The sequence below is a fragment of the Winogradskyella psychrotolerans genome, assembly GCF_018860545.1.
Lineage (GTDB): Bacteria > Bacteroidota > Bacteroidia > Flavobacteriales > Flavobacteriaceae > Winogradskyella > Winogradskyella psychrotolerans_A.
This window is the reverse complement of sequence record NZ_JAHKPN010000039.1, coordinates 1-230,686: the sequence shown is the minus strand read 5'-3', so window position 1 is coordinate 230,686 and position 230,686 is coordinate 1. Positions and strand designations below refer to the sequence as shown.

The window sequence follows — 230,686 nt, the reverse complement described above, 5'->3', positions numbered from 1 at the left end:
TAAATCTAACTATCAGATTGTAACTGCTGTTGACCAAATTTTAAAGAAAAAAGGCATAAAAGGCTTAAAACAGAAATCAAAAAAGCTTATAAAAACCTTTGAAGGAAACGTTTCAAGTATGTTTGAACTGAATACATATGGTAAAATTTTATATACAACCAATAGCATAGACGAGGCTATTGCTGTATTTAAATTGAATACAAAATTATTTCCGAATGAACCAAGAGTCTTCATGAGTTTAGCCAATACCCTCGGTGTTTTTGGCAATAAAATGGAAGCTATAAAAGTTCTAGAAGAGGCGATTAAATTACATCCAGACCATAAGGATTTAAAAGAAAATTTAGAGCTTGTGAAATCAAATTAAAAAGGAGCTCTTTAATTTTTGTAAAAATTGTAATTTTGCATCTGCTTACTGAAAAACAAGTAAGTCGATAAAAATTAATAAGAATGCAACTTTCAGAACAAGAATTGGTAAGACGCCAAAAACTAGAAAAGCTTAGAGCTTTAGGGATCAACCCTTATCCAGCGGATTTATTTCCGGTTAATCATACTTCAAAACAGATAAAATCGGATTTTGAAGAAGGTAAACAGGTGATTATAGCTGGGCGTTTAATGGCAATTAACATTCAAGGAAAAGCGTCTTTTGCACAATTGCAAGATAGCGAAGGTCGTATTCAAGTGTATTTTAATCGCGATGAAATTTGTACAGGCGAAGATAAATCGCTTTACAATGATGTCTTTAAAAAATTACTCGACTTAGGTGATTTTGTTGGTATAGAAGGAGAGCTTTTCACAACTCAGGTTGGTGAAAAAACCGTGATGGTTAAAAACTTCAAATTATTGAGTAAAGCTTTAAAACCTTTACCAATTCCGAAGCAAAAAGACGGAAAAACCTATGATGCCTTTACAGATCCTGAGCAACGATACAGACAACGCTATGCAGATTTAGCTGTAAACCCTCATGTTAAAGATGTGTTTATTAAGCGTACAAAATTGTTTAATGCCATGCGTCAGTTTTTTAATGATGCTGGTTATTTTGAAGTGGAAACACCAGTTTTACAACCAATTCCTGGTGGAGCGGCTGCACGTCCATTTATAACACACCATAATAGTTTAGATATTCCATTATATATGAGAATTGCTAACGAATTATACCTAAAACGTTTAATCGTTGGTGGATTTGATGGTGTCTATGAGTTTTCTAAAAACTTCAGAAATGAAGGGATGGACCGAACGCATAATCCAGAGTTTACAGCCATGGAAATCTATGTATCGTACAAAGATTACAATTGGATGATGGATTTCTGTGAGCAATTACTAGAACATTGTGCACTCGCTGTAAATGGAACGTCTGAAGCGACTTTCGGTGAACATAAAATTAACTTTAAAGCACCATATAAGCGTATTACTATGCGCGATTCTATTTTAGAATTCACAGGTTTTGATATTTACAATAAGTCTGAAGACGAAATAAGAGCTGCTGCAAAAGGTATGCATATTGAAGTGGATGAGACGATGGGTAAAGGCAAATTGATTGATGAAATTTTCGGAGAAAAATGTGAGGGGAATTATATTCAACCAACATTCATTACGGATTATCCAAAAGAAATGAGTCCTTTGTGTAAAGAGCACAGAGAGAATCCTGAATTAACAGAGCGTTTTGAGTTAATGGTATGTGGTAAAGAAATTGCCAATGCCTATTCAGAATTAAATGACCCTATAGACCAACGCGAGCGTTTTGAGCATCAATTGAAACTCGCTAAAAAAGGTGATGATGAAGCTACAGAATTTATAGATCACGATTTTTTACGTGCGCTAGAATATGGAATGCCTCCAACATCTGGAATGGGCATTGGCATGGATCGTTTAATCATGTTCCTAACCAATAATCAAAGTATTCAAGAAGTGTTATTCTTCCCTCAAATGCGACCAGAGAAGAAAAAAGTAGATCTTAGCGATAACGAAAAAGCGATACTTGAAGTTTTAAAAGCTGAAAAACGCATGGATTTAACAGTTTTAAAATCTAAATCTGGCCTAAGTAATAAAGGTTGGGATAAAGGCATAAAGGGCTTGAGCAAACATGGTTTAACAAAGGTTGAAAAGACCGATGATGGTTTGTTTGTTCAAATGGTATAACCCATGATGAAGTGGCTAAAAAAACAAAAAACATATCTTTTAATAGGATATGTTTTTTTGTTACTGATACATTTCGGTTTCAAAGACCACCTTTACCTTACAGGAATTTTATTTTATGCTTTTCCGACACCTATTTTAATTTTAGCCATATGTCCGCTTTTAGCGCTCTTTTATAAAAATAAATGGATTCGTTTCACCTTATTCGGGTTAATGGCTTCCCTGACTTATTTTTGGATTAACAATCAATATATTAATTATGATAGTATTAGTGCTAATTCGACGAACTCAATATTTTTTTGGAATATCGCTGACCAAAAAGATTATAATATTGACGTTTTAAAGAAAACTTTAGAAACACGAAGTATAGACGCTCTATTTTTTGTTGAAGTTTTACATAAAGACAATGATTTTAATTCCCAATTCAAACACCAACTCCACAATTATAATGTTGAATTTTTAGAAGGAAACATGATGGTTGCTGCCAAAAGCGACATCACAATCATTAATTATCTTGAAGAAAAACGCCATTACAAACTCAATCATTTAAAAGTAGAAATAGGTACAACCCCATTTGAAGTAGTCATAGTTGACATTTTTGCAAAACCTTGGCACAATAAAAAAAAGGCCTTTACCAAAATTTACGAATACCTAGAGGACCACGACATTGACATTATTTTAGGGGATTTTAACACCCCTTACGAAAGTATCTATTTCAACCATTTTAAAACCAATTATGCATCTTCGCGTAATTTTCAGAACGGATTTACAGCAACTTGGCCTTATCCAGTGCCTTTGTTAGAAATTGATCATATTTGGATAAACAAACAACTACCTATACTAAGTACTGAAAAGAAGTTTTACACAGAATCCGACCATGGCATACTCATTACAGAATTCAAGTAAAATATACACTTTCAGACACATAGACCTCATAAACACCAATTCAAAGTTTTATTTAAATTTTAATACGTCTATACTGGGATTGCATCTTCTGATTGTTAATTAAATGATATGGTCAGCTCATTCTTTGTCATTTTAACAAAATAGACTTGAAAATCACCTTTATATTCGTTCAAAAAAAATTTATTACATTGCAACTAGCTATTAATTAGAAAATCAGCCAGATGTTAAAAAAAGCGTGTATGCTATTCTTATTCATGAGTATTATTTTCTCATGTACTAATGACGATGAAGATATGGTTCCTGTTTGCGATACGGTTACAAACATAGCTTCAAATTTCACAACGAGTACGACTACAACAATTACTTGGGAAGCTGTTAATGAGTCATCATCATATACGTTAGAGTATGGCATTGCAGGATTTTCTCTTGGAAATGGAACTTCGGTTTCTACATCAACTGCAGACATTCAACTCGAAGGACTATTAGCAAATACAACATACGATATCTACATTCAAACTGTTTGTAGTACTAACAATACTAGCCTATACAGTACTGTTTATAGCTTTACAACATTAGCACCTAACGTGGTTCCTGAATTCAAAACAAATCTTTCTGAGTTAAATTTATTTATAGGCGATTTAAACGAGTTAAATATTACACCCAAAGGATTTGAGTACAACTTAAACACAACACTTTTTACAGACTACGCTCACAAACAGCGCATCATCGCTTTACCAGAAGGCACAAGCATGGAATATGATGGGAATGGATTACCTATTTTTCCAGATAATACAGTAATTGCAAAGACCTTTTATTACAATCTAGACGAACGCGATATATCTTTAGGGAGACACATTATTGAAACTCGCATTTTAATTAAATTGAATGGAGCCTGGGAAACAGGAGATTACAAATGGAACGATACTCAAACAGAAGCTACTTTGGATTTAGATGGTAGCTCATTGCCAGTCACATGGATTGACACAGAAGGCAATAGTAATTCTACAACCTATAAAATTCCATCAAACACCGATTGTTTTACTTGCCATGCAAATAATGAAACTATTATTCCTATTGGTCCAAAATTAAGATCAATGAATTTTGAAATTAATGGAGTTAATCAATTAGAAGAATTCATAGCAAACTCTCAATTAACAGGTGTAACCAACAGTGACTCTGTTAGAAGTCTACCAAATTGGGAAGACGAAAATGAAAGTCTAGAAAATAGAGCACGAGCTTATATGGATATAAACTGTGCACATTGCCATATCCCAGGGGGTAGTTGCGAGGACCAATCAACGTTAAATCTTGCTTTTGAAACGCCACTTGAAGACAGTGATATTGTAGAACAAAATTTTAGTATAGACTATAGAGTATCGTTTTATTTAGATGGTTTAAGCATGCCGTATATTGGAACTTCCATGATGCATACCGAAGGCGCAGCACTCATTCAATCCTATCTACAGACCTTAGAATAGTAGCGTTAAAGAAATACTAAAATCAGATTTAATATTAACAAACTCTTAATAGAATACGTATTTTCAACGAAATTTTAAAAAAAAACAACAATTTTGAAAAACGTATCCCTTAAGCTACTCTGTGTAGTTTCAGTCTTTCTTGCATTTTCTTGCTCTACTGCAAAAAAAGCAGGAAAATCAGGTAAAGATGCCACAGCAATGGCAAAACCTCCAGCAAAGAAGCCTGGAAAAAATGACCCACAACCTTACAGCAAAGTTATCACCAAAGATGCAAAGAGTGATATCGGTTTATTTACAGTTCACACCGTAGATGATAAGTTCTTTTACGAAATACCAGATTCTCTTTTTGATAGAGAAATGCTTATGGTTACACGTATTGCCAAAACAGCATCTGGCCTTGGTTTTGGTGGTGGCAAATTAAGCGAACAAGTATTACGCTGGGAAAAGAAAAATAAAAAAGTAGTATTACGTATGGTATCATACGAAGTGGTCGCTGCAGATTCTTTACCTGTACATGAAGCTGTGGTTAATTCTAATTTTGAACCTGTAATTGCAACATTTCCTATTAAAGCGTTTAGCAAAGACTCTTTAAATACGGTTATTGACGTTACCGATTTATTTGAAAAAGATGTTAAGCCTTTCGGGTTTCCACAGCGTGCAAGAAAACAATATAAAATTTCACGCTTAGATGGTCAACTTTCATATATTGAAACGATTAAATCTTACCCAACTAATATTGAATCTCGCACGGTAAAAACATATGCTGCTGGGGATCCACCATCAAATTCAAACACAGGAGCAATATCTGTAGAGATTAATAATTCAATGATTTTGTTACCAGAAGTTCCAATGAAACGTCGTTATTTTGATGAGCGCGTGGGCTGGTTTACAAGCAATCAAACAGATTATGGTTTAAAAGATCAAAAAAGTAAATCCGTAGAATTTCTAGATCGTTGGAGATTAGAAGTGAGAGATGAAGACATTGAAAAATTTAAGCGTGGTGAATTAGTAGTACCTAAAAAACAAATTGTATACTACGTTGATAGAGCCACTCCAGAACAATGGAAAAAATACATCAAACAAGGTATTGAAGATTGGCAAGTTGCTTTTGAAGCTGCAGGTTTTAAAGATGCCATTATTGCTAAAGAACCACCAACGGTTGAAGAAGATCCAGATTGGAGTCCTGAAGATGCACGATATTCAGTAGTGCGTTATTTAGCATCTCCAATTCCTAATGCTAATGGCCCACACGTTAGTGATCCTAGAACAGGTGAAATTTTAGAAAGTGATATCAACTGGTATCATAATGTAATGTCTTTATTACGTGGTTGGTTCTTTGTACAAACGGCCGCCATTAATCCAGAAGCACAAAGCCCACAATTTAAAGATGAAGTTATGGGACGCTTAATTCGTTTTGTATCGTCTCACGAAGTTGGACACACCTTAGGTTTACCTCATAATATGGGATCTAGTGTTGCTTATCCAGTTGAAAAATTACGTGATGCAGCATTCACTAAAGAATTCGGAACGGCACCATCTATTATGGATTATGCGCGTTTTAATTATATCGCACAACCAGGCGATGAAGGTGTGGCTTTAATGCCAGATATCGGAACTTACGATAAGTATGCGATTTCTTGGGGTTATAGACCAATCTTAGACAAAACTGCTGAAGAAGAAAAGCCAATTCTTAACGAATGGATTATGAAACACGCTGGTGACCCAATGTACCGTTTTGGTCATCAACAGGCCGGTGATGTAGTTGATCCTAGTTCTCAAACGGAAGATTTAGGTGATGATGCCATGTTAGCTAGTGAATATGGAATTAAAAACCTTAAGCGTATTGTACCAAACTTAATTGAATGGACTACTGAAGCTGGTGAAGACTATGATGATTTAGACGAAATGTATGGTCATGTAATATCACAGTTTAACCGTTATATGGGACATGTTTCTAATAACATTGGTGGTGTATACGAAAATTACAAAGCTGCTGACCAAGAAGGTGCTGTTTATACCGCTGTACCTAAAGACCACCAGAAAAAAGCATTAGCTTTTATTCAAGAAAATTTATTTGAAACTCCAGAATGGTTATTAGATAAAAATATTTTTGACCGTATTGAATTTACAGGTTCTGTTGAGCGCGTAAGAGCAATGCAATCTAGAACCCTGAACAACATTATGAGTTTAGGTAAAATGCAACGTCTTATCGAAGCTAACACTTACGATAGCAATGCCTATGCATTAACAGATATGATGAGCGATTTACGTAAAGGGGTTTGGAGTGAATTACGTACAGGTAAGAAAATTGATACTTACAGACGTAATTTGCAACGTGCACATATTGATAGATTAGAGTATTTAATGACTGCAGAAAATCAAACAGCAGGAAGACGTTCTAGTCCTTACGTAAAAGTAACTCCTGTTAATACTAGCCAATCAGATATTAGAGCGGTTGTAAGAGCGGAGTTAACATCGTTACGTAGTCAATTACGTTCTGCACGTGGTGGAGATACTATGAGTAGAATACATATAGCTGATGCTATTGAGCGTATTAATCTTATTTTAGATCCTAAGTAAACGCAACTAACAAACATTTTAAAGAAGGCTTCAATTGATATTGAGGCCTTTTTTTTATTTCAAAATGGTATTAATTGTTGAGTGGTAGTCTTCAAACGCAATCAAATTATTATGACCAGCATCTTCAACAGTTATAAAATTCAAGTTTTCAATGTTTAATCCTGAAAGCTTTTCCCCAGAAGTATAAGGAACAACAGCATCCGCAGTTCCGTGAATAATTGTAATCGGACATGTTGCTTTTGGTAAAAATTGATACGTAGGAAACTGATACTTTAGCAATTGTTTTACTGGTAAAATTGGGAATCGACCTTTGGCAACATCCAAGATACTAAAATAAGGAGTTTCTAAAATAAGCTGTTTGGGATTGTTTTTTGACGCCACATAAGACGCAATTCCTGTGCCTAGAGACCTTCCATATATCGTAATATCACTTTCAGAATATTGACCCAAAAGATAATCATAGCAATATTGCGCATCCTTATAAAATGCAGCTTCACTCAATTTCCCAATACTTTTACCATAGGTTCTGTAATCCATTATAAGCACATCGTAGTGTAGCGCTACAAAATATTCAGCTACAGTTCCCCAACGACTTAAATCTCCAGCATTTCCGTGAAAATAAAGTATCACTCCTTTTGGGTTGTCAACCTTAAAATGAAGTGCATTTATACTAGCATTTTCTTCCGTCTTAAAGAATAGTTCTTCAAATTTATATTGAAACTGATATTGATAATCTCCCTCCAATGTACTCGGGAAAAATAATAACTTTTCTTGAAAAAAATAAAGTGCAGATCCTATCATAATATATATGCTAAAAAGTACGATTACAAACTTTGTAAGCCTTCTTTTTAGGTTTACTTTAATGGTGTCGTCCATTGGTTTCTTAAAATTTAATAGTAAAAAAGTATTTCCATAGTCTTTCGAAATATAAAAATAACAAACGACTTAAAATCCATACTAAAACACTTTAAAAACCTCACAGCTTCTCATAAAACTATGAGGTTTTAGGTCATTAAATAACCTATCATCAAAACTAATCGTCGTCCTCTTTTGTGTCTAATTCATTATTAATATAAGCGACATCTCTTGTGTTTTTTTGAACAGCAATTGCAGAAAATAAACTTAAGGTAAATGACATGGCATAAAATCCTTTTTCACTAAGTTCTAAATCGGCATTCCAAAGTCCTATAGTTAATAAAACAATTGAAGCTATTGACGTGAACCAACTAATACCATAATACATTTCGGTGACTTGAATGTTTTCGAGTTTATCTCTAACGGCTTTTTGAACTGAGATGACTGAGAACAACCCAAATAAAAGAATGGTAAAATAATAGCCTTTTTCATTAAGCATCATCTCTGCATTCCATAGACCAACACAATAAGCAACCATCCCAATGATTAAAGCTGTCCAAGAGGCTCCAATAAATGCTGGAGTTGGTTTATGGTTATACACCTTCTTTTCTTTCTTTTTTGATTTTACATTTTCGTCGTCTTTTAACGATACTGTTGTTTGATAATTCATACTATTTTGTTTTAATGATTATGAGGCAAATCTCGAACATAGGACAAGATTTCAAAAAACACTTTCTCACCAATACTGACGATATATTTTATAAATAACACTATAATATTACTATATTTATTGAGTTAAAACACTTTATACTGACGTTTAAATGACAGGAATTAAATCTATAATTAACACATTATCGAATGAAGACCACCGGAAATTTGTGAGTTATCTGCAACAACAAAATAAAAGGAAGGACACTAAAAACATCCAACTTTTTAAATTACTTGCCCATTCTAATGCCGATTCTAAAACGATATGCAAACAGCTTTACAATGTAGAAAAGAGTAATGCTTATCACGCTCTTAGAAAACGCTTGTTTCAATCTTTAATTGATTTTACAGCTAATAAAAATCTTGAAGATGAGAACTCCACAGACATGCAGATTATAAAGTACATTTTAGCATCACGTACATTTTTACTTCAGAATAACTTCAGCATAGCGTATAAGATTCTAGACAAGGCCGAACGCCTCGCAGATGAACATTTATTGTACGGCATTCTAAATGAAGTTTATCATACAAAAATTCAGTATGCTTCAAATTACCCCATCATAGATTTAGAAGATTTAATCCGTAAACAAAAAGAAAATCAGAAAAAACAGCATTTAGAAGACCAATTAAATATAGTTTACGCCAAGTTAAAGTCTATTTTAAACGAAGTAAACTCTAAAGGTCATATTATAGATTTCGAATCTGAACTGAAAACCTTGTTAAAAGAACATGAAATTGAAATTAGTAAATCTCTATCATTTAAATCCTTATATCAAATTTTAGCTATCGCTAACATTTCGGCTTTAGTCACAAATAAATATTACACCATTGAAAGTTTTGTCATGAAGACCTATGACATCTTGAAACAGAAAAAGGAAACGGACAAGCAACTATATTATCAAATTCAAATTGTTTATATCATTGCCAACACCCTATTTAGAAATAAGAAATTTGAAGCATCCTTAAATTACATCGAGGAGATGAATCAGTTAATGCAGCTTAAAAAAAATGCACATTACAAGTCGTTCATACTAAAGAACACTTTAGTTAAAGCTCTAAACTTCAACTATTTCAACCATCAAAACGAAGCCGTATCACTTGTAGAACGTATTTTAAATACGAAACATAATGATACAGAAACACTTTTAGACTTACGTTTATCATGCTTAATGTTCCACTTTCAAAATGAAGACTTTGAGAAAGCAAAAACCATTTCATCAACATTCTATCACACAGATCAATGGTATATAGAAAAAACGAGTGTGGATTGGGTGATTAAAAAAAATGTCGCCGAGCTACTACTCTATATAGAATTACAAGAAGATGATTTATTCTATTCACGATTAAAAAGCTTTAGACGTCGGTACACAAAATACCTAAAGCAAATAGGTCAGTCCCGGATTCTTACGTTTATTAAATGCGCTGAACTTTATTATATAAAACCAGAACATATTTATACACCAGAATTTAAAAACGAAGTGGAAATATCCTTCGAATGGCCAACCGTAAACCAAGAAGACATATTTATAATTAGCTTCTATGCATGGCTAAAAAATAAGGTTGAAAAAGGTAACTTATATCAAACCACACTCCGTCTAATTAGACTATAACAAATGTTAAAATATGTGTTAAAATACGTCTCACAGTTAAACGTAACTAGGAATCCTAGGTCTAAACAAGTATAACTTAAAACACAAAAGACATGAAAAAATTATTAGTAATTGCCCTAGCACTATTTACACTAAATGGTATGGCACAGGAAAAAGAAAGAAGATCAGATCGTAAAGACAGGTCAGAATCAAGAATGCAAATGTCACCTAACGATATTGCCGATTTAAAATCTAAAAAACTAACTTTAAAATTAGATTTAACAGATGCACAACAGAAAAAAGTACATGCACTTATTTTAAATGAAGCAAAAGCTAGACAGGAATTAAGAAAAAATCGCGATGCTGATGGTGAGAAAAAAGAAAAGCCTTCTCAAGAAGAGTTCATTAAAATGCAGAATGCGAGATTAGATCATCAGATTGAAATGAAGCGTGAAATGAAATCAATCTTAAATGCAGAGCAATATGCTAAGTTTGAAAAAATGAAGCCTAGAGAAAACGAAAAAAGAGGTAAGCGTAGTAGAGATGAGGATAAAAAGCGTGACTATCAAAACGATAAAAAATAATTATAGAGAAGTATTTTGAAAATAAAAAGTATCGCTTAAGCGATACTTTTTCATTTTATTGAATAAAATTGTTACATTAGTGTCCAATTTTAAATAATTAATCCATAATGAAGAAGATAATTACACTTTGCTTATTTGTATTCGCACTATTTCTTGGAACTCAAACTGCTGTAGCTCAAAACAGTAAATTAGAGATGACAAAAACTGTAAATGCTGAAGCTGCTGAGAAAACTGAAGCTTTAAGAAAGTTCGTTAAGTTTGATAACAATCAGAGAGATCAAATTTACGAAGCACAACAAGAATTTATCCACTCCAATTATATCATTAAAAAGCAAAATGTAGTTGATGAAGGAACAGCTAAAAAATTAGAAGCTATAAGCGCACAATTGGAAACTAAAATGAAAACCATTTTAAGTGATGAACAATATGAGCGTTACAAGAATTTTCAAAAAAGCTAAATATATAGTTTTACAAAAAAAAGTCTCGCAATATGCGAGACTTTTTTATTTATAAATCTTTTGCGATCTCCTCAACAGCGGCTATCGTTTCATTTAAATCTTCATAGCTTAGTGCATCTGTGATAAACCAAGTTTCAAAAGCACTTGGAGCTATATAAATCCCTTTATCTAACATGCCATGAAAGAACTTTTTAAACGTTTCATTATTTCCTTTGGCAGCAGAATCAAAATCTACAACAGCATCTTCTGAAAAATGAACTGAAATCATTGATCCGACTCTATTAATTGTATGCGTTACATTATTCTTGTTAAGCGCATCAGCAATACCGTTATGTAGGTATTTTGTTTTCTCCGCTAACCTATTCATTAGTCCTTTATCAGCATTGATTGTCTTAAGCATAGCTAATCCAGCTGCCATAGCTAATGGATTCCCACTCAATGTTCCGGCTTGATAAACGGGTCCAATTGGCGCTAAAAAATTCATAATTTCATTTCTTGCTGCAAATGCACCAACTGGCAGTCCTCCTCCAACAACTTTACCAAAACAAACAATATCTGCATCAACACCTTTAAGTTCTTGTGCTCCACCTTTAGCTAACCTAAAACCAGTCATCACCTCATCAAAAATCAACAAGATATTATGAGCATCACACAACGCTCTTAAACCCTCAAGAAATCCTTCCAATGGAGGAATACACCCCATATTACCCGCTACAGGTTCAATAATAATGGCTGCTATTTCATCTTTATTAGAAGTCACAAGCTCCTTTACATTTTTAAGATCATTAAAGGTTGCTAAAAGTGTATCCTTAGCTGTTCCTTTCGTTACACCCGGACTATTAGGAGTTCCAAATGTTACAGCACCACTTCCCGCTGCTATTAAAAATGAATCACTATGACCATGGTAACACCCTGCGAATTTTATGATTTTATCTCTTTTTGTAAACCCTCTAGCCAATCGAATTGCGCTCATACATGCTTCTGTACCTGAGTTTACAAACCGAATTTTATCAATATTAGGAACCATTGATACCGCTAATTCTGCAATTTCGGTTTCAATAGTTGTTGGCATTCCAAAAGATGTGCCTTGCTTTGCTTTTTCAATAACAGCATCGACAACAGGAGGAAATGCATGCCCAAGCAACATTGGCCCCCAAGAATTTATATAATCTATAAAACGATTTCCATCCTCATCGTACACATATGCCCCTTTTGCAGATTTAGCAAAAATTGGAGTTCCTCCAACAGCACTAAATGCTCTCACAGGAGAGTTTACTCCACCTGGAATAACATTTTGAGCTTCTTTAAATAAAGCACTACTTCTTTTATATAACATAAATTAATTTGAAATAATAAGTTCTTGACCAATAGTGAGGTCATTCGATTTTAAATTATTATCCGCTTTTATCGCTTCAACGGTCGTTTTATATAGTCTTGAAAGCGAGTACAACGTATCACCTTTTGTCACGAGATGTTTTTTAACAGTAGTCTTCTTTGGGCCTTCAATAATTGTGGTCGATCTTCTTGTAGATTTAGTAGTTGTTCCATTCAGAACTTCATCATCAAACTTATACAACTCATAACGCTCAATTAAACTAATCAATTTATCTGGGTATTTTCTATCAGTTGCGTAACCTGCAGCTCTCAAGCCCTTAGCCCAACCTTTATAATCATCTCGCTTAAGTTCAAATAAACCGGCATAACGCTTTCTGCCTGTCAAAAACTCAGAATGGTCTTCATAAGACATTTCTGCCTTTGGGTATTTTCGGAAACATTCCTGAGAGCGATCATCATCATGATAAATCTTCGCACCTGCCCAATCGTGACATTTAATGCCAAAATGATTATTTGCCTCAACGGCTAAACGTCCTTTTCCCACGCCAGATTCTAAAATACCCTGAGCCAAAGTTATACTCGCCGGAATTTTATGAGTTCTCATTTTATTTTTAGAAATTTCCGCATACAGATCAATATAAACCTCAACACTACTTGGAGTTTTACTTTCTTTAACAACATTCGAATTTGTATTAGAAGATTTCACCTCTTCTTTTACAACAACGTTTTTATTAGTACTACTTCGCTTCTTTTTAGTAACAATACCTTTTTTAGGACCGCAACTCATTGCTAATACAACTATCAATAAGATTATATATCTCAACTTCATGTTTTATAATTCAATTAAAGGGGCTTTTTTTACGTTTCAACATAGCATTAACTCCTGCAACACCTTGCAAACCGCCTGTATGAATAGCTAATATTTTTGAACCTAATGGAAAATACCCAAGTCTTATTAAATCAAATATGCCATATAACATTTTCCCAGTGTAAATTGGATCTAACGGAATATCGTGATCTTTATAAAACGTATTAATAAACGAAATCAATTCAGGCTTTATTTTACCATAACCACCAAAATGGTAATCCGTTATTAATTCCCAATTATCTTGATTTGCAAATTTACAAATATCTTCTTGTAAAAAATCACCTTTTAAAGCTGGAAAGCCTAATATTTTCTGATAATCCTTAGAAGCATTAATTAATCCTGAAATTGTACCTCCTGTTCCTACCGCACAACAGATATAATTAAATTTAGAATCCTTTGATTGCAAAATTTCTTCACAACCCTTAACAGCTAAATTGTTTGTACCACCTTCAGGCAGTAAATAAAAACCCTCAAATTCAGCTCTTAAGCTATCCAAAAATTCATGACTAGTTTTCTTTCTATAATCCTCTCTAGAAATAAATTTAAGTCGCATCCCGCAGGATTTAGCAAATTGTAATGTGGGATTAAGCTCCTTTTTCAAAGCGAGCTCTTCTCCACGTATAATGCCAATGGTATCAATACCTTGTTCTTTTCCCGCAAAAGCGACCGCAGCAATATGGTTTGAAAACGCTCCACCAAAAGTTAATATGGATTTTGATTGATCTACTTTTGCCTGCTGAATATTGTACTTTAATTTACGAAACTTATTCCCTGAAATAAACGGATGAATTAAATCTTCGCGTTTGATGGTAATTTCAATTGAAGAATTCGGAATATTAATAGTCTGATTATGGATAGGATCGTGAAACAAATTCTTTTTATTGTAAAAATAAGTAACCGTTTTTAAATTATTTAATAATGTAATATGAAATAAACACATCTAGTACATATTTTAAATCGATAGAATCTGAAGTATTAAAATTGACCTACAAAATGAAGACGCTTAGATGATTGAACCACCTCAACTTCAAATTATCAATTTATGATTGAATATTACCGCTTCCTATTAGGTTCAAGATTAAAAAAAACAGATGACCTAGTGTTTTTTTTTATCAAAAAAGTATATAGTTACAAAATCTCCACACTTCCACTTTTTCATAATTTAAATTCATCAACACTACACACAAGTCAAAATATGTATAGAAGACTCTAACGATATAATTTACAAAAACCGAATGAACTTAACTCATTCAATTACCACAGGTTACGAAAATATTTTCAAAAAAATGATCTACTGTGTTCAAAAAACAACGTTTAAAATAAACCTAATCCTTAAACCAGTATGAATTACACCCTGATTTTTTAACCTTTTAACTAAAAAACAAACAAAAACACTAATTAAACGTTAAAATTTAGAATATTTCTTACTTTTAAATCTCTCTACCTCTCCCAAATCTATATTTATTAACACCTACATTATGTATTTATGATGTAATCTCACTCCATAATATAGATTTTATGATTAGAACTTTATTTTATGCCTTACTGGCTCTCATGTCCACACCCTTTTTAGGACAACAACTATCCTCAGACACGAATCGCTGTGTTCAAAACTACACCATAGACAGTAAAATTGTACCAAACGAAAATCAACCAACTAGTACAGCCATAATTTCATGGGACTTCTCTAAAACTTCAGACAAAGAACACCTCAAAGTGACTTTAATAGTACAACCACTTAACAGTTGTTGGAAAGGTTTAGACGGTAAACTACGCTCCGAACTAAAAGAATTTAAAATTTTAAATATTTCCAAAAACAGTATAGGCAAACAACAATTAACGCTAACCGACCTAAATGCAAAGTGCTTTAAGTGGCAATTTGTAATACAAGATTCAAATACTAACTGCGAAACAAAAACCGAATGGAAATTCATTAGTTTACTCTAAGCACTAAGAGCTTATAATTAAGTCCATATGAAAAAAACACTACTCCCTCTAATATTTTTAATTTCTATTAATTTATCATTTTCACAAGGCACGGATATTTTAAGTGCTGAACAATTTTGTTCGGGAAATTCATCCTTAACATTTAATAATGTTTACGGAGGTTCAGACAATACATCCGTTGGCTGTTTAGGATCCATACCCAATGCTAGCTATTTCTATCTCGTAGCTGACCAACCCGGAGATCTGTATTTTGATATTGACCAAGAAGACCTTTTAGGAGATCCGATTGATGTCGACTTTATTGCCTGGGGTCCATTTACCGATCTTAATGATGCAAACACCAATATTTCTTACACAAACTGTGCTTCTTGCCCAAACAACACCGAAGATCCCGCATTTTATCCGTATGCTACAGATTACATAACCGACTGTAGTTTTAGTTACGCTCCAACAGAAACCATGACTATTTTAAACGCCTTACCCGGACAAATTTATGTGGTATTAATAACAAATTTTAACGGATCTGAAGGGACCATTAACTTTCAGCAAAGTGGAGGAACCGGAACAACAACATGTTCAACCTTACCTGTATGCGGTAATAAATACTATGACGCAGGTGGATCAACTGGCAATTATGCAGGTAATGAAAGTACTACAATTACACCCTATTTTACCGGAGGAACGGTTACTGTAGATTTTACAGTGGTTGATATTCCAGATACAGGAGATGTATTAACCGTTTATAATGGCCTTGATAACACCTACCCTGTTTTAGGTACCGTAACTGAGCTACCAGCCATATATACATCGAGTATAGCAGGAAATCCTACAGGCGCTATAACTTTTGAATTTATAAGTGATAATGATGGCAACGTTGGTGATGGCTGGGAAGCCGATATCACTTGCGATCCACCACCCGCACCACCAACTTGCGGTGAAACGTTTTATGACAATGGTGGTGCAACAGGCAACTATGTTGCTAATGAATCGCAAGTAACTAACATTTTTGCAGATACCCCTGGAGATATCGTCACAGTAACCTTTACGACCTTTGATACCGAAAATAGCAATGATGTTTTAGCCGTTTATGATGGGCCAAACACCACGTATCCCTTAATTGGAAACTATTCTGGTTCAACAATCCCAGGCCCTTTTATATCTACCGACTACTCTGGAGCACTTACATTTGTGTTTACGAGCAACAATAGTATACAAAGCAGTGGTTGGGCCGCAAATATTACCTGTTTTACCCCTCCAACATGTGGCAATACATTTTATGATAGCGGCGGTCCTATCGGAGATTATATCTCTAATGAATTAGAAACCAAAACATTCTATCCTGACACACCTGGAGATGTAGTCACCGCTACGTTTACAGCATTTTATACTGAACTCGTAGATGATCTTTACGTTTATGATGGTCCTGATGACAGCTATCCATTACTTGGAGTGTACTATGGCACCACACTACCCGGCCCGTTTACATCCTCAGATGCATCTGGTGCTCTAACTTTTGTCTTTGATAGTGATAGCTCTATTGAATACAGCGGCTGGGAGGCAAGTATATCATGCGCCCCCTATGTACCACCTTTAGTTTGTGGCTCTACCTTTTACGATAGTGGTGGTGCAAGTGGAGATTACTCTGCATACGAATACGAAACCACCACTTTCTTTCCTGATAACCCGGGAGATTATGTGGTCGCTACTTTTACAGCATTTGATACTGAAACAAGTTATGACGAATTAACTGTTTATAATGGACCAAATGATACTTTTCCTTCTTTAGGAACATTTTCAGGTAGCACCATACCAGGTCCGTTTACATCAACAGATCCCTCAGGAGCATTAACTTTTGTTTTTGAAAGTGACTACTTAGTAAATTACAGTGGTTGGGCAGCTAATATTACATGTTTTACTCCGATCTGTGGCACTACAGTCTACGATAATGGTGGATCTAGCGGAAATTATTTTGCTAATACCTCAGAAACAACAACCTATTACCCTGATTCTACTGGTGACATGATAAATATAACCTTTACAGCGTTTAATACCGAAAACGGCATTGATGAATTAAGTATTTATGATGGTCCTGATGACTCATACCCTTTATTAGACACCTTTTCGGGATCAACACTACCTGGAACGTTTACGTCTTCTGACTTAAGTACAGGTGCACTCACCTTTGTATTTACGAGTAATGGCTCAACTCAAAATAGTGGTTGGGCTGCAGATATCACCTGTGTACCCCCTCCTTCTTGCGGCACTACATTTTATGACTCTGGCCGTGCGAGTGGAGATTATTCTGATAATGAAACAGAAACCTCCACATTCTTTCCTGACAACCCAGGAGATTATGTCGTCGCTACATTTACAGCTTTCAATACAGAATCAGGCTATGATTACCTTTCTGTATACGATGGTCCTGACGAAACATACCCATTACTTGGAGAGTTTTCCGGAACCACCATACCAGGTCCATTTACATCTAGCGACACTTCAGGAGCCTTAACCTTTGTTTTTGATAGTGACAGCTATGTTGAATATAGCGGTTGGGCAGCTAATATCACTTGCGAAAGCTCTTGTGATTTAATTATCACGGACACCACTTATCCTGTAGGATCTGATGAATGCACATTTGATTACGTAGAACTGACAACCAACGCTACGCCAACTTATACCCCAATCAATATTTTTTCAGAAGATTTTGATGGACCTGGATTACCATCCGGTTGGACAATAAATAATGGAAACGGAGGAGGAGCTTGGAGTATTACAAATTCATCATATGCAGGAGGCACTCCATACGAAGCAAGATTAAATGGAGGCTCTAGCACAAATGCAAGTGGAACTAGGGTATTGCTTTCTCCGCCTATAGATATTAGTGGCCAAACCGACCTACAATTAAGCCTGAAACAATATTTATCACATTATAGCAGCTCATACAACTATTCAGTAGCAATACAAACAAATTTAGACGGAGGAGGCTGGACTAACCAATATAGAATAAACTCTGTTTCTAATAATATTAATCAAGAAACTCGTAATATCGTTCTACGTAATAGCGATCTATCTGCTTTGGCAGGTAACAGTTTACGTATTCGTTTTATTTTAAGTGGCAGGCCATTTGGTCTCAGAAATTGGTATATAGACGATATTTCACTAACAGCACCCGGCACCACGACACCTCCTCAAATCACTTGGTCACCTTCTGAAGGGTTGTATACCGATGTTAGCTTAAGCACACCATACGTTGCAAATACATATTCTGAAATCGTTTACGCAGCACCAATGGACACACAAACATATACAGCAACAGACATCAATAGCTGTACAGATACCGTAACAATTATAAATAATAAAAAAACCTGGAACGGATCACAAAGTACAGATTGGTACGATGATGATAATTGGACACCAAGTGGCATCCCTACTGATGAAAACTGTGTAACCATTCCCGATTTAGTTACCTCCAACAGCAACTCCCCTATTGTTATAGGCACACCACCAACTCCACCGCCTCCAGCACTACTGAGGTCATTAAACGTTAAAGATGATGGTTATTTAGAGTTACAACAATACACTAATCTAATTGTTACCGACGCTGTTGTTGTTGAAACAGACGGAAAAGTTATATTGAGAAATGGTTCAAGCTTGATTCAAATAACCAATACCGGTATCACTAATTCTGGCAATATTCAAATGCAACGCACGGTTTCAAGTTTAAACCCTCAAGATTACGTCTACTGGTCGTCACCTGTCGGGAATTTTAACGTCACCAGCCTGTCTCCAGGCTCAAATTCAAGATACAATTGGATACCAACCGTACCGGGTAATGGTGTTGGTAGTTATGGAGATTGGCAAGCGACTACCGAGGTTATGCAACCAGGTAAAGGCTATATTATTCGCGGCGTTTCTGGTACCAGCCCAGAAACTGCTATCGCAACGAATACAGTAGAATTTAGAGGTGTTCCTAGAAATGGAGCCTATCAGGTTCCAATTGTACATGGAGGTTATTCCGGTCCTGATTATGATGGCGCGGGAAATACTATGGCAACCGCACTAGATGATAATTGGAACTTAATTGGAAACCCCTACCCATCAGGAATTTCTGCCGATGCCTTTATTACACAAAATGCTAGTATTTTGGATGATATTGGTGATATAAATACCCCAACAATATTTGGAACAGTCTATTTATGGCGTCATCAATCGACGCCAAGTTCAGCAACTGACCCCTTTTATGGAGATTATGCCTACAACTATAACGCTAATGATTATATTGGTTACAATAGTACGGGCTCAAATCCATCTGGATTTAACGGCAATATTGGAGCTGGACAAGCTTTCTTTGTACTCATGGATCACGATGCACCATCACCATCCAATGCATCTTTTAATAACAATATGCGTCTCGACTCTGGAATAGTGCCAATTGATAATAATGAATTTTACAGAAGTACTGAAAACTCTAGTCAAGATGTTATCGAAAAACACCGAATCTGGCTAGATCTTATCGCACCAAATAATAAGGCAAATTCCATTTTAGTAGGCTATATTGACAATGCCACGAATAATTTCGACAGAATTTATGATGGGTTTGAATTAAGTGGAACAAGTAATCGCTTCTACTCTTTGATAGACACTGAAGAAATGGCTATTCAAGGGCGATCAACGCCATTTAACGATTCAGATTTAGTTCCTTTAGGAATTAAAATTTCTTCAAGTGGAAATTACACTATTGCCATAAATACACTTGATGGGTTATTTAACACTACCAATCAATCAATCTATATTGAAGATACTTATACCAATACAATTCATAATCTAAGAGTATCACCTTATAGTTTCAGTAGTGATGCCGGAAGCTATAACGATAGATTTATCTTAAGATATACTGTTGAAGTATTAAGTATGTCAGATTTTGAATTAAGTAGCTTAAACATCCTAGCTCCTAATCATAGTTATATTAAAGTAATGTCAGAGCAAAGCCCAATAGAATCCGTTATTATTTACGATCTTTTGGGGCGTGTATTATTTAGTAAGAGCGCTATTACCGACACTGAATTCATATTAAAAAACCATAACTTATCAGACGGGACATATGTTGTAAAAGCAACATTAATACATGGACGATCAAAATCTCAAAAAATCATCTTAAAAAACTAGCGATTAATATAACTAATAAATTGCCATAAAGACCTTGACTTTAAATAGTCAAGGTCTTTTTCGTTTTTATAAGCTTCACGTTCAAAAGAAATATTCATATAAGCCAATTTCCAATTTCGATATTGAAATAATCGATATAAAAATTCGAAAGCGTAAATGATATAAAATGGAATAATAAGTAATTCCAATTGTTGTCTCAAATGAATTCCCTCATGATTTACAAGCACACTATTTCCTTTTAAATCTTTAGATCTTAAAAACATAAACGGAAAAATCGTTATTCCCAAATAGCCTTTAGGCACTATATATTTTGAAATCAATATCATGCTTTATTCGTTTCAAAAATCAAACCAAATTACATTATCTTTGTTATACCAAATGAATTTTTAAATTATTGAAGGTAAATTTGGAATTTATCTTCTTTAAATATAATTGAAAATATAAGCATAGCATTGGTTACGTTTCTATTTTAAATTAAAATATAAAGGGAATAGAAACTAATTTAACCCATCATTTTAAAGTTTATTTGGCATTAACTATGAAGAAATACGTTCCAATTGAAGACGGAGACTACTATTTAACACCTGAAGGCTATCGCTGTTTCACAGAACAATACCATTTGAAACGTGGTTATTGCTGCGAAAGCGGCTGCAGACATTGCCCCTACGGATTCAATACAAACAAATTAAAACAAAAGTAATGCAGACTACAAAACTCTCTTTTAAAGACCAAATACTAGAAGGCATTCCAAATATATTACCAGAACCAAAGCCTTATGATGCTGCCATAAATCATGCCCCTAAACGTAAAGCAATTCTTTCTGCGGAGGAAGAAAAATTAGCGCTTAGAAATGCCTTACGTTATTTCGATAAAAAAGATCATGAAACGTTATTACCTGAATTTAAAAACGAGCTAGATACTTATGGGCGAATTTACATGTATCGCTTACGACCAGATTATAAGATGTATGCTAGACCAATTTCTGAATATCCAGTAAAGTCAACACAAGCAGCAGCCATAATGCTTATGATTCAGAATAATTTAGATTACGCTGTGGCTCAACATCCACACGAATTAATTACGTATGGTGGTAATGGCGCTGTATTTTCAAATTGGGCGCAATACCGCTTAACTATGAAATATTTGGCAGAAATGAGTGATGAGCAAACTTTAACTATGTATTCTGGTCATCCAATGGGATTATTCCCTTCACATAAAGAAGCCCCAAGAGTTGTCGTTACTAACGGTATGATGATTCCTAATTACTCCAAACCAGATGATTGGGAGAAATTCAATGCCTTAGGGGTTACACAATACGGACAAATGACTGCCGGAAGCTACATGTATATTGGACCACAAGGCATCGTGCATGGCACAACAATTACCGTACTTAATGGTTTTAGAAAAATAAAAAAAGAACCAAAAGGCAATCTATTCGTCACCTCTGGATTAGGCGGCATGTCTGGAGCGCAGCCAAAAGCAGGAAATATTGCAGGTTGTATTACGGTTTGTGCTGAAGTGAATCCAAAAATTACCCAAGTCAGACTAGATCAAGGCTGGATTGATGAAAAAATAACAGATTTAGATCAACTTGTTAATCGGGTGAATAAAGCTAAAGTCGAAAAAGAAACGATATCAATCGCCTATTTAGGAAACATCGTCGATGTTTGGGAAAAATTTGACGAAGCAAATATTCATATCGACCTTGGAAGTGATCAAACATCATTACACAATCCTTGGGCTGGTGGCTATTATCCTGTTGATATTTCTTTTGAAGATGCTAACGACATGATGGCGAATCATCCAAAATTATTTAAAGAGAAAGTTCAAGAAACCTTACGTCGTCATACCAATGCTATTAATAAACACACTGCAAAAGGCACTTATTTCTTTGATTATGGTAACGCCTTTTTATTAGAAGCATCACGAGCTGGCGCCGATATCATGGCAGATAATGGTATTGATTTTAGATACCCAAGTTATGTTCAAGATATCATGGGCCCAATGTGTTTTGATTATGGTTTTGGCCCCTTCCGTTGGGTTTGTGCTTCAGGAAAGCCCGAAGATTTGGCAAAAACAGATGACATCGCTTGTAATGTTCTTGAAAATATAAAAAAGAATTCTCCTAAAGAGATTCAGCAACAAATGGCTGATAATATTCAGTGGATCAAAGGAGCTCAAGACAATAAACTTGTTGTGGGTTCTCAGGCGAGAATCTTATACGCAGATGCCGAAGGCCGAATGAAAATCGCAGAAGCTTTTAACAAAGCCATAAACAATGGAGACATAGGGACGGTTGTTTTAGGAAGAGATCATCACGATGTCTCTGGCACCGATTCTCCATACCGAGAAACAAGCAACATTTATGATGGTTCCCGTTTTACAGCAGACATGGCTATTCATAATGTAATCGGAGACAGCTTTAGAGGAGCCACTTGGGTCAGTATACATAACGGAGGAGGCGTTGGTTGGGGCGAAGTGATTAATGGAGGATTTGGTATGGTTCTTGATGGTAGTAAGGAAGCATCAAAACGATTAAAACAAATGCTATTTTGGGATGTTAACAATGGCATCTCAAGACGAAGCTGGGCTAGAAATGAAGGTGCCGTTTTTGCAATAAAACGCGCTATGGAATCTGAACCAAACTTAAAAATAACCTTACCTAATTTCGTTGATGATAATTTATTAGATAAAGTATAATTAAAAAAAAAGCCATTATGAAACATCTACAAAATGTTCACGAACACTTTCACATTAAAAATCTCGTGAGTAAAAAGCTATTGAAATTTACCTCAATGTTTCTTTTATTAATAGGATTAGCATCTTGCAGCTCTGTAAACGTTGCTGCTGATTACGATAGAGAAGCTAATTTTGACAATTACAAAACCTTTGCGTTTTTCAAGCCCGGTATTGACAAAGCAGAAATTAACGACATTGACAAACGCAGAATTCTAAGAGCAATCGAAGCTGAACTTATGGCAAAAGGCTATACCAAGTCGGAAAACCCTGATATGTTAGTAAGCATATTTACCAAATCTAACCAACGTGTTGATGTTTACAACAACGCCTGGGGCAATGGTGCTTGGGGCTGGGGAGGTTACGGCGGTTGGGGCTGGAGATCTGGCTGGAACAACAACCAAATCACCACTACAACAGAAGGCATGCTCTTTATAGACCTTATTGATACTAATAAGAAAGAGTTAATATGGCAAGGTTCTGGAACCGGTAATTTAAACTCTAATAATGTTGAGAAAAAAGAGGCTCGAATTAAAGAATTCGTTTCTAAAATGTTAGTTCAATTTCCACCAGAAAAATAAATACGTTTATCGCATCAACCAAAAGCATCAGTTTAATCTGGTGCTTTTTTTATTTCATAAGACGATATAATAAGACCTTAAATCTAAATCATCTATCTTTGCCGACTTTTAAAAGTATATACTATGAAATTTGGGAAAAACACCTTGAAGAACTTTACGCAAAACCCTAAAAACGATATTCTTGCAGGAGTTACAGTATCACTAGCTATGATCCCAGAAGTGGTTGCCTTTGCTTTCGTGGCGCAAATTAGTCCGATTGTAGCATTATTTGGCGCCTTTATTATTGGAATTATATCAGCACTTTTTGGTGGACGACCAGGCTTAATATCAGGAGCTGCAGGAGCCGTTGCTGTTATTTTTGTGCATATGATTCAAGAAGGACACGCAAAAGGTTTATTATTCGACACACCTATAGAAAACATGGGCTATTTCTATCTATTAGCCGCTGTAGTTTTAATGGGTCTCATTCAAATATTAGCAGGAGTTTTTAAGCTTGGCAAATTTGTACGTTTAATTCCACACCCAGTAATGCTAGGTTTTGTTAACGGATTGGCTATTGTAATTTTCTTGGCACAACTAGGGATGTTCAAAGAAAACACCAAAGATATCTTCGGTCAGAATATGCGTAATACACAATCTAAAGACTTAGTATATAATGTTGATGATAATGCTGTAAAAGACTTAATTTCAGACACCAAAATATTCTCAATAAACGGAGAATCTATAACAAATACAACGACAGGCGAAGAAGTTTTCATTATAGCAAACAATCAAGTTTTTGACGTAGACACCAAACAAGTTGTCTTCAATATAAAAGACAATGGTCTCTATTCTGTAAAAGATAATGGTGTCGTAAAATCTACCATGGAAGGTCAAAAACTCTATATCATGATTGGTTTAGTTCTACTTACCATGTTTATAATTTGGGGTTTACCTAAGCTAACAAAAAAAATGCCTGCAGCTTTAACTGCAATACTAATTGTGACCTTAATTTCTATTTTCGGAGGACTTCAATCGATTAATGTTGGTGACTTTATTAGAGATGGCGGAGGAGCAGGTTTAAACGGGTTTGACGAATTGTCTAGCAAACTCAATTTAACAGAGCTCTGGAGTCATTTACCTTTTAACTTAGATACCTTAAAATTTATTGCACCATACGCATTTTTAGCTGCTTCAGTAGGGCTGATAGAAACATTAATGACAATGAATCTTGTGGATGAATTAACGGATTCTAGAGGAGATGGAAACAGAGAATGTATCGCTCAAGGTTCAGGAAATATGCTTAGTGGAATCTTTGGAGGTACTGGAGGTTGCGGAATGATTGGGCAAACCGTCATTAATATTAATGCAGGTGGTAGAGGACGTTTATCTGGTGTTATGATGGCGATTACCCTACTTACCTTCATTTTATTTGCAGATAAATATATTGAACAAGTACCGATTGCTGCCTTAGTCGGAGTCATGTTTATGATGGTAATTGAAACCTTTGCGTGGTCTAGTTTTAGAATCATGAAAAAGATTCCAATATCAGATGCCGTTGTACTTGTTATTGTTTCAGTTGTAACTGTTTTCTTTGATTTAGCAATTGCTGTATTTGTTGGTGTTATTATTTCAGCCTTATCTTTTGCATGGGAAAACGCTAAGAAAATTAGAGCTCGTAAGCGTATTCAGGCCGATGGTACTAAAACCTATGAAATTTGGGGTCCATTATTCTTTGGAAGTATCACCGCTTTTAATGAAAAATTCGATATTAAAAATGATCCAGATAATGTAGAAATTGACTTTGTTGAAGCACGTATCTCAGACCATTCTGCTATTGAAGCTATTTTTAATATTGTTGAAAAATATCAATCTGAAGGTAAAACTATAAAACTAAAACACTTAAGTGAAGATTGTAAAATTTTGCTTTACAAAGCTAGCCCCAAATTTAAAGATGTAATTATAGAGGCTATTGACGATCCACGTTATCATTTGGCAGCTAACCCTGAAAAATTCACCAAACCACTATCTGAATATCAAATTTAAACGTCATACCATAAATAACTAGACATTAGAACTGAGCGAGTTAAGCTATTTGAAAATAAGCACTTTAAATTAATTGAATTTCAATTAATTACATTATATTTACCGCTTAATTTAATATATTATAATATGAGTACTGGTACAGTAAAATTTTTTAATGACTCTAAAGGTTTTGGATTCATAACAGAAGAAGGAAACGGCAAAGAGCATTTTGTACATATTTCTGGTTTAGTCGATGAGATTAGAGAAGGCGATAATGTAGAATTCGATTTAGCAGAAGGAAAAAAGGGATTAAACGCAGTGAATGTAAAAGTTATATAAGTATATATCTTACAATCTTTTTAAGAAAAAATAAAGCCTATCTTTTGGATAGGCTTTTTTATGCTTAATAATTACTTCAATCAAAAGATCAATACACTCTCAAGTTAATAATTGAAAAGGGTATTGATTTTTGTTTTCACCTTTTCTGTAGAAGGAATCATTGTTTGTTCTAAAGTTGAATTCAACGGAATGGCAGGCATATTCTCGCTACCGATAGTCATGACAGGGGCGTCTAAATATTTAAAGCATTCTTCTTGAATTTTCCCAGCCAATGCTCTGGCAAAACTATTATTTGAAGGTTCTTCGGTTACCACTAAACACTTTCCTGTTTTCTTAACCGATGTCATAATCGTGTCTTCGTCTAAAGGATATAACGTACGTAAATCAATCACTTCTATCTGATCTTGCATGCCTAATTCTTCTGATGCATTCATGGCCCAATGCACTCCCAATCCGTACGTCACAATAGTTAATGTTTCTAGGTTTTCTTGCTTCCAAATTTCTTGTAACACCCATGCTTTACCAAAAGGCAAGACGTAATCTTCACCCGGTTCAACAGAGGTTGCACCTTGTGTTCCTGGCACTTTAGACCAATACAAACCTTTGTGTTCTAAAATGACCACTGGATTTGGGTCGTAATAGGCTGCTTTCATCAAACCTTTTAAATCGGCACCGTTACTTGGATAGGCTATTTTAATCCCTCGAATATTGGTAATTACACTTTCTACTGAAGAGGAATGGTAAGGGCCGCCACTTCCATAAGCTCCAATTGGTACACGAAGAATCATGCTAACTGGCCATTTACCATTAGATAAATAACAACTTCGACTTACTTCTGTAAATAATTGATTTAAACCAGGCCAAATATAATCGGCAAACTGAACCTCAACAATTGGTTTTAATCCAACGGCACTCATTCCAACGGTAGAGCCTACTATAAATGCTTCTTGTATTGGTGTGTTAAACACGCGGTCGTCTCCAAATTTTTGTGCTAAGGTGGCAGCTTCTCTAAAAACACCACCAAGTCTTCCGCCAACATCTTGACCGTATAACAAACATTCTTTATGCTTTTTCATTAATTCTTCTACAGCGAAAAGTGCGCAATCTACCATCACTACTTTTTCAGCACCTTCAGGTGAACGTGTGCCTTGTTCTTCGGTAATTGGTGTTGCTACAAAATCGTTTGTAAATAAATCTTCAGGTTTTGGGTCTTCAGCTTTTAAGGCTTTTTCAAAGTGTTCTTGCACTTCCGTGTAGGCGGAAGTCTCAATATTTTGAACCTCATTCTTTGAAAAGCCAGCAGCTAATAATTGTTGTTTTAAAACAGGATAAGGATCACGAGAACGTGCTTCATCTAAATCGTCTCGATACCATTCCATTCGTACTCCAGACGTATGGTGATTTAATAATGGTACTTTGGCATGTACTAAAAATGGTCTGCGTTCTGTACGAATAGTTTCTATAACTTTTTCTAAGGCTTCATAGCTTTCTGTAAAATTGGCACCATCTATTGAAATAGCGTCCAAACCTTTAAATCCTGCTGCATATTCAAAAGCATTTTGAGCTCTTGTTTCTGCTGCATTGGCAGAAATATCCCAACCATTATCTTGTACTAAATATAATATTGGCATTTGCTTTAATGCTGCCATTTGAAACGCTTCTGCTATTTCTCCTTCGGTTACTGAGGCGTCGCCTAAAGAACATACCACGAATGGTAAATCTTTAAGTGTTTTATCGTCTAAACCTTGTAATTCTTTATACTGCATGCCCATGGCAACGCCTGTTGCCGGAATGGTTTGCATTCCTGTTGCAGAAGATTGGTGTGGAATCTTTGGCTTATCGTCGTCCTTTAAACTTGGATGCGAATAGTAAGTTCTTCCTCCAGAAAATGGGTCGTCTTTTTTGGCTAATAATTGCAACATTAAATCGTAAGGTTCTAAACCAAATGATAATAGCATAGCATCGTCTCTATAGTACGGAAATGCATAATCTTGAGGTAATAACTGTAAACCTAAAGCAATTTGAATGGCTTCATGTCCACGAGATGTTGCATGTACGTATTTTGAAACTTGTTTAAAATTAGCTTCGTATAATTCTGCCATTGCTTTTGCTGTGCAGAGTTTTGAAAATCCTTTTTTTAGTGTTTCTTTTTTCATAATTGTCATTCCTGCGAAGGCAGGAATCTATTTTTAAAATTCTCTACTATTTTGGATTCCTGCCTTCGCAGGAATGACAAACTGGTAATCTCCGCGTTAGGGATTACTCGTTGAATCTTATTTAATAAATAAGAACTCGTGATTGCTTCGCAATTGAAGCTTTGTTAAAGCTCTTTATTGTTTTTATCCTACAAGGTTTTTAAAACCTTGCAGGTTATACTAACTGCTTTTCCACTTTAATCATCCAACCAAACTTATCAACTATTTTTCCAGTTTTAATGTTGTTTAAAGTATCGTTAACTTCTAAACCAACCGGACTTTCATCGGACACATGGATGGTTTTTTCTCCCATAGCAATCTCTTGAATGTAAGCGATACCAACGGCTGTTCCGGTCCCGAAGGCTTCTTCTAAAGTACCATCAGTCGAAGCATCACGAATTTCTTGAATGGTTATGGCGCGTTCTGTAACCTCGTAACCTTTGTCTCGTAAAATATCGATAACACTCATTCTGGTAATGCCATCTAAAATGGAACCATCACGTTTTGGCGTGATGAATTTTCCGTTGACTTTAAAGAAAATATTCATGGTACCCACTTCTTGGATATAGTTGTGTTCTACCGCATCTAGCCACAATACTTGGTCGTAACCTTTGGCTTTTGCTAATTCTGTTGGACGAATCGCTGCTGCGTAATTTCCAGCAGCTTTAGCTTCTCCTGTTCCGCCTGAGGCTGCACGTATATATTTATTTTCTGCCCACAATTTTATACGTTTAGTGAAAAATGGACCAGCTGGTGATGCCATGATTATAAACTTGTAATGTGTTGCTGCGCGCATACCAATAAAGGCTTCGTCGGCATACATGAAAGGTCTTAAATAGAGTGCGCTTCCGTCCATTGGTGGAATCCAATTGCGTTCTAAATCGACTAATTGTTTTAAGCCTTCTACAAATAAATCTTCTGGAAAATGAGGCATGCCCATTCGGTCTGCACTAAAATTTAATCGTGCTGCATTTTTAGATGGCCTGAAAAGCATAGGATTTCCGTTAGCATCTACTGTAGCTTTCATGCCTTCGAAAATGGCTTGTCCGTAATGTAAAGCCATGGCTGCTGGATGTGTAGGAATCATTCCCATTGGCTCTATTCTTGGGTTTTCCCAAACACCATTGTTATAATCACAGATAAACATGTGGTCTGTGAATGTTGTGCCTAGTGGTATGTTGTTGAAGTCTATATTTTTGACTTTAGATTCGGTTACTTTTTGTATTGATATGTTGTGGCTCATAATTTGCTGTCATTCCTGCGTAGGCAGGAATCTATTTAATTTATTATTTCATAGTGGATTCCTGCCTACGCAGGAATGACAAATGATTTATACTTCTCTATTAGTATCAAATTGTTCGAAATAATCTGCTACTCTTCTTACAAAACTTCCGCCAAGAAAGCCATCAACGACTCTGTGGTCGAAGGACAATGATAAATACATCATGCTTCTAATTGCAATTTCATCACCTTTTTCGGTAGTAATAACTTCTGGTCTTTTTTTGATGATTCCTAAAGCAAGAATAGCAACTTCTGGTTGATTTATAATTGGTGTTCCCATGACACTTCCAAAAGTTCCTACGTTAGAAATTGTGAAGGTGCTGCCCTTTATATCGTCTCCTGCTAGTTTGTTTTCTCTAGCTTTTCCTGCTAATTCGTTTACGTTACTAGCAATCTCTTTTAAATTTTTAGTATCGGCATTTTTTACCACCGGAACAATTAAGTTTCCACTTGGTAATGCGGTGGCCATACCAATATTGATATCTTCTTTTACGATGATGTTAGTGCCATCTACCGAGGCATTGATGTTCGGAAAATCTTTAACAGCTTTTGCTACGGCTTCTACAAATAATGGTGTAAAGGTTAAACGTTCTCCATATTTTTCTTGAAAAGCGACTTTGTTTGCATGACGCCAATTAACCATATTGGTCATATCTGCTTCCACATAAGCGGTGACGTGAGGTGATGTATGTTTAGAATATACCATATGATCGGCAATCATTTGGCGCATGCGATCCATTTCTATGACTTTTCCTTTGCCTTTATCGAATTGTAATTGTGGTATACGATACGCTGTTGGATCTTTCTCTGCTGTGGGTTGTGGAAATTTAAAGGGTCTACCGTCTTCTATATATTGAAATACATCGCTTTTGCGTAATCTACCTTCGTGGCCTGTTGCAGGAATTCGTGCTAATTCTTCAAAACTGATGTGATGTTCTTTTGCTATTGTAATGATTAATGGGGAAAAGAAAAGAGCCCCTTCTGACTTCCCCAAAGGGGAAGAAACACTGTTGACTTCTTCTTTTTTAGAAAGGTTTAATCTTGAATTAGTTTTTTGAACTTTTTTCTCAAGAATTGATTTTTCTTTTAAAATGACAGGCTTCTTATTAGAAGACTTAATTTCTTCTGAAACTTCGAGAATAGCCATAACGTCTCCAACGGGAACTACATCTTTCGCTTGAAACATGGTTTTTACTAATGTTCCTGCTGCTGGTGCTGGCACTTCATTATCTACTTTATCAGTTGCAACTTCTAGTATAATATCTCCTTCTTCGAAAGAGTCTCCTTCAGAAATTAACCAATTGATAATAGTACCTTCAGTTATGCTTTCACCCATTTTAGGCATCTTTAATTCGAAATTCTTCAAGTTAGCGTAGTTTAGAATTATAAGAACTAAAGATAATGTATATTGAATTATACAATTGTTAAAATCTTTTAATTTACTATTAAAAAGGATATTATTCTTAAATTAAATACTATTACAGATTATTAGACTTTTAATCACTAAATTTACTGCTTTAAAGCAACTAATTTTCTCATGCCACATACACTAGATAAAATAGACACACAACTGTTAGCGATACTACAAAAGAATAGCAATCGAACAACAAAAAGCATAGCAGAAGAACTCGGTATGAGCACTTCACCAATATTTGAACGTATAAAAAAATTGGAAAAGGAAGGGTATATTGAAAAATATGTCGCTATTTTAAACAATAAGAAAATAGGTTTAAAGCTGACTGTTTTTATAGGCATCACTTTGCAAGGTCATACGCGAAGTTATTTAGAAAAGTTTGTAAAGGAAATCAACAACTTTCCAGAAGTTGTAGAATGCCATCGTGTCAGCGGAAATTTTGACTATTTATTAAAACTAGTTGTAGAGGATATTGAAGCTTATGAAACGTTTATCATTTCAAAATTAACGCTTCTTCCATATTTAGGGAATGTACAAAGTTTGATTGCTTTGTCTACGAGTAAAGAAACCAATGAGATTGATTTGAGTCGGGTTTCATAAGTAACAAATAGATTAAAAACTTCTCGATACAATTCCGATAAAAAATCGGAATCACTCGAAGAGACGTCATTTTATTTTTTAAACGTTTCCCGAAGGGTTTTATATACCTCATCTTGAACTTTCATGTTTTTAGGAACTTCACGAAGTGGTTCAACTTCTTTTAAACTCTCATGACAATCTGCTGGTAATTCCTGATATAATTGTGTGCCTTTGGTTTTCCAGGCTATCATTTCATCAGTAACTCCTCTGATTATTTTGGCTGGATTGCCAACTACTAAACTTCGGTATGGAATTTTGGTTTCGGCTTTTACAAACGACATGGCTCCGATAATACATTCGTCTCCAATTTCGGCATCATCCATGATAACAGTGTTCATTCCAATGAGGCAATTTTGACCTAAATTAGCACCGTGAATTATAGCACCATGACCAACATGTGCACTTTCCTTGAGTGTAATGGACTTGCCAGGAAACATGTGCACCGTACAATTTTCTTGAACGTTTACCCCGTCTTCTAAGATAATTTGTCCCCAATCTCCACGAATGGCTGCTCCTGGACCAATGTAACAGTTTTTTCCAATGATAACATTTCCAGTTACTGCTGCTAATGGATGAACGAAACTGGATTTGTGTACAACTGGTGTGTAATTTTTGAATGAATAAATTGCCATCTTTTTTGTCGAGTTTATCATTCAGAGCGAAGCGAAGAATCTCATCAAGAGATTACCACGTTTTTCGTCATCGCAATGAAATTTTTATTTAAATCCTTTTAATTTTTCTTTAGTGAACTCACTCAAAACTAGTTTTCCACTTGTTGCTGCACGTTCTGCAAGAAGCACATCCCAATCATCAGTTCCTTGCCAGAATACTTTTTTCATTTCTAACATGGCTTCTGTATTGTAAGTACATAAATGTTCTGCTGTTGTTTTTACAGCAGCATCTAATTCCTCAGTAGTTTCATAAACCTGTGTAAATAAACCTTTTTGTTTTGCCCATTCTGGCTCATAAAACGTATTGGCATCAATCGCTATTTGCGACATAGCGCTTAATCCCATTTTACGCTCAATGGCAGGTCCTACAACAAATGGACCAATACCAATATTAAGCTCGCTCAACTTGATTGCTGCAAATTTTGTTGCCATACAATAATCGGTTGAAGCTGCTAATCCGACACCACCACCAACGGTTTTTCCTTGCACACGACCAATAATAAATTTTGGACATTTACGCATCGCGTTGATTACGTTTGCAAAACCTGAAAAGAATACTTTCCCAGTGGCTTCGTCGTTAATATTTATTAATTCATTAAAGCTTGCTCCTGCACAAAAAGTTCTGTCTCCTCCACTTTTAAGAACGATGACTTTTATGTCATCATTTTTTCCAGCTTCAGTAATTGTATTTGCTAATTTTGCTAATATATCTCCTGGTAGTGAGTTGTGTGCAGGATGGAAGAATTCTATGTAGCCTACTTGGTTTATTATTTCTAGATTGACATAAGGGTTACTCATATTGTTTGTATTTTAATGTCATTCCTGCGAAAGCAGGAATCTATTTTTAAATTATTCTATTATTGTGGATTCCTGCTTTCGCAGGAATGACAAAACTATATTAATCCGAACTGCTCAAAGTGATGATTCAAATGTTTTCTTTCTAATAAATACGCTTCATATTTATTTAATTCACCGAAAACCAAATTCTTCAATTTTGCCTCTGGATGTTCTTTATAGTACTCTATATATTTTTCACGTTGTAATTTAAACTTTTCTATTGCTGTTTCTAAATCAGAATGTACTAAATCGTTTAATTTATCTTTTTCTAACTGTGGGAATTGTGAGTTTCTTGGAAACTTTCTATAATTATACAAACTATGATGTACCTTCTCTAAAATCTTATCTGGTGTGGCAATTTCAAAATCTTGAATGTCGCCTGAAGCAATTTTATAGGTATATTCTAAATGCTCAATCATGTGTTGTGGCGTCATAATTCCCCATTTTGGTTGAGCCTCTGCTTTTAAATTTGAAAGACATTCTTCAATTTTTTCTTCAGTCATTTCCACAAAAGTTTCTTGCTTTTTCTGCACCATCGTTAAAATGGTTGCTACAGCGACTAACGGACTATATTTTTCTGTTTTCTGACTTTCGGGACGGTTTTCAAAATTAGCATCAAACACCTCAACATGCCACTTTACAATTCCGCTTGGGTGTTCTGCAGAAGCGACATCTCTATCTACTTTTTCTTTACAAGTTAAACGTACATAAATAGTATCGTTATGATATAAAGGTCTTAAAAAGCGAATACTATCTAAACCATAATTTGCTGCTACAGGACCTTTATTTGGATATACAAACAATCCTGCTGCTGCTGAAATTATAAAATAACCATGCGCTGTTCTCTTTTCGAAAATACTTCCATCTAAAGACGTAATATCGGTATGTGCATAGAAATGATCCCAAGTTAAATTGGCAAAATTCTGAATATCATTATCTGTTAATGTACGCCTATGTGTTTTTAACGACATTCCTGGTTGAATATCTTCCCAATGGTATTGAAACGGATGCTGTTCTGCCTCCTTGTATTTTGCATTTTGCTGATATATTCCTGTAATTTCGGTAATGGTTGTTGGCGAACCTTGAATGGCTGTACGTTGTAAATAATGTTTAATACCACGCATGCCACCCATTTCTTCACCTCCACCAGCACGTCCTGGACCACCATGAACCAAATATGGTAATGGCGAACCATGTCCTGTACTTTGCTTAGCACTTTCTCTATTTAAAACTAAAATTCTACCATGATGACTCGCTGCATTGATAACATAGTCTTTGGCAATTTTATCGTTGTTAGTTGCAATAGAAGACACTAGAGAACCTTTACCCATTTGCGCCAAAGTAATGGCTTCATCTAAGTTTTTATAAGGCATAATGGTACTTACTGGCCCAAAGGCTTCACGCTCGTGAATGACTGTATTTTGAAAAGGGTTATCAGCTCGTAATAAAATCGGACTAATAAAAGCGCCTTTTTTAGCATCTGCTCCAATGGTATTAATTGCATCTAAATTACCATAAACAATTTGCGCTTCTTTTGACAAATCGTTTACCGAATCTCTAACTGCTTGTACTTGTTGATGACTGACTAAAGACCCCATTCTCACCTCTTTTAATCTTGGATCACCAATAGTTACTTTATCAAGTTGTTTTGCTAATGCTGTTTGTACATCATCAACTAATTTTTCCGGAACGATGATGCGTCTAATCGCAGTACATTTTTGACCTGCTTTAACGGTCATTTCTTTTCTAATTTCTTTAATAAACAAGTCGAATTCTGGTGTTCCAGGAACCGCATCTTCTCCTAAAATAGATGCATTTAAAGAATCAGCCTCCATGGTAAATGGTACAGATTCTTGAATCAATCTTGGATGCGCTTTTAACAGCCTTCCTGTTTGTGCAGAACCTGTAAAGGTTACTACATCTTGAGATTCTACAGTATCTAAAATGTTTTTAACCGTACCGTTAATGATTTGTAAAGCGCCTTCTGGTAATATTCCAGAATCGATAATGGTTCTTGCAACTGCTTCTGCTAAATAGGATGATGAAGGTGCTGGTAACACCACAGCAGGAACTCCTGCCATCCAGTTTACCGCACATTTTTCTAACATTCCCCAAACCGGGAAATTAAAAGCATTAATATGCACAGCAACTCCTTTTTTTGGCACCATAATATGATGTGCCATAAAGCGTCCACCACGAGATAAATCGATAGCATCACCTTCTACATGATAGGGTTGATTAGGAAACAATTTTCGTAACGACGCGTTTGCAAACAGGTTACCAAAACCACCTTCGATATCTATCCAACTATCTACTTTAGTTGCTCCTGTTCTGTAACTTAAATCGTAAAAAGCATCTTTTCTTTTGGTAAGGTATAATGCTAATTTTTTAAGCATGTTTCCACGCTCTTGAAAGGTCATTTTACGAAGCACTTCGCCTCCTTTTATTCTTCCATAATTTAATATTTCAGGAATATCTAAACCTTCAGTTGCGATGCTCGTAAATACTTCGCCTGTTACCGCATCTAGAATTGGTGTTCCTTCTTCTTTTCCTGCTGTCCAATTTCCTTGAACGTAGTGTTCTATTTTTTTCATCATTTTTACTTTATAGTGGATTCCTGCCTTCGCAGGAATGACAAAACTTTAATTAATCACTAATCTTTGCTGACAGATGCGTTAGCGATTGAGGCTTTGTTGAAGCTCCTCGCAGAGAGCGACTGCCGAAAGCGCGACCCTTGTGGTAACGCCCAAACTATATTACACATTCACATTTTCAATTATTGCTGCGTAACCTTGACCAACTCCTATACACATAGTAATCAACGCATATTTCTTATTCTGTTCCTGCAATTCTAAAGCAGCAGAATACGCTACTCTTGCTCCTGTAACGCCAAGTGGATGACCAATAGCAATGGCGCCTCCATTTGGATTGATTCTTGGGTCGTTATCTGCAAGTCCCCAAGCGCGAATGCATGCCAAGGCTTGTGCGGCAAAGGCTTCGTTAAGCTCAATGATATCGATATCATCCATAGTTAATCCTGCTTTTGCTAATGCTTTATTAGACGCTTGCACAGGACCAATGCCCATAATTCGTGGTTCTACGCCTACCACTGCAGAACTCACGATTCTTGCTAATGGTTTAAGATTGTATTTTTTTACTGCATCTTCACTTGCTATGATAGTTGCCGCTGCACCATCGTTTAATCCTGAAGAGTTTCCTGCAGTTACGCTTCCACCTTCTTTTTTAAAGGCTGCTCTTAGTTTTCCTAAAACTTCTAAGGATGAGCTTGGTTTTATAAACTCATCTTTTGAAAATTGAATTGGGTCTTTTTTACGTTGTGGAATTTCGACTGTTACAATTTCTTTTGCTAAGCGTCCGTTCTCTTGTGCTTTTGTTGCCTTTTCCTGACTCCAAAGCGCGAATTTATCTTGGTCTTCGCGAGAGATATTATACTTTTCTACTAGGTTTTCGGCGGTCATTCCCATGCCGTCTGTTCCATACATTTCGTGCATTTTCGGGTTTACAAATCGCCATCCGAAAGTAGAATCATACATTTTTGAATCGCCTCCAAAAGCGGTTGATGGTTTTGCCATGACGTATGGTCCTCGTGTCATGTTTTCTACGCCTCCAGAAATAAAGACGTCTCCATCGCCTGTTTTTATGGCACGATTTGCGTGGATAATTGCAGACAAACCTGAACTACAAAGTCGGTTAACGGTTTCACCAGGAACTGTAAATGGTAATCCTGCTAGTAATGCTGCCATTCGTGCAACATTACGATTGTCTTCGCCTGCTTGGTTGGCACAGCCCATAATAACATCGTCGTAAGCTTCCTTTGGGATGTTTGGGTTTCGTTTTACAATTTCTTGAATCACTAATGCTCCTAAATCATCTGTTCTCACTGCAGATAATGTGCCTTTGTAGTTTCCTATTGGTGTTCTAATGCCGTCTATTATGTATGCTTGTTTCATTTTTGAAATTGATATTGAAATTGAATTTTCTACTTCAAATTAATATTTTACTCTTATTGTGGATTCCTGCCTACGCAGGAATAACAAATTGTTATAAACAATAGATTGTCTTTTTTTAGCAGGAATTGGTTAATTTAAAAGTGCAGAAAACGTATCTCCATTTCTAATATCACCTGTATTATAGCCTTTCATGAACCACTCCATACGTTGCTCGGATGTGCCATGGGTAAAACTATCGGAATTGACGCTTCCACTCATTCGTTTTTGAATAGCATCATCACCAACAGCGTTGGCTGCACTTAGTGCTTCTTCTATATCTCCCGCTTGTAAATATTCTTTATTATGGTGTGCCCAAACGCCTGCGTAAAAATCGGCTTGCAACTCTTGTGCTACCGATAATTTATTGGCTCCTGTTTGGTTAGTTTGACTTTGTAATTGTCTTACTTTGTTAGAAGTCCCAAGAATTGTTTGGATATGATGTCCGACTTCATGCGCGGTAACATAAGCGATTGCAAAATCGCCTCCTTGCGCTCCGAATCTTGTTTTTAACTCGTCAAAAAATGCTAAATCCATATATAATTTTTGGTCTCCTGGACAATAAAAAGGACCGGAAGCTGAAGTGGCACTTCCACATGCTGTATTCACTGCATCTGTAAATAACACCATTTTTGGTTCTTTGTAGTTTCCTAAGTTGTTTTCTGTAAAAATAGTGTTCCATACATCTTCGGTATCTGCTAAAACGGTTGCCATAAATTCCCCCATTTCAACTTCTTCTGAAGTCAGCTCGCGTTCAGTTACTTGTTGTGTACTGCTACTTTTACTAACTTGATCTATAATTGGCGCCAATTGCTGACCCGTTTCACCGCCAAAGAGTTGTAACAAAATTACAACTACCGCAATGACTCCACCTCCTGCAGCCACTTTACCTTTGGTTCCCATACCTCTCTGGTCTTCTAGGTTGCCACTTTGTCTTCTACCTTTCCATTTCATATTTTAATGTTTTAGTTTTTATTTTTTTACTTCCAATCTTTTTGTGTGCGATACACGACACCTTTAAAAAGCGCGACTAATTCGTCTCCACGTTTTACTTCAATAATATTAAATCCTAATCTATTTTTAACGCTTTCAATCACCGATTCTGCAACAATATAATCGCCTTCGTCTAACGCTTCAATATGATTAATGCTTGTTTCTATGGATACGGCATATTTACCATGTGTGTTTGCAGCAAACCCGAAAGCTGTATCTGCTAGAGAATAACTTATTCCGCCATGTGCTTTACCCATACTGTTTAGCATTTCCTTTCTTACAGTCATCGCAACTTTACAGCGACCGATTTCGCATTCTAGAATTTCGATGCCTAGCCACGTGCTGTAGGCGTCTTGGGATAGCATTTTATGTGGGATTTGTTCTCCGGTTAAAGGCATTAGGAATTTGGTATTAGGGATTAGTCTTATTTCGTTCAATAATTTTATTTCTTAATGATGACATCATTTTAGTTAATTCAGAAATTAATTTTCTATTATTTTCATTCTGTTCAAAACTAACATACTTTCTTCTTTTAGCTTTAGTACTACAGCTTACACATTCATTAGCACTATGAATAGCATGATTAATATGCTTAACAAATTGAGCATCAGAACCAGGATATCCTTCTGCAAGGTTTAAAGCAATAGAATCTGCTGCTCTTCTAAATTGCGAAGACAAAGCATATAATTCGTGATTAGGAAATTGTTTTACTTGTTCATCTACCACTTCACCAAAATCCATAGCTTTTTGATATACTATTAAATCCTCAAATTTAAAATGGTAATTACTTTTCATACTAATGCCTATTTCCTAATCCCTAATTCCTCTTTAATTAAAAAAACGTACTATTTTCTCTGTTTAGTTTTCGTAATAACGGACTGCAACGATATCTATCTTCATGGTACTCTTTATATAATTCGTCTAATTTAGATACACACCAATCGATACCTTTTTCATCTGCCCAAGCTAGTAAGCCTTTTGGGTAATTAACCCCTTTGGTCATGGCGTTATCTATATCTTCAGCGGATGCGATGTTTAAAAATAAGGCATCTGCTGCTTCGTTGATAAGCATGACTAGGACGCGGTTGAAAATGGTTTCTGAAATAGACGTCTCGACTGCGCTCGACGAGACAGATGTTCGTTCTATTTTTCTTCCATTTTCATCATAATCATAATAGCCTTTTCCTGATTTTCTTCCCAAGTAACCAGCTTCCGCAAAACGCTTTTGGGTAAATGACGGTTTATATCTTGGATCGAAATAGAACGCGGTAAACACCGTTTCGGTTACCGTGTAATTGACATCATTACCTATAAAATCCATCAGCTCGAATGGTCCCATTCGGAAACCTCCTAAAGATTTTAAACTGTGGTCTATGGTTGCAAAATCGGCTAATCCTTCTTCATATATTCTTAACGCTTCACCGTAAAAAGGTCTTGCCACTCTATTGACTATAAAACCTGGTGTGTCTTTAGCTACTGCAACGACTTTCTTCCAATCTTTAATCGTTTGTATGGCTTTCTCAAGGACTTCTTTTGACGTTTGAATGGCAGGAATAATCTCTACCAATTGCATTAAGGGCGCTGGATTAAAAAAGTGAATCCCTAGACAACGTTCTGGTTTATTCAGCGATGCAGCGATTGATGCTATAGATAAACTTGATGTGTTTGAGGCAATAATACAATCATCAGCCACGTAGCTTTCTAATTCTGAAAACACTTTTTTCTTGATGTCAAGATTTTCAATAATAGCTTCAATCGTTAAATTAGAATTGGCTAAATCTTTTAGATGATTAACGTAAGTGATATTGTCTTGAATTCTATTTTTTTCAGCAGCATCTATGCGTTCTTTTTCAATTAAACGATTTAAAATTTTCTCTAAAGACGCTTTAGCTTTATCTAAAGCCGACTGATTGGTATCGTATAATTTTACTTTACAACCAGCAGTTGCAGCAACTTGTGCAATACCGCTTCCCATGGTTCCTGAACCTATTATTCCAACTCTATTGATTTGAGATTGTAGATTAACGATTTCTGATTTTTGATTTTCACTCATACCTAATATTCCATCTATATTTTATGATTTCAACTTATTTGAAGCTGTTTTAATACTAACAACAAAAATTGAAATTAATTCATCATTTTCTTTTAATATTTTTTCTAAAATGTCTAAACACCCCTAAAGTCTCCTCAATGGGACAATCGTTAATCAAAATGGTAAATTTTTCACATCTACATTCCCGCCAGACAAAATAATGCCTACGTTTTTAGTTGCAAATTCTTCTTTACGTTTTAAAACTGCAGCAAAGGCTACGGCACTCGATGGTTCTATTGCTATCTTCATACGTTCCCAAATTAATTGCATGGCATTTATAATTTCAGCTTCTTCAACCCGAATGATCTTTTCAATATAGTTTTGAATGATTGGAAAATTACGATTTCCTAGATGTGTTCGCAAACCATCAGCTATGGTTGCCGTTGTTTTATTGGTTTCTATTCGACCTGAAATTAATGAACGGTAAGCATCATCGGCCTCCATAGGTTCTCCACCAATCACTTTACATTTATTGGAAAAATAATGAGCTGCCAAGGCTGTTCCTGCTAGTAATCCACCACCACCAACTGGTACTATTATAACGTCTAAGTCGGGCTGTTCTTCTAACAGTTCTATCGCAGCTGTACTGTTACCGTGAATGACTTCATCTTGATTTGATGGGTGTAAAAATGATGCTCCTTTTTCTTTTTCTATGGTGTTTGCTGTTTCCTCTCTTGCTTTTAACGTCGATTCGCATTCAATGATTTCTCCTCCATAGGTTTTAACAGCATTTTTCTTGACTTGTGGTGCATTTTCTGGCATAACGATATAAGCCTTAACGCCTAATGTTTGAGCTGCCAAGGAAACCGCTTGTGCAAAATTACCAGATGAATGTGTCACTACACCGCGTTGTCTTTGCTCATCTGTTAATGATAAAATCGCATTTGAAGCGCCTCTCATTTTAAAGGCTCCCATTTTTTGGAAATTTTCACATTTAAAAAATAGATTACAACCCGTTTCTTCGTTTAATAATCGCGAGATTAGCACAGGGGTTTTGTGAATAAATGGTTTTATTCGGTTGTGAGTTTCTATGAGAGTTTGTTTGTTCATAATTTGTTCTCGATACAAAATTGCAGAAAAAGCAATTTCACTCGAACTGACGTTAATTATACTCCTTTAAAATTTGGTTTTCTTTTTTCAATAAATGCCGCCACACCTTCTTTATAATCTTCACTTTGTGCCGCTTCAATTTGTAACTTAGACTCTAAAGTCAATTGTGCATCTAAATCGTTAGTCATGGATTTGTTGAATAATTCTTTAATCATACCCAATGCTTTTGTTGGCATATTTGCTAATTTTAAAGCTAGCTTGTTTACTTCTTCTTCAAAATTCTCTAACGGAATCATTTTATAAATCATGCCCATTTTTTCGGCATCGTCCGCTGAAATTTTATCACCTAACATCGCTAAAGCTTGTGCTTTTTGAAAGCCAATTAATCGCGGAAGAAAATAGGTTCCTGCGCTGTCTGGCACCAGACCAATTAAACTAAAAGCTTGAATAAAACTTACTTTTTCATGAGCCACTACAATATCACAGGCTAAAGCTATATTTGCTCCAGCTCCTGCTGCAACGCCGTTTATCGCTCCAATAATTGGTTTTTTTATACTTCTAATTCTTGTGATAATAGGATTATAATGTTCTTCTAGTATTTTTTTGAACCCTAGGTTTAAGTCTGGCGAAGTCACTTCTTTTAAATCTTGTCCAGCACAAAATGCTTTTCCGTTTCCTGTTAGAATGATTGCTCTGACTTCGGAATTGCTTTCGCAATCATCCAAAATACTTTGTAAACTTAAAGCCATTTCTCGGTTAAAACTATTGAATACTTCTGGTCTGTTTAGCGTTATGGTTGCTATTTTATTTTCTATTTTGAGTTGTATACTTGTGCTCATGTGCTTTTATTAAATACCTACAAGGTTTTTAAAACCTAGCAGGACGTTCAAGTTTATTTTAAACATTTAAAATAATCAAAAGGTTCTTGGCAGTCATCACATTGAAATTGTGCTTTACATGCCGTTGAACCAAACTGACTTACTAATCTGGTATTTGTGGAACTACAATTAGTACATTTTACTAATCGTTTTCCGTTTAACAACACGTCTTTATCTGCTTCTGCATCTAAAGGTGCGGCTATGCCGTAATCTTCTAATGCTTGTCGCCCTCTTGGTGTAATCCAATCGGTGGTCCAAGCTGGTGCGAGAATTAATTCTATTTCAGAATGGTATCCTGCTGCTTTTAATGCTGCTTTAATATCGTCGCCAATCACATCCATGGCAGGACAACCGCTGTAAGTTGGTGTGATTTCTACTTTAACGATGTTATTTTCGATAACCGCAGAACGCACAACTCCCATGTTCATAATAGAAAGGACTGGGATTTCTGGGTCAGAAACCTTTTCCAAGATTGGAATTAAGATTTTGTCTATTTGTTGTTCTGTTGTCATCTTTTAAATTGAATTCGAAGTTGAATTTGAAAAGTTTAGTTTAAACATTCGAGTTCAATTTCGAATTCTTTTCTTACCATTCCATATTAGGATAGGCACGTTGCATATATTGTAATTCGGCTAATAAGTACCCTAAATGTTCGGTGTGAATGCCTTTTTTGCCACCTTTTTGAAAATACTTGGATTCTGGAATTTCTAATGTTGCTTCTTCTAAAAGTTCTTTTACATTGTTGTAATAGGCTTCTTTTAGTTTGGTAACATCTACTCCTATACCTTCTTTAACCATTGCTTTATCAGCTTCCGTTTGATGAAATAATTCATCCGTATAAGTCCATAAATCGTTAATGGCATTTTGCATTTTAGTTTTGCTTTCTGCTGTGCCATCACCTAAACGTTTTACCCAATCGGACGAGAAACGTTCGTGGTAACGCACTTCTTTAATACATTTTTTTGCTATTGCAGATAATGTTAAATCCTTACTTTTTTCTAACTCTGAAAGAAAGGCTAAATGGTACACATCGAATAAAAACTGACGTGCCATGGTATAAGCAAAATTGGTATTAGGTTGTTCTACCAATAAAACATTGACATAGTCTCTTTCTTTTCGAAGCATTGCAATATCATCTTCGGTTCGGTCATCACCTGCAATTTTTGCTGCGTATTGAAAATAGCTTCGTACTTGTCCAAATAAATCTAATGAGATATTGGTACAAGCGATGTCGGTTTCTAGACTTGGCCCATGACCTGTGAGTTCTCCTAGTCTTTGACCGAGGATTAAACTGTTATCTGCGATGCCTAGGATGTAATTATATAGATTGTTATTCATTATATTTTAAATTGAAATTGATGTCGAATATGAATTCGAAGGCATTCAATTAATAATTTTACTATTCTTTGAAAATTGAACTGTTCTCGTTTTAACACTCCTAAAGTCCCTTCGAGGGGACAGTTCTAAGTATCAAAATATGATTTTCAATTTATGAGTTTTCCACTTTCGTAGGAATTGTAATTTGAGCATTGCTCAAATTACATATGTTTTACTTCGTCTGGTAAATCGTAAAATGTTGGGTGACGATACACTTTGTCTTGAGCAGGCTCAAATAGCTCACCATTGTGTTCTGGATTTGAGGCTGTGATGTTTTTAGATTCTACCACCCAAATGCTTACGCCTTCGTTTCGTCTGGTGTAGACATCACGTGCGTTTTCTAATGCCATTTCTGCATCGGCTGCGTGAAGACTTCCAAAGTGCCTGTGTTCTAATCCGTTTTTACTTCTGACGAAGATTTCCCAAAGAGGCCAGTTTTTTGTTGCCATAACTTCTAATGCCTGTGAAAGCAGGTATCTTTTTAATTATATTTATTTTTTCTTTATGTTCATTTTGTCTTGAAACACTATTTTAAAATTATGTCTTGCAGACATGATTTTAAAATACAAAACCAAAAATTCAAGTTGAAATGAGGAATTTTTAAAACTTCTTCTAAAGTTTTAAAACCTCAAAATAAAATCTAAATTTTTTCCAAGCTTCAAAAATTCTTAACGATTTAATTTTTTTATTCTGCATTTCAACGTGGTGATTATTTACTAACTGGTTTTTAAATCAAAAGTCATTGACTTTTTAATTTTATTAAACCGCTTTCTTCTCTTTTCTTTCTTGTTTCTTTTCGGCATAAGCCATTGCTGCATCACGAACCCATTGACCTTCTTCCCAAGCATCAACTCTGGCTTTCATGCGTTCTTTATTCATTGGTCCATGGCCTTTTACGACTTGCCAAAACTCGTCCCAATCAATTGCTCCAAAATCATAACTACCACGTTCTTCGTTCCATTTTAAGTCTGGGTCTGGAACGGTTAAACCAATTAAATCGGCTTGTGGAACAGTTTGGTCTATAAACTGTTGACGTAAATCGTCGTTAGACTTACGTTTTAATTTCCATTTCATAGATTGTTCGGTATGAATAGATTCTGCATCCGTAGGACCTAACATCATTAAACTTGGCCACCACCATCGGTTTAAGGCATCTTGTGCCATATCTTTTTGTTCTGGTGTGCCATTTGCCAATTTTATCATGATTTCATACCCTTGACGTTGGTGGAAACTTTCTTCTTTACACACACGAATCATTGCTCTTGCGTATGGTCCATAAGAAGTGTTGCATAATGGCACTTGATTGATAATTGCTGCACCATCTACCAACCAACCAATCGCTCCCATATCTGCCCAAGTCACGGTTGGGTAATTAAAAATGGATGAATATTTTGCCTTGCCTGAATGTAGTTGTTCGTATAACTCATCGCGAGAAATCCCTAAGGTTTCACATGCTGAATATAAATATAAACCGTGACCGGCTTCGTCTTGTACTTTTGCCAATAAGGCCACTTTTCGTCGTAATGAAGGAGCACGCGTTATCCAATTGCCTTCAGGAAGCATCCCTACAATTTCGGAATGGGCGTGTTGCGACATTTGCCGAATATGTGTTTTACGGTATTTTTCTGGCATCCAGTCTTTCGGTTCGATTTTTTCATCTCTTGCGATGCGCTCTTCGAACTGTTTTTCTAGATTTTTTATTTGTTCTTCACTCATGGTTTTAACCTTTTAACTGCTGGCTTTTGGCCTTTAGCTTGTTGAACTCTAACTTTTCTTTTTCAAAATATTATGGACTCCTGCCTACGCAGGAATGACAAGTCTTATTTATACATCGAAATCGACGATTACTTTATCTGTTGTTGGTACGGCTTGACAGCTTAGTACCAAATTCTGTGATACTTCTTTTTCGCTTAGTGCGTAATTAATTTTCATCTCAACAGCACCTTCTTTAACTTCGCATTTACAAGTACTACAAACGCCTCCTTTGCAGGCAAATGGCAAATCGGCTCCGGCACCTAAAGCGGCATCGAGAATGTTATCGTATTCTTTAGTCATAGTAAACGAAAACTCTTTTCCTCCATCGACAATGGTTATTTCTGTACCTTCTACGTTTTGTTTTGCTAAGCGTTCTGCACGTTTAATATCTTCATCGGAAAGTCCGGTTACAAACAATTCAAAATGCACGAATCCTTTTGGTAATCCTGCTTTAATTAAATAATTGCTCACGTAGTTGACCATTTTTTCAGGACCACAGAGGAATACTTCATTGGTATCTGGAATATCGATGAAGGTTTTTGTGAGAACTTTCATTTTCTCGTCATCAAAACGTCCGTTGAAAAGTTCGATATCTCTTCGTTCTTTGGTTAAGAAATAGTAGATTTCTAATCTTCCGAAATATTTATTCCGCAGTTGCTCTAGTTCTTCTTTAAAGATAATAGATTTTGCGGTTTTATTGACATAAAATAATTTGCATGTTGCATTTGGTTCGGCTTGCAAATGCGCTTTTATCATAGACAGGACTGGTGTAATGCCACTGCCTGCCGCGAAAAAGAGGTAGTTTTTTGAAGTTTCAGGTTGTACCTCTACACCAAATGTTCCACTTGGTGACATTACTTCTAATTCATCTCCCACATTTAACGACTGATTAATATAGGTAGAAAACTTGCCTCCAGGAATTAACTTAACCGCCACTTTCCATTGCTTATCATTTGGACTAGAACAAAGCGAATACGAACGACGCACATCTTCTCCATTGATATCTGCTTTCAAGGTTAAATGTTGCCCTTGCCTGAATTTAAAAGTACTTTGTAACGCTGAAGGTACAGCAAAGGTAATTACCGAAGTATCTTCAGTTTCCTTATATAGGTCTGCAACTTTCAATTTGTAAAATTCTACCATCTAATTTGAAATCGAACTTGAATTTGAATTTGAAATGGAATACCTCCTATTTCGAATTCAATATCAATTTTTATTTAACTAACACTTGTTAGTTTACTTGACAAAGTTATAAAATTAATTTCAAAGATTTTGTTAATATGATTTTCTGAGCGAACTCAATTGGGAAATCAATTGCGATTGCGTTAATCTTTTGCGATACCCTCAATGAGTATATGACTTAAGCTATTGGATAACTCTTGAAGATTAAAATCCTCCTTTTTAGGAATCCAGATGTAGAGTGAACGTAAGGTTGTGAGTATAGAAAACATCATGACGTCTGGTTTTATATTGACAATTTCACCTGATTTTATACCATCTTTCAGAATGGTTTTAAAATCGTTTTCGTAATCACTTCGTAATTTCTTATAGTAAGTTAATTGAGTTTCAAGATGCATCCAATCGTTATTTAAGGATGCCATACCGTAGCTGTTTTTACTTGAAATGTGAACATGAAGTTCTATGATTTTTTTTAATTTATCGATACAAGACGCATTTGACAAGTGGATTTGCTTCATGCCATCTGTAAATTCTTCAGCCAAAGAAATAATAATTGCATTTAAAATATCTTGTTTAGAATTGATATGATTATAAAGGCTCGCAGCTTTTATACCCATAGCTTTTGCTAAATCGCGCATCGTTACAGCACTGTAACCTTTTTCCTTGAACAGTTGAGCTGCTACTCGTATAATTTCTTGTTGACGTGTTTCTGATTTCATAGCTATTGTAGAATACTAAAATAAGAAGATTTTTCGGTTGAATTCAAAATAATGTAACTTTGGTTACGTTTCGTCTTGAATGCTTTTCGGATTTTTGACAAAAAATAAATACTATGGGATTATTTAATGCTTTATTTGGAAAATCGACTAATAACGTTGCAGAATACATTGAAAAAGGGGCTGTTATTTTAGATGTTAGAACCAAAAGCGAATATCAAGGAGGACATATTAAGAATGCGAAACATATTCCGCTTCAAGAATTGGGCAATAGAATTAATGAGATTAAAAAATTAAATAAACCTGTTATTGCCTATTGTGCTAGTGGTATGCGTTCTGGAAGTGCTTCGAGCATGTTGAAATCTAATGGTGTTGATGCCATAAATGGGGGCGGAATTGGCAGTTTGCAACGAAAATTAGCATAGCATTTAATTTAACAAGCCTTCTAAATTTTGTAACTGAATTGAATCCTCAATTGGGCTTTCATTGTATTGTAATGTCCATCCTAAGGATTTAGTCAATATAAAAAACTTAGACAACTCACTTATTAATCTGTTTTGAGCGTTTGATTTTAAATCGGACGCTTCTATTTTTTTCATCAAGGATGTTTTCACGGTATCTTTAATGTTATTATAATCTTTGGCTTCAAACTGATTTAGGAAATCGGCTTGCACATCATAATATTCAAAATCTGGATTGATTTTAATTTCTTCTTTAGGAATACTTACGATTTGAAGTGTTTTAGTGGCTTCATCTATCTTGTATTCAATTTTACTTAAATCATAAGCCACAGTTACATCTGCATTCACCACAACGAGTGCTTTTTTCTCAGCAGACATTAAATCTCCAAAAATAGCTTTAGAGTTCTTATAACTAAAGACCTCAGAAAAATGACCTTCGGTAACCACTAACTTACCAACATTATTAATTTGTTCTTGAATTAACGCACTATGCTCTTCAATAATAATTTCAGCTTCTTTTTTGTCTTCACAATATTTAAATGTGAACAAAATAACTAAAGTAATTATGACACCAAATATAATTTTTCGCATAGGCTAATTTAATCAAAATACCATTGAACACACTCAAAATAAGGCATAATTAAATCTTGTTTTTTTGCTTTACATCGTAGATGCAGGTCTATAATCTATAAAAAACGCAAAACATCCTATATAAATGTGAACTAAGTAATTAGACCCTAAATTAGTTATAAAATACGCAAATAGCAATGCCCAAAAACTGATTATTCGTAAGCCCATTAACCTAAAAAAAGTGATTATTATGATTAAAAACATAAGTACATTACTCGTCCTACTTTTGACAACAATTAATTATGGTCAAAACATTACATTACTTCAAAATAATAATCCAAAAGCTAAAGAGCTAATACATGGATTAAACACCACAATGGATAGCCTGGTGTTGGAATGCAATTCTAAAATTGAAAAAGTTGAAATCTTTAATAGCGATTATGACCAAACAGTTGTAGTTGAAGCTCACAAAACACAAATTCCTTTAAAGCATATGCCTGTTGGTAATTTTGTAGTAGAGACAAAATTAGCTGAGAAGATTATAATCTTAGATTTAATAAAGCATGATGACTCTTATAACGTATCTCACTCACAATCAGAAAAAATAGCTGAAGGCAAAGGCATGATGCTCGATGAAGAATTAAATGTTATTAAGAGTGCCCCAAAAAAAAGCATAGCGTTTCTTTTGACTCGCGGAAACACCAATAATCACAGCAACAAGAATCAAAAATACTTTTGGACTATAGCACAGATTAATAATGATAGTGGCTCTAGCAAAACGATGAGATTGGTAGATCAGAAGTCAGTAGAACTCATGATTCTTAGACATAAGATGGAACTAAATAGTGACCCTGGAAAATTCAATACGCTAACTGTTTGGGAGGTTTACAACAAAAGTGAATTTATGGACAATCAGGTTTCAAACCCAGATTTTGTATATTCATTGGCAACGGATTTATTCAATCCTACTCCTTATTATTCCACATCTGATAATATTCAAAGTTTATAAGAATTCACCTATTTATTTCGCTATGTTTTAAACCTTGATAACATAGTTAATTAAATAATCAGACTACATTACAAGCTTTAAATAGAACACTTTACATGGGGATTTATGTGTTATATCGTCAGTCACGGCACATTAACTAAAAAAATTACCACGTATCTATTATATGATGTAACCTTTTAAAAAGGCAATAACTTTGTACATAATATAAAGAAAATCTAATTATTTTTTTATGTTACAATTGTTTCCCCAGAACAAAAAACCTACTTATTATGAGACTACTATATATCATTTTAATGTTATGTTTGTCAACTTTAGCTTATGGACAAAAATCTGTATTACTTCAAAACACCAATACAAGAGCCAAAGAACTAAAGCATCAACTTAACAAAACAGAAGACAGTATTGTCTTTAAATGTGATCGTACCATTTACGAACTCATGATTTTTAATGATGATTTTGAACGCGTCATAAAAGTAAAAGACACTGTCGCAAAAATTCAAATTTCGGATATACCTGTGGGGCGCTATGCCGTTGAAGCTGTACTACGAGATAAGTTAATTATTATTACTTTACTAAGAAATGAATCTTTTGGTTTAGAGGAATTAGCACCTTTGACACATGAAATTAGAGATCTTAATGATAAAAGTATAGCCCCAAAAACAAACATTGCTACTCTTGAAAATGCACCCAAAAAGTTTCTGACCTACGCAAAACCAATAGTAGCACTAGATTCTTTCACCAAAAACACATCTTACGGGTCTGAAAGTCATCAAGGTAAAACAGAATTGAAGCTATCTGGTAAAAAAGCCACACCACATCGCACCCAAGCTAAAGAATACATCAGTATTTCAAAAACACCACGTATTAGCAATAGCGTTCCTTTATATGATAACGAAGGCATAAAATCCGTAAAACTTCAACAACCACGCGGTAGAATAGCAACTACTAAAACCGCCAATATAGATGCAAGATATTGGGTGATTTACAAAGTAGATAATGGATCTACTTCTGAAAAAGCACTAAAAATAGCAGATCAAAAGACCGTTGATCGCATGATTCGAAAGATTGAGATTGACATGCAAACGACCACAGGTCGATTAAACGAACTTACTATTTGGAAGATCTATAATACAACCGACTTTGTACGACATAAAAGAAAAAACAAGAAAAACTATATGCACATTGAATCAGATAGTTTTAATCTTGTTCCTTATTATGAAGTTACACAGGATTCTGAGAAATTATAAAAGACCCTACTTTTTAAGCTCAAGCTTCTCTGCGAAATAATCACAAAAATCTTTCATATCACCGGTCATTTTTTCGTCTTGTGTTGCTCTTAAAAAAGTATCACTCATGGTTACCAAAGTTTGATGAAAGAACAATTTCATTTCATCTACAGGCATATCTTTAGTCCACAAGTCTATTTTTAAAGTTTCTTGTGCCTTACTATCCCAAACAGATAGCATAATTGCTTTAGCCTCCTCGTTATTCACACCACCATCTTGAGCTGACCAATTTAGCTTTTCCGGCACTCTATTTTCATCGAGTTCAACGTTTAGTACAATTTTAGATTTTATAACTTTAGACATTATTTTTTTGGTTTAAATTTTGATTTTCTAAATATTTCTTCAGGTTCGGTTTGCATAATTTTCATAAGGTCATCACCCGAATTTTCTGCATAAGCTTTTACTATTTGCCAACCAATATATTGACCTAAACGCCCTGGCGATTCATTATCTAATTCCAAATAAAACTTAGTAAATGGAGCATCTGCAATAAAACGGTTGGGTAATTTAGGATCTGTACTGTATAATAATTCTTTCTCTATTAAATAGCTCCAAATCTGACTTTCATTAGCCTCAGCCCATTTAATTTCACTTTCTGTATACCCCATTTTTTCCGCATCCGTTTTAAAAGGAATCACTACATCTTTAAAATAGAGTAACTTCCCAAAATAAATCATCTCTTCTAACAATGCTTTTCTTTTCGATTGAAAAGCGTATTTCTTAGCATATGCGTCTGCTAAATCAACAACTATTTGTTCCTTTTTAAAGTTTTTAGCCAAATATACTGGTATATTACCATCCACATAAAACCTATGATTTTCACCTAAATAGTTATCCAATGCAACTAGCACAATACTGTCTGTCACAATCACATTATCTCTATATTGTACATTGTTAATTAGTGTTATCACTCTTGGCGTAGAGAACACTTTATCATAATATTTTAGATACTGAAATAAAGAAACTAACTCTTGTTTTGTATTTTGAATATCTTTAAAGGCCATGTCAACCTCCCGTAAAATTTCGTTCTGCAAAGTGTCATTCATTCTCTCAACTACAATAGAATCCGGCTCATGCTTAGAAAAGAAGAAAGGATAAGCCCTTTTTAACTTTGGAAGATATTTTGGTGTCGCTTCATAAAATGCTTTATCAAAACGTTCTATTGTAAAATCTACTTCAACTTTAGCGATTTCAGTTTCAACTTTTGAATCCTCATCACAAGAAAGTATGGTAAACCCTAATAATAAAATAAAATAAATTTTTATTTGCATTTAGTAAAATATTTTTAATCCTAACTCGATTGCGTTATTTTTGTTGTGCAAAGGTACACTTCTTTACGAACTCGTTTCTACTTTTTGACTTTTAACAAAAATTAGATGGTTTTAGTTCTATTGAAGAGGTATAAGAGCATTAAATCTTAAAATTAAAACATTATGCAAACTGAAAACGTAGTAAATCACATTGTAAATTGGCTAAAAGATTACGCCACCAAAGCCAACGTTAATGGTTTTGTTGTAGGAATTTCTGGAGGAATTGATTCTGCCGTAACCTCAACATTATGTGCCAAAACAGGTTTAGACGTTTTATGCATAGAAATGCCCATTCACCAAGCACCAAGCCACGTCACAAGGGCACAAGAACATATTTCATTTTTAAAGCATCAATTTCCAAATGTAAAAGACACCGTTGTAGATTTAACTCCTGTTTTTGAGGAATTTAAAACCGAAGTGAGCTTAGAAGGCAAACAATCTACTGTAGATATGGCTTTGGCGAATACTAGAGCACGGTTACGAATGACAACTCTATATTATCACGCTGGACTTTTAGGCCTTTTAGTGGCAGGAACAGGTAACAAGGTGGAAGATTTTGGTGTTGGTTTTTACACAAAATATGGTGATGGAGGAGTTGATTTAAGTCCTATTGCAGATTTATTAAAGTCAGAAGTCTATGAAATCGGGACCTTTTTAAACGTATCAGAATCCATTATAAAAGCAGCGCCAAGTGATGGTTTATTTGGAGATGCTCGTAGTGATGAAGACCAAATTGGTGCCTCTTACCCAGAATTGGAATGGGCAATGCAGGTCACAGAAGACGGAAAAACGGCTACTGATTTTGAAGGCAGAAAACGTGAGATCATCGAGATCTACTTACGCTACAATTCTTCTAACAAACACAAAATGAACCCTATACCTGTTTGTGAAATTCCTAAAAATTTGAAATAAAAATTACATTTTAAAAGATTAAATAGTTAATTTCTTTAATTTTTAACTATTTTTACTCAACAAATTTCCAGATAGTTTTTGATAATAGCACTTTTTAACGTATTAATTAACCCTAACCAAAAATCAAAATACAATTATCATGATACATATTCTGATTGTAGATAGTCATCCTATTGTAAGGACAGGATTAGAACTATTCTTAAACAGTAAAGCAGATTTTAAAGTCATCGGTAGTTTAGGAAGTGGAATTGAGATATTTGAATTTGTAAGACGTCATAAAGTTGACGTTATAATATCTGAAATCGATTTACCAGAACTTAATGGAATCACTGCACTGAGAGCCATCAAAAAAGAGAACAAATCCGTTCAAGTTCTAATGTTTAGCCACCAACCTGAAGAAATTTATGCCATAAGCACTATTAAAGCAGGGGCATCTGGCTATTTAAACAAAGGAGCACGCGTTGATGAAATAGAAACTGCCATACGTAAAATTAGTGCAGGTGAAACGTCACTTAGTGAGAAAATGGATAAGCATTATCGCTATGAAGATACGCGAAAAAGCAGAAGTCGTATGTTTAAAAAATTATCCACTAGAGAAATTGAAGTTTTAAAGCTACTTTCTATTGGCCGGAAAAATAAAGAAATAGCACAAGAGTTAGATATTAACGAAAAAACGGTTAGTACATACAAAGCAAGATTGTTTAAGAAATTAAATGTCACAAATATTGTAGATTTAATACATCAAGCAAAGCACCACAACTTAACTTAATTTCATCCTTAACCAACCACTTTACCTAGTTTACGAGATAATAACATTTTTAAACCAACGTAGTCTTTTACATCCTCAATAATGGAGCGTGTATCTACATTTTCGTTTAAGGTTTCATTTTTATATTCAGCAACTTTTTTGTCGATTAAGTGACAGCGTAAACTTAAGATGGTTTGACTCACTAATTGAGAAACCGAATCTTTCTTTTCTTTAGGTATAATTAGATTACGTTCCCAATCATGAAGATTATAACGTTCATCCTCCATTAAAATACTGGTTACTAAGCTTGCCGAATCTTGATCTAATTGGTTAATGAAGTTTTTGGTAGAAAACCCTTCTTCCTGATTTAGTTTATCAATAATAGAATAATAAAGAATTTTAAATTGTGGATTTGAGAATTGCATCTCATCCTCCTGAAGATCTAGATAGATTTTTTCAAAAACACGCGTTTCATGTTTTGTTGGCTCTAAAACTAACTCACCCGAACTTTCATCTTCCTGTAAAATTAAATCTTCGAATTGTTCTGTCCGATCACCATAAAGCATCAAAATTTCAATAATTTTCTTTTCTAATTCATATTGAATATCAACTTTTGGCTTACGACTTGGCTCTTCATTCCTAAAAACTTCAAATGGAGGTTCATTTGGATCAGAAGAACTAGATGAAATATAAGACTTGGGTTTATTATTATCCTGGGCCTGTTTATTACTAATTTGTGCTAAAGTTGTAAATAGAACATCCTCGCTTATATCCATAATGCGTGCACATTCCTGGATATATATTTCACGCTTTATTTGATCTGGAATTTTAGCAATACTATTTACAATTTCTCTAATTGTTTCAGCTTTTTTAATCGGATCATTATTGGCCTCCTTTACTAAAAGCGAAGCTTTAAACTGAATAAAATCTTTGGCATTCCCTTCAAGGTATGCTGTAAGTTCTTCTAAGGTATTTGATTTTGAAAAACTATCAGGATCTTCACCATCTGGAAACGTACAGATTTTAACATTAACACCTTGTTCTAATATTAAGTCTATACCTCGGATAGAGGCTCTAATTCCTGCGGCATCTCCATCAAAAAGGACGGTTATATTGTTTGTTAATCTATTAATTAAACGGATTTGATCGGGTGATAACGCGGTTCCTGATGAAGATACCACATTGGTAATACCAGTTTGAGAAAATTGAATTACGTCGGTATACCCTTCTACCAAATAACAATTATCTTCCTTCGCTATACTTTGTTTAGCATGATACAAACCGTACAAAATCTTACTTTTATGATAGATTTCGCTTTCAGGTGAGTTTAAATATTTAGCTGCTTTTTTATCATTCGTTAAAATACGTCCTCCAAAACCAAGGACACGCCCACTCATACTATGAATTGGAAACATAACTCGTCCCTTAAAGCGATCAAAACGCTTTTCTCCTTTTACTATAGTTAAACCCGTTTGCTCTAAAAAATTTAACTGATAACCTTTTCCTAAAGCATCATCGGTAAAGCCTTGCCATTCATCTAACGAATACCCAAGATCAAATTTCTTAATCGTCTCATCTGTAAAGCCACGCTCTTTAAAATAACTTAATCCTATGGCTTTTCCTTGATTGGTTTTGTGCAACACATTTTGAAAATAGCTACTTGCATACTCACTCACCAAATACAAACTTTCCCTAGTATCTGCTTGCGCTTTTTCTTGGTCTGTACGTTCAGTTTCCTCTATTTCAATATTGTATTTTTTAGCTAAATATTTTATGGCTTCCGGATAGGTAAAATGCTCGTGCTCCATTAAAAAGGTCACCGCATTTCCTCCTTTCCCACTTGAAAAATCCTTCCAAATCTGTTTCACAGGAGACACTACAAAACTAGGAGAGCGCTCATCACTAAAAGGACTTAAACCTTTGTAATTAGTACCTGCTTTTTTTAACTGCACAAAATCACCTATTACCTCTTCTACGCGAGCGGTTTCAAATACTTGTGCTATGGAATTTTGTGAAATCAATTTTTGGAATTTAGCAAGTTGGTAAATTTAAGACAAAGAAATTGTTTTAAAAATTTAAAAGACAAATTAACTTCACTTTAAAATTTGAATCTATTTCAGTCAGAATACTAATTTGTTTTGCTACAGTGAGATCTATAAACTAAACTTCTCATTTAATTCTTCAACAATCGATTCTATTTTTTGATTCTTAGCATTTTTTTCTAAAACAACAGGAGGCGTTTGCCTAAGTTTACAATTGGCAATTGCACAACGTTCGCACGTAACACTCACATTTTGAGCATCTATCTTAGGATCATCTAAAAAGTTAAGCTTTCGCTGTAACTGCTTATTAATTAATAGACCTATACTAATACTTCTATATTGTTTTTCTTTAAATGGGTCTTTAGTTGCAGACGATAATACTAAATACTGCATACCATCATTTTCATAGTTAGATATCTGCAAATCAAATTCATGCTTCTTTTTACTCTTACTAATATCTTTTAAAACTTTTAAAGATACCCAACGCCTGCAATAGTGTTCATCCGTTTCGTTACCATGTGGTGAATGCTGATGCGATAAATGCAATTCCTTTTTAAGATAAAATTTATCACTTTTTGCCTTATGGGTGAATCTCAAAAAGAATAAGTTTTGAATATTAAATGCCTTAGGTAAAATATTGGTTAGACGCTGATAAAAGGATTCTGGCGAGGCATTAAACGCTTCTATTGCTTCTAAAAATAAGGATGCATCAAACGTGTCTTTTGCAAAAACTTCATTTAATTGGTAAGTTATTTTTTCACGTGGAATAACCAACGCTCCAGCAAAATAGGACGCATAAAAATTATTCAACACCTGATCAAACGTATCAAATTTAATCCAAGGAAATGTATATAATCGATCCTTAATCTCTAGGAAATTATACGCTATCTCTTTTGCAAAAATAAAGGTGCGCTGAGCTTCGTCTATTTCATCAGTAAGTAATAAGGTTTTGGTTTTAGGAACAAATATGGATCTTAACTTACCCAAAGCTTCATACTTGCTTAGTTCATTGGTTTGAATACTGTAACCATATTCTTCGACTAATATTTCTAACAAATCATTCGACGTGATTCTTTTGTTTAAATCTACATGATAAGCCTTGGCAAATTTTAAAACGCTTTGCTCCAAATCTTCAAAATAATTATTGTTAGCTTCTTGATAGGAACGCACCGAAGCCAAATAGAAACTCTCTTTACTAAAACTATAATGTTGGGCAATTTTAATGATCGTAGTAATAAATGCATTCACTTTTGCTGGCGCATTAGCAACGATATCTATTAAATTACTTTCTTTAATTCCAAAGAGCTCTAAAGGTATCTCCTTTAGTATTTTTGATTGTAATAAATCACCAATCGGAGCTAGATTCTTATCTAATTTAAGAGACACCATTTGATCATAAGGCACATCTAATTTCTCAGAAAGTGTTGCAATCTTATCAGGTTTAGGATATTTCTTTCCATTTTCTATCTCGTTTAAATACGACTTAGATAATCCCGAAAGTTTAGATAAACCAAACAACGACAAATTCTTATCAGTCCTTATCTGCTTTAGCTTTAGCCCAAAAATTAGTTTAATATAACCTTCTTCCATAATAGCAAATATAATCATTTTTGCGAACTTGTTATTTTTGCGAAAAACAATATTTAGCGAACGTTCGCTTGTTTTTTATAAAACTTTGTTATACTATTGTCCTATAAAATTAAATACTATGGCACACACACTTCTAAAATCACAGAACATTACTTTCGCTAATGATGTTAGTAATTACTACCCAGAAATTTTAACTGATGAAGCACTTAACTTTATTTCGGCACTTCATGAAAAATTTAATTCAGAGCGATTAGAATTACTAAATAGGCGCTTAAAACAACAAGCCATATTTGATGAAGGTAAGTTTCCTGAATTCCCAAAGGAAACAAAGAATATTAGACGTAGCGAATGGACAGCTGGCACTATTCCACACGATTTACAAGACAGACGCGTAGAAATCACAGGTCCTGTAGATAGAAAAATGGTGATTAATGCTTTAAATTCTGGAGCCAAAACGTTTATGGCCGACTTAGAAGACAGCAATGCTCCCACTTGGAAAAACACTATAGAAGGACAGCAAAATTTAATTGACGCGAATACAAAAACCATTTCATTAGTAGACTCAAAACGCGGAAAGTCTTATTATTTAAATACTGAAACAGCGGTTTTATTAGTAAGGCCAAGAGGATTACACTTAAACGAAAGACACCTTATAATTAACAATGAGGAAACTTCTGGCTCTTTAGTGGATTTTGGATTGTATGTGTTCCACAACACCAAAACGATGTTAGACAATAAAACAGCTCCATATTTCTACCTACCAAAATTGGAACATTATTTAGAAGCACGTTGGTGGAATGACGTATTCACTTTTGCAGAAGACTATCTTAAAGTACCAAAAGGCACATTCAAAGCAACGGTTTTGGTTGAAACCATTACAGCTAGTTTTCAACTCGATGAAATTATATACGAATTGAAAGATCATATTGTGGGCTTAAACTGTGGACGTTGGGATTATATTTTTTCGTATATCAAAAAATTTAGAAACCACAAAGATTTTGTAGTTCCAAATCGTGATCAGGTTACCATGACCACTCCATTTATGGATGCGTATTCTAAACTCGTGATTCAACGTTGTCACAAGCGCGGTATATTGGCTATTGGAGGTATGGCTGCACAAATCCCGATTAAAAATGATGAAAAAGCCAATGCTGCAGCTTTAGAGAAAGTAAGAAAAGACAAAGAACGTGAAGTAAAGAACGGACACGATGGCACTTGGGTTGCGCATCCTGCTTTAGTTGACGTGGCAATGGCCGAATTCAACAAACACATGCCCACTCCAAACCAATTACATGTTACACGAGACGATGTACATATTACGGAGCAAGATTTAGTAGAATTGCCAAAAGGTACAGTCACAGAAGCAGGAATTAGAAAAAACATCAATGTTGGAATTTTATATACCGAAGCTTGGCTACGAGGTTTTGGAGCCGTTGCGCTTTATAATTTAATGGAAGATGCCGCTACAGCAGAAATCTCTAGAACACAAGTTTGGCAATGGTTAAAAAATGAAGTCATCATAGAAGATGGCCGACAATTTAATATAGAAATGTACAACGACATCTTTAATGATGAAGTTGAAAAGATTCTTAAAGAAGCTGGGGAAGACACTATCGATAGCACCAAATTTGAGCTTGCGATTAACTTATTTGACCAATTGGTAGTATCAGAAGAATTTGAAGAATTTTTAACCCTTCCAGCATATCAATATCTATAAAAAACAATCCTGCGATTGCGGACACAATCAACAGGATCTAATTATTAATAATCAATAACGTATTACAAAATTATGAAAAATTCATCAGAAACAAATTACAGTTCAGCATTAGACACGTTTAGAAATCTTAAGGCAAAGTATGGCACAACTTGGGATGCTATAAATTCAAAAAATGCCGCTAGAATGGTAGCTCAAAATCGCTTTACTTCTGGTTTAGATATTGCTAAATACACGGCAGCCATCATGAGAAAAGACATGGCAGATTACGACGCTGATTCATCTAATTACACGCAATCTCTAGGTTGCTGGCATGGTTTTATAGCGCAACAAAAAATGATCGCTATAAAAAAGCACCATAAAACCACAGACAAAAAATACTTATATCTCTCTGGTTGGATGGTTGCTGCTTTGCGTTCAGAATTTGGACCATTACCAGATCAATCAATGCATGAAAAAACGGTTGTACCTGCATTGATAAAAGAGATTTATGAATTTTTACGCCAAGCAGATTCAGTAGCCTTGAATGATTTATTCCGTAGAAAAGAAAACGGTGAAAATGTACAAGATGAAATTGATAATTTTGAGACACACATCGTTCCGATTATAGCAGATATTGATGCTGGTTTTGGAAATGAAGAAGCCACTTATTTATTAGCAAAGAAAATGATTGAAGCTGGTGCCTGTGCAATTCAAATTGAAAACCAAGTATCCGACGCTAAACAATGTGGACACCAAGATGGAAAAGTAACGGTGCCTCATGAAGATTTTATAGCCAAATTAAACGCGGTTCGCTATGCGTTTTTAGAATTAGGTGTGGATGATGGTATAATCGTTGCCAGAACAGATTCTGAAGGAGCCGGATTAACTCAAAAACTGCCTGTAAGTCAAGAACCAGGTGATCTAGCGTCTCAATATTTAGCCTTTGTGGAAGCAGAAGAAATAGAAATCTCAGAAGCCAAAGAAGATGATGTCCTTTTAAAAAGAGATGGGAAATTAGTGCGTCCTGTAAGACTAGCTAATGGCTTGTATAAATTTAAAGACGGTTCTAATATAGACCGTGTGGTATTAGACTGTATCACAAGTCTTCAAAACGGAGCCGATTTGTTATGGATAGAAACACCAACACCCAATGTGAAGCAAATTGCACATATGGTAAATAGAGTTAGAGCGGTTGTTCCAAATGCTAAATTGGTTTATAACAACTCACCATCTTTCAATTGGACGCTTAGCTTTAGAAAGCAAGTCTATGAAGACATGCTTTTAGAAGGTGAAAATATGACGGCTTATGATCAAAACAATTTAATGGCTGCAGAATATGATGCATCAGAATTATGTCATCGTGCTGATCAGAAGATTAAATCATTTCAAATAGACAGTGCAAGAGAGGCTGGTATATTTCATCACTTAATTACCTTACCAACCTACCACACTACAGCGCTTCACATGAATGATTTAACCGAGGGTTATTTCGGAGAAGAAGGCATGCTAGCTTATGTAAGAGGAGTACAACGACAAGAAATCCGTAAAGGAGTATCTTGTGTAAAACATCAAAGAATGGCAGGTTCCGATCTTGGCGATGACCATAAAACATTTTTCGCAGGTGAAAAAGCTTTGAAAGCCGGAGGCGAGAAAAACACGTCTAACCAGTTTGAATCGCAAGCTACAAATGCTAAAGTAAAACAAACTGTAAAAGTCCCAGCGTAGTCGATTTAATTATTATTTATAACAAAAAGAAGCCTTAATCTAAAACATAGATTAAGGCTTTTTCAGATTCAAAATTTGAATTTCTCATTTAAATGAATGAACTTCGATTTTATATATTAAACTAGTGTTTGAATCATCATTGAAATTTCAAAATTAAATGAATTGGATTTTATTAATCATCGCCGGATTGTTTGAAGTTGCCTTTGCTGCATGCCTTGGAAAAGCCAAAGAAGCCACAGGAATAGAAACCACTTACTGGTATATCGGATTCTTAGTTTGCTTAAGCATTAGCATGATTTTATTGGTTAGAGCCACGCAAGAATTACCTATAGGAACCGCCTATGCTGTTTGGACAGGAATTGGAGCCGTAGGAACCGTACTTGTTGGTGTTTTTGTATTTAAGGAACCTGCTACGTTTTGGCGCTTGTTTTTCATTTCGACATTAATCATTTCGATTGTTGGATTGAAAGTTGTGTCTCATTAAAACAAAAAGCCTCAATCCATTACAGATTAAGGCTTCTTAACACTCAAAAATTGATTGATTGATTGATTGATTGATGAATTAATCCATATCGAAACGTATTCCTACTGAAATATTATTCTGATCTATTAGTTGATCTTTAAACACGGGGCTAAGATCATACTTTACATATAAAGCAATATCTCCCAAAGCTATATATCCACTTAATCCGTATACAAAATCGTTAACTTCAAAACCACCACGTTGCTTATTTTTTATTCTATCTCCATCTTCCTTGTACTTTAGTTTTTGCATGCTACCAATATTAAGACCAGCATAACCACCTAAACCAACTTTTAATTTTTTGTACGTTGAATATCTAAAGTAATCGTCTTTTTCAATCTTTTTAGAAGGCCCAAATTCTATGTGCATTGGAAATACTAAGTTTGTAGTTCTAAACTTTGCCTTATTTAAGTCTGAAGGAAATTCTTGAAGTGAAATTTCACCATCAGTATTCACTAAATAATTATTATCCTCCATTTCAAATTTATTCCACTGAAAAGAGAAACCATATTTTAATCTCCAAAAATTAGTGTTTTCAAAAAGTCTTGTTTTCCACGCATAACCTAATTCAAAGAAATCAGAACTTCCAATTTTGTATGGAGAATCGTTTAAACTCTGCCCTTCAATTATAGCATTATTAAAACCTAATGCGAAAACTACATTTGTTGTTGTACGTCGGTCGTATTTTCTCGGCTTATCATTAGATTTTTCACCAAAATAAACAAAGCTTTCTTTGTCTTCTTCGCCTCCACCGATTCTAAGCACAAATCCATCTCCATCACCTTCTTCAACGTTATAACCCGACTCGTTTCGCTCTAATAATGCTATTTTATTATCTATGATAGCTAAACGATTTTCGATATTTAACGCTCTATTTTTTGCGGCTTCTTTTTTTAAATTTTCTGCTTCAGACGCCGATATGTCACCATCATCTAATCGTTGATTAATTACAGCTATTTCAGATTTTAAAAATTCACGCTCTTCATTCTCAATAGTTGTTTTGAGTTGTTTAAGTGTATCAATTTTTAGTTGATTTGATGAGATTTGGGTGCTGTCAATCTTCGTGTCTTGGGCTTGTGCTGTTGTAAATGTTAGTGCTATCACTAGGCCTACTACTACTCTTGTAATTGTATTCATAATTGTTCGTTTTTTGATTTATTGATTATTGATGTTTAATTTGATTCTTTTTCTAGAGTCTCTTAAAGAGATCACTTTTTTAAGGGGACTTAATTATTGCGATCTGCAACTGCTGTTTTTACCGTTTTGTAACTCTCTTTTAACGCTTCAAAAACTCGGCTTCTAAAGGATTGTCCCATTTCGTCTTCAACACTCATTAATAAAGCATTTGCATCTATAGCTATTAAAGTTTCATTTTTTAGGTTGTCCTTAAAAAGTTCTTTGCTTGCGATTTTCAATAAAGAATCAATTTCTTGATCTGTAACCGCTATTTCATCAGAATTAATTGTCGCCACAGCTTCCGCAGCCGCTATTTTTAGTTTTGCCTCTTCTAAAAGACGGTGTGCTTCATTATGTAATTGCTCTTGCGGATTTAAAGTAACAGGTTCTTCAACTGTTTGACTTTGATTGGCAAGTTGAGTTTTTGGCTCTGCCTTTTTCTGAATCACTTTTTTGTGATCTATAATTTTGGATTCTTTAACCGTTGGCAATGTTCCCTTTACTTCTTCAATACTATAGTCTTCATTGACGATTTCTACGGCTTCTTCTTGAATAGGTTCTAGTTGTTTATTATTTAACTGCTCATTAATAACCTCCTCTTCTACCATTTGAGGCAACACGGTTTCCGATTCATTAGTACTAAAAAACTGTGTTGATATCGCTATCATAATTAATAATCCTGCAGCTATACTTAACCACCAGAAGATTGGTTTTTTTGATTTATTATCTTCCGCATCTAGACGCTCAGATAGTTTAGACCAACTCTCTGATGATGGTTGCAACGTCCGCTGTTCTAGCTTATCTTTTATATTTTCTTCAAACTTAATTGGTGCCATAACTGCTGTTATTTAATTCTTTTAATTTCTTCTGAAGCATCTGTCGTGCTTTAAATAGTTGTGATTTAGAAGTGCCTTCAGAAATTTTTAACAATTCTGCAATTTCATTGTGTTTGTACCCTTCTATCGCATACATTACAAAGATCATTCGGTAACCCTCCGGCAAACTATCTATAAGTTGTTGTATCTCTTCAACTTCGATATTGGTATTAATGTTGTTTGATGAGCCTTCATCTAAATAATCATCTTCAACAGCAAATTCAATTTTCTTTTTTTGCCTCAAATAGGATATGGATTCTCTTACCATAATTCGCCTTATCCAACCTTCAAAACTACCTTCATGTTTATAAGTCTTCAAATATTTAAACACTTTAAAAAAACCATTCAACATTACTTCTTCAGCTTGGTGCACATCCTTAATATAGTATCTGCAAACACTCAACATTTTTGGAGCATGTAGCTCGTACATTATATGCTGTGCCTCGCGATTTTTATTCACAGCGCGCTCTATAAGTTTTGTTTCGTTTTTATGAAGCTGTATAACTTTCATGGTTGGGTTTAAATTCTGAATACGTTCAGATGCCTTTCTACTTATAAAGACGCAATTTTGTAGCCAAGGGTTGCTTGGGACGTGAAAAATATCTCAAAAAATACCTAAATAACTGGTTTTTATATTTTTAACACTCAAAAAATATTACTTTTAAATAGTAACAACTCTCACACTAGCCTTTTATAAAAATTAATAAATTTAGTTGTTATAACCTATTCATAGAAATATTACACTTAATTTTACCATAAAAACTTAAATGAAATATTTATCAATTCTTCCTTCTATTATAGTTTCGCTTATACTCCTTAGCTGCAATAACGATGATGACCACCCCATTACACCTGTAGTTTTATCGGAAAACGTAGAAGTATACGATGGTGACCTTATCCAAAACGGCTATGTTTTAGCTATTAAAAATGGCTCAGAAACATCTTATTTATTAAATAAAGAAGGTTTTAAGGTACACGAATGGACCTTTGAAGAAAATTTAGGGAATGATTTAGAAATTCTTTCAGACGGTAAGTTATTAGGCATTTTTAAATCTAGTAATCCAGACATATCTTTTGGTGGTTACGGAGGATTATTGAAAATCTTAAACCCTGATGGCACTACGGAATGGGAATATAACTATGCCTCTGAGAATACGATTGCTCACCATGATGTTGAAATACTACCAAATGGTAATGTATTATTTATTGCTTGGGAAAAAATTAACAGTATTGAAGCGGCTCTAGCAGGTGTGGACACAGTTACAACTGATATTTTTCCAGAAGTTCTAGTTGAAGTTAACCCTAGCACAAATCAAATAGTATGGGAGTGGCATAGTTTTGATCATATTATTCAAGACAAATTTAACACCTTACCGAACTATGGTAATGTAAGTGACAACCCTCAACTCATTGATATTAATTACGACCTTGTTGATAATGGTGATATTATGCACGCCAATGGCCTCGATTATGACGCCAACAAGAACGTTATCTATTTGAGTGTTAATTATTACAATGAAGTTTGGGTCATAGATCACAGCACAACGACAGCACAAGCAGCTTCAAATTCTGGTGGAAATTACGATAAAGGTGGTAACCTAATTTATAGATTCGGTAATCCTGAAGCTTACAAAAATACTCAAGGACAACGTTTATTTTACAATAACCATTTCCCAAATTTATTAGAAGATAATGAACCTGGGGCAGGAAACATTTTGGTATATGGAAATGGTAATGATGTAAGTCAATCAACGGTTTTCGAACTAGATTTACCCGACAATTTTTCCCTACTCCCAAATACAAATAACGAACCAGTAATAGTTTGGAGTTTTACTGATACGGACTTTTATTTTGGTCGGGTTTCTGGTGCTGTACGCTTACAAAATGGAAACACCCTTATTACAGAAGGAGATTATGGCTTTTGGGAGGTAACACCTAATAATGATGTCGTATGGAAATATAATGGTGGTGGTGACATTTTTTGGAGATGCTATGAGTACCTCCCAAACGATGACAACATAATTAATTTAGACTTGTTTTAAGTTCTATTTTTTTCTATCAATAACATAATCGACCATCAGCTTAAGAGATGCTTTGTATGGTGACTCTGGGTAATTTGCTAATATATTTAAGGCTTCTTCTTGAAATGCTTTCATCTTAGCTACTGCATAATCCAAACCTCCGTTAGCTTTGACAAAAGCAATAACTTCATTAACCCGCTTTTTATCTTTATTATGATTCTTAACCGAATTAATTAACCATTTTTTATCTTTCTTGGTACAGTTATTTAAGACATATATTAAAGGCAAGGTCATTTTTTGCTCCTTAATATCTATACCTGTTGGTTTGCCAATAGCTTCTTTTCCATAATCGAACAAATCATCTTTAATCTGAAATGCCATACCAATCAATTCACCAAACTTGCGCATGGTTTCTACTTCTCGAGAATTCGGTTTTACGGAAGCAGCCCCAAGACTACAACAAGCCGCTATTAAAGTAGCTGTTTTTTGTCGGATGATTTCGTAATATATCTCTTCAGTGATATCGAGTTGTCTCGCTTTTTCTATCTGAAGTAATTCTCCTTCACTCATTTCACGAACAGCAACAGAGATAATTTTTAGTAAATCGAAATCATTATTATCAATAGAAAGTAATAACCCTTTAGAGAGTAAAAAATCACCAATGAGAACGGCAATCTTATTTTTCCAGAGGGCGTTAATTGAAAAGAAACCGCGTCTTCGGTTACTATCATCTACCACATCATCATGAACCAATGTGGCTGTATGAATAAGTTCTATTACCGAAGCACCTCTATAGGTCCGTTCACTAACCTCACCATTATTCATCATTTTAGCCACTAAAAACACAAACATTGGTCGCATTTGCTTCCCCTTTCGGTTTACGATATAATGAGTAATCCGATTAAGCAGTGCGACCTTACTAGCCATAGAGAGTTGAAACTTTTGTTCAAAAAGATCCATCTCGTAAGCAATAGGTAATTTTATCTGTTCAGTTATTTTCAAAAGCAAAATACATATAAAAACAAACCTACTAAAAATGCTTTTGATAAACTATTTTACAACTTAAATTTAGGATTTGTTTCTATATAGTGTTTTGTCTATGCTTTTAATCATTTTAGTTTTATCTAAATCTACACCTATAAAAGATGTCACTTTATCTAAAACTTCATCTGTATTGAAGAGCACCTCTTTAAAATCTAAGTAAATAAGCTCTACACCTGGTTCATTATCCTTCCAAACTTCTACTTGGCTTAAATGTTTATTATAGGATTCAAAAAGTTTAATAGGTAATATTTCAGAATTTTTACCGACCATTTTTTGCTGAGATTTCACAACTTCGGTTAAATCTCTATTCATAAAAATAACCTTATACCTATATTTAGGATCTAAAAATTTTAGTAATGGCGCCACTACCTTTACAGTTTTATTCTGCGCCTTTCCCAACCAAGAATTATCTTTATGTAAAGCCATTACAGGATCATACTCAAAATACCCTTTAGGGTTTGATTCATCAGATTTTCTATTTCCATCGGTTAAGACATCTATACCTCCATTATTAAGCATTTGCATCATTACAGACGTACCAGAACGCGGTAGACCAGAAACAATTACTATTTGATCTTTTCTATATTTATATTCTGCTTTATCATTTAAACTTATAGGTTCACCAAGTTTTTCATTAATATTTTCAATGGCTTGTTCCGCTCTTTGATGGTCCTTTGGTTTTAACTTGGAAGCAGTTTCATAGGCTTTTTTAGCATTTTCTAAATCCCCTAACTTTTCTAAAGCTTGCCCCAAAGTGTAATGTGCTGCCGGAAAATACTTAACCAACTCTATTGCTGTTAATGCATGTTCTGCAGCTTCTTCATAATCATTAAGCATAATTAAAACATCTGCTAATGCTTGATGTGATTTTGCATTATCAATCTCATAATCTAAGGCAGACTCAAAAGCAGCTTTAGCATTTTCATACTGACTTAATCGTTTATATATTTTACCTATCTGATACCAAACTAGGGAATTTGGCTTTTTATTCTTGGCATCCTCCAAGCACTTTAGAGCAAGGTGTACTTTGCCTTTTCCTAATAAAATTTTGGCTTCAGACACAGAAGTATTAAGTTCGAATTTTTTATCAAAATTTCGTAAATTATTAAGATAGACTTCTGCAACATCATAATCATGTTCTGAAAGTGCTATAGCAAGCAAATCCATATAATATGGAATTGTATCCACAACAGGATCTCCAATTTTATAGCCTTGACTCGCTAATAGATTTTTATTCTTACCTTCAAAGGCCTTTTCATCGTATTTAGGATACTGATAACTAACCAACTCTAACAGAATTCGTTTAGATTCTGAGTAATCTTTTTTACCTAAAAACACTCTCGCCAAGTTGTGCCTTAAATCACTACTCGTCTTAAGTACAGCTACTTCAATATTATCATCAGGTTTATCAATATACCCCAAATCAATTAATTGTTGCATAGCTTCTTCATCATCTAACAAATCACTTAAATCTGACTTATGTTCACCAAAATCACCTTTTACATCCTCCCAACTATCAATATAATTCACCTTTTTAGGGTTCTTAAATATATCTAAAGCAACTTTACCATCCATATCTTTTCCAACAGGCAAACCAAACATTTGTAAAATGGTTGGAGCCACATCGATTAAGCTTAAACCAAATACTTTTTCATTTTTCTTAATATTAGGACCAGCAGCCACAAACATTCCAAATTTACGATGCTCTAAAGCTGGAGCCGCTGGATATTTAGGCATTTTTAGAATTCGCTTATTCCCAGACTCATAACCATGATCAGACATTACAACAATCGTAGTGTCTTCTCCTGCTAAGTCAACCATTCGTTCAAGCATCATATCTTGATACATATAAGCACCATGGATTGTATCCTTATATATTTCAAACTTATTTTGTGCTATGTGGTTTAATTTTGGTGGGTGATATTTCATAAAAGCGTGACAAAAATGATCAATCAAATCATAATAAACGGCCATAAAATCCCATTCTGTAGTCCGCATAAGATTTGTTGCTGCGGCATGTACCGAAGTATTTTCTGCCAACATCTTAGCAAAACTAAATAAACTTTGCTCTTTATCTTGGTCTATCTCAGCTGCCCTAGGAATAAATGGTAAAATATGAGCTTCTGTAACTTCATGAGGAAACAAGCGTAAATCATGAATATCCTTAACCAAATCCCATGGATGAATAGTCCCTTTTACAATTGGGCTCTTCTTACTAGGATCTTTATTTACTTTTTGAAATTTATCTGAAACTACAACACCATTTATTGGCTCTGCGGGAAAACTAGGCCACCAGCCAACCACATTACTTTTTAAACCTTGATTATGAAAAATATTCCATAACGCCCTTGATTTTCTTGAATTTACAGTTACAGGCCTAATACCCTTTCTATCAGGAGAAACCTCTATAAACCCTAAAACCCCATGCTTATCTGGTGTTTTACCAGTAGCAACAGTACTCCAAAGCATTGGGGAATACGGAGGATTCATGGTGCTCATATTACCATAAACACCTCTATCTATTAATTTTTTTAATGCTGGCATACGCCCTTTTGCCATAAGTGGCCCTATAATTTTCCAATCTGCGGCATCCCAACCTATTAACAGCACTTTATCTTTCTTCATCAGTAATTACCTTTGATTTTTCTACATTGTTTTTGACCTTTCTCCATTCGCGCAATCCTATATCACCAAAAGCAAGTAATCCTAAAGACCCTTTCTTTGTTACATTGAAACTCTCTGATTTAACTGATTCATCCTTATCTATAGCCATAAAAAGTAATTTTATATAAAAAAACAAAACATTATACTTAAAACCTAATTATAGATTTTTGAAAAAAAAAAAAAAATATTATATCCGTAAAAATAATTGCATTTTTTACTAATCTCACAAAAACGATCAAAAACCTTAAAGTTTTAAACCCAGAACCCAATAAAATTCACTTTTTATAATTACTTTTCTGTCTTTAACTCTTAATTCATTATCACATGAAAAAAATTACTTCTAAAAATTTCTCAAAGAAACTTGCTAATTATGGTGCTTTATCACTCGCAATTGCTGGCTTAACAGATGTCAGTGGTCAAATCATTTACACAGATGTTGACCCTGATTTTACAGGTGGTGGCTTAATTGATTATAGTCTAGATCTAGATAATGATGGTAATGCTGACTTTAATATTGATGCTGGTACATTGAACGCAGGAGCTTATAATTTTGTTCAAATTAATAATGCCTCAAATAGCTCTAATTCCATTTTAGGTTCACAACCCTCGTATATCTATCCTTTTGCCTTAGATAATGGCGCTATAATAAGCTCTGGTCAATCAACATTTTACTCTGGAGGAACTCTTAATTTTGCTAGTTGTTATTTAGGTGTAGGAGATAGTAATTGGTGTGGTGCTACTGACAAATATCTCGGTTTACGTTTTCAAATAGCAGGAAGTACACATTACGGTTGGGCTAAATTAGATGTAAGCGAATCTGGTGATAGTTTTACGGTTAAAGAATATGCTTATAATGCAACTGCAGGAGAAGCTATTGAAGCAGGTCAAACCTTAAGTGTTGACCAGTTCGCTCTAAACAACGTTAGAATTGTGGGTTTAAATAACTCAATAGGATTATATAATTTGCCTGAAAATACTAATTATAATGTCTATGATATTTCTGGTAAATCAATATTAAATGGTTCAATTAATAACAATAGTTATATAATTGAAGCTAAAAGGCTATCACAAGGTGTTTATATTGTAGAATTAGAGGATGTTTATACAAATTCCGTAATTCGCAAAAAAATAGTTTTATAACCTATAATATTTTTTAAAAATACGAAAGACGTTTCAATATTATATTGAAACGTTTTTTTATTTCACCTACTCAAAAACAACAGAACTATATACATTAAATACAATTGTTGCGAATTTATAAATCATAATACTGATTATTCATAAAACGGTAATTATAGAATTTTAACTTTTACTACTCAGAATAATTTGTAACTTTATCGGATTAACTAAAAAAAATATTAAACACATGAGGAAAATTACTTTTTTATTTACTCTTTTCTTAACAACGTCTCTAATGTATGGACAAGTTGTTTTATCAGAAGATTTTGAAGCAGGAACAGATATACCTGCAACTTGGACTAACAATGATATTGCCGGTGGTGGCGAGGTTTGGTCTATTGGTTCTACTGGAGATGCTGTGGGATTTACTGCTGGCAATGCTTATCTCTATGACCTTTCTGCAATGGATGGTAACTATGCTATATTAGATAGTGATGCTTACGGATCTGGTACTGCAGAAAATGTAGCACTTACTAGCCCACAATTTGATACTTCAGGCCTGACTACACTTACACTAAGTTTTAATCATTTTTTCAGTGCTGGTTACGGAGGTGTAGGTTACGTAGAGGTAACAACTAATGGATTTGCATGGGTACCAGTAGCAACTTTTGATGGTGATGATTTAGTAGCAGATAGTGTTTATGGATATGTAACCTTAGATGTCTCTACAGAGCTTGCAGGTTCTGCAACAGCACAAGTTCGATTTAGATGGGTTGGAGACTATTCTTGGGGATGGGCCTTTGATAATGTTACTGTTTTTCAATGTACGGAAAGCGTGCCAAATGCTCCAACATTAACAAGTCCAGCAAATGGAGCTACTGACATAACTGTTGAATACGCGCCAGACACTAACACCGTTGGCCCTTTTGAATGGGACGCGGCTGTGACAGGAGATGTTGCAACAAGCTATAATTTTAGTATTGGAACAAACCCAGAGGCTGACAACATAGGCCCCGTAGATGATTTCACTAGTGGAAATTCGTTGCTTTATGGTTTTGCACCTGGCACTACTTATTACTGGTATGTAGTAGGAGTTAATTGTGCAGGTAGCTCAGTTACAAGTGAAATATTTAGCTTTACAACTGCTGCTTGTACTGAAACGGCTTTACCTGCGGAGCCAAGTGCACCAGTTCCTGCTGACGCTGCACCGTCTGTAGATTTATCAGAAACACCTGAAGGTGGTTTATCATTCAGTTGGGCTGAAGGAGGACCTGACGATGTTTATATTTTAAATATAGGTACCGCAAACCCTCCAACACAATCTTTCGATTGGGAAAATGGTGATGTTTTATCTGGGTTATCAGTAAGCACAACTTACTATTGGAGTGTAGATGTTGCTAACTGCTTTGGAGTAACCGAAGGTCCTGTGTGGAGTTTCACTACTGGAGACGTATTATCTATTGAAGATAATGAATTAGAGACACCATTAAGTGTGTACCCTAACCCTACTTCTGGTATTTTAAATATTAAATCTAATCAAGATGTTGATACTGTTGCAGTATTTAATTTACTTGGTCAAAATGTAGCAAGTTTTACTAAAAGTTCTATCATTGATTCTTCAGTTAACTTATCTGAATTATCTAACGGACTTTACTTAGTAAAGATTACTTCTGGAGATAAAACTCAGACGATAAGAGTTACTAAAGAATAATATTATATTCAAACAGAAAAAAGCGGCAATTGCCGCTTTTTTTTATGTCTAAAATCTAAATAAATTTTGATTTACTCTAACTTTTATTAGCCAACTGACCGCAAGCCGCATCAATATCTTTCCCTCTACTCCTCCTTACCGTTACAGTGATATTATTAGCTTCGAGAACAGAAACATACATATCTATCGCTTTTGAGTTCGCTTGTTGAAATTCGCCATCATCAATTGGGTTGTATTCTATAAGGTTCACTTTACTTGGTGCGAATTTACAAAACTCTACTAAAGCTTCGGCATCTTTGCGCTTATCGTTAATAGCATCCCATACCACATACTCATAGGTAATTCTGTTTTTTGTAGCTGCGTACCAATACTGTAAGGCTTCTCGCAAGTCTTGTAATGGAAATGTGGCATTAAATGGCATAATAGACGTACGTATTTCGTCTATTGCAGAATGCAATGAAACCGCTAACTTAAATTTTACAGTATCATCTGCCATCTTCTTAATCATTTTTGGCACTCCAGACGTTGACACCACAATACGCTTAGGCGACATCCCCAAACCTTCTGGCGATGTAATTTTATCGATGGCTTTAAGAACGTTATTATAGTTCATTAAAGGTTCTCCCATTCCCATAAACACAATATTACTCAAGGGTCTACCGTGGTATAATCTACTTTCGTTATCGATAGCTACAACCTGATCGTATATTTCATCTGGATTAAGATTTCGCATACGTTTTAAACGTGACGTTGCACAAAACCTACAATCTAAACTACAACCCACCTGAGACGACACACAAGCTGTGGTTCTGGTCGCGGTTGGAATAAGTACAGATTCTACAATTAAATCATCGTGAAGTCTTACAGCGTTCTTAATCGTACCATCAGCGCTACGTTGCATCTGATCGACTTTAATGTGGTTAATTACAAAGTTATCTTCTAACATTTGACGTGTTTCTAAAGATACATTAGTCATATCTTCAAAACTATAGGCTGACTTTTGCCATAGCCATTCGTAAACCTGATTCCCTCTAAAAGCTTTGTCTCCTTGCTTTATAAAAAAATCTCTTAATTGGTCTTTCGTTAAGGCTCTTATGTCTTTCTTTTTTACTTCCATCGTATGCAAAAGTACTTAAATGAATTTGGATTACTCTTAAAATAAAAAAGCCTCAATAAAGAGACTTTTTTAATATTTTAAAATTTGTATGCTTAGATGATTAACATCGCATCACCATAAGAATAGAATTTATACTTTTCTTTTACCGCTTCTTCGTATGCTTTCTTCATAAAATCATGACCTGCAAAAGCTGATGTCATCATTAACAAGGTCGATTTAGGGGTATGAAAATTTGTGATCATACAGTTAGCGATACTAAAATCATAAGGAGGGAATATAAATTTGTTGGTCCACCCTTCAAATTCATTTAATCTTCCGTTTGATGACACTGAACTCTCAATCGTACGCATTGATGTCGTACCTACTGCACACACACGCTTTTTCTTTTCGATAGCGTCGTTTACGATATCAGCTGCACTTTGCTTTATAATAATCTCTTCGCTGTCCATTTTGTGCTTAGATAAATCTTCAACCTCAACGGGGTTAAATGTACCTAAACCAACATGTAATGTTACTTCAGCAGTCTTAATTCCTTTAATTTCTAAACGTTTTAATAAATGCTTAGAAAAGTGCAAACCTGCTGTTGGTGCAGCGACAGCTCCTTCATTTTTTGCATATATAGTTTGGTAACGCTCTTCATCTTCTGGCTCTACCTCTCTGTTAATATATTTAGGCAATGGTGTTTCACCTAGCTGCGTTAATTTTGTTCTGAAATCTGAATATGATCCGTCATATAAAAAACGTAAGGTTCTCCCTCTAGACGTTGTATTGTCAATTACCTCAGCAACTAAAGTCTCATCGTCACCAAAATATAATTTATTACCAATTCTTATTTTACGAGCAGGATCTACCAATACATCCCAAAGACGTTGATCTTGGTTTAACTCACGAAGTAAAAACACTTCGATACGTGCCCCTGTTTTTTCTTTGTTACCAAATAAACGTGCCGGAAACACTTTAGTATCATTCATAATCATCACATCACCTTCATCAAAATAATCGATAAGATCTTTGAATTGTTTGTGTTCAATAGTTTGTTCTGCTCTATTTAGAACCATTAGTCTAGATTCATCTCTGTGTTCTGCAGGATGCTCGGCTAATAATTCATCTGGAAGGTCAAAATGGAAATGTGATAATTTCATGTATATTATATTTTTTTCGAATTGCAAAGATACAATCTCAACATAGGCCTTGTCAAGTAAATGAGGGTTTATTTTAAATTGAACCCAATCGCTTTAAAATCTTCCCAAAATTGGGGATAAGATTTACTAACAACATCAGCGTTTTCAATAACAATTGGCACTTTTAAACCTAAAGGAGCAAAAGCCATAGCCATTCTATGATCGTTATAAGTGGCTATACTGATATCACTATTGATCTTTTTTGATGATTGTAAATGCAAAGAAAGGTCTGTAATGTGGACAGTAGCTCCTAGTTTTTCTAATTCAATTTTAAGCGCAACTAAACGATCTGTTTCTTTAATTTTAAGCGTGTGCAAACCGATCATATAACATTCCAAACCTAAACCAAAAGCTGTTACAGCAATGGTTTGTGCAATATCTGGTGCATTTTTTAAATCTAATTCAATTTTAGTAGACACATCAATAGTTGAGGATTTTTGAAGTGTTATGATTTCATTTTCAAAAGTAGTGGTCACACCAAATTTTTCGTAAATCTCAGCCAATACAGAATCTCCTTGTAAGCTTTTATCTTTATAAGCCGAGATAGTGATTTCAGTACCAATGTCACTTAAAGCAATTAAACCATAAAAATACGAGGCTGAAGACCAATCCGATTCAACCGTTAGTGTTTGAGGTTCTATATTGACTGTATTAGGTTTTACTAAAATAGTATTATCTACAAAACTAGTTTCTATGCCAATACCATTTAATAGACTCAAAGTCATATTAATATAAGGTACAGATGTTATTTTTCCTTTTAATGTTAATTCTAATCCGTTTTCTAATTTAGACGCAATTAGCAATAATGCAGAAATATACTGACTGCTCACATTGGCTTCTAAAGTCACTTTAGATTGTGTTAATTCACGACCTTTTATTTGTAGCGGAGGAAACCCATCATTTTCTAAATAAGTGATTTCTGCCCCCAACATTCTTAATGCATCGACCAATATTTTAATTGGTCGTTCTTTCATACGAGGTGAACCTGTAATTATAGTTTCTCTATCCTTTTGAGTTGAAAAATAAGCCGTTAAAAATCGCATTGCTGTACCAGCGTGATGGATATCTACCAGTTTTTCATCTGAAGCTAGTGCTTTTTGCATCAGCACAGAATCATCTGAATTAGATACATTATTGATACTAATCTGAGAGTACAAAGCCTGAAGTAACAACAAGCGATTGGACTCACTTTTTGATCCCGTAATTTGAACCGTTTGCTGATTACGTAATTTTGATTTTTGGATACTAATGTCCATAAGGTAGTTCTAAAATAAAATGAATGACAAAACTACTTTAATTTATCATTATTATGATGTCTGTTATGATCTCGTTTTGTTTTTTTATCCATTTTTTTATCAAAAGCAGCCTGTAAGTCTATACCTGTTTGGTTTGCTAAACATAGAACTACAAACATGACATCAGATAACTCCTCACCAAGATCTTTATCTTTATCACTTTCTTTTTCGCTTTGTTCTCCATATCGCCTTGCAATTATACGCGCTACTTCACCAACCTCCTCAGTGAGTTGCGCCATATTGGTCAGCTCATTAAAATACCTTACACCATGCTCATTTATCCAATTATCAACTTCCTTTTGTGCGTTTTTAATATTCATGATTAAACTTTTGTTAGTACAACTTGTTCCGCTTGTTTTTCTACAATTTTACTATAAAAGGCTTTGAATGCCTTATAATCTTCTGGCAAAATTAAGGGATTTAGTATATCTAACTGCGCTTTTAATTGTAGATATTTTCCATTTTGTTGAATAAGATACGAAAACCCGACATTGGAATCTTTAAATTCTAGAGCTTCAGATTTTGGTAATGATTCAACATCATAACCATCTGGTATCATAATATTAACCATGAATTTATCTGTAAAAGGTATTACAAAATCAATAGGATATTCGCGTTCTTCTAACTTAAAAGGATTCTCTTTAATTGCCAAAAACAATAATGGAGAAAAGTAAAGCTTATCACCAACTTCATCAATACCATCCATTAATTCGTATTCATAACTTACTTTAATAGGTTGTGTAATATCATCTGTGTTTTCGATAGTTAATTCACTGATTTCAATATCACCTTTATCTTTCTCTAATGATTTAATGTGATCCTCTGTTGTTAACGCAGCATATTTATTTCTATGAAAATAAGCCAAGTAATCCGTTAGATGTTGCGCTACTTTTCCTGAAACTGAAAAATCATCATTAATGGTAACGTTAAGCATTGAAGATTCTAATGATTTCTTATTGGGTTGAACAGAAATCCATCTTGAGACTTTATTGTTTTCTATTAATCGACCTTGCCAATTAAGAACGCGTTGTGGCAAAACATTGTTGGTACTATATTCTTCTGTTGCATCTATTAATAAATAGGCATCACCGCTTTGAACACCACAAATCACGTAATTAAAACCGTCATAAGTTGGAAAAAGTGGAATGCCATTATTTCTTGTACTTACTACTACAGGGTTTGCATTTACACCTTGAGATCGCAGCATAGACACTAGCATGAGATTAATATCGGCATCATTTCCCTCTCCTTCTTTATATGCTGATCTAATACCGTTTTGAGTATACACACCGTATCTACCGTTCCATTTTACTTTAGACTTTACTAATTTCTCTACAGCTGCAGCTTTTTCAAAATCGTCGTCAATACCTGCTAATACCGCTTCTAAATCGTCTTTATAAATACTAAATTTCCCTAATTGCCCACCAAAATTATCACTATCATAAATGGTATTTGAAACGGCCTCCCACGTTGTGGAATATGTCTTATTAAGAACTTTCATATTATTTAAAGTCGCCGTCAACTCCATAGCCATTTTACTTCTGTAGTTGTTAATACTACCAGCATACGCCTCTGACCTAATGGCTGGAATATTGTCCTCATTAACCTCAATAATATTTATTCTATACTCGAATGGAATCGACGTGTTTTTAAATGTTTCTGTAATATTAGGCGTGAATTTCGCTTTAAAATTAGTCTGCTTCTTATAAACATAATACTCCGGTGTTGCAATACTTACTTCTAGTTTATTTACGGGAATACTAAATTGAAAAATGATATCGTCTATACTAATTCTTGGAGATTTTACGGTATATTCATATTCTATTACGGTCCCTTCCTTTACATTTGGCAAGGTGAATGAATTAATTTTTGTGAACTCACTATAATCTTCTTCAAATTTACCATCACTTTTCAATTTATCCTTTTCAATTTTACCATCAACAAGGTTATATGAAAATCCTTTTAAGCCATTAACTGTTTCTCTTTGTCCAGTACCTTGATATAAATAGATCTTTTTTGTTGCCCAATCAAACCCATCTTTATTATATATTTTTATTCGCTCATGCACTTTACGCTCCTGCATAAAACCTTCATTTGTAGATAAAAAGAAACTAATATCCTCATTACGATATAATATTGCTGCTGAAGAGGCAGAATCTTTTGAATGGTATTTTTCCTGAAGTTCGTCCTTAGAAATTTTACCAAAATTATAATTTTGGGCACTTAAAAAGTTAAAACATAAGACTATTGCGAATGTAAGTAAGAGATTTTTCATTTATAAATTGAATATTTGATTTGATTGTTATATTGGAAATTATTAAGCTTTAATTAATACAATTTTACTTTTATCGTGCTTTACAATTTGTCTTCTAAAATTTCTGAAAGCTTTATAATCTTCTTTCGGATAATCACCTTTGAGTAAAATATAGGTTCTTGTATATTTCAACTTATTGCCATCTAAAGGTTCTACCTTAAAATTATAAGATCCAAATTGCGTTTTAATTTCTTTAGAGTCTGTCATGGCTTCCACCTTAAAGCCTTCTGGTAATTGAATAATAAATTCATCTGTATCTTTAAAAGAACGGTCGACTTTAAATTCTAATTTTCGTTCAGTATATCGTGTCGGAATTGTAGTTACAGTATTGAACATATTAGGCTGAAAAATAAGTCGATCACCACTTTTAGAGGCATAATTTGTAGCTGACAATTTTACGTTTTCATTTAAAACAATACTTTCTTTATCATTTTTAACCGTAATATTTTCAATAGTGATGTTATTGATATTATCCCAATAATTTTTGTAATAGTTATGTTGGTCGCGTTCTGTATCGTTTTCAATACCTTCGTGAAGACTGTACTGAAATCCTGTAGTTTCAATATTGACATCTGCTGTAAAACCACCAGTAGCGTCCATCATTACTTCTGCATTTGTTTTCTGAACGCTTTCATCCGCTTCATAAATTTTTGTTCGCACTATTTCTCCTCCTTCTGGCTTTACTAACAGCACTACTCTATCATCAGTAAAACCTGCTGAAAACCCAAATGGATTAGTCTGACTTGTGCATTCTAAAAAAATATTTTCATCATCATTAGGAACACACAAAATGGCGTGATTACCCTGAGCAGATGAAAACTCATCGTCAATGTCTAGTATAGTTCTACCACCAAATACCAACGTATAATAGGACGGCACATCTACAGCTTCTAACAAGGCTTTTGTATAATTCGTTAATCCTTTACAGTCTCCATAACCCAATTTATTTACATCGTCTGCCAACATTGGCTTCCAACCTCCGATCCCAATCTGCACACTGATATAACGTGTTTTATCCTGCATGTATTTATAGACTAATTTTGCACGCTCTATCTTATCATCTACACCAGCAGTTAATGCTTTTACATCATCTATGGCAGATTGCGGTAATATATCTGTACCTGTTAGCAATTCTCCATAAACCCATTTTCCAAAATCTTGCCAATTGGTATTTACCCCTTCAACACCATTCATATTAAACTTAGTTAATGCTGGTTTAATATTAGGCGTAAATGTCACAAGCGACGGACTATAAGATTCGTAATTTACACCTGGTAAATTCTCTATCGTAAAATGATGCTCTGAAACTTCAACAACATTATTGTTTTCAATATTTTCCTTCTTTAGTTTTAAGGGTATTCCAGAGTTATTTTCAATCTTATATTCGGCATGTTCAATAGCCAAAAAGTAACCATTTATTGGTCTCCATTGTGGAATAAACGCTGTGGTGTTATGTTTTACTTCAGATATAAACTCAATGGTGTAGGGGTAATCTATGGGGGTGTAATCATAATATTTAATACGGCTATCAGAATATAATGTTCCCCCGCTTACGGCACTATTATCTGTGAAATCATTCTTCTTTACCTTTTTTATTTCCTCTCCAAAACCATTATAAATTCTTGCTTCTATCGTTTTAATACTCGAATTATCACTATAAAATTCTAAAGAATTTGCATGCTTATCTCCATACTTATTATAGATAGTTACAATCCGCTTGGTATGCACAACCATATCGTCGATAGCATTAATTTCAACCTTTTGGCTATCGTATCTGACTATAGCATTAACTTTAGTCATTAATTCTTGAGGTGCAAGTAAGGCAATGTAATTATCTTCTGATTGAGAAAAGCTGGAGATTGATATAAAAAATACACAAGCAAAAAGCTTGATGTTTTTAGAGAAAATCGTAGGCATTAGTTTAGTTTTGATAGGTTTAGCGCTTAAAGATAAAAAGTAAAATTTACTTCCCAAAACAATTCTTTAACATTATTTTCACACTTCAATAGTGTTCAATAATCACGTCACTTACTTCAATAGTTGAGGGTTTTATTTTTTTTATTTTGTCATTATAAAATGTGCTATACCACATCAAACGAGGCAATTTTATAACCGATACAGGCTAGACAAATATCAGACCTTATTTTTAGAGTCGATGATGATCGTAACCGGACCATCATTAACCAAATGCACCTTCATATCTGCACCAAATTCTCCCGTTTGTATTGATTTCTCTAAGTTATTTTGAAGTGTTTCAATAAATTTCTCGTACAATGGAATGGCAACCTCTGGTTTTGCTGCTTTTATATAACTTGGTCGGTTTCCTTTTTTTGTACTAGCGTGAAGTGTGAATTGACTCACCAAAATCACATCTCCTCCGGATGCTTTTAGGGACGTATTCATCACACCATCCACATCTGGAAAAATTCGGAGATTAATAATTTTATTACAGAGCCAATTGATATCTTCTTGGTTATCCTCATTTTCGATTCCCAATAAAATTACAAGCCCGTTTTGAATACTGGCAACTTCATAATTATTTATAACAACCGAAGCTTCAGAAACTCTTTGTATTACTATTTTCATAATTCAACTGTTTATGCACCATCTGAAGATGTTCTACTGAACCTCATCCCAATTATCAGTTCTGTAATGCTCATCTTCTCCTTCTAAAATCTGTAGATAGCTTTTATATCTGGAATAAGATACTTCATTAGTTTCAAGAGCTGCTTTAACTGCACATTTTGGTTCATTTAAATGAATACAGTTATTAAATTTGCAATCTTGTTTTAACGCAAAAAACTCAGGGAAATAATCACCGACTTCTTCTTTTTCCATATCAACAACCCCAAAACCTTTAATTCCTGGGGTATCTATAATAACAGCGTCAAAACTTAAATCAAACATTTCTGCAAATGTAGTGGTATGTTGTCCTTGACTATGTTGCGTAGAAATGGCTTTTGTTTTTAAGTCTAAAGAAGGTTCAATAGCATTTACTAGAGTAGATTTACCAACACCTGAATGCCCCGCGAACATACTCACTTTGCCTTCCATCAACGCTTTTACTTTATCTATGTTCTTTCCGGTTTTTGCAGAAATACCTATGCATTCATAACCTATAGCTCTGTAGACACTCGCCAAGTATTTTACTTCAAGCAAGGTGTCTTCGTCGTATGTATCTACTTTATTAAACAATAAAATAGTTTCAATAGAATAGGCCTCTGCTGTAACTAAAAATCGGTCTATAAACGTGGTGAAGGTTGGTGGGTTATCTATAGTCACCAACAAAAACACCTGATCGATATTAGAAGCAATAATATGCGTTTGCTTAGAAAGGTTCACCGATTTACGAACGATGTAGTTTTTTCGCTCTTCAATACGGTTAATAACACCTGTCTCTGTATTATTTTTAGTCTCTAGCTCAAATTCTACGATGTCCCCAACAGCAATTGGGTTGGTGCTTTTAATACCATCCAATCTAAAACGGCCTTTAATTCTACACTCATAGAATTTACCATTTAAGGTTTTTACAGTGTACCAACTGCCTGTAGATTTATAAACTGTTCCTGTCATTATAACAAAGATGGTCATTATTGTTTAATGGAACAAAAAAAGACAGCCTTATGACTGTCTTTATATAAAAAATTTAAAAAGTTAATTATTGACTAACCGTCATTCTTCCTAATTTATCTTTACTTTTTCTTGAAGAATAAATAATATATTCCGACGGAGATTTTCTGTAGTAGACTCTTGGTCTAAGTACTAATTGAAATTTCTCAATATTTTCTTGATCTAATCTTACAAAACTACCATCATCATTGAAGGTCATGGCTGCAGGAACAGCTTTGTTATAATTTCCTAACCATTTGATATCTTCAATATCTGTGACACCATAATTTTTGGGATTATCATTAAATATAACGGTTAGTTTACCGTTGTGATAAATAGGCATTGCACTTAAATACTCAGGTCCTTTTCCCATGACGGTTAATGGCACCATAATACCCGCACTTACAGTAAAATTCCCTTGATTTGAAAATCCAAAAATACCTAAAGACAATGTGGTATAGCTTGCCTTTTGTTTTTTAGGAATAACATTAGACCAGGCTACTGTTCCATCTGGATTTAATGACGTTACAATTATTTCATTATTAATAAAAGTAACTGGCGTAAACGCTAATGGTCCAATACCAGAAGATTGACCTTCAATTATTAATTGATATTCCGATAGCAATATTAAACCACCATCATTTTTCTCAATTAAACTATGCGTTACATATAAAGGTTTAACATCTTTTCCTTTTTTTGCACGACGCTCACCTATTAATTTCACTTTAGTTTCATAATCAAACTCATTAAAATTAAGACGTTCAACTTCATTATTAGCTACTGATATGGCTGCTGCATAAATTCCTTTCAATTCTTTATTAGCCTTACCATTCTTTCTTACGCTAGAATAAAAACCAACTAAATGAAGCTTACCTTCCTTATTGGCCAACATTTCACAATTTATAATTTCCTTATCGGTAAATTTTATATCAATTATCTCTTTAGCATAACCGTCAGCGCTTTTAAAAGCATGCACTTCAAATTTTTCATTATTTGTTTTCGTTTTTCGGTCCCTAAAACTTTCATTGATAACTAAAAACACATCGTCATTAACGCTTACATCGTAATCGGATATTGTAAACTCAAGATCCTTTCTGTCCTCAAAAGTTACTTTTTCAATGTGAGACATCGCCGTATCTAAGTTATCATCTAGCAGCTTAAGCTCATATTGAATAACTTCTTCTTTATCAAAAAGGGCAGCATGCATAATTAATAGGCGGTCACCTGTTGGTGAATCTTTAAAATAAAACGCTCCTTGTTCTCTTTTTTTGGTGACTTTAGTAGAGAACAATTTCACTTGTTCGTTAGATAGCTGACCATTTTCTAAAACTTCAACTCCAAACAAATTTGAAATTTTTGCTTTTTTGTCATAAACACTACCAAAAACGTATACTTTATTTCCAATTAAAGTAATTTCTTCAAAATCGATTGACCTATCTTTATAACTAGATAAGTCTATTTCATTAGTTGAAATAAGTGACATATCTGAAGACTTAAATACTTTAATAAAATAGTTCTTTTTCTTATTCGCAAGAACAACAACTTTTCCATTTACTTCGCCTGCGATGCGAACTATTTTTTGAGAATTATCTTCTATTTCGGTACCATGTGTAAAAGTAAAATCCCCAACTTGTATTTGAGAATACGTTGTGATAGAAATTAGTAAAGTAAGAACAAGTAATAGCGGTTTTTTATAAATCATTTTAATTTTATTGATGAGTTCACAATTATAAGTGTTTTATTACACAAATACTTAATGAATTTAACATTTAATCTAAGCACAAGAATCACTAGAGCCCAAACAAAAACACTTCATCCCTAACAATGAGTGCTTTAAGCAAAAAATAGGCTCACATATTGCGAGCCTTTCTCTTAACTTTTTATCGCTTTAATAGATTCTAATTGTTTTCCATCTGCTATGATACTTACTATATATATTCCTGCCACAAATTGTGAGACATCAATAGTGATCTTTTCTCCAAACTTTTGATGGGTTAAATTTTGAATTATTTGACCAGAACTATTCGCTATTGAAATTTTAACTTCATCATAATCTTCTAGCAACTTTAATTGAAAAATGCCGTTTGAAGATGGGTTTGGAAAGAGTTTGTTGCTATTACCTGATTTATTGTTTAAATGTGAAAGACATACCCTGAAACCTCCGCAGCAAGACATAGTGCGCATCATAGTTCTATAACCGACTACTACAACCTCATCAAAAATGTCCTCTTGAAGCTTTACGTCAATTTCTCCTGGCTTGTCCAAAACAAGATTTTTCGTTTTATATCCTAAATACGAAACAGACAAGGTATCCCCTTTTTTAGCTTCAAGTTTAAATTCTCCTTTTTCATTTGTAGCAATTCCGTTGGCAGAGTTTTTAATAATTACACTGGCGGATGCTAATGGAATAGAATCGTTAGCTACAGTTCCTGTTACTGAAATTTGTGCCGAGGCAAAAAAACTTAAACTTAAGGCGATGAGGACTAGAGTACTATTTTTCATGAGTTATTGGTTTTGGTTAATTCCTCAAACCTACTCCTAAACTGAATTAAAAAAAACAACTCTTACGTAAACCCTACGTTTGAGTGAGTAAACATGTCCAACAAAAAAGGCTCGCAATTAGCGAGCCTTTATAAACATTATAATTTAATTTATTTATTGATAATTTTTTCTTGATGATTAATAGATTCTTGGTGAATCGCTTTAAACATCTTTAAAATAAACTCTTCACTCAATCCTTTTTCTTCACCTTCTAAGACCATTTTACCTAAAATTTCATTCCAACGTTTACTCTGTAGAACAGCAACGTTTTTCTGTTTTTTAAGTGTACCAATGCCATCTGCAACTTTCATACGTTTACCTAACAACTCAATAATCTGATTATCCACAACGTCTATTTGTGCTCTTAAATTATTTAGTTCAGTATTGTATTCTGCTTCAGGATCTGATTCTTTTCTAATTTTTAAGTCTTTCATAATTTGAACAAGACTACTTGGTGTTACCTGCTGTGCCGCATCACTCCATGCATTCTCAGGATCGAAATGCGTTTCTATCATTAACCCATCAAAGTTAAGATCTAAAGCCGTTTGAGACACTTCAAAAATCATATCTCTATTTCCTGTAATATGCGAAGGGTCATTAATTAAAGGCAAATCTGGAAACCTATTTTGAAACTCAATAGCCAATTGCCATTCTGGTATATTTCTATATTTAGATTTTTCATATGTTGAAAACCCTCTGTGTATGGCACCTAAATTTTTGATACCTGCAGAATATAAGCGTTCAATACCACCTAACCATAAGGATAAATCTGGATTTACTGGATTTTTAACTAACACAATTTTATCAGTTCCTTCTAAAGCATCTGCGATCTCCTGCATGATGAATGGACTTACTGTAGAACGTGCTCCAATCCATAATAAATCGACATCATATTCTAATGCTAATTTTACATGCGCTGCATTGGCAACTTCCGTACAGGTTTTCATTCCTGTTTCAGCTTTTACTTTTTGTAACCATTTTAAACCTAATGCTCCAACACCTTCAAAATTACCTGGACGTGTTCTTGGTTTCCATATACCAGCTCTAAAGTAATTTACATCTGTATCTTTTAGCTCGTGTGCTATTTTTAATACTTGTTCTTCGGTTTCTGCGCTACATGGTCCTGCAATTACTAAGGGATGATCTAATTTCATATCATCTAACCATGTTCTCATTTCTTTTTTGTTTTTCATCTTGCTATTGGTCTATTTATTTTTGAAACCTGACAGATTCTTAAAATCTTACAGGAACTCCATTCTATTATTGTATTCCGTTTAATATGTCTTTTATATAATTTGTTTGTTCCATTTCGTTATAAACAGCTTCAAAATCATCGTCTTCCATTAATTGTTTAAAGTGCTTTAAATTGGAAATATATTCATCTAATGTTTCAATCACATTGGCTTTATTCTGCTTAAAAATAGGTGTCCACATCGCTGGCGAACTCTTGGCTAAACGCACGGTACTCGCAAATCCACTGCCAGCCATATCAAAAATATCGCGCTCATTTCGTTCTTTATCTATTACCGTTTTCCCTAACATAAACGCACTGATATGCGATAAATGTGAGACATAAGCAATATGCTTGTCGTGTGCTTTTGGATTCATATAACGAATACGCATCCCTAAATCTGAAAACAATTTCAATGCTTTTTCTTGAAGCTTAAAAGCAGTTTCTTCTACTTCACAAATAATATTGGTCTTGTTAGTGTACAAGTTATAAATTGCTGCCTTTGGACCAGAATGTTCCGTACCTGCAATGGGGTGTACAGCTAAATAATTTCGTCTTTTGGGATGGTTTTTTACTTCATTACAAATATCCTCCTTAGTAGAACCAACATCAAAAACAATAGTACTATCAGAGACCGCATCTAAAACTTTAGGTAATACACCTAAAGATGCATCTACTGGAATTGCAACGATGACAACTTCTGCTTTGTCTAAATCATCAAAATTTGCTTTTCGATCTATCACTTTTAATTGAACAGCTTCATCTAAATGTGCGTCATTATTATCTATGCCATAAATGGTACATTCTGGGTATAGTTTTTTTATATCTAAAGCAAAACTTCCTCCAATTAACCCAACTCCTATAATAAATATATTATTCACTTATTTTTTCTTTAACTGTAACTGTTCACGTATTATATTCTGGCTATCGCTTCCTTAATAACCTCTTCATCCGCACACAACGAAAATCGCACATAACCTTCTCCATTACTCCCAAAAACAGTCCCTGGTGTGATGAATATGGAATGTTCTTTTAATACTAAATCTGTAAATTCTTCCGATTTCATATGTGGTGGTAACTTTGCCCAAACAAACAAACCAGAGGCATCCTCATCATAAGAACAATTGAGCCCTTGCGCTAATTTCCATACTAATTCTCTTCGGGTTTGATAGACACTATTTAAACTCTTAAACCACATGTCGGAACATTTTAATGCTTCAATAGCTCCTTTTTGAATGCCATAAAACATACCAGAATCCATATTACTTTTCACTCTCAAAACGGCACTAATAAAATCGTAATTACCCACTAGCATTCCAACACGCCAGCCTGCCATATTGAACGTTTTACTTAAAGAGTTTAACTCTAAACAAACGTCTTTGGCATTCTTATATCTTAAAATACTTATCGGTCTATCATTAAGAATAAAACTGTAGGGATTGTCGTTTACAATTAAAATATCATGACGTTTTCCAAACGCAATGACTTTATCATAAAATTTATTAGTAGCATTAGCTCCTGTTGGCATATGCGGATAATTAATCCACATAATTTTTACACGTTTTAAATTTAAACGCTCTAACGCCGCAAAATCTGGTTCCCAATTATTGTCTTCCCTTAGATCGTAAAACACAGGTTTTGCCTCTAAAAGTTTCGTTACGGAAGCATATGTAGGATAACCTGGATTTGGAATTAACACTTTATCACCTTTATTTAAAAAAGCCATTGAAATGTGCATAATACCTTCTTTACTTCCCATTAAGGGCAAAACTTCTGTTTGAGAACTTAAATTAACTTGGTAATGGGTCTTATAAAAGCCTGAAATTCCTTCTCTCAATTCTGGTAAGCCTTGATAGCTTTGATATTGGTGTGCTTTCTCATCTATTAAACTATCTTGAAGCAACATAGAAGCCTTAAAAGGTGGCTCTAAATCTGGACTTCCGATGCCTAAATTAATAATGGGTTTGCCTTGCGATTTTAAAAGTGCTACTTCTCTTAACTTCTTAGAAAAGTAGTATTCTTCGACATTTTGTAAACGTTTTGCAACTTCAATCATTGTCTTGCATTTTTATATTCTCCCAATATTTTAAAATTTTCTGCCATTAAACTGATTATAGACTTCGCTTTATCATAATTCTTATAATCACTAAAAGTCACATCCACAAAAAAAGCATATTTCCAAGGTGTATCTATTTTTGGCAACGATTGAATCTTTGTTAAATTCAACTTACAATCACTCAACACATTTAATAAAGCGGCTAAACTGCCACGTTTATGATCTAATTCAAACTTTAATGATGCCTTATTAATAAGACTTGTATCCGTTTGATTATTCTCACGTCTAACAATCACAAAACGCGTTTCGTTATGACTAATAGTTTGAATACTCTCCGCTAAAACATTAAGATCATACAATTGTGCTGCATTTTTACTTGCAATCGCAGCAATCCCTTTAAGGTTCTTTTCCGAAATTTGCTTTGCCACATCTGCAGTATCTTTAGCTTCAACTAATTTTATATGTGGATAATCTCTAAAAAACACTTTACACTGTAATAAAGCCATAGGATGTGAGTGCACCTCTATAATATCTTGAATTGATTGCTGATTTAAAGCCATTAAATTATGCTGAATATCTAAATAATATTCTCCAACAATACTTATGTGATGCGTATCAATTAGCGCATAATTAGGTATAATTGAACCTGCAATAGAATTTTCTAAAGCCATTACAATTTCATCTGTTTGCCCTTCGAGTAATGTATCTACAACACTATCAAAAGTCATACATTCAACAACATCCGCTTGCGCATTAAAATAATGCTGAACAACTTCGTGATGAAATGATCCTTTAATTCCTTGTATTGCTATTGGTTTATTCACAATTTATCGTTCTTATTAATCAACCCCGTAAAAATTGGCATAAAAAAAGTCTCGATTAAATCGAGACTTTTAAAACTATATTTTAAATAAAACATACTCAGTCTCGTTCCTTTAGCTAAAAAAGAAATAAAACCAGTTATAATATGCTCTAGATATGTTCATATTCATGTTCCACATCGGTGGACATCTTTAATTATAGTGCTAATGTAATTATTATTTTTACAAATCAAAATTGTTAAATTGTTTTTTTGAAAATAATTTTTAAAATTTAAAGAATTACTAATAATTGCAATACAATATTTGGAAATACCTATTTTTGAATAAATTCTAATTGTATGGCAATCGAAGTTTCAAACATTACCAAACTATATAAAGATCAGAAAGCATTAAACAATGTTTCTTTCCAGGTAAATGATGCTGAAATCGTTGGTTTTTTAGGACCTAATGGCGCAGGAAAATCGACTATGATGAAAATTCTAACCACCTATATCGAAGCTTCTGAAGGCTCTGCTAAGGTTAATGGATTTGATGTTACTACAGAAAAGAAAAATGTACAAAGTAGTGTTGGGTACTTGCCAGAGCACAACCCTCTTTATACCGACTTATACGTTAAGGAATATTTGAATTTTAATGCGAATGTTTACGGTACATCTAAATCGCGAATTGACGAGGTTATTGAATTAACGGGATTACAACCTGAAGCGCACAAAAAAATAAGTCAGCTTTCAAAAGGTTATAGACAACGAGTTGGTTTGGCAAATGCGTTGTTACACAATCCGGAGGTTTTAATATTAGATGAACCGACCACTGGTTTAGACCCTAACCAATTGATAGATATTAGAAACCTGATTAAAAACATTGGAAAGGAAAAAACAGTATTTCTATCAACGCACATTATGCAAGAAGTTGAAGCCATGTGCGACCGTGTGATTATTATTAATAAAGGGGAAGTTGTTGCCGATAAATATCTGAAGGATTTACGCGAAGATCAAGAACAAATTGTGATTGTTGAGTTTGACTTTAGAGTGGAAGATGCCTTTTTACTAAAATTACCGAAAGTAAATGCCGTAAAAAACACCTATGGTTTCGTTTATGAAATTACGTTTTCTACCAAAGAAGACATGCGATCACATGTGTTTGATTTTGCACATGATAATGAATTAAAAATTCTACAACTCAATCAGAAAAATGCGAGTTTAGAGAGTTTGTTCCGGGAATTAACGAGTAAATAGAAACCTATACTAGCCTAGCCTGCTTCAACAGCACTTAACACGATAAAAGGATAGAATTGGATATTTTAATCAAAATGCAATTCACCCGTATAAAAACGTTCAACATCTACTGTTGGTGGTTCATTAATAGAAATTAAATCCCCTGTACCATAAAGTTTACCCGTTAAGGTTTGTTGCGGATTCACAACCATATCATTACTGCCACGATGAAAAACATGAACATGTTGCGCTATTAAATTGTCACCTTCAAAACGACCAGCACCTGCATAAAACCCAACATATAAATTATCTACTGTACCATTTATATAATAAAATGACAGATTATTAGATTCAATATTTAGGGCTTCAGAATTGATAGAAAGCCTAAAATCCCCAACGGTAAACTCGCTTGCTTCACTATAATCTTCAGAAAGCAAGTTTAGTATATCAAAATTTAAAACACCATCAGATGAAATATCATATTGGGTAGATGTTCTTATTTCTGTAAGTGTTGGAGTTTCAACAAAAATTTTGGTAATGCCATAATCTCTTGTGTAATTACAAGAATTACGATCTATTAACACCAATTGATCATCTAAAACTTCGACCTTTACATCATTCATTAGATTTTCCCCAGTTTCTATAAGGACTTTATAATTGGGTGCTTCTTTAATAATTAATTCAATATCTCTATGCACAAGAATACGATCAAAACTAGTCACAGGAACTCCTTCTTGAATGATGCTTCCTGATGTTTGAAAACAATCGTTAGCATCTTTGCTACTACAAGCGAATAGCAATACTGTAAATATGTAAACTAATTTTCTCATAATCTTACCCCTATTCCGAATTCTACAGCTTCTGCTTTTGCCCCATGAGATTTCAACGTTATTGATCCAAAAAGGTTTTCACCAAAATACCGTTTTAAACCAATTCTAATATAGGTTCTTCCTTCAAAATCAAAAGGATAATATACGTAATAGCCTAATTGCGTTTCAACGGACATTCGATTTATAAATAATTCATGCCCTGCAAAAAGTCCAACACGTTTGTGATCTTCATCTCCGCTAACATTTTCTTCTGGTAGCGAGACGGATTGGTAGTAAATTAATTCCTTTAAGAAGTTTGAGAAAAACACATCGGCTCCAAATTGAATTGCACTTGCATGACTTAATCGTTTATCGGCATAAGCAGACACCACATAAAACGGAAACTGTCCAGAACCAATCACATCGCTTTCATTGATTCCTGATCTGAACGCCAGATTAAATTTTACGTTTTCGGTGAACTTTTCGTTAGCAGTAGATTTTAGCAATTCAGGATCTTCAGCATCTAACTGATACGTTACGCCCAAATTAATTGCAATTGTATTGACACTAGTATTTGGTGCTCTAAAATTAGCATTAGAATAATGAATTAACGACAAACCTGTTTGCAAACCAAAACGATTAATAATGCGGTCTTTTTTGTAATTAATCATCATATAGGTGGAACTCAAAATATCGGAACCAAAAGCTATATTTTTAGGGTTTTCAATTTTATCATATGGATTGCTAGAATATGCTAATCCTTGTCCAATACGCAACATTAAATTTCGCTTAAGAAAATAGAAATTATAATGTGCATAGAGACCAATGAGGTTTCCTAATGTTTCATTTTTTAAATCTTGATATGATAATGAGGCACCATAATCTGGATAATTAAAGCGTTGTTCCCAAGCTTCGTTTCCATAAGTTTTTTTATTCCAGCTAAAAATAAAACCTTCAGGATGACCTTTAATTAAGTGAAGAATACTGTTGTTGTGAAGTGCTATATTGCCACCAAAATAATTGAGATCAAAATACGAGCTATGCTTTTTTTCTTGCCCATAGAACACTATAGACATTAGTAATAAAACGGCACATAAAAGATTTCGCATGGCAATTATTAAGCTGCAAAAATAGTCAATAATTACAATTAGCTATTGAAATAGCCCACAAGACTTTATATAAATAAAGTGGCAATTAATGATATAGCAGTCAACACTAAAAGCTGTAACACAAATTTAAAATCTGATTTATACTTATTTATTAATTTCATGATTAAGGGCTTAATAATACAGTGCAAAGATTAAATTAATTGACTATTCTTTTGTTAATTAAAACCTAAGAAATAGTTATCTAATTAATCTCCAAAACGTAAAAATTTAGAAATATAAATTAGCATTATCTTTATTACACAATCGCTTTTACTACGGCTTTTGGTGATTCTTTTCTTGACCCATCAAAACCATTTATGCCACTTACGGTCGTATATTTTAAAACAAATTTCTTTCCAGGATTTAGTCGTTTATATGCGGATTGGCACATTAAGGTTGCTTCGTGAAAACCACAAAGTATGAGTTTTAGTTTTCCCTCATAGGTATTGACGTCTCCTATAGCATAAATTCCAGGAATATTAGTTTGATAATCTATAGTATCTACCTTAATCGCATTCTTTTCAATCTCGAGTCCCCAGTTGCCTATGGGACCTAATTTTGGAGACAACCCGAATAATGGAATAAACGCATCAGCTTCTAAAATTTTAGTTTCACCATCTTTAGTCACTGAAACCCCTTCAATTTTATCCTCACCGTGAATGGCCGTAATTTCTGCAGGAGTTATGATGTTTATTTTATTAATCAATTTTAATTCTTGCACACGTTCTACGGAATCTAAAGCACCTCTAAATTCATTTCGCCTGTGCACTAATGTGACCTCGGAAGCCACATCAGCCAAGAAAACACTCCAGTCTAAGGCAGAGTCTCCCCCTCCTGCTATGACTACTTTTTTATCACGATACACTTCTGGATCTTTAATAAAGTAAGCTAATCCTTTGTCTTCATACGCATCAATATTTTCCAATTGTGGTTTTCTTGGTTCAAAACTTCCTAATCCTCCTGCAATTGCAATAATTGGAGCATGGTGTTGCCTCCCTTTATTGGTTGTAACAATAAAACTACCATCTTCTAATTTCTCTATTGTTTCTGCACGTTCTCCTAAGGTAAAACCAGGTTGAAACTGTTTGCCTTGCTCCAATAAATTCGAGGTTAAATCACCTGCCAAAATCTCAGGAAACCCAGGAATATCATAAATTGGTTTTTTAGGATATAATTCGGAGCACTGACCTCCAGGTTGTGGCAATGCGTCAATTAAATGGCACTTTAATTTTAACAATCCGGCTTCAAATACTGTAAATAAACCCGTTGGTCCTGCTCCTATTATAAGTATATCTGTTTTAATCATAATCTATATTTTTTCGACTAAACCTTTAGTGAATTCGTTTAACTTTTCGACTTTCTCTTCAAAGTCTCCTTTTATTGTTTTTCTGTATATATTGAGATTCTTTACTAAATCATCTATATTTTCTGGTAGGACATCTTCAAAAAACTGACGTAAGCGTTTTGCTGTTGTTGGCGATTTTCCGTTGGTAGAAATGGCCACTTTCACATTGCCTTTGGTGACGATGCCTCCCATATAAAAATCGCAATATGGTGGATTATCTGCCACGTTAACCAATTTGTCTTGTGCTCGGCAATCTTCGTATATGTTTACATTGATTTCAGGACAATCTGTTGTTGCAATAACAATATGATGGCCTTTTAAATAATGGATGTTATAAGTATCCGTAATTCTATTTACGTTTCCAGTATTTGCAATCTCTATAGTACCTTCTCTATACATTGGAGCTACCATAGTCACGTTGGCATCTGGACTCGATTTTAACAGAAACGTCAATTTCTCTTCAGCGACATAACCACCTCCAATAATCAATACGTTAAGCTGTTTAACTTTTAAAAAAATGGGATACAAATTATTCCGTTCCATTGTTATGCTATTTTTTTATGTACATTATACTGAGCTAAATCGGCCTTCGTATAAATATCAGTAAGGTCTACACGTTGATTAACCACTTCACCGATGATAATAATTGCAGGATTTGAAAGTTGCTGTTCTTCAACAATAGACTCTATATTGGATATGTTACCAATACCTACGTTTTCGTTTGGTCTTGTTCCATTTTGAATAATGGCCACAGCTGTTTCAGCCTTTCCTTCATTAGAAAAAATTTGTACAATTTCTGAAAGTTTACTCATTCCCATTAAAATAACGACGGTCGCAGTTGATTTTGCAGCTAAGGCAATATCACTTGAAATTTGATGCGATTTTGTAGTGCCAGTAATCACCCAAAAACTTTCTGAAGCATTGCGCTTGGTCAATGGAATTCCTTGATATGCTGGTACTGCAGCTGAAGACGAAATCCCAGGAACAACGGCCACTTCAATAGCGTATGCTTTGGCATAATCTAACTCCTCTGCTCCACGACCAAAGATAAATGGGTCACCACCTTTTAAACGCACCACATGACCAAACCGTAAAGCACGTTGTACTATTAATTCGTTGATTTGATTTTGTTGATACGCATAGCACCCTTTTCGTTTCCCCACAAAAATCAATTCCGTATTTGGAGCTGCGTATTCTAACAATTCGGCATTCACAAGCGCATCGTACATAATGACGTTGGCAGATTTTATGGCTTTAATTGCCTTTACAGTAATTAAATCTGCATCTCCTGGTCCTGCTCCTACGATGGTTAATCTTGGTGTCATAATTTTAGTGTTAAGCCGCAACTTGTTTTTCTCTAAAAGCTCTTACACTTTTTAAAAATTGTTGCGCGGTAGTTATATAATTGTTTGCAAAATCCTCGGTTGGTGGAAATACTTTGATTTGATAAATGAGATCCGAAAATGAAGTTCCTAATTCTATTTTATGCGTTTCTACAAAAAGTTCATCGAATTGTTTTATGATGCCAGCTTGGGTATTTGTTTTTATGTTTTCTGAAAGTAAAATAGCTTTTGCCGAATTTACCATAGAGCGATACGCTTCATAAATAGCACCTGAATACACTTTATTAGTGAAAGCGTCTTTTGCTTCTTCAATTTTTTCATCGCTTTCCAAAAAAAGCGTGGCAATTAAATCAATAACAACGCCTGCACATTCACCAATGCCTATAGCCTTTACATATTGCTCATTGGTTCCCCAATCTATAAAGTCATCTTGAGTTAGGTTTTCTACATCAGATAGATCTGTAAGCAATTGATAAAAATACTTTTCACCTTTCTCTTTATAGTAATCCACAAACAATTGTCCGTTGGCATTTCCTTCAAAATCATTCAAGATTCTTCTTAACGCTTCTGGTCCTCTTTTGCTTGGTACTTTTACCACTTTATCTGCAAAATACGCCTTACCATTTCCTAAATTTCCACCACCTAAAAGCACTTGTAAGGCAGGAGCTACTAATTTATCTTTTGTCCGAATTGACATCCCTTGAAAACCAATATTTGCCATATTGTGTTGTCCGCAAGCATTCATGCAGCCACTAATTTTTATGACTAAGTCTGAATTTTCTAAATATTGTGGATACTCAGCTTTAATAACGCGCTCCAATTCTTCTGCAATTCCTGTACTACTCGAAATTCCTAAATTACAAGTATCTGTTCCTGGACATGCTGTGATATCGACTGCTTTATTATAACCAGCTTCAACAAAGCCCAATTTTTCTAATTCGGTGTAGAAAAACGGTAATAAATCTTCTTTTACAAAAGGAATTAAAATATTTTGACGCAAGCTTAATCTAATTTCACCAGCAGCATAGTGCTCTACCAAATCCGCTAACAAACGTGCTTTATCTGTGTAGAAATCCCCGAGTAAAACTTTAATTCCGATGGCGACATAGCCATCTTGTTTTTGAGGAATTACATTCGTAGATTTCCATAAGTTATACGCTTCTGTATTTTTAATCGCGACTTGTGGTGCTGTTACAGAAACTGGTTTTGAAACCGTATAATTAGCAGTGTCAATTGCAACTGTTTTGAATTCTATTGCGTTTTGTTCCTCCTCTACCAATTGCTTAAATGCCTCTAAACCGATATCTTTTATTAAGAATTTTAATCGTGCTTTAGCTCTACTTTTTCGTTCACCATACCGATCAAAAACTCTTAAAACCCCCTCCATTAAAGGAATGATTTTGTCTGAAGGAAGAAATTCGTAAAACAAATCGGCATGTCTAGGCTGTGATCCTAAACCACCACCAAGCATCACTTTAAAGCCTTTAATTCCATTTTCAATTTTGGCGATAAAACCTAAATCGTGCATGTAAGACAATCCTGTATCTTCATCTGATGCCGAAAAAGACACTTTAAATTTTCGTCCCATTTCTTGGCACACAGAATTCCGTAAAAAGAATTTGAATATACCATCTGCATACGGAGACACATCAAAGGGTTCGTTAATATCAATTCCTGCCGTTTCACTTGCGGTAACATTTCTTACAGTGTTGCCACAAGCTTCTCTAATGGTAACATCATCACGTTCTAATTCTGCCCATAATTCTGGAGTTCTATTAATATCCACATAGTGAATTTGAATATCCTGACGGGTTGTAATATGTAATCGACTTCTAGAATATTCATCAGAGACTTCCGCAATACGACGCAATTGATGACTCAATACTTTACCATAAGGCAATTTGATTCTAATCATTTGCACACCTTCTTGGCGTTGACCATAAATACCTCTGGCTAAACGTAGACTTCTGAATTTTTCTTCATCAATTTTTCCATTTTGAAAGAGCTCAATTTTATTGGCTAAATCAAGGATATCTTTTTCTACTACCGGATTTTCTAATTCTGTTCTAAAACTTTGCATAATCTTAATTATATTAACCCTATAGATTTAATAGGATAATTAAACGCGTTTATTGAGGTATTTATAACCTTTACTTTTATATTTTTTTACTGAAAGTGTATCCCACACTCTCTATTGAGAAGTGCTTTTATAGGATCGAAATAATCACTATTTTTTTCGAGTTGGTGCGCTTCTATATAGGCGTCTAAATCCGTATCACTCCAATAGTAAAATGGACTCACCTTTAAAATACCATCTTTGCTAAAACTTAAAATATCTTTCTTGTCTCTATATTCTGTTTGTCTTACTCTAATGTTGGTAAACCATATATCTGGATTCTGCTCTTTTAAAGCACGTCTAAAAGGCTCTAGTTTTACAGCCTCCGAAAAAATAGCATGATTGTCATCTTCTAAATTTGGTAAGCCAATGGTAGAATCAATTTCTTCTTTGGTATATAAACTCTGATATTTCAAAATATTAAGTTTGTATTTATCAATGAGATGAGAAGCATGCTCGTAAGTGCTCGGTTGGTTGTATAAAGTATCACACCAAACGACTCTAATATCTTTATCGAGTTTAGACATTGTGCTTAATAAAACGGAAGAATAAATTCCAAAACTGGTTGTTACAATTCTATTCTCAGATAGTGTCAATGCCCATTCTGCAATTTCAATTGGAGTTTTATCTTTCAATTTTTTATTCCAATGGTCTATATCAATATTTATCATCTTCCCCATTTTATGCTATTCATAATTCGCTATTAATCACCCAATCTTTAAACCCTATAGATTTAGTAGAGTAATGCAAACATATAAATTTATTCCTAGTAATGCGGTAATTATTTCAAAAAAAAAAATATAAAAAATGGAAATCTGCTAATTACACAAATCAGCTAGTGTCGTATTTCGGAATATCTCTAGTGTATTATCTCGGACTTTAAGCATTAATTTATTGACCGCACAAGCCTCTTCATCTATACAGTCCGCACATTTTTCGTAGAAATTTAAACTCACACAAGGCACCATAGCAATGGGACCTTCTAACAATCGCATTACCGTTGTCATTTGAATGTCTTTAGGATCCTTTAATAAATAATAGCCACCTCCTTTGCCCTTTTTTGAACCTAATAGACCATTTTTTCTTAAAGTCAACAATATACTTTCCAAGAATTTTTGAGAAATATTCTCGGATTTCGAAATCGTAGAAATTTGAACAGGAACCCTATCCTTCTCTCGTGCTAGGTACACCAAAGCCTTAATTCCGTATTTTGTTTTCTTTGAAAGCATTGTGCTATTATAAGTATTTAAAAAAGGATATACTAATTTGTAGTGTGTGATTTTTCTAAAGCATAAAAAGTTACCTGTGCGTAATCATCATCATCTCCAGAATTATTCGCTTGATAAACCCCTGCTTTAAAGTACATGTATTGTCCACCTACATTAAAACCACTGTTTACCATATTTACGGTATGAATAACATCAGGCTTACCATCTCTTATTATTGTAACCGTTAAATCATCCCCAACTACTTTTATCCTGTAGCTAAATTTTTCATTTAGCGCTATACCGTCTTCAGGATTAGATGCACTGTTACTTCTAGAGCCTATCATTTCGTACCATTGTTCCGCACCATTTCCATCTGTAGGTTCATGGGCAAAATAAATAGACCCTAAGGTATTATTTGGTAATTTTCTGTAATATAAACGGATCGGTTCATCATCATTAGCATGTATTTGTCCGATAATCAATCTGCCTAAATGGCTATTATCACCCGTTGTTGTTACATGGTTTACGGCAAGCGTCGCATTCATTTCACCATCATAACCTGCCGCAGCATTTATGTCTGCAACGGGAGCAGTGCCAAAAACCCAGTTATTTTCATTAACCCCTTGTGTACTTATACTCGTGTCTGTTCCTCTAAGCATTTCCCGTAACTCTACTCTCGTATAGCTTGTATTTTCAGAAGTTCTAAAACCATCGACCGGACATTTAAAGACCATACCTCCATCATCAGCAGTATAAAAATAATCGTCATTTTCATAACCATTGTTAATTTGACTGACAGTTATAGTTCTTGCAGTACCATTACCTTGATCTAAAGGCACACTTAAATTCCATGTAGATAAATCAAAATTTTCTGAAGGTGCTTTATTTGGGTCTAAATTTCCTGAGGTATCCTCTGATCCTTCTTGTGTAACTATTAAAACTCTAGATATATCACCTGCCTGAACAGTAACCAATCCGGAGCGGTCATTAAAGGTTGGGTTGGCCTCTACAGCAATATCTATAACAGCATTATTTGTTCCGCTTGAAGGTGTTGTTGTGATCCAACTAGAATCATCAACGATACTCCAATCTATATTTGACGTCACATTAAAAGACTGTGTTTCTTCATTTGCCGAAAATACCGAAACCATAGATACGACTAAACTATCTACAACTTCTTCTCCTTGATCTGAATCCTCAGAACTACAACCACCAAAAAGAATTAGAATAACAATGAGTTTTAAAATAAGGAATAATGCTTTCATAGTTCATTTTTTTTTACAAAAATAACATCTAATCCTTATAGAAACCTAAAAAACATCTATTTAGAAATTGAAATCACAAAATTAAAGGACATAATTAGACCATTTCAAAAAACACTTAGGATATAAAACGTGCTAATATCCTCATTTATAGCTGTAAAATCTCAATATAGACTTGAGTTTTATGCCCGAAAAATGTATTCAAAATAGGTCAAGCCTAAAAATTAAATCATAAAAAAACTTAAATAAAATGACTTTACATATAATTTTTCTACTTTTGTAGCCTCAAAATTGAGAGGAAAAATTTGATCTGATTGCAACCTCTGACGCTGAATTAAAATTTAGCTGAAACAAAAAATGCTAAAGCAGTAAGTTTACAACTTCTCTGGCGACCAAGCAATCTGAATTTTTTTTCTATAAATTAATATAACCTAAACATAGGACTTATGCCATATTTATTTACTTCAGAGAGTGTTTCTGAAGGTCACCCAGACAAAGTAGCAGATCAAATTAGTGATGCTCTAATCGATAACTTTTTAGCTTTTGATCCAGAATCTAAAGTTGCATGTGAAACTTTAGTAACTACAGGACAGGTTATTCTTGCAGGTGAAGTGAATTCTAACACCTATTTAGATGTTCAAAAAATTGCGAGAGACACTATAAACAAAATAGGTTACACAAAAAGCGCCTATATGTTTGATGGTAACTCTTGTGGAGTTTTATCTGCAATCCATGAGCAATCAGAAGAAATTAACCGTGGTGTTGATAGAGCTACTAAAGAAGAGCAAGGTGCAGGTGACCAAGGTATGATGTTTGGTTACGCTACCAACGAAACTGAAAATTTTATGCCTTTAGCTTTAGACTTATCGCATATAATTTTAAAAGAATTAGCGGAGTTACGTCGTGAGAATAAAGATATCACGTATTTGAGACCGGATTCTAAAAGTCAGGTCACTATTGAATATAGTGATGATAATACACCGCAACGCATTGATGCTATCGTAGTTTCTACACAACATGATGAGTTTGATGCTGATGACGTGATGTTGGCCAAGATTAGAAAAGATATAATTGAAATATTAATACCTCGAGTTATTGCTAAGTTGCCAGAGCATATTCAACACTTATTTAATGATGATATAACTTACCATATTAATCCAACAGGAAAATTTGTTATTGGAGGTCCACATGGAGATACAGGGTTAACAGGTCGTAAAATTATTGTTGATACGTACGGAGGAAAAGGTGCACACGGAGGTGGAGCGTTTTCAGGAAAAGATCCAAGTAAAGTAGATCGTAGTGCGGCTTATGCTACAAGACATATTGCAAAGAATTTAGTGGCCGCAGGTTTATGTGACCAAGTTTTAGTGCAAGTTTCTTATGCTATTGGTGTTGCTAAACCAATGGGTATTTTTATTGACACGTATGGAACTTGTCATTTTAACTTAACTGATGGTGAAATTGCAAAAACTGTTGAAAGCCTATTTGATATGCGACCTGCGTTTATTGAAGAGCGTTTAAAATTGCGTCAGCCAATGTATAGCGAAACTGCTGCATATGGACACATGGGACGACAACATGAAACAGTTACCAAAACATTCCAACAACCTAATGGAGCTCCTATTACTTTAGATGTAGAGTTATTTACTTGGGAAAAATTAGATTATGTTGATAAGGTAAAAGCTGCTTTTGAAATTTAGTAAGCGTCATCATAATAGATCATAAAAACACCCTAACTATATTTTAGTTAGGGTGTTTTGTTTTGCATTAATTTTAGAAAATACAGTATCTAAACGTAATAAATTTCTACTTCTTCACATAGGTAATAAAAGAAAAAGCAAATTTATGTTTTTCATCAGCATCATGAGCAGTTCTACTAATTTCTTGCCATTTCGTTTCATCTATTTCTGGAAAAAACGTGTCGGCATTTTCGAAGTCAGCATGTACGCGAGTAATTTCAAGCTTGTCCACAAAAGACATCGACTGCTTATAGATTTCACCACCACCAATAATAAAAGGCTGTTTATCTAACCTAGCAGCATCCAACGCATCATCTAGCGAGTTAACGACGATTACACCACTTGGAACTTTATAATCTCTTTGTCTCGTAATGACAATATGAGTTCTATTAGGTAAGGGTTTAGGAAAGCTCTCAAACGTTTTTCGTCCCATAATAATATGATGACCGTTTGTTAAAGATTTAAAGCGTTTCAGATCATCACTTAGATGCCAAATTAAATCATTGTCTTTACCAATAGCATTATTTTCTCCTGCAGCCACGATAATTGTTAACTCAGAGGTCTTTTTTTTTTGATCACTAATTGCATTGTCTGTTGCTTCAGTATACGCTTGTGTCTGAGCAATTTTAGTTTCCTCTTTTACAAAGTTCTGCTTTAACTTATCAATGCGCAATTCTTGTTGATTTACTAGTTTTTCTAGTTGTTGTTTCTCCCAATCCTTACCCATAAATTTATGGGTGATAAACACCGTAATAAAATGATAGATAAATAAAAATAACCAAGCAAAAATGGCATAAACAAACCAATTAATACCTGCAATTTTAAAATCCTTACCGATACCTAAAACGGTATTCGCTACAATTAAAAAGACAGCACCTATTAAAAAAATCACAAAATGAATATATAATCGCTTCTTTTGTTTGATGCGTTTTTGCGCATTTTCAATGAGCTCTAATTGGTCTTTATCTATTGAGGATACTTGTTTTTTCTTACTAAACATAATTGTAATTTAATAAGATAAAGATACTTGTTTTTTTAGTAAATCTCCATCGCGAATTTAAGAGTTTATTACATCGTCTTTCGAGAAAACGATATTGCTGATTATCAGTGATGAAGCAAATGAATACATTGTTATTAATCCCATAAATTAAGTGTTTATAATTTACATTCAATAACAAAAAATAATTACAATATTAAGAAATCGATAATTATTTAGTTTTTAGGTATTTAATCGATATTTTTTGTGCTTTTCTTTTATACTTTTGTATGTATACATAAATTTATATTTTATATTATTATGGCAATTAAAAAACAGTATTTAAAAAGTAAGCCCGTTTGTAAGGTAACATTTTCTGTGCCTGCAGAAGAGGCAAAAAGTGTAGCAGTTGTTGGAAGCTTTAACGAGTGGAATACTGAAGCTACTGAACTGAAGAAATTAAAAAACGGAACCTTTAAAGGTACAGTTGACTTACCAAGTGATAATTCTTATGAATTTAGATACCTTGTGGATGGTGCGTATACCAATGATGATCAAGCAGATGCTTATGCATTTAACGAATTTGCAGGTGCGGAAAACTGTGTGATCAATTTATAGAATATTTCTATAAACAAAGACATTAATAAAAGCGTCTCAATTCATTTTGAGTCGCTTTTTATTTTACCCTAATAACCTAACCGTCATTAAAGCACTAAAATGTGTATCAACAGCTTCTCCATTAGTGGTGCCTGGTGCCTTAAATTTTGGCATTCGTTTTATGAGCTGAATAACATCTACAGCAATCGCTTTATGATGCGCTTTGACATTAATTTGCTCTGTTCTACCTTTTTTATTGATGGTAAATTCTACATGAAATTGAGTGGTTAATTCCGTTGGAAAAACTTTATCTGCGAGTTCATAATTAAAACTCACTTTGATATAATCTATAATTTTATCTGAAGTACATTGCTTCGTCTCTTCAAAACTTAATTCTTGGTGACAACCTCTGTAAACAGGATATGTTATATATTCTTTCTCTTGGGCACTTAATAACACGCCACATAAAAACGTGAATACAATTGCGAAATACTTCATTCTATAGATTTAAACGGCAACTTTACCTTTTATATGAGGATGCGGATTATAGTCTTCCAATGTAAAATCTTCAAATTTGAAATCGAAAATATCTTTAATTTCAGGATTCAAAATCATTTTTGGCAGTGGTCTTGGTTCTCTAGACAATTGTAATTCTAGTTGCTCTAAATGGTTATTGTAAATATGAGCATCACCAAATGTGTGGATAAAATCACCAGCTTCAAACCCACAAACCTGTGCCATCATCATCGTGAACAAGGCATAAGACGCAATATTAAATGGCACTCCTAAAAAAATGTCTGCACTACGTTGGTAGAGTTGACACGATAATTTACCGTCAGCAACATAAAACTGAAAAAAGGCATGACAAGGTGGTAATGCTGCTTTTCCATTCGCTACATTCTGAGAAAATGACTTTGAGTTGTCTGGTAAAACCGAAGGATTCCAAGCAGAAACCAACATTCTGCGACTGTTTGGATTATTTTTCAAGGTTTGAATGACTTCTTTAACCTGATCAATATCTTCACTAGCCCAGTTTCTCCATTGATGACCATAAACGGGTCCAAGGTCTCCATTTTCATCTGCCCATTCGTTCCAGATTCTTACTCCGTTTTCGGTTAGGTATTTCGTGTTGGTATCCCCTTTTAGAAACCATAACAATTCGTATATAATAGATTTTAAGTGTAATTTTTTAGTGGTTACCATCGGGAAACCTTTACTTAAATCAAAACGCATTTGATACCCAAAAACACTTTTAGTTCCTGTTCCTGTTCTATCTCCTTTTTCGTTGCCTTCCGCTAAAACGTATTTTACTAAGTCGTGATATTGTTTCATATTACTTCCTGCGAAGGCAGAAATCTTATTAAATTAAACTGAAATTATATTTGGATGAGATGCTGAAACATCTGGTTGTAAGCAGATAGAAGTTCAGCATATCAGAGTACGAAAATAAAAAAAAGCTTCAAAAATTTATATTTGAAGCTCTACTATATATTATAAAGTTATTAACTTAACTAGTATTGATGAGATTCTTGTTTTCTCAAGAACATGTTAGTTACCCAATAATCATTCCGGCAATAGTCGCCGAAATTAGAGAAGCAATCGTTCCTCCTATTAAAGCTTTCATACCAAATTTAGACAATTGGGTACGTTGGCCAGGTGCTAAAGAACCAATACCTCCAATTTGAATTCCTATAGATGCAAAGTTGGCAAAACCACATAACATATACGTGGCCATTATTATCGACTTCTCATAAGTAAGATGCGTTGCGCTTGCCGCATTTTTTAAATCTGCCAGCTGAATATATCCGATAAATTCACTTGCTGCTAGCTTTATACCAAGCAATTGCCCCATTAATGCCATATCCTCACCAGCTACACCTATTAACCACATTAATGGTGCAAATAAATACCCTAAAAGAAATTCTAACGACAAGCTATCATATACAGTATTTGCTGCAATAACTTCGTTTAGAGATGTGAAATGCCAATGGACATTCCATTTTTCAATTATTATACCATCAAATCCGGCAAGACCTCCTAAAATCCCATTAATCATAGCAATAAACGCTACGAAAACTAAAAGCATTGCCCCTACATTAACGGCCAATTTTAAACCTTCTGTTGTTCCGTTGGCTATAGCTTCTAAAATATTAGAACCTATTTTTTCTTGAGATACGGTCACATCAGTATTCACTTTCTCTGTTTGGGGAAACAATATTTTTGAAATCACTATCGCACCTGGAGCTGCCATAACAGAAGCTGCTAACAAATGCTTAGCATAAAATAATTGTAATTCTATATCATCACCACCTAAGAAGCCAATGTAAGCTGCTAAAACAGCTCCTGCTACAGTAGCCATACCACCAATCATAACTAAGAGAATTTCAGACTTATTCATTCGCTCTAGATAGGCTTTTATTAATAACGGAGCTTCCGTTTGCCCTAAAAAGATATTACCTGCAACACTTAAACTTTCTGCACCAGAAATACCCAACAGTTTAGACAATAACCATCCCATGCCTTTTACAACTTTTTGAATTAACCCTAAATAGAAAAGGACTGAAGTTAAAGCTGAGAAAAAGATAATGGTTGGTAATACTTGAAACGCAAAAATGAAACCAAAGGATTCAATATCTAACATGCCTCCAAATAAAAATTCACTACCTGCTTGGGTAAACTTAAGTACTTCAATAAATCCTTGACCAATGAATTCGAAAGCCGACTTAATAAAATCAATTTTTAATACTCCAATAGCAATGATTAATTGAAAAAGCAAACCAATGCCCACCGTTTTCCAATTAATAGCTCTACGATTACTACTGAATAAAAAAGCAATAAATATCAAGGTTACCATTCCTAATATACCTCTCCATAAACTGGTAAAAGAAAACCCTTGATTTGGTATTATATCACTTTGAACATCTTGTGACTGGACTATAATTTCATCTTTTTTAGATACTAAATCAAAACGCATCTCATTACCTGAGAAAACCAGTGTAGAATCTGTAAGTTCTGTGATTTTATATCTTTTTATAGAGTTTAAAGAATCATTATGATAAAGTACCAATAAATTATTTTGATACATATAATCGCCTTCTAGATCGTCTACTGTATTAGAAGAAAAGTTGAATTCTCCTTTCTTAAATTCTAAGGTCGTATAGCTGTTATCAGAAGTTGTTGACTCCCATGTTTTTTCAAGTTCCTGAGCTGTTATTGACGAAAGTCCAAGAAAAATAGCCAGAAAAGCCTTGAAAAACTGATTCATATGTAAAAAGTGTTAGTTAGCGTTTAGAAATTTCGTCTCTAATCTTAGCAGCCATTTCATAATCTTCATTATTAACGGCTTCTTCGAGAAGTGCATTGAGTTCTTCGAGAGATTTATTTTTATAACCTTCTTGTTCAGCAGATGCTGCTTCAATTTCTTCAACAATAAGGTCGTCTACAAGTATACTATCCTGTTCTTCTTCATCTTCCTTTTTAGGATTGACTTTAAGATAGATTCCTGCTTTATCTAATATGTTTTTGTAGGTAAATATTGGTGCCTGAAAACGTAGCGCCAATGCGATTGCATCACTAGTTCTGGCATCAATAATTTCTTCGATTTTATCGCGTTCGCAAATTAAACTAGAGTAAAAAACACCATCAACTAGCTTATGAATAATAACTTGCTTCACAACAATATCGAAACGGTCTGAGAAGTTTTTGAATAAATCGTGAGTTAAAGGACGTGGAGGACGAATTTCCTTTTCTAAAGCAATAGCAATAGATTGCGCTTCAAAAGCACCTATAACTATAGGCAACTTTCGGTCACCATCAACTTCATTAAGTATTAAAGCGTAGGCACCATTCTGGGTTTGACTGTAAGAAATGCCTTTTATATTTAAACGAACTAAACTCATAATTTATAAAACACAAAGAACTGTTTAAATTTGGACTTTACCAACTGCATTGCGCAGATTTGGTTAATTTTCTTGATACTTTCGATAAAACGCAAGTGATCAAGAGAACTTCTAAATTTAAACAGTCCTTATTAATACCTCATCATTTTAGACTGATTTAGTATTGAAGACTACAAGGTAATAAAATTATGCGTTTGCAGCTTTAAAAGCCTTTAATTTTTCAATTAATTTTGGCACAACTTCAAATGCATCACCTACAACTCCATAATCTGCAGCCTTAAAAAATGGCGCTTCTGGATCTGTATTGATCACCACTTTTACTTTCGATGAATTAATCCCTGCTAAGTGCTGAATTGCCCCAGAAATACCAATAGCAATATATAAATTAGACGCTACAGGTTTTCCTGTTTGCCCAACGTGCTCGCTATGAGGCCTCCACCCTAAATCTGAAACGGGTTTAGAACAAGCTGTTGCTGCTCCTAAAACGTCTGCAAGTTCTTCTATCATTCCCCAATTTTCAGGACCTTTTAATCCTCTTCCTCCTGAAACAACAATTTCTGCATCAGCAATACTCACTTTGTCAGTCGCTTTATCTACAGACTCTACAGTAACTCCAGATTCTGGAATTGAAGGAGAAAAATCCTCTACTGAAGCACTACCTTCAGATGCTACCAATCCGAATGAATTATTAGATAAACCAACAATTTTTACGTCGGTAGTTATTTCTGTATTAGCAAATGCCTTATTTGTAAATGCTGAATGTTTTACTGTAAATGGAGACACATTAGATGGTGCAGCTATAACATTAGACACATAACCTGCATTTAAACCTACGGCTACCAATGGTGCTACATATTTACTATCTGCACTTGCACTAACCACCACCACTTTTGAATCTTCATTTTTTGCTGCGCTTTCTATAATAGCTGCATATTTTTTGGCATTAAATGCTTTTAAGGACTCGTCATTTACTAAAAGTACTTTAGTCGCCCCATAGTCCCCCAGTGCTTCTGCATTATCTGCATTAACAGCTACTGCTGTTACTGTTGTTCCCATTTGGTCTGCAACAGCTTTTGCGTATGATACCACTTCTAAAGCTGCCTTTTTAAATTTTCCGTTTTCGGACTCTGTATATACTAGAATTGACATAATTTTTATTTTTGTCATTCCTGCAAAAGCAGGAATCTATGTTATTAAAATTTATTTTATGGATTAGCATGCGCTGAATCTTCGATTTCCTACCGATGCAGGAATGACAGATTAAATCACTTTAGCTTCGTTATGAAGTAAGTTGACTAATTCATCTATATTATCGGCATCAACCAATTTAACGGCACCTTTAGGAGCTGGTTTTTCAAAACTTACGGTTTTAGTTTCAGCATTAGCATCAGTTGGCTCTACAACTGTTAACGGCTTTTTACGCGCCATCATTATACCTCTCATGTTTGGAATACGAAGATCACTTTCTTCAACTAATCCTTTTTGACCACCTATAACCAAAGGCAAAGAAGTACTTACCGTTTCTTTTCCTCCATCGATTTCTCTTACCGCTTTGGCGCTGGTACCATCAACTTCTAAACTGATACAATTAGTTACAAAATTAGCATCAATCATGGCAGCCAACATACCTGGGACCATAGTTCCATTATAATCAATTGACTCTCTACCGGCAATTACTAAATCATAACCTCCATCATTCACCACTTTTGCCAATTGTTTAGCCACGGCATACCCATCTGTAGCAGGTGTATTGACTCGTATGGCAGAATCTGCACCAATAGCTAAGGCTTTTCTTAACGTTGGTTCCGTCTCTGGGCCGCCAACATTAACAACGTCTACACTAGCACCTTGTTTTTCTTTAAACCACATGGCACGCGTTAGACCAAATTCGTCATTAGGATTAATAACATATTGAACACCAGCAGTGTCAAACTTTGTGTCACCTTCGGTAAAATTAATCTTTGATGTTGTATCAGGTACATGGCTAATACATACTAATATTTTCATATAATAATGATTTAATTTAAACGTCTTTTATCTTGAGTACGAAGATAAAAATAATAATTTGAATTTTACTATGCATGCATAGTAAAATTTTTAAAAAATCAATATTTATCGATTAAACTATCAATTTTTCAATAAAAAGAAAGATATTTTGACGATTCCACGACATTCTTATAGTCCACCTCCAAAAATCTTTCAACCGCAAATCCTAGAAATTAGAAAAAAAATAAATCTTCATAAATTTTTATTTTTTCACTATACTTTTAATGTCATTATATAGTCTAGAATTATTATTTTTGTGACTCGACAAAAAATAAGAAAATGAAGACAATTCAATTTAGAGAAGCTATTTGCGAAGCCATGAGCGAAGAAATGCGCAGAGATGAGAGTGTTTATCTTATGGGCGAAGAAGTAGCAGAATATAATGGTGCTTATAAAGCATCTAAAGGTATGCTTGACGAATTTGGAGCAAAACGTGTTATAGATACACCTATTGCTGAGCTTGGTTTTGCAGGTATCGCAATTGGATCTACAATGACAGGTAACAGACCTATTGTAGAATATATGACGTTTAACTTCTCTTTGGTTGGTATTGACCAAATTATTAATAACGCTGCTAAAATTAGACAAATGTCTGGTGGCCAATTTAAATGCCCTATTGTATTTAGAGGTCCAACAGCTTCTGCAGGTCAGTTAGGTGCAACACACTCACAAGCTTTTGAGAATTGGTTTGCGAACACTCCTGGTCTAAAAGTGGTTGTTCCTTCAAATCCTTATGATGCCAAAGGACTATTAAAAGCTGCTATTAGAGATGACGATCCTGTTATTTTTATGGAAAGTGAGCAAATGTATGGAGATAAAGGTGAAGTGCCAGAAGGCGAATATGTTTTACCTATAGGAGTTGCTGAAATTAAGCGTAAAGGAACAGATGTTACAATCGTGTCTTTCGGTAAAATCATTAAAGAAGCTTACAAAGCTGCAGACGAATTAGAAAAAGAAGGTATATCTTGTGAAATAATCGATTTACGTACCGTTCGTCCGTTAGATAGAGCTGCGATTATAGAATCTGTTAAGAAAACAAATCGTTTGATTATTTTAGAAGAAGCATGGCCTTTTGGAAATGTGGCTACTGAAATTACATATTTGGTACAATCGGAAGCATTCGATTATTTAGATGCGCCAATTATTAAAATAAATACAGCAGACACACCTGCTCCTTATTCACCTGTATTATTAGCAGAATGGTTGCCAAACAGTGACGATGTTGTTAAAGCAGTAAAAAAAGTAATGTACAAATAAATAAATTGCAGATATCTGCGTTTAATAAACTTCATTAGTAACCCTCTAACTTATGTTTAGCACGGTTGTTGATGAAGTTTGTTATTTAATATGAGACTAAAACTACTTATCCCATTTCTTATACTTAGCTGTTTTTCTGCACTAGCGCAGACTAAGGTTAGCGGACATGTTATTGATGAAAATAACGTCCCTATTCCATTCGTTAACGTCTTATTTAAAGGCTCTACTGAGGGGACCATTACCAATGAAGACGGCAAGTTCTACTTAGAATCCGAGAAGAATTGGAACGACTTAATCATTTCATTTATTGGTTTTGAAACCTTAGAAATACCATTAACAAAACGGGTTAACTACGAACTGAATTTTATTCTTAAGGAGGAAACTTCATCACTAGATGAAGTCCTTATAGTAACCGGAAAGCAATCTAAAAAAGCCTCAGAAAATCCAGCCATAAGAATTCTTAAAAAGATTTGGGAACGTAAACGTCATAATGGTTTAAGCCAGTTTAAGCAATATGAATACGACCAATACGAAAAAGTAGAATTTGATCTTAATACCATTGATAGTGCTTTAGTGAAAAGTAAACTCTTTAAAGGTATGGAGTTTGTTTTTAATGAAGTTGACACCTCTAAAGTTACAGGAAAAACATATTTACCTATATTTTTAAATGAATCTGTAAAGAAGATTTCTGGAGACAACATTCTTAATAAAGAACATGAAGATTTAAAAGGTAATAAAAACTCAGGATTCAGCAATAATCAAACGATTATAGATTTTATTGACGACCTCTATTCCGAATATAATGTTTATAATAACTACTTAAAATTCTTCGATAAAAGCTTTGTCAGTCCGCTAAGTAGAACCGGTGTTCAAACCTATAACTATGTACTATCAGACAGTGCTTTTATAGATAATAAATGGTGTTATAATATTATTTATTACCCTAGACGGAAAAACGAACTGACTTTTAAGGGCGATTTTTGGGTAAATGATTCCACGTATGCTATTAAAGAAATAAACCTTCAAGCATCTAAGAGTGCCAATATCAACTGGGTTAAGGAAATTTACATTGAACAAGAGTTTGAAGTATTAAATGATTCCGTATTTCTTATTAAACGCGACTATTTTCTTTCGGACTTTGCAGTGAATAAAAAGGAAAAATCTAGAGGCGTTTATGGAAAACGGACAACGATTTACGATAATTATAAATTTGATAAACCTAAAGATCCAAAATTTTACGACAAGGTTGTTTATAATTATGATGAAGACGTATACAACCGAGAAGATGATTTTTGGCAGACCAACAGACTTGAAGCCTTAAGTAAAGATGAAAAAGGGGTTTATAAAATGTTGGACACCCTTAAAACGGTTAAGAAATTTAAACGCATATATAATTTAGCAAGTATATTAGGATCGGGTTACATAGAATTTCCTAGTTTGAATCTCGATTATGGTCCTATTTTTTCCACCTTTGGTTATAATGAAGTTGAAGGCGTACGATTACGAACTGGTGGTAGAACCTATTTTGGTCCTAACGATTTATGGAGACTAGAAGGCTTTTTAGCTTACGGTCTAAAAGACGATAAATTTAAATATGGTATCTCAGGAAAATGGTTAGTAGATAAGCGCACACGACTGACACTTTTTGGTGGCAATAGACGAGACGTGGAACAAATTGGAGCGAGCTTAACCAGTTCATCTGATGTGTTAGGTCGAAGTTTAGCATCCTCTGCCGTCATTGGTACTGGTACAAACGATAAGCTTTCAAACATTAATTTAACCAATTTAGGGGCTTCAATTGAACCGCTACCAAATTTTGAAATACGTATTGATGGTAGTTTTCGTACTTTAAGTTCGGCTTCACCAACATTTAGTTTAGATTATGTAGATTTAGAATCAGACTCAGGGATATCTTCTGAGATAAATCAATTTGAAACCCGATTCTCTTTAGGCTATTTTCCAAAACGTCAAATGACAGGCTTCGGTGTTGAACGTAAATACAAGAATGATAATTTTGCTAGCTTATTTGCACAAGTAAGTCGTGGAGATCGCAATTGGTTTAATAGTGATTTTGACTATACTAAAGTGCAGTTTTCATATATACAACCATGGCAAGTTGGTGGTTTTGGAAGGTTAACCACATCCGTAGAATTAGGTAAAACATTTGGAGATGTTCCACTTGGTTTGCTTAGTGTTGTTCCAGGTAACCAATCCTATTTTTCAATATATAATACATTCAATCAATTAGATTATTACGAATTTGTTACTGACACGTATAGCTCGGTGCACTTAGAACATAATTTTAATGGTCGTATATTTTCTCGTATTCCTTTTTTAAAGAAATATAACCTTAGGGCAATTTTAGGATTAAGAGGTGTTTGGGGAGAATTGTCTGATGCCAATAAAGCACTTAGTACGACAGGTAATCCTGCAGAATTTGAATTAATGGCACCAGACACACGCATGTACTACGAGTATAGTTTTGGAGTTGCCAATATTTTCAAAATACTGCGATTAGATTTTAACTTTAGAGGAAACTACCTAGACCGACCAGACGCGAGACCTTTTGGCATTACAGGTAGTTTTGGATTCTATTTTTAGAAACAGTAGAATCTCTTAGCGTCAACAATAAATTGAGATAGATTAATATCTACTCGAATAAGTCCGAGGACAAATACCGATCGCCGCGATCACAAATAATACAAACCACAATGCCGCTCTTTAAATCTTTCACTAATTTTAAAGCAGCTGCTGTCGCTCCTCCACTACTCATTCCGGCTAAGATGCCTTCTTCTTTAGCTAATCGACGTGTCATAGCTATAGCTTCGTTTCTACTGACTTCAATGGTTTGATCTACTTTAGACGCATCAAATATTTTAGGTAAATATTCTAAAGGCCATTTTCTAATGCCTGGAATTTTAGAACCATCTGTGGGTTGTACACCTACAATTTTAACCTCAGGTTTTTGCTCTTTCAGAAATGTAGAGGTTCCCATTATAGTTCCCGTAGTTCCCATCGAAGATACAAAATGTGTAATTGTCCCCTCAGTATCTCTCCAAATTTCAGGACCCGTGGTTTTATAATGCGCTTTCCAATTATCATCATTTGCAAACTGATTAAATGAAAAATAACCTTCGTTTTCTACTTTATTTACAGCATAATCTCTGGCGCCTTCAATTCCCTCTGGATGTAATGTAACCTTCGCACCATAAGCACGCATCGTTTGCACACGTTCTTTGGTGGCTGTATCAGGCATTACCAATTCGATATTCAATTTAAAAATACTAGCTATCATTGCTAAAGCAATGCCTGTGTTTCCACTAGTTGCTTCAATTAATTTTGATGAAGTATCAATTATTTCAGAGTCTAGAGCACTTTTAATCATATTATAAGCGGCTCTATCTTTCACGCTTCCACCTGGATTGTTACCTTCAAGTTTAAAATACAAACTTACCTTAGAATTCGTATTTAATGCCATCGATTTAACGAGAGGTGTATTCCCTATTTGATCTATTAATGTCTTATTCATATCACTTCTTTGCTTTAGCGTAAATTTCTATTTGATGTTTATGCGTCACCACTGAATTATCAGGAACGGACTCCGTTAGCCATGTATTACCTCCTATGACACTATTCTCTCCAATAATTGTATCTCCTCCCAAAATTGTAGCATTCGCATAGATGGTCACGTTTTGCGCAATGGTAGGGTGGCGTTTCATATTTTGAAGTTGCTTTTTAACGGTTAACGCACCTAAGGTTACTCCTTGATACACCTTAACATTATTGTGGATCTCTGTAGTCTCACCTATGACAACACCTGTACCATGATCTATAAAAAAGGAGGCGCCAATAGTAGCTCCAGGATGAATATCTATACCTGTAATCGCATGTGCGTATTCGGTCATTAATCTTGGAATTAAAGGTAAATTCAGTTTATAGAACACCCGAGCCATTCTATAAATAGAAATTGCAAAAAAACCAGGATAAGCGATATATATTTCTTCAATAGATTGTGAGGCTGGATCATTATTATAAATAGCCTCTGCATCTTTATTTAAACTAGCATATAGATCAGGAATATTCGCTTTAAAATCATCCCAACGTTTACATGGCATATTTTTAATTTGGGGACACGCCCTATTTCTAATCGAAATAAAAAGCACTTCTAATTCTTGTAACGCTTGTTCAGCATCAGTGTCAGAATCATAAAAGGCCTTAAAAAGTAGTTTTGTAAAGCGTTCCGAATCCTCCTTTAAAGTCAGAGATACTTTAATGGTTTGCTTATGTTGATTTATAACTTTGATAACTTTCGAATCCATACTTAAAAAACTATTTTAAATGTCGTAGCATTATATTTAACATTACAGACAAAACGAAATTAGTAAAACAATTTGAATAAGAATTTCGATTTTAGAAAAAAGGAAACTTTTGAAGCCCGTATAGATAAACTGAAAACATAATTAATTGCCTAACTCACACAATATATTATCTTTGCTAGACTTAAATTTTTAACTGAAACTTTAATAACGGTTCTAAATAAAATAGAACATCCAAATAAAATTAAGAAACATGTCAGAAAAAGAAGATTTAACTTTCGATGTATTAATTGAAATACCTAAAGGAAGTCGTAATAAATATGAATACGATTTTACCTTACATAAAATACGTTTTGACCGTATGCTTTTTTCATCTATGATGTATCCAGGTGATTATGGCTTTATTCCAGAAACATTAGCTTTAGATAGTGACCCTTTAGACGTATTGGTTTTAGGACACCAGCCAACTTTTCCGATGGTAGTTATGGAAGTTAGACCAATTGGTGTATTTCATATGACAGATGAAAAAGGACCAGATGAAAAAATAATCTGTGTACCAGTTTCAGATCCAATTTGGAGTAACAATAGGGATATTAGCGATTTAAATCCTCATAGACTAAAAGAAATCGAGCACTTTTTCCGTGTATATAAAGACCTAGAGAAAAAGAAAGTTGATGTTGGTGATTGGGGAAATGCAGAAGAGGCTGTGAAAATTTATCATGAATGTGTGCAACGTTATGATGATAGCGAACATAAAAAGAAACGTACATTTACAATTTAAACATTAGATTTAGATTTAGAAATCCTGAGTTTTTCAACTCAAAACTATTAAAAAAGCAATATCAAGTAATTGATATTGCTTTTTTCGTAAAATATAATTGATTTCACTACTTTTACCCAGCTAAAAACTAATCAAATAAAAAATATATTATATGGAATCAATGATGATTTATATGCCAATAGCTTTGGCGCTTTTAGGCTTAATTTACATGTTAGTAAAGCAATCTTGGGTTATGAAGCAAGATGCTGGAGATGGTAAGATGAAAGAAATTTCAGATCACATTTATGAAGGTGCATTAGCTTTCTTAAATGCTGAATATAAATTACTAGCTATTTTCGTAGTTATTGTAAGTATTTTACTTGCAGTGGTTTCATTTATTGTACCAACAACCCATTGGCTAATTGTAATTGCTTTTATTTTTGGAGCAGTATTTTCTGCATTTGCAGGAAATATCGGAATGAAAATCGCAACTAAAACCAACGTAAGAACAACACAAGCAGCGCGTACTAGTTTACCAAGTGCACTTAAAATCTCTTTTGGAGGCGGAACAGTCATGGGACTTGGTGTTGCAGGTTTAGCAGTATTAGGTTTAACGGTATTCTTTATAGTATTCTTTCATTTCTTTATGGGAGGTGTTTGGACCAATACTATGGACATGACTATCGTATTAGAAACACTTGCAGGCTTCTCTCTTGGAGCTGAATCAATCGCTTTATTTGCTAGAGTTGGTGGAGGTATTTACACGAAAGCAGCCGATGTTGGAGCCGATTTAGTTGGCAAAGTTGAAGCGGGTATTCCAGAAGATGATCCTCGTAATCCTGCTACAATTGCAGATAACGTTGGTGATAATGTTGGTGACGTTGCTGGTATGGGAGCCGATTTATTTGGATCTTATGTCGCAACCGTATTAGCTGCTATGGTTCTTGGTAACTATGTTATTAAAGATATGGGTGGTGCTATCTCTGATGCTTTTGGAGGTATTGGACCAATCCTATTACCAATGGCGATTGCTGGAGCTGGAATTATTATTTCTATCATCGGAACAATGTTAGTAAAAATTAAAAGTAATGATGCTAAAGAAGCACAAGTTATGGGAGCTTTAAATATTGGTAATTGGACCTCTATAATCTTAGTTGCAGCCTCTTGTTTTGGGCTCGTCACTTGGATGTTACCAGAAACAATGCAAATGAATTTCTTTGGCGAAGGTTTACAAGAGATTTCTTCAATGCGTGTATTCTGCGCAACCTTAGTTGGTTTGGTGGTAGGAGCTGTGATTTCTTCGGTTACTGAATACTATACAGGATTAGGAAAAAGTCCGATTTTAAAAATAGTACAACAATCGTCTACAGGAGCGGGAACAAACATCATCGCTGGTTTAGCGACAGGTATGATTTCTACATTCCCTTCGGTATTATTATTTGCTGGTGCTATTTGGGCATCTTATGCTTTTGCAGGGTTCTATGGTGTAGCGTTAGCAGCATCTGCAATGATGGCTACAACTGCTATGCAATTAGCCATTGATGCTTTTGGACCAATCTCTGATAATGCTGGTGGCATTGCTGAAATGAGTGAACAAGAACCTATCGTTAGAGAACGTACAGATATTTTAGATTCAGTTGGTAATACGACAGCAGCAACAGGAAAAGGTTTTGCTATTGCTTCTGCGGCTTTAACATCATTGGCTTTATTTGCTGCTTATGTCACCTTCACAGGAATTGATGGCATTAACATCTTTAAGGCACCTGTATTAGCCATGTTATTTGTGGGCGGAATGGTACCTGTTGTATTTTCTGCCTTAGCTATGAATGCTGTTGGTAAAGCAGCAATGGAAATGGTACAAGAAGTACGTCGTCAGTTTAGAGACATTCCTGGAATAATGGAAGGTACAGGACAACCTGAATACGATAAATGTGTAGCGATTTCCACTGAAGCGTCTTTAAAAGAAATGATGTTACCAGGTTTATTAACTATTGGTTTCCCGCTAGTCATTGCTTTCGTTCCTATGATTTTTGGAATGGATCCTTTAGCTATCGCTGAAATGTTGGGTGGATATATGGCTGGTGTTACCGTTTCTGGTGTGCTTTGGGCTATCTTCCAAAATAATGCTGGTGGGGCTTGGGATAATGCTAAAAAATCTTTTGAAGCTGGAGTTGAAATTAATGGCGAAATGACCTTTAAAGGTTCCGAAGCTCATAAAGCTGCTGTAACTGGTGATACGGTTGGAGATCCTTTTAAGGATACTTCTGGACCTTCAATGAACATTTTAATTAAGTTGACCTGTTTAATCGGTTTGGTTATTGCTCCAATATTGGGAGGTCATGCCGAAGAAACTGGTTTGGCAAATAGCGAAGATATTAGCATAGAAACGACTGTACACTCTAAAGATTTAGCTAAAGGCACGGTTAATTACACCACTACAAAAGAAGGTAAAAAAACGTCTGAGGTTATTATTTTTGAAGGCACACAGGCCGAAGTAGAAAAAGAATTAAACGCTTTTGAAGCATCAGTAAAAAACGAAGCTACAGATGTTAAAAAAGTGATTGAAAAAATAGATGTTTCTAAAGGCTAAACTTCATAAATTCACCAATAAAAACCCCTCAACATAATTTAACATGTTGAGGGGTTTTCTTTTAATCATATTTAAATGGTAGGAATTTCTCGAATTGAATTGTTGTATAAGTAAGACATAAACAATCAAAATAAGATCAACATGAAACGTATTAGCAAATTCCCCAAATTTATTTTTCTAATTCTATTATCCCTTCTCACGTTTACATCTTGCCTAAAAGATAATGATGACAACTACTCAGGCGGTGGACAGCAAGAAATCATTCCTGATTCGTTTTCTGAATATTTTGGAAGTGAAATATCTCGAGATTTCTTAGGAACAATTATTGACAAACATCATAATCCAATAGAAGGCGTTTTAATTACTATTGGTGACGATACCGCACTAACAGACAGTAATGGTGTTTTTATCATAAAAGATGCTACCGTTAATGAGCGCTTTGGCTACATTAAAGCTTCAAAAGCAGGCTACATTCATGGTTCTAGAAATGTTGTACCTACTAATGGTACAAATAAAGTAACCATTATGTTATTAGATGCAAATGTTACAGGAACCGTAAACAGTGGTGAAACAGGAAGTGTTTCATTGGCCAACGGAAGTTCCGTAAACTTTGATGGCAACTTCATTAAAGAAGATGGCTCTGACTATTCTGGTACTGTAAATGTCATAGTACACCATTTAGATCCTGCTGATGACGATATGGAATTACAACGTCCAGGTATGTTGTATGCTCAAAATAGCGATGGTGCCGAACGCATGTTACAAACTTTAGGAATGTTAGCAGTAGAATTACGAGGAAGCTCTGGAGAAGAACTGAACTTAGCAGAAGGCTCTACATCCGAAATTAAAATGTATGTTGACCCAAGTTTAATGGCTATTGCTCCTGCAACCATTCCGCTTTGGTATTTTGATGAAACTAAGGGCTATTGGATTGAAGAAGGTGAAGCCACCTTACAAGGCAACATGTATGTAGGCACAGTATCTCATTTCTCATTTTGGAATTGTGATATACCTGCGGAAGCCATTACACTTTGTATTTCAGCTAATAATGATGAAAATAATCCTCTTAATAATCTTTGGCTAAGTATTACAAGTGCCACTTTTGGTACTACATATGGTTACACCAATGAAATTGGAGACGTTTGTGGTTATGTGCCAAGCAATGAAAGCTTAGAACTTAATGTGTATAGTTATGATTTTTGTGGAAGCACTCCTCTTTATTCTGAAATGATAGGTCCATTTTCAACAGATTCTAATATTTCTATAACAGTACAAGAGAGCTCAAACATTATAGAAGAAACTATAGTAGGAAATTTTAATACCTGTGATGATAATGCGGTGACCGATGGCTATGTGCAACTGAAGTATGGTGGTCAAACATTTATAGATGGCGTAAATGATGGCACTTTTGAAATAAGCCTATTACGTTGTGAAGACGACAATACGTTTAAAATAAAAGCAAGTGATTACGTAAATCTTCAAACTACAGATAGTATTAGTTATACGTTTACGACACCGTTAACAAACATCGGAACTATAAGTGCCTGTAATGCTATTACAGAATTTATTCAATATAGCATTGATGATGGCGACTTAACTTATGTTTTAGATAATATAAATGCTGAATTTTACCCTGACTCACCTAATTATAATGGACCAACTCTCAATATTAGTGGATCTAGTTTAAACTGCTTTTATATGTTTGGGACTATAGACGAAACAACTTATGAAGGCACCTATGCCAATTATGACTGGAATGATATTGACGATAGCACTACTGGTTTTAACATTCAAGAATGTATTGATATGTCAAATACTAATAACAATGTTATTTACAACCTAACATCACTCGGAGCCGTAGGTGAATATATTGATATTAATTTTAGCGGAACTTATGAAGGTTATGATGGCGTTCCACATTCTGTAACTGGAGTTGTACATGTATTAAGGGATAATTAAAAACCCTTTTTATTACCAAATAAAAGCCTTGTATTCAAAAGTATGAATACAAGGCTTTTTCTTTTTAAACTTAAACCTGAATTAAAATTGAAATGACATCCAACTTATAAAAACAGGTCTTATTTCTTATGCTTTTCTGTTAACTTTCTTAAGTCTTTTTCCTTACAACGTATACGTCAACCTAAACGTAATAAAACGAGGTAAAATAAACGTTTCAGAACTATACACTGAAATATTACTCGATCCATTGTTCACTTCAGAATCTATATTCAATAAGTTGGTTGCCTTTAGTTGATATTCCCATTTAGCATCTTCATCTTTTCTGTACGATAAACTCCCATTCCAAGTTTGATAGGATTGCGTATCACCAACATTACTACTTTGGCTCGTAAATGAGTAATCCGTTCTAAACGTTAAAGCTTTCCAGAGGTATGCATCAAATTCTACTGAAGGCGCATTAGTGATAAATTGTGTATCGTTATCAGCACCTTGCTTTGTATCTGAGATACTGAATCTGTATTTTAAACTTACATTTGGTGCTTCCCTGAAATTAGTACGTAACTCTGGTGTGTAACTTTGAGAAAACGTTTCATTTATAGATCTTACATCTTCCACAAATTGATTGCTCTTACTGTAATTTAAGTTAACTCTCATACTCGCTCTTAACTTACCATACGTGCGCTGAATACGTCCAATAGCAGTAACACTTTCATCTGCAAAATTTGAATTAAAATAGGTATTGGTTCTTATGACGTTATCAAAGTTAGTATATGATCTAATTTGATCAATATTCTTATTATAATTAAGAATAGCAAAGACATTTGTATAATTAAACAAATTGAAGCTAAAATAGCGTAAACTTAAGTTGTGTGATAACGAATTTTGTAATTCTGGCTCACCATATTGCAAACTATTATAATTATTTAAAACCAAACCTTCTGCTAAACTTGTAACGTCGGTAAATGAGTTTTGCATATTGTACCTAAACGTTAAGCTTTCACTCTTTTTAAACTGAATTTGTGTTTCAAAATCTGGTAAAATTCTAAAGAAATTATCTTCATAGGTTTCGCCAAATTGTGTGTTTTTATTTCCGTAAGCATGAACTGAGAATCCTGGAGTAATTGTAAATTTACCCGTCTTCAATCTGTAATGTAAGCCTAAATAAATATCGCTAAAGTTATATTCTGTATCATTTTCATTTAACAACACCTCACCATCCTCATTCGTTAAACTAGCAACCGGATCAAAGAACGAACCATCATCTAAAAACTGAAAGATATTAGAATTGAATTTCTGATTGCTTAAGATTGTACCTAACGTAAAGTTGATGTTACTTTTAGAATTCAAGATATTATAGTAATCTAATTTTGCATCGAGCTGATTAGATTTTACACGTCGTTCTTGATTTAAATCATAAATACTTTGCCCCGTATCTAAACCTAAAACAGCAGCTGTACTTTCAAAAGCATCCTCTTCCTTTAATCCAATAACATTATAAAAAGGGTCTTCATCCTTAATTAAATGTTGCGCTTCAAAGGCAAAAATATTATTCTCATTTAGCGTGTAGTAATAATTTACATTCTGATTAACGCTAAACGGCTTTGCTTCATCTAACTGATTTGTACTACCCACAACAGATGAAAATTCATTCTGCATTTCAGAATCATCAGAAATTCGTCCGAGCACATCATAGTTTAATTGATTATTGCCATTTGGCTTATACACCGCACTCAATTTTGCCAAACCTTGATTGGTCGCTTCTCTACCCGTTTGTACGGTTTCTTCATCTGGTATTTCTAATTCTGGATTTGTATAACGTACAAAACTCTCTTGGCGCGTTTTTAAGCGATTGGCATTGTAGATTAAAAACCCACTAAGATCTAAGGCTTTATTTGGTGAATAACTAAAGTTAACAGCAGCTAGCTTAGACTCTATAGTTTGTGCATCACCAACGTCTGTTAAACCACTTAACCCATTATCTCCGAGATTAAGACTTGTACCACTACTAGAACTTGGGCTTCTAAATCCACCACCAAAGTTTCTAATATCTCTACCTGTCAATGCAACTTCCCCAATATTATTAATATCACCAATAACATTAATACTGTATTTTGGGCTATAGTAAAACAATTTTGGTTGTACTAAATACAAATTGTCATTTGGTGATGGAGCCACACCTCCACCTGCAGTAACATCTCCAAACCAAAAGTTTTCTTTCCCTTCTTTTAATTTAATGTTTATAGCGACGTTATCTTGGTTATTTTGTACACCACTTAATTGTCCAACCTCAGCATAATTACGTAACACCTGAATTTTATCTACAGCATTTGAAGGAATATTTTGAGTTGCTAATTTTGAATCACCATCAAAGAAATCTTTACCATTAACCATAAGCTTTGTCACTTCCTTACCTTCAACTTCAATTTTACCTTCCGAAGTGATCTCTACACCTGGTAATTTCTTTAACACATCTTCAAGTTTCCGTTCAGTGCCGCTTTTAAAAGAATCTGCATTGTAAATTAATGTATCTCCTTTTATAGTCACTGGCATATCATACGTTAACTCAACAGCATCTAGCATATTATCTGACAACATGCTAAAATCTTTAGTAATATCTATTTCTTTAGTTACTATGGTTTCGTCAACTGATTTTAAACCTATATAACTCACTTGAACACTATAAGTTCCGTTCTCTCCTAATGAAATAACATATTTCCCATTGGCATCTGTAATGGCATAAGATTCTAATGTATTGGATTCTTTATTAATTGCAATAATATTGGCTAATTCTAAAGGTTCGCCAATACTATCTCTTACAACGCCTTGCATTTTAATTTGAGCAAAAGAACTCATTACTACTAAAGTAAATAGCAGTGCTAATATATTTTTCATATAAATAATTTCTATGGTTGGTATTTGAGAGCGTGGTTTAGACTCTGCTCTTCATTAGAGTTGGTTAGTTGTAATTTTAATTTCTTCCGCGTCCTCCGCCTCGTCCACCACGTCCGCCATACATTTCGCGCATCTCTTCCATCTTTTTAGTAGTGATTTCGGTATATTCTGCTTGTGTTACCACTTGACCTTTTTTAGGCTTTTCAATGGTTTCCTTGTCTTTTGGATTTAATACAATCTGCGTACAAAGTATCGTTGTACGATCTGCATTAACTTCTAATATTAATCCCGGTAAACCCCAATAATCATCTGGTCCTTGATTAACAGGAATTTGAGGTGTGTACCAAGCCACAACCTCTATAGTTTTTGGTGCTTTAGGCGTATTAGAATCTGTAGTATCTTTCTCCGTATCATTTCGATCTCTTCCTCTCGGACCTCTAAAACTACTAATATCTAATCCACTAGGAACTACAGTTGCCGTAGCTTTAAAACAGGTATATTGACCTATTACCTTGGTTTCAGTACCCATTTTCCATTCTAAATCTTTCAATTCGTCTTTAATCAAAAATTGCTTACCAAAAAACTCTTGGTCTTGAATCATTTCTTTAGTTTGTACATTCTTATATTTTGGTCCACCAGATAAACTAGCTCCAAAACCTCGTCTACCACCACTACTTCCTGGTGCAGCTAATTTTTCTTCCTCTTTATAAATAGATTCTGATTTAGTAAAGGTTAATGTATATTCTTTTTCTAAAAAGCTCTTCATACGTTCTTGAATTTGCTTTTTTCGCTCTGGAGTCATGTCTTGTCCTCCAAATTGATCCATATCCATAGTTGTTTTGGACATATAAACCGCTTTGCCTTGAAAATCTTGTGCAAATAAATTAGTGCTAGTAAAAAACAAAGTTAATACTATCGCAATCTTAAATGGTAATCTATTCATTCTTAGTGTTCTAATTAAATTCGGTATCGAATTTGGTTCATCTTACGTCCATAAGACTCTACAAATGAATAAAAGTTAAGTCTCAACTTGTTAAACTTATGTTAAGAAAATTAACCTCCAATTGATATATGGATTGCTCCATCTTTAGATCCTCTACTTGGAGCATAACGCTCCATCATTTCTTTTGTTTTTTTCTCCATAATATCATCATATTCCATTTGCGAAACTGCTTTACCTTTGGTAGGTTCTTCAATCTCTATTTTTTCTTCGGGATTGATGACAATTTTACTACAGATAACTGTTAGTTTTCCATCGTGGATTTCTAAAATTAAACCAGGAAGCCCTTGGTACTTTGCAGGACCATTACTTACAGGAATCTGAGGCGTGTACCAAGCTGTTATAGTACGTTCTTCCATTTCTGGTTCTTTATCCTCCGCATTGTCATCCTCAATATTTGAATTACTATTAAAGTTTAAATTCATTTTAGGAATCTGTTTCGAATACGTTGCTTTAAAACACAGGTATTCACCAATATGTTTTGTATCAGATTCTAGCTTCCATTCGATTGGAGAAATAGAATCTTTAATTAAGAAATTCTTTCCCATCGTTTCTTTTTGATCAGCATAAGTTTTGTGCTTAATATTTTTATAAAACACATCTGAACCACTGCTGCCAAAAGACATCTGAATTCCACCTCCAACTTGAGGTTTATCTAATTCTGCTTCTTGTTTATATAAAGATGAATTTTTATCAAAAGTTAATAGGTATGTTTTCTGAAACTGCTTTTTCATCATCTCCATCATTCGCTTTTGCATCGCATCGTTCATTTTGGTGCTGTCCATTTTAATATCAAAATCGCGATGAGTTCTATATGTGGCTACTCCTTGAAAATCTTGGGCGCTCATAAAGGTCGTAGAGCTTAGTACTATTAAAATTATAAGTCTTAAAATGGTTGTCATTAGTTTTTGGTTTTACAGTTAACACCCTACAAATATCTACAAGTTAACGTAAGTATAAGGTTAACTAATGTTAACGTGTGTTAACCGATAACTTAAACTAAATAATTACTTTATACATTTGAATTATGGATACTAAAAGATATCGCTTAATATTATATACCATTGTAGTAGTCATCGTCTCAACCATTGGTATTCAAATCTATTGGAATTATAAAAATTACCAAACCAACAAGCAACAGCTTATTAACGACGTACAAATTAGCTTAGACAAAGCGGTAGATGACTATTATACAGCCTTAGCGGAACGGACAACTATTGGTGTTTTTCTAGAAGGTAAAGAACAAAAGAATGCTTTTAAGGAAGGTAGTAAACTACAAAATTTCTTGAAAAACATTAAAGAGACAAGTCGAGAATTTAAAAACATAGACTCATTAGATGTCAACGCTATTGAAGGTATAACTATACTTAGAGGGCTTAAGGCAGACTCACTATTCCAAAAGCAAAGTGAAGAACGAGACTCTTCATCAAAAGATAAATTAGACCGTCTAAATAACAAAGATGCCACTTTAAGAAATGCTGAATTTTTGACCTCTAAAGTCATGATTTCTATAAATAATGATACTCTTGATCTTAAGGCTGTAGAACATCAAATAGCAGAAGAATTTAAACGAAAAAATATTGATGTCCGTTTTTATTTAGATTATAAAAAACCTAATCACAGCATAGACTATTTAATTAAAACCAAAGAAACACCACTTGCAGACCATAGCCAAACACCGAAGGCTTATTTAAAAACCGATTCAAAATCCACATTTCTACCCAAAGGATCATTATTAACTATTCTATTCACCAACACCACTAAAGTTATTTTATATCGTATACTCGGAGGGATCCTCATATCTACACTTTTGGTTTTAGCCGTAATCAGTTGCTTATTTTATCTTTTAAAAATCATAAAATACCAGAAGCAATCAGCAGAAGTCAAAAATGATTTAATTAGTAATATTACACATGAGTTTAAAACACCTATTGCCACCATAAGTGCGGCATTAGAAAGTATTAATAATTTTAATGCCATTGATGATAAAGCTAGAACAAAAAAATACCTCAACATGTCTTCTGAGCAGTTAGGAAAATTGACAATTATGGTCGAAAAATTATTAGAAACCGCGACTTTAGATAGTGACAATTTAGAATTAAATAAAGAAACTTTTAATCTCGTTGAATTGCTAGGGTCATTGATAAATCGCTATAAAATGCAATATTCAGAAACTACATTTACATGCGATTTTCAACTTGAAAGTTTAATTATTAAAGCAGATATTTTTCATATTGAAAACGCATTAAACAATGTACTAGACAATGCTGTAAAATATGGCGGAAATAGGATTTCTGTGACTCTCATAGCTCATAAAAACGAAACAAATATTCTAATTTCAGATAATGGGAATAGTTTAACCAAAACAAGCAAAGACCAAATTTTCGAAAAATTTTATCGTGTTCCAAAAGGCAACACCCACGATGTTAAAGGATTCGGCATTGGTTTATATTATACTAAAACCATTATCGAAAAGCATAACGGTTCTATTGTGTTGGAATTACATCCTGAATTAACCACTTTTAAAATCACCCTTCCAAATGGCTAATAAAATCAAACTGTTATTGGCTGAAGACGAAGCGTCTCTTGGGCAAATTATTAAAGAAAGTCTTGAAACCCGAAATTTCGAAGTCATACTTTGTGAAAATGGAGACATTGCCTTAAAAAAGTATCAAACCGAAGCGCCAGAACTATTAATACTCGATGTTATGATGCCCAAAAAAGATGGTTTTACTTTGGCTAAAGACATTAGAGCTATTGATGATACGATTCCTATAATATTTCTAACGGCAAAATCACAAACAGCAGATGTTGTTGAGGGCTTTTCTTTAGGGGGGAACGATTACCTAAAAAAACCGTTTAGTATTGAAGAACTTATAGTAAGAGTTCATAATTTAGTTTATAGAACCAAAACTCAAAAGACGTCAGAAGTCATAACGCTTGGAGAGTTTACTTTCGATTTCCCAAAGCAACAATTAAAATTTAAAAACGACAACTTTGTACAGCTCACACACAGAGAAGCACATTTACTATTTCATCTGATTAAAAACAAAAACCAAGTATTAGACCGTTCTGTAATATTGAATAAACTTTGGGGCACTGATGATTTTTTTACGGCTAGAAGTATGGATGTTTTCATTACCAAGCTACGCAAAAAATTAAGCAAGGATGCGAACATTCAGATTATTAATGTGAGAGGATTTGGATATAAATTGACCGATTAAATTATAGATAAGCCTATCATTAAAAAAACCTGCGAGGTCCTGAGGCAAAGTCTAACACATTTTTCGTACTTTTCATGCCTATTCACCTACAATCATGCAAAAGTTAATATATTTTTTTCTACTCTTCGGATGTCTTAGCTTTTCACAACAGGACGTACAAAAACAAATCACAGCAATCTTAAAAGATTCAACACAACTAGAAGCGAAAGCCATTTTTGGAATTGATAATTTCGGTACGCTTTACTATGCCACTGACAACAATTCATTTCATAAGAAAACAAAAGATACTATTATTACCTATGCCAATTTTCAATTGGGAGACATTACCTCTGCAAATACATTTAATCCCTTAAAGTTAAATCTCTTTTATAAAGACTTTAATACGGTTGTGATTTTAGATAATCGTTTGGCTGAAATTAAAAAAGTAGATTTTAATACTATCCAACCCTACAAAAACGTGTCTTTTGTGTCTTCAGGCTATGATAATTCGCTTTGGCTATTCAATCAAGATTATCAATATTTAGAATTGTATGATTTTAAAACCAATAAAATTAAACTGAAAACGGTACCTGTTCAATCTGAGGTGTTAGACTTAAAAAGCGATTATAATTATTGCTATTTACTCACTAAAAATTACCTCTACGTGTATAATTACTTTGGCAGTTTAATCCGAAAAATAGAAAACTCAGGTTATGAAGGCTTAGCATTTAATGAAGCGCATTTAGTTCTAAAAAAAGATGAATCACTATTTATCCTAGAAAAAAACAAGTCCATAATTAAACCCATTCTACATCCAAAAATGTTAATAAAACAGTTTTTGGTAACCAATGAAACGGTGTATATTTACGACTTCAATTTACTACGTCGTTACCAATTAAAAATAGAATAGATTATGCATTTTGCCGTTGCAGGAAATATAGGAGCTGGAAAAACAACACTCACAAAATTACTCGCCAAACACTTTAAATGGGAGGCACAATTGGAAGACGTTGTGGACAACCCGTATTTAGATGATTTTTATAATCAGATGGAACGTTGGAGCTTCAATTTACAAGTCTATTTCTTAAACAGTAGGTTTCGCCAAGTCAATCAAATTCACGATAGTGGAAAAGACATCATTCAAGACAGAACCATCTATGAAGATGCACATATTTTTGCTCCTAACTTGCACGCTATGGGTTTAATGACTAATCGCGATTTTGAGAATTACTCATCACTTTTTGAGCTCATGGAATCGTTTGTCAAAGGTCCAGATTTATTAGTTTACCTGCGTAGTTCTATTCCTAACTTAGTGGCTCAAATTCATAAAAGAGGCCGCGATTATGAAAACACCATTAGTATCGATTATTTAAGTCGCTTAAACGAACGTTACGAAGCTTGGATTTCTACTTATGACAAAGGGAACTTACTTATCATTGATGTAGATAATTTAGATTTTGTTGCCAATCCTGAAGATTTAGGAGATATTATTAATAGAATCGATGCACAGATTAATGGGTTATTTTAAACAATAAATCCACTTTCTCTAGCATGTTTAATGGCTTGCTCACTATTTTCAACTAATACCATAGGTGTTGTTTTATAACCTTCAACAATATCTCTAACGCGCAACATTTTCTTTTTGTGTTTTACGCTACGTAAATAAATAGCTAAAATTCGATCAGGAAATTCTTCAGCAATTTCTATATAAATATCCGGATCATGCTCACCACTATCTCCAATTAAGATAAAAGGTAAATCTGGATATGTTTTAAGCAGGTTCAAAATTTCCTTTTGTTTTTGTGGTTTGTCGTCATGCGATTTTTTTCGGAGCAGATTACTAAGACTTCGTAATAAAATAGGTCCTTTAGGGAAATTATTCTGCCTTAAAAAAAGTTCCAAATAACGATACAAATTCCAAGGACTATGACTTACATAAAAAATAGGATTGGCATTACTACCGGAAACACCACGATGTAATTTATGATAAAATTCTGCAGAACCCTCTAATGGAATTCTATTCTTTGCATGTTTAAAAATAGAGTTATAAATCACTTTCCATTTCAAAATAGAAACTACTCCCGTGTGTAAAATAGTATCATCAATATCACTGGCTACACCAAATTCAGCTTTTTGAGACGGAATTAAAAGTTCGCCTGGAAATTTATTTTTATTTTGAATAACCCGTTTAATCCCAATATCATTATAAGATAATTCATAAGACAACCAACCTTCTTCATTTGTTAAGTCATTTAGGTTTTCTAAGTTTTCTTTTACTATAAAATACCCATTATCATCGGTTGTAACCTTTAAAACTTTATTATTGGGAAGCTTTAAATCTAAACCAACATGTTTAATTTCATCGGTTTCAAAACGTTTCCAAGTATTCACAATGAGATGCCAAACATGTTGATCATCTAAGTCAATAGATTCGTCTTCCAAAGCTCTACCTCTAGCGTAAAAATGGGAATCCGTTCCATAACCTTGAAACGCAATAATTTGTAAAGGATCCTTTTTAAACCAACTCAATTATCTTTCAATTTATTTTTAGAATTTGAATATACTAAAAACGCTTTAATTGCGTACCACTAGTGCAATTAATTCGTTAGCCTAATGTTAAATATTTACCAACTTTATAATATTCAAAGTATTTTAGGCAAATTCAACATATAAACTCATCTTAAACCACCCACTACGTATGCAAAAATTAATACTTCTTCTCTTTTTAAGCTTATCATTTAATCTCATAAGTGCACAAAGTAGCGACAAAGAAAGTCAGACTCCAACACCAAATTACAGAGCTGCAGCTAAATACTCTCCAACCAACTTGGGAAAACTAGTACATTCAACTTCTGTAAGACCTAATTGGCTAAAAACTGGAAATCGTTTTTGGTACCAATACAAAACCACTGAAGGGTCTAAATATTATATTGTTGATGCCGATCAAAAAACTAAAAAAGTCCTTTTTGATAATGAAAAAATGGCAAAATGGCTCACTGAAATCACCAAAGATCCATATGACGCACAGCATTTACCAAGGTTCAATTTTGAATTTGTAAAAAATGACACCGCCATAAGATTCTATGTGACATCTACCGAAAAAGTAGATGAAGAGAAAAAGGACGATGACTTAGAAGAAGAAAAAGAGACGCTAAAAGAAACAGATTCTACTAAAACAGATAAAAAGAAAAAAGCTAAAGCTAAAGCTAAAAAACCTAAAAAAGTAAATAAGGTGTATCACTTGGAGTACCGTCTTGGCAGTAATGGTTTAACAGTTGTTAGTAACAAGAAAAAAGAAAAAGAAGATTGGAAAAAGTGGGCTAACATTGCTCCAGACAGCTCGGTAGTATTATTTTCTAAACACCATAATTTATATTGGATGGATAAGGAAAACTTTCTAAAAGCTGTAGAAAATGAAAAAGATACGACTATTGTAGAAAACCAATGGACTACAGATGGTGAGGAAAACTATGGCTACGGTAGCAGTGGAAGAGGTGAAAACAACGAAACCAAAATTAAAAATAAAGATAAACGTAAATCGGTTCGTGGTATTTGGTCTCATGATTCCAAAAAATTTGTGTTCCAAAGAACAGATTCAAGACATATCAATGACCTGTGGGTAATTAACACCACCTCTGGAAAACGACCTACTTTAGAGACGTATAAATATCATATGCCAGGAGAAGATGAATATTACAAGACAGAACTTCATGTGTTTGATATCCCTTCAAAAAGTAATATCCAAGTACAATTAGATACGGTAAAACAGCAAAGTATTCAAGTATATCGTGAGCCACGAAAACAATCAGTTTATGATAATGATTTTTCACCGTCTTTACTCTTATCAAAAAAAGGGAAAATTTATTACAGTACTATTAGCAGAGATCGTAAAAAACTAGATATCTGTGTGGCTGATATCAATACAGGAGAAACCAAAGTGTTAATTGAAGAACGTTTTAACACCTATATAGAATCACGTCCATTAGTATTGTTAAATAACGAAACCGAAATGCTGCATTGGGCAGAACGTTCGGGTTGGGCACACTATTATTTGTATGACACTGAAGGAAACTTAAAAAATCAAGTGACTTCTGGCTCCTACCATGTTGAACGCGCAATAGGCGTTGATGAAAAAAGCAGAACCCTTTACTTTACGGCCCATGGTATACCAAAAGATCAAGACCCATATTACGAGCACATGTATAGTGTTAACTTAAATGGCACTGGACTAAAGGCTTTAAATCCTGGTGATTTCAATTCAAGTACTGACATGTCAGATTCTAATGCTTATTTTGTGAGTAACTATTCTAGAGTAGACACCGTTCCTAAATCAGAATTAAGATCGAGTACCGGAAAACTTATCATGACACTAGAAGAGGCCGATTTATCACAATTAATGGCTACAGGTTATCAATTTCCTGAGACTTTTAAAATGAAAGCAGATGATGGTATTACTGATATTTATGGTGTCATGTATAAGCCTTATGATTTTGATGACACAAAAAAATATCCACTATTAGAATATGTTTATCCTGGGCCACAGACGGAAGCTGTAAACAAATCGTTTTCTGTTAGAATGGATCGTTTAGACCGTATGGCACAAGTAGGCTTTATTGTAGTCACTATGGGAAATCGTGGTGGCCATCCAGACCGTTCTAAATGGTATCATAATTACGGTTATGGTAACCTAAGAGATTACGGCTTGGCAGACAAAAGACATGTTGCAGAGCAACTCGCGGACCAACATGATTTTATCGATATCGAAAAAGTAGGGATTTATGGTCATTCCGGTGGTGGATTTATGTCTACCGCTGCAATGTTAGTATACCCTGATTTCTTTAAAGCCGCAGTGTCTTCAGCCGGAAACCATGACAATAGCATTTATAACAGCTGGTGGAGTGAAACGCATCATGGTGTACAAGAAGAAATGGATGACGATGGTAATGTGAAGTACAAATATCTCATTGACAATAACCAATCGCTAGCTAGAAATTTAAAAGGAAAATTAATGCTAATCACTGGTGATGTAGACAATAACGTGCATCCTGGAGGTACCATTAGAATGGCAAATGAATTGATTAAAGCAAATAAACGTTTCGATTTTATGCTTATGCCAGGACAACGCCATGGATTTGGAAGTATGACGGAATATTCGTTTTGGCTGCGTGCAGATCATTTTAGCAAACACTTGCTTGGTGTAGAAGCTACTGATGTAGACATTACTGAAATAAACCGAGACCAACCTAAAACGAAATCCTAACCAGCGAAAACACCTTTAAATAAAACCACGTTCTATAGCGTGGTTTTTTTTTGCATTTGAGTAAATGAAATCATTTTACGTTATTACAAATTAATATATTTTGAAGACATTTCTTTTCTTTAATTTTGCAACATGATAAAAGCCTTACAATTACGTATTAATTTACACGAAGAAAAACAGCCAGATGGTTTGCTAAACAAAGCGGCCTACGATTTGGGTATGAAACCTTCTGAGATTTCAGGAATCAAAGTTCTGAGAAAATCAATTGATGCACGTAAGCGAAACATCATGTTTAATTATAAAGTTGAAATTTATATCAACGAACCACTTCCTGAAACTTCAGAGTACCATTTTGATTACAAAGATGTATCCAAAGCAAAACCAGTTCACATCATCGGATTTGGTCCTGCAGGCATGTATGCGGCATTGCGTTGTATTGAATTGGGTTTTAAACCCATCGTCTTAGAACGCGGCAAAAATGTAAAAGACCGTCGGCGCGATTTAAAAGCCATTAATCAAGATCATTTTGTTAACGAAGATTCAAATTATTGCTTTGGAGAAGGTGGTGCTGGCACGTATTCTGATGGGAAATTATATACACGAAGCTTAAAACGCGGTGATGTTCGTCGCATATTTGAAAACTTAGTATATCACGGAGCTACTGATCAGATATTAGTAGATGCCCATCCACATATTGGAACGAATAAATTACCTAAAGTCGTTCAGAATATTAGAGAAAATATTATCAAGTTTGGTGGTGAAGTTCATTTTGAATCTAGAGTTTCCGACTTCACCATTAAGCATAATAAAATTGTGGCTATTCAACTTCAAAATGGCAAAGAACTAGACGTTGAAAAAGTCATTTTAGCCACAGGACATTCCGCAAGAGATATTTTCTACTTATTGAATGACAAAAAAATTCAACTTGAAGCCAAATCGTTTGCCATGGGAGTTAGGGTAGAACATCCGCAAGAGATTATCGATGGCATTCAATACCATTGTAAAGGTGAACCACGAGATGAATTACTTCCAGCCGCATCATATAGTTTAGTACAACAGGTTAATGATAGAGGTGTATATTCATTTTGCATGTGTCCTGGTGGATTTATTGTTCCTGCAGCGACAGCTAATGGAGAAGTGGTTGTAAACGGTATGTCTCCTTCAAAACGAAATAATAAGTTTGCTAATTCTGGTATTGTCACCGAAATTAATGCCGATAAAGATTTATATAAATACGAACATTTTGGACCTTTAAAAGCCTTAGAATATCAAAAAGATTTAGAGCGTTTAGCCTTCACATCTGGAGGACGCAGACAATCTGCTCCTGCTCAAAGACTAACGGATTTTGTTGAGGGTAAAATGTCTTCGTGTTTAAACGAAACCTCTTATCAACCCGGTTTAAAATCAGCACCATTACATTCCTTATTACCTAAAATAATTGGTGGTTCTTTACGAAAAGGGTTTAAGGCCTTTGGAGAAAAAATGAAAGGGTATTACACTGAAGAAGCAAATATAATTGGTGTAGAATCTCGAACCTCATCCCCTGTAAATATTCCAAGAACGGAATCTTTAGAACATCCAGAAATCAGTAATCTATTTCCTTGTGGTGAAGGTGGTGGTTATGCAGGTGGAATAATTTCTGCGGCCATGGATGGAGAACGTTGTGCCGAAGCCGCAACTACAAATTTTTAAAGCTATGTATTGCATAACCCATTGTAAAAAAGCACGTCTATAAAATGAAATATACCTATTTATTAATAGTGCTGTTTATTACAAGCAAGGGGCTTGCTCAGGCTGATGTGCAGAAGCAAAAAGCCCTAGATTCAGCTTACCACATTGCCACTAATATCACAAAGCCAATTGAAGAAAGACTAAATGCCTTTAGTTATTGTTGTTGGAAATCAGTTTATTCAGATTTTAATCAAGGGCTACAATATAGCGCTGAGTATCTCGAATTAGCAAAGACTAGTAAAAATCACAAACGAACATCTCAAGCTTATCATTTTCTAGGACATACTTATATGATGTTAGGTGATATTGATAATGCAAAAAATACGTTAATAGAAGGTTTAGATTTCTCAATACAGCACAAAACTTATCTAGGAATTGCTAAAATTTACGGTGATCTCGGCAACTTAAATAACAGTATAGGCAACGCTTCACTCGCTTTAGACTACCATTTTAAAAGTCTCGATATTGCGAATAAGCACGAAATCAATGTAGAATACGCTAGATCTAAAATTAATATAGGAGAAATCTATGAGGCTCAAGGCCAATACAAACTAAGTTTAGAAACTTTTGAAGAGGCCTTAAATTTCTGTATTGACCATAATTATATTGGATACATGGCTTCCATTTATGAAAGTCTTGGAGATATAAATGTTACAATTAAAGAATATAAGACTGCCGAAAAAAACTATACGACAGCCATATCTTACGCTAAAAGGTTATCTAATAACAACAGACTTATTAATGCTTTAAATAAAATAGGAGAATTACATTTAGAACTAAACAACTTATCAGAAGCTAAAAAAAATTACAACGCAGCTTTAGATATTGCTGCAACTAGTAAAGCTGTAGTGCTAGAGGCAAACGTAAGAACGAATTTAGCGCATTTACATTTACAGCAAAATGAAACCAAAGCAGCCAAAGAGAACATAACATGGGCAATTCAACACTTAGAGCGTTTAAATATTAAAGATGATTTAGATAAAGCTTATGTTGTTGCTGCAAAAACCTACCAAGCTTTAAATCAAAAAAAGGAAAGTATCACCTATTATAATAAAGCGTACCAAATTGCAAAAACCACTAATAATATTAACACCCTAAAATTAGCGAGCTACGGTCTCGCTGAAGCCTACGAAGAAGATGGAGACCTATCTAAGGCCCTCATGTATTATAAGGAATTTAATAATTATAATAATCAGGTTAGAAATAAGGAAGGTATTCAAGATATTATTCGCATTGAACTTCAAGATGTTTACCATCAAAAGTCATTGACAGACAGTATTACTAAAGCCAATGAATTTAAGCTACTTCAATATGAATATGAAAAAAAAGAAGAACGTAATAAGTTAAAAAATTACACAGCTGTTTCTAGCATTATAATACTTATAATCATAGTTTTATGCATTACTTATTTTTACTATCAAAAAAAGAAAGTTGCAGCAGTACTTGCGGCAAAAAACAGTACCATAAAAGAAGCTTTGAGTGATAAAGAAATTTTATTAAAAGAAGTCAACCATCGTGTTAAAAATAATATGCAAGTGGTGTCTTCATTATTACATTTAAAATCTAAAAACACATTAAACGAGCTTGCAAAAGAAGTTTTAATGGACAGTAAAAAAAGAATAGATGCTTTGCAATTGGCACATCAAAAAATGTATCTAAAAGGGAATTATAAGGAAATAGATGTTTTAGAATATTTTAATGACATTGTAGATCTAATATTAAAACCTATTAAATCAGAACAAGACAGCTTTACCGTGCAAGGTGAGGAATTATGGATTAATGTTGAACAGGCACAAACCTTAGGTTTTATTTTACATGAGCTAATTGCCAATAGCATCAAACACGCCTGGGACAAAAACAATCCTAAAATAGTAAAAGTTAGTATTTTAAAATCAAACAATACCATTGCATTTAATTATACTGATAACGGCAAAGGCTTACCCAAAGACATTGATATTACAACAATACAATCTTTTGGAATGAAATTAATATATTCCCTTGTAACTAGACAATTACTTGGTAAGATACGCGTAAACAATACGGTTGGGTGCTCGGTTAACATTAAATTCAATGCGAGATAACGAAAAAATAAAAGTGTTAATTGTAGATGATGATGTATTTATATCAGAGCAATTAAATATTATTTTAGAAGATTTAGGATACCACGTAACGGATATTGCGTTTAATGCCGAAAGTGCCATAAATGCGTTGAAAGTAAATACGCCAGACATTGTTATAACAGACATAAATATGCATGGTAGAAATCAAGGTTTTGAAATTGCCAAATACATCAATAATCATTTAAGCATTCCATTTATATTTCTGACTTCCTTTGCAGATCCTTCAACTGTAAAAGAGGCTTCACAATTAACACCAAATGCGTACTTACTAAAACCTTTTAATGAAGGAAATATTTTTTCAACTTTAAATATTGTTTTAGACAGATACCATAAAAAACATAATTATTTCTGTATTAAAATTGGTCATCAAATACATAAAGTAAAAGAAGACGATTTACTTTTTATTATGTCTTCTGATAAATATATAGAAATTCACACAACCACGAAGAAGTATTTAAAACGAGGTACTATAGATCATTTTATTCAGGAAAATGCTCTTAAGGGAGTGAATCGCGTACATCGATCCTATGCAGTTAAATTAGATAATATTGATAGTGTAAAAGGTTCTATTATTTATATTCAGGACCGAGAAATTCCAATATCAAACACCTACAAAGCGGAATTTAAGAAAGCCTATAGCTCATTTTAATAATCACATTTTTAGCGTGAAATTTAATTAAATGGCCTTCTCAAATAAAAAGGGACTTAGAGCAGATCATCATAACTTTCCACGTACAAAACTCCTTACTTCACGACATTTTTTTTCACAGCTTCCTTTATTACCCTAATTTCGTTTAGAACACTTACCTACTTATTTATGAAAAAAAAATCAATATTAATATTTGTATTAATACTATATGCTGTAGCATTAGTTTTAGCACAAAGCTTAATACTATTAGGCCTCAACTAACACTATGGTAATGATATAGTAATAATAATAGAATTTTCAACTCAATTCAAATCTTAAAAACAGAATTATAGCTATCACATAAGGAATCAAAGCTGATGACGACTCTAATTTTTTTAAAACAAACATGTCGAAACTGCTCCTTAAATTTTTGATACAAAACCACTTTGGCATACCCAAAGACATAAAAAACAAAGTACTTCTTGTTGTAGGGAATAAGAAGTCATATTAAAAGGATGTTTATGAAAAGCATCCTTTTTTTTATGAACTAAAACGGTTTCAAATTCTTAATGTAAAAAAGAAAATCAAAGAAGGGAATACATACCATACAAAGGTCTCTTTAATAAATTATTACTATTTTCGCGTCTCAAATTGTAACACATATGAACGCATATATATTTCCAGGTCAAGGTGCTCAATTCTCAGGAATGGGATTAGACCTTTACGAAAATTCGCCTTTAGCACAAGAATTCTTTGAAAAAGCCAATGATATACTTGGTTTTAATATTACAGACATTATGTTTGAAGGCTCTGCTGAAGATTTAAAAGAAACTAAAGTTACCCAACCAGCCATTTTTTTACACTCTGTTATTTTAGCAAAGACGTTAGGAGATAGCTTTAAACCAGACATGGTTGCTGGGCATTCTCTCGGAGAATTTTCTGCTTTGGTTGCAGCAGGAGCTTTAACTTTTGAAGATGGTCTTAAATTAGTATCACAACGTGCGCAAGCGATGCAAAAAGCTTGCGAGTTACAACCAAGCACAATGGCTGCAGTTTTAGGTTTAGAAGACCATATTGTTGAAGATATATGTAAAACCACAGAAGGGATTGTCGTTGCCGCTAACTACAATTGCCCAGGCCAATTAGTAATTTCTGGTGAGGTTGAAGCTATAAATAGAGCATGTGAGTCTTTAAAAGATGCAGGTGCAAGACGTGCATTAGTATTACCTGTTGGAGGAGCATTTCACTCCCCTTTAATGGAACCTGCTCGTGAAGAATTAGCAGCTGCTATTGAGAATACAACCTTTAGTACTCCAACTTGTCCCATATACCAGAATGTCACGGCTTCTGCGATTACAGATGAAAATGAAATTAAAGCCAATTTAATTTCACAATTAACCGCTCCTGTTCGTTGGACACAATCGGTGCAACAAATGATTGCAGATGGTGCTTCAAATTTCACAGAAGTTGGTCCAGGAAAAGTTTTACAAGGCTTAGTAAAGAAAATACATAGAGCAGCAGAAACAGCTTCAGCTACTTTTGAAACTAACGTCTAAATCTAGCTACTTTGAACAGAACGTTATTTATATCACTTGTCATAATATTTAATATTGCCATAGATCAAATATCGAAGGTAATCGTTAGAACCACTATGATTAAAGGTGGAAAAGGTCAAATCAATGTTATTCAAGACTATTTCCAACTCATTTGGGTGGAAAACAAAGGAGCCTTTTTAGGTATGGGTAGTGATATGAATCCAACCTTGCGACTTATCTTTTTATTAGTTTTGCCTACACTGGTTTTGGTTTACGTGTTATATTATATCCTTAAGACTAAAGAATTAGACCGTTTGAGTCTTATCGCTTTTTGTTGTATTGTAGGAGGAGGTGTAGCCAATGTCTTCGACCGCATTGTATTTGGCCAAGTCACTGACTTTTTCTACATTAATTTAGGAGGTATCTTTAGAACAGGAATCTTTAATGTTGCCGATATGTCCGTAACCGCAGGTATGATACTATTATTATTTAGTGGTATTTTTAGCAACAAGAAGAAAGAGAAAATTGCTTAACGCGCTAATTGGCAATCTTCACAATCTTTAACTTCTCCATAATAGGTTTCACGATATTTGTGAAGTGTTTTATAAGGAATACTTAAAAACTGTTTTTTAATATAGGTGACGTTAGTTAACATTACACCCATTTTTTTTGTAAAACGACCTTCAGTTTTGGTCTCTCTTTTAATGCTTATCAATTTCATGTTGTTCAATTATCATTCCTTGCAAAGCAACAAAGATTGATAACCAATCCAAAGTAATAAGTGTTAAAACCGGCTTAACAGCTCCCGATATTATCATATTGAAAATCAGACACTATAACCATTATCATATTCACAGTGCTATTGCGTATCTTTTATATATCCAATAAGTAAAATACGACCAAAAAAGCACTAATTCTTATAAATAATACCATTTTTCATAACGAAAGTCACATTTTCCATAGTAGAAATATTCTTCGTTGGATCGTCATTTACAGCAATAATATCGGCTATGAAATTTGATTCTATTTGCCCAATTTGGTTATCCATTTTTAATAACAAAGCATTGGTAACAGTAGCACTTTGAATTGCTTCTATTTCAGGCATTCCGGCTTCAACCATATACCCAAACTCTTTTCCGTTGTCACCATGATAAAAAACGGCTGCATCCGTACCAAAAGCAATACCAACTCCAGCCTTATACGCCCTTCCAAACATATCTTGAATTTTAGGACCAATATTTAAAGCTTTAGGCACAATAATTTCAGGGTAATACCCATCTATTTTAGCTTTGTCCGAGACAAATTTTCCAGCGGTAATGGTTGGTACTAAATAGACATCGTGTTTTTTCATGAGTTCCATCGTTTCAGCACTCATTAAGGTGCCATGTTCAATAGTTTTCACACCTCCTAAAATAGCACGTTGCATGCCTTCATCTCCATGTGCATGCGCCGCCACATGAAACCCATAATCTTTCGCTGTTTCACAAATCGCTTTTATTTCTTCGACTGTGAATTGTGGATTCTGACCACTTTTAGCCACACTCAGCACTCCGCCTGTCGCTGTAATTTTAATTAAATCTGCACCATTTTTATACCGTTGTCTTACGGCTTTTTTAGCATCCTCTACTCCATTAACAACACCTTCTTTAGGACCTGGATCTCCCATAAGCTCGTGGCTCGATCCGTTTGTAGGATCTGCATGACCTCCTGTAGTGGCCAGTGCTTTACCTGCTGTAAAAATTCTTGGGCCAACAATTGTTCCGGAGTTTACAGCATTTCTTAATGCTATATTGACACCAGAGCCACCCAAATCTCTAACCGTTGTAAAGCCACTCATTAAAGTTACTTTCGCATAGTTTACAGATTCAAACGCTACATCAGCCTCATTATAGGTATAGGCTTCTAAATACGATTTTGGATTGGTTTCTCCTTCTAGATGCACATGCATATCTATAAGACCTGGCATTACGGTTTTCGACTTTAAATCAACCGTTACATCCTCTGAATTTGCTGGCATAACGTAGCCATTTTTAACCGAAATAATTTTATCATCAGAAACCACAATGGTTTTCTCTTTGAGTACTTTTCCAGATTTTGTATCGATTAATTTCCCACAATGTAGATAAGTGTCTTGCGCCGAAAGTGATACAACACTTAATAAAACGATAATTCTGAATAAAGTTTTCATCCGTTACTATTTATTATTTTGATCTAATTTTTTGCTCCCATTTCCAAGCAGAATCCATAGCATCATCTAAAGTCAGTTTAGTTTTCCAACCTAAAACACTATTTGCTTTGGATGTTTCGGCATAGGCTGAAATCACATCACCTTCTCTTCTCTCAACTATTTTATAGTTTAATGATGTGCCAGAAACTCGTTCAAATGACTGAACAGCTTCTAAAACGGTACTTCCCGTTCCAGTACCGAGGTTAAAAAACTCATAATTAGAGTCATTTTCATCATTCAAAAGACGCTGTAAAGCCAATACATGTGCTTTTGCGAGATCCACCACATGAATATAATCTCTAATACAAGTACCATCAGATGTTGGATAATCACCTCCAAACACAGATAATTGCTCTCGTAAACCAATAGCGGTTTGCGTGATATAAGGTACTAAATTTTGTGGAACTCCAATTGGCAATTCACCAATTTCAGTTGACTCATGCGCTCCAATAGGATTAAAATAACGAAGTGCAATCGCTTTTATACCTTCATTTACACGACAGGTATCTCTTATAATTTCTTCACCAATTTGCTTAGTATTGCCATAAGGAGATTCTGCAGGTTTTACAGGTGCATTCTCTGTAATTGGTAATTCATCAGCTTGTCCATAAACTGTACACGATGAACTAAAAATGAAATTCTTCTGACTTAAACCACTCAATTCTTGAAGCATGTAAATTAAAGTAGTAACGTTATTTTCATAGTACATTAAAGGTTCTTTTACACTTTCTCCAACGGCTTTATTTGCTGCAAAATGAATGACTCCGACAATATCGTTGTGACGCTTAAAAAAATCTTGAACGTCAGATTTAACTTTTAAATCTAGCTTTTCAAAAAGTGGTTTTTTATTAGTAATTGCCGTAATACCGTCTACAACTTCAATTGAAGAATTAGATAAATTATCTATAATTACAACCTCGTAGCCTTCGTTCTGCAATTCTACAACGGTATGCGACCCAATAAAACCTAAACCACCTGTGACTAAAATTTTCATATATTTTTTATGTTTTTTTCTTAATTGTCACATGCCGTTTGCAATTAATCAATCCATTGACTGATAAAATTCTTAACATGCTTATTATATATTAATTATTTTCTTGTATAAAATTTAAAACTGTATTTGCAATATATTCAATCTGTTCATCATCTAACTCCGTATGCATTGGAAGTGAAATCACCGATTTTATTAACGCATTGGTCACTGGAAAATCGGACTCATTATAGCGATCATCCATGTACGCTTTTTGTCTGTGCAGCGGAATTGGATAATACACACCACAAGGGATATTATTAGATTGCAAGTGTGCTACAAGAGCGTCTCTATCTACTCCTTTTAGATTAAGTGTATATTGATGAAATACATGGCAGTCACAAGTATCACAAATTCCTTCACATTCTGTTAAACCAGATGGAACCGTAATATTAGGGTGATTTTTAAAAGCCTCATTATATTTTCTTGCGGCATCTCGTCTAGCACTATTGTAGGCATCTAAATGCGGCAATTTAGCATCTAACACGGCCGCTTGAATAGAATCTAAACGTGAATTAACACCAACAACGTCATGATGGTATCGTTCATACATCCCATGATTCACAATACCTCTAATTGTATGAGCTAAATCATCATCATTTGTAAAAATAGCTCCACCATCACCATAACACCCTAAATTTTTAGAAGGAAAAAAAGACGTTGAAGCAGCATGACCGATAGCACCTGTTTTGGTTTTAGTACCATCGCGATGTGTATAGTGCGCTCCAATACCCTGAGCATTATCCTCTATAACATATAAATCATGTTCTTTTGCTAAATCCATTATAGCATCCATGTCTGCAGGTAAGCCAAATAAATGAACTGGCACTATAGCTTTAGTTTTTGGTGTTATTGCTTTTTTAATCGCAGCAATATCAATATTAAAAGTTACAGGATCTACATCAACTAAAACTGGAGTTAATTGCAATAACGCAATAACCTCAACAGTGGCTGCGAACGTAAAATCTGCGGTAATCACCTCATCACCGGGCTGCAAGCCTAAGCCCATCATTGCAATTTGCAAAGCATCTGTTCCGTTAGCACAAGGAATAACATGTTTAACTCCTAAATAATTCTCAAGATTCTTCTGAAACTCATGCACCTTAGGACCATTAATAAAACTGGCACTGTCCATTACTTCTTGAATCGAAGGATCTACTATATCTTTAATTTTGGCATACTGACTTTGAAGGTCAACCATCTGTATTTTTTTCATTGTAAAGACTACATTTTAGTGTATAAATATAAAAGCATAAAGCTATTAGCGAAAATACGAAATTGTAAGCGCTATGACAACGCAATTAATTGAAAGAAATGTATTTTAGCACAAATATTTGTTTTTGAAAGCACTCTATTCTATAGGAATTTATTTAGCAAGTTTTATTATTAAAATTGCAGCTTTATTCAATTCTAAATTGAAACAAGGTGTCGTTGGCAGAAACACGACCTTTTCAAAACTTGAAAACAACATTAATCCTGAAGTTAAAACCTTTTGGTTTCACTGTGCCTCTTTAGGAGAATACGAACAAGGTTTACCTGTTTTTGAAGCTTTAAAAGCCGAACATCCCGATTATAAAGTGGTCTTATCCTTTTTCTCTCCCTCTGGTTTTGAGGTTCGGAAAAATGCAAAAATTGCAGATTGTGTTGTTTACCTTCCACTGGATACCACAGCAAACGCCAAACGCTTTTTAGACTTGGTAAACCCAGACTATATTCTATTTGTAAAATATGAAATTTGGCCTAACGTTTTACATGAAATTAAAAAACGGAACTTAAAAGCGATTTTAATTTCGGCTGTATTCAGAAAAGAGCAAAGTTTTTTCAAAGGCTATGGTCGTTTTATGAGATCGGCTTTATTTGGATTTAAACATATTTTTACTCAAGACGAAAATTCCAAAGCTTTACTTGAAGGCATTAATTACAATTCTGTTTCCATTTCTGGTGACACACGATTTGATCGGGTTTCAAACCAACTAAAAATTGATAATACCGTTCCTTTTATTGAAGCTTTTAAAAATGACAAATTTTGTGTTGTTTTTGGGAGTTCTTGGCCAGACGATGATACATTATATATGGACTTTATCAATTCCAATACTAATCCGGAAGTAAAGTTTGTGATTGCTCCCCATAATATAAAACCAAGTTATGTGGCTTCTTTAAAATCACAATTGAATGTAAAAACCATTAGTTATTCAGAATTAACTCAAAATGAAAATTTAGCTGATTACAAGGTGTTCATTTTGGATACCATTGGTTATTTAAGCAAAGTATATAGTTATGCAAACATTGCTTATGTTGGCGGTGGCGCTGGCACAACTGGCTTGCATAATATACTAGAACCCGCTGTTTTTGGAATTCCGATTCTTATTGGAAAAAACTATACTAAATTTCCTGAAGCCAAAACACTTATTGATTTAGGAGGAGTCACTAGTCTGGAGAGTTCTACAGCCTTTGATTCTTGTTTAAACGCATTGTTAACAGATGGTGAACTAAGAAAAAAACAAGGAGCAATTACTAAATCTTTTATAGATTCGAATAGAGGAGCTGTTCATAAGATTATGGATTATTTAAAAACATAATCTTAAAACTGATAACACAATGCGTTACCTATTCAATTCTATAGTTCTAAACGTTAAATTTATTCTCGGTGTTTTTACTTTTTTAGTTGGTGGTAAGCGATGCAACCAATGGGTTTGAGTGGCGCCTTTCATAACTAATAAACTACCTTTTTCTAACAGCACAGAGACATTTTGTTTGGTTACTTTATGTTTAAATAAAAACTTTCGCTCTGCTCCAAAACTTAACGAACCAATAGCACCATCCTTTTTTAAATCCTTTTCTCTATCGCTATGCCAAGACATACCTTCGTCACCACTATGATACAAATTAAGTAAACATGAGTTAAAAGTTTCTCCCGTTTTAGCTTCAACCAATGTCTTGAGTTCTAAAAGCTCTTGATTCCATGGTAGGGCCAATTTCGTAGTTTTAGAATAGGTATAATTAAAGGGTTCATCACCATACCAAGCTACTTTTCGTTTTGTGGTTATTAGTTTTCCGAAAATGATTGCCTTATCATATTCCCAATCGATATATTGAAGTAACTTCTCATAATATTCATGTGCTTTTTCAATAGACATTATAGAGCCATAATAAATTACTTCCCCATCAAATGGCAAGCGGTTAAATTCTGTTTCTGAATTAAATAAATCCATTATTTCTAATATAATACAACTTCTTTATTTTACAGCTTTAAAACCGGTGTAGTGGAATCACTTTTTTATCTTAAAAGACAACTATAAAAAAGCGTATTTATATATATTTTTTTATTTTACAATTTGGAGTTCACTAATCTGTACATCAAAACCGCTGTAATTTTTGCTTGAATTGCCACAGTATTTAAATTCCCTGTTTCACTAATAGTGTGATCACCACCACCTCCTGTAAGCCCTAAACCATCTATTGCCATATCTACATATTCTGAAGTAAATGAAATATCAGCTGCTCCCGCATTTCTAGGATTTACTGCTGTAACTGATCCGAAACCTAAATCTTCACTTACCGTATTATAATAACCCAATAATTTTACATTGCCTTCCGTTTTTGTCAATGGCGGATAAGCTCCTTCTGAGAATGTTAGTTCGGCATTCGTTTTCGGATAGTGCTCTGAAACAATCCTTTTCATCGTTGCTTTAGCTTTAATTAATTGTTCTAAAGACACAGCTCTTAAATCCCCACGAACAAGAGTTTCTTGTGAGACCACATTAGTTTTTCCAAAGGCATGTCCACCAGTACCATCCTCATCGGGTTGTAAGGTTGTACCACCAATTATGAATCCTGGGTTGAAGGTTAAATCTTTTTCTTTAGCTAACTGACCGTAGAATTCATTTAAGATTCTAGATGTTTCATAGATAGCTCCTGCACCAATTTGATCTGTAAAAATCTGAGAAGAGTGTGCTGGGTTTCCAGTGACCTTAAGTTGCCAATCTGTAGAACCTCTGCGAGATACCACTATTGTTTTTGGGTTATTATCTCCATTTTCAAATCCTAAAGCAATATCTGCACGTTTTGCTGCATCAATTAAATCTTTTTTGGACAATGCTATTGGATCTCCGCTTTTTTCTTCGTCTCCCGTCATTATAATCTCTATAGACATATCATCTAATAGTCCAGCATCATTTAAAGCTTGCATTGCCAAAATAATGATAACATCACCACCTTTCATGTCCGCAACTCCAGGACCTTTCATTATGGAATCATTAAGCATGGTGTATTCTTGAAAAGGACTATCTAACTCAAAAACGGTATCTAAATGTCCTATCATTAAAAATTTTGGCCCTTTTTTTCCTTGTCTTGTGGCTATTAAATGTCCTGCTCTTCCATAAGTATCACCTTTTGTTAATTCCGTTTTAAAACCTAGTTTGTCGAGTTCACTTTTATATAATTGACCAACCTCCTGTACGCCGTCAAAATTCATCGTACCACTATTTATATTGACTGTTTTTTTTACCAAAGCAATAGCTTTTTCGGTATGTTGATCTACAGCTTTTACAATACTTTTTTCTTTTCTATTATTTTGAGAAAACCCCAAAAGAGAAAAACATAATACTGTAATAAAAAATAAAAATTTGTAACTGGGTTTTAAAATCATACTATTATCCTATTTGTAAATTTCTTTACTTAAGTTACTATATTAATCCTTTTAATGACGGACTCTGATTGATTATAATCGTTTATTTTCTAATTTAGATATATATAAAAGTAATTAAAATAGAAAAAACATTAGCAAACAACGTCCAAATCTACATCTATATACGTATATAGTAGCGATGTGCGTTATATAAACTAATAAAAGATGTTAAAAATTAACTAAAATTACTATTTTCGTACATTAACATAAATTAACACTAAAACCAATAAAATGAAAAAAGTTGTATTAAGTTTAGCATTAGTTGCTGTATTAGGATTATCATTTACATCTTGTAGAGAAACAGCAGATAAAGCTGGTGAAGCAGTAGAAAACGCTTCTGACACTACAGAAAATGCTTTAGAAGATGCTGGTGAAGCAATCGAAGACGCTATGGATGAAGCTGGTGACACAATAGATGAAGCTATTGATGATGCAGGTGATGCAATGGATGACGCTAAAGGCGCTACAGGTGATGCAATGGATGACGCCAAAGCTACTGCAAGTGACGCTATAGATGACGCTAAAGCTACTGCAAGTGATGCTATTGACTCTGCTAAAGATACTGCTAAGGACGCCGTTGAAGGAGCAAAACAAGCAGGTAGCGATGCTGTTGATTCAGCGAAAAAAACTGGTAGTGATGCTGTAAATTCTGCTGCTGATAAAGTTAAAGGAATGTAATACACAACGTCTTAAAATAAAAAAGCTTGATGACTAAATGCATCAAGCTTTTTTTATGCCTAAATTTTAAAATTAAGATACAGAAGACTCACTTAGTTGCAACTCACTAGGCACAATAATAGTTTGCAATTTTAGCGTGTCATCCTTAATATTATCAATTAATAATTTTGTCGACATCTCACCTATTTTATGTGCTTTCTGATGAATAATTGAGATCTTTGGGTTCGATAATACTTGCGTATGCTCATAACCAAAACCGACTACGGACAAATCTTTAGGAATGTCTTTTCCCAATTTTTTAGCCATATTAATCGCTACAATACCTGTAACGTGATCAATAGAAAGAATAGCATCAATAGACTTATTCGCTTTTAAATAATCATATATTTTATGTTCAACATCGCGATCAATGGCATTGTCTAGTTTTAAAATATTGGATTTTAAATTATGATCTTCCAAAGCTTTTGTAAAACCACTTATTCTAAGCTGACCAACGCTGAGCTCTTCAATATTACTTACTAAAAGAATATTTTTTCGCTGCTCAGCCACTATTAAATGCTCTGTAGCTTCATAAACGGATTGAAAATCATCCACAATAACTTTATTACATTCAATCTCATCTACGACTCTATCGAACATTAAAACAGGTAATTTACTTTTAATGGCAGATTTAATATGATCCGTTTGTTCTTTCACTTGACTCTCTCTTGCTACAGCGATAATGAATCCATCGACACTTCCATTAGCTAAAAGATCTAAACTGCGCTTTTCTTTATGCAAGGTTTCATTAGACAAGCATACAATAATATCATAATCATTATTAGTTGCTGTTTTTTCAATGCCGTGTAGTACTTCTGCAAAAAACGGATTGGTTACTGTTGGTAGAATAACCCCAATAATCTTTGTCTTATTGGTTTTTAGTTGTTGTGCTATTCTATTGGGTTTATAGTTGAGCTTCGTAGCCAATTCTTTAACTCTTACTCTTGTGTTTTCACTAATTTCATGACTATCATTTAACGCTTTTGAAACGGTTGAAACAGAAATATTTAAAAGAGCAGCTAATTCTTTGAGTGTCGTCATTTTTTTATCATTTATATATACAAGAAAGAGCGTAAAATATACGCTCTTTAATTGCTATTAAAAAATTTTTAAATTAATTTTTAACTAACCTAATAATTTTTGAGCCATTATTGCTTACAACTTTAGCCAAATAAATACCTGGTTTTAATTCAGACGCTGCAATTGAAACTTCAGTTGCATGAGGTTGTAAAGCCATAATTTGCTTACCTAGAACATCATAAACCTGTACTGAATTTACAAGTCCGTTACTCGATTTTAAGTTCCAAACATTTTGTGCTGGGTTAGGATAGACTTTAAATTGAGTGGTGTCGTAATTAGCAACATTAAGCACAGTTGGAGCTTCAGCTAATTTAAAACCATCCCAAGAGATATTATCGAAATAAGAAGTGTTATCAGTCGTTCTAGGATTCATGATATCTGGATGAATCACTATTGTATCATTATCGTGATTTTCTCCACTAGAAACCGAACCAGATATATCATACGTTAAGGTTTCCCAAGCATTAATTACCGTATTTGGTTGCTGAACAGCATAAATAGTTCCATTAGTTGTATTTACAATTTTTACCATTACATCACTAATAACAGATTTGTAAACATCAATTGTTAATGTCGTAGATGAAGCATCTAACTCCCATTCCCAAATAGTACCATGTTGATTTGCACAACCTGCCCATTCAGATTCTCCTGCCAATGAGGTAAATTTAGCTACCCTAGACGACGTGTTGACACCAGACGCATCAGGATTTGATACTATTTCAAATGGAGGATTCGCACCGTTTTCAAAGGTATCCCAATTAGAAGCATCGCTACCCGCAGTCCCTGATTCAAAAGTTAAATCAAATGTGGCTTGCACTGGCGTGAATATTTCTGCGAAATTGATAGTATAGGTATTAGTATCTACTCCGTTTTGTGCAGTTACTAAAACAGTTGTTGTTCCCGGAATTCCACTAGCGTCGGTAACAACAGCTGATGCTGGAGACGCTTGAGATGTAGTAGCTACAACCGTAGGAACCATGGTTGTACCTTGTGGTAACTCTACATTATAATTAAATGTATTTGCTCCAAATCCCGTAACTGTAACCCCATCAACTGTAAGATCACTTAAGGTCGCAATTGTTGTTGCGTCTAAAGCCTCATAAATCTCAAATTCATATAGACTATAGCCCCAAGCATTCAAAAATCGATGTATTCCATTCATTCTTACATATTGTCCTGTTCCTGTCACAGCAAGATCATCGATTACACCATCGCCAGTTGTTGTGGAATATATGGTCGTCCAATTAATATTATCAGAAGAGATGTCAATTGTGTATTCATCGGCAAAAGCTCCTTCCCAATTTAATACAATCTGACCAATATCGTAACTCATTCCTAAATCAATAGTTATATCTGCAGTTTCACCGTGAACAGATTCCCAACGTGTACCAGAATCTCCATCTATAGCATTACTAGCAGGATTCAATTCGGAAGAAGCACTTGCGGTACCATTAAGTGCTAAGTTTAGACCATTAGGACAAGCATCACAATTTGGGCCACCGCAATCAATGTCTATTTCACCATTGTTCAATATCCCATCATTACATAAATCAACGATCTCTATAATACTGACATTATCTATAAACACAAAACCTGTTTCTGCACCCATATCAAAAATAACTCTATCATCTACTCCGTCTCCGTAATTTATGGTGAATTGATGCGTAAACGTTTGCTGCGTCGCTGTTAATGTCGGATTTTCCGCTAAGTTAGCCCAACCAGGACCATTTTGACCAAGGCCAGCAATTATGGTTCTTGAAGCCGTAACAGCATCTGTCCATGCGTCATAAGATAATTCATATGTTTTTCCATCCTCCAAGACAACATCTTGACTTATATTAACATCCCATGCATTACCAGCCGCTAAAATTTCGGCTTGATTAACCCAATTCCCTCCACCGAGGTCTACAACATTAAGTGCGCCGTTATACCACGGAGATCCAACTCCAGTTTGAAAATCACCATTGGTGACTAGTTCTTGTGCATATCCAAATGACACTGCCAATAGGATAAGTACTAATGTAATTTTTTTCATTGTTTAAAGATTTAATTAATAGTTTATTTAGAATATTATCAATATCACAAGTAGAGTGTTTAGATATTGTAACATCCTTAAATATACACCCTATTATTTATGATTATCACAAACAACACCATACCTAAACCATACAAAAGTTAATTATTAGAATAAAAACACACGACAACCTCATAAACCTAGCAGATAAAGGCCATGGAAGCGCTATTGAGAATAAAACTAATTTAGAATAATTGAAAAAATAACCTACATGTAGTGGTTATGTATTGGTAGTTTTATGCAGCGGTTAATCGGTTATCAGTGATACACAAAAATTATTATGGGTTTAGAGTGTATTTTTACTAAAAACAGTTTAGAAAGAATCCAATTCTATATATGCTTCGCGAATTTCTTCAGTATTAATATTAATACTTAAGTTGTTCATTCTTATCCCAAATGCCCCAAAAAGAACCTACATCACCTTCAGCTCCAACCTTCCATGATTCATCAAAAGAAGAAAAGTAGAACATCTCAATATCGTCTTCTTTTGACCATTGTTGTGAATTAACAAAATACTTGATTGCGTTTTCTTCAGAAGGAAAAGCACCTTCTAGATTGGTACCTTTGTTTGGCCAACCTGTTTCTGTGATAATCACTTTTTTTCCGTTAGCCGCTTTTACAGCCCTGTTATACATATCTTTCATGTAGAGTAACGAATAATCTTGATCACAGCCCTCCCAAAATGGATAACAATTCGCTAAAATAATATCACAAGCCTCCGTTATATTAGGACGATCTACAAACTCGTAGTAAGCATCGACATAACCAACAGGTATATCTTTAATGGATTTCTTCACCCTATAAATGTGCTCTATCAAATCCGATTCCGTTAAATCTCCACGGTACATGACTTCGTTACCAACAGCCGCGATATCAATATAGCCATCTTTTGCCAATTCTATAAGTCCAGAAATTTCCTTTGCGTTTATGCTGTCATCCTCACCTAACCAAGCACCGACAAGCGTTTTTAACCCGTATTCTTTAGCAATTTTTGGTATTAACTCATTGCCTTCAGTACAAGAAAACGAACGAATCCATTTGGTATAGGGTTTTATAATTTCTATACGTCTTCTAATTTGGGATTCCGACAATTCATCTCCTGGCTCTTGACCTTCCATATATGGACTAAAACAAAGACCATGGATTCCTTGAGATAAAACGTCTCTATACAGAACTTTTAGTCCTTCTAAATCTTTATCAGCATAATCAATAGATGCTAATGCCAAAAATTTCTCATCCCTTAAAGACATAATTCAAAATTCAATTACTTAGTTATATCGGTTTTGCGTTTATCTAATTCAGCTCTGTTTTCATTAGCTTTTTCTTCCGTTATATCATAATTACGCATTATATACATTGCTATTAGCGTTCCAACCATAGGAAAAAAGCAAAAGAAAGCATGCAATCCATCTACAGCAGATTGCTGTTCCACAGTCGGCAAATCGGAATTAAAACCAACAAGCCAAATAATAAATCCACTCAACGCTCCGGCAATTGCAAAACCTACTTTAACCATCCACCAATAAATAGCACCAAAAATTCCTTCCCTACGCATTCCTGTATTCAGCTCATCCACATCAATAATATCTGCTGTCATAGACATCATTATGGTAAATAAACTTCCTATACCAAAAGAGAAAAAAGGAAGGGCTATGATATATAACCAAGGCTTACCTGGGACGAATAAAAACCATAATAAAACATAGCCGATAATTGAAATCCCTTGCGCTAACATAAAGGCTTTTTTCTTTCCAAAATGTTTTGACATCTTGGCAACCACAGGTATAACAATAAATGTTGTACCTAAAGCCCCTAAACAACCAAATAAGGATACCCAAATTCCACTTGCTTCGGCATCTCCATTAAATAATTTATATACGATTACAAAAAATGTAAGTGCTGCAACGGTATTAAAGGCATTAAAAATTAAAAAGGTAGCTCCACATATTTTTCGAAATTCTTTAATCTTAAAAGCCTCAATAAAACTGTAGTATATTTTTTTTAAACTATTACCAATATTGGCGCTATTTAAAGGCTCGTAATCGCTATTAACTGTGGATTTACTTTTTAAAAATAGTGCTGGTACCATTGCACAAAGTGCACAGGGAATTGCCACCCAAATAGACAATTGTCTTACCGCTACATCAGCAGATGGAAACCAGTCTGGATCATACATTATAATCCAGAATAAAGGTGCTATCACCCAAGCCCATTGTCCTATAAACTGCGAAATAGCCATAATATTTGTTCGTTCATGAAAGTCGTCACTCATTTCATAACCCATTGCCACGTACGGCACACTAAATAAAGTAAGACCTAAATAAAAAACTAGTGACCATAAGAAGAAATACCAAAAATTGAATTGTAATGAGTTTTCTCTAAACAATTGCCACATTAGAATATAGGAAATTCCCATAATAATTGCACCCAAAAACACGTACTGTCTGCGACGTCCCCATTTAGATTTTGTATTATCGGAAATAAAACCCATTATAGGATCTGTAACTGAATCGAATATTCTTGGCGCAAAGAAAATCACTCCCCACATCCATCCAGGAAATCCTAAATCTTCGACTAAGACCACCATAAATATTCCCATAATGGCTGGAAACATTTGATTCGCAAACATTCCTACTCCGAAGGCTAGCTTTTGCCCTAATGGAACTTTAGTGGCTGAAATGGACATAATTAATTTGTTTTAGATGGAATCAGTATTGTTTGAATGGCTTGTTCGTTAATTTTCACTTTTACCATTTCTTCTCCTAACATTAAACTAAAATCTATAGAAGTAGTACCTTCATTGAATAAGACAACTGCAATAGAACCATCTGGATTCTTAGCGGCTGTAACCATTAGGTCTTCATCTGCGTTTTCAACACCAATAACCTCAGCACCTGGTCTTATATATTTACTAAAATGTGCCATGGTGTAATACAATGGAGTAAAATATACCTCATCAGCATCCGGATCTACAATAACTGGTGCCACACACCAATTCTCAAACCAGTTTGGACCACCTTGACGATCTAAAACCATGTTCCAATCTACCCAGCCATCAACCCAATTGTTTAAACAACCAATGATATCTCTTGCATAGCGATTAACAGGTGCATATTTTGGGTGTAAGTATTTCTTATCATCTTCACGCCAATCATAACCCCAATCCGTAGCTTCTTTTTTCCAGTACCAAGCATCATTTTGCCATACTGGAACTTGAGAATCTATACAGCCTTCCGTTTCTATTAAGTATTTGTCTGGTGCTTTGTCATGTGCATATTGCAATTCTTCCGGGAAATAATCATACGTACTCTCGTACCAATGGATTGCTGTACCAGCAAAATATTTAGAAGAAGCTTCATCTTTAAACATTGCATCGACCCATTCCCCTAAACCTTCTCGGTTTTGATCATAACCAAGAATATTGACGTCTCCATAACCATCAGCTTCTAATTTTGGACCTAAATGGTTTTGAACGAAGTCTGTTTCTTCCTCAGGTGAAAAGTGCATGCTTTCCCAATTATTACCATTTCCATGAGGTTCATTAACTGGTGTTAAACCCCAAATATCTATACCTTCAGCTTTATAAGCTTCTAAGTATTTAGAAAAGTAGAGTGCAAACACATCGTAATATTTTGGCAGTAATTTTCCACCAACATATTCTTTATTGTCTTTCATCCATGGTGGTGATGTCCAAGGCGAAGAAATGATTTTAAAGCCATCTGTTGAAACTGCCTGAGCATCTTTTATCATAGGAATTAAATCATCACGATCTTCTTCAATGTTAAAACTTTCCATGTCCATATCATCTACAACAGGTGCATAGGTATAGTTATTTAATGAAAAATCACATGAAGCAATATGCGTTCTTGTTAAAGAGTAACGTGCACCATCATCTGCAAAATAAGCCTGAAGAATAGTATCACGATTTTTTTTGCTCAGCTTGTTTATTAAATAAGCAGAAGATTCTGTAAAAGAACCTCCGAAACCTGTTATGGTTTGAAACTTTTGTTCTGGTAATAATTTTATAACCGCTGACGAATCTACTTTAGAAAACTCTGTAATTCTAGTGAGTTTATTTCCACTTTCTGAAGTTTCATAAATTTCAACTTCTAAGCTTTTAGTTTCTTTTTTTTCTGAAGTACAACTCATTACTGTTAGAATTAAGAGTGGCAATAGACTATATCTTGATGTTTTCATATTTATGTTATTTATTAGCTGTTTTATTCGTGTTTTTATAGATGTCTTTTACCACATCAAATACTTTCTTCTTGTTTCTATCAATATCAACAATACCCCAAAACTCTTCATTTGGACTCCCATCAAAAGGGACTCCTGTGCTGTTTGGAGCAGTTCCACCGGTGTCTTGCACTTCGTTATTTCCGGCTTTCCACCAACCATCTGTAAATTGAAATAAGGTAACACCAGAACAAATATCCTGGCCATTAAACGTTGCTTTCAAAATAATAGCTGTGGCATCTGCTTGTGCTAATTCATTAATTCCTTGCGCATAACCATCTTTAGCTATCTGCATGTAACTATCAGCACCTGTTTCTGCTAAATACATCGGTTTTTCACTAACTTCTTTCCATTCTTTAAAAATGGTTTCTGGTCGAACTGATCTGTATACATTCATTCCCCAAACATCAATATTTGGATTCATAGACAAAGCCAATTCTTTTGGTAAATCACCATGAGCTGTCGCCACGGGATGTGACAGGTCATTCTCGTGAATTAAACCAGCCGCGTCATTCATGGCTTTGTACCAATTCTTAATATCGCCTCCAAACCATTCGGGATGATAATTATATTCATTACCTAATTCCCACATTAAAATGGCGTTGTGCTTTTTGAATTTATTGACGTAATCTATAAACGATCCTGAGAAAATATCATTTTTACCTCCTTGCTTGTAACCAAATCCAATAATTACTTTTAGACCTGCTTCGCTGATTTCATCAAGCACATGTTCTTCTGCAATTGGCGCGTACACTCTAATGGTATTTATGCCTGCTTCAACCATTAACTCTAAATCTTGAGTAAGTGTCCCAAAATCTCTTTGAGTAGATTTTCCTTTTGGAACGGGATGATAGCAGATGCCTTTTATAAGATAAGACGTATCATTAACCAATAATTGACGTCCAGAAACTGATACAACATCACTTATAGCAACGTCCTCAACGACTGGCGCTGTTTCTTTTTTCGTTTCATTTTTACATGAAACAAAAGCCATTAAACTAACAACTATGATTACAAATTTCTTCATTATTTAATCTCTTGGGTAATCTGTATTCGGCACTAAGACATCTTTCATTAACTCCTCTAAATTTCCATCGTAAGTTTTTGTAATTGGTTTACCATCTCTGGTTAATCCTTCAAACGTACCGTCATCAACTAAGTTCCATAATGGATATTTTACTTCACTTTTTAAGTTAATTAACCCAAAATGATTTTCTGAACCTAACTCATGCTCTGCATCTTTCCATTGTTCATCAAACGCTTCAAAATAGAAAACTGAGATATTTTCTTTATTCGTCCAATTACGAATATGTTTGTAATACAATCCTTGTTTATATTCGTCTGTTGCTCTAGAGCCATTTTTACCATAATGACCCCCAGAAACAGAAGCCCAACCTGTTTCACCAATATGTATTGGTTTATTAACGCCAATACTTTTCATGTAATTTGAAACTGTATCATATTGCGTTTTTGCAAAATCTAGTGCACGGACCATGGCTGCATCAATCTTTTCTTTATCAGTTAAGCTTTCTTCATTTTCAGGGACTTTCCAGAATTGTGGGTTGTAATGCGAATTATGATACGCATAAGTATGCATCGAAATATAATCTACAGCATGTGCTAATTTTTCTAATTCTTCTGTATGATAAATGGTATCTCCTCCTCCCCAAGATGTGTAATCATCTGAACTGGTAATCCATAAATCTGCTGGTAATTCTCCTTTTTGTTTTAACTCTTGAAGATGATTGACCCATTTTAAAATAATCCAAGGTTCTACATAATAACTTGTAGCCCATTTTACCATAGCTTCGTTTCCAACCGCTAGAATTTTTACAATGTCTGGGTATTGTTTTGCCAATGCAACAGCAGTTTTAACCTCAACAGGGTTTCGTTCACTTTCTTCATTGTGAATTGGCTCACCTTCCGCCCAATCGAATGCATTCTTACAATCAATCCAAATGCCGAGCATCACATACATTTCAAAAGTTGAATCCTCAGTCTTTAATTCGTCAATTGCTTTTAACAAATTTGCAGCTTGGTCAAAATGAACATTATACGTTCTCAGCACTTTAATTCCCATAGCATTTAAGATTTTCATATCTTCTTTAAGCTCTGGTATTGTTGGCTGAACATTTCTATCCTTTTGTCTATAACCTCCGTAAGAAATCGCTAAATACTCTGGATTTCCTAATATATCTTCTGCACTTAACATTGGTTTTTCTTTTACGGGTTGTGTCTCACCTTTTTCCTGTTTTGCATCCTGACATGAAATAACAAGTAGCATTGCAAAACCATATATCGCTAATTTTAAAATATCCTTCATGATGACTTTTTTATATTACTTCTTTATAGACACTATAATTTGATTGACTTCGCCTGTACGATTGAAAATTTTATCGCTTGTGTCTGTATCGAGTTTTAAATCATCAAATTTTTCTGAAGTACCATTTTTGTATATAACCTCAACGTTAGTATCATCTTTCAGTTTATAAATAACTGGCACTTGACAATAAGTAAAACAAAGCGACCCTTGATCTAATGCTATCGTTTTTTGTTCTTTATTGATAGTTGTGTAATGGAAATCTTTTGAATCACTTAAAAACTCTTCCGTTCTTAAAAGTCTAGGATTAAAAAACAGTTTTCCGTCTTTTACAAACACTCCTAATTCTCCAAAACGACATAACACATCTTCTTTTACCTGACCAGTCATACCTGGTTGCTGTGCACCTTTTCCTCCCGGTGTATGCGAATATGGATCGGTTGGAAAAGCACCATATAATTCTGGTGATTTATGTGCTCCGATTCCTTCATTAATTTCGTAATAATGCTCTAATAAGCGTCCTATGGTTTCTTCACTTTCATTAGAATTTACAGCCAACAAACAGTTTTCTTGAACTGCTAACAATAATTTAGACACCATGTGCCAGTAAATAGACCCTAAACCTTCATAACCGTAGAATGTACCTGAACGCCCTGTAAATGATTTATGGTCAAACATGTCTTCGAATATCTCTAACAATAAACGAGTTTCAGACGCAATGAGGTCATCATACTTCTCTTGTGGTAACTGGTTCAATGCCGTTTTTAAACTCTCTGCATTATTAAAATTACCGTTAAAATGAAATGCGCCTAGAACATCTTTCTCTATAATCTGAGTATTACCATCAGCAATTAATTGCTTTAATAATTTTGATTTTTCAACAGATTGAACAGGAATATTATTTTTGTCTACAAAGCGCGACAATTGTTTATTTGGATATAAAATGTAACTGTATTGGTCCTCTCTAAAAAGCGCACTTGCTTTTAACCCATCTAATAAACTTAATGCTTCTTTAGGTTTTAAATACCCTGAACTTAAAACAGCAACCTGACCTTCTAACATTTCTGGCAAGTAAGAAATAGACACTTCTGCATCATTTTTAACCGTCATTAAATTGTACGCATGATATAAGTTATCTGCTCTCTTGTTAGCGTTTATGGTATGGTCTAAATACTGTTTTAATGCCGTGAAGAATTTTAATAAATCTTCTTTTGAAATAGCTTCTTTATCGCTGGTAAAACCTGCTTCATAAATTTTTAATCTATAGTCGCTACCTGCAGTACCTAATCCATCTAAAATGGTTTTTCTTTCTTTATCAGATATTTTACCTGACAGTACTTTTACATTATCATGTAATGTTTTTACAACACTTTCAAAAAACGTTTTTAATTCTGTTGAAAGCTTATATTCCGTATCTGAAGAATTTTCAACAATACCTTCAAAGAAATTAATGAATCGTCTTAGGTAATATAAGGTCACCATAGACACACCATTACCAACTAAAGCATTGTTAGCATCGTTCCATTCTGGTCGTTGCGTATTTAACCAAATTCCGCCTTCTGGAATAAAATTGGATACTTTAGCTAAAACGGTCGCTAATAATTTTTCGATTAAGTTGACTTTATGGATGAAATAATTTTCATCTCTTAATAAAGCACCATCTGCACCTAATCTATCTTTTACTGTATTGATTTTTTCATCTAAAGCATGATCAAAATCTATAGTGTCTTTAGGATTTTTTAAGGTGTCTTGATAACTCTTAATCTTATATGGTACGTTAGCATACACAAAAACATCTTGAGTAAAACTATGAGCAAGTTTAGTAGGATAATGCTTCTCAATAAACTCTAAAAACTTTAATAAGTAGATAATTTGATGATCTCCCCAATACCCGATATAAGACCATGGATCATCTTCTTCTATAGTTTCCCAATCAAATCCATCTTTAGTTACTCTGTAAGGATTATAACCTTCAAACGTAGTGGCATTAAAAAACTTATGAATCATCCCTTCCATAAAAGCAGGATAAGAATGTGCAAGCGTTTCCCAATTTTGGAAAATATCTCTCCAGTTCCCTTCGTAATCTAAAATTTTAGAACCGTCTACTTCACTACGTGTGTTAATAGAAAACTTATTCCAAGGTCTACTTGGATCACCATGTCTTCTACTAAATTTTAGTGGTAGATATTCATAACAGAGTCTTTTAAAATTGCTATCATCATCTTGATCAGCGATATTTTTAATATAATCTACCTTGAAGATTTCAGGTAAACTATTTAAAATATCTTCTTTACTTTTTGAAACCTTTTTATTGGCCTTAGCCATATATTTTACAAAATCTTCTTTTTCAATGTTGTAATCGTCATCAAAGATTCCACCTCTCATAATGTTGAAAAGTGTATTTGCAAAGTGTCTTGTATTTCTTAATTTATCATCACCAAGCTGAATTCCGTCTGAAGCACCAACTAATTCTAAAAGATTTTTAGTACCAGCATCTATATCTTGCTGTACTAGTTCTTCAAGATTAGTATTACTTTTTATTTTTTCTGAAATATTATTAATTTCACTTATTGTTTGGTTGACTTCTGCCACAAACATCCAATGTTGTTTTCCATTAGGCTCTAAGCTTAAATCCTTAACAATAAAGTATGCTCCTTTTTCAGCTCTAATATCTTTTTCTTCAGTAATCGTTTTACCATTTCTGAAAGCATCTAACTGTAAAGATGAAATTAAATGCGTAGGATTTTCTAATCCATAAGACCAAACTGTATTAGCTTTTAAAGCCTCACTTGGTTCTGCCTTATCTACAATTATGGCACTTAAAGCAAATATCCCTATTCCAGAATCTGATTCTAGTTCACACTTTTTATAGGCATCAATTAAGTTACTTGTTGCATTTTGAAAATCTGAAGCTAAGCCATATGGCAGAATATTTTGAATACCGTCTAAAATCGTAATATCAACTCTTTCACTTGTATTATTGATAACTTCCCCTTTTCTCACAAATCCAAATTGGTCACTAGAGTTCCATTGGTATCTATAAGTAAGACCTAAGTCTTCGTTAATTTCTTCAAAAACAACTTTATTACCATAACTGTTTTTGTATAAATTTCGTTTCGTAGCATATACACCTTGATACTTGTTTGAAAAAGGTTCCCATAAAAATGTTTTATCATCTTTATGAATTTGAATCATCGTTTTACTACCTGTAGTTTCTAATGATTCCGTTATTTTATCATCTGTATAATAAGGAAACAATGCATTATTTGCATTTTTTCTACCTGCGGTTAACGCTCCATTACTGGAAATAAACATCCAGTGATTAGAATTACTAACAAGACTCATAAAAAATGGTCTCATTTTATCACTATTGGAGATTTTGTAATAATCTTCATTATGAAGTGATACCTGCTCTCCTTTAACTTCAAATTCATCATTTGAGGCTATATTATTTCCTATGTAAATGGGGTTCTTTGTCATTGGTAATTTAATAATCTAGTCGTAGATATCTCTGATGTATATACGACATACTAATTCTTACTAAAATTTAATCTCATACACTTGTCCGAATAGTATGCTAATGAGATTTTTAAAAGGCCGAACTATTAGTCCGACCTTAAAAAAACAACTAATTCAAACAAATATCTATTCTTTTATTATTGATATACTCTGATATAATCTACTTCCATTGAATCTTCTGTAAAATCTGGATCAACGGTTCCACCTAAAGTTCCACCCATAGCGACATTCATTATGAAAAAGAAATCAGCGTTAAAAGGAAAATCAGCATTGTTAGATAAAGTTACCAATGGCACTTCATCTACCGTAATACTAATTGAAGCGTCATTCCATTCAATAGCATAAACATGGAATTCAGTAGACGTATTTTCAACATCCATTGTTTCCCCATAGCTAGCCGCTGCATTTGTTCCGCTATCGAACCAATGGAACGTTCCTAAGGTTCTGCTCTTATCATCACCAACTTGCTCCATAATATCCATTTCACCACAAGTAGGCCATCCAACTGTACTATGATTAGCTCCTAACATCCAAAGTGCTGGCCATGTACCTTCAGCAGCAGGAAGCTTCGCTCTAATTTCTACTAAACCATAAGTAAATTCCTGAAGTCCTTCAGTTTTAATTCGTGCTGATGAATAGCCTCCGTTCCCAGTCGCTTTAGCTGTTATTTTTAAAACACCATCTTCTACAATGACATTCTCTTCATTACTTGTATAGTTTTGCAACTCTTGATTTCCCCAACCACTAGTACCAGTTCCTAAGTCATACGTCCAATTGGCTGGATCAGGTGCACCGTCAGTATCAAATTCATCTGCCCAAACTAATTCATAATCCTCACCAACTTCTTCTTCAGAAGTTAAAATGACAAACCAAGCGTTCGTATCAGATCCTATGATTTTCAACATCATTTCTGTAGTTGATCTTTCTAAAATTTGGTAACTGTGATCACCACCTACATAAAACCCTAAATAGCCTTTATCTGCAAAATTTAAAGTTTCTTGTCCTCCAGGAGCTGTTAACGTCCATGTATCATCAAAATTAGCTAATGGGTAATTTTCATACTCCCCACCTGGATTTGCTGTCCATTCTATTCCAAAATCTTGATCCATAGGACCACTTTGTCCAAAAGCAGTATCATTAGTAATATAGCTAACGGTTCCATCAGAATTAAAAATAATTCGGTCATCATAGACTCCTAAACCTACTTTATCGTAAGGAGGAGCATCCCACCAATCTGCAGATTCAGAATCCGCTGGACCCACGCCAAAGTGACCAGCACTTTCAGATTTAACTCTCCATGTTTTTGAACCATCACCATATAACATCTCGGTTAAATCTGCAGGAGGTGCATAATCTGCAAACACCTCTACATCAATTGTTGTAGATGTTGAATTACCGGCAGTACCAACTGCGATCACCGTTACAGTATACGTATGGATACCTTGTGTTGTAAAACTAATAGATGTTGTTCCTAAAGGAGCAAGCTCTTCACTTCCATCATTAGAAAACTTATAGGTAATTGCATTATCTGCAGATGCAGTAAAATTAACAACACCTGTACCATCACCATAAGGATTGTCTGTATCTTGACCTACTATCTCTGCCGAAACTTGTAAATTCGTTGGAGCTGTAATATCTCCAAATTCGTACTCTTCTTCATCACAACTTACTATAAAAGCAAGTGATAGGAAAAAAAGCATTACATATTTTAAATTTTTCATGTTCTTCATGTTTTTCTTTTATTAAATTTTCACAAGTTTATATTGCCAATATACTCCGTCACCTACATCAACCATAACACTAATGGTGTCATTATCAATAAAGGCAATATCATAAACTATAGATGCTGGCGCGTCTAGCGGATCGGTTAGTTCTGTACCATTTACAGCTTTTGCTAAACCTATATAAGCACCAACTCCATTTAAAGTAAGTGTACCCGCTCCTAAATCTAGATCAAAGGTTGCTGTTCCTGAACCATCATGTGGAGCTACTGGTGCACCACAAGCATCACCACCTCCTTGCCAAGGCTCTACCCAAGTTTCAGATCCTAACACATTAGAAAAAGAACCATCTGTTCCAAAAACATATTGGTCGTCATAATAACATGCTCTAGATGTTACACAACTATCATCACAATTCCACCAAGAATTATCTCCAGGCGCTGGTCCCACTCCTAGTGAACCTGAATCTGTTGACATTTGCCATGTTCCTGCCAATGGTGACGTCGCTGCAGCTCCATCTTTTATGAAATTATACTGCCAATAAACACCATCTCCAACATCAATAGATACATACATTTCAGTATCAAAATTTGACAATGTTACATTGTATGTCACTGATGTTGGTGTATCTGCAATATTTGCAAGTTCACCATCATTTACAGCTTTAGGAATTCCTAAAAAGGCTCCAAGACCATTTAAAGTTACTGTCCCAGAACTCTCATCATATACATAGGTTGCTGGGTTAGAACCATCATGTGGCGCTACAGGAGTACCACATCCATTTCCTCCACCTTGCCATGCTTCAACCCAAGTTTCTCCGCCTAAAACATTACTAAATGAACCATCTTCATTAAAAATATATTCATCATCATAGTAACAAGCTCTATCAGAAATACAACCTGCATCACAATTCCACCAAGAATTATCACCATCTGCAGGCCCTACCCCTAATGATCCAGCGACTTGAGATAATTTCCATGTTCCAACGATTCCTGTTGGTGCATCTGAAGGCGATTTATAGAAATATAAATTATCTACAAAAATGGTTCCTTCTGCAGGATCACCATCAAATTTGAACTGAATGATATTACTAAAATCAACTAACGGATTTTGGTCTGTGAAATATGACAATGGAATATCGAAAGATGTCCATTCTTGAGCGGTTAAATCTAAATCGTAAGCGGCTTCATTAGGACCAGAACTTATAGGCGATAATTTCGCATCGTTCTCATCTGCTGTCCATACGTCAACGTGAATATATTCCATTTGAGACACATCAATTGGTGTTCCTGAAAAATCTATCCCTTGATAATTTAAATTTGTGTATTGAAGCATCTCATCACCACTTAAATCAAATAAGTTATATGTTGTTGCTTGTCCCCAATTTGGATAGAAATCAACTCCAGAAATATCGGTGTAAGCTCCACTAAAAATCGATACTACATCACCTTCTGCTCTATAGGGCTGATCTGGTGCAGATACCAACGGCTGTACAATCTCAGTAACTTCAAAGTCTGCAATAACAACTTCAGTAGTTTCTATCGCTGCTCCCATGGCAACAACTGTAATTGTATACAGCCCTGCATTTTCATAAATATGAGAAACCGATTCTCCAATATTCCCAACGACCAATTCACTTCCATCTCCATAATCTACTGAAAAACTTATAGCATTATCTGCTGATGCTGTCACATTAACTTGCTTAGATACTGCGGCATCGTTTTCGGCAGTGGCTACCATATTTTCAGGAGGATTAAATGACACAACTAAATCTTGAGTCAGTTCTGTTTCTAAACCTGTTGGCCCTAATGCCACAACAACGACGCTATAAGTGCCTTCGGCATACGTATGAGTTGTATTTTCACCTTGAGATAAACTAGCAGGCTCTACCGTATCATCACCATAGAAAATATTAAACCCTACGGCTCCTTGTGCGGTTGGTGTAATAGTAACCAAACCGGTATTATCTTGTGTAACTTCAAATAATGCTGAGACATCAGTAGGAGCCACTGCTGAATCTACAAAATCTGTATTGCTATCATCTTTATCACAACTATTGACTAGAAATAATATAAGACATAAACTAAATATATATTTTACTGCTTTCATATAATTATTTTTTTAATATCCTTCATTTTGAGACAAACCAGAAATCTCTATCTCTCTCTGAGGAATTGGAAAAAGTCCATTTGTTGCCGAATTATAACCTAAACTACCTAAAACACTATTCACTTGTCCGGTTCTCACTAAATCGAAAAAGCGATCACCTTCCATTCCTAACTCCAAGCGTCTTTCATCCCAGATTGCTTGAACTGTAGCTGTAACTCTATGATCTTCATCACCAAATGCTCTATCACGTACGCTATCTAAATAAGCTTGTGCTAAAGATTGGTTGACTGAAGACGCTCTTAAATTTGCTTCTGCTGCCATTAACAATACTTCTGAATAACGGATAGTACGTTGATTGTTTTCGTAATTCAATTCAACTTGTCCGCTCGTTTCTCCTTTTCTTGGTAAATACTTTTTATTATATAAACCTGTATTTTTATATGGAGCTTCTTGATAAGTTACATTTAAACTAGGGTTATTATTTGCATAAGCCTCTACATCGAACGTTGTAGCGTCTTTTCTCTGATCACCATCTTCGTAAGCTGCTGCTAAATCTTGAGTAGGTAAGTTGGTACTCCATCCTGAATTAAAAGGCATGTCTGCCGTACCATTAAATCCTCTTACACCACATTGCTGTACTGCATAATTTCCTTGACCTCTAGTTTGACCTCCCCAATTATAATACGGCTGTCCATTAGAATATTGAACTTCATAAACTGATTCTGAGCCGTTTTCACCTGCTAGTAAAAAGATATCATCAAAATTATCTACTAAGCTAAAAGGACCATCTACTACACTTTGTAGAACAGGAACTGCTTCATCAAATTTTTCTTGATATAAATATACTTTTCCCAATAAAGCTTGAGCAGCATATTTTGTAATTCTACCTTGTTGAGATTGCGCTGTTGGAAGAACACTAATAGCTTGAAGTAAATCTATTTCGATTTGCGCATAAACATCTTCTTTAGGTGATCGTTGTAAAGTTCCAAAATCAGAAAGTCCTAATTTATGATCCGTAAACAGCACCACATCACCAAACATTTTTACTAAATTAAAATAGTAAAAAGCTCTTAAAAAGTGAACCTCTCCATAAAGCGCTTCTTTACCATCAAAATCTACAGCATTACCTAAAAGGTTAACATCTTTATAATCTATGAGGTAATTTGTTCTATTAACTCCTTCATAAGCAGATAACCACAAATCTTCTATGGTACTATTATTAGTTAATATGTTATAATCATCTACTTGTTGAAGTGCTACTACATCAGAAGCATTTTCACCACCAGCTACAGCATTATCTGAAGCAACATCTCCAAGAACTATAACTTGATTTAACCATTGTGTAGGTGTATAACAACTTACTGCCATGGTTTGGTAATCTGATTCCGTTTGTAAATAATCGATTTCAGTTACTTCATACTCATCGTGCGGATCAAAATCAACCACATCTGAACAACCCATAAAGATTGAAAGTATGATGATAAATCCTATACTATTTTTAATATTTTTCATACTAATTTATTTTTTTGATGTTAAAATTTAAGGTCTAAACCAACTAAGAATGTTCTTGCTTGTGGATAAGCACCTCTATCGATACCTGTATCTAAAATACCTCCTGCAATTTCTGGGTCATAACCAGTATATTCAGTAAGCGTTAATAAATTTTTAGCCTGAGCATAAACACGTACTTTACTAAAGAATGTACTCATACTTTCAGGTAGTGTATACCCTAAAATCAAACTTTTAATTTTTATAAAACTTCCATCTTCAACATATCTGTCAGATGGTCTAATGTTACTATTTGTATCAGCAAAAGTATAACGTGGACTGTTGGCATCGTTTGTAGAGCCTTCACCTGTCCATCTATTTAAAATACTTCTATCTTTATTAGTAAACTGCGCATTACGTTCATAAGCCTTGTAAATATCGTTACCTACAGATGCATACGTGAACATACTTAAATCAAAGTTTTTGTATTCAAGACCTAAATTCCAACCAATAGTAAATGTTGGGAATGGATCTCCAATATCTGTTTTATCGTCATCATCAATTACTCCATCTCCGTTAGTATCTACAAATCGAATATCTCCTGGTAGCGCACCTGCTTGTGTTGCATGGGCATCAATTTCATCTTGATTTTGAAATAAACCATCCGTTTCATAACCGTAGAAATACCCTGGCGTGAAGCCTTTTTCAAAACGTGTAGCATCTTGAGATTGTCCATTAAAATAAGTACCTCCCGCAACAAAGGCAGTACCATCACTGTTTGTCTCAGTAACTTCGTTTTTAGATGTTGTAAACGTGAACGACGTATTAAATTTAAAATCTTCTGTAATTGAATTTCTATACCCCAACGTTAAGTCAATACCTTTACTCTCTGTACTACCAATATTTGATGTTACAGGCTCTGAAGTACCAGCATAAAGCGGTGGAGCATCAGTGAATAATAAACCTTCAACAGATTTATTAAAATAATCGAACGTAAGTGACAACGTACTATTAAAAAGGTTGGTATCAAACCCTATATTATATTGTGTCTGTTCCTCCCAACTTAAAGTGGTATTATTAAATGAGTTTACAGTAGCACCTGAAACGAATTCACTTCCAAATGTATACCCATTACTATTCGCTGTAGAGTTATAACTTGGACCACCAACTGTAATACTAACATACTGGGGATCTACATTTTCATTACCCACGGTACCATAACTACCTCTTACCTTTAAGAAATCAATAGCATCAACATCGAAAAAATCTTCGTTACTGACTACCCAACCTAAAGAACCTGCATAAAAATTAGCAAACTTGTTGTCGTCACCGAATGCGATTGAACCATCTCGTCTTGCAGAGAATGACGCTAAATACTTACCTTCAAAATCGTAATTAACTCTACTAAAGTAAGATACATTTCTACGCTCTAAGTTTTGGTAACTATAACCGGTGTATGCATTTAAATTGAGTTCCGTGTTTATACCTGTAGCAGCACTTACATCAGCCCATGCCCAAGAATTATCTCTAACATCTTGTCTTGTAGCACCAAAGCCATACCCTGTAGATTTACTTGTAGATATACCTAACACGACATCGAAAAAATGTTGGTCTTTTAGGTTAAACCCATAACTCGCAAATGTTTCAAAAGTGTAATTAAAGTTAGAGACTGTACTTTCTGAAACACTATTATGAAATGAAGGAATAATACTTGTTGTTCCGTCACCATTATCAACTTCCTGTGTTTTTACAGATCCATCAGAATTATAATCACTAGATACATTATTAGGTCCGTAATACGCTAAAGGAGAAAAACTCTTACTAACCTGATCCCATTTTGTATAACCAAAACGCGAGGTTACTTTTAGGTTATCTAAGATATCATATTGTAATTCAAACTTACCATATAACTTATTTCCGTTATTTTCATTGTATGTATTCTCTAATTGCTGAACAGGATTAAATATCTCTGACAATAATAAATTACTGTATCCGTATGTTGCAAAATCATTTGGATCTGTATTATATGGAGATACCGTTGGATCAAAATTTATAGCATTACCAAGAATAGAGTTAAAAGAATTCTCCGCTACTGTTTTACTTTTAATATTAGCATAACTCGCATTCAATATAAATTTCAATTTAGAGGTTAACTGAAAATCAATATTTGCTGTAAAATTTAATCTATTAAAGTTAGATTTATCATCACCACCTACAATACCACCTTGACTTAAATAACCAGTAGATAAAAAGTAACCTAATTTTTCTGTACCACCTCTAGCTGAAAGTGAATATGACGTTAATTTAGCATCTTTGAAGACCTCATCTTGCCAGTCTGTTCCTTCTCCTAAAGTTGAAAGATTTGGAAATATAATTTCACCGCCAGATGTTACACTACCTTCATTAATTATTGCAGCATATTCTGACGCGTTTAAGAGTCCAATTTTTCTATCAACCGACTGAAAACCTGTATAGGTATTAAATGAAAATTCTGTCTTTTCATTTTTCCTACCTCCTTTAGTCGTCACTACAATAACACCATTACCACCTTTTACACCGTAAATAGCAGTCGATGCCGCATCCTTTAATATACTTAACGATTGAATGTCTGCTGAATTGATAGAATTTAAATCATCCAAACTTTGAGGCACACCATCAATGATAACCACAGGATCCGTTCCAGTAAATGAAGGAATACCACGTACTAATACCGTTGGCTTACTACCAGGAGAACCACTTTGAATCACCGAAACCCCAGAAGCACTACCTTGAAGCGCTTCTTCAACCCTTGTAGGCTTCAAATTTTCAATAGATTCAGATTTTACGGTAGAAATAGCACCAGAAACATTAGTAACCTTTTGCGTACCGTAACCAATCACAACAACCTCACTCAATGACTCTGCATCATCAACCAACGCAATAGTCAGCGGGTCATTATTAACAATAGTAATCTCTTGCGTTACAAAACCAATATAAGAAACAACAACTACAGAATTTAACGGTACGTCCAATAACGTAAACTCGCCATCAAAATTTGTTGAAGCTCCTTTAGATGTGTTTTTAAGGATTACATTCACACCTGGCAAGGGTTGTCCTGAAGAAGCTTCAGTAACCGTTCCAGTAACATCTACATTTTGCCCAAACACTGCCATTGTAAAGATGAAGGAAATGAGCGTTAAAAGTTTTATTTTCATAATTTATTTATTAGATATGTAATATTAGAAAATAAAAATTATGAATTCGACAAAACAGGCTATACAAAAAACATACAACACAATTTTAATCGCCTAAAATTATCAATACATCATTGAATAGCCCTTTATTTTATGTAATTCTAGTAATTAACTTTAACTTAACAAATTGCTCACAGCTAGTTAATAAAGTCTTAAAAACAGGCTTTGTATAGGTAATGTATAGGTAGAAATATGAAATGTATAGGAGCTACAGATCAATAATATAGTTGGATAAACTCTGATCATGGTCTAAGCCCATTTTTTTACGCAAACGATAGCGCTTTACTTCAACACTCTTATGTGAAATATTAAGAAGAGGAGCGATTTCTTTAGATGAAAGATTAAGCCTTAAGTAAGCACATAGTCTTAGATCATTTGGAGTAATAGTAGGATGAATTGATTTTATTTTCTTCATAAAATCTTTGTCGACATTATTGAAAGCTTCTTCAAACAACTCCCAATCATTAGTATCATTTATACTCGAATTTATAAGCTTAACAACCTTCCCAACTTCATTTAGTGATTTGCTCTTTGATAATTCACCTTTAATACTGTTCAACAATTCATTTCGCTTCACTAGGTTCATTGTCGCCATACCAAGCTCCCTGTTTTTGTTCTCGATATTTTGCTGTAAATTCTTATTCTTAATCTGAATTAACTGACGTTGATTTTCTAATTGCTCTAACTTTAACTGTCTTTCCTTATTTTCTAGAAGCTTTTGTTGTTGTTTTTTATAATGTTTCTTATTAAAATAATACAAGACATAAATAAAAAGTAGCGCCAAAACAAAATAAGATATTATCGCCAACGGTTTAAGATACCATGGCTTTTCAATCGTAAAACTATAAGACAGTACATTATTAGATATAATACCATCGGTCTTTGCTCTTGCCTCAAATGTGTAATCACCATGAGGTAAATTTTTAAAAATAACTTCTGAATTCACCGACCAATTGCTCCAATAATCATAAATACCTATCAATTTATATTGATAAGTAGAAGCAGAAAGCTTACTGAAATTAGTGACACTGTATTTAAACTGAATGTTGTTACTCTTATTTTTGAAAATATCAGGCTTAAGCAAATCTAATGGCTCCAGCTCATCTGGATGCCTCCCATAGTCCACACTATTTAAATTAATATCTAGTGCTTTTTGCTCTATCTTATTCAAATCGATAATTAGATACCCTTCAGTTGTACCAATAAGATAGTTGTTATTAGATAATTCATTTATATTCTCGAATCCTGATTTCGTTTTACGCACCTCACTAGAAATAGCTATAGCATTAACTTTTGGCACACTAGATAATTTTCCCGGCTCTATATAAATAATAGAATCATCAGAGAAACCCCAAAGTTTTTTTCCGCGAAAATCATTAATCAACCGACCTGAAACGTATTTTTCACCACTAAGCAACCCACTTAAAACCGTGTCTTTTATAAACGAATAACTTTGAGCGTCGTAACTAAAAACCCCTTCCTTATAACTATATAATATTTCATTATTATAAGTTGTAATACTAGATTTCTTCCCTTTACTTACAGGCAATTTCTTATAATCTACAATCCTACGATAACTCGTATCAATCTTAATTTTATAGAGTCCTTTATGCTCATGATTCACCAGCAATTCATGTGGATTTATAAATTCAAAATACCTTGAAGAGATATTAAAACCTTCAATTTTATTTCTATATTTCCAAGTATCACCAATACGTTCTAAAATATTTAAACCTTTATAATTTCCTTGAATTAAAAGATCAGGAAACCCTTCAATGTCTTTAACAACCCAAGTACCTATTTCACTCGAAATTTCTTCTACATTCGTTTCATTAATGATAAACGTCCCTTTATCATGTCCGCAAAACAAAGCCCCTTTTACAACCGCCAAACTCCACACCTGACCTTTTGTACCTTCAATAAAACTAAAAGTATCGTTAGTATCTAAACGCTTATAAAACAAACCTTGATTGGTCCCTAGATAAAGAAATTCTTCTGTACTTGCTGAAGCATATACGGTTCCCAAGTCCCCTTGTTTGTCCGTGTAAACCTTAAAAGGTGAATTTAAATTAATAACATTTATACCATTATCTAATCCTAACCAAATATTTCCAAAATTATCATCCATTATAGACAATACCGTATTATTACTTAAGCCATAGGATTGATTAATTTTTAATAGAGCTTTTCCTTTTTTATCGATATGAATAATACCATTAGCAATAGTACCTAATACGAAACTATCATCATTTAACCTTGCACTACTATAAATGCTTAAGTCTAATAAGGAACGATTCAAATCTTGATTCCAAGACTCAAGGTCTCCATCAATTAAACTGAAAAAACCGTTTTCTCTTGTTAATAACAACAACCCCGAATCCGATTCGAAAATATTGACCAATTCCTTGTTTTTAATAGCTTCTTCCGAAGTTAATAACACTTGCCCGCCATTTTCTATTTTATAAATACCCTGATTTGTTTTTTGGAAATAAATAGTTCCATTGACATTAAACATTTTATTAATTCTAAAATCTGAATTAATAATATCAAAACGATCCTCTCTAATATTATAGATGTAAATTCTTTCAAATGATTGAAACAACACATATCCTTCAATAGCAATAATGCCCCAAAAATCCTCATCTTCTTTTACCGAAAGCTTTTGATTATCGCTTAAAGACGAATACACTAATCTCCCTTGATTATTTTTAGTCCAATAGCCAAAATCCATATAACCACCAGTATAGATTTTATCTTCAACCACTCTTACAGATCTCAGAATACCAACATTTGGAGAATTATAGAGTGTCCAGGACGCGCCATTATATTCTAACAAGCCTTCATTATTAGCAACATAGATATAATCGTTATCCGATTGGTCAATTGCCCAATTTTGGTCCTCTGCACCGTAATCTTGTGGGGTAAATATTTGAATAGGTGGAATCTCCTGAGCCTTTATCGTTAATGTAAAAACGACTACTAAAACGCAAAAAATACTTTTAATTAAATTCATTTAAATTGCTATCTACAGAAGATGATTTTGTTCTGATAATAAAATCAAAGTTAACATATGTTAAGGCTCTAATATACTTAAATAAACGTATGAAGCAATATTTGTATAGGTAAAAATCAAGACTGTATAGCGCGATTTTTACGCATTACGAACCCAGACAACTTAAGTATAATAGTGCACACAATGATAAGCATTTTACTTTTTGATATTTAGACCAAATTCCACATGGTAAAACGTATAGTTAAGAAAAACACTCATAGAACATAGACGAACCATTTTCTATGCATATTACAAAGTCATCTTTTTAGAGACGTTATAAAATTGTCGTTTTTATTCTTTTCCAAGTTTGTTTCAGTAACAATCCCGCAACTAATGCAACTATCGTTAAGGCAATAGCATAAGTATAATCACCATAAATCCAATAGCCTGTAGCAAACATGCAACTGTAAATTAATACACAGCCTAAGAGCATCGCTAGAATTCCCGAAGGCACACTCCAACTTTCATCTGTCGTTATTATCTGAATATTTTCGGCCTCTGCTTCTCGTACTACCTTTTTCCAACCGGGTCCTCCAGGCTGTATTTTTTTATAAAAGCTTTGTAACACCTCTTTACTTTCAGGTTGTGTCATATAAGTAGCGAGCAACCATATCACTGTGGTCACTAGAACCACAAAGGGATATTCCCAATAATCTTCAAAAACTCCTGTTTCTGGAGCAAACAAATACGTACCTAAAGGAGTTAATTTTAATAGTATTGAAATAATTCCTGACGCAAACATCGCTGTAATCTCACTCCACGCATTAATCCTCCACCAAAACCAACGCAGTATAAAGATAAGTCCTGTCCCCGCACCAAAAACTAATAATAGATCAAACAACTGAAGCGCATTTTGCAACAATAATGCCAACACCGCACTAAAAACCATTAGAACAACTGTAGATATTCTTCCAACGGCTACTAATCTTTTTTCTGATGCCTTAGGATTTATTTGTTGCTTATAAAAATCGTAAACAATATAAGATGACCCCCAATTTAATTGCGTTGAAATAGTGCTCATATAAGCCGCTATTAATGATGCTAATACTAAACCAAGTAAACCACTTGGCAATTTTGTTAACATTGCTGAATATGCTAAATCATGCCCTAATTTGTCATCTGCTATATTTGGAAAAGCCTCTTGTATACTCGCCAAATCTGGAAACACTACCAATGATGCCAATGCTACTAAAATCCATGGCCAAGGCCGTAAAGCATAGTGCATAATATTAAAGAAAAATGTCGCTCCTATGGCATGATTCTCGTCTTTAGCTGCAAGCATCCGTTGCGCTATATAACCGCCTCCACCTGGTTCAGACCCAGGATACCAGGAACTCCACCATTGCACAGCTAATGGTATAATAAATAAAGTAATTAGCGCATTGGTATTACTAAAATCGGGCAAAATGGAAAGCTTATCGACTACATTCTCATTTACCAATATAGCTTCAATACCACCAACCTCAGGAAGGTTTACTAAATAATAGGCAGCACCAATAGCACCTCCCATTGCCAAAAAGAACAATATAAAATCGGTATAAACGACACCTTTAAAGCCTCCAAGCGCACTAAATATAACGGTTATAAGTCCTGCACTAATTACAGTTTGCCAAGGCTCTAACCCTAACATAATACCACCAATTTTTATAGCAGCAAGCGTAACTGCAGACATGGTTATAACATTAAAAATCACCCCTAAATAAATGGCTCTAAACTTTCTTAAAAAACGAGCTGGTTTCCCCCCGTATCTAAACTCGTAAAACTCAATATCTGTGTTCACATTAGATTTCCGCCATAGTTTAGCGTACACAAAAACGGTAAGCAAACCCGTAATTAAAAATGCCCACCATACCCAGTTTCCGGATACACCATTAGTTCTTACAATATCGGTCACTAAGTTTGGAGTGTCAGTAGAGAATGTTGTAGCTACCATAGAAACTCCTAATAACCACCAAGGCATTGTTTTACCTGACAAGAAAAACTCAGATGAATTCTTGCCCGCTTTCTTTGACACGTAGACACCAATCGATAAGGTTATAGTAAAAAAAGTTATTATTAAGATATAATCTAGTGTACTTAATGATACCATAGCTCCTGCTTTAGTTTTAGGATTAAAAAATAATGGGAAAAATTAATTAAAAAAACGCTTTTAAATACGATTAACCGATATATTTTTAATTAAAACAAAAAAGTCTTTATCTAAAGCTGAAGAATCTTCCAATTTATAATGAGAAATAACTTTGTGGAATCCTTTTTCAAGCTATTGAGAGCTGCTTAATCTGAAAAGTAAATTGCTTTCTTGGTTTAATTATTACCAAAAAACGAGCTTTTAGTTTTTGTTTTAAACCAAAAAAGCCGAAAACTTTCGTTTTCGGCTTTTCATCTGTACTGAAGACGGGACTTGAACCCGTACGTCCTAATGGACATTGGATTTTAAGTCCACTTATACACACATCAAAAAACAATAAACTACCTCATTACCAATTAGTTAAACCGTTATCAATTTTATTTAATATCGATTAATATCAAGTAGAACTAACAAATGTTGTACCTATGTTGTACCTGTAATCAGCAATAAAATCGGTATATTTACTATTGTAAAAAGCAAAATGTTGTACCCGTTTTGCACTCTTCGTCATTTTTTAATGAATTTATTGTACCATGACCTCAAATGCAAAAATAGTTTTAAGAAAAAAACAGAATAAACAAGGTTTGTATCCTTTGGCAATTCGAATTACGAAAAACAGACGCTCTACCTATCACTATCTAGGACATTATATAGATCTGAAATATTGGGATGAAAAAGATATTCGTGTAAAAAAATCGCACCCAAATGCAGCCAACCTGAATAATCTATTGGTTAAAAAATTATCAGAGGCTAATAAAACACTGATGAATTTGCAAGCTGAAAAACAAGATATATCAATAAATCGTATTAAGGATAAATTATACAAAGACTCAAATGGCTCAACCTTTTTTGAAATTGCAAAAGTTTTTTTAGCTGAACTTGAAGCCAATAAAAAATTAGCTCGATTTTACTCAGATAAAGTAAGAGTAAATCATGTGTTGAATTTCTCAAAATCGAATCAGCTTTCCTTTCAAGAAATTGATGAAAAGTTTTTAAGGAATTTTAAAACTCATTTAAAAACCAAACATGGCTTATCTGAAAGATCAATAGTGAATAACCTTGTTGTCATAAGAACCATATACAACAGAGCTATCAAATTAGGAATTGTCGATAGAAAATTATACCCATTCGGGTCGGGTGGAATTCAAATTAAATTTCCTGAAAGTCAAAAATCCGGATTAAATAAGGACGAACTTATTGCTTTAGAACGTGTTGAAGGTTTGACCGAAAACGAAATTCATGCACGAAACATTTGGCTTTTCAGTTTCTATCTTGCCGGAATAAGAGTAGCTGACGTACTCAAAATTAGGTGGTCTGATATTTCTGATAATAGACTTAACTATCGAATGAATAAAAACTCAAAATTATTATCATTAAAGATTCCTGAGAAAGCTCTTCCTATTTTAGAACACTACTCAATACATAAACAAGACGATACTGATTTTATTTTTCCAGAGATGAAAACGATTAACATTAAATCGTCAAAGGATGTCTTTAGAAAGATTAACGCGGCTACAACAATGTTAAATAAGTATTTAGCAAGAGTTGCAGAAAAAGCTAAAATAAATAAGAAAGTCACCATGCATATTGCTCGCCATAGCTTTGGCACTATATCTGAGGATAAAATCCCTATTAAGATGCTTCAAAAACTTTATCGTCATTCTTCAATAACCACAACTATTAATTATCAAGCCAACTTTATGCATAGAGATGCTGACGACGCCTTGGATAGCGTAATAAACTTTTGAGATCTAATTTAATTATAGTGGTATATCATAATCCTTAACATTATTATTTTTCAGATTATCCACATAGCCAGAAAATGGACTGGTGTATTTTTCTTTTATTTTAAAACCTCTCTCAACAAAATTTTTAGCACTCTGCTTCCAATTTTTTATTTTAAGTCCTCTGCTCAATTTCCAATTTTTAGCTTGATAATACGCATAGAATTTTTTTCCTTCAATAGCTGGCCAATTGTTTTCTTTAAAAAAACTTAAAACTTCTAATTCATTTTTTGGCCTTGCCAGTTTATTAAAGTTTTCTTTTGTTTTATGTTTATAAGAAGATACCAAAATTTGGCCTAGTTCTGGGACACTGTTAGCCAAATTTTGACCAGCTTGAACAAAAAAAATGGACATCTTAATTTTAGAACCTATAGCTGGATGATAGGATGGATAATACTGCAAATAATCCCAATCATTAAGTTCCCTGAGATAATTGTGATATGTTGTTTTCGATTTGAATTTTGCTCTTTCCATAATCAGCTCTCTATTAACAGTTATTGTCGTTTTGAAAAATTCCCTATTCCATTTCTGGAAGAATGCCAGGTATAAGGTAATATGCCCTTGTTTAATCCTGTGGTCTTTATTGAAAAGTTCAAAAACTGCGTTAAGCTGAGTGATATAATTAACCTTTTCCATTAGTCATTATCATTAGTGTTCAGATATTTCTTTTCTCGATAGCTTCCTCTCTCGACTGGCACTTCGACATCTTTCATTTCTGGCAGAATTTCTTTGGCTAATATCAATTTCTTTTTAGGCGGTTCAGCTTGTTGAAAAAGCGCTTGCATCATCGCAACGGTGGGTTTGGTCTGCGACTTTTCTATATCTTTCATAATAGCGATCATTCCGTTCATCCGTTTTTTGATCAGCATAGAAATTCTATTTTCCAAGGTTTCCATTCGAGGTCCTAAACTTTCGGTTGGGGAAATTCCATTTTCATTAAAAAACTCCATCATCAATAGTAATGTCATGGATTGAGGTTTTGATAGCATCTTACTGAAATCTCTAAACTGACCAGCTACAGAGCTTTTAATTTTCAAAGTCTCAAAAGCCTCTTTTTCATATTCTTTATCCATAGTTTTAGTAAAATAATTATCTGTTTACGGCGGTTTTCAAATGTTTTTAGTAAAAAGTAGCATTAATTTCTAAAATCCAAAAAAAACAAACTCTGCTAAACCCTATAAACACTACGTTTGCCCCAAAATCGAATATATGTAACATCGCGAAGCGTGTTACCCTCTTGCTATTCCTTTTCGTCCAGCTCGCTGGACAAAAAAAATACCATTACATCCAAAAATGTAATGGCTTTTTAACGATTGCTAATTATAATTCGATTTTTTAAGAGTGTTATTCTTAAAGTTTAAAAGTATCTTTAAGGAATGGCTCTTTTTGTTACAGAATACAAAATGACAGAACGAAAAAAGACCTTTAAAAAACGTAAAGGTCCTGGGTTAATAATTAGCTTTTAAATATTAAAAACATATTCATAAGAATACAAATTCCTTATAGCTTCTTCTTCCAAAAGTGTATCATATTCAATATGATGTTCTTCGGCGTACTGTTTCAAATCATTTCCAAATTTCTGTTCAACATCTTTTTTGGAATCCGAAACCAAACGTTGTTGAGTTTCGTTATCAAGGTTTGTGTAATTGAGATATACCATAACCAAATAATTTAATATTCACTTGGAAGCATCAGCGTATTATTTACGAAAAATAATCGCAATTCATCCAAAGGAAAATCGGTTACATTATATCTATGCGTTTCAAAAATTTTATCGTTTCCATCGCTGTAATTAATGATGGCTTCGCATTGCTTTTCAAACTGTTCCTTTTCAGAAAGTCGCTTAAAATCGATGGTAATAAAAGAACTTCTATTTGATAAACTTTTTGCAATTACAGATGTATCTGTAATCAACCAAAAGCATTCCGCTTCGTTAGCCAAATATTTCAATCCGTCTGTAAAACGAGTTCCAATTAATGGAATTTTAAAGAACATCTCTGTACCACAAAAATGTTGCAAATCGGCTTTTATTTTGTTAACTTTATCCTTCATTGTTTTTTTCTTTTTATAAGTTAATAATGAAAAAGAGAGCGCATCTTTTGGATAGGAACGCTCTCTTTTAATTTTTAATTATTCCGTAGCGTTTTCGCCTTTAATTCCTAAAAGCAAGATTTCATCTACGACCACTTCGGTAACGTATCTCTTTTCTCCCTTTTTGGTTTCATAAGAGCGTGAGGTTAATTTCCCCTCTAGTGCTACTTCTTTTCCTTTGCCCACATATTTTTCTACGATTTCGGCAATTTTTCCCCATGCTACAATATTGTGCCATTGGGTGTTTGTTACTTTTTCTCCCTTAGAATCTTTGTAAGATTCATTGGTTGCGATTGAAAATTTTGCAACTTTATTTCCGCTTTCAAGGTTTGTGATTTCTGGCTCGTTTCCTACGTTGCCAATTAACTGTACTTTGTTTTTTAGGGTACTCATAATTTTAAAATTTAAAGATTAATATTTACCAATCTGAACCATTCAGAAAGGTTTTGTCATTGATTTACTTATTATATCCAGAGCGTTTTCCTTCTTCTATTTTTTTAACTTTTGCTGCGCTTCCTTTTTATTGATTTTGTAAGATTTCATAAGATTCATTTTAGATTTACTTCCCATAGAGCCGACGCTGTTACCTTCTTTTTGTTGCTTAGTGCTTTCGATATTCAGCTTTGTTTAGACATATAAAAAGTGCGAGGCACGAGCCTGGTTATGCTGTCGTTCAAAGCTGAATGTTGTTATTTTGCTGTCAAAAAAAGGTATGACGGTGTTGGACTACGGAAATGATTTTAAATTCTTTGTGAAATACAAAATCATAGGAAGTGGAACACAATGACAAATACATTTTTCCTTATTTGGCGGACTTGATTCACGCTTTTTAGTTGGATATGACGTGTTCCTTTCCAGAGCAGCGGAAAGGGTTAACGGAATGAAAAGCCAAAAGTGTGTATTATGTCCAAGACCTTTGTTAATGAAGCTCTTTTTCTTGGAATGTAGTTTTTACGGAATGGAAGGAAATGTGCTGAATAAGATAGTACTAAATTTGATTTTTTTAGGGTATTAAAGCATTCTTTAATAACTTATGTATATTGATTTTCTACTACCTCAAATTGTTATAGTATCAATTTATATATTTGAAGTAAATAAACCATTTTTGTGGAAATTAAAGATAGATTATCTTAATTTTATAATATCGATATAGACAATTTACTGTATCAAATGGTTACCAACATATCAAGGACAAGAAGATAATATGAAAATATTAGAATGACTGCTATTAAAACACTTTGCTATCGATACACTATTATCTGTTAATCCATCATTAATAATAATCATTTCATATGCTGTAGCGCAGATCTTGATCCAAAATACTTTCTATACATCTTGTAATGTACTTTTCTACATTATAAACTGGAATGACAATACTAAGCTTTATCTATTTGATTTTGATCCTTTAAATTGAATTTTATAATAGTCTCTATCTTTTTTCTTATTGAAGTGATTTAAACTTTTTACGACCATTTGAATGGCTTTTTAGAGTTGCATAGCATCGCTACGGAAAAAGATAAAAAAATGGATGAAAAAGGTAAATAAACAACCTTTTTGGACCTCATTAAAAGTTTTAATGTAAAAACAACGTCTCCATTAAAATCTTGTGCATCAAAAATAATATTCTCATGAATTAAAAATGATTTCTTAATAAAATACCACCATATTTCATGTCTTAAATTTCTATAATCTCTAATAAAGTCATAGCCCGTTTGTAGTGTTAGAGAAGCCATTTTAAAACCCTCATCATTAAAGGCATAATCATCAAGTTTATTAGTCGCTATAGTTTTAAAACCTATTAAATCTACATTGAACTCTAGGGCTTTTCTTAATATTTTTTTTAAGCAATTATGTACTAAGTAATCATCTGCATCTAAAAAATAAATATATTCGCCTTTGGCTAGACTAATCATCTTATTTCTAACCATGCAAACCCCTCTATTTGCTTCAGAAAACCAAACAATATTTTCATACCTTTCTGCATAATGCTTTATCAAAGCTAAAGTACCATCGGTTGATCCATCATCGAAAACAATAATTTCATAATCCTCTTTAGGCAGGTCTTGATTTATTAAGCTTTCCAAACAGTTTCCTATATAAGATTCAGCATTATATACAGGTATTAATACACTTAAATTCATAACATTATTATAAACCTACATTCGACATAAAAAACAAGGTTAATTTTATAATTACTTTTATTTCAAATACTTATATTATTTGTATAAGTTTTAAAATTCTAAACATATCAAAATCCATTAATTTCTAGATAAAAGTCACAAAAACACAATATTTTCTGCCTTAAATTTATATAAAATAACCTGCTAATCTATACAAATTATAAGCTAAATCTGCCGTACTTATTAACTTTTATCTAAGATTCTTATATCGAATTCAGGGTATAAGAAAATCACTTTATTAATAAAAAGTAAAGCGAATAGAAAATAAAAGCATAAAGCACAACATAGGATAGTTCCAATCGATAGTTTTTTAAGTATTTCTTCAATCTGGTTTCATTTTTAAAGATAATAAAAAAAGCCTGTCTAGAGAAATATATGCATCTAGGCAGGCTTGTAAATTTGCTAAAAATTAATCAATATTAATATAAGTAAATAGTTTTTTTTACTGTTTAATTAGCTTCGTGGTATTCTTAGCACCACCAGATGATAATTGCAAGAAGTATACCCCAGAGTTTAGGTCCGAAATACTAATAGCATCATCAATAGCATTTGTATCTATTGTTTTTACCAAAGCGCCATTAATATTGTAAATCTGAGCAGCATCAATTGTTATACCTGCTGTTTTTATGCTAAACGTATCCTCAACTGGATTTGGATATACACCAATGTCACTAAGGCTAAGCTTACTAGTTGACAATGTAGCAAAATCAAAAGATGAATCTCCAGAAAGCCCTGATTCACTTGTAGTAATAAGATCTTCAAAAATAAACTGATCATCGTCAACAGAATCTGCAGTTAAAAAGCTTTTAAATTGTGAGCTAGACTGTGTTAAAGCCGAGTCGTTCGCTAAAATTTCTATAAGCCCACTGGTTGGTTCACCAATAATATTTATAGTAATCATAGGCGCCATTTCTCCTGCTGATGGTGCACTAGGTAATTCTGTTTGAGACCCTAAAGATTCTGTAATTAAGTAACCATCTTTATCATCAAACCCAACGGCGGCACCATCAAAGAATTGTGGATTAGCAGCACCTCCAAAAGAATTAGTAACTTCTATTGTCATGCCATCTGGTATAAAAATAACGCATCCATAACTTTGTACAAAGGGTATAAAATCACTAGTACTAGCATCTGGTACTACACCAATGGTATAGTTAAATTGACTATTTTGAACTAAGGTGTACGTGTAGCCAACAATTTGGGCACTTACGGTTGTGGTAAAAATGCTAAAAAGCATAATAAATAACGTTGTAATTGTAATTTTCTTCATAATGTTTAAAATTTAATTTGGGTTTTTACTTTATTTATAAATCGATTTTGCTTACTCATATTAGTAATATTTACTGGTAATTGCTCTTGAATCTCAAAAGTTGAAAAGTTTAAAAAGTTGCTAGGATGCGCCAGTACGTTTTGTAAAATAAGTGGTGCATCTGCTGCGCCACCTTCGTATTGGGCATTACCATTCATATCTATATCGTTAGTGCTATAACCATTAATAACAAAAGTTGAAAAGTTTAAAAAGTTACCTGTATCATTTAGCACGTTGGCTAATATCCCAGAGGCATCTGGTGTGGCTCCAGAGAACTGTACAACACCATCGCCATTAATGTTACCTGCCCATAGACCTAAACTACCTGCTGGCATACCAAAAGTGGTTTGTGCATTGGTACCAAAGGTTATTGGATTATTAGCATCTGTAAAGTCTATGCTGCTTACGGTAGCCGATAGCGCAAATGTATTAGCCGTCATAATCCCCAAGTGGTTACGGTGCTTTATGACCACAAAATAATTGTCAGTTAAGGCATTAAAACTAAGCGGTGAAACACCATCAGTATCTACTACATCACCATCGCGTTGTAAGAGTGCGGATTGGCTAGCTACACTATTAGTGTTATTAGTTGCGTCTCGTAGTTCTACAAATACCCAATCGACAATGGCATCGTTACCTGTAATATCAAATACTGTAGAGTCTGCAGTTAAACCATCACTATAAGGTGAGGTTACAGGTATTAAATTTGTCACACGCAAATCGTCTCGCATTAAGTCTTCTTCGCCTGTAAAAGGGTTGAGACTGGCACCTTGTAGGAATACTTTGGGCGCTACGGTGATGTTGTCAATAGTGATTTCTGAGATGGAATTAAAACCATCCCATTGACCTGAAACCACATAATTTGATAACCTACCTTCAGGCACAAACAAATCAATACCAGAACGATCTCCAAAACTATTGTCACTTGTAGTACTATCTGTGGTAGGTGGATTAATGGCTAAAACCGTTACGGTTTCTAACGGATTATTTCTAAACACTCCGTTTGCAATGTCTGTTATACTAGCGGGTAACGTAATATCTTTTAAATCATTACCTAAAAAGGCACCCGATCCAAGCGTTGCAACACCTTCACCTAAATCTAAGGTAGTCATCGTAGGATTATTAAAAAAAGCATTTCTTTCTATTTCGATAACACTATCAGGAATACTAACGGTAGTAAGGAAGTTATTTGCTAAGGCACCGTCTCGTATTTCAACAATGGTATTTGGTATGCTTACCGAAGTGATTTGTTTGTTATTTAATGCAACAACAGCTATAACTGTTGGAGTAAAATCTATCTCATTTTCTGTAACTACTTCTGGAATAACAATTGCACCACTATTGCTGGTATCTACAATAGTTAACTCATTAGGTGCATCACTAGAAGTAACACTATAGGTAAACCCATCTTTATCAAATTGAAAAGGTACGACACCTGTAAATTGTCCATTGATACTAAAGAAACCACTCCAATTTGAGTCTCCTAAATAGGTGTCTAATGCTGTATCTGGAACTGTTACGTTAATACCTGTTCGGTCTCCAAAACTATTATCATCTGCACTATTATCTGTGTCAGGTGGGTTAGTGGCTAACACTGTTATAGTTTCTAACAGGTTATTTCTAAACACTCCATTTGCAATACTAACTATACTCGCAGGTAACGTAATAGCTGTTAACTGATTATTAATAAAAGCACCAGATTCAAGTGTTACAACACCTTCGCCTAAATCTACAGAGGTTAATACGTTATTAGCAAATGCATTTCTTTCTATTAAGGTAACACTATCGGGAATACTAACGGTAGTAAGGAAGTTATTTATAAAAGCTCCTTCTCGTATCTCAACAATACTATTAGGTATACTTACCGAAGTAATACTTTCACCATCTAACGATTCTTGTTCTATAATTGTTGGTATAAAATCTATACTATTTTCTGTAACTATCTCAGGAATTACAATCGCACCACCATTATCGGTACTTAAAACGGTTAACTCATTAGGAGCGTCACTAGAAGTGGCGATATAGGTAATCCCATCTTTATTAAATTGAAAAGGTAGATCACCTACATACTGACCATTAATACTAAAGAACCCATCCCAATCTGTACTATCTATATAAGCTTGTATGGTGGTTGGGTTGTCTGGCACAGTTACATTTATCAAGTCACGGGTGCCAAAACTATTGTTATCAACATTGTTACTATTATCTGTGGTAGGTGGATTAGTAGCTAACACTGTTACGGTTGCCAATGGATTATTACGAAAAGCTCTACTACCAATTGTAGTAACACTAGCGGGTAAGGTAATAGCTGTTAATTGATTACCTCGAAAAGCATCATCACCAAGCGTTACAACACCTTCGCCTAAATCTACAGTGGTTAGCGCATTACCAACAAAAGCATCGTCAACTATCTCAGTAACACTATCTGGAATGCTCACCGTAGTAAGTTCGTTAAAAGTAAAAGCGCCTTCCCCTATTACGGTAACACTATCTGGAATGATTACTGAAGTAAGGTCGTTTGATGCAAAAGCCAATCGTTCTATCTCAACAATAGTATCGGGTATGCTTACTGAAGTAAGTCCTTTACTACCAAATGAGAGATCGCCTATAATTGTTGTAGTAAAATCTATTTCATTTTCTGTAACTATTTCCGGAATAATAATATCACCACTATTTTCGGTAGCTATAATAGTAACTTCATTAGGAGTTAATGAAGTAATTCTGTATGTAAACCCATTGTTATCAAATTCAAAACCTACGCCACCTGTAAACTGATCATTGATACCAAAGAATCCTTCCCAATTTGGATCACTTAAATACGTATTAAGCGATACCTCAGGAACGGTTACAGCAATATTGCTTCGGTCTCCAAAACTATTGTCATCAGCACTATTATCTGCAGTAGGTGGGTTAGTGGCTAACACTGTTATAGTTTCTAACAGATTATTTCTAAACACACCATTTGCAATGTCTGCTATACTAGCAGGTAAGGTAATAGCTGTTAACTGATTATTAATAAAAGCACCAGAGTTAAGTGTTACAACACCTTCGCCTAAGTCTAAAGTAGTTAGTTGGTTAGTTGAAAAAGCATTTTTTTCTATTAAGGTAACACTATCGGGAATGCTAACGGTAGTAAGGCTGTTATTTGCAAAAGCTCCTTCTTCTATAGTTTCAATAGTATTAGGTAAGCTTACAGAAGTAATTTGTTGATTATTAAATGAGTTTAATCCTATTACGGTTGGAACAAAAGGTATATTATTTTCTTGAACCTCTGAAGGAATGGTAATCGTACCACTATTAACGTTAGCTACAACAGTTACCGTATTAATAACACCTCCTGATGTAATCTCGTAATCAATTCCTCCTAATGTGAAAAGGAATCCTAAAGGACCTGTATATTGTCCATTGATACTAAAGAAACCTTCCCAATTTGTATTACTTAAATAAGTATCTATAGCTGTATTGGGAACCGTTACGTTAATACGAGTTCGGTCTCCAAAACTATTGTCATCAGCACTATTATCTGCGGTAGGTGGATTAGTAGCTAACACTGTTATCGTTTCTAACAGATTATTTCTAAACACACCATTTGCAATACTAGTTATACTAGCAGGTAATGTAATAGTTGTTAACTGATTATTGAAAAAAGCCCCAGATCCAAGCGTTTCAACACCTTCGCCTAAGTCTAAAGTAGTTAGTTGGTTATTAACAAAAGCATTTCTTTCTATTAAGGTAACACTATCGGGAATGCTAACGGTAGTAAGGCTGTTACCTGCAAAAGCCGATTCTTCTATAGTTTCAATAGTATTAGGTATGCTTACTGAAGTTAAACCTTCATTATCTAATGATGCTTGCCCTATAACTGTTGGAGTAAAATCTATGTCATTTTCTGTAACTACTGCTGGAATAACAATTTCACCACTATTGCTGGTACTTAAAACGGTTAACTCATTAGGAGATGCTGCAGTAATCCTGTATGTAAACCCATTGTTATCAAATTCAAAAGGTATAACACCTGTATACTGTCCATTGATACCAAAGAATCCTTCCCAATTTGAGTCACCTAAATAAGTATTAATCGCGTTCACAGGAACGGTTACAATAATATTGCTTCGGTCTCCAAAACTATTATCATCTGCACTATTATCTGCGGTAGGTGGATTAGTGGCTAATACCGTTATAGTTTCTAACAGATTATTTCTAAACACACCATTTGCAATGTCTGTTACACTAGCAGGTAAGGTAATAGCTGTTAACTGATTATTAATAAAAGCACCAGATCCAAGTGTTACAACACCTTCGCCTAAATCTACGGAGGTTAGTTGGTTATTAGCAAAAGCATTTCTTTCTATTAAGGTAACACTATCGGGAATGCTTACTGAAGTTAAACCTTCATTATCTAATGATGCTTCCGCTATAACTGTTGGAGTAAAATCTATCTCATTTTCTGTAACTACTTCTGGAATAACAATCGCACCAGTATTTACGGTACTTAAAACGGTTAATTCATTAGGAGCATCACTAGAAGTAACACTATAGGTAAACCCATCTTTATCAAATTGAAAAGGTACAACACCAGTGTACTGTCCATTAATACTAAAGAAATCATTCCAATTTGAGTCTCCTAAATATGCGTTAAACGCTGCATTAGGAACTGTTACGTTAATACGTGTTCGGTCTCCAAAACTATTGTCATTAGCACTATTATCTGCGGTAGGCGGATTAGTAGCTAATATTGTTATGGTAGCTAATAATGGATTTTCTCTAAACACTCCATTTGCAATACTAGTTACACTAGCAGGTAAGGTAATATCGGTTAACACATTATCAAAAAAAGCACCTGATCCAATCGTTTCGACTCCATCACCTAAGTCTAGGGAATTCAGCGTGTTATCAAAAAACGCATTTCTTTCTATGGTAACAACACTATTAGGAATGCTTACCGTGGTAAGGAAGTTATTTGCTAAGGCACCCTCTTTTATAGTTTCAATGCTATTAGGTATACTTACAGAAGTGATTTGTTTGGTATTTAATGCATTAAACCCTATGATTTTTGTAGTAAAATCTATCTCATTTTCTGTAACTATTTCTGGAATATCAATTGCACCACTATTACTGGTATCTACAATAGTTAACTCATTAGGAGCATCACTAGAAGTAACACTATAGGTAAACCCATCTTTATCAAATTGAAAACCTACGACACCTGTATACTGTCCATTGATACTAAAGAAACTATTCCAATTTGACTCTCCTAAATAGGTATCTAACGCTGTATTAGGAACTGTTACGTTAATACGTGTTCGGTCTCCAAAACTATTGTCATTAGCACTATTATCTGCGGTAGGTGGATTAGTAGCTAACACTGTTATAGTTTCTAACAGATTAATTCTAAACACACCATTTGCAATACTAATTATACTAGCTGGTAAGGTAATAGTTGTTAACGAATTATTGAAAAAAGCCCCAGATCCAAGCGTTTCAACACCTTCGCCTAAGTCTAAAGTAGTTAGTTGGTTATTAACAAAAGCATTTCTTTCTATTAAGGTAACACTATCAGGAATGCTAACGGTAGTAAGGCTGTTATTTGCAAAAGCAGCTTCTTCTATGGTAACAATGTTAGTTGGTATCGTTACACTTGTTAATGCGTTGCCATTAAAAGCATCATTACCCACACTAATAATTTGAAATTGTGTGGTACCATCATTTGCCGTTGCAGGTATCACAAGATTTGAGAGTGTTCCTGATGGTAGATTGGTTCCTGTTATTTTGGCAAATGCAGACGATGTTGAGATTACCTCATAGGTGAAATCACCATCGGTAAAGGTTGTTTGTGCAAAACTTACTGCAGAGAGTAGTAAAGCGATAAAAAGGGTTAATTTTGTTTTCATAATTTAGGCATTAATAATTTTTTGTAATGTTTAAAATTTAATTTGGGTTTTTACTTTATTTATAAATAGACTTTGTTTATTCATATTAGTAATATTTACTGGTAATTGCTCTAGAATCTCAAAAGTTGAAAAGTTTAAAAAATTACTAGGATGCGCCAGTACGTTTTGTAAAATAAGTGGTGCATCCGCAGAACCTCCTTCGTATTGTGCAGCACCATTTATATCTATATCGTTAGTGGTATAACCATTAATAACAAAAGTTGAAAAGTTTAAAAAGTTACCTGTATCATTTAGCACGTTAGCTAATATCCCAGAGGCATCTGGTGTAGCCCCAGAGAACTGTACAACACCATCACCATTAATATTACCTGCCCACATACCTAGAATACCTGCTGGCATACCAAAAGTGGTTTGTGCATTGGTACCAAAGGTTATGGGGTTGTTGGCATCTGTAAAGTCTACAGTTGTTGTAGTACCCGATAGCGTAACGGTATTAGCTGTCATTATCCCCAAGTGGTTACGGTGCTTTATGACCACAAAATAATTGTCAGCTAAGGCATTAAAGCTAAGTGTTGAAATACCATCAATATCTACCACATCACCATCGCGTTGTAATAATGCCGATGTACTTGCTACTATTACCGAATTATCCGTAGCATCACGAAGCTCTACAAAAACCCAATCTACAATAGCATCGTTGCCTTCAACACTAAAAACGGTTTCATCTACTGTTAAGGCATCTGTATAAGGACTTATGGTTGGTAATAAATCTGAGACTCTTAAATCGTCGCGCATTAAAGTTTCTTCGCCTGTATTTGGATTTGTGGCTGCGCCTTGTAAGAATACTTTTGGAGCTATGATGATTTCTTCAAAATTAACTTCTGTAACGGATTTAAATCCTGTCCAAGTGGCATCTGCATACGCTTGTGCTGTGCCTGAAGGTATGGTTAAATCTATAGCGCTATTATCTTCATCATTATCAAAAGCTTTACTTGGTAATATTGCCGGGTTTGTACTTAATGAAATGACTGTTGTTAGTACAGAATTAAAAGAAAAAGCTAAATCCCCAATTGATGCTACATTTTCACCTATCGTTACACTTGTTAATGAACTACCATTAAAAGCACCAAGACCTACAGTAGTTACACTATTAGGTATCGTTATACTTGTTAATGAGTTAGAAGCAAAAGCACCTTGAGCTATAGTAGTTACACTATTTGGTATCGTTACACTTGTTAATTGATTATCCCGGAAAGCACGTTCACCTATAGTAGTTACACTATTTGGTATCGTTACACTTGTTAATGCGTTACCTATAAAAGCTTCTTCACCAATAGCTGTTACATTATAAATTATTCCTGAATCTGTAACTGTTTCGGGTATTACTAAGTCTAAGCTGGATGGTGTTCCGCCTGTAAGGCTAACTTCGTTGGGATTGGTAGAAGTTACCTCGTAGTCTAAACCATCTACGGTAAAGGTTAAACCTATGTTATTATAACTATTAAAACCTAACCAATTTGCATCTAAATACGCTTGTTCAAAACCAATAGGAAAAACTAAATCTATAGCGCTATTATCTTCATCATTATCAAAAGCTTTACTTGGTAATATTGCCGGGTTTGTACTTAATGAAGTTACTGTTGTTAGTACAGAATTAAAAGAAAAAGCTAAATCCCCAATTGATGCTACATTTTCACCTATCGTTACACTTGTTAATGCGTTAGAAAAAAAAGCACCAAAACCTATAGTAGTTACACTATTAGGTATCGTTATACTTGTTAATGAGTTTAAAGCAAAAGTACCTTGAGCTATAGTAGTTACACTATTTGGTATCGTTACACTTGTTATTGCATTATTACGAAAAGCACGTTCACCTATAGTAGTGACATTATTACTAATAGTTACACTTGTTAATGCGTTACCTATAAAAGCTTCTTCACCAATAGCTGTTACATTATTACCAATAGTTACACTTGTTAATGAGTTTTCTTCAAAAGCTCCAACACCAATAGCAGTTACATTATAAATTGTTCCTGAATCTGTAACTGTATCTGGTATGTTAACCACAGTGGCTGTACCTATGTAACCGACAGCACTTACTTCGTCATTATTTATAATATCAAGTATTATATAGGCTATATCTCCTACCGTAAAGGTTAAATCTGTGTTGTTATAAGTATTAAAACCTAACCAATTTGCATCTATATACGCTCCTGATGTACCTGAAGGTATGGTTAAATCTATAGCGCTATTGTCTCCTTCCCCATCAAAAGCATCGCTTGGTAATGTTGCTGGGTTTGTACTTAATGAAGTGACTGTTGTTAATGCGTCGTTATCTTCAAAAGCAGAAGCTCCTATTGATACTACATTTTCACCTATCGTTACACTTGTTAATGTGTTATCACGAAAAGTATCATCACCAATAGTCGTTACACTATTTGGTATCGTTATACTTGTTAATAAGTTAAAACGAAAAGCAGAAAAACCTATTGATACTACATTTTCACCTATCGTTACACTTGTTAATCCACTACTCTCAAAAGCAAAAGCACCTATTGATACTACATTTTCACCTATCGTTACACTTGTTAATGAGTTAAAAAGAAAAGCTTCTTCACCAATAGCTGTTACATTATAACTAATACCCGTTGCAACATCGATAACTGTTTCGGGTATTACTAAGTCTAAGATGGATGGTGTTACGCCTGTAACGCTAACTTCGTTAGGATTGGTAGAAGTTACCTCATAGTTTAAACCATCTACGGTAAAGGTTGTTTGTGAAAAGCTTAATGTAATGCACAGTAATGCTAATAGTGTAAGTAGTTTTGTTTTCATTATAGGATGTATAATTTATGTGGGTGTAAAATTAAATGCAAGCCTTAGGTTGCGCTGTAACAATTCCGAATAATGCTATGACTATTGCGACATTTTTATCGCTTAAGTGTGTATAGACATCGATTTAAAATTTATTTACGTAGGGTAATTCTTTGAAAAATAAAACCCTTAAGTAAATAGCTTAAGGGTTTTAATAGGATTATAGATAGCTCTATAAGGTTTGCTAGTTAAATATCCATTTATTGTATTTGGTTTAATAAGTCACTAGGGCTTGTGCCAAATTCCTTTTTAAAGCATTTAGAAAAGTATGAGGGACTAGAGAACCCAAACTGAAATGCAATTTCAGCTATATTGTCATGGCGTTGTAGTATTGCCGATTTGGCCCTGTTTAATCTAATAGACGTGATTAATTGTACAGGCGACTTATATAGTGTTTCTTTTATTTTACGTTGTAATTGGCGTTCTCCGATGCCCATTTCTTTAGCTAATATGTCTACGCCAAATTTTGTGTTGTCTATATGATTATCAATAATCTTAAATATATCCTCTAGGAAAGAATTGTATTTAGATATAGGATACATATTGCTTATACTATTGGTTTCGTTTAAACGTGACTTATCGGTGACACTATATAATTGCACGAGGTTACATGAGTTATATTCTAGTACAGCACACGCCCTATTGAATTTATAAGCAGCACCAGTTAATAAATATTTGATGTCTTTTGTTACAAAAATTTGATTAAATCTTACTTGATCACGCATTGCTTGTATAATATACCAGTCGCGATCGTTTAATTTATGTTTATCTAAGGTTTCTTTAATATATAAACCCATTATGTAGCTTACGTTGATATTATTTAATTGCTGTCCTAAATCGACACCGTATCTTAGGGCGTTGCCAGAAATTTTATAAGATGCTACGAAAAAGTTTTTGTCCTTAAAAAGTATTCTACCTCCCGATTGCTCTACAGAATTTTCTATAAGTTCTTTTTTAGTACTAGATTTTAATTGCGAATTAATATCTACTAATAGTAAGGTAGATAGTCCTTTCTTTGCCACCTTATTTGGTTTTAAGGTTGTGATGAATGTTATCATCTCATCCAAAACTTCCTCTGTATTACCAGCCCAAAACAAATGATCGTTACCATTAAACTCTACAAATTTAGAGTTCTTTATATGTCGTGAAATAAATTTACCTTCTTCTATTTTTACATCAATATCATTGGTGCGTTGCATTAAAAGTGTTGGTACTTTGATGTATTTTAAAATATCAATAATATCGACTTGTGTATTCATTTTTGTGAGCTCTAATGCAGCACTTGGGCTAGCGCCAGATCTAAAATAGTTGGCTAGCCAATCCATAAAGGTTTTATCATTAGCTTTAGAAGGTGCAAGAGATTCTAAATTCATATCACCGCTTCCCCAGCTATTTTCAATCATGTCGTACACCTTTTGGCGTTCTTCATCAGTTGGTGCCCAAGGATAATCAGCAGAATAACGTCGTTTAGCAAAAATACCAAAAGCCATTAGGGCAATAACGCGGTTAGGGTAAGTGGCACTAAATAGGGCAGACACAGAACCGCCTTCAGAATGCCCAAACAGAATAGCCTTTTTAGAATCTACAGCATCCATAACGTCTTTAATGTCTTCCATACGTTCTTCTAGCGTAGAAAAACTAACAACGCGATCTGACAATCCTGTGCCTCTTTTATCAAATAGAATGACTCTAGCAATTTTACCAAGCTCCTTAAAAAAGTTAACAAGCTCAGGGCACGCCCACATCCAATCGATATTAGAAATCCAACCTGGAATATAGACCAAATCAATGGGGCCAGATCCGAAGACTTGATAGGCGATGTTAATAGTGTCGCTTTTGGTATACTGAATTGACGGTTTCATGTTACTTTAAAGATATCTATGCTTTAGCTATGTGGCTAAGCAAAGAACTCATCAAAAGCAATTAGAAACAAGAAAAACAGGGTAGTAAAAAGGTAGTGGTTGAGTTAAATATCTGTAAATCAGAAAATTAAATATGTCGGGTTTTTACAACTATAGTGCAGATTTACGATCAATAAAATCGATAATATCTTGGTTGGAGTCTAAACCCAATTTTTTACGGATGCGATAGCGTGTGGATTTGGCGGCAGCTAGAGTTGTATTTTGAAGCTTACTAATTTCAGTCGTTTTTAGTCCGGCTTTCATAAGGTAAAGCAGTTCTTTTTCGTTAGTGCTTAGTTGCGGAAAATGGGTATCTAAAGCTATTTTAAAATCCATATGTACATCATCGATATACGATTGTAGGTTTGTGGACGACTTTTGCACTGTTTTTTCTGAAAGTAAAGCCGCGGATAATGAGCGTAATGCAGATTGTTGCTCTTTCTCGTTTTCAAAGGTTATAATTTGCTTTATGTCATCGAGTGTTTTGTTAAGGACTTCTTCTGTAATAGAGTTTTCGATGACCACTTTTTTAAGTTCAGTTTCACGATTTGCTAGCGCTAGGTCTGCTTTAAGCTTTTCAAGGTGTTTAAGTTCTAGTTTCTGCTTGTTATTTTTTCTAATTAAATAAAACATAACAGCGGCTACTAAAGCCATTATGATTAAAAGTATAAAATACAAGCGCTTTTTTATAGATTCATTATTTAAATTGATTGCTGCGACCTCTTTTTCTTTTTTATATTGATAAGCATATTCTAAATCTGCTAAACGTTTTGTTCTGCTTTCGCTTATTAGAGAATCTTTGTATTTATTGTAAGTTAAATAAGCCTTACGAGATGCCGCGTAATTTTTGTTATTATATGCAATTTCGGCTTTTTCTTCATACGATAACTTCAATAAAATATGTGAGTTTACCCTTTTTGCATAAATAATAGCACTGTCAATATATATACTCGCTTTAGTATACTTGCTTTGTTCTTTATATGCAGTAGCAAGGCTTAAATGGTTGTTTGATAAGTGCTCGTATTCTTTAGTATTATTTAAAATATTTAAATTTTCATTAAAGGTTTTAATAGCAATATTATATTTTTTTTCTTTTCTGTAAGTGTTAGCTATATTCGCCTTTACTCCTATATGATACATTTTTGTGGTATCAATAGCTATACACTTTTTAAAATAATAACGAGCAGAATCATACTTTTTTTCTTCTGCATAAACGGCTCCCAATCTATTTAAAGTAATAATGTAGCCGCTAGGTATACTGTCATTTTTTTGCATTGTTAAGGCACGCTTGTAGTAATACTTAGCTTTTTCAATATCATTTAACCGTTTGTAGACAGCTCCCATACTACTTATACTTTTTCCTGCAATTCTATTATATTGTATTGCAGTTGCAAGATCAAAAGCCTCATTGGCATATTTTAAGGCTTCAGTATAATCACCTAAGTTAGATGATACACTAGAAAGACTGTAAAGTACTTTTGCTTTCAGCCTTAGATAGTAATCACTAGTGTAATTTTTATCGTTAATTGCTTTTACAACTTCTAAATAGGCTTCTTTAGCAATTGCTCTATCAAAAAATGCTAGACGCGTTGCGAGATCTGCTTTAAGTGATAACCTTATTGAATCTGAGTCTGCTTCTTTAATTTGAAATTTAAGCGCACTCGCTATACTGTCCTTTGTTTGGGCATTGACGCTATAAGTCAGTAAAAAAAGCAATACAATAATTAGTGCACTTAAATTACGCATATCTGCTTTTCCAGATATTCTATTAAAATCTGACTGATGAACCAGAAGATTTCTATAATGCTGAAATTTTAAGCTTACAATATCATCTTTAAATAATTTAATCTTACCTGCCTCCCTAGTGAAGAGTTTTGTATAATTATTTGCTCTCGTTGTTACTTGAGATGGTGAGACCGGAAGTCCATCTTTACGCTTGTAAAGCTTTAGATTATTTATAACATCAGCTATATCTCTTGATTGAAGAGGTTTTTCTGCATTTTGCAGGACTTGTTCTATAGCTTCGTGTAAGGTCATAATTAATTCTATCTTTTTTAACTCTGCAAATTTAACATTAAACTATGCGAGGTGCTTGCATAGTTATCTGCAATAATACTGTTGCATTACTTTTGAATGTTCACTAAGTTGTTCTTTTAATTCCTCTGGTTCTAATATTTCGACATCCTTTCCATAAGACAATAATTGTTGCACTAACTCTGGATTAATGATGGTTTCAAACCAAACTTGATCTTGTTTTTCTTCTTCAAAAAATTCTTCAAAATCTGGTTGGAATGGTTTTGTTTTAAAATAGTTTTCTCTCCCATTATAAAAACGTAAGACTACTTTTTCTACTTCTGAACCTCTAGGTCTAACCACACCCACCATTGTTCTAAAAAAAGCATCCCAATCTGTGTTTGATTCTATGTAATCAATATCTTCAAGCTCATCAAATTCAATAAGCCTTTCGTCTAATGGAATACTCCATTCTTTGATTTCTCTAGTCTTGTTTAAACCAAAAACAAACCACCTTCTATTGTATTGCTTTAATATGTGAGGATGAAACTCAAACGCTGTAGATGATTCATCTTTAAAACCTTTGTAGGTTATCTGAAGTGCTTGTTTTTTCTTAATCGCTAAATATAATGGCTTAAGATGTTTTATACCTTTGTATTCTTCGTTATGATCATAAAACAAGATCTTTTTAGCATCATTTTCTTGCTCTTCTTCATCTTGAAATTTTATTAAGGCTTCTGAGAGTTTATTATATTTAGGATGATTCTCAAATCTAGATAATAATTGTTGAGCAGCCTCAATTAAATATTGTTCATATTTCTGTAACTGTCTTTGCGCAATTGTAAAATTCGTATCAGAGTATTTGTAAATTCTTATACCTTCAGGTAATGGTGCTCCAAATCCGTTTTTTTCATCTCTAAAGACTTTAATATCCTCACTTAATGTTCTTCTGGATATACTTTCTCCAGGATATAATTCTTCGATACCTTCATTTAGAAACTTTAATAATTCGTCAAAGCCATAAGACTTATTACGAAAGCAATAATCTAGAATGTTATATCTCAAATGTGCGTGTTTGCTATTTGCCATATTCTATTTCCTTTATTTCTTTTTGAATTGCTTTAATAATATTCTCAGGTATTTCTAATTCAGCAGCAAGCGCTGACCATCGAGGAATTAAGGCTTGGACATCTTCAATAATTCCTTTAGGGTTCTTTATAGAAAATTCTTCAGCAATAGTAAGGATATCTTTAATTGTTAATGAAGTACGCTTACCATTAATGGATAAAGCTCTAGATGTTGTTTTGAATGTGAATAGTGGATTGAGTGCATAGGTTAAATCGTATGCAGGTCCTAAATTCCAACTATTACTTTCTTTGTTATAGATAAAACTATGGTTTTTTAAATGGTCGTCTACATTCCTGAAAACTAGATTGAACACCATACGCTTAAATAGTTGCTGTAAATCCTTATGTGGTACTTCTAGACTTAAAGCTACCTTGAAAACATTCTCATAGGAAGAGTTTTCTGGCTGACTCTTAAAGTCCCAACCAGTTAAACCAGTAACGGTTAATACGTGCTGTTTTTCTCCGTTTTGTCTATCATATCTAAGTGTAGCAAAATGTTTATTTTCTATCAGCTTAGATTGCATCATATCGATACCTGCTTCTTCTGCCAATATGTAATAGATATATTCTACTTTTTCTTTATTATATCCATCACTATCATCTATATGAAGTTTTACTAAATAGTGATTATAGTCTTCGCTAATCTCTCTATCACCCGCAATAATTTCTCCTGTTTTTTTATGTTCTGATATTAATATTTTTGGTCTTGCTCCACCAGCTGATGTTCCTATTTTGAAAACGTTTAGTAATGATAATTCGCTTAGATTTTCGCCTGTAGTATTTTCTTTTAATTTTAGTACTTTTTCTAAAATAGAAATAATATTATCAATATTTATTTCGGAAGATTGTGGTAATTCTTTGATTGGTTTATATTCCAGAGCTCCCATTCCACGATTTGACACATAAGTCAACTGCTCTAAAGGTGTTATTTTCTTAACACCTTTTGCTGTTAACCATTCTTGAAATATAATATTACCAAAGGTATCAGGTAAAGAATCGGCAATCATAGGTGGTAAACCTTGAAAAGTGTCTTGTTGGTATTCTGTAAATATCTGTGCTGGCTTTCTGCGTTTAAAAATAAACGGAAATAACTTTGAGTATTTTCCTAGATCTAAAAATTCAGGGTTGTATTGAAAAAAAGATTTGCCCTGATCCAGGTCATATCCTAATTTCCCAATCTCCTGGCCAAAAGCAATAATATCTATGATTTTATCTCTAGCCATTTATTAATATAATGAAATGTTGTTTTGATTTGCAATTTCCTGATCTATTTCTTTAGTAATAGATGGTAATAATCCAAAATGATTAACAATTTTCAAAACCGTATCAAGCGTGGCATTTTTACCGCTCTCAAATTTCTGAATCGTATATCTAGACAAACCTAAAACTTCGCCAAGATCTTCTTGAGACAAACCGTAACTTTGCCTTTTCTTCCTACAAAGCTCGCCTAACTTCAATTTCACGTCTTTGATTGTAATTGGATCAATCATAATTGTTTATTATAATACACAAATATAATTAAAATAAACAAAATGTGTATTATACTAAACAAAAACAAATCTTAAAAACTAGATAGTTCCGAAAACAAAAGGCTTTATGCTCTGCTGACAACAAGGACGGTTAAAAAATAAATTTTCATTGTATTGAAGAGAGACAATTTCAAATGATGCCAAAACACATCATTTTAAATAAAAATTATAATATAAAGAAATGTTGTACCTATGTTGTACCTAAATAAAAAAAGCCTTTGCAGGAAATCCCGCAAAGGCTTGGTACTGAAGACGGGACTTGAACCCGTACGTCCTAATGGACATTGGATTTTAAGTCCAACGTGTCTACCAATTCCACCACTTCAGCATCTTAGTTACAGACTGCAACTAAATTGGTATATTATATCGAGCGAAAGATGGGATTTGAACCCACGACCTCCACCTTGGCAAGGTGATGCTCTACCCCTGAGCTACTTTCGCAGTTTTTAAAGAACTTTTCGCTTCAAAAGCGGATGCAAATTTAAAATTTAAATCTTAAAACCAAAGCCTTTTTTGAAAATAAATTTATTTTTTTTTAAGCTTGCTTTTTCTTGATCAACATTCGCTTAATTTCATTCAGTTTCATCAAGGCTTCCACCGGTGTAAGTGTATCAATATCAGTATGTAAAATTTCGTCTTTTATTTCTATTAACAAAGGGTCATCTAAATTAAAGAAACTCAATTGCAAATCATCTTTTAAACTTTTTACCTTATCTGTTAACTCTTCACTAGAATGTGACTTCTCTAATTTGGATAAAATCTTATTTGCACGTCTAATAACTTGCTGTGGCATTCCGGCCATTTTAGCCACGTGGATTCCAAAACTGTGTTCACTTCCTCCTTCTACTAGCTTTCTAACAAAAAGTACATTGTCTTTTAATTCTTTGACAGATACATTGAAGTTTTTAATCCTTTCAAAAGTTTCGCACATTTCATTTAACTCATGGTAATGCGTTGCAAATAATGTTTTTGGCTTCGATGGATGCTCATGCAAATATTCGCTAATAGCCCAAGCGATAGAAATACCATCATAAGTGCTTGTTCCTCGTCCTATTTCATCTAATAGCACTAAACTTCTATCGGATATATTATTAAGAATAGAAGCCGTCTCATTCATCTCTACCATAAAAGTCGATTCTCCCATTGAGATATTATCACTTGCTCCTACCCTTGTAAAAATCTTATCCACTAAACCGATTCGAGCTTCGCCTGCAGGTACAAAACTTCCAATCTGTGCTAATAGCACAATTAAAGCCATTTGTCTTAAAATTGCTGACTTACCAGACATGTTTGGACCAGTAATCATAATAATTTGTTGCGCATCTCTATCTAAATAGACATCATTTGCAATATAAGGTTCACCAATAGGCAATTGCTTTTCTATAACAGGATGACGACCGTCTTTTATTTCTAAATCGTAACTATCATCTATTAGTGGATACGTATATTTATTGGTTTTTGCTAAACTTGCGAACCCACATAAACAATCTAATTGCCCAATTAACTGTGCATTTTGCTGCACCGAAATAATAAATTGATGCATCCACGTCACTAATTCTGCAAATAATTGTTGCTCAATAGCCAAAATACGCTCTTCTGCTCCTAAAATTTTTGCTTCGTATTCTTTGAGTTCTTCGGTAATGTAACGCTCGGCATTTACTAGTGTTTGCTTACGTATCCATTCTTCTGGAACTTTAGCTTTGTGCGCATTTCTCACTTCTATATAATAACCAAAAACGTTGTTCGACGCAATCTTTAGCGATGTGATACCTGTACGCTCGCTTTCACGCTTCAACATATTGTCTAAATAGGTTTTTCCAGAATGTGACAAACCTCTTAATTCATCCAATTCTTCTGAAAAACCAGCAGCAATTGTACTTCCTTTTAAGATATTAACAGGTGCATCTTCGTTTAAGGTTTCCTTTATCTTTTCACGTAACAAATCGCAACGATGCAAATTATCTCCTAAAACTTTTAAAGCTTCGTTGTCGCATGTTTCTGCCACTGACTTTATAGGCACAATAGCATCTAAAGAGTTTTTAAGCTGAATCACTTCGCGTGGACTTACCTTAGTCGTTGCAATTTTTGAAATGAGACGTTCAATATCTCCAATATGTTTTATTTGTCCTTGAATCTTTTGTAATACAGATTCATTTTCCAATAAATATTTGACGACTTCATGACGCTGTTTTATTTTTTCAGCATGTTTTAAGGGAAGAGCCAACCAACGTTTAAGTGTTCGTCCGCCCATAGCAGAAATCGTCTTATCGATGACATTTATCAGTGTCACTGCATTGGCATTGGTAGAATTATAAAGTTCTAGATTACGAATCGTGAATTTATCCATCCATACATAATCGTCTGTGGCAATTCTAGAAATTGTGGCAATATGCTCTAACTTATTATGACGTGTTTCGCCTAAATAATGAAGCACCACACCAGATGCAATAATCCCTTCGTATAAATCTTCAATACCAAAACCTTTTAATGTTTTAGTGTTGAAATGTTTCGTTAATGTTTCATTGGCGTAATCAGCTTGAAACACCCAGTCTTCTAAATAAAAGGTATGAAAATCATTTCCGAAGTTTTCAGAAAACACTTTTCGACTTTGCTTAGAAATTAAAACTTCACTTGGATTAAAATTCTGAAGTAACTTATCTATATACTCTGCATTGCCTTGTGAGGTTAAAAACTCGCCCGTAGAAATATCTAAAAAAGCGATACCTATACGTTGTTTTTCAAAATAAACAGCCGCTAAAAAGTTGTTAGATTTAGAATGTAATATATCATCGTTAAAAGCCACACCTGGTGTTACTAATTCTGTAACACCTCGTTTAACAATGGTTTTGGTTTGCTTTGGATCTTCTAACTGATCGCAAATAGCAACACGCTCACCCGCTCTAACTAATTTTGGCAAATAGGTGTTTAAAGAATGATGTGGAAAACCTGCCAATTCAATTTCGCTTTCGCTACCAGCACCACGTTTTGTTAAGATAATATCTAAAATCTTAGACGCTTTTACAGCATCGCTACCAAAGGTTTCGTAAAAATCGCCAACTCTAAACAGTAATAAGGCATCAGGATATTTTACCTTGATGGCATTATACTGTTTCATTAATGGTGTTACTTTTTTTGCGCTTTTAGCCAATGGTAATCTCGTTTTAAGTTATATTTTTGCTCTGAACATTTCAGAACTGAAAGTTCGCTAAATTACTTATATTTTGAGGTTTATTAAAACCGAAAGACTAGAAGTTATTTACAGATGTTGATAAGTGAAATAAGCTGTCATTCCTGCGCAGGTAGGAATCCATAATAGGAATTAAATAACAAATAGATTCCTGCCTGCGCAGGAATGACAAATATATTAGATGTCACAGAAGTACACTAAAAGCAGAAAGTTAAAAAACGAAGAATTAGACCGATTAGAAGTTTCAGAATTTAAAACGGCTGAAAAATCTCCTATTATTATCATCCTAGATAATATTAGAAGTTTAAACAATATTGGTTCCGTCTTTAGAACGAGTGATGCTTTTTTAATCGAAAAAATTTATCTCTGCGGCATCACTGCGCAACCACCTCATAACGACATTAGAAAAACAGCTTTAGGAAGTACAGAAACTGTAGACTGGGAATATGCAGAAAACACCTTAGATGTTATTAATAAACTTAAAGCAGAAAATGTGAAAATCTGCTCTATTGAACAAGCCGAAAACGCAACAATGCTCAATAATTTTAAACCTCAGCCTAACGAAAAATACGCTTTTGTATTCGGTAACGAGGTTAAAGGTGTAGACCAAAACGTCGTTGATACCAGTGACGTAGTGATTGAAATCCCACAATATGGCACCAAGCATTCTTTAAATATTTCGGTGAGTTGTGGTGTTGTAATTTGGGATGTGTTTAGTAAGATGAAAAAGCCCATCTAAACTATCAACTGTCATTCCTGCGAAGGCAGGAATCCATAACCTTAAGAACACAAATAAGTAGATTCCTGCCTTCGCAGGAATAACAAATCATGAAAAAGAAAACAAAGACACCTTGGCCAACAAAAGACGCCATGCAACAAGTTTACGACATGCATCTTTGGGGCGGAAAAGATTTTGATTTTTATTCAGGTTCTGGTTCTCACGACGCTAATATTGTTGCACCTTATTTAGAGTGTGTTTCTACTTTTTTAAAATCTCATAACAATGCCTTAACGGTTTGCGATTTGGGTTGTGGTGATTTCAATATTGGAAAACATCTTACAAAATATACTCAAAGATATATTGGAATTGATATCGTTGAAAATCTCATCGAAAGAAATAAAAAGTTATTTAAAGCCGAAAATTTAGAGTTTTATGGCCTAAATATTGTCGATGATGAACTTCCTAAAGCAGATTGCATCATATTAAGACAAGTCCTTCAACATTTATCTAATGCTGAAATTCTGAAAATTGTTAAGAAATTACCAAAGTATAAATACATTATTCTTACTGAACATCTTCCAGAAGGGAACTTCACACCTAATAAGGATATTATTTCGGGCCAAGGCATAAGAATTAAAAAACAAAGTGGTGTTGATGTATTGGCTGCGCCTTTCAATTTGAAAATAAAAAAAGTTAAAATTTTAAATGAAATAATTCCTGAGGATAATAAAGGGGTTATTGTGACTACACTATATATTTTTGATTAAAGTTTTAGTCATTTCGAGAGATAGCGAGAAATCGCATAATTCTTGTTAGCCTAAATAATGAGATTCTGTAATTACACGGCATTCTGGAAACCAAACGAAGTAATTAAACAAACTTCCAACATAACACAACTTACTTCTCACTTCTTACCGAAGCTGCATTAATCTCGCCTAACAACCACAAATAATCTTCACGAGACTTCACAAAGTCCTTATCCGAAATATCAATAATCATAACATTCATATCTTGCTGACTTTTTAAAAACTCAAGATAACCCGTGTTTATTTTGTCTAGATAGTCATCTTTAATCTCCTTCTCATAATTTCGGCCTCGCTTTTTTATGTTAGCTTGTAAACGTTCCGTATTTTGATACAGATATACATACAAGTCGGGTTTTGCAATGTCTTTATACACCTGATAAAATAATTTCCTATACAACCTAAACTCATCTTCTGGCAAGGTTATTTTTGAAAAAATTAAAGATTTATAAACATCATAATCGCTTACCATAAAATCTTTAAACAAATCCAATTGCGATAAATCGTCAGAAATTTGTTGGTAACGGTCTGCTAAAAATGACATCTCTAATGTAAATGCATAACGCTCTGGTTCCTTGTAAAATTTTGGTAAGAACGGATTATCGGCAAAACGTTCTAAGATCAATTTCGCATTAAAGTCACTTGCAATTTTATTAGCCAAACTCGTTTTTCCGGCTCCAATATTACCTTCAATGGCGATATAATTAAAATCCTTAAACGTGTAAGATTTTTTCGGGTTTTTCAACCAAATATTTAAGGATTCTATGTCTGAATCGTCTTTACATTCTTGTAATAAAACATCAATTGACCGCTTTAAAATGGGATGCTGTATGGATTTTGAAATATCCATAAGCGGCTGTAAAACGAATTTACGGTTCTGAAGTTCGGGATGCGGAATTATTAAGGTTTTTTCTTCGATAACTTCATCTTCAAAAAAAATAATATCCAAATCTATTTCACGAGACTCATACCCTTGGCTCGATTTAGATTTGCGCCCTAATTCTACTTCAATTTCTTGAAGCAACTTCAGAACTCTCTTAGGCTTCAACTCTGTTTGAACCGTAATACAAGCATTATAAAAATCATCACCCTCAAAACCAAATGCTGGTGTTTTATAGACTTTAGAAATCTTCTTAACCGCACCAATACGTTCAAAAATAGCATCAATAGCCGATTGCAAATACTGCAATTTATTGCCTTTGTTACTCCCTAATGCTATGTGAATGTTTTTAGTTGGTTTCATCGAAGCAACAAAATAACTAAAACAAATTTTATTACTTTAGCTTTACCGAAACTATTTATTAACCATTTTTAATGTCATTAAAAGACAAGCTTTTAGCACAACGTATTTACCTCCTCCTTGGAGGTCTTTTCATCACTTCACTAGTCGTTTCTAATTTAATATTTCAAAAATTTTTCTATTGGTATCCTTATGGCAATGAAATATTTGGAACGAAATTATTCGAAATTTCTGTTGGTATTTTACCATACCCAATCACATTTCTTATTACCGATTTAATTAGTGAGATATATGGTAGAAAACGTGCTAACGACATTGTGATTATTGGAATTTTCGCCTCATTATTTTCACTTCTAATTATTTATACAGCTTCTAATGTACCTGCTACTTCGTGGTCTTACGTAGATGATAACATGTTTAATCAAGTTTTTGGAAATACATCACTCGCTGTTTTTGCGAGTATGGTAACGTACCTATTTGCACAATTTGTAGACATTCAAATTTATCATTTCTGGAAACGATTAACCAAAGGCAAACATCTTTGGTTGCGTAATAATTTTTCTACCTGGTTTTCACAATTTATCGATACGCTCACCATTGTGACCTTGCTATGTTCGTTCGGAATTATAGATTGGCAAAACTTCGCAGGCTTGCTTATTAGCGGCTTTATTTTTAAGGTTTTAGTCGCTATACTAGACACTCCTTTTCTATACTTCGGCGTGTATTTATTCCGTAAACGCTTCAAGCTAAAATTAAATGAGGAAATAAATTTACTATAACGGCCAATCAAAACACTAAAATCTTCTTAAACTTAGCGATATTAGCAACTTTAATACGGTATTTTGCGTATATAGTATATTGTCTTAAACCATAAATAAGCCTTATGAAGAAATTTTTGAAAATTATTGGAATTGTATTACTCGTGTTTATTGCGATTCTTATTGCAATTCCTTTTATATTAGAATCTAAAGTAGATACAATTGTTCAGAACTATGCGGATGAAAATTTAAATGCCGAACTCACTTTTAATGATATTAGTTTAAGTCTTATCAGTAGTTTTCCTAAAGCTGAAATTAGTGTCGACAACTTAAAAATCATCAATAGAGCACCTTTTGCAGGAGAAACCTTAGCAACCGCTAAATCTTTATCTTTTGAAATGGGTGTTATGCAACTCTTAAATGGTACCGATGAACCTTTAGAAGTTAATGAAATAATTGCCAATGAGCTACTTTTAGTTTTAAAGACTAATAAAACGGGCGCTGTAAATTATGATATCGTAAAAGAAAATGAAGCCGTTGTTGAAACACCTTCAGAAACAGAAAGTTCTACCGGTTTTAGCTTCGATATTGAACATTATGAATTAAATAACAGCGCATTTACATACATAGATGATACGTCTAACATGGCATTTTATCTTACTGAAATTAACCATAATGGCACTGGTATTTTCTCTGGTGGAAAATCTGAATTGGACACCAATACTGAAGCGAATGTGACCTTTGCCATGGATAGCACTGAGTATTTAAGTAACCACAGCATTAAATTAGATGCACTTATCGATTTAGATTTAGAGCAACAGAAATATACATTTAAAGAAAATAAGGCCTACATCAATGCTTTGCCATTGGAATTTGATGGCTTTGTGCAATTGGTAGATGCTGGCCAAGAAATTGACATCACTTTTAAAAATCCGGAAGCATCATTTAAGAGTTTTTTAGCTCTTATACCAGAAGCCTATGCTAAGAACATCGACAATGTAAGCACTACTGGAAACTTCACCGTTAATGGTGTGATTAAAGGTTTAGTTTCAGAAGAAACCATTCCTACATTAGATATTACTCTTAATTCTGAAAATGCCTCTTTTAAATTTCCAGACCTCCCAAAAAGTGTTCGAAACATTTCAATCGATGCTTCTGTGAAAAATACTACAGGTAATGTTGATGACACCTTTGTAAATATTAATAAACTCAATTTTCAAATCGATGAAGATGTATTTAAATCTGAAGCTTCGATTAAAAACTTAACCAAAAACATGTTAATTGCTGCTAAATTGAATGGTGTTTTAAATTTATCTAATATTAGTAAAGCTTATCCTGTTGAATTAGATAGTGAGCTTAGTGGTATACTAAAAGCAAATGTTAGTACTTCGTTTGATATGGATGCTATTGAAACTAATGCGTACCAACGTATTAAAAATGACGGAAATGTATCGCTATCCGGTTTTGTGTTTTCTTCTGATGATATGGTCAATCCAATTCAAATTAATAATGCAGGCATAACCTTTAAACCAGGCACTATAAGTCTTAATAACTTTGATGCCCAAACAGGACAAAGTGATTTTTCAGCAACAGGAACTATAAAAAACCTTTTAGGATTTATGCTTAGCGATAAAAACTTACAAGGTGATTTTAATTTAAATTCTAATGTTTTTGCGCTCTCAGATTTTATGTCAGAAGATGCAACAACTACCGAATCGTCGAAAGAGAACACAAGTGATACAACAACAGAAGTTGAATCTCTCAAAATTCCGGCGTTCTTAGATTGTACCATTACAGCAAATGCAAAAACAGTTATATATGATAACCTTAATTTAAAAAATGTAAAAGGTCAATTAGTCATAAAAGATCAAAGCGCAAGTCTAAAAAATGTTACTACAGATATTTTTAATGGTCAATTAGGGCTTTCAGGTAACGTTTCTACCAAAGCTGCACAACCATCTTTTGATATGAATTTGGCTATGCAAAACTTTGATATTTCACAGTCATTCAATGATTTGGATATGTTAAAAGCCTTAGCACCTATAGCTAAGGTCTTACAGGGAAAATTAAACTCAACCATTAATATTAGTGGATTTTTAGACGATAGTTTTTCTCCAGATTTATCCACCATGACAGGAAGTGCTTTAGCAGAAATTTTAACAGATAAAGTAGATGCTAGCAACAGCCCACTACTATCCAATTTAGATAGTAAGCTAGATTTTATTGATTTTAATGATTTGGATTTAAAAGATATTAAAACAAATTTAAGTTTTGAGAACGGACAGGTATCTGTGAAACCATTTACACTTAAATATAAAGACATCCCTATTGAAGTTTCAGGATCTCATAGTTTCACGAACACCATGAATTATAATGCCGTTTTACAAGTCCCAGCAAAATACTTAGGAAGCGAAGTGAATCGTTTAATTGGGAAGATTAACGACAGTGAAGTCAATAATCTAACGGTTCCTGTTACAGCAAATATTGGTGGAACGTTTACGAGTCCAAATATTAAAACAGATTTAACGTCTGGTGTTTCTAACTTAACCCAACAATTGATTGAAATAGAAAAACAAAAATTAATTGGGCAAGGAAAAGATAAAGTTAATGATTTACTAAGTGGACTTTTAGGCGGAAATACAACGACGACGGCGACAGATTCAACATCTACGAAAGAAGACACTACTAAGCAATCTACTGAAGACAAAGTTAAAGAAGGAGTTGGTAGTATTTTGGGAGGTATATTAAGTGGGAAGAAAAAATCTGAAACCGAAAAAGCAACCGATTCCACTAAGAACTAATCATTCGAACGGAAAAAATAAACATTTTTTCCCAATTATTGTTAATAAATGCATTTTTATTTGCTTTTCTTAATAATTAGGTTACATTGAAGGTTCACTAAATTTTAAAAGGATACATGAGGCAATTAAAAATCACCAAGCAGGTAACTAACAGAGAAGATAAATCGTTAGACAAATATTTACAGGATATCAGTAAAATTCCGTTAATTACTGCAGATGAAGAGGTGGAATTAGCACAGCTCATTAGAAACGGTGATCAGGCTGCTTTAGATAAATTGACAACTGCCAATCTTAGATTCGTAGTATCGGTTGCAAAGCAATATCAAAATCAAGGATTAAAATTACCAGATTTAATAAATGAAGGAAATGCTGGCTTAGTAAAAGCTGCAAAACGTTTTGATGAAACTAGAGGTTTTAAGTTTATTTCTTATGCTGTATGGTGGATTAGACAAGCTATATTACAGGCTTTAGCAGAACAATCGCGTATTGTTCGTTTACCTTTAAATAAAATAGGTACTATTAATAAGATTAATAAAGCATTTTCACATTTAGAGCAAATTAATCAAAGACCACCAAACGCGGATGAGATTGCTCGCGAACTAGACATTAGTGTTCGTGAAGTAAAACAATCTATGAAAAACTCTGGTCGTCATCTGTCTATGGATGCTCCTTTAAAAGACGGAGAAACATTTAGTTTATACGATGTAGTAAGTTCTGGTGAATCACCAAGACCAGATAAAGATTTAATGAAAGAATCTTTAAATACAGAAGTAGAACGTGCCCTAGAAACACTTACCCAAAAAGAAAGTGATGTGATTCGTTTAAACTTCGGAATTGGAGATCAACCTCCAATGACGCTTGAAGAAATTGGAAGTATTTACGATTTAACACGCGAACGTGTAAGACAAATTAGAGAAAAAGGGATTAGAAGATTAAGACATGCTAGTAAAAGTAAGATTTTAAAGACCTATTTGGGATAAAAATAGTCATTTAAAACGCTTCGCTTTTAGAGCTAAAACTTAAGACGTATTAAGGAAAAATCTAGAATTATAGCCCTAGAATGACTACTTAAAGCACTTTAAAAGTTTTATTACTAAAAATAAATGTTTAAAATTTTAATTTAATTTTTTATTTTCAAATAGTTAGCATATATTTGCCGACCATTTGCAAGAAATAGTTAACAAAAATATATCGATATAATGATTAAAATCGAAATCAAAGAAGGAGAAAATATAGAACGTGCACTTAAGCGTTACAAGCGTAAACACAGAAATGTGCAAATTATGCAGAACTTAAGAGAAAAGCGTTATTTCGCTAAACCTTCTGTTAAAAGAAGAAGAGAAATTCAGAAAGCTGAATATATTCAAGGTTTAAGAGACGCTGAAGATATATAGATATTATTTTATATAAGAGAATACTAAAGAGTAGCACTTGTGCTGCTCTTTTTTTATACCATAAATTCTGATTAATACGATTTTTCAGTTTATCTTTAGAGTACAAAACAAATCTACATCTCTTAAGTAATAATATATGCCAATAATTAAATCAGTTAGAGGGAAACAGCCTCAGATTCCAGAAGATTGCTTCATCGCAGAAAATGCAACTATAGTAGGAGACGTCACCATTGGGCAACAATGCAGTGTGTGGTTTAATGCCGTAATTAGAGGCGATGTACATTTTATAAAGATGGGTAATAAAGTGAACATTCAAGATGGAGCCGTTATACACGCTACCTATCTAAAATCACCCACAACCATTGGTAATAATGTATCTATTGGACATAACGCCCTTGTACACGGATGCACCATAAAAGACAATGTACTTATCGGGATGGGAAGCATTGTAATGGACGACTGCGTCATTGAAAGCAATAGTATCATTGCTGCTGGTGCAGTAGTCACTAAAAATACGGTTGTAGAATCTGGAAGTATATATGCTGGCGTACCAGCGAAAAAAGTTAAGGATATTAGCCAAGAATTAATTTCTGGTGAAATTGATAGAATTGCAAACAACTACGTTGAATATTCTAGTTGGTTTAAGGAATAATCATTAAGGTACATAATCTGAAAGCTGAAGTTTTAAGCGTTCTATCAAGTCTTCAACATTTGAAATTTCATTTAGAACTTCAGCCCCGAAGACTTCTGAAAAATGGTGTTCATCATATTTTAAAATCGTAGGATACCTCATATCCAAGTTGGGAAACATCGTTTCAAATTCATCTTTGTGGTAAAATGCTAACTCTACTTGACTATCTATTTCAAACTTTTTCCAAAGCCGCTTTTTTGAAAATGTATGATGTGTCAACGCACATAACGAACACTTATACGTTGAAGGACTTATCAATTTATGACCTGCATCAAACAATGAATTTAATTGTCCCGAGTTGGCATTATAAACAAAGAGTAATTTCATCCTTAAATTAGTAGGTCTGTAAACGAAAACCTTACTAAAAGTCTAAATAAGACACATCAAATTTATCATCCAGTATAGATTTTAGAACGGAAACATCTCCATTTGAAAATAATTGAATCCTTGGATTTTCTATTGAATTACTCAAAACGTCCAATTGAGATAATACGGCCTGTGTCTGTTTAGCTACTGCTCTACCCGAATCAATAATTTTCACATGAGCTGGAAGCATTTTAGTAAGCATAGGAATGAGGTAGGGATAATGGGTGCAACCTAGAACCAAATAATCTATATCCTGCTTTAGCATAGGCTCTAAATAAGTTTCTAAATACATTTGCATGGCTTCAGAATCTAATTGACCAGATTCAATTAAAGGAACAATGCCTTCTCCTACTTGTTCTATAATTTTAATATCCTTAGAATATAGGTCTATAGTTTTATGGAAGAGCTGACTACTCAACGTGCCTTTGGTTGCTAAAATACCAACGACCTTGGTTTGTGTTTTTAAAGCAGCGGGTTTTATAGCAGGTTCTATACCGATGAATGGAATATCATAGTTTTTCCTTAAGTAAATTATAGCGTTTGTTGTTGCGGTATTACAAGCCACCACGATAATTTTACAACCTTGATTTAAAAGATATTCAGTATTCTTAATACTTAATTGAATGATTTCTTCTTCGGACCTATTACCATAAGGAGCATTTTTACTATCTGCAAGATAAATACAACTTTCATTTGGTAGTAATTCATGAATCTCCTTGAAGATAGAAGTACCCCCAATTCCTGAATCAAATATCCCAATAGGCTTGTTACGCATGGCTACAAAAATAAAAAAGTCGCTTAATAATAAGCGACTTTTTAAATAACTATTTCTTAGTTAGGATTACATTCCTAATTGCTTTTTAACGTCTGCCATAAGATCTTTGCCGTCTGCTACAATTAGCATTGCAGAATCTACAACATACTGAATTCCTTGAGCTTTAGCCACTGCTTTGATCGCATTATCTGCTTTTTCAACAATTGGCTTTAAAAGGTTAAATTCTTTTTCTTGTAAATCTTTCTGAGCCTGTTGCTGATACTCACCTAGACTTTGTTTGATGCCTTCAACTTCAGTCATACGGTCAATATTAGTCTGCTCTGTTTGAGTCTCAGCTTCCGAATTGTATTGCTTTAATTTAACATCCAATTCTTTAAGCGATTCTTGAATTGTTGCTTGATACGTTTTGCTCAACTTCTCAATTTCAGCTTGAGCTGTTGCATAAGCTGGCATCCCTTTAATTAATTCTTGTTTATTAATATGTGCAACGTTGCTTTGGGCAGATGTAAAACTTGTAGCTCCGATAAAAAGTACTGCTGCAAATAATAAAGTTTTTAAATGTTTCATTTGTTTTTAATTGTATTAGATGTTATAAATTGTTAATTATTGTCTTCGTTTTTCTTTGCTTTCGCAATAGAATCATTTCTCTGAACTTGTTTTTCACGCTCTTCACGTGCTTTTTTACGCTGTTCTATTATTTTCTGTTTTCTCTCTTCTAATGCTTTTTGACGCGCTTCTCTATCTTTTAATTTTTGAGCTCGAATGTCTGCAGCTATTTCCGCGGCTGTTTTTGGCGTTTCAGAACTAATTGAATCCTTTTTAACGCTACCTTCCACTTTTATACTATCTGATTTTACAATCGCTTTAGCTTTAGAAGTCGTATCGACCTCAATAGTTTTTACTTCACTGGCAGTAGAACCAGACCTCGCATTTCTTTCATCAATTACTTTTTGACGACGTTCTTCAGCTTCTTTTTTCTTGGCATCTCGTAATTCTTGCTGCGCTATTTTTCGCTCTTCAGCAGCCTTTTCACGTTCCGCACGCTTTGCGGCTAATTCTTCTTCTCTACTTGCCTTACGATCTTCCAAAGCTTGTTGACGTGCATCCTTATCCGAATTAACCTCTGGCACAACTTCCTCGTCTTCTAATTCCTGACGTTCTTTCTTAGTTTTCGCTTGCGTTCGTTTAGACGTTCTGGTAATTGTTCTTAATACCTGCTCGCTCATATCGTAACGCTCAGCAGAATATAACATGACTACGTCTGCTGATTTATCAAAAACAAAATCATACTTTTTAGTCTCTGCAATTTCTTGTACTGCCGCAAAAATCTGATCTTGAATTGGCTCAATTAATTGACGCTTTTGAATCATTAAATCACCTTCTGGCCCAAAACGCTTTTGTTGATAATCTAAAACCTCAGCTTCTTCAAACGTAATATCCTCATAACGCTCATCGTATAATTCTTTAGTTAAAAGCACACTTTCATTATCTAGCTCTTTCTTTTTTTGCTCAATGGCATTTAACTTCGATTCAATTTCAGTCTTCCACTGTAATACTTTCTTGTTTAACTGAGAAGACGCTTCTTTATACTCTGGTACATTCTCTAAAATATACTCGGTATCAATGTAACCTATTCTTACACCACGTTGAGCATTAACACTACACGTTGCTAGACCAATTACTATTAGTAAAAAAAGAACTTTAAATTTCATCATTTTTATTTTCATGTTTTGAGACATTTTAAGCGTAAAACTCAATGTATTATCATTTTGTGTTACTAATCTTCAAATTTAACGAAATATATTCTTAAAAATTTTAACAATGTGATGAAATCCTTGTTTTGATATTAGAAAATATCGTGCCAAACTTAAAATTGTTGCCCAATTATGAAGTGCGTTTCCCAATTTTTTACTGTAGTACCGTATGGAGATTCATCGAATGCATGACCGAAGTCTATACCAAGTAACCCAAAGGCTGGCATAAATATTCTAAGTCCAAAACCGGCTGATCTCTGAAGTTTAAATGGATCGTAATCTTTAAAGTCATTTACAGATGTACCTGCTTCTAAAAATGAAAGTGCATAAATTTTAGCTTGTGCTCCTAAGGTAATAGGATAACGTAGTTCTAATGAAAATTTACTATAAATAGACCCACCATCATCTGAAGATAAAGATTGGTTAGGATACCCTCTTAATTGAACCACTTCTCTTCCATCTAAAGAATAATTAGCAAGACCATCACCACCTAAGAAAAAGCGTTCAAAAGGAATCACACCACGATCATTGTTATAGGCTCCAAGAAACCCAAATTCCATACTAGGACGCAACACTAATTTTTTAGTAAGTGATTGGTACCAATCCGCCTTAAATTTGATTTTATAAAACTCGAGCCACTTAAAACGCTCTTGGTCAATTTCTGATACTCTTTCCGTCGCATCATCAAAGATTGCTGTTTCTTGTAAAGATGGACTAGAATTAGCGTAGTAATCACTTATAATCTCATTTTGTTCATCTCTTTCTTCTTTAAGCGCTGTATAATCCACTCCATTCACCAATGAATATGGGAATGAAAATTTGGCAGAAACAGAGAAACTAGATCCACCTGTTGGGAAAATTGGATCCACACGAAGGTCACTTCGACTTAAACCAATGGTATAAGATAAATTATTTGAGGTACCATCACCAAAAGTAAATAAACCAGTATTATAGTTTTGAAGGTCATAGTGCTGGTAACTTACAGCCTGAGACAATAAAAAATAATCATCTGGTTCAGCCAACCTTGTTGACACACCCACGGTTAAACCAGTAATATTAAAGCTCTTACTTTTATCAGCACTTCCTGTTGAAGAATCATACAAAAACTGTCTTGAGTAGGAAAGTGAAGATGATAATTGGAATGGTTTTTTACCACCAAGCCAAGGTTCACTAAATGAAAAACTATACGTTTGAAAATATTGACTAGCTTGAAGTCGTAAGGCTAAACTTTGACCATCTCCTCTAGGTACAGGGTTATAAGCATCTTTCTTAAAAATATCTTTTATAGAAAAGTTATTAAACGACAATCCTAAAGTACCGATGAAACCACCTCCACCATAACCACCTTGTAGTTGTATTTGGCTAGAACCTTGTTCCACTAAAGAATATTCTACATCTAATGTTCCATCAACTGGATTTGGATTTTTAATATCTGGAACGATCTGTTGAGCATCAAAATAACCAAGTTGCCCTAATTCTCTAATCGTTCTAATAATATCTGATTTTCTGTATAACTCACCTGGACGAGTTCTAATTTCTCTGTAGATAACGTGATCATTAGTAACATCATTACCCACAACAGTTACATTATTAAAGTAAGCAGGCTTACCTTCTGAGATACGGATTTCCATATCTATGACGTTCCCCTCAGCACTAACTTCTACAGGATTAATCGTAGAGAACATATAACCGAAGTTTTGATAAGCATTGGTTATATCGTTAGCATCAGGATTAGATTCATCTGCAATACGTTCTCGTAATTCTACTCCATTATAAGTATCACCTTCTTTTAACCCAAGCAGGTTAGATAATTGTTGATCTGAATAAATTGTATTACCAACAAAAGAAATCTTTCCGAAAGTGTATTTTTCACCTTCTTCAACCTTAATATTCAGGCTAATTGTTTTATCATTTAAATAAGTAATTGAGTCCGAAATAATTCTAGCATCTCTATACCCATTCTCTTTATAATAATCTACAACACTTACTAAATCTTCTCTGAAATCATCTTCAATATATTTAGATCGCTTTAAGATTCTAATAAATTTCTTTTGCTTCGTACTCTTCATAGCCTTACGAAGCTTTTTGTCTGTTATTTTTTCGTTACCTTCAAAAGTAATCGTTTTAATTTTCACTTTCTCACCCTTATCGATAAGAATACGCATGTCTACACGCTCCTTCTCAATAGAATCAATAACTTCTGAAGTGCTTATTTTTACATCTGTATTTAAGAAGCCTTTCTTTTTATACTTGTTGGTAAGGTAATTCCTTGTTGTAGCAATAAGGTTTTCGGTTACTTTCTGACCAGCTTTTAACTTGTTCTCGTTAATAATCTCATCCCTTTTTCCTCTTTTAACTCCTTCTATTGTCAGATCCTTAAGCTCAGGCAAATCACTTAGATTAATCTCTAAGTTTGCGGTATTTCCATCAATGTTAACCACATAAATATCAATACTACTGAATAAATTAGATTTCCATAAAGTCTTTACTGCATTGGCTATTTTTTCTCCACCAACTTGGATCTCTTCGTCTTTTCTTAGCTTAGAATAGGCTATAATCGTTTGAGCACTAAAATTAGTGTTTCCGGTAACTGTAATTTCTTTAATCAGATAGGTTTCTCCGCTCTCTACTTGAGCAAAACTGTTAAATGAAATTGTAAAAAGGCATGCTATACAAAAAAGTTTAATGTATGACTTCAATTTTGCGGCATTAGGTAAGTTGTTCGCTTGTTTTTCCAAATCTTCGTTCTCTGTTTTGATAATTTATGAGTGCCTCATATAGATTTTCTTTCGTAAAATCTGGCCATAAAACATCTGTAAAATATAGTTCAGCATAGGCTATTTGCCATAGTAAAAAGTTACTGATACGTTGCTCTCCGCTTGTCCGTATAAGTAAGTCCACGTCTGGTAAATTGTGCGTGTAAAGATGCTTATTAATAATTGATTCGTCAATACTTTCAGGAGAAATTATATTATTTTTAACTTTAACTGACAATTCCTTAATAACATTAACAATTTCTTCACGAGAACCATAGCTCAACGCTAAAGTTAATGTCATGTTTGTATTATTTTTTGTTTTCTCAATAACATCTAGTAGTTCTTTATGTGCCTTACTTGGTAAATCGTTTAAATTACCAATAGCACACAATTTAATATTATTGTCTTCAAATGTTTTCATTTCCTTCTTTAAGGACTTTACCAAAAGCTTCATTAAGGTTTGAACTTCTAATTTTGGTCTATTCCAGTTTTCAGTAGAAAATGCATAAAGCGTTAAGTTCTTAATACCCAATTCCGCACAAGCCTCAACGGTTTGTCTTACAGATTTGGTTCCATTTTCATGACCAACAACACGTAATAACCCTTGTTGTTTTGCCCAACGACCGTTGCCATCCATTATAACGGCAAGATGCGCAGGAAGTTTTTCTTTATTTATTTGTTCTTTTAAACTCATTTAAAAATTGCAATAGCAAGGTCTTCTACCAAAGGTGTAAGTTAATGTAATTCCGGTAAACATATACCAATCGTTATTATTAGTATTTCCAAAACTTAACGCATCTCTGTCTTCAGAATCTGGTACACTTCCGTCTAATTCATCCGAAAATGTATAGCGTGCACCAACTTCTGCAGCTAAAACCATTTGGTTAGTTATATTTGTTTTATAGCCTAATACCATGGGAATTCCAAATGCCCAACTATTTGTATTTTCTGATGTATACTCACCAGTTGTTGAAAAATAATAATTATCGTGATTAGTAAGTGTAAGTCCTGAATATAAATAAGGTGTTCCTTTTGTACCTATAGTATGAAGGTCAAATTCTAAAAAGGTGAATTCCATACCCAATGAAATCTCTATTATACTCGAATTAAATTCGTAACCACGTTCTTTTCGTCTTGGATCATCTGATTTTGCATCAACACCTTCCAAATCTGAAAAAATCACTGAAGCTCTAAATGAGTGCCTAGGACTTCTATTCCATTTTGCTAAAACACCAAAAGCAAATTGATTTGGAGAAATGTAATCTGTTGCACCTACATCTCCAATAAAATTACTTCCACCTGCGTATACTCCAACTTCATAAATTTGAGCATCCACATTATTGGTGATAAAAACGCATAAAAAAAGTAGAAAAAAATATCTCATATAGTTTTCAAAGTTTGCAAATATAACAATTCTGATTTGTGCGCAATAATTTGACACAAATAGTCTTACAGAAAACAGTATAAGAAGGTAATTATTGTATAAAAATGTATTAGTTACGTCGATCTTCTCCCCAAAGTAATTTTTTTCTAAGGGTTGCTAAGAAGGATTCATCTAAAAGCTCTACCATCTTTATTACAAAATCTGCTTTTTTCACAGTAACTGTCGTTGTATTTGAAAGCGTAACGATACGCGAATCTAAAGACATTAAAAATTGATCCTCTCTACCATTAACCCTAAGTGTAACTGTTTTGCTATCGGGTAACACTAATGGTCTTGCACTTAAATTATGAGGCGCTATAGTAGTTAATACAAAGTTTTTTGCATTTGGTGCGATAACAGGTCCACCACAACTTAATGAGTACCCTGTAGAACCGGTTGGTGTAGACAAAATTAGTCCATCCGCCCAATACGTGGTTAAAAACTCATCATCGAGATGGGTTTCAATCGTAATCATGGATGTGGTGTTTTTTCGGCTGATAGCAATTTCATTCAGTGCAAAATGTGTGTTTAGAATATCCTGATGTTCTGGATCTGTAGTAACACTAAGTAAGGCACGTTCAGAAATTTTGTATTCCCCATTAAAAATCTCTGTTAAAGCCGATTGGATATCATCAATTTGAATAGTTGCTAAAAAACCTAATCTCCCGGTGTTTATTCCTACCACAGGAATATTTAAATCTCTAACATAAGTTATGGCTCTTAAAATAGTACCATCACCTCCAACACTAATTAATAAATTAAAACTATCATCTAACGTATGAAAGGTATTAATATGAGGATTGTCTTTTACGTTTTGAAACTGTGTAATTAAAAAATCTTCTTCAACATAAATCTCAGCCTTCTTCTCTAATAAAACATCAATTAATTTCTCAACGGCCTGCTGAGTAATTTCTTTTAAGTAATTCTGACCGTAAATTGCTACTTTTATCATTACATATTTAGGTATTTGTCTAGATATTGCGAACGTTCCTTTAGCGTTTCGAGATAAGAATCATCTTCGTGACCAGAAACAATATTATAACTATAACGTCTAAATGATTGAATAATGTCATTCAGACTCGTATTACTTATTTTTAATGTGATGCTTGCTAAATCCCCTTCCATCTTAGAAATAAATGCACCTAAAAGCTTAGCGTCGTTAGACTCAACAATCTGACTAATTTCACTAAAAGAATAATCATTAACACCTTTTTCTACAATTAAAATCCCTCCTGGTTCAGCAAAGAAAGGGGTTTCATTAAAGAGGTGAATAATATCATTTAACTCATAATATCCTAAATATTTATTATTAGGATCTAAAACAGGCATTATATTAGAATCGTTTTGAGCAAATTTTTCTAAAACATCTAACCAATTAGTGGTTAGTCTAACAAAAAAACCTTCAATAGCGTAATTACAATCACTAATAGTAATTGCTCCATCAAAACAATGTGCATCTGTTTCAGAAATACAACCCATATAAACTCCGTCCTTTTCAATAGGAATATGAGAATACGTCAACTGATTAAAGAGTAATTTTAAATCACTTATTTTATCCGTTACATGTATAGGTTTTATGTCGTTTATTATATAGTCTTGAAGCTCCATTAAACTGTATTAAATATGTTGCAAATTAATCAAAAATAACCATACATTACACCTCCTACTTTGTATTTTTGTGATTCAAAACCTATTATAATGACAAAGTTAAGTGTTAATATAAATAAGATTGCAACGTTACGAAATAGTCGCGGAGGCGATGTCCCTAACGTTGTGCAGTTTGCAAAAGACGTGCAACGATTTGGTGCGGAAGGAGTCACAATTCATCCAAGACCAGACGAAAGACATATCCGTTACCAAGATGCTTACGATTTAAAATCCGAAGTTTATACGGAATACAACATAGAAGGCAATCCCATTCCTAAGTTTGTAGATATGGTTCTAAAGATTAAACCAACTCAGGTGACTTTAGTCCCAGATTCTGTGGATGCAATTACGTCTAATGCAGGCTGGGACACTATAAAACATAAAGATTTTTTAATTGACGTTATTAAAGAGTTTAAAGCCAATGGCATCAGAACTTCCATATTTGTAGATCCAGATTTACATCAAATTGAAGGTGCTAAAGCAACTGGCACTGACCGCATAGAACTGTATACTGAAGCCTTTGCACACCAATATAGTTTGGGAAATGAAAATGCCATACAACCTTATATGGAATGTGCAGGCTTAGCCAATACTTTACAATTAGGCATTAATGCCGGTCATGATTTATCCTTAGATAATATCGCATTCTTTAAAGAAAATATTACGGGCTTATTAGAAGTATCTATAGGACACGCACTAATTGCAGAAAGTTTATATATGGGAGTTGAGAATGTGATTGGAAAGTATTTAGAAAAGCTTAAATAAGAATTAAAAAGGTATTTCACGCAAAGCCGCAGAGGCAGAAAGAAAAACACGTTTATTTAAAAATGTATTACAATATGAGATTCAATAAGCTCTATAATTCATAAAAAAATCACATCCACATAACCACACACAGCTTTGCGCCTTTGCGCCTCTGCGTGAAAAAAAAGTTTAAATGCAACTACATTCAAACATTATAGGAGAAGGCAAACCATTTATTATTCTTCACGGCTTTTTAGGCATGGGAGACAATTGGAAAACCTTAGCCAAACAATTTTCCGAATCAAATTTTGAAGTTCACCTCGTAGATCAACGAAATCACGGTCGTAGTTTTCATTCAGAAGACTTTGATTACGAAGTCATGGCTGAAGATTTAAAACATTATTGTGACGACCATAATTTAAGTGACATTATCCTATTAGGCCATTCCATGGGTGGAAAAACCGCTATGTTATTTGCTGCGACATATCCAGAATTGGTAAATAAATTAATTGTGGCGGATATTTCACCACGATACTATCCCGTACATCATGATGCCATTTTAGAAGGCTTAAGTAGTTTAGATTTTTCAGAATTAAAAACCAGAGGTGACGCCGACAAAGCCTTAAGTCATTATATTCATGAAGCCGGAATTCGCATGTTTTTGCTCAAAAACTTATATTGGGTAGAAAAAGGACAACTTGGTTTACGTATAAATTTAGAGGTCTTAAAAAACAATGTTTCCGAAGTCGGTGAAGCCCTTCCTGTCCATGCTGTCTTTGAAAAAGACACTTTGTTTTTACGTGGAGACCGGTCAGAATATATTGGAGACACAGATGAAACTATTATTCATAGACATTTTCCAAATTCTGAAATCATCACTATTTCAAATGCGGGCCATTGGTTACATGCCGAAAACCCAAAGGATTTTTATGATGCTGTAATGAATTTTGTATCTTAGAGAAACTTAATTAAAATAATTATCATGAATTTATTAATTAGACTTCTACTAAACGCATTAGCCGTTTTTATTTTAGCAAACATCCTCAATGGAGTTACTGTTGACGGTTATGTTGGAGCCATTATAGTTGCTGTAGTGTTAGCAATTCTAAATTTGTTAGTAAAACCAATACTAGTAATTCTAACCATACCAGTAACCATTGTCACCTTAGGACTTTTTCTATTAGTCATCAATGCGCTAATTATATTATTAGCAAGTAATCTAATCGATGGATTTAGCGTCTCTGGCTTTTGGACGGCATTATTATTTAGTGTGCTTTTATCTATTTTGCAATCGCTACTACAATCATTCTTAAAAGACAGTAAAGACTAGCTTAAAGTCAAACCTTTAAAACTATTGTTGGGTTGCAAAAAAAATTGTATTTTTGCAGCCCAATTTTTAGTTTCAAAAAAATGAATATCACAAGAGAAAACATCGATGCATTAAATGCAGTTGTAAAAGTGGACATCGCTAAAGAAGATTATAGCGACAAAGTAGAGAAAATCTTAGTAGATTACCGAAAGTCTGCAAACATTCCTGGTTTTAGAAAAGGTCATGTACCAATGGGAATGGTAAAAAAGCAATATGGCAAAGCTGTATTGGTAGATGAAGTAAATAAATTACTACAAGATGCTCTTGGTAAATATTTAGTTGAAGAAAAGTTAGATGTTTTAGGTAATCCTTTACCAAAAGCACAAGACGATTTAGATTGGGATGCTGAAGCATTTACATTTGAATTTGAATTAGGTTTAGCACCAGAATTCAACGTTAATCTAAAAAGTAAAAAAGCAATAACACATTATAATATTGTAGCTGATGACAAAATGATCGATGATCAGATTGTTCATATTCAAAAACAATATGGAAAAATCGTTTCTCAAAACGAAGTAACAAAAGATTCTGAAATCACAGGAACTTTCACAAACGAGGAAAAAGAAATCGATAATTCTACAATGATTACTTTAGATAAATTGAAAGGAAAAACAAATCCTAAGAAATTTATTGGAGCAAAAGTTGGTGATGTAATTACATTAAAAACTAAAGGCTTATTTAGCGACGATCACGATTTAATGAACGCGTTAAAAGTACCTCATGATGATGCTCATGGTTTAGATATTGAAGTGAATTTTACCATCACTGAAATTAACGAGCGTGAATTAGCGGATTTAGACCAAGAGTTATTCGATAAGTTATTCGGAAAAGGAATCGTTACTTCTGTAACCGAATTAAAAGACAAAATTAAAGAAGACTCAGAAAAGCAATTTGCTCAACAAGGTGACCAGAAGTTATTGAATGATGTCACTGAGACTCTTATAGAAAATACAAAATTCGATTTACCAGCAAGTTTCTTGCAGAAGTGGATGCAAACTGCAGGTGAAGAAGAAATGACTGAAGAGCAAGCTAAAGAAGAATACGAAAAGTCTGAAAAAAGCATGCGTTACCAGCTTATTGAAGGTAAATTAATTACTGAGCATAAGCTACAAGTTCAATTTGAAGAATTGAAATCGCATTCAATGGAAATGATTAAAGGGCAAATGGCTCAATTTGGACAAATGAATCCTTCAGACAAAGAATTGGAAGACATTGCTGCAAGAATCTTAGGAAACCAAGACGAAGTAAAGCGTATGTCCGAGCAATTAATGAGTCAAAAATTACTAAACTTATATAAGACTGAAGCTAATATAAAGACCAAAGACATCACTTACGATGATTTTGTTAAAGAATTCTATAGCTAATTCTAAAAGTATTAAGGCTTTAGCTTAAAACCTTAAAATGTAGTTACGGGAAAACCGTAACCTAAAAATTATTAGTATCTTTAAGGCGTAAAATGTAAAAATTTTACGCCTTTTTTTGGGAGTACATTTTTCATAAAATGCAAACGCTATACCAAGTACATTACTAGTGCTTTATGAAAAACAACATTAATTAAAAGAATTAAAACTTATATGGATTACGGAAAAGAATTTGAAAAATTTGCAATAAAAGATCAAGGAATCAACAGTAATTACTATTCTAAGATCATAGAAAGTATGTATCCTTCAAATATGACACCGAATATTATTGAAGAACGTCAGATGAATATCGCTGTTTTTGATGTATTCTCTCGTTTAATGATGGATCGTATTATATTTTTAGGAACAGGTGTCAATGACCAAGTAGCTAATATCATACAAGCACAATTATTGTTTTTACAGAGTACGGACTCTAATAAAGATATTCAAATTTATATCAACTCGCCAGGAGGTTCAGTTTATGCTGGTTTAGGTATATATGACACCATGCAATTTGTTAAACCAGATGTCGCTACTATTTGTACGGGTATTGCAGCTTCAATGGCAGCCGTGTTATTATGTGCAGGTGCAGAAGGCAAACGTTCTGCCTTAACACATTCTCGTGTAATGATTCACCAAGTCAGTAGTGGAACTCAAGGGCAATTAAGTGATATGCAAATTGCATTAAAAGAAACCATTAGAGTAAAAGAAGAATTATATGCAGTTATTGCTAAACATTCAGGAAAATCAATAGAGCAAGTTGAAAAGGATTCTGATAGAGATTACTGGATGCGCTCTCAAGAAGCCTTAGAGTACGGTATGATTGATGAAGTATTAACGAGAAAGTAATTGCAATTAGTTTCGACTTATAATTAAAAAGTAAAAAGCGATTTCTGCTTTCACAGGAATTAAAAAAATTGAAGATGGCAAAGGAAGAATTAGAATGTTCATTTTGTGGTAGGAAAAAGCCAGAAACTAGCTTGCTTATTGCAGGTTTAGATGCACACATTTGTGATCGTTGCATAGAGCAAGCTCACGGTATAGTAATTGAAGAGTCTAAACAATCTGGTAATTCAGATTTAAGTGCAGAGTTAATGCTTAAAAAACCTAAAGAAATTAAAGTTTTTTTAGATGAATATATTATTGGGCAAGAATTCACAAAACGCGTGATGTCTGTTGCAGTATATAATCATTACAAACGTTTATTACAAGCACCAACTGACGATGATATTGAAATACAAAAAAGTAATATCATTATGGTTGGGCAAACTGGTACAGGTAAAACATTAATGGCTAAAACCATTTCAAAAATGTTAAACGTACCACTTGCAATTGTTGATGCTACGGTACTGACTGAAGCTGGTTACGTTGGTGAAGATGTAGAAAGTATTTTAACACGCTTATTACAAGCTGCAGATTACAATCTTGAAAAAGCACAACGTGGTATTGTTTTTATTGATGAAATTGATAAGATCGCTCGTAAAAGTGACAACCCTTCTATAACAAGAGATGTTTCTGGAGAAGGAGTGCAACAAGCTTTATTAAAACTTTTAGAAGGTACTGTCGTTAATGTCCCACCAAAAGGAGGTCGTAAGCATCCAGATCAAAAATTTATTGAAGTAGATACCGAAAATATCTTATTTATTGCAGGTGGAGCTTTTGATGGCATTGAACGTGTCATTACAAAACGAATGAACATGCAATCTATTGGCTATAGTTCAATGAATACGGATACTATAGATAAGGATAATATGCTACAATACATAACTCCTAAAGATTTAAAAGATTTTGGATTAATTCCAGAAATCATAGGTCGTTTACCGGTTTTAACACATATGGACCCGTTAGATGCTAAAACATTAAGAGCTATATTAACAGAACCTAAAAATGCTATCATCAAACAATATAAAAAACTGTTTGAGATGGATGATATTGCTTTTACTATTACAGATGGGGCTTTAGATTATATTGTAGAAAAAGCTATTGAGTACAAACTTGGTGCTCGTGGTTTAAGATCACTTTGCGAGGAAATATTAACGGAAGCGATGTTTGACTTACCAAGCTCGGATGAAACGAAATTAAACATTACGAAAGCGTATGCTGAAGATCGTTTGAATAAATCCACAATTAAGAAATTGAAGGCCGTTTCATAACTTCAATTTTACATCATTAAAAAACCACAATTTCAAGATTCGAAATTGTGGTTTTTATTTTTAGTTAGGGATTGATTAATTAAATATTGCACGCAATACTTTATATATAGTTGAGGGAATTTAAATAATGACAGCACATGTATTTACCGCTAATATAGAGGCTTCAATCAATGTAAGTTTAATTTGATTTTTTTATTAGTTAAAATCTATTAGATTTACGATATCGTGATTGTAAATGTTATTATTGGCGATAAAGTGTAAGGTTTCCTAATACAAATCCCCCAGAGTTTTGTACTACTGTATCTGAAATAATTTTACACCTGATTTAACTGCAATAATTCCTCAAGATAAGTTCTACTATTGGAGAGACGTGGCACTTTATGTTGCCCTCCAAGCTTATTGTGTTCTTTTAACCAATCATAGAACAAATTATGTCTTGCGCTGTGAATTTTTGGTTTGTTGAGCGTCATATTATTCAGACGTTTCGCTTCATAATCTGAATTTAAAGCCTTTAAGGAATTATCAAACATCTCTTCAAAGTGGCTCATATTATTGGGTAGTTTTTTAAACTCAATAATCCACTCATGCGCTCCCTTTTCTTTGCCATCCATAAAAATTGGGGCTGCTGTGTAATCCACAATCTCAGCAGCTGTACGTTTGCATACATCTTTAAAAGCTTCTTCCGCATTTTCAATAATTAATTCTTCACCAAAAGCATTTATATGATGTTTGGTTCTACCGGTCACCCTAATTCTATGTGGACTTAAACTTACAAAACGAATGGTATCACCAATTTTGTAGCGCCATAAACCAGCATTGGTTGTAATAATTACCGCGTAGTTCGTATTCAGTTTCACCTCACCTAAGGGAATCACTTTTTGTTCTTCAGTGCCATAGGATGTCATGGGAATAAACTCATAGAAAATCCCATAATCTAACATCAATAATAAATCACCAGAATTATTTTGATCTTGAATCGCAAAAAACCCTTCAGAAGCATTATAAATTTCATAATACCTAAACTTATCTGACGGTAAAATAGCTTTATACTGTTCTATATATGGATTGAAATTTACTCCTCCATGAAAATAAACTTCTAGATTAGGCCATATATCAAACAAACTATCTTTCCCTGTTTTCTCCAATACGTTATTCATTAGAACCAACATCCAAGACGGTACACCTGCCAAACTGGTAACATTCTCCTCAACCGTTTCTTCTACAACAGCTTGCATTTTAGTTTCCCAATCGCTCATAAGCGACACGCGATTACTTGGCGTACTGCTAAACTCTGCCCAAAATGGCATATTATCAATAAGAATAGCGCTTAAATCGCCAAATACAGTTCCGTTTTCTTTGTATAATTCTTTACTCCCTCCTAAGCGTAAACTTTTACCAGTAAATAATTGCGCATCTTCATTATTATTTAAATACATACATAGTAAATCCTTACTTGCCGCATAATGGCAATCTTCTAAGGATTCAAAACTTACTGGAATAAATTTACTTTTAGCATTAGTAGTACCACTAGATTTAGCAAACCATTTTATAGGTCGAGGCCAAAAAATATTCTGCTCACCATTACGAGAACGTTCAATTAACGGCTGAAATTCCTCATAATTTACTACAGGAATTCGCTCATTAAATTCTCTATACGTTTTTATAGAATCGAAATCATACTGCCTTCCTATCTCAGTGTCTTTAGAAAACTTTAATAAACTAAAAAGTAATTCGTTTTGGACTTCGTTAGGGTATTTTAAAAACAACTCTATTTGATGGAATCGTTTTTTCAAAAACCAAGACGCAATGGAATTTACAATAGGAATTGGCATGGATTGGCTATCTTTACACTATTAATTAATGCTAAAAATACTAAATTTCTTTCATGGTTTATACTGGAGTCCTCACTAAAATGCAAACCGAATTTTTAGAACCTATTCAATACTATTTAGTCTTTGAAAATGACTTTATTCATGTCAATCAATTATTGAATAAAACCATTACTATAAAATTGGTTGGACACCAATGTTTAAGCTGCGGATTAGACCGTCCCATTTACAGACAAGGCTTTTGTAAGACCTGTTTTTTTGATAAACCTTTTGCTGGAGATTGGATAATGCGACCAGAATTAAGCACCGCACATTTAGGAAAAGAAGATCGGGATTTAGAGTATGAAAAAAAAGTGCAACTACAACCGCATATTGTGTATTTAGCTAATTCCAGTAACGTAAAAGTTGGTGTTACAAGAAAAAGCCAAGTGCCAACACGTTGGATTGATCAAGGTGCTCATGAAGCTGTTGAAATTGTAGAAGTTCCCAACCGGTATTTAGCAGGTATTACTGAAGTCGCTTTAAAAGACCATGTTGCCGATAAAACCAATTGGAGAACCATGTTGAAAAATGATATTAAAGATGAAGATTTATTAGAATGGAGACATAATTTAAAAGCCTTTATTCCTGAAGAAGCTTTACCTTATTTTATTGAGAACAACACAGAGACTCATATACATTTTCCGGTAGACCAGTATCCTGAAAAGCCAAAAAGTCTTAACTTAAGCAAAACTCCAAGCTACTCAGGAAAATTAGTTGGAATTAAAGGGCAGTATTTAATTTTTGAAGATAATACGGTATTTAATGTGAGAGCTAATGAAGGCTTAGTTGTAGAGTTGGGTATTTAAATATATGAATTTACACACCAGATTATGGCATCTTTTTTAATGTTTGGTTTTATTATTATCGCAATTGTATTTTGGTTTTGGGCAATTTTTGATATTACACGATCTCGGTTTAAATCTCCTTATATGAGCACCGTATGGTTTCTCGCTATATTATTCTTACCCGCTTTAGGTTCTATTTGTTATTTACTACTTAAAAAAAAGCTAGTCAAAAAAGAACCACGGAAATTTCAACCTAAATTCAACCGAAGAGAATTGAATTGATACGATCACTTGAAATAAGACAATAAATCAGACTTCTTTGAAGCTGACACCATAATTTCTTTTCCGCTACTTAACACCACACTTCCTCCCTTACCTTTTACGTATTTTACAATTTCATTGACGTTAACTAAATAGCTTTTATGCACCCTAGCGAAATTGGCATCTTTTAGGCTTTCTTCAATGTACTTCAAAGTTTTACTAACGAGTTTCTTCTTGTTGTTATTAAAATAAATTTCAGTGTAATTATCATCAGCTTTGCAATACATAATGTCTGCAGTTTCTATTACCTCAAAACCATCTTGCTGTGGAAGTGTTATTTTACCATTAACCGAATTTGTTTTTGGGACTAAAATCTGATCTTGAAGCGCATCTTCTTTACTTCTAATTTCAGTAACATAATCCACAGCCTTTATCAATTCGTCTATAGAAATAGGCTTCATTAAATAATAAGAGGCATGTGCATTTAAAGCATCAATTGCATAATGATTATAAGCCGTTACAAATATGGTTTCAAAATTAATATCACCAACCTTATCCAATAAATCAAAAGCATTACCATAAGGCATCTCTACATCTAAAAACACGACATCCAAATCATGATTACGAATTAAAATTAAAGCCTCTTCAATATTAGCAGCTTCTCCTAAAATTGAAATGTTTGGGCAATACTTTGTCAAATAATTCCGTAGAATTAATCTACTATTTTCTTCGTCTTCTACGATGATGGCATTCAATTTCATATTTAATCTTTTTTTAGGGTCACGACCACTTTTGTTCCTGCATCTTCCATGTCCTGAAAATCATTAATCGTTACATCTACTTTATCTTTATACATTTCATTCAAAATGGCAACTCGTTTTTTAATGTTGTTCATGCCTTTTGAATTTTGTTTTTTCTGATGATCTGTTTTTAATGCTTTAGATCGACTTCTACCAATGCCATCATCAGAAATTGTAATCGTTATTTCATCTTTAGATTTGGGTTGAATTGTAATATTTAAATGCCCTTTATCTCTTTTGTAACGCAAGCCATGCCAAACTGCATTTTCAATATACGGCTGTAATAACATTGGTGGAATCTGGAATTCTTCAACATCCACAGCGTCATCCACATCAATAGTATAATCAAACTTATCTTGAAACCTGAAATGTTCGAGCTTCGTATATAAATTTAACAATTCGATTTCCTTTTTTAGTGGAATGAAATCTTCCTCACTATTTTCTAATACAGCACGCATCAATTGTGAAAAATCCGACAAATATTTGTTAGCGGTTCGCTCATCATTGGTCGCGATAAATGTGTTCACAGAATTTAAAGCGTTAAAAATAAAGTGTGGATTCATTTGGCTTCGCAACGATTTTAAGGCTAATAAATTATTCGCCAATCGTTGTTGTTTGATGTATTTAAACATTAAAAAACCCGTAATTAGCAATAGGATTAAACCACCTATTAAAGAATAAATAATAAGTTGTTGACTTTTATTACGTTCTTGGGTTAATTCATAAGTACTTTTAGATAATGCGCGATCACTCTCTAGAGAGGTTATTCTATTTTGCTGCTCTGCAATATTGCGACTAAAACGTGCCGCTTGAGAAATTTCTTGTCTTTTCCTAGCGTATAATTCATCTACAACATCCTTATATTCTTCATTATAAGCGATTGTTTTTTCTGTATTCCCTAACCGCGCATTAACTTCAGAAAGCTTACGTGTGGCATCTAATTTTACATCTAAATCACCTCGTTCTCCTGCTTCTTCCATACTTTTCTCTAAGTACGGAATGGCATTGGTTAAATCATTACTTAATAAATAGGCATTACCAATTTTATAATTTTGCTTTTGAGATGTAATTGGACTTTCATTACTAATTATAGAATCGGTTTCAATATCTTTTATTCCTTCTAACGCTTGTTTTCTTAAAACGATTTCACTTTCGTATTCTGCATTTTCACTATTAAATTCAGCAACTTTCACCTGCTCTTCAACAGCGCGTTTCTTGTTTTCTTGCTTCGCTAAATTCAATGAATTCGTAAAGTAACCTTTTGCCTTGCTTGTTTGCCCTTGCTCACTATACACCTGAGCTATCCTAGAGTTTAAATCGGTGATTTTTGGAGCTATTAAGTGTTTCTTAGCCACCGTCAATCCATCTTCATAAGCCTTTATAGCGTCATCAAATTTTTTCGATTTCAAATAAGCATCACCAATGCCTTCATACCAAACTGTTTTTTCATAATTAGACAAGGTATTTTCATCTATCTCCTTATAAGTTGCTATGCTAGTTTCAAAATTTTCATTATTTAAGTACGCTTTGGCTAACTTCAATTTTGCCGACGCCGTTTCTGTATTTTGAAGGCTAATTCTATACGCTGAAATCGCCAAATCGAACTGTTTCCAGAACACATATATATCTCCTAATAATTCTTGTGCTTCAGCACTTTGTGCAGCCGTTACATTGACATTTAAAGCATCTCCAATAAACTTGATACTTCTTTCAGCATCCTTTTTGAGGTAAGCATCAGCGGAATCAATCATTTGATTAAAACGCTTAAAATCGCTCTTATTTCTACTACTACGCGAAATAGATTGTTGCGCATCTACAACTTCGATATTAATACGCTCATTTGATTTTATTGTGTAGTAAATAGTTTCAAAATCGGGATGCTTCACAATCAACTCGTCACCAATTTTAGCTTGTATATCAAAGGTTCCATCAAAACTAGTGGTTACATACTTCCCACCATTTACTAGAATCTCAACATTCTTATACGGTTTATGAGTTCCTTTTTCAGATACAGAACCCCTTATTGTAAACACAGCCTTTTCATCGGCACGTTTTACCTCCCTATTCTGCCCAAAAGATAAAAAACCGATAAGGCAAAATAATAGCAGTATATAATATGTTTTAGAAATTCTCACTTCGCTTTTAATTAGTTGGACTAAACTACATACTTTATTTGGTTTCAAAAAATGGGCTACTGAAATTTCAACCCCTTTTTATACCGATAAAGTCGGTTCTACTAAATAGGTAGCGCACTTTACTCACTCAGAGTCTCGCATCACTCATTAAGAATTTTGATTCTTGTTTTTTCACAAGAGCTTTACTGCATAAATCAAAAAACAATTCTAAAAAATGAAATCCATCAATTTACTTCTAGTACTATTTATAAGCTGCTTTAGTCTTTCAGCACAACACCGCGGAAATTATAATGAAATTACCCAAGATATTTCTAGACAGAATATTTTAAGCTCTGGAAATGCACAAATCTATAATCCAACAGTTCAGCAGCAAATTCATCAAACACTCCATCCCAGTAATGTATTAACGGTAGATGTAAAAGCGCTTCAAAATGCAAGCGCTACGACTTACACAGCAATATTCAATGTCTCTCAAATGGGATCGTCTGCAGAGATGACTAGTCAATTAATGACAGCACGTATAGACAGTATTAAACAGCGTTTAAACGCTATTGGCATCTCTCAAAAAAATATGGCGATTGATGTGATTTCTTTTATTCCTATCTATGAAGTTGAAGTTACAAAGAAACTATTCAGCAAAACCTATACTGAAGTTCCTAAGGGATTTGAATTACAACAAAACATTCATATCCAATTTACAAAAACCAGTCAATTTGAAGCCATTTTATCAGCTTGTGCTCAAAGTGAAATTTATAATCTGGTAAAGGTTGATTATTATATAGACAATATTCAAGAGGTCTATAAAAATCTTCAAGATGAATTACTGAAACTTATTGATGAAAAGAAAGCCTATTACAAAGCTCTTGGGTTTGACATGACGACTTATAATGTAGCTATTGCAGATGATAAATACTGTTATTTTCCAAAGGATTTCTACCAAAGCTATCAAGCCTATAATAGTACTTCTGTTGAAGCTTTAGATAAAAACAAAGGCGTTACCACAGTAAAAAAACAGACCTCTTATTATTATCAACCTTTAACGTATGAGAATTATGATGTGGTGATTCATCCTTCAATTCTTGAACCCGTTGTTCAAATAGGTATGAATATAAAATTAGTTTTTACTCCGAAACCGAAAGAAGCTAAAGTAACACCTGTAGTTGAAACAAAAATAGATCATAAATATTATGTGATTTCTCCGAATGGAACTATAGACGTTAAAGAGTTAAACACTAAAAAATAAAAAACATGAAAACACAATTTAAAACCTTAGTATTTGCATTAATCTTAGCATCGTTAACTGCTTGTAATGCAAAATCGAAAAACAGAACACAAGATTTAGCCATTTCGGAAACTGTAATTAACACAACCTCTACAGCTGAAAATCCTGAAATAAAAGTCGCGTTGTTATTAGATACTAGTAATAGTATGGATGGTTTAATCGATCAAGCCAAAGCCCAACTTTGGAAAATTGTAAATGAATTGTCTTACGCCAAATGCGAAGATCAAAGTCCTAATCTAAAAATCGCACTATATGAATATGGCAATGACAATCTTAATGCAGATGAAGGCTATTTAAGACAAGTCATTGCTTTTAGTGATGATTTGGATGAAATTTCAAAATCGCTATTCTCGTTAACGACTAATGGCGGAAATGAGTATTGTGGAAAAGTAATTAACACCGCTTTAAATCAATTAGAATGGGGAAATAGCAAAGAGGATTTAAAACTTATTTTTATTGCCGGAAATGAACCCTACTCTCAAGGTAACGTGAGTTATAAAGATGCTTCTAAATTAGCACATCAAAATGACGTTACCGTGAATACTATTTTTTGTGGTGATTATAATCAAGGGATTGCAACGCAATGGAAAGATGGAGCGGATTTAACACACGGAAATTACATGGCTATCAATCATAACGCAGCAACCGTTCACATAGCATCACCTTATGATGATCAAATTTTAGAATTGAATGAAAAATTAAATAAAACTTATGTGGCTTATGGAAGTGCAGGCCGAGCTAAAATGGAAATGCAAGCGGAACAAGATTCCAATGCGAGAAGTTATAATAAAGCTAATGCTGTAAGTAGAACAGTTAGCAAAAGTTCGCGATTATACAAAAACAGTTCTTGGGATTTAGTAGATGCCGAAAAAGAAGCTGATTTCTCTTATGATGAAATAAAAGATAGCGAATTACCTGAAGAATTACAGGGAAAATCTAAATCTGAAATCAAAACTTATGTTGAAGAAAAAGCACAATTACGTAAGAAGCTTCAAGAAGAAATAGCAACATTAAACCTTAATCGCCGCGAGTATATTGCTAAGCATACTAAAGATTCTAATAACAGCCTAGAAAGTGCCATGATTAAAGCTTTAAAATCTCAAGCGGAACAGAAAAATTACAAATGGGAATAATTAAATGTTACCATAAACAAAAGAGGCTCAATTTTCATTAAGCCTCTTTTATTTTATGTATTAAAAATATTAGTTAATTGCAGGACAATTACATTCATATTTCTCTCGTCTACAGTTGAAGTTAAATCCAAGCGTTAATTGATGAAAACCTCCTGAATTAAAATTCACAGTATTTGCTTGATACGAATAGGTATATGCAAACACAAAATTATTATAATCTACACCCAAAAATGGCGTGATGTATTGTAGTTTTTGACTGCTAACACCAGACCCATCTTGAAACTCTGCTCCATCTAAACTACGTCTGTAAGATAATCCACCCCAAACTTTACCAAAATCCATTTCCTTATAAACTTTAGCATTTATATCTATTGAAGATTCTGCTGTTGCATCTCTATACATATACATTATAGAAGGCTCATAGCTCCAATCACTACCATACTGACTAAACGTATAACCAGAAGACACTAAATAAGTTCTTAAGTTTTTAAATTCAAACTCTCCATTTTGGTTATAATTGACACCATCATTATCTAAAATATTCTTAGCCGTGAAATGTGCATAGAAATCTACAAAATGATAAGAGAATCCAAAATCAATATTAAAATTTGTAGCACTTTGTTCAATTCCTGCAACTGCCGCATCAAATTCACCAGGCGCTAACCAACTTGTTTCATCAAGTTTATATTGTAAGAACCCAGCACTTAACCCAAACGATAGCATATTTAAATCAATCTCATTTCTTGAAAACATTAAGTGATAGGCAAAAGTCGCATAACCACCAACTGTAGAATGATACCCATTAGAATCATTAAAAAGAACACCACCAATGGCTACAGGAGACTCTCCTATTCGTCCATTCATACTTAAAGTTTGTAAGCTAGGAGCATCATCAACACCAAACCATTGTTGTCTTGCTGTTAATCTCACTTTAGCACAGTTAGCAACACCAGCCATTGAAGGGTGAATTAAATAATAATTATCTGTTAAATAATCAGAATAAATAGGAATACCTTCTTGGGCAAAGCTAAAATTTGCCACAAAAGCTATAAATACTACTAAACAAAACTTTTTTAATTTCATAATTTCTTATCGTTTCAAGGTAAAATGGGCTTTAAATTCTTTACGTGCACCGTTGCTTGGTTCGTCGTATTCCACTGTAAACC

186 protein-coding genes, 2 tRNA genes and 1 pseudogene (1 of these 189 cut by a window edge) are annotated in these 230,686 nt (G+C 34.0%); 65 read left to right on the top strand and 124 right to left on the bottom strand.

Annotation, left to right across the window (positions count from 1 at the left end; translation table 11 throughout):
* The 5 genes from KO515_RS13525 to KO515_RS13505 form a co-directional block, all read left to right on the top strand.
* Positions 1 to 364, top strand: the end of a protein-coding gene (locus KO515_RS13525; protein ID WP_215936864.1) for a TlpA family protein disulfide reductase. Its footprint begins 527 nt before the window's first position; 364 of the gene's 891 nt are visible here — the last part of the coding sequence; its start codon lies beyond the left edge, outside the window; its stop codon occupies positions 362 to 364.
* A gap of 83 nt (positions 365 to 447) precedes the next feature.
* Positions 448 to 2,136 carry a lysine--tRNA ligase gene (gene lysS / locus KO515_RS13520; protein WP_215936863.1) on the top strand — a complete coding sequence of 563 codons (1,689 nt, stop codon included), beginning with the start codon at positions 448 to 450 and terminating at the stop codon, positions 2,134 to 2,136.
* Between the two features lie 210 nt (positions 2,137 to 2,346).
* A complete protein-coding gene (locus KO515_RS13515) occupies positions 2,347 to 3,039 on the top strand; it encodes an endonuclease/exonuclease/phosphatase family protein (RefSeq protein WP_215936862.1) in 693 nt (230 codons plus the stop codon).
* A gap of 239 nt (positions 3,040 to 3,278) precedes the next feature.
* Positions 3,279 to 4,517 carry a hypothetical protein gene (locus KO515_RS13510; protein WP_252723872.1) on the top strand — a complete coding sequence of 413 codons (1,239 nt, stop codon included), beginning with the start codon at positions 3,279 to 3,281 and terminating at the stop codon, positions 4,515 to 4,517.
* Between the two features lie 90 nt (positions 4,518 to 4,607).
* Positions 4,608 to 7,097 carry a zinc-dependent metalloprotease gene (locus KO515_RS13505; protein WP_215936891.1) on the top strand — a complete coding sequence of 830 codons (2,490 nt, stop codon included), beginning with the start codon at positions 4,608 to 4,610 and terminating at the stop codon, positions 7,095 to 7,097.
* Between the two features lie 54 nt (positions 7,098 to 7,151).
* Here KO515_RS13505 and KO515_RS13500 read toward each other — a convergent pair whose 3' ends face one another.
* On the bottom strand, positions 7,152 to 7,898 hold the full coding sequence (locus KO515_RS13500; protein WP_252723870.1) for an alpha/beta hydrolase: 747 nt from the start codon (positions 7,896 to 7,898) through the stop codon (positions 7,152 to 7,154).
* A gap of 232 nt (positions 7,899 to 8,130) precedes the next feature.
* A complete protein-coding gene (gene yiaA, locus KO515_RS13495) occupies positions 8,131 to 8,622 on the bottom strand; it encodes an inner membrane protein YiaA (protein WP_215936860.1) in 492 nt (163 codons plus the stop codon).
* Positions 8,623 to 8,773: 151 nt separating this feature from the next.
* Here yiaA and KO515_RS13490 point away from each other — a divergent pair, with 151 nt between their 5' ends.
* From KO515_RS13490 to KO515_RS13480, 3 genes are all read left to right on the top strand, one after another.
* Positions 8,774 to 10,270: a hypothetical protein gene (locus tag KO515_RS13490; RefSeq protein ID WP_215936859.1), complete on the top strand. Its 1,497-nt coding sequence runs from the start codon at positions 8,774 to 8,776 to the stop codon at positions 10,268 to 10,270.
* Between the two features lie 92 nt (positions 10,271 to 10,362).
* Positions 10,363 to 10,833 (top strand): Spy/CpxP family protein refolding chaperone, encoded by a 471-nt coding sequence (locus KO515_RS13485; protein WP_215936858.1) that lies wholly within the window; start codon positions 10,363 to 10,365, stop codon positions 10,831 to 10,833.
* Between the two features lie 107 nt (positions 10,834 to 10,940).
* The gene (locus KO515_RS13480; protein WP_215936857.1) at positions 10,941 to 11,291 is read left to right on the top strand and encodes a hypothetical protein; all 351 of its coding nucleotides are present in this window, start codon (positions 10,941 to 10,943) and stop codon (positions 11,289 to 11,291) included.
* 49 nt (positions 11,292 to 11,340) lie between these two features.
* Here KO515_RS13480 and hemL read toward each other — a convergent pair whose 3' ends face one another.
* From hemL to KO515_RS13465, 3 genes are read right to left on the bottom strand one after another with little or no spacing between them, the layout of a single operon-like run.
* On the bottom strand, positions 11,341 to 12,627 hold the full coding sequence (hemL, locus tag KO515_RS13475; RefSeq protein ID WP_215936856.1) for a glutamate-1-semialdehyde 2,1-aminomutase: 1,287 nt from the start codon (positions 12,625 to 12,627) through the stop codon (positions 11,341 to 11,343).
* Between the two features lie 3 nt (positions 12,628 to 12,630).
* On the bottom strand, positions 12,631 to 13,455 hold the full coding sequence (locus tag KO515_RS13470; protein WP_215936855.1) for a glucosaminidase domain-containing protein: 825 nt from the start codon (positions 13,453 to 13,455) through the stop codon (positions 12,631 to 12,633).
* A 10-nt stretch (positions 13,456 to 13,465) separates the two neighbouring features.
* Entirely contained in the window at positions 13,466 to 14,434 is a 969-nt protein-coding gene (locus KO515_RS13465) for a 1-aminocyclopropane-1-carboxylate deaminase/D-cysteine desulfhydrase (RefSeq protein ID WP_215936854.1), read from the bottom strand.
* A gap of 578 nt (positions 14,435 to 15,012) precedes the next feature.
* On the opposite strand from KO515_RS13465, the gene KO515_RS13460 reads away from it, so the two are divergent.
* Entirely contained in the window at positions 15,013 to 15,441 is a 429-nt protein-coding gene (locus KO515_RS13460; protein WP_215936853.1) for a hypothetical protein, read from the top strand.
* A 27-nt stretch (positions 15,442 to 15,468) separates the two neighbouring features.
* Positions 15,469 to 20,607 carry a CUB domain-containing protein gene (locus KO515_RS13455; protein ID WP_215936852.1) on the top strand — a complete coding sequence of 1,713 codons (5,139 nt, stop codon included), beginning with the start codon at positions 15,469 to 15,471 and terminating at the stop codon, positions 20,605 to 20,607.
* Here the strand turns inward: KO515_RS13455 and KO515_RS13450 are convergent.
* On the bottom strand, positions 20,604 to 20,933 hold the full coding sequence (locus tag KO515_RS13450; RefSeq protein WP_215936851.1) for a hypothetical protein: 330 nt from the start codon (positions 20,931 to 20,933) through the stop codon (positions 20,604 to 20,606). The genes KO515_RS13455 and KO515_RS13450 overlap by 4 nt on opposite strands.
* Positions 20,934 to 21,145: 212 nt before the next feature.
* On the opposite strand from KO515_RS13450, the gene KO515_RS13445 reads away from it, so the two are divergent.
* From KO515_RS13445 to KO515_RS13425, 5 genes are all read left to right on the top strand, one after another.
* On the top strand, positions 21,146 to 21,307 hold the full coding sequence (locus KO515_RS13445) for a DUF5522 domain-containing protein (protein WP_215936850.1): 162 nt from the start codon (positions 21,146 to 21,148) through the stop codon (positions 21,305 to 21,307).
* Positions 21,307 to 23,307 (top strand): urocanate hydratase, encoded by a 2,001-nt coding sequence (locus tag KO515_RS13440; RefSeq protein ID WP_215936849.1) that lies wholly within the window; start codon positions 21,307 to 21,309, stop codon positions 23,305 to 23,307. The genes KO515_RS13445 and KO515_RS13440 overlap by 1 nt, the downstream gene beginning before the upstream one ends.
* Positions 23,308 to 23,324: 17 nt before the next feature.
* Positions 23,325 to 23,924: a DUF4136 domain-containing protein gene (locus KO515_RS13435; protein ID WP_252723869.1), complete on the top strand. Its 600-nt coding sequence runs from the start codon at positions 23,325 to 23,327 to the stop codon at positions 23,922 to 23,924.
* Between the two features lie 123 nt (positions 23,925 to 24,047).
* Positions 24,048 to 25,949 (top strand): SulP family inorganic anion transporter, encoded by a 1,902-nt coding sequence (locus KO515_RS13430; RefSeq protein ID WP_215936848.1) that lies wholly within the window; start codon positions 24,048 to 24,050, stop codon positions 25,947 to 25,949.
* Between the two features lie 126 nt (positions 25,950 to 26,075).
* Complete coding sequence (locus tag KO515_RS13425; protein ID WP_179339703.1) at positions 26,076 to 26,267, top strand: cold-shock protein; 192 nt, start codon at positions 26,076 to 26,078, stop codon at positions 26,265 to 26,267.
* A 104-nt stretch (positions 26,268 to 26,371) separates the two neighbouring features.
* Here the strand turns inward: KO515_RS13425 and KO515_RS13420 are convergent, their stop codons facing one another.
* From KO515_RS13420 to KO515_RS13410, 3 genes are all read right to left on the bottom strand, one after another.
* Positions 26,372 to 28,423, bottom strand: a complete 2,052-nt coding sequence (locus KO515_RS13420) for an alpha-ketoacid dehydrogenase subunit alpha/beta (RefSeq protein ID WP_215936847.1) — start codon at positions 28,421 to 28,423, stop codon at positions 26,372 to 26,374.
* A gap of 214 nt (positions 28,424 to 28,637) precedes the next feature.
* Positions 28,638 to 29,705 carry a branched-chain amino acid aminotransferase gene (locus tag KO515_RS13415; RefSeq protein ID WP_215936846.1) on the bottom strand — a complete coding sequence of 356 codons (1,068 nt, stop codon included), beginning with the start codon at positions 29,703 to 29,705 and terminating at the stop codon, positions 28,638 to 28,640.
* 87 nt (positions 29,706 to 29,792) lie between these two features.
* Positions 29,793 to 31,079 (bottom strand): dihydrolipoamide acetyltransferase family protein, encoded by a 1,287-nt coding sequence (locus KO515_RS13410; RefSeq protein WP_252723874.1) that lies wholly within the window; start codon positions 31,077 to 31,079, stop codon positions 29,793 to 29,795.
* A 201-nt stretch (positions 31,080 to 31,280) separates the two neighbouring features.
* On the opposite strand from KO515_RS13410, the gene KO515_RS13405 reads away from it, so the two are divergent.
* Positions 31,281 to 31,757: an Lrp/AsnC family transcriptional regulator gene (locus KO515_RS13405; protein WP_215936845.1), complete on the top strand. Its 477-nt coding sequence runs from the start codon at positions 31,281 to 31,283 to the stop codon at positions 31,755 to 31,757.
* A gap of 71 nt (positions 31,758 to 31,828) precedes the next feature.
* Here KO515_RS13405 and KO515_RS13400 read toward each other — a convergent pair whose 3' ends face one another.
* From KO515_RS13400 to KO515_RS13325, 16 genes are all read right to left on the bottom strand, one after another.
* Positions 31,829 to 32,428 (bottom strand): transferase hexapeptide repeat family protein, encoded by a 600-nt coding sequence (locus KO515_RS13400; RefSeq protein ID WP_215936844.1) that lies wholly within the window; start codon positions 32,426 to 32,428, stop codon positions 31,829 to 31,831.
* An 84-nt stretch (positions 32,429 to 32,512) separates the two neighbouring features.
* On the bottom strand, positions 32,513 to 33,265 hold the full coding sequence (locus KO515_RS13395; protein ID WP_215936843.1) for an enoyl-CoA hydratase/isomerase family protein: 753 nt from the start codon (positions 33,263 to 33,265) through the stop codon (positions 32,513 to 32,515).
* A gap of 95 nt (positions 33,266 to 33,360) precedes the next feature.
* Complete coding sequence (gene paaZ, locus KO515_RS13390; RefSeq protein ID WP_215936888.1) at positions 33,361 to 35,898, bottom strand: phenylacetic acid degradation bifunctional protein PaaZ; 2,538 nt, start codon at positions 35,896 to 35,898, stop codon at positions 33,361 to 33,363.
* Between the two features lie 162 nt (positions 35,899 to 36,060).
* Complete coding sequence (gene pcaF, locus KO515_RS13385; RefSeq protein WP_215936842.1) at positions 36,061 to 37,275, bottom strand: 3-oxoadipyl-CoA thiolase; 1,215 nt, start codon at positions 37,273 to 37,275, stop codon at positions 36,061 to 36,063.
* A gap of 129 nt (positions 37,276 to 37,404) precedes the next feature.
* Entirely contained in the window at positions 37,405 to 38,265 is an 861-nt protein-coding gene (gene ypfJ, locus KO515_RS13380; RefSeq protein WP_215936841.1) for a KPN_02809 family neutral zinc metallopeptidase, read from the bottom strand.
* Positions 38,266 to 38,291: 26 nt separating this feature from the next.
* Complete coding sequence (locus KO515_RS13375) at positions 38,292 to 38,702, bottom strand: hotdog fold thioesterase (RefSeq protein WP_215936887.1); 411 nt, start codon at positions 38,700 to 38,702, stop codon at positions 38,292 to 38,294.
* A 13-nt stretch (positions 38,703 to 38,715) separates the two neighbouring features.
* A complete protein-coding gene (locus KO515_RS13370) occupies positions 38,716 to 39,099 on the bottom strand; it encodes a four helix bundle protein (protein ID WP_013870242.1) in 384 nt (127 codons plus the stop codon).
* Positions 39,100 to 39,136: 37 nt separating this feature from the next.
* Positions 39,137 to 40,357, bottom strand: coding sequence for a 3-hydroxyacyl-CoA dehydrogenase NAD-binding domain-containing protein (locus tag KO515_RS13365; RefSeq protein ID WP_215936840.1), 1,221 nt, complete (start codon positions 40,355 to 40,357; stop codon positions 39,137 to 39,139).
* 153 nt (positions 40,358 to 40,510) lie between these two features.
* A complete protein-coding gene (locus KO515_RS13360; RefSeq protein ID WP_215936839.1) occupies positions 40,511 to 41,446 on the bottom strand; it encodes a pyridoxal-phosphate dependent enzyme in 936 nt (311 codons plus the stop codon).
* 56 nt (positions 41,447 to 41,502) lie between these two features.
* Entirely contained in the window at positions 41,503 to 42,285 is a 783-nt protein-coding gene (locus KO515_RS13355; RefSeq protein WP_215936838.1) for an enoyl-CoA hydratase-related protein, read from the bottom strand.
* 53 nt (positions 42,286 to 42,338) lie between these two features.
* Positions 42,339 to 42,836 carry a 1,2-phenylacetyl-CoA epoxidase subunit PaaD gene (gene paaD, locus KO515_RS13350; RefSeq protein WP_215936837.1) on the bottom strand — a complete coding sequence of 166 codons (498 nt, stop codon included), beginning with the start codon at positions 42,834 to 42,836 and terminating at the stop codon, positions 42,339 to 42,341.
* Between the two features lie 73 nt (positions 42,837 to 42,909).
* Complete coding sequence (gene paaC / locus KO515_RS13345) at positions 42,910 to 43,662, bottom strand: 1,2-phenylacetyl-CoA epoxidase subunit PaaC (RefSeq protein ID WP_215936836.1); 753 nt, start codon at positions 43,660 to 43,662, stop codon at positions 42,910 to 42,912.
* A 200-nt stretch (positions 43,663 to 43,862) separates the two neighbouring features.
* A complete protein-coding gene (gene paaB, locus KO515_RS13340) occupies positions 43,863 to 44,150 on the bottom strand; it encodes a 1,2-phenylacetyl-CoA epoxidase subunit PaaB (RefSeq protein ID WP_215936835.1) in 288 nt (95 codons plus the stop codon).
* A 310-nt stretch (positions 44,151 to 44,460) separates the two neighbouring features.
* On the bottom strand, positions 44,461 to 45,417 hold the full coding sequence (gene paaA / locus KO515_RS13335) for a 1,2-phenylacetyl-CoA epoxidase subunit PaaA (protein ID WP_215936834.1): 957 nt from the start codon (positions 45,415 to 45,417) through the stop codon (positions 44,461 to 44,463).
* A 108-nt stretch (positions 45,418 to 45,525) separates the two neighbouring features.
* Positions 45,526 to 46,599, bottom strand: a complete 1,074-nt coding sequence (locus KO515_RS13330) for an FAD-binding oxidoreductase (protein ID WP_215936833.1) — start codon at positions 46,597 to 46,599, stop codon at positions 45,526 to 45,528.
* A gap of 182 nt (positions 46,600 to 46,781) precedes the next feature.
* Positions 46,782 to 47,354, bottom strand: a complete 573-nt coding sequence (locus tag KO515_RS13325; RefSeq protein WP_215936832.1) for a TetR/AcrR family transcriptional regulator — start codon at positions 47,352 to 47,354, stop codon at positions 46,782 to 46,784.
* 113 nt (positions 47,355 to 47,467) lie between these two features.
* Here KO515_RS13325 and KO515_RS13320 point away from each other — a divergent pair, with 113 nt between their 5' ends.
* Entirely contained in the window at positions 47,468 to 47,776 is a 309-nt protein-coding gene (locus tag KO515_RS13320; protein WP_215936831.1) for a rhodanese-like domain-containing protein, read from the top strand.
* Between the two features lie 3 nt (positions 47,777 to 47,779).
* Here KO515_RS13320 and KO515_RS13315 read toward each other — a convergent pair whose 3' ends face one another.
* Positions 47,780 to 48,403 (bottom strand): DUF4230 domain-containing protein, encoded by a 624-nt coding sequence (locus KO515_RS13315; protein WP_215936830.1) that lies wholly within the window; start codon positions 48,401 to 48,403, stop codon positions 47,780 to 47,782.
* A gap of 229 nt (positions 48,404 to 48,632) precedes the next feature.
* On the opposite strand from KO515_RS13315, the gene KO515_RS13310 reads away from it, so the two are divergent.
* Together KO515_RS13310 and KO515_RS13305 are read left to right on the top strand one after the other, a co-directional pair.
* Entirely contained in the window at positions 48,633 to 49,391 is a 759-nt protein-coding gene (locus KO515_RS13310) for a hypothetical protein (protein WP_215936829.1), read from the top strand.
* A 269-nt stretch (positions 49,392 to 49,660) separates the two neighbouring features.
* Entirely contained in the window at positions 49,661 to 50,638 is a 978-nt protein-coding gene (locus KO515_RS13305) for a hypothetical protein (RefSeq protein WP_215936828.1), read from the top strand.
* Positions 50,639 to 50,644: 6 nt separating this feature from the next.
* On the opposite strand, the gene gldC is transcribed toward KO515_RS13305, so the two are convergent.
* Together gldC and gldB are read right to left on the bottom strand one after the other, a co-directional pair.
* Positions 50,645 to 50,980, bottom strand: a complete 336-nt coding sequence (gene gldC, locus KO515_RS13300; protein WP_215936827.1) for a gliding motility protein GldC — start codon at positions 50,978 to 50,980, stop codon at positions 50,645 to 50,647.
* Entirely contained in the window at positions 50,980 to 51,948 is a 969-nt protein-coding gene (gene gldB, locus KO515_RS13295) for a gliding motility lipoprotein GldB (protein WP_215936826.1), read from the bottom strand. The genes gldC and gldB overlap by 1 nt, the downstream gene beginning before the upstream one ends.
* Before the next feature lie 162 nt (positions 51,949 to 52,110).
* On the opposite strand from gldB, the gene nadE reads away from it, so the two are divergent.
* Together nadE and KO515_RS13285 are read left to right on the top strand one after the other, a co-directional pair.
* On the top strand, positions 52,111 to 52,899 hold the full coding sequence (gene nadE / locus KO515_RS13290; RefSeq protein WP_215936825.1) for an NAD(+) synthase: 789 nt from the start codon (positions 52,111 to 52,113) through the stop codon (positions 52,897 to 52,899).
* Positions 52,900 to 53,038: 139 nt separating this feature from the next.
* Entirely contained in the window at positions 53,039 to 53,668 is a 630-nt protein-coding gene (locus tag KO515_RS13285) for a response regulator (protein ID WP_215936824.1), read from the top strand.
* Positions 53,669 to 53,676: 8 nt separating this feature from the next.
* On the opposite strand, the gene dnaG is transcribed toward KO515_RS13285, so the two are convergent.
* Positions 53,677 to 55,668, bottom strand: a complete 1,992-nt coding sequence (dnaG, locus tag KO515_RS13280; protein ID WP_215936823.1) for a DNA primase — start codon at positions 55,666 to 55,668, stop codon at positions 53,677 to 53,679.
* Positions 55,669 to 55,800: 132 nt separating this feature from the next.
* The gene (locus KO515_RS13275) at positions 55,801 to 57,279 is read right to left on the bottom strand and encodes a helix-turn-helix domain-containing protein (RefSeq protein ID WP_215936886.1); all 1,479 of its coding nucleotides are present in this window, start codon (positions 57,277 to 57,279) and stop codon (positions 55,801 to 55,803) included.
* Positions 57,280 to 57,397: 118 nt separating this feature from the next.
* On the opposite strand from KO515_RS13275, the gene aceB reads away from it, so the two are divergent.
* The 3 genes from aceB (at position 57,398) to KO515_RS13260 (ending at position 61,184) form a co-directional block, all read left to right on the top strand.
* A complete protein-coding gene (aceB, locus tag KO515_RS13270) occupies positions 57,398 to 58,996 on the top strand; it encodes a malate synthase A (RefSeq protein WP_215936822.1) in 1,599 nt (532 codons plus the stop codon).
* Between the two features lie 72 nt (positions 58,997 to 59,068).
* The gene (locus KO515_RS13265) at positions 59,069 to 60,700 is read left to right on the top strand and encodes an isocitrate lyase (protein WP_215936821.1); all 1,632 of its coding nucleotides are present in this window, start codon (positions 59,069 to 59,071) and stop codon (positions 60,698 to 60,700) included.
* A 157-nt stretch (positions 60,701 to 60,857) separates the two neighbouring features.
* Entirely contained in the window at positions 60,858 to 61,184 is a 327-nt protein-coding gene (locus tag KO515_RS13260; RefSeq protein WP_215936820.1) for a DMT family transporter, read from the top strand.
* 78 nt (positions 61,185 to 61,262) lie between these two features.
* Here the strand turns inward: KO515_RS13260 and KO515_RS13255 are convergent, their stop codons facing one another.
* The 3 genes from KO515_RS13255 to KO515_RS13245 form a co-directional block, all read right to left on the bottom strand.
* Positions 61,263 to 62,360, bottom strand: coding sequence for a hypothetical protein (locus KO515_RS13255; RefSeq protein ID WP_215936819.1), 1,098 nt, complete (start codon positions 62,358 to 62,360; stop codon positions 61,263 to 61,265).
* Between the two features lie 89 nt (positions 62,361 to 62,449).
* Entirely contained in the window at positions 62,450 to 63,235 is a 786-nt protein-coding gene (locus KO515_RS13250; RefSeq protein WP_215936818.1) for a hypothetical protein, read from the bottom strand.
* Complete coding sequence (locus tag KO515_RS13245; protein WP_215936817.1) at positions 63,222 to 63,785, bottom strand: RNA polymerase sigma factor; 564 nt, start codon at positions 63,783 to 63,785, stop codon at positions 63,222 to 63,224. Before KO515_RS13245 ends, KO515_RS13250 begins: the two co-directional genes overlap by 14 nt.
* A gap of 256 nt (positions 63,786 to 64,041) precedes the next feature.
* On the opposite strand from KO515_RS13245, the gene KO515_RS13240 reads away from it, so the two are divergent.
* Entirely contained in the window at positions 64,042 to 65,316 is a 1,275-nt protein-coding gene (locus KO515_RS13240) for an aryl-sulfate sulfotransferase (protein ID WP_215936816.1), read from the top strand.
* 3 nt (positions 65,317 to 65,319) lie between these two features.
* On the opposite strand, the gene KO515_RS13235 is transcribed toward KO515_RS13240, so the two are convergent.
* From KO515_RS13235 to KO515_RS13225, 3 genes are all read right to left on the bottom strand, one after another.
* Positions 65,320 to 66,297, bottom strand: a complete 978-nt coding sequence (locus KO515_RS13235) for a polyprenyl synthetase family protein (RefSeq protein ID WP_215936815.1) — start codon at positions 66,295 to 66,297, stop codon at positions 65,320 to 65,322.
* Between the two features lie 66 nt (positions 66,298 to 66,363).
* Complete coding sequence (locus tag KO515_RS13230; protein ID WP_215936814.1) at positions 66,364 to 68,964, bottom strand: alkaline phosphatase family protein; 2,601 nt, start codon at positions 68,962 to 68,964, stop codon at positions 66,364 to 66,366.
* Entirely contained in the window at positions 68,951 to 69,112 is a 162-nt protein-coding gene (locus KO515_RS13225) for a hypothetical protein (RefSeq protein ID WP_215936813.1), read from the bottom strand. Before KO515_RS13225 ends, KO515_RS13230 begins: the two co-directional genes overlap by 14 nt.
* A 215-nt stretch (positions 69,113 to 69,327) precedes the next feature.
* On the opposite strand from KO515_RS13225, the gene KO515_RS13220 reads away from it, so the two are divergent.
* Together KO515_RS13220 and KO515_RS13215 are read left to right on the top strand one after the other, a co-directional pair.
* Entirely contained in the window at positions 69,328 to 70,143 is an 816-nt protein-coding gene (locus KO515_RS13220; protein ID WP_215936812.1) for a T9SS type A sorting domain-containing protein, read from the top strand.
* A 226-nt stretch (positions 70,144 to 70,369) separates the two neighbouring features.
* Positions 70,370 to 71,833, top strand: coding sequence for a T9SS type A sorting domain-containing protein (locus KO515_RS13215; RefSeq protein ID WP_215936811.1), 1,464 nt, complete (start codon positions 70,370 to 70,372; stop codon positions 71,831 to 71,833).
* A 76-nt stretch (positions 71,834 to 71,909) separates the two neighbouring features.
* Here the strand turns inward: KO515_RS13215 and rlmN are convergent, their stop codons facing one another.
* From rlmN to KO515_RS13145, 14 genes are all read right to left on the bottom strand, one after another.
* Complete coding sequence (rlmN, locus tag KO515_RS13210) at positions 71,910 to 72,950, bottom strand: 23S rRNA (adenine(2503)-C(2))-methyltransferase RlmN (protein ID WP_215936810.1); 1,041 nt, start codon at positions 72,948 to 72,950, stop codon at positions 71,910 to 71,912.
* A gap of 92 nt (positions 72,951 to 73,042) precedes the next feature.
* Positions 73,043 to 74,092, bottom strand: coding sequence for a tRNA preQ1(34) S-adenosylmethionine ribosyltransferase-isomerase QueA (queA, locus tag KO515_RS13205; RefSeq protein ID WP_178985839.1), 1,050 nt, complete (start codon positions 74,090 to 74,092; stop codon positions 73,043 to 73,045).
* 68 nt (positions 74,093 to 74,160) lie between these two features.
* Complete coding sequence (locus KO515_RS13200; protein WP_215936809.1) at positions 74,161 to 75,387, bottom strand: 3-phosphoshikimate 1-carboxyvinyltransferase; 1,227 nt, start codon at positions 75,385 to 75,387, stop codon at positions 74,161 to 74,163.
* Between the two features lie 32 nt (positions 75,388 to 75,419).
* The gene (locus KO515_RS13195) at positions 75,420 to 75,746 is read right to left on the bottom strand and encodes a nucleotide pyrophosphohydrolase (RefSeq protein ID WP_215936808.1); all 327 of its coding nucleotides are present in this window, start codon (positions 75,744 to 75,746) and stop codon (positions 75,420 to 75,422) included.
* A gap of 2 nt (positions 75,747 to 75,748) precedes the next feature.
* A complete protein-coding gene (locus KO515_RS13190) occupies positions 75,749 to 77,701 on the bottom strand; it encodes a transglutaminase domain-containing protein (RefSeq protein ID WP_215936807.1) in 1,953 nt (650 codons plus the stop codon).
* A gap of 42 nt (positions 77,702 to 77,743) precedes the next feature.
* The gene (locus KO515_RS13185; protein WP_215936806.1) at positions 77,744 to 79,657 is read right to left on the bottom strand and encodes a DUF3857 domain-containing protein; all 1,914 of its coding nucleotides are present in this window, start codon (positions 79,655 to 79,657) and stop codon (positions 77,744 to 77,746) included.
* A gap of 216 nt (positions 79,658 to 79,873) precedes the next feature.
* Positions 79,874 to 80,326 (bottom strand): D-aminoacyl-tRNA deacylase, encoded by a 453-nt coding sequence (dtd, locus tag KO515_RS13180; protein ID WP_215936805.1) that lies wholly within the window; start codon positions 80,324 to 80,326, stop codon positions 79,874 to 79,876.
* A 33-nt stretch (positions 80,327 to 80,359) separates the two neighbouring features.
* A complete protein-coding gene (gene rsgA, locus KO515_RS13175; protein WP_215936885.1) occupies positions 80,360 to 81,313 on the bottom strand; it encodes a ribosome small subunit-dependent GTPase A in 954 nt (317 codons plus the stop codon).
* A gap of 85 nt (positions 81,314 to 81,398) precedes the next feature.
* A complete protein-coding gene (locus KO515_RS13170; protein ID WP_215936804.1) occupies positions 81,399 to 83,051 on the bottom strand; it encodes a hypothetical protein in 1,653 nt (550 codons plus the stop codon).
* 170 nt (positions 83,052 to 83,221) lie between these two features.
* A complete protein-coding gene (locus KO515_RS13165; RefSeq protein ID WP_215936803.1) occupies positions 83,222 to 83,851 on the bottom strand; it encodes a carboxypeptidase-like regulatory domain-containing protein in 630 nt (209 codons plus the stop codon).
* 149 nt (positions 83,852 to 84,000) lie between these two features.
* The gene (locus KO515_RS13160) at positions 84,001 to 85,083 is read right to left on the bottom strand and encodes a bifunctional 3-deoxy-7-phosphoheptulonate synthase/chorismate mutase type II (RefSeq protein WP_215936802.1); all 1,083 of its coding nucleotides are present in this window, start codon (positions 85,081 to 85,083) and stop codon (positions 84,001 to 84,003) included.
* Between the two features lie 67 nt (positions 85,084 to 85,150).
* Positions 85,151 to 86,002, bottom strand: a complete 852-nt coding sequence (locus KO515_RS13155; protein ID WP_215936801.1) for a prephenate dehydrogenase — start codon at positions 86,000 to 86,002, stop codon at positions 85,151 to 85,153.
* Between the two features lie 32 nt (positions 86,003 to 86,034).
* A complete protein-coding gene (locus KO515_RS13150; RefSeq protein WP_215936800.1) occupies positions 86,035 to 87,177 on the bottom strand; it encodes a pyridoxal phosphate-dependent aminotransferase in 1,143 nt (380 codons plus the stop codon).
* Entirely contained in the window at positions 87,174 to 88,001 is an 828-nt protein-coding gene (locus KO515_RS13145; protein WP_215936799.1) for a prephenate dehydratase, read from the bottom strand. The genes KO515_RS13150 and KO515_RS13145 overlap by 4 nt, the downstream gene beginning before the upstream one ends.
* A 335-nt stretch (positions 88,002 to 88,336) precedes the next feature.
* Between KO515_RS13145 and gldA the strand changes: the two genes are divergently transcribed.
* Positions 88,337 to 89,233 (top strand): gliding motility-associated ABC transporter ATP-binding subunit GldA, encoded by an 897-nt coding sequence (gene gldA / locus KO515_RS13140; RefSeq protein WP_215936798.1) that lies wholly within the window; start codon positions 88,337 to 88,339, stop codon positions 89,231 to 89,233.
* 65 nt (positions 89,234 to 89,298) lie between these two features.
* On the opposite strand, the gene KO515_RS13135 is transcribed toward gldA, so the two are convergent.
* The 9 genes from KO515_RS13135 to KO515_RS13095 form a co-directional block, all read right to left on the bottom strand.
* Positions 89,299 to 90,042 carry a head GIN domain-containing protein gene (locus tag KO515_RS13135; protein ID WP_215936797.1) on the bottom strand — a complete coding sequence of 248 codons (744 nt, stop codon included), beginning with the start codon at positions 90,040 to 90,042 and terminating at the stop codon, positions 89,299 to 89,301.
* Positions 90,039 to 91,130: an acyloxyacyl hydrolase gene (locus KO515_RS13130; protein ID WP_252723868.1), complete on the bottom strand. Its 1,092-nt coding sequence runs from the start codon at positions 91,128 to 91,130 to the stop codon at positions 90,039 to 90,041. Before KO515_RS13130 ends, KO515_RS13135 begins: the two co-directional genes overlap by 4 nt.
* 295 nt (positions 91,131 to 91,425) lie before the next feature.
* A complete protein-coding gene (locus KO515_RS13125; protein WP_215936796.1) occupies positions 91,426 to 92,475 on the bottom strand; it encodes an NAD(P)/FAD-dependent oxidoreductase in 1,050 nt (349 codons plus the stop codon).
* Positions 92,476 to 92,478: 3 nt separating this feature from the next.
* Positions 92,479 to 93,057, bottom strand: a complete 579-nt coding sequence (locus KO515_RS13120) for a precorrin-2 dehydrogenase/sirohydrochlorin ferrochelatase family protein (RefSeq protein ID WP_215936795.1) — start codon at positions 93,055 to 93,057, stop codon at positions 92,479 to 92,481.
* A gap of 2 nt (positions 93,058 to 93,059) precedes the next feature.
* Positions 93,060 to 93,839, bottom strand: coding sequence for a uroporphyrinogen-III C-methyltransferase (cobA, locus tag KO515_RS13115; protein WP_215936794.1), 780 nt, complete (start codon positions 93,837 to 93,839; stop codon positions 93,060 to 93,062).
* Between the two features lie 10 nt (positions 93,840 to 93,849).
* Positions 93,850 to 95,937, bottom strand: a complete 2,088-nt coding sequence (locus KO515_RS13110; RefSeq protein ID WP_215936793.1) for a HEPN domain-containing protein — start codon at positions 95,935 to 95,937, stop codon at positions 93,850 to 93,852.
* A gap of 86 nt (positions 95,938 to 96,023) precedes the next feature.
* On the bottom strand, positions 96,024 to 96,644 hold the full coding sequence (locus KO515_RS13105) for a phosphoadenosine phosphosulfate reductase domain-containing protein (protein WP_215936792.1): 621 nt from the start codon (positions 96,642 to 96,644) through the stop codon (positions 96,024 to 96,026).
* A 147-nt stretch (positions 96,645 to 96,791) separates the two neighbouring features.
* The gene (locus KO515_RS13100) at positions 96,792 to 97,202 is read right to left on the bottom strand and encodes an RrF2 family transcriptional regulator (RefSeq protein WP_215936791.1); all 411 of its coding nucleotides are present in this window, start codon (positions 97,200 to 97,202) and stop codon (positions 96,792 to 96,794) included.
* 32 nt (positions 97,203 to 97,234) lie between these two features.
* Positions 97,235 to 98,446 carry a polysaccharide lyase family 7 protein gene (locus tag KO515_RS13095; protein WP_252723867.1) on the bottom strand — a complete coding sequence of 404 codons (1,212 nt, stop codon included), beginning with the start codon at positions 98,444 to 98,446 and terminating at the stop codon, positions 97,235 to 97,237.
* A 443-nt stretch (positions 98,447 to 98,889) separates the two neighbouring features.
* On the opposite strand from KO515_RS13095, the gene metK reads away from it, so the two are divergent.
* Positions 98,890 to 100,143 (top strand): methionine adenosyltransferase, encoded by a 1,254-nt coding sequence (gene metK, locus KO515_RS13090; RefSeq protein WP_215936790.1) that lies wholly within the window; start codon positions 98,890 to 98,892, stop codon positions 100,141 to 100,143.
* Between the two features lie 106 nt (positions 100,144 to 100,249).
* Here metK and KO515_RS13085 read toward each other — a convergent pair whose 3' ends face one another.
* Positions 100,250 to 101,182, bottom strand: coding sequence for a dihydrofolate reductase (locus KO515_RS13085; RefSeq protein ID WP_215936789.1), 933 nt, complete (start codon positions 101,180 to 101,182; stop codon positions 100,250 to 100,252).
* A gap of 297 nt (positions 101,183 to 101,479) precedes the next feature.
* On the opposite strand from KO515_RS13085, the gene KO515_RS13080 reads away from it, so the two are divergent.
* Positions 101,480 to 101,776, top strand: a complete 297-nt coding sequence (locus tag KO515_RS13080) for an isoamylase early set domain-containing protein (RefSeq protein ID WP_215936788.1) — start codon at positions 101,480 to 101,482, stop codon at positions 101,774 to 101,776.
* Positions 101,777 to 101,839: 63 nt separating this feature from the next.
* Here KO515_RS13080 and KO515_RS13075 read toward each other — a convergent pair whose 3' ends face one another.
* From KO515_RS13075 to KO515_RS13050, 6 genes are all read right to left on the bottom strand, one after another.
* A complete protein-coding gene (locus tag KO515_RS13075; protein WP_215936787.1) occupies positions 101,840 to 102,253 on the bottom strand; it encodes a hypothetical protein in 414 nt (137 codons plus the stop codon).
* Positions 102,254 to 102,262: 9 nt separating this feature from the next.
* Positions 102,263 to 103,087 (bottom strand): thymidylate synthase, encoded by an 825-nt coding sequence (locus KO515_RS13070; RefSeq protein ID WP_215936786.1) that lies wholly within the window; start codon positions 103,085 to 103,087, stop codon positions 102,263 to 102,265.
* A 220-nt stretch (positions 103,088 to 103,307) separates the two neighbouring features.
* Entirely contained in the window at positions 103,308 to 105,020 is a 1,713-nt protein-coding gene (locus tag KO515_RS13065; RefSeq protein ID WP_215936785.1) for a nucleoside transporter C-terminal domain-containing protein, read from the bottom strand.
* Positions 105,021 to 105,036: 16 nt separating this feature from the next.
* Positions 105,037 to 105,654, bottom strand: coding sequence for a bifunctional nuclease family protein (locus KO515_RS13060; protein WP_215936784.1), 618 nt, complete (start codon positions 105,652 to 105,654; stop codon positions 105,037 to 105,039).
* A gap of 186 nt (positions 105,655 to 105,840) precedes the next feature.
* Positions 105,841 to 106,803: an electron transfer flavoprotein subunit alpha/FixB family protein gene (locus KO515_RS13055; RefSeq protein ID WP_215936783.1), complete on the bottom strand. Its 963-nt coding sequence runs from the start codon at positions 106,801 to 106,803 to the stop codon at positions 105,841 to 105,843.
* Positions 106,804 to 106,914: 111 nt separating this feature from the next.
* Positions 106,915 to 107,661, bottom strand: a complete 747-nt coding sequence (locus KO515_RS13050; RefSeq protein ID WP_215936782.1) for an electron transfer flavoprotein subunit beta/FixA family protein — start codon at positions 107,659 to 107,661, stop codon at positions 106,915 to 106,917.
* Between the two features lie 315 nt (positions 107,662 to 107,976).
* Between KO515_RS13050 and KO515_RS13045 the strand changes: the two are divergent.
* Positions 107,977 to 108,957, top strand: a pseudogene (locus KO515_RS13045) (pyruvate dehydrogenase complex E1 component subunit beta); the annotation flags it as partial.
* A gap of 90 nt (positions 108,958 to 109,047) precedes the next feature.
* Positions 109,048 to 111,558 (top strand): DUF5686 family protein, encoded by a 2,511-nt coding sequence (locus KO515_RS13040; protein WP_215936780.1) that lies wholly within the window; start codon positions 109,048 to 109,050, stop codon positions 111,556 to 111,558.
* A gap of 49 nt (positions 111,559 to 111,607) precedes the next feature.
* Here the strand turns inward: KO515_RS13040 and cysM are convergent, their stop codons facing one another.
* Positions 111,608 to 112,486, bottom strand: coding sequence for a cysteine synthase CysM (gene cysM, locus KO515_RS13035; protein ID WP_215936779.1), 879 nt, complete (start codon positions 112,484 to 112,486; stop codon positions 111,608 to 111,610).
* Between the two features lies 1 nt (position 112,487).
* Positions 112,488 to 113,276 carry a serine O-acetyltransferase EpsC gene (gene epsC, locus KO515_RS13030; RefSeq protein ID WP_215936778.1) on the bottom strand — a complete coding sequence of 263 codons (789 nt, stop codon included), beginning with the start codon at positions 113,274 to 113,276 and terminating at the stop codon, positions 112,488 to 112,490.
* A gap of 250 nt (positions 113,277 to 113,526) precedes the next feature.
* Between epsC and KO515_RS13025 the strand changes: the two genes are divergently transcribed.
* The 3 genes from KO515_RS13025 to KO515_RS13015 all read left to right on the top strand — a co-directional run bounded on the left by KO515_RS13025 (position 113,527) and on the right by KO515_RS13015 (position 118,582).
* Positions 113,527 to 114,054 carry an inorganic diphosphatase gene (locus tag KO515_RS13025; RefSeq protein WP_215936777.1) on the top strand — a complete coding sequence of 176 codons (528 nt, stop codon included), beginning with the start codon at positions 113,527 to 113,529 and terminating at the stop codon, positions 114,052 to 114,054.
* Between the two features lie 151 nt (positions 114,055 to 114,205).
* Positions 114,206 to 116,623, top strand: a complete 2,418-nt coding sequence (locus tag KO515_RS13020; RefSeq protein WP_215936776.1) for a sodium-translocating pyrophosphatase — start codon at positions 114,206 to 114,208, stop codon at positions 116,621 to 116,623.
* Between the two features lie 141 nt (positions 116,624 to 116,764).
* Positions 116,765 to 118,582, top strand: a complete 1,818-nt coding sequence (locus KO515_RS13015) for a hypothetical protein (RefSeq protein WP_215936775.1) — start codon at positions 116,765 to 116,767, stop codon at positions 118,580 to 118,582.
* Between the two features lie 162 nt (positions 118,583 to 118,744).
* Here KO515_RS13015 and KO515_RS13010 read toward each other — a convergent pair whose 3' ends face one another.
* The 3 genes from KO515_RS13010 to KO515_RS13000 form a co-directional block, all read right to left on the bottom strand.
* Positions 118,745 to 121,474 (bottom strand): TonB-dependent receptor, encoded by a 2,730-nt coding sequence (locus KO515_RS13010; RefSeq protein WP_215936774.1) that lies wholly within the window; start codon positions 121,472 to 121,474, stop codon positions 118,745 to 118,747.
* Between the two features lie 76 nt (positions 121,475 to 121,550).
* Positions 121,551 to 122,417 carry a GLPGLI family protein gene (locus KO515_RS13005; protein WP_215936773.1) on the bottom strand — a complete coding sequence of 289 codons (867 nt, stop codon included), beginning with the start codon at positions 122,415 to 122,417 and terminating at the stop codon, positions 121,551 to 121,553.
* Positions 122,418 to 122,527: 110 nt separating this feature from the next.
* The gene (locus KO515_RS13000; protein WP_215936772.1) at positions 122,528 to 123,376 is read right to left on the bottom strand and encodes a GLPGLI family protein; all 849 of its coding nucleotides are present in this window, start codon (positions 123,374 to 123,376) and stop codon (positions 122,528 to 122,530) included.
* Between the two features lie 125 nt (positions 123,377 to 123,501).
* On the opposite strand from KO515_RS13000, the gene KO515_RS12995 reads away from it, so the two are divergent.
* The 4 genes from KO515_RS12995 to KO515_RS12980 all read left to right on the top strand — a co-directional run bounded on the left by KO515_RS12995 (position 123,502) and on the right by KO515_RS12980 (position 127,205).
* A complete protein-coding gene (locus tag KO515_RS12995; RefSeq protein WP_215936771.1) occupies positions 123,502 to 125,022 on the top strand; it encodes a sensor histidine kinase in 1,521 nt (506 codons plus the stop codon).
* Positions 125,015 to 125,698, top strand: coding sequence for a response regulator transcription factor (locus KO515_RS12990; protein WP_215936770.1), 684 nt, complete (start codon positions 125,015 to 125,017; stop codon positions 125,696 to 125,698). The genes KO515_RS12995 and KO515_RS12990 overlap by 8 nt, the downstream gene beginning before the upstream one ends.
* Positions 125,699 to 125,792: 94 nt before the next feature.
* Positions 125,793 to 126,587: a hypothetical protein gene (locus tag KO515_RS12985; RefSeq protein WP_215936769.1), complete on the top strand. Its 795-nt coding sequence runs from the start codon at positions 125,793 to 125,795 to the stop codon at positions 126,585 to 126,587.
* A gap of 3 nt (positions 126,588 to 126,590) precedes the next feature.
* Positions 126,591 to 127,205 (top strand): deoxynucleoside kinase, encoded by a 615-nt coding sequence (locus tag KO515_RS12980; protein ID WP_215936768.1) that lies wholly within the window; start codon positions 126,591 to 126,593, stop codon positions 127,203 to 127,205.
* On the opposite strand, the gene KO515_RS12975 is transcribed toward KO515_RS12980, so the two are convergent.
* Positions 127,202 to 128,206: an App1 family protein gene (locus tag KO515_RS12975; RefSeq protein WP_215936767.1), complete on the bottom strand. Its 1,005-nt coding sequence runs from the start codon at positions 128,204 to 128,206 to the stop codon at positions 127,202 to 127,204. The genes KO515_RS12980 and KO515_RS12975 overlap by 4 nt on opposite strands.
* A gap of 169 nt (positions 128,207 to 128,375) precedes the next feature.
* On the opposite strand from KO515_RS12975, the gene KO515_RS12970 reads away from it, so the two are divergent.
* The 6 genes from KO515_RS12970 to lspA all read left to right on the top strand — a co-directional run bounded on the left by KO515_RS12970 (position 128,376) and on the right by lspA (position 137,484).
* Positions 128,376 to 130,937 (top strand): S9 family peptidase, encoded by a 2,562-nt coding sequence (locus tag KO515_RS12970; RefSeq protein WP_215936766.1) that lies wholly within the window; start codon positions 128,376 to 128,378, stop codon positions 130,935 to 130,937.
* 132 nt (positions 130,938 to 131,069) lie between these two features.
* Positions 131,070 to 132,629: an NAD(P)/FAD-dependent oxidoreductase gene (locus KO515_RS12965; protein WP_215936765.1), complete on the top strand. Its 1,560-nt coding sequence runs from the start codon at positions 131,070 to 131,072 to the stop codon at positions 132,627 to 132,629.
* 44 nt (positions 132,630 to 132,673) lie between these two features.
* Positions 132,674 to 134,749: a tetratricopeptide repeat-containing sensor histidine kinase gene (locus KO515_RS12960; protein WP_215936764.1), complete on the top strand. Its 2,076-nt coding sequence runs from the start codon at positions 132,674 to 132,676 to the stop codon at positions 134,747 to 134,749.
* On the top strand, positions 134,739 to 135,437 hold the full coding sequence (locus tag KO515_RS12955; protein ID WP_215936763.1) for a LytR/AlgR family response regulator transcription factor: 699 nt from the start codon (positions 134,739 to 134,741) through the stop codon (positions 135,435 to 135,437). Before KO515_RS12960 ends, KO515_RS12955 begins: the two co-directional genes overlap by 11 nt.
* Positions 135,438 to 136,078: 641 nt before the next feature.
* Positions 136,079 to 136,972 carry an ACP S-malonyltransferase gene (gene fabD / locus KO515_RS12950; RefSeq protein ID WP_215936762.1) on the top strand — a complete coding sequence of 298 codons (894 nt, stop codon included), beginning with the start codon at positions 136,079 to 136,081 and terminating at the stop codon, positions 136,970 to 136,972.
* 11 nt (positions 136,973 to 136,983) lie between these two features.
* Positions 136,984 to 137,484 (top strand): signal peptidase II, encoded by a 501-nt coding sequence (lspA, locus tag KO515_RS12945; protein ID WP_215936761.1) that lies wholly within the window; start codon positions 136,984 to 136,986, stop codon positions 137,482 to 137,484.
* On the opposite strand, the gene KO515_RS12940 is transcribed toward lspA, so the two are convergent.
* The 4 genes from KO515_RS12940 to KO515_RS12925 form a co-directional block, all read right to left on the bottom strand.
* The gene (locus KO515_RS12940; protein WP_215936760.1) at positions 137,481 to 137,672 is read right to left on the bottom strand and encodes a hypothetical protein; all 192 of its coding nucleotides are present in this window, start codon (positions 137,670 to 137,672) and stop codon (positions 137,481 to 137,483) included. The genes lspA and KO515_RS12940 overlap by 4 nt on opposite strands.
* Positions 137,673 to 137,861: 189 nt before the next feature.
* On the bottom strand, positions 137,862 to 139,139 hold the full coding sequence (locus tag KO515_RS12935) for a metal-dependent hydrolase family protein (RefSeq protein WP_215936759.1): 1,278 nt from the start codon (positions 139,137 to 139,139) through the stop codon (positions 137,862 to 137,864).
* Positions 139,140 to 139,152: 13 nt separating this feature from the next.
* Positions 139,153 to 140,172, bottom strand: coding sequence for a UDP-glucose 4-epimerase GalE (gene galE, locus KO515_RS12930; protein ID WP_215936758.1), 1,020 nt, complete (start codon positions 140,170 to 140,172; stop codon positions 139,153 to 139,155).
* A 91-nt stretch (positions 140,173 to 140,263) separates the two neighbouring features.
* Positions 140,264 to 141,424 carry a DegT/DnrJ/EryC1/StrS family aminotransferase gene (locus KO515_RS12925; protein ID WP_215936757.1) on the bottom strand — a complete coding sequence of 387 codons (1,161 nt, stop codon included), beginning with the start codon at positions 141,422 to 141,424 and terminating at the stop codon, positions 140,264 to 140,266.
* A gap of 124 nt (positions 141,425 to 141,548) precedes the next feature.
* Between KO515_RS12925 and KO515_RS12920 the strand changes: the two genes are divergently transcribed.
* On the top strand, positions 141,549 to 142,787 hold the full coding sequence (locus KO515_RS12920) for a 3-deoxy-D-manno-octulosonic acid transferase (protein WP_215936756.1): 1,239 nt from the start codon (positions 141,549 to 141,551) through the stop codon (positions 142,785 to 142,787).
* A gap of 24 nt (positions 142,788 to 142,811) precedes the next feature.
* Here KO515_RS12920 and KO515_RS12915 read toward each other — a convergent pair whose 3' ends face one another.
* Positions 142,812 to 143,420 carry an alpha-ketoglutarate-dependent dioxygenase AlkB family protein gene (locus tag KO515_RS12915; protein WP_215936755.1) on the bottom strand — a complete coding sequence of 203 codons (609 nt, stop codon included), beginning with the start codon at positions 143,418 to 143,420 and terminating at the stop codon, positions 142,812 to 142,814.
* A 116-nt stretch (positions 143,421 to 143,536) separates the two neighbouring features.
* Positions 143,537 to 144,856: a M20/M25/M40 family metallo-hydrolase gene (locus KO515_RS12910; protein WP_215936754.1), complete on the bottom strand. Its 1,320-nt coding sequence runs from the start codon at positions 144,854 to 144,856 to the stop codon at positions 143,537 to 143,539.
* Between the two features lie 270 nt (positions 144,857 to 145,126).
* Between KO515_RS12910 and KO515_RS12905 the strand changes: the two genes are divergently transcribed.
* Entirely contained in the window at positions 145,127 to 145,573 is a 447-nt protein-coding gene (locus KO515_RS12905) for a hypothetical protein (protein ID WP_215936753.1), read from the top strand.
* 72 nt (positions 145,574 to 145,645) lie between these two features.
* Here the strand turns inward: KO515_RS12905 and KO515_RS12900 are convergent, their stop codons facing one another.
* The 14 genes from KO515_RS12900 to KO515_RS12835 form a co-directional block, all read right to left on the bottom strand.
* A complete protein-coding gene (locus KO515_RS12900) occupies positions 145,646 to 146,653 on the bottom strand; it encodes a LacI family DNA-binding transcriptional regulator (protein ID WP_215936752.1) in 1,008 nt (335 codons plus the stop codon).
* Positions 146,654 to 146,726: 73 nt separating this feature from the next.
* On the bottom strand, positions 146,727 to 148,727 hold the full coding sequence (locus KO515_RS12895; protein ID WP_215936751.1) for a discoidin domain-containing protein: 2,001 nt from the start codon (positions 148,725 to 148,727) through the stop codon (positions 146,727 to 146,729).
* Positions 148,728 to 149,131: 404 nt separating this feature from the next.
* The gene (locus KO515_RS12890; protein ID WP_215936750.1) at positions 149,132 to 150,016 is read right to left on the bottom strand and encodes a glycosyl hydrolase family 17 protein; all 885 of its coding nucleotides are present in this window, start codon (positions 150,014 to 150,016) and stop codon (positions 149,132 to 149,134) included.
* 14 nt (positions 150,017 to 150,030) lie between these two features.
* Entirely contained in the window at positions 150,031 to 151,452 is a 1,422-nt protein-coding gene (locus KO515_RS12885; RefSeq protein ID WP_215936749.1) for an MFS transporter, read from the bottom strand.
* Between the two features lie 2 nt (positions 151,453 to 151,454).
* Positions 151,455 to 152,963 carry a glycoside hydrolase family 30 protein gene (locus KO515_RS12880; protein WP_215936748.1) on the bottom strand — a complete coding sequence of 503 codons (1,509 nt, stop codon included), beginning with the start codon at positions 152,961 to 152,963 and terminating at the stop codon, positions 151,455 to 151,457.
* Positions 152,964 to 152,970: 7 nt separating this feature from the next.
* A complete protein-coding gene (locus KO515_RS12875; RefSeq protein ID WP_215936747.1) occupies positions 152,971 to 154,029 on the bottom strand; it encodes a glycoside hydrolase family 2 TIM barrel-domain containing protein in 1,059 nt (352 codons plus the stop codon).
* Between the two features lie 3 nt (positions 154,030 to 154,032).
* Positions 154,033 to 155,325: a glycosyl hydrolase family 17 protein gene (locus KO515_RS12870; protein ID WP_215936746.1), complete on the bottom strand. Its 1,293-nt coding sequence runs from the start codon at positions 155,323 to 155,325 to the stop codon at positions 154,033 to 154,035.
* Between the two features lie 15 nt (positions 155,326 to 155,340).
* Positions 155,341 to 158,802, bottom strand: coding sequence for a hypothetical protein (locus KO515_RS12865; RefSeq protein ID WP_215936745.1), 3,462 nt, complete (start codon positions 158,800 to 158,802; stop codon positions 155,341 to 155,343).
* Between the two features lie 176 nt (positions 158,803 to 158,978).
* Positions 158,979 to 160,562: a glycoside hydrolase family 16 protein gene (locus KO515_RS12860; protein WP_215936744.1), complete on the bottom strand. Its 1,584-nt coding sequence runs from the start codon at positions 160,560 to 160,562 to the stop codon at positions 158,979 to 158,981.
* A gap of 21 nt (positions 160,563 to 160,583) precedes the next feature.
* Positions 160,584 to 162,671, bottom strand: coding sequence for a PKD domain-containing protein (locus KO515_RS12855; protein ID WP_215936743.1), 2,088 nt, complete (start codon positions 162,669 to 162,671; stop codon positions 160,584 to 160,586).
* A gap of 12 nt (positions 162,672 to 162,683) precedes the next feature.
* Positions 162,684 to 164,183 (bottom strand): RagB/SusD family nutrient uptake outer membrane protein, encoded by a 1,500-nt coding sequence (locus KO515_RS12850; RefSeq protein ID WP_215936742.1) that lies wholly within the window; start codon positions 164,181 to 164,183, stop codon positions 162,684 to 162,686.
* Between the two features lie 20 nt (positions 164,184 to 164,203).
* On the bottom strand, positions 164,204 to 167,353 hold the full coding sequence (locus tag KO515_RS12845) for a SusC/RagA family TonB-linked outer membrane protein (RefSeq protein WP_215936741.1): 3,150 nt from the start codon (positions 167,351 to 167,353) through the stop codon (positions 164,204 to 164,206).
* Positions 167,354 to 167,600: 247 nt separating this feature from the next.
* Positions 167,601 to 170,405 (bottom strand): helix-turn-helix and ligand-binding sensor domain-containing protein, encoded by a 2,805-nt coding sequence (locus tag KO515_RS12840; RefSeq protein ID WP_215936740.1) that lies wholly within the window; start codon positions 170,403 to 170,405, stop codon positions 167,601 to 167,603.
* A 313-nt stretch (positions 170,406 to 170,718) separates the two neighbouring features.
* Positions 170,719 to 172,533: a sodium:solute symporter family protein gene (locus KO515_RS12835; RefSeq protein WP_215936739.1), complete on the bottom strand. Its 1,815-nt coding sequence runs from the start codon at positions 172,531 to 172,533 to the stop codon at positions 170,719 to 170,721.
* Between the two features lie 572 nt (positions 172,534 to 173,105).
* Between KO515_RS12835 and KO515_RS12830 the strand changes: the two genes are divergently transcribed.
* The gene (locus KO515_RS12830) at positions 173,106 to 174,320 is read left to right on the top strand and encodes a site-specific integrase (protein WP_215936738.1); all 1,215 of its coding nucleotides are present in this window, start codon (positions 173,106 to 173,108) and stop codon (positions 174,318 to 174,320) included.
* Positions 174,321 to 174,332: 12 nt separating this feature from the next.
* Here KO515_RS12830 and KO515_RS12825 read toward each other — a convergent pair whose 3' ends face one another.
* From KO515_RS12825 to mutS, 18 genes are all read right to left on the bottom strand, one after another.
* Positions 174,333 to 174,992, bottom strand: a complete 660-nt coding sequence (locus KO515_RS12825) for a hypothetical protein (RefSeq protein ID WP_215936737.1) — start codon at positions 174,990 to 174,992, stop codon at positions 174,333 to 174,335.
* Positions 174,992 to 175,429 carry a BfmA/BtgA family mobilization protein gene (locus KO515_RS12820; RefSeq protein WP_215936736.1) on the bottom strand — a complete coding sequence of 146 codons (438 nt, stop codon included), beginning with the start codon at positions 175,427 to 175,429 and terminating at the stop codon, positions 174,992 to 174,994. Before KO515_RS12820 ends, KO515_RS12825 begins: the two co-directional genes overlap by 1 nt.
* 389 nt (positions 175,430 to 175,818) lie before the next feature.
* Positions 175,819 to 176,016, bottom strand: a complete 198-nt coding sequence (locus KO515_RS12815; RefSeq protein ID WP_215936735.1) for a hypothetical protein — start codon at positions 176,014 to 176,016, stop codon at positions 175,819 to 175,821.
* Positions 176,017 to 176,027: 11 nt separating this feature from the next.
* Entirely contained in the window at positions 176,028 to 176,408 is a 381-nt protein-coding gene (locus tag KO515_RS12810; protein ID WP_215936734.1) for a DUF6876 family protein, read from the bottom strand.
* Between the two features lie 78 nt (positions 176,409 to 176,486).
* A complete protein-coding gene (locus KO515_RS12805) occupies positions 176,487 to 176,840 on the bottom strand; it encodes a single-stranded DNA-binding protein (protein ID WP_215936733.1) in 354 nt (117 codons plus the stop codon).
* Between the two features lie 895 nt (positions 176,841 to 177,735).
* Positions 177,736 to 177,816, bottom strand: coding sequence for a glycosyltransferase (locus KO515_RS18940; RefSeq protein ID WP_354668279.1), 81 nt, complete (start codon positions 177,814 to 177,816; stop codon positions 177,736 to 177,738).
* A gap of 94 nt (positions 177,817 to 177,910) precedes the next feature.
* Complete coding sequence (locus KO515_RS12795) at positions 177,911 to 178,588, bottom strand: glycosyltransferase family 2 protein (protein WP_215936732.1); 678 nt, start codon at positions 178,586 to 178,588, stop codon at positions 177,911 to 177,913.
* Between the two features lie 481 nt (positions 178,589 to 179,069).
* Positions 179,070 to 179,897, bottom strand: a complete 828-nt coding sequence (locus tag KO515_RS12790; RefSeq protein WP_215936731.1) for a T9SS type A sorting domain-containing protein — start codon at positions 179,895 to 179,897, stop codon at positions 179,070 to 179,072.
* Positions 179,898 to 179,902: 5 nt separating this feature from the next.
* A complete protein-coding gene (locus tag KO515_RS12785; RefSeq protein WP_215936730.1) occupies positions 179,903 to 185,827 on the bottom strand; it encodes a leucine-rich repeat domain-containing protein in 5,925 nt (1,974 codons plus the stop codon).
* Positions 185,828 to 185,857: 30 nt separating this feature from the next.
* Positions 185,858 to 188,662 carry a leucine-rich repeat domain-containing protein gene (locus KO515_RS12780; RefSeq protein WP_215936729.1) on the bottom strand — a complete coding sequence of 935 codons (2,805 nt, stop codon included), beginning with the start codon at positions 188,660 to 188,662 and terminating at the stop codon, positions 185,858 to 185,860.
* A 239-nt stretch (positions 188,663 to 188,901) separates the two neighbouring features.
* The gene (locus KO515_RS12775) at positions 188,902 to 190,563 is read right to left on the bottom strand and encodes an alpha/beta fold hydrolase (protein ID WP_215936728.1); all 1,662 of its coding nucleotides are present in this window, start codon (positions 190,561 to 190,563) and stop codon (positions 188,902 to 188,904) included.
* A gap of 150 nt (positions 190,564 to 190,713) precedes the next feature.
* On the bottom strand, positions 190,714 to 192,639 hold the full coding sequence (locus KO515_RS12770; RefSeq protein WP_215936727.1) for a tetratricopeptide repeat protein: 1,926 nt from the start codon (positions 192,637 to 192,639) through the stop codon (positions 190,714 to 190,716).
* Between the two features lie 63 nt (positions 192,640 to 192,702).
* Positions 192,703 to 193,704, bottom strand: a complete 1,002-nt coding sequence (locus tag KO515_RS12765; RefSeq protein WP_215936726.1) for a helix-turn-helix transcriptional regulator — start codon at positions 193,702 to 193,704, stop codon at positions 192,703 to 192,705.
* Positions 193,694 to 194,965 (bottom strand): type II toxin-antitoxin system HipA family toxin, encoded by a 1,272-nt coding sequence (locus tag KO515_RS12760; protein ID WP_215936725.1) that lies wholly within the window; start codon positions 194,963 to 194,965, stop codon positions 193,694 to 193,696. The genes KO515_RS12765 and KO515_RS12760 overlap by 11 nt, the downstream gene beginning before the upstream one ends.
* Before the next feature lie 3 nt (positions 194,966 to 194,968).
* A complete protein-coding gene (locus tag KO515_RS12755) occupies positions 194,969 to 195,232 on the bottom strand; it encodes a helix-turn-helix domain-containing protein (protein ID WP_215936724.1) in 264 nt (87 codons plus the stop codon).
* A 280-nt stretch (positions 195,233 to 195,512) separates the two neighbouring features.
* Positions 195,513 to 195,599: transfer RNA gene (locus KO515_RS12750), tRNA-Leu, on the bottom strand.
* A gap of 41 nt (positions 195,600 to 195,640) precedes the next feature.
* Positions 195,641 to 195,712: transfer RNA gene (locus KO515_RS12745), tRNA-Gly, on the bottom strand.
* Positions 195,713 to 195,806: 94 nt separating this feature from the next.
* Positions 195,807 to 198,419, bottom strand: coding sequence for a DNA mismatch repair protein MutS (gene mutS, locus KO515_RS12740; protein WP_215936723.1), 2,613 nt, complete (start codon positions 198,417 to 198,419; stop codon positions 195,807 to 195,809).
* Between the two features lie 220 nt (positions 198,420 to 198,639).
* Between mutS and KO515_RS12735 the strand changes: the two genes are divergently transcribed.
* Together KO515_RS12735 and KO515_RS12730 are read left to right on the top strand one after the other, a co-directional pair.
* Positions 198,640 to 199,197 carry an RNA methyltransferase gene (locus KO515_RS12735; protein WP_215936722.1) on the top strand — a complete coding sequence of 186 codons (558 nt, stop codon included), beginning with the start codon at positions 198,640 to 198,642 and terminating at the stop codon, positions 199,195 to 199,197.
* A gap of 89 nt (positions 199,198 to 199,286) precedes the next feature.
* The gene (locus KO515_RS12730) at positions 199,287 to 199,946 is read left to right on the top strand and encodes a class I SAM-dependent methyltransferase (protein WP_215936721.1); all 660 of its coding nucleotides are present in this window, start codon (positions 199,287 to 199,289) and stop codon (positions 199,944 to 199,946) included.
* Positions 199,947 to 200,076: 130 nt separating this feature from the next.
* Here the strand turns inward: KO515_RS12730 and folK are convergent, their stop codons facing one another.
* Positions 200,077 to 201,225 (bottom strand): 2-amino-4-hydroxy-6-hydroxymethyldihydropteridine diphosphokinase, encoded by a 1,149-nt coding sequence (gene folK, locus KO515_RS12725; protein WP_215936720.1) that lies wholly within the window; start codon positions 201,223 to 201,225, stop codon positions 200,077 to 200,079.
* Between the two features lie 71 nt (positions 201,226 to 201,296).
* Here folK and KO515_RS12720 point away from each other — a divergent pair, with 71 nt between their 5' ends.
* From KO515_RS12720 to KO515_RS12700, 5 genes are all read left to right on the top strand, one after another.
* A complete protein-coding gene (locus KO515_RS12720; protein WP_215936719.1) occupies positions 201,297 to 202,001 on the top strand; it encodes a queuosine precursor transporter in 705 nt (234 codons plus the stop codon).
* A gap of 104 nt (positions 202,002 to 202,105) precedes the next feature.
* The gene (locus tag KO515_RS12715) at positions 202,106 to 204,781 is read left to right on the top strand and encodes an AsmA-like C-terminal region-containing protein (RefSeq protein ID WP_215936718.1); all 2,676 of its coding nucleotides are present in this window, start codon (positions 202,106 to 202,108) and stop codon (positions 204,779 to 204,781) included.
* 116 nt (positions 204,782 to 204,897) lie between these two features.
* Positions 204,898 to 205,761, top strand: coding sequence for a sigma-70 family RNA polymerase sigma factor (locus tag KO515_RS12710; RefSeq protein ID WP_215936717.1), 864 nt, complete (start codon positions 204,898 to 204,900; stop codon positions 205,759 to 205,761).
* Between the two features lie 219 nt (positions 205,762 to 205,980).
* Positions 205,981 to 206,175: a 30S ribosomal protein S21 gene (gene rpsU, locus KO515_RS12705; protein ID WP_092471038.1), complete on the top strand. Its 195-nt coding sequence runs from the start codon at positions 205,981 to 205,983 to the stop codon at positions 206,173 to 206,175.
* A 136-nt stretch (positions 206,176 to 206,311) separates the two neighbouring features.
* Positions 206,312 to 206,827, top strand: coding sequence for a gamma carbonic anhydrase family protein (locus KO515_RS12700; protein ID WP_215936716.1), 516 nt, complete (start codon positions 206,312 to 206,314; stop codon positions 206,825 to 206,827).
* Positions 206,828 to 206,830: 3 nt separating this feature from the next.
* Here the strand turns inward: KO515_RS12700 and KO515_RS12695 are convergent, their stop codons facing one another.
* The 9 genes from KO515_RS12695 to KO515_RS12655 form a co-directional block, all read right to left on the bottom strand.
* The gene (locus KO515_RS12695; RefSeq protein WP_215936715.1) at positions 206,831 to 207,193 is read right to left on the bottom strand and encodes a GTPase; all 363 of its coding nucleotides are present in this window, start codon (positions 207,191 to 207,193) and stop codon (positions 206,831 to 206,833) included.
* A 34-nt stretch (positions 207,194 to 207,227) separates the two neighbouring features.
* Positions 207,228 to 208,007 (bottom strand): glutamate racemase, encoded by a 780-nt coding sequence (gene murI / locus KO515_RS12690; RefSeq protein ID WP_215936714.1) that lies wholly within the window; start codon positions 208,005 to 208,007, stop codon positions 207,228 to 207,230.
* A gap of 66 nt (positions 208,008 to 208,073) precedes the next feature.
* On the bottom strand, positions 208,074 to 208,574 hold the full coding sequence (locus tag KO515_RS12685) for an OmpH family outer membrane protein (RefSeq protein ID WP_215936713.1): 501 nt from the start codon (positions 208,572 to 208,574) through the stop codon (positions 208,074 to 208,076).
* 32 nt (positions 208,575 to 208,606) lie between these two features.
* Complete coding sequence (locus KO515_RS12680; protein ID WP_252723866.1) at positions 208,607 to 209,722, bottom strand: OmpH family outer membrane protein; 1,116 nt, start codon at positions 209,720 to 209,722, stop codon at positions 208,607 to 208,609.
* 152 nt (positions 209,723 to 209,874) lie between these two features.
* Positions 209,875 to 212,499, bottom strand: a complete 2,625-nt coding sequence (gene bamA, locus KO515_RS12675; RefSeq protein ID WP_215936712.1) for an outer membrane protein assembly factor BamA — start codon at positions 212,497 to 212,499, stop codon at positions 209,875 to 209,877.
* Entirely contained in the window at positions 212,471 to 213,211 is a 741-nt protein-coding gene (locus KO515_RS12670) for an isoprenyl transferase (RefSeq protein ID WP_215936711.1), read from the bottom strand. Before KO515_RS12670 ends, bamA begins: the two co-directional genes overlap by 29 nt.
* Positions 213,212 to 213,901 (bottom strand): DUF6089 family protein, encoded by a 690-nt coding sequence (locus KO515_RS12665; RefSeq protein ID WP_215936710.1) that lies wholly within the window; start codon positions 213,899 to 213,901, stop codon positions 213,212 to 213,214.
* 109 nt (positions 213,902 to 214,010) lie between these two features.
* Positions 214,011 to 214,889 (bottom strand): NAD kinase, encoded by an 879-nt coding sequence (locus tag KO515_RS12660; RefSeq protein WP_215936880.1) that lies wholly within the window; start codon positions 214,887 to 214,889, stop codon positions 214,011 to 214,013.
* A 2-nt stretch (positions 214,890 to 214,891) separates the two neighbouring features.
* Positions 214,892 to 215,548: a CBS domain-containing protein gene (locus KO515_RS12655; protein WP_215936709.1), complete on the bottom strand. Its 657-nt coding sequence runs from the start codon at positions 215,546 to 215,548 to the stop codon at positions 214,892 to 214,894.
* A gap of 90 nt (positions 215,549 to 215,638) precedes the next feature.
* On the opposite strand from KO515_RS12655, the gene KO515_RS12650 reads away from it, so the two are divergent.
* From KO515_RS12650 to clpX, 6 genes are all read left to right on the top strand, one after another.
* Positions 215,639 to 216,352, top strand: coding sequence for a pyridoxine 5'-phosphate synthase (locus tag KO515_RS12650; protein ID WP_215936708.1), 714 nt, complete (start codon positions 215,639 to 215,641; stop codon positions 216,350 to 216,352).
* 172 nt (positions 216,353 to 216,524) lie between these two features.
* Positions 216,525 to 217,289 (top strand): alpha/beta fold hydrolase, encoded by a 765-nt coding sequence (locus KO515_RS12645; protein ID WP_215936707.1) that lies wholly within the window; start codon positions 216,525 to 216,527, stop codon positions 217,287 to 217,289.
* 24 nt (positions 217,290 to 217,313) lie between these two features.
* Positions 217,314 to 217,661 (top strand): phage holin family protein, encoded by a 348-nt coding sequence (locus tag KO515_RS12640; protein WP_215936706.1) that lies wholly within the window; start codon positions 217,314 to 217,316, stop codon positions 217,659 to 217,661.
* A gap of 80 nt (positions 217,662 to 217,741) precedes the next feature.
* On the top strand, positions 217,742 to 219,064 hold the full coding sequence (tig, locus tag KO515_RS12635; RefSeq protein WP_215936705.1) for a trigger factor: 1,323 nt from the start codon (positions 217,742 to 217,744) through the stop codon (positions 219,062 to 219,064).
* 210 nt (positions 219,065 to 219,274) lie between these two features.
* Positions 219,275 to 219,949 (top strand): ClpP family protease, encoded by a 675-nt coding sequence (locus KO515_RS12630; protein ID WP_215936704.1) that lies wholly within the window; start codon positions 219,275 to 219,277, stop codon positions 219,947 to 219,949.
* A 74-nt stretch (positions 219,950 to 220,023) separates the two neighbouring features.
* A complete protein-coding gene (gene clpX, locus KO515_RS12625; RefSeq protein WP_215936703.1) occupies positions 220,024 to 221,253 on the top strand; it encodes an ATP-dependent Clp protease ATP-binding subunit ClpX in 1,230 nt (409 codons plus the stop codon).
* 314 nt (positions 221,254 to 221,567) lie between these two features.
* On the opposite strand, the gene KO515_RS12620 is transcribed toward clpX, so the two are convergent.
* Positions 221,568 to 223,085 carry a GH3 auxin-responsive promoter family protein gene (locus KO515_RS12620; RefSeq protein WP_215936702.1) on the bottom strand — a complete coding sequence of 506 codons (1,518 nt, stop codon included), beginning with the start codon at positions 223,083 to 223,085 and terminating at the stop codon, positions 221,568 to 221,570.
* A gap of 53 nt (positions 223,086 to 223,138) precedes the next feature.
* Between KO515_RS12620 and KO515_RS12615 the strand changes: the two genes are divergently transcribed.
* Positions 223,139 to 223,930, top strand: coding sequence for a DUF2797 domain-containing protein (locus KO515_RS12615; RefSeq protein WP_215936701.1), 792 nt, complete (start codon positions 223,139 to 223,141; stop codon positions 223,928 to 223,930).
* Positions 223,931 to 223,954: 24 nt separating this feature from the next.
* Entirely contained in the window at positions 223,955 to 224,191 is a 237-nt protein-coding gene (locus tag KO515_RS18885; protein ID WP_215936700.1) for a PLDc N-terminal domain-containing protein, read from the top strand.
* 5 nt (positions 224,192 to 224,196) lie between these two features.
* Here KO515_RS18885 and KO515_RS12605 read toward each other — a convergent pair whose 3' ends face one another.
* Positions 224,197 to 224,931, bottom strand: coding sequence for a LytR/AlgR family response regulator transcription factor (locus KO515_RS12605; protein WP_215936699.1), 735 nt, complete (start codon positions 224,929 to 224,931; stop codon positions 224,197 to 224,199).
* Between the two features lie 2 nt (positions 224,932 to 224,933).
* Positions 224,934 to 227,153: a tetratricopeptide repeat-containing sensor histidine kinase gene (locus tag KO515_RS12600; protein ID WP_252723864.1), complete on the bottom strand. Its 2,220-nt coding sequence runs from the start codon at positions 227,151 to 227,153 to the stop codon at positions 224,934 to 224,936.
* 166 nt (positions 227,154 to 227,319) lie between these two features.
* Between KO515_RS12600 and KO515_RS12595 the strand changes: the two genes are divergently transcribed.
* Together KO515_RS12595 and KO515_RS12590 are read left to right on the top strand one after the other, a co-directional pair.
* Positions 227,320 to 228,348: an SIMPL domain-containing protein gene (locus KO515_RS12595; RefSeq protein ID WP_215936698.1), complete on the top strand. Its 1,029-nt coding sequence runs from the start codon at positions 227,320 to 227,322 to the stop codon at positions 228,346 to 228,348.
* Positions 228,349 to 228,353: 5 nt separating this feature from the next.
* On the top strand, positions 228,354 to 229,520 hold the full coding sequence (locus tag KO515_RS12590) for a vWA domain-containing protein (RefSeq protein WP_215936697.1): 1,167 nt from the start codon (positions 228,354 to 228,356) through the stop codon (positions 229,518 to 229,520).
* Positions 229,521 to 229,589: 69 nt separating this feature from the next.
* Here the strand turns inward: KO515_RS12590 and KO515_RS12585 are convergent, their stop codons facing one another.
* Positions 229,590 to 230,603 carry a PorP/SprF family type IX secretion system membrane protein gene (locus tag KO515_RS12585; protein ID WP_215936696.1) on the bottom strand — a complete coding sequence of 338 codons (1,014 nt, stop codon included), beginning with the start codon at positions 230,601 to 230,603 and terminating at the stop codon, positions 229,590 to 229,592.
* Positions 230,604 to 230,686 lie beyond the last annotated feature (83 nt).

Bases quoted from the DNA above. Each gene is read 5' to 3' on its own strand.
- KO515_RS12835 (WP_215936739.1), bottom strand. From the start codon at position 172,533: ATGGTATCATTAAGTACACTAGATTATATCTTAATAATAACTTTTTTT.
- KO515_RS13405 (WP_215936845.1), top strand. From the start codon at position 31,281: ATGCCACATACACTAGATAAAATAGACACACAACTGTTAGCGATACTA.
- KO515_RS12910 (WP_215936754.1), bottom strand. From the start codon at position 144,856: ATGATTTTAAAACCCAGTTACAAATTTTTATTTTTTATTACAGTATTA.
- dtd (WP_215936805.1), bottom strand. From the start codon at position 80,326: ATGAAAATAGTAATACAAAGAGTTTCTGAAGCTTCGGTTGTTATAAAT.
- KO515_RS18885 (WP_215936700.1), top strand. From the start codon at position 223,955: ATGGCATCTTTTTTAATGTTTGGTTTTATTATTATCGCAATTGTATTT.
- yiaA (WP_215936860.1), bottom strand. From the start codon at position 8,622: ATGAATTATCAAACAACAGTATCGTTAAAAGACGACGAAAATGTAAAA.
- KO515_RS13360 (WP_215936839.1), bottom strand. From the start codon at position 41,446: ATGAACAAACAAACTCTCATAGAAACTCACAACCGAATAAAACCATTT.
- KO515_RS13515 (WP_215936862.1), top strand. From the start codon at position 2,347: ATGGCTTCCCTGACTTATTTTTGGATTAACAATCAATATATTAATTAT.
- galE (WP_215936758.1), bottom strand. From the start codon at position 140,172: ATGAAAATTTTAGTCACAGGTGGTTTAGGTTTTATTGGGTCGCATACC.
- KO515_RS12615 (WP_215936701.1), top strand. From the start codon at position 223,139: ATGGTTTATACTGGAGTCCTCACTAAAATGCAAACCGAATTTTTAGAA.
- KO515_RS12900 (WP_215936752.1), bottom strand. From the start codon at position 146,653: ATGACGACACTCAAAGAATTAGCTGCTCTTTTAAATATTTCTGTTTCA.
- paaC (WP_215936836.1), bottom strand. From the start codon at position 43,662: ATGAATAACAATCTATATAATTACATCCTAGGCATCGCAGATAACAGT.
- cobA (WP_215936794.1), bottom strand. From the start codon at position 93,839: ATGACACCAAGATTAACCATCGTAGGAGCAGGACCAGGAGATGCAGAT.
- KO515_RS13410 (WP_252723874.1), bottom strand. From the start codon at position 31,079: ATGGGTGAAAGCATAACTGAAGGTACTATTATCAATTGGTTAATTTCT.
- hemL (WP_215936856.1), bottom strand. From the start codon at position 12,627: ATGTTATATAAAAGAAGTAGTGCTTTATTTAAAGAAGCTCAAAATGTT.
- rpsU (WP_092471038.1), top strand. From the start codon at position 205,981: ATGATTAAAATCGAAATCAAAGAAGGAGAAAATATAGAACGTGCACTT.
- epsC (WP_215936778.1), bottom strand. From the start codon at position 113,276: ATGGATTCGAAAGTTATCAAAGTTATAAATCAACATAAGCAAACCATT.
- KO515_RS13365 (WP_215936840.1), bottom strand. From the start codon at position 40,357: ATGAGTGAAAATCAAAAATCAGAAATCGTTAATCTACAATCTCAAATC.
- KO515_RS12780 (WP_215936729.1), bottom strand. From the start codon at position 188,662: ATGAAAACAAAACTACTTACACTATTAGCATTACTGTGCATTACATTA.
- KO515_RS13005 (WP_215936773.1), bottom strand. From the start codon at position 122,417: ATGAATAGATTACCATTTAAGATTGCGATAGTATTAACTTTGTTTTTT.
- KO515_RS12880 (WP_215936748.1), bottom strand. From the start codon at position 152,963: ATGAAAACATCAAGATATAGTCTATTGCCACTCTTAATTCTAACAGTA.
- cysM (WP_215936779.1), bottom strand. From the start codon at position 112,486: ATGAATAAGACATTAATAGATCAAATAGGGAATACACCTCTCGTTAAA.
- KO515_RS13000 (WP_215936772.1), bottom strand. From the start codon at position 123,376: ATGACAACCATTTTAAGACTTATAATTTTAATAGTACTAAGCTCTACG.
- KO515_RS12790 (WP_215936731.1), bottom strand. From the start codon at position 179,897: ATGAAGAAAATTACAATTACAACGTTATTTATTATGCTTTTTAGCATT.
- KO515_RS13220 (WP_215936812.1), top strand. From the start codon at position 69,328: ATGAAAAAAATTACTTCTAAAAATTTCTCAAAGAAACTTGCTAATTAT.
- KO515_RS12965 (WP_215936765.1), top strand. From the start codon at position 131,070: ATGATAAAAGCCTTACAATTACGTATTAATTTACACGAAGAAAAACAG.
- KO515_RS12665 (WP_215936710.1), bottom strand. From the start codon at position 213,901: ATGAGATATTTTTTTCTACTTTTTTTATGCGTTTTTATCACCAATAAT.
- KO515_RS12820 (WP_215936736.1), bottom strand. From the start codon at position 175,429: ATGGATAAAGAATATGAAAAAGAGGCTTTTGAGACTTTGAAAATTAAA.
- KO515_RS12605 (WP_215936699.1), bottom strand. From the start codon at position 224,931: ATGAAATTGAATGCCATCATCGTAGAAGACGAAGAAAATAGTAGATTA.
- KO515_RS13200 (WP_215936809.1), bottom strand. From the start codon at position 75,387: ATGGACATTAGTATCCAAAAATCAAAATTACGTAATCAGCAAACGGTT.
- KO515_RS12970 (WP_215936766.1), top strand. From the start codon at position 128,376: ATGCAAAAATTAATACTTCTTCTCTTTTTAAGCTTATCATTTAATCTC.
- KO515_RS13325 (WP_215936832.1), bottom strand. From the start codon at position 47,354: ATGAAATCAGAAACACGTCAACAAGAAATTATACGAGTAGCAGCTCAA.
- KO515_RS13025 (WP_215936777.1), top strand. From the start codon at position 113,527: ATGTCAGAAAAAGAAGATTTAACTTTCGATGTATTAATTGAAATACCT.
- KO515_RS13315 (WP_215936830.1), bottom strand. From the start codon at position 48,403: ATGCGAAAAATTATATTTGGTGTCATAATTACTTTAGTTATTTTGTTC.
- KO515_RS13185 (WP_215936806.1), bottom strand. From the start codon at position 79,657: ATGCCTACGATTTTCTCTAAAAACATCAAGCTTTTTGCTTGTGTATTT.
- metK (WP_215936790.1), top strand. From the start codon at position 98,890: ATGCCATATTTATTTACTTCAGAGAGTGTTTCTGAAGGTCACCCAGAC.
- KO515_RS13400 (WP_215936844.1), bottom strand. From the start codon at position 32,428: ATGGCAATTTATTCATTCAAAAATTACACACCAGTTGTACACAAATCC.
- KO515_RS12695 (WP_215936715.1), bottom strand. From the start codon at position 207,193: ATGAAATTACTCTTTGTTTATAATGCCAACTCGGGACAATTAAATTCA.
- KO515_RS12890 (WP_215936750.1), bottom strand. From the start codon at position 150,016: ATGTCTTTAAGGGATGAGAAATTTTTGGCATTAGCATCTATTGATTAT.
- KO515_RS13255 (WP_215936819.1), bottom strand. From the start codon at position 62,360: ATGAATACAATTACAAGAGTAGTAGTAGGCCTAGTGATAGCACTAACA.
- KO515_RS12685 (WP_215936713.1), bottom strand. From the start codon at position 208,574: ATGAAACATTTAAAAACTTTATTATTTGCAGCAGTACTTTTTATCGGA.
- gldA (WP_215936798.1), top strand. From the start codon at position 88,337: ATGGCAATCGAAGTTTCAAACATTACCAAACTATATAAAGATCAGAAA.
- KO515_RS12670 (WP_215936711.1), bottom strand. From the start codon at position 213,211: ATGAGTTTAAAAGAACAAATAAATAAAGAAAAACTTCCTGCGCATCTT.
- clpX (WP_215936703.1), top strand. From the start codon at position 220,024: ATGGCAAAGGAAGAATTAGAATGTTCATTTTGTGGTAGGAAAAAGCCA.
- KO515_RS13040 (WP_215936780.1), top strand. From the start codon at position 109,048: ATGAGACTAAAACTACTTATCCCATTTCTTATACTTAGCTGTTTTTCT.
- KO515_RS12640 (WP_215936706.1), top strand. From the start codon at position 217,314: ATGAATTTATTAATTAGACTTCTACTAAACGCATTAGCCGTTTTTATT.
- KO515_RS13135 (WP_215936797.1), bottom strand. From the start codon at position 90,042: ATGAGAAAATTAGTTTACATATTTACAGTATTGCTATTCGCTTGTAGT.
- KO515_RS12865 (WP_215936745.1), bottom strand. From the start codon at position 158,802: ATGACAAAGAACCCCATTTACATAGGAAATAATATAGCCTCAAATGAT.
- KO515_RS12680 (WP_252723866.1), bottom strand. From the start codon at position 209,722: ATGATGAAATTTAAAGTTCTTTTTTTACTAATAGTAATTGGTCTAGCA.
- KO515_RS12830 (WP_215936738.1), top strand. From the start codon at position 173,106: ATGACCTCAAATGCAAAAATAGTTTTAAGAAAAAAACAGAATAAACAA.
- tig (WP_215936705.1), top strand. From the start codon at position 217,742: ATGAATATCACAAGAGAAAACATCGATGCATTAAATGCAGTTGTAAAA.
- KO515_RS12805 (WP_215936733.1), bottom strand. From the start codon at position 176,840: ATGAGTACCCTAAAAAACAAAGTACAGTTAATTGGCAACGTAGGAAAC.
- KO515_RS12925 (WP_215936757.1), bottom strand. From the start codon at position 141,424: ATGAAAAAAATACAGATGGTTGACCTTCAAAGTCAGTATGCCAAAATT.
- paaA (WP_215936834.1), bottom strand. From the start codon at position 45,417: ATGAGTGAAGAACAAATAAAAAATCTAGAAAAACAGTTCGAAGAGCGC.
- ypfJ (WP_215936841.1), bottom strand. From the start codon at position 38,265: ATGAAATGGAAAGGTAGAAGACAAAGTGGCAACCTAGAAGACCAGAGA.
- KO515_RS13455 (WP_215936852.1), top strand. From the start codon at position 15,469: ATGAAAAAAACACTACTCCCTCTAATATTTTTAATTTCTATTAATTTA.
- paaB (WP_215936835.1), bottom strand. From the start codon at position 44,150: ATGGCAACAAAAAACTGGCCTCTTTGGGAAATCTTCGTCAGAAGTAAA.
- KO515_RS12885 (WP_215936749.1), bottom strand. From the start codon at position 151,452: ATGTCCATTTCAGCCACTAAAGTTCCATTAGGGCAAAAGCTAGCCTTC.
- KO515_RS13355 (WP_215936838.1), bottom strand. From the start codon at position 42,285: ATGAGCACAAGTATACAACTCAAAATAGAAAATAAAATAGCAACCATA.
- KO515_RS13150 (WP_215936800.1), bottom strand. From the start codon at position 87,177: ATGATTGAAGTTGCAAAACGTTTACAAAATGTCGAAGAATACTACTTT.
- KO515_RS13310 (WP_215936829.1), top strand. From the start codon at position 48,633: ATGATTAAAAACATAAGTACATTACTCGTCCTACTTTTGACAACAATT.
- KO515_RS12775 (WP_215936728.1), bottom strand. From the start codon at position 190,563: ATGAAACCGTCAATTCAGTATACCAAAAGCGACACTATTAACATCGCC.
- KO515_RS13215 (WP_215936811.1), top strand. From the start codon at position 70,370: ATGAGGAAAATTACTTTTTTATTTACTCTTTTCTTAACAACGTCTCTA.
- KO515_RS12980 (WP_215936768.1), top strand. From the start codon at position 126,591: ATGCATTTTGCCGTTGCAGGAAATATAGGAGCTGGAAAAACAACACTC.
- KO515_RS12785 (WP_215936730.1), bottom strand. From the start codon at position 185,827: ATGAAAACAAAATTAACCCTTTTTATCGCTTTACTACTCTCTGCAGTA.
- pcaF (WP_215936842.1), bottom strand. From the start codon at position 37,275: ATGAAACAAGCATACATAATAGACGGCATTAGAACACCAATAGGAAAC.
- KO515_RS12650 (WP_215936708.1), top strand. From the start codon at position 215,639: ATGACAAAGTTAAGTGTTAATATAAATAAGATTGCAACGTTACGAAAT.
- KO515_RS12585 (WP_215936696.1), bottom strand. From the start codon at position 230,603: ATGAAATTAAAAAAGTTTTGTTTAGTAGTATTTATAGCTTTTGTGGCA.
- KO515_RS12850 (WP_215936742.1), bottom strand. From the start codon at position 164,183: ATGAAAAATATTAAAAATAGTATAGGATTTATCATCATACTTTCAATC.
- KO515_RS13120 (WP_215936795.1), bottom strand. From the start codon at position 93,057: ATGGAACGGAATAATTTGTATCCCATTTTTTTAAAAGTTAAACAGCTT.
- KO515_RS12760 (WP_215936725.1), bottom strand. From the start codon at position 194,965: ATGGCTAGAGATAAAATCATAGATATTATTGCTTTTGGCCAGGAGATT.
- KO515_RS13245 (WP_215936817.1), bottom strand. From the start codon at position 63,785: ATGAAAGTTATACAGCTTCATAAAAACGAAACAAAACTTATAGAGCGC.
- KO515_RS13510 (WP_252723872.1), top strand. From the start codon at position 3,279: ATGCTATTCTTATTCATGAGTATTATTTTCTCATGTACTAATGACGAT.
- KO515_RS13425 (WP_179339703.1), top strand. From the start codon at position 26,076: ATGAGTACTGGTACAGTAAAATTTTTTAATGACTCTAAAGGTTTTGGA.
- KO515_RS12595 (WP_215936698.1), top strand. From the start codon at position 227,320: ATGAAATCCATCAATTTACTTCTAGTACTATTTATAAGCTGCTTTAGT.
- KO515_RS13260 (WP_215936820.1), top strand. From the start codon at position 60,858: ATGAATTGGATTTTATTAATCATCGCCGGATTGTTTGAAGTTGCCTTT.
- KO515_RS13050 (WP_215936782.1), bottom strand. From the start codon at position 107,661: ATGAAAATATTAGTATGTATTAGCCATGTACCTGATACAACATCAAAG.
- KO515_RS13225 (WP_215936813.1), bottom strand. From the start codon at position 69,112: ATGGCTATAGATAAGGATGAATCAGTTAAATCAGAGAGTTTCAATGTA.
- rsgA (WP_215936885.1), bottom strand. From the start codon at position 81,313: ATGACAGGAACAGTTTATAAATCTACAGGCAGTTGGTACACTGTAAAA.
- KO515_RS12715 (WP_215936718.1), top strand. From the start codon at position 202,106: ATGAAGAAATTTTTGAAAATTATTGGAATTGTATTACTCGTGTTTATT.
- KO515_RS13170 (WP_215936804.1), bottom strand. From the start codon at position 83,051: ATGATTTATAAAAAACCGCTATTACTTGTTCTTACTTTACTAATTTCT.
- KO515_RS13445 (WP_215936850.1), top strand. From the start codon at position 21,146: ATGAAGAAATACGTTCCAATTGAAGACGGAGACTACTATTTAACACCT.
- KO515_RS12620 (WP_215936702.1), bottom strand. From the start codon at position 223,085: ATGCCAATTCCTATTGTAAATTCCATTGCGTCTTGGTTTTTGAAAAAA.
- murI (WP_215936714.1), bottom strand. From the start codon at position 208,007: ATGCGTAACAAGCCTATTGGGATATTTGATTCAGGAATTGGGGGTACT.
- KO515_RS12700 (WP_215936716.1), top strand. From the start codon at position 206,312: ATGCCAATAATTAAATCAGTTAGAGGGAAACAGCCTCAGATTCCAGAA.
- KO515_RS12845 (WP_215936741.1), bottom strand. From the start codon at position 167,353: ATGAAAATAAAACTTTTAACGCTCATTTCCTTCATCTTTACAATGGCA.
- KO515_RS13010 (WP_215936774.1), bottom strand. From the start codon at position 121,474: ATGAAAAATATATTAGCACTGCTATTTACTTTAGTAGTAATGAGTTCT.
- KO515_RS13435 (WP_252723869.1), top strand. From the start codon at position 23,325: ATGAAACATCTACAAAATGTTCACGAACACTTTCACATTAAAAATCTC.
- KO515_RS13500 (WP_252723870.1), bottom strand. From the start codon at position 7,898: ATGATAGGATCTGCACTTTATTTTTTTCAAGAAAAGTTATTATTTTTC.
- KO515_RS13395 (WP_215936843.1), bottom strand. From the start codon at position 33,265: ATGAGTAACCCTTATGTCAATCTAGAAATAATAAACCAAGTAGGCTAC.
- KO515_RS13160 (WP_215936802.1), bottom strand. From the start codon at position 85,083: ATGAAAAACAAAAAAGAAATGAGAACATGGTTAGATGATATGAAATTA.
- KO515_RS13195 (WP_215936808.1), bottom strand. From the start codon at position 75,746: ATGAATATTAAAAACGCACAAAAGGAAGTTGATAATTGGATAAATGAG.
- KO515_RS12630 (WP_215936704.1), top strand. From the start codon at position 219,275: ATGGATTACGGAAAAGAATTTGAAAAATTTGCAATAAAAGATCAAGGA.
- KO515_RS13130 (WP_252723868.1), bottom strand. From the start codon at position 91,130: ATGCGAAATCTTTTATGTGCCGTTTTATTACTAATGTCTATAGTGTTC.
- KO515_RS12855 (WP_215936743.1), bottom strand. From the start codon at position 162,671: ATGAAAGCAGTAAAATATATATTTAGTTTATGTCTTATATTATTTCTA.
- KO515_RS13060 (WP_215936784.1), bottom strand. From the start codon at position 105,654: ATGAGTTTAGTTCGTTTAAATATAAAAGGCATTTCTTACAGTCAAACC.
- KO515_RS12730 (WP_215936721.1), top strand. From the start codon at position 199,287: ATGAAAAAGAAAACAAAGACACCTTGGCCAACAAAAGACGCCATGCAA.
- KO515_RS13420 (WP_215936847.1), bottom strand. From the start codon at position 28,423: ATGAAAAAAGAAACACTAAAAAAAGGATTTTCAAAACTCTGCACAGCA.
- KO515_RS12710 (WP_215936717.1), top strand. From the start codon at position 204,898: ATGAGGCAATTAAAAATCACCAAGCAGGTAACTAACAGAGAAGATAAA.
- KO515_RS13480 (WP_215936857.1), top strand. From the start codon at position 10,941: ATGAAGAAGATAATTACACTTTGCTTATTTGTATTCGCACTATTTCTT.
- KO515_RS12735 (WP_215936722.1), top strand. From the start codon at position 198,640: ATGTCACAGAAGTACACTAAAAGCAGAAAGTTAAAAAACGAAGAATTA.
- KO515_RS13125 (WP_215936796.1), bottom strand. From the start codon at position 92,475: ATGATTAAAACAGATATACTTATAATAGGAGCAGGACCAACGGGTTTA.
- KO515_RS12940 (WP_215936760.1), bottom strand. From the start codon at position 137,672: ATGAAATTGATAAGCATTAAAAGAGAGACCAAAACTGAAGGTCGTTTT.
- KO515_RS13265 (WP_215936821.1), top strand. From the start codon at position 59,069: ATGAAAAATTCATCAGAAACAAATTACAGTTCAGCATTAGACACGTTT.
- KO515_RS12840 (WP_215936740.1), bottom strand. From the start codon at position 170,405: ATGAATTTAATTAAAAGTATTTTTTGCGTTTTAGTAGTCGTTTTTACA.
- KO515_RS13080 (WP_215936788.1), top strand. From the start codon at position 101,480: ATGGCAATTAAAAAACAGTATTTAAAAAGTAAGCCCGTTTGTAAGGTA.
- gldC (WP_215936827.1), bottom strand. From the start codon at position 50,980: ATGTCTAAAGTTATAAAATCTAAAATTGTACTAAACGTTGAACTCGAT.
- KO515_RS13460 (WP_215936853.1), top strand. From the start codon at position 15,013: ATGATTAGAACTTTATTTTATGCCTTACTGGCTCTCATGTCCACACCC.
- KO515_RS13190 (WP_215936807.1), bottom strand. From the start codon at position 77,701: ATGAAAAATCTCTTACTTACATTCGCAATAGTCTTATGTTTTAACTTT.
- folK (WP_215936720.1), bottom strand. From the start codon at position 201,225: ATGAAACCAACTAAAAACATTCACATAGCATTAGGGAGTAACAAAGGC.
- KO515_RS12960 (WP_215936764.1), top strand. From the start codon at position 132,674: ATGAAATATACCTATTTATTAATAGTGCTGTTTATTACAAGCAAGGGG.
- lysS (WP_215936863.1), top strand. From the start codon at position 448: ATGCAACTTTCAGAACAAGAATTGGTAAGACGCCAAAAACTAGAAAAG.
- KO515_RS12995 (WP_215936771.1), top strand. From the start codon at position 123,502: ATGGATACTAAAAGATATCGCTTAATATTATATACCATTGTAGTAGTC.
- KO515_RS13330 (WP_215936833.1), bottom strand. From the start codon at position 46,599: ATGGTAGAATTTTACAAATTGAAAGTTGCAGACCTATATAAGGAAACT.
- aceB (WP_215936822.1), top strand. From the start codon at position 57,398: ATGGCACACACACTTCTAAAATCACAGAACATTACTTTCGCTAATGAT.
- KO515_RS12935 (WP_215936759.1), bottom strand. From the start codon at position 139,139: ATGAAAACTTTATTCAGAATTATCGTTTTATTAAGTGTTGTATCACTT.
- KO515_RS12895 (WP_215936751.1), bottom strand. From the start codon at position 148,727: ATGAAAAAAATTACATTAGTACTTATCCTATTGGCAGTGTCATTTGGA.
- KO515_RS13490 (WP_215936859.1), top strand. From the start codon at position 8,774: ATGACAGGAATTAAATCTATAATTAACACATTATCGAATGAAGACCAC.
- KO515_RS13465 (WP_215936854.1), bottom strand. From the start codon at position 14,434: ATGTGTTTATTTCATATTACATTATTAAATAATTTAAAAACGGTTACT.
- nadE (WP_215936825.1), top strand. From the start codon at position 52,111: ATGCAAACTGAAAACGTAGTAAATCACATTGTAAATTGGCTAAAAGAT.
- KO515_RS12655 (WP_215936709.1), bottom strand. From the start codon at position 215,548: ATGGAGCTTCAAGACTATATAATAAACGACATAAAACCTATACATGTA.
- KO515_RS12795 (WP_215936732.1), bottom strand. From the start codon at position 178,588: ATGAATTTAAGTGTATTAATACCTGTATATAATGCTGAATCTTATATA.
- KO515_RS13450 (WP_215936851.1), bottom strand. From the start codon at position 20,933: ATGATATTGATTTCAAAATATATAGTGCCTAAAGGCTATTTGGGAATA.
- KO515_RS13320 (WP_215936831.1), top strand. From the start codon at position 47,468: ATGGGATTATTTAATGCTTTATTTGGAAAATCGACTAATAACGTTGCA.
- paaZ (WP_215936888.1), bottom strand. From the start codon at position 35,898: ATGAAAAAAATAGAACACTACGTTCAAGGAAATTGGACAGCAGGAAAA.
- KO515_RS12720 (WP_215936719.1), top strand. From the start codon at position 201,297: ATGTCATTAAAAGACAAGCTTTTAGCACAACGTATTTACCTCCTCCTT.
- KO515_RS12825 (WP_215936737.1), bottom strand. From the start codon at position 174,992: ATGGAAAAGGTTAATTATATCACTCAGCTTAACGCAGTTTTTGAACTT.
- KO515_RS12810 (WP_215936734.1), bottom strand. From the start codon at position 176,408: ATGAAGGATAAAGTTAACAAAATAAAAGCCGATTTGCAACATTTTTGT.
- KO515_RS13430 (WP_215936848.1), top strand. From the start codon at position 24,048: ATGAAATTTGGGAAAAACACCTTGAAGAACTTTACGCAAAACCCTAAA.
- KO515_RS13470 (WP_215936855.1), bottom strand. From the start codon at position 13,455: ATGAAGTTGAGATATATAATCTTATTGATAGTTGTATTAGCAATGAGT.
- KO515_RS13105 (WP_215936792.1), bottom strand. From the start codon at position 96,644: ATGATAAATATTGATATAGACCATTGGAATAAAAAATTGAAAGATAAA.
- KO515_RS12870 (WP_215936746.1), bottom strand. From the start codon at position 155,325: ATGAAGGATATTTTAAAATTAGCGATATATGGTTTTGCAATGCTACTT.
- KO515_RS13015 (WP_215936775.1), top strand. From the start codon at position 116,765: ATGAAACGTATTAGCAAATTCCCCAAATTTATTTTTCTAATTCTATTA.
- KO515_RS13240 (WP_215936816.1), top strand. From the start codon at position 64,042: ATGAAATATTTATCAATTCTTCCTTCTATTATAGTTTCGCTTATACTC.
- KO515_RS13285 (WP_215936824.1), top strand. From the start codon at position 53,039: ATGATACATATTCTGATTGTAGATAGTCATCCTATTGTAAGGACAGGA.
- KO515_RS13070 (WP_215936786.1), bottom strand. From the start codon at position 103,087: ATGAAACAATATCACGACTTAGTAAAATACGTTTTAGCGGAAGGCAAC.
- KO515_RS12755 (WP_215936724.1), bottom strand. From the start codon at position 195,232: ATGATTGATCCAATTACAATCAAAGACGTGAAATTGAAGTTAGGCGAG.
- KO515_RS13055 (WP_215936783.1), bottom strand. From the start codon at position 106,803: ATGTCAATTCTAGTATATACAGAGTCCGAAAACGGAAAATTTAAAAAG.
- KO515_RS13165 (WP_215936803.1), bottom strand. From the start codon at position 83,851: ATGAAAAATAGTACTCTAGTCCTCATCGCCTTAAGTTTAAGTTTTTTT.
- KO515_RS13230 (WP_215936814.1), bottom strand. From the start codon at position 68,964: ATGAAGAAAGATAAAGTGCTGTTAATAGGTTGGGATGCCGCAGATTGG.
- fabD (WP_215936762.1), top strand. From the start codon at position 136,079: ATGAACGCATATATATTTCCAGGTCAAGGTGCTCAATTCTCAGGAATG.
- KO515_RS13100 (WP_215936791.1), bottom strand. From the start codon at position 97,202: ATGCTTTCAAAGAAAACAAAATACGGAATTAAGGCTTTGGTGTACCTA.
- KO515_RS12765 (WP_215936726.1), bottom strand. From the start codon at position 193,704: ATGGCAAATAGCAAACACGCACATTTGAGATATAACATTCTAGATTAT.
- rlmN (WP_215936810.1), bottom strand. From the start codon at position 72,950: ATGGAAGTAAAAAAGAAAGACATAAGAGCCTTAACGAAAGACCAATTA.
- KO515_RS13095 (WP_252723867.1), bottom strand. From the start codon at position 98,446: ATGAAAGCATTATTCCTTATTTTAAAACTCATTGTTATTCTAATTCTT.
- KO515_RS13020 (WP_215936776.1), top strand. From the start codon at position 114,206: ATGGAATCAATGATGATTTATATGCCAATAGCTTTGGCGCTTTTAGGC.
- KO515_RS12645 (WP_215936707.1), top strand. From the start codon at position 216,525: ATGCAACTACATTCAAACATTATAGGAGAAGGCAAACCATTTATTATT.
- queA (WP_178985839.1), bottom strand. From the start codon at position 74,092: ATGAAATTATCACATTTCCATTTTGACCTTCCAGATGAATTATTAGCC.
- KO515_RS13485 (WP_215936858.1), top strand. From the start codon at position 10,363: ATGAAAAAATTATTAGTAATTGCCCTAGCACTATTTACACTAAATGGT.
- KO515_RS12915 (WP_215936755.1), bottom strand. From the start codon at position 143,420: ATGGATTTATTTAATTCAGAAACAGAATTTAACCGCTTGCCATTTGAT.
- KO515_RS12815 (WP_215936735.1), bottom strand. From the start codon at position 176,016: ATGGTATATCTCAATTACACAAACCTTGATAACGAAACTCAACAACGT.
- KO515_RS13440 (WP_215936849.1), top strand. From the start codon at position 21,307: ATGCAGACTACAAAACTCTCTTTTAAAGACCAAATACTAGAAGGCATT.
- KO515_RS12770 (WP_215936727.1), bottom strand. From the start codon at position 192,639: ATGACCTTACACGAAGCTATAGAACAAGTCCTGCAAAATGCAGAAAAA.
- KO515_RS13275 (WP_215936886.1), bottom strand. From the start codon at position 57,279: ATGGAAGAAGGTTATATTAAACTAATTTTTGGGCTAAAGCTAAAGCAG.
- KO515_RS13370 (WP_013870242.1), bottom strand. From the start codon at position 39,099: ATGAAAAGTAATTACCATTTTAAATTTGAGGATTTAATAGTATATCAA.
- KO515_RS13075 (WP_215936787.1), bottom strand. From the start codon at position 102,253: ATGAAGTATTTCGCAATTGTATTCACGTTTTTATGTGGCGTGTTATTA.
- KO515_RS13065 (WP_215936785.1), bottom strand. From the start codon at position 105,020: ATGAATCAGTTTTTCAAGGCTTTTCTGGCTATTTTTCTTGGACTTTCG.
- KO515_RS12985 (WP_215936769.1), top strand. From the start codon at position 125,793: ATGCAAAAGTTAATATATTTTTTTCTACTCTTCGGATGTCTTAGCTTT.
- KO515_RS13305 (WP_215936828.1), top strand. From the start codon at position 49,661: ATGAGACTACTATATATCATTTTAATGTTATGTTTGTCAACTTTAGCT.
- KO515_RS12905 (WP_215936753.1), top strand. From the start codon at position 145,127: ATGAAAAAAGTTGTATTAAGTTTAGCATTAGTTGCTGTATTAGGATTA.
- KO515_RS12955 (WP_215936763.1), top strand. From the start codon at position 134,739: ATGCGAGATAACGAAAAAATAAAAGTGTTAATTGTAGATGATGATGTA.
- KO515_RS12860 (WP_215936744.1), bottom strand. From the start codon at position 160,562: ATGAAAAATTTAAAATATGTAATGCTTTTTTTCCTATCACTTGCTTTT.
- KO515_RS13375 (WP_215936887.1), bottom strand. From the start codon at position 38,702: ATGCCTTTAACCGGAGAACAAATCCCACATAAAATGCTATCCCAAGAC.
- gldB (WP_215936826.1), bottom strand. From the start codon at position 51,948: ATGCAAATAAAAATTTATTTTATTTTATTATTAGGGTTTACCATACTT.
- KO515_RS12590 (WP_215936697.1), top strand. From the start codon at position 228,354: ATGAAAACACAATTTAAAACCTTAGTATTTGCATTAATCTTAGCATCG.
- KO515_RS13110 (WP_215936793.1), bottom strand. From the start codon at position 95,937: ATGCAAAGTTTTAGAACAGAATTAGAAAATCCGGTAGTAGAAAAAGAT.
- KO515_RS13415 (WP_215936846.1), bottom strand. From the start codon at position 29,705: ATGAGCCACAACATATCAATACAAAAAGTAACCGAATCTAAAGTCAAA.
- KO515_RS13250 (WP_215936818.1), bottom strand. From the start codon at position 63,235: ATGGCACCAATTAAGTTTGAAGAAAATATAAAAGATAAGCTAGAACAG.
- paaD (WP_215936837.1), bottom strand. From the start codon at position 42,836: ATGACAACAGAACAACAAATAGACAAAATCTTAATTCCAATCTTGGAA.
- KO515_RS13085 (WP_215936789.1), bottom strand. From the start codon at position 101,182: ATGTTTAGTAAGAAAAAACAAGTATCCTCAATAGATAAAGACCAATTA.
- KO515_RS12990 (WP_215936770.1), top strand. From the start codon at position 125,015: ATGGCTAATAAAATCAAACTGTTATTGGCTGAAGACGAAGCGTCTCTT.
- KO515_RS12875 (WP_215936747.1), bottom strand. From the start codon at position 154,029: ATGAAGAAATTTGTAATCATAGTTGTTAGTTTAATGGCTTTTGTTTCA.